This window comes from Streptodolium elevatio (genome assembly GCF_053592165.1).
Map to the genome: position 1 here is coordinate 115,343 of NZ_JBSFVE010000001.1, position 176,070 is coordinate 291,412.

Below are 176,070 nucleotides of genomic sequence, written 5' to 3' on the forward strand. Positions count from 1 at the left end.
ACGGCCGCCCGCTCATGACCCACCGCCAGCCGGAAGGTCGCGGACCATCGCGGCGATGTCCGCGTCAGACACGTACGCCGCCCGCACCCGCACCGGTTCGGGATGCGTCTCGCGCTTCACGTAGCCCACACCGGCCCCGACCTCAGGCACAGGCGAGATCAGATCCGCTTCCGCCCCGCGGTCCCGCGCGCCCTGCCCGAGCACCATGTCGACCTGCGTGGGTTCGTCCAGCCGCAGCGCGATCCGATCGGGGAACAGGTTGCGGAGGTTCATGACCTCCTTGCGCGGATCCTGGAGCGCACCGAGCACGCAGAATCCGACCGACCGGCCCTGACTGGTCAGTGTGGCTATCGCCGCGTCCGCGCGCTTCCGGAGGTCCCGATCCGGCTGGTACGCGGTGAGGAACGCGAGTTCGTCGACGATGACCACGACGAACGGGCAGTCCGGGGAGGGCTCGTGCTTGCGGACGACACCCGCGAACCGGTCGGCCCGAGCGGACATCTCCGCTACGGCATCTTCCAGCAGTTCAACCATTTCGGTCGGGTCGCTGGAGTACCGCTGAAACAGCGCCCGCCCGAACGACAGCTCCATCCGCTTCGGGTCCAGCGCCCACAGCTCCACCAAGCCCGCGCGAGCCGCCGGCAGCAGACCGCGCGTGACGCCCCACAGCACCGAGCCCTTGCCCGCACCGGTGACGCCCGCGACTAGGACGTGCGTGCCATGCAGCCGCAGCACCCACGGCGACCCGTCGTCACACCGACCCAACTCCACCGAGGCGTAGTTCGGCGCCCACAGATCCCGAGTCGGCGCAGGCAGCGCCTTGCTTTGGCGTGGGGCAGGCACTGTCGGTCGGTTGGCCAGACCGGGCATGCCCATCTCTGCCGGGCCGAACGGCTTGTCCAGCGGGTCTGTCAGCCAGGCCCGCAGCAGTACCACCCCACGGGCGGGCGACGTCGCGTCGACGCGGAACACCTTCCAGGCGTGCGCGATGCCATCGGTATGGTCACCGACGTTTGCGGGCGTCTGGCCGGGCAGCAGCCGCACCCGCACCAGGTAGCCGCCAGGCACCTGCTTGACCTGACTGATGCTCGGCCAGGCGTACGAGAACTCTTCGTTCAGCCGCTTGATCGGGTCCTGCTGCCACAGGCCAAGTGCCTTGGTCAGCTTGGGCCAGCCGCGCCGTATACGTGCCGAGAACGAGAACAGCCACCACCGCGCCGCCAGCAGCGCGACAAACACGAACGCCCACGTCGCCACGGTCGAGCCGAGCGCCAGCTCCGCGAACGAATAGACCAGGAACAACACCGCCGCGACGATCGCGGCCCCGCGCCACCCCAGGCGCTGGAACGTTGCCATGATTGGGGACACCCCTTCAAAGGATCGTCAGGTCTCTTGATCGGGAGCGGTCCCGGAGCCCAGACCCGCCAAAGTCACGGGGCACCGGGACCGCATATGAACTCACCTGCGGTCAGGCCGCCTTGCCCGCCGCCTTACTCGCCGCGCCAACCGGGGCCCGCAGGCCCGTGGCCTTGAACGAGTACGCCAGCCGACCCGCGCCGTTCACCCAGGGCGTGACCGTCAGCCCCTCGAACTCCACCGGCCGGAACGGCAGTCCCGGCAGCTCGTCCGGTAGCACCGGCATCACGGACGCCGGGATCTTGACCTTCGCCGCGGACTCCCGCGCATCCGGGTCCGGGTCGGACACCGTCACAGCCCACATCGGAAGCCCGGTCGCCTTGTCCCGCGCCTGGACCTGCTGGCCGCTCTTGGACGCCTCGAAATCCGAGACCGCCTCGACCTTCGTCGCGTACGCCCCCACCGGGAACACATCCGCGAACGCCACCGGAATCGCACCCTTGATCGCCATCGTCGAAACTCCCTGTGTACATCCCCCTAGACAGTCAGAGCTGTCCGCCCCGAACGACGATGTCTAGGGGGGTGTACATCGAAGGTAAGAGCGGCTACCGCGAAGTGTCTAGGGGGGTGTACATGATTCTTTTGAGAGGTTCCGGAGCTGCTAATTCCGCTTACTGCACTGGCAGTTCGTACACGAGGCGATGACCGTCACCGGGGATCACGATGTCGGCAGTCTCGACAACTCGCGCACCGGCCCAGTGCGAACGCTCCACGACCAGAACGACCAGGCCCGCCGCGCGCCGCAACCCCTCCACCTCAGCCTTGCTAGCCGGACGCGCCCCAACCTCCTCGACGAGGCGCGTCACGGTGAAGCCGATCGCAGCCATCCTGGCCGGCACTCCGGCGCCGCAGAGCGGACCATCTTCGGGCAGCAGTACGCCCGTTCCGCCGACCACCGCAAGCGGTTCCCAGCTGTTCACGAGTTGCACGGGCGCGCCGTCGACGGTGCATCGATAGCGCGTTTGCTGCACCGGGTCACCTAGGTCGATCCCGAGTCGACCGGCCAACGCCGCAGTAGCGAAGGCCCGTTCCGTGCTGTGCGACCAGGCGACGCGCGCGCCCTCGGGAACGTCCGCCGACGACAGCGGACCACCTTGACCAGGACGACGAGTACGCGCGAAGCGCAGCACCGCACCGCGGTCGCGCACGAACGTCCCGCTCCCAGCGCGCCCTTCAACCAGGCCTTCACCGAGCAGCAGCCGCAAGGCCGCCCGCACCGGTTGTTCACTGACCCCGAACCGCGCCTCAAGCTGGGCGATGCTGGGCAGCTTGCCACCCACCGGCCATACGCCGGAGGTGATTTCGTGCCGCAGCACATCAGCGACCCGCGCGTACGCCGGTTGCCCTGGCTCTTCCACGCCACCCCCATCGCAGTTGCTCGGAACAGTTGACAACCCCGTATCCGAGCTTGCAACCTCGGATACAAGGTCACTGATAGTGATCATCAGAATGCGGAGATCATCGGAAGGATCTCATCATGCGTGACCCCCAGTGGTTCGCCGAAGCCCCGGAAGAAGGCTGGTACGTCCAGCTCCCCGGCGTGCCCGAATCCATCCCCGTGGCACGGGAGTTCACCCGCAGCTCCCTGAAGGGATGCCCGAACGTCGACGCCATCGCGCTCGTCGTCACCGAACTCGCCACGAACGCAGTGCTGCACAGCAGGTCAGGCCAAGGCGGAAGCGTCCGCGTGTGGCTGTTCCCACTCGGCGGAGGCATCGCTGTATTCGTCTACGACGACGGCCCCGCCACCGGAACAACCTTCGACCGCGGCGACATCGCCGACTACGGCCGAGGCCTCAAGATTGTCGAACACTTCGCCCTTCGCTGGGGCTCCGCCGGAGACACCCCCGGCAGTCACCTTGCCTGGGCCGACATGACATGGGACGTACGCCCTGAAGTCGAATTTCCCTAGTGCTGTATAGCCCCCTATACACCCTGTCACGCCAGCAAAGAGAGCGACTGCCATGTCCACACCCCGCATGAATCTCGTCCGAAGCTGGCGTTTCCTCGTGCTGTCTATCCCCCTAGACTCGGCGCTGACGGGGGAGACAGGAGGAGACGTGCCTACCGAGGCAGACCGGATCGCCGCCATCACGGACCCGTTCGCGTTGCTCAAAGCAGCCACCGAACGACTGGCCGAGGCGCAACGCGAGGTAACCGAACTGTCCCGACTACGGCAGCGCGTCATCACCGAACTGCACGGCCAAGGCCTCTCGTACGCGGACATCGCCGCCGCCGCAGGTCTCACCCGCGGGCGCATCCACCAGCTCAAGCAGGCAGCGCCCGCCGCAGAGTCCGCGTTCCTGGGGACCAGCCGCGTCATCATTGCGACGCCGCTCAAGCGCGAAGCCGCGAACGCCCGCCCGGTGCTTGCCGCCGAGGACTTCGCCGGCGCGAACCGCCTTGCCGAACTCGCGCGCTCCTACCGCTTGGAACCTGAGTTCGAGCACATCCCGTTGGGTGGGGCGATCGACCTCAACCGCCAAGGGCTCATCGTGATCTGCGGGCCCAAGCTCTCCGAGGGTGTCGCGTCGGTCCTTGCCCAGGATCCGCACTTCCGGTTCGAGAAGGCCAGCGACGGCCCGTGGACTCTCCGCGATCTCACGACAGACCAGGTCCACCGCGCCGGAGTCGACTCCACACCGCAGACCAACAACGATGTCGCGTACCTCGGACGCCTGCCCCGCCCCGACGGACAAGGCCTGATTCTCGTCCTCACGGGCATCCACCCCCAGGGGTCATTGGGCGTGATCCACCTGATCACCAACGACCTTGAAGACCTGTACCAGCGCGTCGGAACAGGTCGGTTCTCGTGCCTCGTCAACGTCGACTACGACGCCGAGTCCAACGAGCCGATCAACGTCCGCGTCCTGACCCCGTTCTACAACCACGACTAGGAGAGCGCGCATGCTGCGAGTGGAGTTCGCGACCGAGCCCGGTGATCCCACCAGGCCCAACGAGGACTTCATCGCAGCAGGCCCGAACGCCCTCGTACTCCTCGACGGATGCGGCACCCCCACCGGATCCGACTCCGGGTGCTCCCACGGCGTCCCCTGGTATGTCGCCCGACTCGGCCTGAATCTGTTCACCCGAGCCAGCTCAAGCACCGACCGCAGCCTGACCGACTGCCTAGCCGACGCGGTCGAGGCCACCGCAGCCCTCCACGCGGACACCTGCGACCTCACCCACCCGGGAACACCGTCCGCCACCGTGATCGTTGTCCGCCTCACCGGTGATGCCCTCGACTACCTCGTACTCGCCGACTCCACGCTCGTCATTGAGACCACCGACGAGACCCACGTGATCACCGACGACCGCGAAGCCCTCGTTGGCAGCAAGTACCGCGACGCCATGGACGCCACCCCCGCAGGCACCTCCGAACACACCGCGGCCCACCGCGCGTATGTGGAGGCCCTGCGCTCCCACCGCAACCAGCCTGGCGGCTTCTGGGTCGCCGCCGCGGACCCCACCGCCGCCACCGAAGCACTGACAGGGTCCGTCCCTGTCAGCTCCGTTGTCGATCTTTCCGTTCTCAGCGACGGAGCATCCCGAGCAGTTGACCGCTTCAGCCTCACAGACTGGCCCGGAGCCCTCGAACTGCTCCGCCGGGAAGGCCCAGCCGCCCTCATCACGCAGGTCCGTGCTGCCGAGGACGCCGACCCAACCGGCGCCCGTTGGCCCCGCGGCAAAGCCAAAGATGACGCAACGGCCGCTTGGTGCCGCGCCACTCCCTGATCAGGCAGCTACGAGGCGAGCGGCAGCGGCTCCTCAGCTCACGCGCTTCGATCCGCGATCACATGAAGCACACCGACTAACGTGCCTGAGTTCCAGATGTCCCCGCACGCGATCAGCGCCGGAATCCGGCCGAGTGGTACCCACTCCATGCGCGCGATCTCACTCTGCTCGGTCGGCTCCGCCACCCGCCGTGGGCCCTCCCCCACATACACGTCATGCCACGAGTCGACCATTCCGACCATGGGCTGAAACCGTGCCACGTGCCGAAGAGTTCTCGCCGTGTACCCGACTTCTTCCAGCAACTCCCGTGCCGCCGCGTCCGCCGGCGACTCGTCGTCGTCGACCAGGCCGCCAGGCAACTCCCAGCCCCACCGGTCCGCGACAAACCGGTGCCGCCAGACCAGCAGCACCCGGTGCTGCCCATCGATCAACACGACCATCGCGGCAGCCCGCAGCTTGATCACGTGATGCTCGAAACGCGCCCCGTCCGGCAGCTCAACATCCGCCAGCAGGACGCGTACCCACTCGTTGTCATAGACGATCCGCTCGCCATGAACGAGCCACGCTGAAGAAACGTCGTCAGCAACCACGTGCCGAAGCTACTCCGCACGTTCCTCCGACACGGTCAAAACGCGTTCCAGTCCCGACGAACTGTCCCGCTCCTCAGGTCAGAAACACGGCGCGCCACCTCGGCCGCGATCTCCGCACTGTGGCCGACGTTCTGTGCGAGCCACACCACCATGTCCAGCTCCCGCATATCCGCCAAGACCGAGTAGCCGTCCCAACCCAGAACGTCGAAGCCATACGCCTGGACGAAGCCGTCGTACTCAGCCGCCGTATGCCACCCCAGCCGATCGACATACAGGGCCGGCACCACCAGATCCCACTCCCGCGGGCCCACCGCGAACCCGTCCAGATCGATGAGCACCGACCGTCCGTCCGCATCCAGCAGGGCATTGCCGACATGCGCATCACCGTGGACAACGGCGGACGGCAGCACGAAGTCCAGCTCTTCATAGTGCGCTTGCAGGTCGTCAGTCCGCGCTGCCAAGAAGGCGACGTCGTCCCGCCCGAGTGCAGACAAGGTAGTCAGCCGCCGACGCGTGCTCGCGAGCGGTTCCAACACAGGAAGCCCGAGATCCTCCGGGACGTCCAAGGCATGCAGCCCACGCAGCAGTTCCCCCAACTGCCCCGCACTCGCAAACCGTTCCTCGTCGGCAACAGCACGCCAGAACGTCACCGCCTGCCCAGCCGCAACGACCGGTTGCCGAATGCCCGACACGACACGCACCGCTGGGTAGCCGACCTCCTCAAGCCAGCGTGACACCCGCACGGACCTGTCGACCTCGGTCATCAACTCCTCAGATCGAGCGACGCGCCCCACAACCGGGGCAGCCAGCCGGAAGACCGCGTTCTCTCCGAGCCGTATCAAAGTCGCGCCCTCAGCCGTGAGCCCCGCATCAGCGCATGCCCCCGCCAGGGCCACCGCTGCATGGTCCACCGTGAACGCCGTCTCGCGTGCCAGATCCCGAGCCATGCAACGACGCTAGCCACGATCAGCCCGCCGGCACCCACAACAGCCAACACCCGCACACCAGAAGCACGATGGGCCCCGAGGTCCAAGCCGACCGCCAACGTGGCACCCCGACTACCGCCGATCCGTGGACGCGTACCGCGCTGATCGACCTACGGTCGATCCGGGGGAAGTTCCGTCCTTCCCCCGATCCCCCTACGCGGTTCGTGACGACGCCCGCCACTCACCACGCCTCCCGGACCTAGGTGCCCCTGGTCGCAGCCTGGGTGCCACTTGCCCACGCGTGACGCGGTCTCGGACGGATCAACTGCCGAATTAATCTCTACTGGATCAAGGCCGCGCCCTGGCGGGCGCGCCGCCGCCCGGCGGGGGCCACCGCGCATGCGGCGTAGCCGCCGGTCGCGGTGGCCCCCGCCGGGCGAGTATTCGCGCAGTCACATGAACCAGCCTACTGATGGCGGCTCGGGCTAACACCCGCATTGAAGTTCGGCTCACAGAAGCAACGCACCGGCGTTGCAACATCATGCCGAGACAACAAGTCGGGTTGATACGGAATGTGGGAGTCCTGATATTTGAGGCCGTCCTCACGACTGACGGCTACCGTGTCGGCCTTTACTTTCGCTCTCCGCGCATCGAACACAACGAGAAAGCCGCGCCGGTCATAAGTACCAGCCCGGTCCCTCGTGCGGTCCAGATAGTCTGCTAGCTGACTCAGTCCATCTCGAGCACGCTGCTCTGTCCATTCCGTCGTGATTCTTAGAGGGTCGGACGATCCACTTTTTCCAAGCCATTTAATTTCAATGAGACCGATTCGATTGCTATTGGCCCAACGAACAGTAATATCGATCGGATTCCTATGGTCTACCGGTGTTTCCTGCGTGATGTCGGGATTTCCTTCACGTAGGCTGCTCTTGAGATGCTGGTAAAGCGAGAAGCGCATCTGATCCTCAGGACCCGCGGCCCACATTACACGCCCATCCTCTCGCCAAACCCCGGCGAGAATCCGACATTCACTGGCTCTGGCAAGGCGGACCGCGTAATGGTCCAAGCATAGCGCCAAGTCTCGAAACCTCGAAAGTCCGAAAACTCTGGCGTAGGCCATATTTGCTGGAATTTCTCCTTCGGTACCGTCCACCCAAACGCGTTCTTCCGTGTTCGGCTTGTACCGATATACAATCGCTCCAGTCGAAATAGCAGTCAAATCAAAAGTACTTTTCCAAACCCGAAGCCTTCCATCAATGAGAACTTCGACAGTAAGCGTGCCGTAGTTGTGCATAGCTAGCTGGCTGGGATCATCAAGAACGTAGGGTTCATCGACAATCGAAAGATCGCTGCCTCCGAAACGATAAAAAACAGTCAGGCAATCGCTAATCGACTCATAGTCAATAGCATTGTGGACCACCTTTAGATGCGGCAAGAATTCACGCAAGACACCAACACCGTCTGCCCCGAACTTTCTCATCATCACAGTGAAGTAGTGATTCTGCGCTATTTCGGCCAGCCGATTAAGGTCGCTCATCTCACCCCCCCGTTCACCGAACCATCCAGTTCCGCTTGCTCCAAGAGAAAGCTTAGCCAGACGACTGCTGGGATCATGTAATCCGGAATATCCCGACCCAATGAGTTCTCTAGCACTTGGAAATGCCGATAGATCTGCGATATTCCGGCTTCATCCAACAAATGTCTGGAACCCTTAAGAGAGCGCGCATTTCGCAGTTGCGGCTCCAACTCCACGCCTTCTTTAACGACCGTCAACGGCATCGCCACAGCGGCGCCAGTCGCACCCTCGAGATATGGAATGCGGGTAGAGAATCGGGCAAGCCTCTTCCAGCGTGCCAATTCCTCTCCCCCCCGAGTCGAAATTGTCATGAACTCGCCGGTAGAAGTGGCCAACCCACTATCGACGAGAATCACCGACGCTTCCAACAGTTCAATGCTGAATGGTGACGAGTCTGGCGTAGCTACGAACGAATATCCCCAATCCGCCACAGGACGACCATCATAGAGCCCAAGGATGCAAGCGAGGTAAATGAAGATCTGCATCTCGCCGAGACTCAGCAGTTGATCGCTTTTCCCCAGTTCCCCCAAGACCAGCAGTGAATCAAACGAGGCATCAGGGTTGACTCTGATCACCACAGGCCGTCGCCATCCAAACGGTCCTGAATCGCCTTGTACGACTCATCGAACAGATCCTCGGCATCTGCCTGCACCTCAGACAGGATGGCCCAATTTGTCATCCGCTCCACATGCATGAGGCGCCTACGGCACGTGCTAGCCAGCTCTCGAATTAGGCGGCTCGAATTCAGATTCGCGGTCATTACTAGGCGATTTCCGCGAGTCACGAATTCGCCGAACATCTCCCCCGCACGTCGTTCGTACGCAATGTCAAGCGACCCCTCAGGCGTGTCGACGAAGAGGCATGCTGTTCCTTCATCGCGAACCATGAATTCTGCGAGCGCCATTCGCAATGCAATGTCTATGAAGTACCGCTGACTCTCCGAGAGTTGATTCGAGTCCCTGCGTTCCTGCCCATCAATTGAAACGACAAGTTGAGGCCCCCTGGCTCTCTGCTCGAGCACGAGACTAAGATCCAGGCCCAAGAACGCGCGTGACAAAGACTGGAATTTTGGAACGAATTCGCGCTCAGCAATCGCATACTTCGCAGCTAGCTCCCTTTGCAGGGGCTCCAACAGTGCCTTGTATTCGTCTCTGCGACGACGAAAATCATCGCGCCTACGCACTGCGTCATTCTGTTGTGCTTCGAGTTCTTGCGTCAGGGCCAAAATGCCCGATACGACTTTAACCTCATCCCGGTGAGAAATATAGTCGGAGTTCACTTCCTCAAAATGCGAGAGCTCCTCTCCCGCAGCGAGGTATTCGCGACGAATCTCTGCAAGTTCACTGGTAGCCCGATCCAGCTCCTCCTGGCTGATCTGGACCAGTTCAGATGCTTCACGCAGGCGCTCATCTAGTGCCTCAAGATCGATAAAGGTCTGATCCTCGTCGGGCATCGTTGCCAAAGCTGTTTCGCACAAGGGACATTGTCTAGCATCGACATGTGCCTGGACTGAGACAACGTCAACTGCACTGGATCCACAAATTCCGCAATCGCCCTCCTGCAGGAGGCGGCTAATCAGAGGATGTTGAATGGGCAGTGCGTGAGGACTCAACCGATCGGAAAAGACGCGACTATATTCGACGCTCAAGACGTGGTGGTTGGCAACTGCGGAACTCACACGCAACCGAGCGTCTTTCTCCTGGACTCCCTTGGCATCAACGCGCTCTTCTAGGTTGTCCTTGCGTTGCTGAAGCAGTTGATGCTGCTCCTCGAGACCGACGTTCACCTCAAAGGGCGTGTCCGTCCGGGCATTCAATTCCGCTCTGCGTTCTCGTGCCGTTGTCGCCGCGTACTGAGCGTTTCGGGCCTGTGACTCCAGCCTATCCGCTTTCCGCTGCCACTCTCCGGCTCGATCTGCCTGGGCAGGATCCAAGCCGAACACCAGATAGAGCGCAAAGCGCGCCACCTCAGTATCCCAAAAGAGAAGATGGCGACGCTCATCGAACGTCAACAGGAATAGCTGCAAGAATACTAGCTGCTCAAACCGAGCTAGTCCTGTGTGCTGCAGGATCAGTGCCGTGTACTGCTCGTGCAGCTCCGCTGCTGTTTCGGTGTCCTCGAGGTTCGCGTGCTTCTCAAACCTGCCGTCGGGTCCAGTGACAGTGAGGCTGCGGAGCGCTTGAGGCGAAAAGAACCCACGAGTCACCGTGTAGGAATTTTCCCCGACGGAAAATTCGAGCGTCACCTCGGCGGAGTCTCTATCGCGCTGAAGTACACGCCCTGTAAAATATTCCGGAGCATACGTCAGGCTATTCCGGTAGTATTCAGAGATTGAAAGTACTTTTTGATCTGGCGAAGCTACAATTCCGGTCAGTGCATAGTTGACAACAGATAGGAATGTGGATTTTCCAAGCCCATTTGCACCGACGAGACAGAAGACGCCGTCTCCAAATTGGACGGAATTTTCCGTTTTATTGCGATAGAGGCTAAAGTTCGAGAGGCTAACCTTCTTGATTAGTGGCAGTCGCACCCGTGACCTCTTCTTCCACCGTGGCCTCGCCTGGTTGGATGGTATGCATAGAGTAGCCACGACACTACCGATCCGCTAGGTTGCGCTCGGGCGACACGGGCTGAGTCGTCTCCAACTGCCGACGTGGCCAGGCCCGATGGCCCCGGGCAACCTCGCTGCTCACCTGGTGTCATGATGCCCATGTGCCGAGGGCCCGCTCGCTGTGGGGCTGACTAGCACTGAGTCGACTAGTACATTAGGGAGCCTGGGCATGCCAGAGGCCAGTACGGATGCGCTGACCGCGCACTACAGGTCATTGCAGCATGACTGGCAAGTCAGCGATGGCTCTCAATCCTACGGACGCCTCGTCGTTCCGAACGGTAATGCGAATCGGCCATTCCATCGTTGGTTCCACCTGAAGGAAGCCTACTCTTCGGCTTTGCTGTCACAACTGCTAAAGGACTCCGGCTGGATCTTTGACGACGACTTTCGCGTATTCGATCCGTTCTCTGGGAGTGGAACAACTCTACTTAGCGCCATTGAAGTGGGAGCTGAACTACCCGACCTTTCGATCTCCGCCGTTGGCATTGAGAGGAATCCATTTCTTTGTGAGCTCGGAAGCGCCAAAGTACTGGGTAGGATAAAAGGCTCCGCTTTGGCCACCGATGTGGACGCGGCCGGCCGCAAAGTTGTCGCGTATCTGAACGGTGGCGTAGGCGCTCTTGACGTTGAAATCCCACATCAGTCAACGCTGAAGAACGAAAAATACTTTCCCCGACAGAATGTGCTAGATCTGGTCGCCCTTAGGCACGCTATCGACGAAATTTGCGCTACCGACGACGCTGTAAGATCCATTCTTCGCGTGTGCTTGGCAAGCAGTGTCGAGGCGTGTAGTCAGCTACGTCGAGACGGCCGAGCACTTCGATACGCACCCCAGCGCGACCCAAGGCCAGCAGTCCCCGTGTTCAACGAGCGTGTAGCGTCTGCGGTTCAAGATTTGATGTTCACGACCCCATCAAGCGCTGCCGCACGCATTCACTACGGCGATGGCCGCAATCCACTGGTGGCGGCAGGCGACCATTCCTATGATTGGATTGTTTTTTCTCCGCCGTATCCGAATAACATCGACTACACTGAGGTATATAAGACCGAGGCATGGATCCTTGGGTGCTACGAATCTGCACAAGACATGCGCAAACAACGTCTGTCCACGGTTCGAAGCCATCCCAGTGTACGATTCGATCTCGAATATTCGTACAGCATGTTGGATGTCGCGGCCGATGTAGACAGGGTGGTTGATCCCCTAATTGAGGCAGTCCCAGCAGATCGATATGCCGTTGGGCGCCGTGAAATGATTCGCGGTTACACCGACGACATGTTTTCGACGCTCAAAGCCTGCCGGAGCCTAGTTTCCAAAAATGGCCGACTTGCCTTCATTGTTGGAAATTCGGCGCACGGTTCGCAAAACTCGTCTGCTTTCGTGATTGCGGCGGATGTCCTTATGGGCACTCTTGCCGAGTTGGCTGGCTGGCGCGTTGTAGAGATCAAGATTGCGCGGCAATTGAAGCGGCGCACTTCGGATTCCGAATTTCTTCGAGAGAGCGTAGTTGTTCTGGAGCCGGTCTAATCTGAAACCACGGCGCAAGGCAGCCACCTATGACAGCCGGAATCCCCCGACTGGGGCGACTGCCCAGAGTAGGTCGCGCACGCCCAGCTCAGAGCGCCTACAGGCAGAGCAGACGAGACCGTGCCAGGTGCGCCAGTCCGCAGCGGAGAACGTGGTGCATGGGGCAGGCGCGAAGACCACAGGTGTGAACTATTTCTTCGCCGGCCAGAGCACGGATTGGTCAGTTCCACATCTCGGATTCCCAAGCTCGGAGCGCGAGTTCAAACTGCCGCCAGGGTTCACACGCAGCCGCTAGGCGACCAACTGTGCTGCCTGCGCCACCGCTTCCGCGGCATTGTCCATCTTGAGCATTTCCTCCAGCGGCCCGTCCGTCAGCACTTCGTCCCGCACGCGAACGACCCAGTAGCGGGCATCGGGGGTCAACCCGATCATGACGGGCAGGATGGGCAGGCCCCGAGGTTGGGACCTGAAGCGGAGCCACGCATGGCTGGTGAACGGGTAGAGCCGGCCCAGGGAGCTGCTCCGCGCCGCAACGACCAGGTCGAGCAGGATCGGCGGGCCCCAATGCCTGCTCGGGAGACGATGACGGTCATCCCAGGTTGCGCCCTGACGCTCCAGCCGGTCCCAGGCCTCATCCAACGATTCCGTCATGCCGGGATTCTGGTGCGCAGAGCAGCGCTGCGGAAGCCCGAATGCGTATGCGGCATGGGCACGGTATGGCAGGACTGACGCAGACCGTGACCACGGGTTTGACCAGCGGAACCGCTGACGCACGCATCCGAACTCCGGAGTCGTGGTCCGGTGCTTCCGCGCATGGCGCGGTAGCCGTATGGACGCCACCAACTCGGATCCTTCCACCTGTAAACCAAGCGGAATCCGCGGCGCCGTAGGGCAACGACCGAGTTGTGCAGCATTCGTGCAATGATCTTGCGCCCCTCCCGCCTGCGACCGTGTTCTCCAGCTGGTCAGCCCAGACATTGGTGGCGGACGGGCGATCCGCTCCGGAGCCGTTGCAGCGACGGTTGCCCACCCGACACCGGGGTGCCGACGTCGAGGTCTACGCTCGGCCTCATGGGTGACTCGGGAGAGCTGATCATCGGCGGACGGCCCGGGGCAGCGTCACTAACGCTGACTCACGACAACGCCGACGATTACGTGACCACCATCATCGCCACCGCCAACGATGCCGGACTGAACGCGAGCATCCGCGTTGCCACCTCACCTGGCGATGGCGGCCTGTCTGCCTTCCTTGGGGAACTTGCCGAGAACTTCCGCAGCTGGGAGGGCACTCGGACTTGGTCGTCTTGGGGGCGGGAGCTTACGGCGTCCGCCGCCTTCCGGTCGCGCGGTCATGTGGCCATCACGTGGTCCCTCACACGTCGCTTCGCCGAAGAGGAAGAGTGGCGCGCCGAGGTCACGACCGTCATCGAGGCCGGAGCCGAGATGAGCGCACTCGCCTCTGAAGTGGCAGCGTTCATCAGCGCCGCCACCGACCCAGCTTGATCGCGAAACCAGCGCGAAACGCGAGTGCGCGAAACGAGCCGCGAAGACGTACCGCCGCAGGTCAGGGGATGCGAGAGTGCGCAGCGTGCGGGTGCCTCCGGAGCCGGTGCGGTTCCGAACCCCGAACCCGCGTCAACAGCCTGGCAGATGAGGTGAGGGGCAGCGGGCAGCGGGCAGCAAGGGTTTCTTGGCGAGAGCGGGTGGGCGGGTGGGCTTGGGGGTGGGGGCGGGATTGTCGAGGTGAGTGTCTGGGTGGGTGTCGGGGTCCGGGGGTAGGATGCGGGGCCATGATCGTGCGACCTTCGTGGAGATGGCGCGAAGCCGTGGCTGATGAGTCTCGGGGGCTCGCTGACGGGAGTCTCGCAGCCGACGATGCGTTCATGACGGATCTCTATCCGGTTGCGAAGATTGAGGAAACGGACGCGGTACTCGTCGACTTCGCGGAGCGCCTGCTTGTGCTGCCGGACCTGACGGACGGCACGGTGATGTCGCTCGTTGAAGCGACTGTGCTGCGACTTAACGACGTCAACCGACGCCTGGGTTCGGTGTTCGAGACTACTGAGCGCGATGAACTCGCCTACTACTTGATCGAATCCCTTGAGGACGTCGGTCTGGATGTCGCGGGGCTGATGGCTCGTCAGGGGCGGGAGCGGTACGAGCTGACTGACGAATGGCGTGACTGGTAATCGTCGGTCGGTTCCTTGGCTCTGAGAACGCTCCGATTTGGTGGGGCGAGGTGCGGGGGTCAGGGAGTGGGCGGTTTTGCCCAGGGGGCGAAGCGCTGGTCGGGGACGGCGTCGTCGCGCCAGTACCTCAGGACCGTTTCGTGCACGACGTCGAGTCGTTCCGCCGCGATGAGGCACGACATGGGCTCGGAGCCGCCGGCGTCGGCGTCGAATGCGACCACGACGGGCGGCTCCTCCCCCAGTTGACGGGACAGTTGCAGAAGCTCGTCGGGGGACGGGGCGCGGAAGGCGGCGTCGGAGAAGGCGGACGGGCAGCTGACGAACGTCGTTTCGTGGAAGACCAGTTCCAGACCGTGGTGGTACGTCAGGTCGTACCCGGCCGCAAGGCGGAACTGGGCGGGGGCCCAGGTGATTACCTCCCAGTCCCACCACGAGCCGTCCGGCAACTGCAGGGCGCTGCGTTGTGTTGCGTCCGGCATGCTTGCCCCCGTCGGTTCGAAGAGATCGACATGCTAGGCGGACGGCTTGGGAGGGTGCGTGCAGTTTCTTTTGGTGGCGTACGACGGCACCGACGAGCAGGCTTTGGAACGGAGATTGCGCGTACGGGACGACCATGTCCGGCTGGGGGACGCGATGGTCGCCGCGGGGAGCATGCTCTTCGGTACGGCGATTCTGGACGGCGCCGACCGGATGATCGGGTCCATGCTCGTACTGGACTTCCCGTCGCGGGACGAGCTCGACGCCTGGCTGAAGGTGGAGCCGTATGTGACGGGTGGTGTGTGGGAGCGGATTGACGTTCAGCCGTGCCGAGTTGGGCCGTCGTTCGCTGCCGTTCGCCCCTGAGTGAGGTCATCAAAAGTCGTTGTCAGGGGCGGGAGTTGTGAGTCGGCGGCGGTACGTGGCGCGTGGGGTGCCGGGCGGATATCGGATCTGGGACAACAAGCGGCAGCGGTGGTGGGGTGAGCTGTACGAGCTGTGTCCTGATGATCTGCCCGTCGAGCTGAACGGTGCGGCGGACTACGCGCGGGTCACTGCGCTGCTCAAGCGGTATCGGGCCTTGAAGCGGTAGGGGGAGCCCCGCGGGGCGGGGAAGCGGATGAGCGGCACGCAGGCGGGGGCTCAGGCGCGCAGGGCGGGTGGGGCCCGCAGGCGGGTGGGCCCGCAGGCGGGTGGGCCCGCAGGCGAGAGAGGCGGGACTCCGTACCGGGCCGGGGTCAGGACAGGAGGGCCGTGACCAGGGGGGCCAAGGCGGGGGTCGTGGCCTGGGTTGCCAGGGACGCGGTCAGGGCCTCGGCGTAGGTGGGGGCGGCGGCGGACCGGGTACGCCGGCCTTCGTCGGTGATGACGGTGTAGACGCCGCGGCGGTCGGCGGGGCAGAGGTCGCGGCGGGTGAGGCCGTCGGCTTCGAGGCGGGCGGCGAGGCGGCTCACGGAGCTCTGGTTGAGGCCGATGCGGGCCGCGAGGTCCTGCATGCGGAGTTCGCCGTCGTGGGCGGTGGAGAGGTGGCAGAGCGCGCGGTACTCGGAGAGCCCGAGGTTGTGGGTGCGCTTGAGGGCTCGTTCGAGGTCGTGTTCGACGCGGGCGTGGAGGGTTGTGAGTTCGTCCCATCGGGCCGGGTCCATGGGTGCCCTCCTCTGCGGTCGGTTCGGATTGCCTGTTGACACGAGCTTACATGCATGCACAACATATGCATGTGCAAGCAATAAATGTATGAGCATGGATCTGACGAGAGGACGTGTGTGCCATGACTGCGGTGACGGCGGCGGCGAAGACCGGGCGCGAGTGGGTCTCGGAGGACGGGCGGATCGAGCGGATCGCCACGGAGCCGGACTGGTACGAGTCGTACAAGATCTCGCAGGCGGTGCGGGCGGGGGGCCTTGTGTACGTGTCCGGCCAGGCCGGCTTCACCGAGGACGGCAGGACGGTGGAAGGCGGGTTCCTGGCACAGGGTCGGCAGGCGTTCCGGAACCTGCAGCGGGTGCTCGAGGCGGCGGGACTGACGTTCGCGGACGTGGTGAAGGTCGGGATCTTCGTCCGTGACATGGCCAGCCATCTGGATCAACTCATCGAGCTGCGCGAGGAGTTCCTGGTGAAGCCCTATCCGGCGGACACGCTGATCGAGGTCGTGGCCCTGGCCCAGCCCGACTGGCTCATCGAGGTGGAGGTCGTCGCCTTGGACCGCCGACAGGACTGAAGCGGCGGATCAGCGGAGCAGAGGCTCGGGACGAGCGGGAAAGACGATCAGGGAACCGGAGATGGAGACAGCAGTGGGTGCGTACGAGCGGTTGTTGGCGTCGGTTTCGGTGGGTGGGCGCGAGTTGGCGAATCGCGTCGCGATGGCGCCCATGACGCGGGGGCGAGCGGACGACGTGAGCGGGGTGCCGAGCCCGCTGACGCCCGAGTACTACCGGCAGCGGGCGGGCGCGGGGCTGTTGATAACCGAGGGGGCGTACGTCAATCCGCTCGCGAAGGGCGGCCCCGGGATCCCCGGGATCCACAGCGAGGAGCAGGGTGACGCGTGGCGGGCCGTGACCGAGGCCGTGCACGAGGAGGGCGGCACGATCTACGCACAGCTTTGGCACGTGGGACGCATGACGCATCCGCTTGTCCTTCCGGAAGGCGCGTTGCCCGTGGCGCCATCGGCGGTACGGATCGACGGGCCGCAGATCTTCACGCGGGACGGGTGGGTCGACCATGTGACGCCGCGTCCGCTTACGGCGGAGGAAATTGCGGAGACGGTACGGGACTTCGCGCACGCGGCCGAGGTCGCCGTGGCGGCCGGGTTCGACGGGGTGGAAATCCACGGCGCCAACGGCTACTTGGTGCAGCAGTTCCTGGCGGAGAACACCAACCGGCGGACGGACGCGTACGGCGGATCGCTGAACGGCCGGCTGCGCTTCGCGGTCGAGGTGACCGAGGCGGTCGCGGCGGCCGTGGGCGCGGAGCGTGTCGGGTTGCGCGTCTCGCCGGGGAACGACGAGAACCAGATTGCCGAGGCGGATCCTGCGGCGACGTACGGTGCGTTGGTGGAGGCCGTGGCACCTCTGGGACTTGCGTACCTGCATGTGCTGAAGCGCGGCGAGTTCGAGGCGGTTTCGGAGATGCGGCGACGGTGGTCCGGGACACTGATCGCCAATCACAACGGCCCCGCGCCGAGCAGCCCGGACTTCGGGGCGCGGTTGGTGGCTGACGGCAGCGCCGATCTCGTGGCGTTCGGACGGCTGTTCATCACAAATCCCGACTTGCCCGCGCGCCTGCGAGGCGGTGTGCCGTTGGCGCCGCCCGCGACGGAGAACGTGTACGGCGGTGGGGCGGAGGGGTACATCGACTACCCGGCGGCCGTTGGAGAGATGGGGGCGGGGATAGGGACGTCGGGGCCTGGGGTGGGGGTGGAGGCAGAGAGTGGGCAACTGGCCAGGGAGCAGACGGCATTCGAGGCGGGGGTGAGGGATGGACTATCCGACGGTGATCGGGTGTTGACCGCTGGGAGTTGATTCTGAGGGGACTCTTGGGCGGATCAGTCGGGTGCGCCGTCGGCAAGGGTGGGTCTGGCCTCAGGGCGGGCGTGCGGGCGTGCGGGCGGCGCAGCCCGGGTGGGCAACATGCGGGCGCTGCCTGGGCCTGGCGGAGCAGCTGCGGGGCGGCTGGGCGGAGCCGTGTGGGTGGCGCTGGGGCGCGGTTCGGCCCGGGTCGGCGGTGCGGTGGGGGCGCACGTGGCGGTGAGACGGCCCAATGGGCGGTCGGGCTCAGGGCTGCGGGCGTGGCGAGGCGGTGTTGGTTCAGGCGGCGGTCGCGTGTGCGCGGCGGGATTGTGGTTGTGCGGCTCGCCCAGGGGGCGTCTCGGAATCGTGGCCGTGGCGGGGGCGGGATGCGACGGGATGGCGACGTACGCGCGGGGTCTGGGAATACGCGGAGGCGGGAGTTCCGGGGTGCCGGACTGTGTGGGGTGCGGGACAGCGGGACTGTGGGGATTCGGAACTGTAGGGATTCACGTGCGGGGCTGAAATCAGGCCGTTGTCCGCGTCGACATAGGGGTTGGCAGGGCACGGCTAGGCTCGAGGGATGCTTTTCGGACGTGGTGGCGAGGTGGCCGCGCTTGCGCGTGTGATCGACGATGCACGCGGTGGGCGGGGCTCGGCGCTGTCCCTCACCGGTCCGCCGGGGATCGGGAAGACGGCGCTGCTCGGCGAGGCGGTGGCGTACGCCCACGATGCCCGCGGTTTCCGCGTACTGCGCACGACGGGGATCGAGTCCGAGGCCGGGTTGCCGTTCGCCGCACTGCATCAGCTCCTTGCTCCGGCGCTCGACCGGATCGCCGAGCTGCCGGAGCCTCAGGCGGCGGCGCTGCGTAAGGCGTTCGGCCTCGCGCAGCCGACCGACGACGCCCGACTGTTGGTCGGTCTCGGGCTGCTCACTCTCCTCGGCGAACTCGCCGAATCCGAACCGGTGTTGTGCGTCGTCGACGACGTGCAGTGGCTGGACGTACCGTCGGCGGCGGCACTGGGGTTTGCGGCGCGCAGGCTGGCGGCCGAGCGCGTGGCCATGCTCTTCGCGGTCCGGGACGACGAAGCCGAGACGGCCGCCGGAGCGGCGGGCAGCCTTACCGGGATCCCGACGCTGACTCCTCCCCCGCTGGACTCGGAGTCCGCGGCCGCGGCTCTGGCCGTGCACTCCCCCGATGTTGCGGCGACGGTACGTGCGCGCATCCTCGCCGAGTCATCCGGAATCCCGCTCGCTATCCACGAGTTGGCGGCGGCGCTGAATGCCGCGCAGCGGGCCGGCGCAGCGCCGCTGCCTGCCGCGCTCGGTGCCCGGGACGCCGTCGCGCGGACGTTCCGCGGGCGCCTGGTGGAACTCGCCCCGGGTGCCAGGCGGCTCGTCACCGTGGCAGCGGCGCATGGGAGCAACGAGATCGGCACCTTGCTCACCGCGGCACGCAGCCTAGGCTGCCAACTCGGCGACCTGGACGCCGCGGTGGAGGCGGACGTTTTGGTGGTGACCGGTGAGACGTACGCGTTCCGGCACCCGCTCATCCGGTCGACGGCGTACCAGGACGCGACGCTCACCGAGCGGGTCAACGCGCACCGTGCCCTCGCCGACGCTCTGACCGACAACTTTGACAGCGCTTATGACGGCGGGTCCGATGGCCCTGGCGAGGGTGAAGTCGTTGATTTCGTAGGTGAGGTCGACGGTGGGCCCGATGGGAAGTTGGGAGCGGGGCGGCTCGCGACGGGCCGCGGTACGCCCGGTCGAGTAGGTAGCGGGCGGGATGCCGCAGCCGCCGATCCGGTCCCGGCGGCCGTGTGGCATCTGGCTCTCGCTGCCACCGGTCCCGACGCCGACCTGGCCGCTGCGATGGAGCGGGCCGCCGATCAGGCGTGGGCGCGTGGCGGCGTGACGGCTGACGCGTACCGGCAAGCCGCCCGTCTGGCGCCGGAGCGTGCCGAACAGGCAAGGCTGTTGATGCGAGCGGCGCAGGCCGCGATCGTCGGCGGGCAGACTGACCAGGCGGTCGAGTTCTCGCGCCTCTCCGCGGAGTTGACCGACAACCCGGTCACGCGCGGCGCCTTGGCGATGATCGATGCGACAGCGGAGAACTTCCGGGGCCGACCGCGCCGCGCGGCACGGGTATTGGCCACCGCGGCCGAGCGGATCGTCGGCGGCACGGACGAGGCAGGACACGGCGGCAACAGCGACGCCGAATCCGCAACGGCCGGCACGCTCCTCACGATCGCGGCAGGGTACGCGTGGTTCTCGGGCGATGGCCAAACGCTCGGCCAAGTCGCGGAGTTGGCAGGGCGCAGTGCCCCGCGAGCGCCGATCACTGCGGCGATCCAGGGGATGGCCGAGCTGGCCGCGTCCGAGCCCGTGGGCGATCCGGAGGTCGGCGTTCCCCCGATGACGGCTCTCGTCGAGCGCGAACGCGCCCACCCGTCCCAGTCGTTGATCGACCGCATGTTTGCGGCACACGTGGCACGGATCCTCGGCGACGACGTTGCGGTGGCCGAGTTCGCCGAGGCCGAGGCGGCGCGCTGCCGGGCGTGGGGCACCGTGAGCGCTCTGCCCGACGTCCTCGCCGGGCTGGCGCGTGGGCAGTTCGCGGCCGGTCGGCACCGTGACGCCGAGGCGACGGTGGTCGAGGCGCTCGGCTTCGCGCGCGAGACCCGGCAGGCGCACGCCGTCGACGACTTGCAGCGGATCAGTCTGCGCGTCGCTGCGGTTGCAGGCGACGAAGCGCGCTGCCGGGCGATCGCCGGCGCGCATGGGCAAATTGCCGATGATCCGGCCTTCGCACTTCTGGACCTCGGACTCGGACGCTACGAGGAGGCGTTGACCCGGCTCGTGGCCATCGCCGAGGACCCGGCGGGCCACGTTGCGTTGGCCGCATTGGCCGTCCCGGACCTGGTCGAGGCGGCGGTACGCGCGGGCCACCCGGACCGTGCCGCGAAGCACCTGCCCAGGTTTCTCGCGTGGGCAGAAGCTTCGCCTGTCGCGTGGCCTCGGGCGGTCGCGCTGCGCTGCCGGGCGCTCGTGTCGAGCGAGGCCCGGGAGAGCGATGTCGAACGGCTGTTCGCTGCGGCGATCGAGGAACATGCGGTGGCCACCAGGCCGTTCGAGTTCGCTCGCACCGAACTGTTGTACGGGGAATGGTTGCGGCGCGCACGGCGCCGCACGGATGCGCGCACGGTCCTGCGCTCCGCCGAGGCGCGCTTCGCACGGCTGGGCGCGGCCCCGTGGGCGGAACGGGCGCGTGGCGAACTACGGGCGGCCGGCGAGCGGGGTACGCAGGCCGCCGTCGCGGCCGAGCCGACGGCCGTCGCGGCTGCCGCCCTCGACGCTCTCACGCCGCAGGAGCTCCAGGTCGTACGTCTGGCGGCGGGCGGTGCGAGCAATCAGGACATCGCGGCCCAGTTGTTCCTGAGCCGCAGGACGGTCGAGTACCACCTGTACAAGGCGTACCCGAAGCTCGGGATCGGCTCGCGCCGCGAATTGATGCGGCTGCGGGCTGAGGTGTAGGGCTGCCAGCTGCCGCAGTATTGGTACGGAGTGGGTGGCTGGCCCGGAGACCAGGGGCCGCCGCCCGCTGTCGGGAACGTCGGGTTGCGGGGTCAGAGACCGCCGGACTGCCGGGTTGCGACGCGATGTTGTCGCGGTGGGACGCGGTGTCGAACGGGATCTCGAACGCGGTGGGACTTCGTTGTTTCGGGTGGTCGGGGGGCTTGGTCGGCACCTGGCGGCAGCGGCGGACGTTCCCGAGATATGGAAGGGACGGGCGGGGGGAGGAACCGGTGGAGAGGGACCGACGGGGGTGGGGACCGGGTCGGACACCATCTCCTCATACGCGCGAGATCACGCGTCGGCGACGGCGGCAACATGAGGCGCTGGCAACAGGCGACGTCGGTGGCAGCGGACGGCGGGCGCAAGGAGCGTCGGCGGACGCGAGCCACAGACGGCGCGGTGACCGCAGGTGTAGGCAGCATCGGGCGTCGGTGATAGCGGACCACGGTGACGGGGGCGCTGCCGGGAGTAGGCGCCGGGGGGTAGGGCGTGGGTGACAGCGGGCCTCAGTGGCCGTGGGCGTAGCCGAGGGCAGACGCTGGTGGCATGGGGCGTGGGGGACAGCGGGCCTCGGTGACGGTGGGCGCTGGCGGGAGTAGGCGCCGGGGGCTTGGGGCGTGGTGACGGCGGACCGCGGTGACAGCGGGCGCGTTGCCGGGGGTGGGTGCTGGGGGCTTGGGGCGTCGGTTGCGGTGGGCGTGCGCAAAGGGCAGACCGCGCGGGGGACGTCGGTGGGGTCGCGTGGGGCGGCGTGGATGTGCCTTGGGGGCGGCGAATCGTGGTGGCGGGCGGGCCCGCCACGCCACCCGACGTCACGATTCGTACATGACTGCATCCGCTCTGTAGCTTTGATGCGCGTCACCGCCACAGACGCCGTCACCACCCAGGCACCACACGCCCGGCATCACCAGGACACCACCTAAAGCACCGTCGCAGGCACCGACGCAAGCACGGCCGACAGCGCCACCGAAAGGAAGCACCTCCCTGATGGACTTCGACTACTCCCGTTGGAGCGAGCGGTTGCAGGAGTTGTGCCGCCTCCACGATGTCCCGGGAGCCACACTGGCGATCGGTGTGGGCGGGGAGGTCCACGAGGTCGCGGTCGGGGTGCTCGACAAGGCCACCGGCGCCCCGATGGGCAACGACGCGATGTTCCAGATCGGTTCGATCACCAAGGTCTACACCGCCACCGCGGTCATGCAGTTGGTGGCGCAGGGCGCGGTCGAGTTGGACACGCGTGTGTGCGAAGTCCTGCCGGGCTTCCGAGTCGCCGACCCCGCCACGACGCGGTATTTGACCGTACGACACCTCCTCAGCCACACCAGCGGCTTGGAGAACGGCGTGTTCCCCGACGTCGGTTCGGACGACGACTGCCTGGAGCGCTACCTCGCTTCCTGCACCGACCTCGGCCAACTCCACCCGCTGGGCGCGCTCGGCGCGTACTCCCATGCGGGCTTCCTGATCGCCGGACGCCTCGTCGAACGCCTGACGGGCAAGGTCTGGGAGTCGGCCGTACGCGACCTCCTGCTCGCCCCCCTCGGCCTGCACGACACCGTGACGCGCCCCGACTTGGCCGACCACGCCCGCCGCGTACCCGGCCACCGCACCCCCTCCGCCCCCGCCCTCTCCTCCCTCGACCCCGGGCGCGCGTCCGCCCCCGTTCCCACCCCCGCACCACTGCGCTGGGACACCCCGAGGGTCATGGGCCCCGGCAGCGGATTCTGCGCCACCGCAGGCGACATGGTGCGGTTCGCGATGGCACACATGTCCGACGCCGAAAGCAACCTGCCGCCCGCCGCCGTCAAGGCGATGCGCGAACCGCAGGCACCGATGCCCTGTGCCTGGGGCGGCGGTTACCGCGGACTCGGCTGGCGCCTCTACCCGGGCAAGCACTCCTCGACCTATGGCCACGGCGGCGAGTTGCCCGGGCTGCTCACGTACCTGTACGCCGTGGAGAACCCATCGCTCGCGATCGCCTTGTGCTCGAACGGCGGTGACAACATGGCGCTGCGGTCGGACGTACGCGACGACCTGGCTGCGCTCGCGGGCGTGACCGTACGCCGGTTCGAGGCTCCGGACACACCGGCGGACATCGACATCGAGCCCTTCCTCGGCACGTACCGCTGCTCGCCCGCCGAAGCGCGGCTGGAACGCGACGGCTCCGGCATCTGGCTCCGGCCCCGCTTCGTGGGCGGCGGGGCCCGCGGCACCCTGATGCCCCGCGAGACGCGGCTCGTCCCGGTCACCGACACGTTGCTCGCGGGCTTCGAGTGCGACGGGGCGTACCCCATCCCGGTGACGCTGCACGTCCTCCCCGACGGCAGCCGCTACATCTACGCCCGCGAACGCACCCTCCGCAAAGTCTCCTGACCCGCGAACGTCTTTGCGAACGCATCTGATTGGAGCCTGCTGTGAAGGTACGCGACGTCGTGGTCACCGGCATCGGACTGGTCACCCCGGCCGGGATCGGTGTGGACGCCACCTGGAACGGCCTGCTCGCCGGGACCCCCACCGCCCGGCGCGACCCCGAACTGGCCGGACTCCCCACCGACTTCTCGTGCCGGGTGCCGGACTTCGACGCGGCGCGGCTGCTCGGGGGCGTACTCGCCGCCCGGTTGGAGCGGTTCGCCGCAATGGCCGTGGTCGCGGCCCGCGAAGCCGTGGCGTACGCCGGCCTGGACCCGAGCACGTGGCAGAACGAGCGGGTCGGGGTCGTCGCGGGTACGGCGACCGCCTCCCTGTCCCCGGTCGGGGACGTCTGCGCGAAGATGGAACGCGGTCAACACCACCTCGTATCACCGAGGTTCCTGCCGCGCACGATCCCGAACATGTCCGCCGCCGAGATCGGTCTGGACCTCGGCGCCCGCGGGCCGAACCTCGTCACCAGCACCGCGTGTGCGTCGGGCGCGACCGCCATCGGGACGGCACTGGCGATGCTGCGCACCGGCATGTGCGACGTGATCGTCGCGGGCGGCGCCGAGTCGATGTGCTCGCCCGTCCCGTGCGCCGCGTTCGGCCAGATGCGCGCGCTCTCCCGGCGCACCTACGACCCGGCGGGCGCCTCCCGGCCGTTCGACGCCGACCGTGACGGCTTTGTGCTCGCCGAGGGCGCGGGCATGCTGGTCCTGGAGCACGCCGACCACGCCCGGGCACGCGGCGCGGTGCCGTTGGCGGTCCTGGCCGGGTACGGCGCCTCCTGCGACGCCCACCACCCCACCGCTCCCCATCCCGAAGGCGCGGGCGCGGCACAGGCGCTGCACGCGGCCATCGCGGATGCCGGTCTGTCTGCCCCGGACATCGCACACGTCAACGCGCACGGCACCGGAACCCGGCTCAACGACGCGGCCGAATTCCGGGCGCTCAAGGCGGTGTTCGAGCGCCCTCCCGTCGTCACCGCCAACAAGGGCGCGCTGGGCCACACCATCGGCGCCGCCGGAGCCGTCGAGGCCGCCGCCTCCGTCCTGAGCCTTCGGCACCAGGTTGTCCCGCCCACCGCAAACCTCGAACGCCAAGACCCGGACATCGACTTGGACGTTGTCACCAAGGTCCCCCGGGGCCTGCGCATGGACGCGGTGGCGACAACCTCCTTCGGGTTCGGCGGCCAGAACGCCGTCCTCGTCTTCACCACACCGTAGCCCTGACCCCGGCCCTAGCCCCGGCCTCGGCGTCGGCGTCGGCGTCGGCCCCCGGTCGCACACGTAGGCCGTAGACCCCGCCCGCACGCCCAGGCCCGACCGCCCCACCACCGCGTCACCGCATCACCGCCCCCACGCCACCTTCCCTCACCACCCCCACCACCTCTCGGAGGAAGCCATGCCCGGCTCCACGTACGACACGATCGCCACGGTGCTCACCACGACCCTCGGCCGCCCCGCGGAAGCGGTCGCCCCGGACACCGCCCTCGACGACCTGTTCCTCGACTCCCTGGCGCTCGTCGAGCTGAGCGTGAGCCTGACCGAGCAACTGGGCGTGCAGATCTCGGGCGTCGACCGGAGCCAGACACTCGCCGAGTTGAGCGACAAGTTGGACCGGATGGTCGCCGCCGCCAAGAGCTGAGCCCGACCCCGCGGAACTCCCGTAGTTCTACGGATTCGCCCCTCCCCGGGCCCGCATAGCTTCGTGACCGGCAACACGAGCGGCTGAACCCCAGAGCCGACAGGCCGCCAGGCCGCCGAATCACGACGCCCGAGGAGCCCACGATGAGCAAGGCAGCCCTCTTCCACACCCCCGGCGGGCCCGAGGTCCTGCACCTGGCCGAGGTGGCCACTCCCGAGCCCGGCGCCGGCGAGGTACGCGTACGGGTGAAGGCAGCCGGCGTACAGCCGTTCGACGTCGCGGTGGTCGAAGGCTGGGTGCCCGCGTACCTGACCGAAGTAGCCCCGCTGCCCCGCATCCCCGGCAACGAGTTCGCCGGTGTCGTGGACGCGGTCGGCCCGGGCGTGACGGCGAACGCGCTGGGCGCGGAGATCACGGTCGGCACCGAAGTCGCCGGCTTCTCGATCCTGAACAGCTACGCCGAGCACATCGTCGTGCCGGTCGAACACGTGACCGTCAAGCCGGCCGACATGCCGTGGGAGGTCGCGGGCGGACTGAACTCCGGTGCGCAGACGTCGTCCATCGCCCTGGAGATGCTCGGGGTCAAGGCGGGCGAGACGGTCCTCGTCAACGCCGCCGCGGGCAACGTGGGCACGATCGCCGTGCAGTTGGCGCGCGAGCTGGGTGCGACGGTCATCGGCACGGCCCGCCCGGAGAACCATGCGTACCTGCGCGAACTCGGCGCGATTCCGGTGGCGTACGGGCCCGGCACGGCCGACCGTCTGCGTGCCGCCGCCCCCGACGGGATCGACGCGCTGCTCGACGGCGCGGGCGGGGCCTCGCTCGACGCCGCCCTCGAACTCGTGGACGCCGCCCGCGTCATCACGCTGGTCGACCACCACCGGGCGATCGCGGGCGGGATCCGCACCACGGACCCGTCGCTGCGCCACGTCTCACGCCTCGCGCATGCCGCCGAGCTGTACGCGCGCGGTGCGCTCAAGGTCCACGTACGCCGCACCTACCCCCTCGCCCGTGCCGCCGACGCCCAGCGCGAGGTGGCGGTCGGCCACGGGCGCGGCAAGGTCGTCCTGCTCGTCCCCTGACCCGGGCGCACCCCGTTCGCCGTCCCCATCGCGAACCGCACTCCCAACTCCCAACCGCAGTCGCGACCCCAACCACACCCGCCATCGCAACGGCAATCGCGCACGCAACCGCAACCGCAACCAGGAGACCGCCATGAGCACCGACAACGGCTTCTACTCGATCATCGACTACACCGTGGACGGCCCCGCGACGCAGGCCGAACTGGTCGACGCCTTCGCCGCGATCCAGGAGCGCTGGGTCCGCTTCTACCCCGGCTACCGGTCGGCCAGGTTCCACGTCAGCACCGACGGCACCCGCGTCTACAACATCGTCGCGTGGGAGAGCGAGGCCGCCTACCGGGACTTCGTGGCAACCTCCGACACCGACGGACGCATGGCCGCCATACAGGCGGCGCTCGACGGCCTCACCGGTAAGGCCGAACCCCGCATGACGGGCGCGCCGACGTACCGCGTCGTCCGCGAGACAGGCCCCGGCCCGGCCGCCGAAGCGTGACCCTTCGGGGCGCGGTCATGGAAGGCGCGTCTCCGTCCGCCCGTACGGGAGCTGACGGGCGGACGGAGACGCAGCTCATGATGGTGTCTCATGGCCCGCGCGGTCACCTCAAGCGGCCGACGAGCGCCACCCATGCGTAGCGCCACCTGTGCATAGCGCCACCCATACGTAACACCTCCCGTTCGCAGCGCCGCCCATGCATGGCGCCGCCCATGCGTAGCGCCGCCCCCACGGAACACCGCCCACCAATTGCCACCCGTTCCAGGTGCCACCCGCCCCACCTCCCGGCTGCGCGTCGGGGTGCCCCGGCCGACAATGGCAGTCGGGGAGCCGGAGAGAGCCCCGGCCGGACAGGCCGCGTACCTGGTGACGGGACAAGCAATGGCGACAACCGGCAGACCCGCCGACGACCGCCCGGACCTCCCGGACCTCCGGCAGATTGTGCGACGCGCGCTTCGGGTCACGCTGGCCGCCTCGCTCGGGTTCTACGCGTGCCGGTACGCGTTCGGCCGCCCCGAAACGGCCATCTACGCGTTGTTCGGCGCTGTGGCCATGGGCGCGCTCTCGCGGATCCCCGGTTCGGGACGCCAGCGGGCGACGGTCGTCTTGGCCGCCCTCCCCATCGCCCTTGGCCTGGTCGCGATGGGTACGGCGCTCGCCGTGCACACCGCCGCGGCGGTCGCAGGCATGGTGGTCGTGGGGTTCTGCCTCGCGTTCGCCCCTGTCGCGGGGCCTCGCCCGGCCGGTGCCGCGCCGGGGCTCCAACTGATGTACATCTTGCCGTCGTTCCCGCCGTACGCCCCGGACCACCTGCCCGGACGGCTGGCGGGGGCGGCGATCGGCATGCTCCTGCTCGCCGCCGCCGAGGCGTGGGTGCTGCCGGTGCCCGGCCCGGAGAAGCCGTACCGCCGCCTCCTCGCCGATGCGATCCGCACCGCGGGCCTGGCCGCCGCGAAGTTGGCCGCCGAGCCGAGGCAGGGGCCGACCAACGCACCTGCCAACCCCTCGCACACCTCACCGGACACCTCACCGGACACCCTGTTGGACCACCTCTCAGACGCGGGAGAAGCCCTGCGCCCGGCGCTGCTGCCGCCCGCCGAGCGTCCCGCCGGGGCGGGCCGCACCGATCGCGCCCTCGCCCAGGCGGGTAGCGCGACCCGTGAACTGCTCGCGCAGTTGCAGGCCTTGGACGTCCGGGCGCCGGCCGTACGCGATCAGGCCTCGCGTTCGCTGCTCACGCGCGTGGCCGAGAGCTGCCGGGACACCGAACGCGCGCTGCGCGGCGGTCCGGCGCCTCCGCCCACCCGCATGGACGAGGCGATCGAGGCTTTCCAGGACGAGCGTCTGGCGCAGGCCCGCCGCCCGGCAGCCACGCGTCCGCCGCCGGGGGTGCTGCGCCACCAGGCAGCCGTCCTGGCCACCTCGGTGTCCGCGCAGATCGTGAAGTCGTCGGTACGCGTCGCGGTCGACGGCCGCCGGGCCCGTCCGCTGCATCCGGAGTCGGTGTTCTGGTACGCACGCCGGTCCACGCCGTCCCTGTACTGGCGGCGCGTACGCGGGAACCTGACACCGCGCTCGGTGTACTTCCAGAACGCCGTCCGGATCACCGTCGGCCTGTCGCTCGCCCGCCTGACCGCGGGCGCCCTGGATCTGGCCCACGGGTTCTGGGTGCTGCTCGCGGTGCTGACCCTGACCCGCACCAGCGCCATGGGGACCTGGCGCAATGTCCGCCTGGCCCTGGTCGGCACGTTCGCGGGCGCTCTGGCCGCGGCAGGTCTGCTGATCGGGTTCGGGCAGCACACGGGCGCGTACGCCGCGGTGCTCGCCCCCGCGATGCTGATCGCCTTCTCGGTCGGGCCGATGCTCGGCGTGGCCTGGGCTCAGGGGTTGTTCACGCTGGTGGTCGCGTCCGCGTTCGCGCAACTGGCGCCCGCGAACCGGGAGTTGGCCCAGGCGCGCATTCTGGACGTGGCCACCGGCTGCCTGGTCGGCCTGGTGTGCGGGGTGTTGGCGTGGCCGCGCGGCGCGAGTTCAGAAGTGCTGCGGGCCATGGCGCGTCTGCTGCGCAGTCTGGGCCACACCGTCGAGGCGACGACATCCGCGATGCTGCACGACGTCGACCCGCCCGGCCCGCCACCCGTCGCAGGCGCCTCGCCGTCCGCGGCACACACTGCGGCATCCGCGGCAGACACTCCGCATTCTGTCCCAGCCACGCCGCCGTCCGTCGCAGACACCCGGCACGCCCTGCGGCTCGCGCAGTCGTCGTTCGCGCAGTTGCAGGGTGAAGCCCCAGGGCCCGCGCGTCCGGCGGCCGACCGACTTGCAGGCCGTCCTCATCGCGGCGCACCACGCGCTGCTGGGTGCCCAGGAACTCCTGGACGGCCACCGTCAGTCCCCGCGCCCCAGGGCGCCGGACGCGATTTCGGCGTTCACCGCACGCGGCCGTGAACTGGCGCAGGCATGCGGGGTTCTCGCCGCCGAGGCGCTGGACGGCCGGGTGAACGCGGCGCCGCAGCCGGGATATGAGCAGGTCGTCCCGGCGGCACTGCTCGCGCCCGGGGGTGACGAGACCGCCGGACGCGACAGCGCCGCCCTGCCGCTCATGATCGACCTGGAGACATGGCTGAACGCCGTCGCCCGGGACCTGGCACGGATCCGCCCGCGGCGCACGGCTCCGGACACAGTCCCGGACGCGGAGCCGGACACGGCCCCGGACGAGAAGCCGGACGGAAAGCCGGTCACAGAGCCGAACCCGGAGCCGAACCCGGAGCCGAACACAGAGCCGAACCCGGTGCCGCCATCCGACAAGTGACGTCACTTCACGTCGTACGCCGGTCGGCTCCGCGACAAGAACGCCCCGTTGTCCGACAGCAGGAACTGCCCGGTCGTGTGCGCCGCGAGGTCGGACACCACGAACAGCACCAGCCGGGCCATGTCGTCCGGCTCGGACAACGCCCCCAGCGGGATGGCCCCCAGCAGCGCCGCCTGGAACTCGGGGGTCAGCGACGCCGCGACCTGCTCGGTCAGCGTCGTCCCCGGCGCCACCGCGTTGACCCGGATGCGGTGCGGCGCCAACTCCACGGCGAGGGTCTGCGTCAGGTGGTTCACCGCGGCTTTGGCCGCACCGTACGGGGCGAGTCCGGGCGCGGGCCGCGTGGTCTCCCCCGAACTCACGTTCACGATGCAGCCGCCCCGGCCGCCCGCGATCATCGCCCGCGCCTCCGCCTGGCACGAGTACGCCGTCGCCATCAGGTTCACGCCGACCACGTCACGCAACCCCTGCGGCGTCCAGTCGACGAATGCCGACGCACCGTGACCGGCCGTCATCCCCACGTTGTTGACGGCGATGTCCAACCCGCCGAACTCCGCAACGGCCGCGTCGACGACACGCGCCACCTGCGCGGGATCGGTCGCGTCGAACGCGCACGCGAGGGACCGTACGCCCTCCGCCGCCACCAGCGCGGCGGTCTCCTCTGCGGCCTCCCCGCGCAGGTCGGTGACCACTACGTCGGCCCCGGCCCGGGCCAGCCAAACGCACACCGCCCGCCCGATGCCCGCGCCGCCGCCGGTGACCAGCGCCGTTCGCCCGCCCAGATCGATGTCCACAGCCACAGGGACTCCTTGCGCAGTTGTTTCCGTCGTGTTCGACAACTCAATTATGTGATTCGGATTATCGAACACCACCATTGAACCTGACGACTCGTCAGGCTAACTTCTTGCGTGTGACAACCCTCGACACCGCCCTCACCATCGCCGACGAGTCCCCCGAAGCCCTGTACGCCTTCCTCGAATCCCGGGGCTGGGGCGACGGCCTTCCCGTCGTGGCCCCCACCCCGCAGCGCGTCGACGCGATGCTCGCGGCCTACGACGGGGACCCCGACGAGGTCATCGGCACGCTCGCGCCCCGCCTCGGCGAGGCCACGCCGCGCGTCCTCGCGGTCAACGCCGTGATGGCCGGGTGCACCCCCAACCTGCTGCCCGTCCTCGTCGCGGCCGTACGCGGCCTCGTCGCCCCCGAGTTCAACCTGCGTGGCGTCAACTCGACCACGCACCCGGTCTCGGCGATGGTCCTCGTGCACGGCGAGGCCGTCGAACGCTGCGGCTTCAACGCCGGAACGGGGACGCTCGGCCCGGGCAACCGCGCCAACGCCACCCTCGGTCGCGCGGTGCGCTTCGTGATGATGCACGTGGCGGGCGGCACCGCGAAGGGCCACGACGGCGCCGGCCTCGGCGACGCCTCCACACACGGCCAACCGTCGAAGTACACCTTCTGCTTCGCGGAGAACACCGCGGCGAGCCCGTGGCCCGCGTACCCGCGCACCCTCGGCCTCGACACCGCCAGCGCGGTGACGGTCGCGGGTATGGAGAATCCGCACAACTTCCACGACATGGAGAGCCGCGAGCCCGCCGGGATCCTGGACAAGGCCGCGACCGTGATGGCGACGTTCGGCACCAACAACGCGGTGGTGTCCGACGCGGAGTACTTCGTCGTCCTGGGCCCCGAGCACGCCGCGACGATCGCGGGCGCGGGGTGGGCGCGGCAGGACGTGCAGTCGTACCTGTACGAGAAGGCCCGCCGTCCCGCCGGGGACTTCCGCGCGCACTTCACCGCCAACCTGTGGCGCCCGTGGATGAAGGCACTCCGCGACGACGACCTCATGCCCATGACCGACCACCCGGAGAACATCCGTGTGCTGGTGTCCGGCGGTCCGGGCAAGCAGTCGTTCGTCGTGCCGAGTTGGGGCCGCACCCGCAGCGTCACCGTCCCGTTCGCCTGACGCCACCCCGCCCCCACCCGCGCACCCCCACCCGCACCCTGCCGCCGCCCCCCGCCGCCGTACGACGGCCGGACCGCAGAAGGACCCCAGATGATCGAGATCCTGTCCCCCGAGGGCCGCGTCGGCACGCCCGCCAAGGAGCTGGCGCCGAGCCCCGAACTCCTGTCCGGCAAGCGCATCGCCGTCCTCGACAACCTCAAGCCGCACGCCGGGTACATCCAGGGCGCGATCGCCCGCCTGGTCGCCGAGCGCACCGGCGCCACCGTGACCCTGGAGATCGCCAAGGTCAGTGCCGCCCTGCCCGCCGAACCCGAGGTCGTCGAACGCCTGCGCGCCGAAGCCGACCTGGTCATCACCGGATCGGCCGACTGCGGTTCGTGCACCTCCTGGAGCGCGCACGACACCGTCGAACTGGAGCAGCTCGGCCTGCCGACCGTCCTCCTGGCCACCGCCGGGTTCACCGAACTGGCCGAGCAGGTCACCGCGTTGTACGGGCTCCCGCAGGCCCGCGTCCTCACCGTGCCCGGCCCTCTCGGCGGCTCCTCCGACGCGCAGCTCGACGCCATGGCCGCCGATGCCGTCGAGCGCACGCTCGAACTCTTCACCGCGAAGCCGGAGGTACGCGCGTGACCGCCTCGCCCAACGCATCCAACACCAACGCCCGCACCAACGCCCCCACCGACGGGGCTCCAACCGACCGGGCCCCCACGGACGAGGCCCTCACCGCCGCCCTCGCCCCGCTCGCGAACGGCCTTGCGGCCGACGACTACCGCCTCGACATCGCGCGCACCGGCGACTTCGCCGTGTCACTGACCGTCGTGGCGGGGCCCGAGGCGTGCGCGGACTGCCTCGTACCGCAGGACATCACGCGGCGCATGGCCGAACAGCGCCTGACCGCCGTACAGCGCGCCGCATGGCAGATCGACGTCCACTACCCCGAAGGCCACTGACCGCGCGCCCCAGGCCTCACAGCGCCAACTCGGCCTCGGCCACGTGCACATGCCTGCCGACCCACTCGCCCTCGCAGAACGCCGCGACGACATCGGGGTCCGTCGACGTCGCGACCGTGCGCGCGCCGCCCGGCACCGCGACGATCGCGACGGCCTGCGTCGGCCCCTCCGGTCCTTCCACGACCGTGTAGCCGTCCACCGCGCCCAATCCCCGGTAGTCCCCGACGACCTCGCACGTCGTCGCGGCCTCGGCGGTACGCGCCGACAGGTCCTCCCCGTGGAACGGTGTGGCGGGCGGCGTCGCCGACCACACCGCGCCCGCCTGCTTGGTGACCATCCCCGACACGCACGTCACAAGTCCGGTGGCCGCGGGGTCGCCGCGCAGCACCTTCGCCATCGCGACCGTCGACTGGAGCACATAGCTGTTGAGCGGTCCGCCCGCGAACGACATGCCGCCGGTCACCGTCAGGTCCTGCCGGTCCTTCAGCCCGAGTTCGGCGGCCTGGATGCGCACGGCGGCCGGGAAGCAGCTGTAGAGGTCCACATACGTGGCATCCGACGCCGCGACACCCGTGTACGCGGTGAGCCAGGCCCCCACCGCCGCGAACCCCGGCGACCGGTGCAGCTGCGCCCGGGCGACGATCGGCACCATCTGGTTCGACTCCGCCGCGGCCCAGGGGAACACCCAGCGGTCGCGCGGCACTCCGTACCGCTCCGCGGCCTCCGCCGAGCACAGGATCAGCCCCGCCCCCTGGTCGACGCCCGCGCGCGAGCAGTGCGTACGCGTGTACGGGCGGGCCATCATCGGATTCGCCGCCGACGAGGCGGCGATCACGTCGGCGTCGACCGGCGCGCGGTGCCATGCGTCGGGGTTGTCGACCGCGCGGTCCGCGAACCGCGACCACAACTCGGCGACGCGCGCCGCGTGGTCTTCCGGGGACAGCCCCTCGGCGTGCCGCAGGGCCGACTCCAGGATCGCGTACTGCCGCACCGGGACGGGCAGTCCGCGCTCGATCTCGATGCGGTGCAGGATGTCGCCCACCGGGCTGAGCACCTGGTCGGGCGGCGTGTTCGGCAGCGGCTCGGTGATCGACGGGAGCCCCGTGCCGCGCAACTTGCGGTCGCGATAGCCGGCTTCGGCGCCCGTGACCAGCACCACATCCGCGTTGCCGGCCGCGATCAGGGTCTGCGCGTGGGTGAGCAGCGTCTGCTGGAGCACACCCAGTTCGGCGACGAGCGTACGCGCGCCCCCGGCGCCGAACCGGCCGGCGATGCGGCGTCCGGGGTCCCCCGGCCCCCACATGCCGCGCGGGATCAGCACCCGGTCCAGCGCCGCCAGCAGCTTGCCGCCCGGCCCGGCGTCGTCCGCGGCGGCCTCGGTGGCCGCGGTCATGAGTCCGATGGCGTCGAGCCCGCCCCCCGGCCGGTCGTCCCGCTGCTGGACGGCGGCCGCTCCCACGAGCACCGGCGTACGCGGATCCAAGGTCATGGCGGACTCCTCCCCTGCGGGCCGCGGTGGGGATCGCGGCCGCGCACCAGAGATACATGCACGGATGCAAGGGTTCAAGCTCCGGGGTGACCCTGAGACGGATCACGCGGTGCCCTCCTCCTCAAGTCGTACGTATCGCCGCCGAGGCCCACCAGTGGAGGCCCGGCAATCGCCGACCTGCGGGGGACGCCCGGTGTCGGGCCCGACGCATAAATTTGATCTCGTCAGCGCCGCTCCCCCCAGGAACGGTCACCGACCGAAACGAGAAGTGCCATGACGACCGCGACCCAGCCCCGCTCCGCCGCCCCGACGACCGCCGCCCCCGCATCGCCCTACGCCCACGGCCCGCTCCTCGCGATCATCGCGCGCCGCCGTCGGTATGCCCGGTCGGTCGCGACATCGCGCGTCACGGCGGCCCTGCGCCGCGTGGCCTGAGGTCCGGTCCACCCCCAGACGCGGCACAACCGCACGTGGCACCGTCACCCGATGACGAGGGTCCCGCACACCCAGAAGGTGTGCGGGGCCCTCGTTCTGTCTGCCCGTCAGATCGTCCGTGCTGCCTGGCCGAGCGGGCCGAGTGACCCGAGGAGCAACCCGGTCAGGCGGCCAACCAGGCAACCGGTCAGGCGGTCAGGCGGTGAAGGTGATCCGGTCCGCGGCCGGGACCGGGAGCGGGGCGGTCGCGGACGAGTGCGCGCCCAGGTAGGCGAGCAGGGCGTCCAGGTCGGAGGAGCCCACCAGCTTGTCCGTGCCGGTCGCGAGGGCCGGGAAGCCGTCGCCGCCGCCGGCCAGGAACTCGTTGACCGAGACGCGGTAGGTCCTCGCCGTGTCGATCGGCTCGCCGTTGAGCTTGACGCTGCCCGCGACGATCTTCGCGGCGCCGGTCTGCGACCGGTCGACGGTGTAGGTGAAGCCCTTCGAGACCTGGAGCCAGCGCGGGTTCGCCGCGTTGGCTCCGGTGACCTGCTGGGTCAGCACGTCGAGGATCGCCTGCCCGGTGAGGGTCTGCGTCACCATCATGTTGGTGAACGGCTGGACGGTGAACGCCTCGGCGTACGTGACGACGCCGTTGCCCTCGGGGCCTTCGTACGCGAAGTCGCTGCGGATGCCGCCCGGGTTCATGAACGCCAGCTGCGCGGCGCCCTTGTCCGGTGCGGCGGTCGCCTCCAGTTGGGCGTCCGCGATCAGGTCGCCCATCGGGCTCTCCGGTGCGGTGGAGCCGCGTCCGTCGATCTTGCCGGCGATCCAGCCGACCTGGCGGTTCGCGACCGGGGCCGCGAGCTTGTTCCACTCGGTGATGACCGAGGTCATCACCGGGTCCTTGGCGACGTCACGGCGTACGACGTGGTTGGCCGCGGCGACCTTGGTGCGCACGATGTCGCGCGTGCGCATGTCGTACGTCAGGTTGATCTCGGTGTAGAGGCGGCCGAAGGACGCGCCGCTGGTGACCAGGCGGGGCTGGCCCTTGGGGTCGGGGATGCTGCACACGTACGACTGGTGCGTGTGGCCGGTGACGACGGCGTCGATCTCGGAGTCGAGGTTCTTGGCGATGTCGACGACCGGGCCGCTGAGTCCGAGTGAGCCGCCCGCGTTGCAGTCGTAGTTGTAGACGTTGCTCGACGGCAGGCCGCCCTCGTGCAGCAGCACGACGATGGACTTGATGCCGAGCAGCTTGAGCAGCTTGGTGTAGCGGTTGGCGGTCTCGACCTCGTCCTTGAACCTGAGGCCCTTCACGCCCTCGGCGGTGACGATGTCGGGCGTGCCCTCCAGCGTCATGCCGATGAACCCGACCCAGGCGCCGTTGACGTACTTGATGCTGACCGGCGCCATGATCGGCAGGCCGGTGCGCTGGTCGACGACGTTGGCGGCGAGGTACTCGAAGTCGGCGCCGCCGAACTCCGCGCCGCTGGGCTTGTAGCAGCCCTCCTTCGGGTGGCAGCCGCCGTTCTGCATGCGCAGCAGCTCGGCGCGGCCCTCGTCGAACTCGTGGTTGCCGACCGAGCTGACGTCCAGGCCCAGGCCGTTGAGCGCCTCGATGGTGGGCTCGTCGTGGAACAGGCCGGACAGCAGGGGGCTGGCGCCGATCATGTCGCCGGCCGCGACGGTGAGCGAGTTGGGGTTCTTGGCGCGGGCCGCCTTGAGCTGCGTCGCGAGGTACTCGACGCCGCCCGCGGGGGTGGCCTTGGGTGCGCCGTCCGGCCCGATCTCCGTGATGTTCCCCGAACTGCCCTGCGGCGGTTCGAGGTTGCCGTGCAGGTCGTTGATCGCGAGCAGTTGGAGGTCCATCGTGCGGGACGGCGCGCCGCGGTCGGCCGAGGCCGGTGCTGCAGTGGTCAGGCCGCCTATGAGGCTCGCTGTGGCCACAGTGGCCACAGCGAGCCACCCGCGGTGCCGACGCCGGAGAACTGTCATTTTCGCTCCTGGGAAAATCCTGGGAACTGTCTCGGGCACAAGTACGAAACGCGCGGAGATACGGCGCACGACCCTAGGGTCTACGCGCGTTCGTTCCAAGACTTCCGAGGCAAATCCGACGTAACCACCCGTGAAATCGCCGGCTGCCCGGCGAAGTCACCGTCCGTCGGCGGACTCCCGCAGCCCGTCGGCCGCCGCCCCCTCGGACAGCACGGCGGCCCGGATCGACTCCAGCGGAGCCTGGTACGCCCCGGCGCGCGGCGAGCCCGCGGCGATCTCGGCGTTGATGTTGACGATGCGGAACGGCGGGCCCGGGTCGCTGAACTGCGGCAGGAACTCGGCCTGGTCGACCGCCCAGCCGCCGTCCGCGCCGCGCGCGAAGGTGAAGCGGGCGATCGAACTGTAGTTGCCGGCCATCTTGTCCTGGCCCGGGAAGTTGGCCATCTGGTCGCCCATGCCGTAGACCACCCACGTGCCGTTGACCTTGGCGTACGGCTGCGGGACGTGGTTGTGGGTGCCGAGGATCAGGTCGACGTCCTTGCGGCCGCCGTCGTTGGAGGCGGTCAACTCGCGGGCCCAGGCGAGTTGGTCGGAGTCGGGCTTGCGCTGCCACTCGGTGCCCCAGTGCATGCTGAGGACCACGATGTCGGCACCGGCGCGGCGGGCCGCGCGCGACTCCTCGACGATGCGCGAGACGTCGACGACGTTGACGGCCCAGGGCTTGTCCGCGGGCAGCGGGATGCCGTTGGTCGCGTACGTCCATGACAGGTGGGCGACCTTGACGCCCTTGACGTCCAGGATCGTCGGCGCGGCCGCCTCCTCGGCGCTGCGCGCCGAGCCCGCGTGCCGGACGCCGACGGTGTCGAGTTCGCCGAGCGTGCGCTCGATGCCCGAGAAGCCGTCGTCGAGGGTGTGGTTGGACGCCGTCGAGCAGCCGTCGTAGCCGGTGTCGGCGAGTGTGCGGGCGATCTGCGGCGGGGCCTTGAACAGCGGGTAGCCGGTGAACGGGCCGCCCGGCTTTCCGTACACGGTCTCCATGTGGCAGAGCGAGACGTCGGCGTCGCGCACGATGGGGAGCACGCCGGCGTAGATCTTGTGGAAGTCGTAGCCGTTGCCGCCGGCGTCGGCCTGCGCCTGCTGCATGATCGACGGATAGGCCAGCACGTCGCCCGTCGCCACCAGCGTGAAGCGCTGGGTCCCCGCCGGCGCTGCGGGGGACGTCCCGGGGGCCGGCGCCCCGGGCGCGGGTGCGGCGCGGTGGGCGGCGTCGCCCGGCGCCTGCGGCCCCCGGGGAGCCGAGGCACCGTCACGCTGGACGTCGCCGGCACCTCCGGAGGAGCACGCGGCCAGGGCGGCCGCGCAGCCCGCCGCGACCAGTGCGACGCGGGCACGCGATCGGAAGAGGTCGATTCTCATGGCTGATCGTTCTCCTGCCCGCCGGGAAGCGTCCGGAAATCATCGATGTTCCGGACAATGCACTGCTTTTCCGTTCTTTTCTGAACGCAACATCCCACGGGAAAAAGCCGTTTGCGAGCCCCGGCACGCCGGACGGGGAGTGATGCGGCCGCGAACAACCCGCTCAGACGATCCGGAGCGGACATCCCGGCGGACCTCCCGGCGGAGCCCCCGGCTCAGGCCCCATGCGGAACTGTCGAACGGCACCCCCAAACGGAGGCGCGGCGGACGCATGTGGAGTCCCCGAACCCCGGCCGCGCATGTGGCCCCGAGCGGTCGCGCCGTGCGGACGTGCCAAAGGGCGGGACTCCCCCGGGTCCCGCCCTTTCCGTACGGTCTGTCTCTCGGCTCCGCTCAGTCGCGGATCCCGGCCGCGTCCAGGTAGGCGCGGAGCACCAGTTGCGCTATCGCGCCGTGTGCGCCCAGCGACTCGGCCGCGGTGCAGCCGGCCTCCTCGGCGGCCGCCTCGACGAGACCGGGCTCGAGGTCGGGGCCGAGTACGTACGGCGCGAGCGCCAGGCGCTCGGCGCCCATCTGCCGCAGGCCCGCGGCCGCCCGCGCCACCGACCCGGGGACCTCCAGGTCGGCGGTGACGACCGGCAGCGCGAGCCGGGCCGCCAGCAGAACGCCGGTCATGTCCGCGGACTGCAGCGCCTCGGCGCCGCCGGTGGTGGCGAGCACAATGCCGTCGGCGGCGGTGACGACCGTGAACAGGCGTGCCCGGTCGGCGCGCGCGAGCCCGGCCTCGGACAGGCGTTCGTGCAGCGCCTCGGCCAGCAGCGGGTGCGGGCCGAGCGGCTCGGTCACCAACAGGTGGCGCCCGGACGCCTCGACGGTCGCCCGGACCCGCGCCTCGATCTCCGGGTGCGGCCCGATGAGCAGCGGTACGACGACGGCGGGGCCCGCGGAGGCCGGCACGTCGGCCGCGACCCGGTCGGCGGCCTCCTGAGCGGCCTCCTGGGCCGCTTCCCGGACCTCGTCGGCGGTCTCCGGGGTGCGCCCGGCCTCCGGCGCGTCCACGTCGAAGCCACCCGGCTCGTCGGTGAACTCGGCCGTGAACCCGTCGGCGGAGTCGGCGGTGAACGCGTCGGCGGACTCGGGGGCGGCGGGGCCGGCCACGGGTCCCAGCACGGGCGTCAGGTCGGTCGCGCCCTCGCCGAGCAGCGCGGGGCGGATGTCCAGTCCGGGGCGGCCCGCTCTGGCGAGCAGGGCGACCTCGCGTACCACCTCGTCGAGCGCCGGGTTGGCGGGGCCGGGAACGGCGAGGACGAGCGGCGGCGCGCCCTGCGGGATCTCCGGTGCCTCTGGTCTGCGGTGGCGCCCGCCCGGTCGGCCGGTGGGAACGCGGGTGGGCAAACCCTGGTTGCGGGTGGGCAGAGGTGAGGCTGCATCAGGGGAAGTGCTCATGCAGGGGGATGCTATTGATTCGGTTGTACGACATCACCTCTCCAGCGCAATTGTTATCCGCTCCGCGGAGCGAATTCGGCCAAACACGGCGAGGGGCGGCAACCGTTCCGGTCACCGCCCGTCGCCGAAACGTTTCGCAGGCCGCGGCTCAGCCCGCGGCCGCCTCCAGGTCCGGGACCGCGGTCATCTCGGTGACCAGCAGGGCTTCGTCGAACCGCAACATCTCGGTGGCGTAGACCGTCACCAGGTTGTCCCCGATGGTGAGTTCCAGCTTGAACTGGAACGCCGCGTAGTCGCCGGACACGGTCACCGGGCCGAGCAGCGTGGCGGTCGGCTTGAGCGGGACCACCGACTCGTAGAACGCCCGCACCGCTTCGCGCCCGACCTTGGGCTCCGTGCCGACCGGGTCGTGGACCGTGGGCTCGGCGGCGTAGGCGGCCATGATGCCGTCCAGATCCTGGCTGGAAAGCATTGCCAGGAGGTTCTCGGCGACGGCGACCTTCTTGGCGCGATCGGACATGCGGGGCCCCTACGGGTGCGTACGGATATGACGATCCGTCACCCTAGGAGTGTTACTTGACATCGACAAGGGTCATGGCGGCCGCCGTCGCGAGCAGTTCCTCGGTGGTCCCGGTGAAGTCCGGGAGCAGGCGCATCGCGACGACGCGCGCCTCGGTCGACGAGCCCAGGTGGCGGCCGACCAGCTCGCGCAGATGGTCGTGGTAGCGCAGCGAGCCGGGGGCGGCCGCGGTCAGCTCGGTGAGGCAGCCATACGTGTTGAGTGCCCGCGCCGCCGGGGCGACCGCGCGGAACAGGTGATCCGGCGGCATCGCGCTGCCGCGCCGCGCCGGTTCGGCCACCGTGTAGCCGTTGCCGGTCCACTCGCGCGGCACGATGACGTCGGGGCCGGTCGGCCAGCGGCCCGCACCGGCGACCGCGGACTCGCCCGACAGGTCGACGACTTCGGGCACCACGCGGTCGGGGCAGCCCGGGCTGCTCGCGAGCAGCCCCCAGGCGGCGCCGGACAGCGGCTGCGCGTGTTCGGCCCGCTCCACGGTCGGCCAGTCGATCCACGGCGACTCGATCAGCGGCCACAACTGCGTGGGGCTGGGCCTGCGCAGCCGTTTCACGAGGACGCGCGGAGCGGTCTTCGCGGCGATCTCGGAGCGCAGTCGCTCGGGGCCGTCCTCCTGGGCGAACAGCTCGGCGAAATGCTGCTTGTCGCGTGGTGTCACGGGCAGTTCGTGCACCAGGCGGGCGGCCTCCTCCACACCGTGCCGCCGCCATACGCCCTCCACGGCGGCGAGCAGCATCGAGCGGTAGCGCGGCAGCCGGAACGGCGCGGGGGCGGCGCCCTGTTCGTACGAGTACGGCCGGAAGAGCGCGGCCAGCGCGTCGTAGCCCTCGCGCTCCCACGCGCGCAGGCACTCCTGCGGGGAACTGGAGGTGTGGTCGCGGCGCAGCAGGGCCGCGCGCACCAGCAGCGGATCGCCCGACCACAGGGCCGGCAACCGCATCGAGCGGCTGGTGTTGTCGCGTACGCGGGCGAGGACCGACGAGTGCAGCGGCACACGGTCGGCCGCGGCCATGATGCGCGCGCGGACCGCGACCGAGGTGTGCGCGTTGAGGTACACCGCGGCGTTGATGTCGGTGTCGTCCAACTCGACCAGCGCGGCGGCCAGATCGGGGCGGCTCCAGCGCGCCTTCGCGAGCGTCAGGCGTTCGCGCGGCGACGCCATGGCGACCACCCAGGCCAGTGTCTCGGGCGGCAGCGGCGCGCCGAAGCGGGCGAGGTCGACGACCGTGCGCCGGTCCAGGTGCGATATCAGGGCGGCAAGGGTCCCGGCGTCCAGCAGCATCAGCAACTGGCGCATCTCGATGCGTATTCCGCGCGGCGCGGCCGGTACGCGCGGCACCGCGCGACCACCGGCGGCCTTGGCGCCCTTGGCGGCGTCTTCCACCAGTTCGGGCAACAGCCCTGGATAGGAGGCGAGTTCGCGCTGTAGTCGGGCCCAGGCGGCGGGGTCGGCGCCGAGGCGGATGCGGATCGACTCGGCGAGCCCGCGCGTTCCGTCCAGGTAGGCCCAGGCGTGCCGGGGTGCGAGCCCACGCAGCAGCCGCAGGACTCCGTGGGCCGGGCCCGCCCCTTCGACGAGACAGGCGACGTGTGCGCCGGTCAGCCGCCAGTTGCGGATGGTGGGTATGGACCCCGGGAAGTGGTAGACCACCGTGCGGGCGCGCACCAGTCGCGCGGGCACGTCGCGTTGCCGACGCACCTGCGCGGGCAGTTCGTTGCCGAGCCGTGTGGTCAACGCGCCGTCGTCCGAATCGAGTTCGTCGAGCAATGCGACAAAAGCCGTGACATCCACCGTGGCCTCCCCCGCCCGTGCGCCCGGTCGTCCGCCGGGATGATTCAAGGCTACGGATCCGCACCGACAGCCGTTGGAGTCCTGGCGTCCGGTTTTCACCGTTCGGCGCACGACCGGACAGGGGTTCGACCCCGGGTCGAACACGGCTTCGGACGCGGCCCCCAAAGGCCCCTGGCGAGACCCCCGGCAGCCTCTCGGGGCGGCCGCGACCACTGGTCACCCCGGCCGACGGACAGGCCGGCGGCCGGACCGGCAGACAGCCTGGCGGACAGCCCGGCGGACGGCCGTTGTCCGAGGTCCCAGGGTTTCTGACGGGGCATCACATCGAGGGCCGGGGCGCCTTGTCATCGTACGAAGACCGAACTAGCGTCGCGGCGTCGGGAGCGGGGCCCGAAAACGGGGAATTCGCGTGGGTTGGCAGCGGGTGGACGGGAAGTCCACCGGAAAGGGGCGTACGGCGTGGCCGGAGAACCTGGAAGGCACGGTCCGCGCACGGCGGTCGTGGTGGGCCCGTCGGACGTGGCCACGGCGGTCGTCGACACCTTGCGGGCGGCGGGCGCGCAGGTCGCCGTCGCCGAGGCGGGCGCCGACCTGGCGGCGGCCGTACGCGACGCGGGCCTGGACGTGGCGGCGGGCGTGGACCTGGTCGTGCACGCGCCCTACACCCCCGGGTCGGCGACCCCCGGCGCCGTGGTGGACCTCTCGCCGCAGGACTGGGACCGGCTCGCCGAGGAGCCGATCCGGCACGGCCTGACGGCCCTTCAGGGCGCGCACCCCCTCCTCACCCCGACCGGCGGCCGGTTCGTGCTGGTGGCGCCGAGTGTGGCCATCGAGGGCGGCGCCGGCCTGGTGCCGCTGGCCACCGCCGCCGAGTCGCTTCGGGCGCTCGGCAAGTCGGCGGCGCGGCGCTGGGCGCGCGACGGCGTCACCGTCCACCTGCTCGCCCCGACGGTCTTCGCCCTGGACGCGGAGGCCGAGGGGCTGCGCGGCACGGATGTGGACCGCAGCGAGTCCGCGCTCGGCGAGGACGCGATGTCGCCGCAGGCGGTCGCGGACGTCGTCCTGCTCCTGTGCGCGCCCGGCGCACGGCATCTGACCGGTAGCACGTTCGCACTCGACGGTGGAGCTCTGATGGTGCCGTGACGCTTTCCGACAGCGGTTCTCGCAACGGATCGGCCCACGCGTCCGCCCAGGGCGCGCCCGACACCTCGCTGCCCGGCTCCCTCACCGGCAAGACCGTGCTGGTGACCGGCGCCGCCGCGGGCGTGGGCCAGGGCATCGCCCTCGCGCTCGGCGCGGCCGGGGCCTCGGTCGTGGTCACCGCGCGGCGCAGGGAGGCCGCCGCCGAGGTGGCCGACGCGATCGTCGCGGCGGGCGGTACGGCCGCGGGCGTGGTGTGCGACGTGACCTCCGCCGAGGCGGTGGACGCCGCACTGGCCGCGGCCGTGGAGCAGTTCGGGCGGCTGGACGCGGTGGTGCACAACGCGACGAGCCGGCGTTCGAGCGAACCGGTCGACCTGGAGCACGCTCCGGTGGACCTGTGGAACGAGCACGCGGCGGTGGCCTCGGTCGCGTCGTACACGCTGGCGCGCGCGGCGCACCCGTACCTGAAGGCGACGGCGGGCTCGTACCTGCTGCTGACGTCGCCCGCGGGCATGCAGGGCAGCGCGAACCTGTCGTTCTACGCGGCGGCCAAGGGCGCGCAGCGCGGCTTCGTCAAGTCGCTGGCGCGCGAGTGGGGTCCGGACAAGATCCGGGTGAACGGGCTCGCTCCGCTCGCGGTCACGCCCGCGCTGGACAACGCGATGCGGCTGGACCCGACGATGGAGCCGCGGGTGACGGCGCTGATCCCGATGGGATGGATCGGCGACACCGAGACGGACATCGGGCCGTGCGCGGTGTTCCTGTGCTCCGCGGCGTCGCGCTATGTCACCGGGCAGACCCTCGTGGTCAGCGGCGGACGCATGACCGCGCTGTAGGGATAGCGAAAGTCCGGTTGGGGCCTGCCGCGTGCTTCGGTATCACCGTAACTCGGGCATATAGCCCGAAGGTTGTCCTTGGAAAGGTAAAATCACTCGGGATTTGTGATCGAGCGGTGGAGTATCGCGTCTCGTTGCATACAGGATGCTTAGCGTCCCGTCATGGTCGTACGGGACACAGGGGCAGGCCCGGCCGGGGCGGGCCTGCCCCCTCCTTCGTCCTGCCCACAGCCGCCGTCCCCGGAGCCTCCCGCCCGCCGCCCGCGCACCCTGCGGAAGTACCCCCGCCAGGTCGCAACGGCGTCCGGTCAGCCGCCCACCGCCTCCGCGATCCCCGCGAGCGCGGCGACGAGACCGACGGTGCGCCGCACCCGTTCCGGTTCGGGCGCCTTCGCCCGGGCCAGCGCCCCCGCGCAGATGACGGCGAGCTTCACCACCGCGAAGCGCTCGTAGTACCCGAGATCGGGCACCGGCCTTCCGACGGCCTCGGTGTACGCCTCCACCAGCGCCTGCCGGTCCGGCAGCGCCGCGTTCGCGTCCGGCAGATGGCCGCCGCGGTAGGCGTTCAGCAGCCGTCCCGCGGGCCCCCAGTACGCGAGCAACTGCCCGAGGTCCGCGGCCGCGTCGCCGACCGTGGACAGTTCCCAGTCGAGCACCGCGCGGACCTCGGCGGAGTCGTCCGCGCGGTACATCACGTTGCCGAGGTTGTAGTCGCCGTGCACGATCCCGAGCGCGGACGACTCCGGTACCTCGGCGGCCAGCCGCCGCAGGAGGCCGTCTAGTGCGGGCACGTCCTCGAACCCGACGCGGTCCCACTGCCCCCGCCACCGCCGCAACTGCCGGTGCAGGTACGGCTCGGGCCGGATCATCGCGCCGAGCCCGACCCCGGCCGGGTCGACGCGGTGCAGGGTCGCCAGCACCCGGACGAGGTTGAGGCCCGCCTCGCGCGCCACGGGCGCCGGCAGCGCCGCCACCTCGGCGGCATCTGTGTGGAAGACGCCGTCGAGGCGCTCCATCAGATAGAAGGGCGCGCCCAGGACCGCCGGTTCCTCGCAGAGGGCGACCATCGCGGCGACCGGCACGCCGGATCCGGCGAGCGCGGCCTGCACGCGGTACTCGCGCGCCATGTCGTGCGCCGTGGGAAGTGCGCCGCGCGCCGGTGGGCGCCGCAGCACCCAGTCGTGGCCGCCCCCGGTGACGCGGTAGGTGAGGTTCGAGGCCCCGCCGCTGAGCTGAGCGACCGTCAAAGGGGTTCCGGCGTCCACGAGTCCGGCCTTCGCGGCCCACTCGGCGAGGCGCCGCGGCGGGACCGGCTCGTCGTCGCGCGGGTCGGCGGAAGGGTGCGTACCGCTCACGACGCGCCGCCGGTCCGGTGCGGCTGCGGCGCCGGGATGTCGAGCCAGTCGGCGTACCGGCGCTCCGCCTCCGCGCGGCGGGTGGGGATGTGCTCGGTGGGCCAGCCCTCGACGGCCTCGTAGCGGCGCAGGATCATCTTGGCGATCTGCTGGATGTGCACCTCGTCGGCGCCGTCGGAGAGGCGGAAGTTGCGGGCGAGCCGGTACATCTCCTCCAACGGCAGGTCGGTCGAGTAGCCGAGCGCGCCGTGCACCTGGATCGCCCGGTCGACGACGTCGTGCAGGATCTGCGCGCCCCAGTACTTCACCTCGGAGACCGCCTGGCGCGCGGCCTTGGGGCCCTCGTTGTCCCAGGTCCACGCGGCCTTGAGGGTCAGCAGCCGGAACGCCTCGATCTCGATGTTCGACCGGGTGACCATCTGCTGGATCAACTGCTGGTCGGCCAGCCGCTTCCCGTGCGAGGTACGCGAGACCGCGCGCTCGCACAGCATGTCGAACGCCCGCCGGCACTGCCCGATCCAGCGCATCGCATGGTGGATGCGCCCGCCGTTGAGGCGCTTCTGCGCGAGCACGAACGCGTCGCCGGGGTCGCCGATCATGTGGTCGGCCGGGACCCGGCAGCCGGTGAAGCGGATCTCGGCGTGACCGCCGAGGTTGCGGGTCGCCTCGCCCTCGTACGGGTGGTGCATGGTGTGCACGTCGCGCACGATCTCCATGCCTGGCGTGCCGCGCTCGACGACGAACATCGAGGCGCGGCGGTGCCGTTCCGCGTCGGGGTCGGTGACCGCGAAAACCAGGACGAAGTCCGCGCGGGAGGCGTTGGAGGCGAACCACTTGTGGCCGTCGATGACGTACGCGTCGCCGTCCCGCACCGCGCGCGTCTTGATGCCGGTCGGGTCCGACCCGGCGGTGTGCGGCTCGGTGAGTGAGAAGCAGCTGGTGAGCTTCCCGTCGAGCAGCGGCCACAACCAGCGCTTCTTCTGCTCGTCGTTCGCGCCCACCGCGAGGAGTTCGCTGTTGCCCGAGTCGGGCGCCTGGTTGCCGAAGATGTTCGGTGCCGAACCGGTGCGGCCCAGCACCTCGTGCATCAGGGCGAGCCGGACCTGCCCGAAGCCCTGGCCGCCGAGCTCCGGGTCCAGGTGCGCGGCCCACAGGCCGCGGTCCTTGACGCGCTGCTTGAGCGGGTCGGTGACGGCCCGCCAGTTGGCCGGGCTCATGCGGTGGCGGACGAGGTCGAGGGGCTCGATCTCGTCCACGACCATGGCGCGGATCCACTCGAGTTCGCGTGCGAACTCCGGGTCGGTGCTGAAGTCCCAGGCCACGACTGTCTCCCCGGAGCGGTTGGCGAGCGTACGACCCCGGGAACGTAACCCGACTACTTAACCATGTCAATTAGTTCCGGTGGCGGACTCCCCCGGCCGCCGCACGCCGCGCAGGTCGGCCACCAGGCGCTGCATCTGCGCCGCCAGACCGCCCAGTTCCTCGGCCGTCCAGCCCTTCAGCTGCTCGGCGAGCAGAGTGTCGTTGGCCGCCGCGAAGCTGTCGTACGCCGCGCGCCCCTCGGCGGTCGCCTCGACGAGCGAGACCCGGCCGTCCTCGGCGTCGCCGGTCCGCACGATGTGGCCGCCCTCCTCCAGGATCCGGATCTGCCGGCTCAGCGCCGCCGGCTGGATGTCGGCCAGCTCCGCGAGCTCGGTCGGCCGGATCGGGCCGTGGTCGATCACCCGGTGCAGGATCCCGATCGCGACGAGATTCAGCGCGACCCCCGAACGGGCCGCGTGCAGCGCGTCCAACTGCCTGCTGTTGACGAACCGCTTGAGCGAGTTGATGGCCTCGTTGATCGCGCGGCGGCTCTCGGCATCGGTCATGGCGGGCAGCCTAGAGCCACTCGGCGGGCGGTGCGGGCATGCACCCGGGCGCGTGCCGGGGCACACCCCCGCGTGCGCCCACCGGGTTCCCCGCGACGCCCGCCCCCGCACGTCACAGCGGTCGGCACGCGCGTGATAGACACATGGACGTGTCCGACTCCCCCGCTTCCGCCCTCCCGCCCGCTCCCCTGCGCCGAGGGGGCCGCCGGTCCGGGCGCAAGCGCGAGGACGTGCTCGCACACGCGTGCGTCGTGATCGGCGAACGCGGCGCGGACGCCACACGGTTCGCGGACGTCTCCGAGGTGTCCGGTGTACCGATCTCCACGCTGCAGTACTACTTCGGCAACCGCGAGGACCTGCTGATGGCGGCGTTCCGGTACGCCGCGAAGCGCGACCTGGACGGCGTACGCGCGGCGGTGGCGGACCTGGCCGACCCTTGGGAGCGCATGCAGAAGGCGTGCTCGTTCGTGGTCGGCTTCGCCGACGAGGCTGCCCCCTACGCCTGGCAGCTGTGGGTCGAGGCGTGGCGCTGGGCGCAGCGCGACCCCGAGTGGCGGGCCGAGGTGCTGGCGGACAACGCGAAGTGGCGCGCGCTGCTGGCCGGGACGGTCGCGGACGGCGTCGCGAGCGGGCGCTTCCGGGCCGACGCGGATCCCGAGCGGGTCGCGCGGCAGGCCCTCGCGGTGGTCGACGGGATCGGGCTCCCGATCGTCCTGGAAGACCCGGCCGTGCCTCCGGAGATGGCCCGCGAGCTGCTCATCGACGTCCTGGCCCGGCTGCTTCTGCCGTGACCGTCGGCGGCATCGTCGCCGACGGCTCCGACTGCTCCGACGGCTCCGACGACGCGGCCGGGGTCCGGGGGCGCACGGCGGTGGTGAGCAGCAGGTAGCACACCACCCCCGCGACTCCCGAGGTGAAGAAGCTGACGTCGACGCCCGAGCACAGGTCGGCGATCGGTCCGGTGAAGGACGACGACGAGTTCGACAGCAGCCCGACGGCACTGCCCACCACCCACGACACCGTCGCGGGCAGGTTCCAGCCCGCCGTGTACCAGTACGCGCCACCGCGGCGGCGCCGGTTGAACACCTGGAGGTCCGGCTCGCTGAACCGGGCGCGCGTACGAGCCATGCCGGTCAGCGTGATCGCCGCCCATGGTGTCGCGAGCGAGGTCAGGACCAGCACGAAGGTGGTGACCGACTCCTCCGCGTCCCACCCGAACTTGCCGAGGAAGACCAGGCCGATGGAGGTCGCGGCGACCAGCACGGTGGACGCGACGCGGCTCAGGCGCGGCAGGATCGCGTCGAGGTCGAGGCCCATGCCGTAGAGCACGATGCCGGACTGGCCGAGCGCGCCGACCAGGCCGCAGACCAGGATCGGCACCAGGAACCACGCGGGTGCGGCGTGCACGAGGCCCGCGACGTAGCCGGCGTCGGGGTCGAAGGTGGCGACGGCGGTGAGCACGCCGAAGACCTGCGGGACGACGAGGCCCGCGACCATGCCGAGCCCGGTCGCGCGCACGACCGCGCGCCCGCTGTGCCGGCGCGGTGAGATGTAGCGCGTCCAGTCGCCGGTCAGCGTGACGAAGGAGACCGGGCCGGCGATGCCGGTGCTGACCATGGCGAGCAGCCAGGTGGGCCAGAACGAGCCGAGCGCGTACGCCGACGGGTCGCCCGGCGCGGAGAAGTCGATCTTCGTCCAGAAGGCGGCCAGCCCGAGCACGATGACGGCCGTCATGACCGGTGCGGCGAGCCGGTTGAGCAGCACGATCCAGCGGAAGCCGTAGACCGCGGCGAGTGTCGCGGCGGCGGCCAGCAGGGCGTAGCCCGCCGCGTACGCGCCGTCCGTCTCGGGCAGGTCGACCAGCCTCGCCAGCGACGCCACGATGGCCTCGCCGCCCGCCCACACGCTGACCGCCATGAAGCCGGTGGACAGCAGCACGCCGATCACCGAGGCGATGAGTCGGCCGCGTACTCCGAAGTACGCCCCCGAGCCGACCGAGTTGTTCGTCCCCGAGCGAAGCCCCACCAGCGCGAGCGGTGCCACGAAGGCGGCGCCGAGCAGCGTGCCGACGATGTTCGCGGTCAGCGCGGCCCACAAGCCGAGGCCGTAGGACACGGCCAGCCAGCCGAACACGATGTTGGTGAACCCCAGGTTGGCGCCGACGAGGATCGCCACGAGGTCCCGGGGGCGGGCCGTGCGCTCGGCCTCCGGGATCGTGTCGACCCCGTGCCGCTCCGGGGTGGCGGTGCTGTGGCGGTCGGCTGCTTCTTGTCCCATCGGGACCTCCGCGCGGGGGTCGGGCCGTCGCGGCGCGAGGGCTCGCGATGCGGGGCGGGGGCGTGGTCACTGTGGACTGTATGGCCATACAGGTTTTCTGTACAGGCTTGATTTATGGGCAGCCCTCCGTCGGCCGGGGGCATTTCCGGCCGCGCGCGGTTGACTTTCGGACCGCGCCACGGGATACGCTCCCAAGCCGATCCCACGACCCGAACACGCGGTTCCGCACGCCCGCCCACACCCGGGGCGGGCGTCCGTGTGCCCGGGGGCCAGCACCGCCGACGCTGCGCGACCCGCAGACGTCCGCCCTCCACGGAAGCCCGGCTGCCGATGTCGATGCACAGCTACGACCCCGCCCTGACCGACCTGGTCTTCGCCTACATGCGCGAGCGCCTCCAGCTCGACCCGGTCCCGCTGGACCACCCCGGGGACAAGGACAAGCTCGACCGCGTGCTCACCGGCCTGCTGGGCGAGCAAGGCAACGACCCCGCCGACGTGATGCGCCTGTACGCCGAGCAGCTCGCCCCGACCGTCATCTCGTGCGACAGCCCCCGCTTCCTCTCCTTCATCCCGGCCGCGCCCACCAAGGCCGCGCTGCTGTTCGACATGGTCGTGTCCTGCGCTTCGCTCCAGGGCATCTCGTGGCTGGAGGCGTCCGGCGCGATAGCCGCCGAGAACCAGGTCCTGCGCCTTCTCGCCGACCTCGCCGAGATGCCGGCCACCGCGGGCGGCTGCTTCGTCTCCGGCGGTTCGGCCGCGAACCTGTCCGCGCTCGTCGTCGCCCGCGACACGGGACGCAGCGCGCGCGGGCTCGGCGCGTACGACCGCATCCGCGTGGCCGTCTCCGACCAGGCGCACTCCTCGGTCACCAACACGCTGCGCATCATCGGCGCGGAGGCCCTGGTCGTTCCCACCACCGACCACCGCCTCACGGGCGAGGCCCTGGGCGCCGCGCTCGCCGCCGACCCGCACCCCCACGACGTGGCCGCGGTCGTCGCCACCGCCGGGACCACCAACGCCGGGATCATCGACGACCTGGCCGGCATCGCCGACGTGGCGCGCGAGTACAACCTCTGGTTCCACGTCGACGGCGCCTACGGCGGAGCCGGGCTGTTCGCGCCCTCGGTCCGGGCCAGGTACGCCGGCGTCGAGCACGCCGACTCGCTCGTGATCGACCCGCACAAGTGGCTGTTCGCGCCCTTCGACTGCGCGGCGCTGCTCTACCGCAACCCCCACCTCGCCCAGGCCGTGCACACCCAGGACGCCAGCTACCTGGACGTCCTGCACACCGACGAGAACCAGGTCTGGAACCCGACCGACTACGCACACCACCTGACCCGCCGGGCCCGCGGCCTGCCGCTGTGGTTCTCGCTCGCGGTGCACGGCACCCGCGCGTACACCGAAGCCGTCGAGACCGCCCTCACCCTCGCCCGGGACACCGCGGCCCTCGTCCGCGCCACGCCGCACCTCGAACTGGTCCGCGACCCCGAACTGTCCGCCGTCGTCTTCCGCCGGACCGGCTGGACCGCGCAGGACTACACCGCATGGTCCGACCGCCTCCTCGCCGGCCAGGTCGGCTTCGTGACGCCGACGGGCTGGGAGGGCGAGACGGTGGCCCGCTTCGCGTTCCTGCACCCGGGCACCACGATGGCCATGGTGCGCGAGATCCTGGACACGACGGCCTGACCGGTGCCCAGGCCTGACGGGCGGCGCGGCCCGACGGGCGGCGCGGCCCGACAGACACCGCGGCCGTGCGGCGAGGCGGTCGGCAACGGGCCCCCTGGGCCGGTGTCCTGATGTCCTATCAGGTCACGCCGGAGTGACACGTTCGAGCCAATCCGTCCGGTGTGCCTGCCTCGGGGCGGCCGCCTCCCCGAGACTGATCACCGTGCATGTCGAGGTGGTGACCGACCCGGGCTCGAACTCCAGCGGTCCGGGCGACGCGGGCGGGGAGGGGACGGGCGTACGCGACCCGTTCCGCGACGAGGCGGCCGTGTCGCCCGCGGACGCCCGGTCGCGGCGCCGCGACCGGGTGTTCGCGCTGGCCACACCGGAGGCCGCGGTGGTGACGACGACCGCTTTCGTACACCGCACCTCGGTCGAGGGCTGCGGGCACGGAACGGGCTGGTACATCCGGCGGTTGGGCGCGCACCTGCTGACCCGGCTCGTCGACCGGCCCGAACGCCCGGTCGCCGACTGCCTGTCCGACGCCATCGCGGAGACCGCGGCGCTGCACGGCGGGCGCTGCGACCTGGCGCTGCACGGCACACCGACCGCGTCGGTGGTCGCCGTACGCCTCACCGAGGGCCGCCTCGACCACCTGGTCCTCGGCCCCGGCACGGTCCTCATCCGCCGCGACACGACGGTGCGCGCGGTCAGCGACCCCGGCGGTACGCGCCATGCCGCGGGTGCCCGACCCTCGGCCGCCGCCGGTGCCACCTGGGGCAGTTCGGGGTGCCGCGGGGTGCACACCCTGGTCCTGCTCAACGGCGGCGCGGTCGAATCGCTGCCGGCCGCGCTGTGGCCCGACACCGTACGGCTCCTCGAGGACGTCGGCGCGCACGGGCTGCTCGCCCACATCCGCTCCACCGAGCTGCGAACCGCCGCACCGCACCGGCCGGTCGGCGTCGTCCTCCTGCGTCCCGCCTGACGGGCGACCGGAGTTCGGGCGACCGAGGGAGCACGGCGGGCCCGACGGAGCACGGCGATCCCGGACGCAACTGTGGGCCGAACCCCGGGGGGTTCGACCCACAGTCACCGCGTCACGACCGGGCGGAACGGTCCACCCGCCCGCGCCGCGGTGCGGTTCAGCCCGCCTTGGGCAGCGTGTACGTCTTCGCCTCAGGCGCCTCGAAGGCCTGCTCGACCGTCGCCAGGCCACTGGCCTTGCTCTTGTCGACCTTCAGGATGTACGTCTGGTACGACGGCGGCTTGTCCGGCGACGAGAAGTCCAGCTTCGCGCCGTAGCCGAGGTCGAGTGCGGCGTTCTTGCGGTGCGCGGCCACGACACCCGCGGGTGTCAGGTCGCCCGCCTGGCAGGCACCCTTCAGCGCCTCACCGAAGATGGCGGCCGTGGAGAAGCCGGACAGCACACCCTGGTCGATCGGCTGCCCCGGGTACTCCGCCGTGTAGTCGGCGACCAGCTTGGTCAGCGTCGGCAGGTCGCTGTTGATCGACGGCACGGGGCTCGTCACCAGCAGGCGCTGCTCCATGGCCCCGGCGACCGCCGGGATCGCGAGCAGCTGCGGGTGGAAGCCGACCGAGTGCGCGAGCACCGGCACCTTGAGGCCCGCGGCCTCGGAGGTGGCCATGATCGGGCCGACCTGACGCGGGCTCGCGCTCACGATGATCGCCTTGACCCCCGCCGACTTCAGCGCGGTGATGGCCGCGGTCATGTCGGAGTCGGTGGGCTTGATCTTCTGCTCGACGAGCGACAGGCCGGCGGCCTGCGCCGCGTACTTGGCGCCCGCGAAGCTGTTCGCCCCGAACTCGTCGTCCGCGTAGATGTGGCCGACCTTGTCGCCGGCCGCGAGGTTCGCGGTCCGCTTGAGGTACGAGACGCCGTTGATGATCTCGACGTCGTACGTCGTCGCGGTGACCTGGATGGTCTTCTTGCCCAGCAGCGTGGACGGCCACGCCTGCGGCAGTGTCAGGATGCCCTCGCGGTCGATGTCGTCCTGGAGCTGGGTGACGATCGCCGAACCGATGAGCTGCGAGATGCCGACGACGTTGCCGGACAGCTCGGTGTACTGGGTCCGCGCCTTCTGCGGGTCGTAGGCGTGGTCCTTGACCTCCAGCTTGACCTGCCGGCCGCAGATGCCGCCCTGGCCGTTGATCTGCTTGAAGTAGAGCGCCTCGGCGTTGGTGACACTCTTGCCCAGCGGCGCGAACGGCCCGCTCATGTCGGTGAGTTCGCCGACCTTGATCTCCGAGGCCGTGACGCCGGCACCGGTCTTGACCTGGCCGGACGAGCCGGACGCCCCCGCTGGCGGGTTCGTCGTCTCGTCGTCGTCGTCCTTGCTGCTGCACGCGGTGGCGGTCAACGCCAGGATGGCGAGGACCGCTGCCGCGGTTCTGGTGCCCTTGCGTGACTTCACGAGACTGCTCCTTGGGGCTCCTGGGAACGGGAACGGAACCGGGACCATGAACGGGCCGGGACACGCGCTGAGGGTTTCGGTGCACGCGGGCGCCGCCTCGCCAGCCCGGCCAGCCCGCCGGGAGCGAAGAGCAGCACCAGCACGATCGCCGCGCCGTACAGGTATCGCGCCGCCTCGGTGGGGCCGACGCCGTCGCCGCCGGACTCGACCACCAAAGGCAGCGAGGCGGCGTAGTGCGCGAAGAGTTGGGGCAGGACGGTCACGAAGACCGCGCCCGCGACCGCGCCGCCGACCGACCCGAGCCCGCCGATGACGATCATCGCCAGGTAGTCGATCGACAGGGCGAGCCCGAAGTACTCGGGGATCACGCGGCCGAAGATGAGGGCGAGCAGCACGCCGGCGAGACCGGCGTACATCGACGAGACCACGAACGCCATCGAGCGGTAGCGCGCGACGGGCACGCCCATGACCGCGGCGGCGATCTCGCTGTCGCGTACCGCGCCCAGCGCCCGCCCGGGGCGGCCGCGCAGCAGGTTGCGGGCCAGCAGGATGCCGACGACGAGCAGCACCAGGGCCAGGTACCACAGGCGTTCGTACGCTCCGAACTCGACGCCGAGCACCTTCAGTTCGTCCGGGTCGCGCTCGGACAGCGTGAACCCGAAGAACTCCATGGGCTCGGCCGCGCGGCCGTTGTAGCCGCCGGTGACGCTGTGCGCGTTGATCATGACGTGCTCGCCGATGAAGACCAGCGCGAGCGTCGCGATGCCCAGGTACATGCCGCGCAGCCGCCCGGAGATCGGGCTGAAGATGCCGCCCACCACACCCGCGAACAGCACCGCGAGCACGAGCGCTACCGTCGGCGGCAGGCCCAGCCCGTTGATGTCGTGGGTGCCGCTGCGGCCGGACTCGCCGGAGAAGAACATGTAGCCGTACGCCCCGACCGCGAGGAAGAAGGCGTGTCCGAGGGAGAGTTGCCCGGTGGTCCCGGACAGGATGTTGAGCCCGATCGCCCCCAGTGCCGCGGCCATCGCGAACAGGCCGGTGAGCAGCCAGAAGTCGGTCAGGTAGTAGGGCATCGCGGCCATCACCAGCAGCACCGCGACGATCAGGAGGTATCGCAGGAGCACGCCGGTCGGCGGGCGCGTCACCGGAATGCGCGCGGAGTCGGGGGACTTGGCGGCCGGGTCCGCCGCGGGGAGGTCAGACACGGCTCAGTTCCTTCGACCCGAGCAGCCCGGTGGGCCGCCACAGCAGGATGAGGATCATGACGACGTAGGGTGCGACCCCGGAGACGCCGCCCCCGAGGGCGTCCAGGTCGCTCTGGTAGCCCGCCGCGAGGGCCTCGCTCAGGCCGATCAGCATGGCGCCGATCAGCGCGCCCAGCGCCGAGTCCATGCCGCCGAGCACCGCCGCGGGGAACGCCTTCAGCGCCACCAGCCCCGTGGTCCGGTCGAGCCCGGGCGTCGGCGACGCGGTCAGGAAGACCGCGGCGACGGCCGCCAGCGCGCCGGCGATGCACCAGGCGATCAGCTGCACGCGCTTCATGCGCACGCCCATCAGCGCGGCAGCCTCGCGGTCCTCGGACGCGGCGCGCATCGACAGGCCCCACGAGGTGAACCGGAAGGCCGCGAAGAAGATCCCGATGAGCACGACCGCCGTGATGATGGCGGCGATGCGGGCCTTGGCCACGGTCGCGTCGCCGATCGTCACCGCGTCGCCGCCCCACGGGTCGCCGAGCGAGAGCTTGTCGGACCCGATGCGGCGCACCAGTTCGGTGGTCAGCAGGATGTCGATGCCGATGGTGAGGATCGTCAGTACGTGCAGCTCGACCTTGCCGAGCCCCCTGATGAACAGGGCTTCGATCAGTCCGGCCGCCACCGCGGTCACCGCCACGCCGACCAGCACCGCGAGGGCGAACCCGAGGTCCTCGTGCAGCTTGGCGATGACATAGCCGCCGAGCAGCAGCAGCGACGCGTGCGCGAAGTTCATCACCCCGGAGGCCTTGAAGATCACCACAAAGCCCAGGGCGATGAGGGCGTACACCGATCCGAGAGCGAGCCCGTTGAGGGCGATCTCGGAGAGCTTGGTCATTGCCGCTCCTCGTTCTCTCGCTGTACCTGTACGGGTGGTGCCGACTGTGCGGGCGCACCCGCGACGGGGCCCGGGGCCTCGTCCTCGTCCTCGTCCTCGTTCCCGGTGCCGAGGTACGCGCGGATCACGGCCGGGTCCTGGCGGATCTGGTCGGGCGTCCCGCCCGCGATGCGGCGTCCGAAGTCGAGCACGGTCACCTCGTCGGCGAGCCGCATGATCAGGCCCATGTCGTGCTCGACGATCACGATCGAGATGCCGAGGCTGTCGCGTACCGCGGCGATGGCCTCGGCGGTGCGCTTGCGTTCGCCGCCGTTCATGCCGGCCACCGGTTCGTCGAGCAGCAGCACCTTGGGCTCCATGCACAGGGCGCGGGCCATCTCGACACGTTTGCGCACGCCGTACGGCAGGAGCATGACCGGTGCGTCGAACACCGGTCCCAGGTCCAGGAATTCGGCGATCTCGCGGGCGCGTTCGCGGTGCCGGCGCTGCTCGCGCCGGGCGCCGGGCAGGCTGAGCGCGGTCGAGGCGAAGCCCGACCGGGTCAGCACGTGTCGGCCGAGCATGAGGTTGTCGGCGACCGTGCCCTGGGTGAGCACGATGTTCTGGAACGTGCGGGCCATGCCCATCCGCGCGACGCGGTCCGGGCGCAGGCCGGTCAACTCCTGGTCGCCGAGGTGCACCGTGCCGCGGTCGGCGCGGTAGACGCCGGACAGCACGTTGAAGCACGTCGACTTGCCGGCGCCGTTGGGGCCGATGACCGCGTGGATGCTGCCGGGCGACACCGTGAAGCTGACCGCGTCGAGTGCGACCAGGCCCGCGAAGCGCACTGTGACGGCTCGCACGACCAGTTCGGGGACCGCCTCGTCGGCGTGCGCCGCGGGGTCCTGCACCTGGGCGGCGGAAACTCCGGAAGTCGTCATCCCCGCCACCTCCGCAGCGGTGCGCGCTGCCCGGTGGCCGCCGGGACCGCGGCGGCGGTCTCGGCGGTGCCGGTGGCGGCTGGTCCGGGACCGGCGGGGCCGGTGCCGCCCGCGGCGGCGGTGTCGGCCGTCGCGGCCGTCACGGAGTGGTCGGCGTCGGCGTCGGCGTCGGCGTGGTCGGCCTCACCGAGGTACAGCCTGCGCACCTCGTCGGTGGCCGCGAGTTGTTTGGCGTCGCCGCTCAGGCGCACCTCGCCGACGTCCAACACGTAGGCGGTGTCGGCGAGATCGAGCGCGACGGCGGCGTTCTGCTCGACCAGCAGAACGGCTGTGCCCTGCCGGGCGATGTCCCGGACCACGGTCGCGATGCGGCCGACCATCTGCGGCGCCAGGCCGAGCGAAGGCTCGTCGAGCAGCAGCAGTTTGGGACCTGCCATCAGGGCGCGCCCGATCGCGAGCATCTGCTGCTCGCCACCGGACAGCAGCCCGGCCTGCTGGCTCTCGCGTTCCCCCAGCACCGGGAACAGTTCGAGTACGCGTTCGCGCGCCTCGCGGGCCCGTGCGGACCTGCGGCCGCCGGTCCCCAGCAGCCCGGCCTGCAGGTTCTCCGCGACCGAGAGCCCCGCGAACACCCGCCTGCCCTCCGGCACTTGCACGATCCCGGCACGTACCGCGGCGGCGGAGTCCTTTCCGCGCAGGTTGAGCCCGCGGTAGGTGATCGAGCCCCCCTCGATCGCTCCTGAGTGCAGGAAGAGTGTCCCCGATATCGCCCGCAGCAGCGTGCTCTTGCCGGCGCCGTTCGCACCGAGCACGGTGACGATGCCGCTCGCGGGCACCACGACGCTCACGCCGCGCAGCGCCTGCACTGAGCGCCCGTACGCGACGTGCAGCCTGTCGACGACAAGCGCGCCTTCCTGCGGAGATCGGGGGGCTGCCCCGCCCGCCTTGGGTGCGGGGTTTCTCCCCTGCGGAGGGTCCTGCTCCGCCCGTGCCATCCTGCCTCCTTCCTCGGACTTGTCCCTCAGAGCCGTGAAGTGACCGACACCACAACACGTGGCGGCATACAAGGTCCATACACACAAGCCAGAACAGGGCACCGGACCAACCGCGCCGCCGCGGGCTTGTGCAGCCGCACAGCCCGTTCGGGCGGAGCGCGCCGAACCTTGTGAGTGCCCACAATCAGCCTCCTTTCGCCGCGCCCGCCGACAGCCCCGGTCCACGCCGTTGACCGGCGGGTTCACGGGCCGGCGATGCGGTACGCGTCCAAGGCCAACCCGAGCTCCACAAGATCGCGGGGCAACCCCAGGTCCCGGCCGGTGAGTTGCTCCAGCCGGCGCAGGCGGTTGAGCACGGTGTTGCGGTGGCAGAACAGCCGGGCGCCCGCCCGGGCCGCCGAACCGCCCGCGTCGAACCACGCCGCGAGCGTGCCGAGCAGCAGGTCCCGGTCGACCGGGTCCAGGGCGAACACCGCCCCGAAGGTGCGCGAGGCGAGCACGCCCGACAGGTCCGACTGGCACGCCACCATCGCGGCCGGCAGCCGCTCGTCCAGTCGCGCGATCTCGCCGTCGGCCGCACAGGTGCGCAGCGCGATTTCGGCCATGCGCCGGGCCCGTCCCAGTTCCGCCAGGCCGTCCACGACGAGTCCGATGCCGGCCCGCGAACTCCCGCCCGGGCGAAGAGTCTTCGCGAGCCCCCCGAGCACCTTGTCCTCGGCCGCGTCCTTGTAGAGCAGTGCGACCGCGAACTCCGCGTCGGCGCGTGAGCGCCACAGCAGGTGCGCCCCGTCGGCACCGGACGGGCGCGGTCCGTCGTGCTGCCCGGTGCCCGGTCGTGCGTGCCGCAGCATCACCACCGCGTAGCGGCCGTCCTCCGGCAGGTCGAGCACCGCCGAGGCCGCTTCGACGTCCGAGGCCTCCGCGTGGCCGTCGAGCAGGGCGTCCAACAGCGCGCGCGTACGCTCGTGGTGATGGCTGGTCAGCTCGTTGGCGACGCTGCGGTAGGCGTCGGAGACCACGGTCGAGTGGTTGTCGACGACCGTCCACACCGCGGTCGCGGCGTGCACCAGCTCGTGCACGTCCTGCGGTTCGCGCTCGATGGTGGTCTCGACGAGTTCCTGCCAGACGATCACCCCGCCGATGCGGTACGCGTGCAACAGCGCGTCCAACGGCAGCCCCTGCTCGGCGCGGCGCCGGCCGTGCCGCCAGGTGTGCGGGCTGGGTTTGCCCTCGCCGTCGGGCGCGGTCAGCGCGAGAAGGGCGCTGCGCAGCGACTCGTGGCAGCCCTGCCACACCTCGTCCTGCGGCACCACCCCTTCGCGGTACGAGGCCTCGTGCTCGTACAGCGCTGCGGCCAACCGGTCGGTCAGCTGCGGCAGGCGTTCCAGCAGCGCCCGTGCGCCGCGCCGCAGGAGGCGGGTGTGCGCGCCTTCCTCGCCCGGCCGCGGCAGCGCCTCGTCGGGGACGCCCAGCCGGGCGCCCGCCACGAACACGGAGCCGGGCACCGGGGGATCGGTCGCGCGCGGACCGGACCAGTCCGCGCCGAGCGGTTCCGCGGTGGGCGGGGGTGGTTCGGTCGCGCCTTCTGTCGCGTTCGCGGGGCCTGTGCTTCCGGGGGGTCGCGCAACGTGCATCGTGCCTCCACCGATCGTGGACGGGACGCCGTGCAGGGAGCAGCGCCCTTAGCCTGCCATCGGGAGGTACCGGCATGGAGGTGTTGATGATGTAACGATTCGGCCGACGCCCGGACTCGGCGGCTCCGTTTTGCCCGGTTCCGCAACCCGGTCGACACGGATTCCGTGCGGGTTGCGGGTACGCTCCGCGCCGTTCCCCCGGGCACCGCGGGGACCCCCGGGCCGGGTCAGCGCTCCAGGAGACGACGGAAGAGATTCTCCGTCGCGCGGCTCGCCCGCGGGTCCGGAAAGCGCGGGTCGCCCAGTGCCTGAGGCCACCGGAAAGTTCCCGCGGTGAACACCAGGCCACCCGACGCGTTGCGGTGCAGCACGCTCTGCTGGGTCCCGGAACTCCCGCGCGACGTGGTGTAGTTCGACTCGGCGACGAACACCGACTCGCCGCGCGGCGAGGCCGTTCCGCCGAACCTGCGGTCGGCCTCTCCCCACACCAGTCCGGGCAGCGCGTCGCCGTCGCGCACGCCGGTCCCCTCCCAGAACCAGTGCCCGGATTCGCGGACCACGAGCGGGTGCGCGCCCTTCACGACGCTGGCGTACTGGACCCCCAGCACCTCCTGCTCGGGGCGGTGCAGGTCGCGCCAGCGCACGGTCGGCCCGGGGGCGGCGCGATCGGACGACGAGTTGGCATTCTTGTGACAGCGCACAAGGCGCTCGGGCACGCCGGACGCCGACGCGTGCACGCGGACATGCCAATAGACGTTGTTCGCGGTGAGGAACGCGAGGCCGACACCGCCCGCCGCGGCCGCCTCGAGCACGTCCCGCATCTCCTGGGACCAGTACTCGTCGTGGCCGGGAAAAACCAGTGCCTTGTGGCGGAACGGGTCCACGCGGCCCGCGTGGAGGTCGAGGCCGGTCGCGTAGACCAGGTCGTAACCGCGCTCCTCGGCCCAGCGGATGAAGCCGTGGTCCAGGTCGAAGAGCTGCGGCAGCCCGCTCCCGGCGTAGGGCCGGTCGAAGGAGACGATCTTGGCCTTGAGCTTCGCCTTGGCCTTCCGCGTCGAGGGGTCCTGCCCGTAGTAGAGGCTCCGGCCGGTCTCGCCGTCCACCGGGTACTCGTTGTACGCCTGATATGTCGTCACCGGCATCACCACCAGGAAGTCGCCCTCCCGGTCCGGTTCGGTGACGGTGAACTGCACGTGGTTGCGGAACCCGTCGGCGTTGGTGAGCACCGCGACGTACGCGCCGCCGGGCCAGTCCGCCGGGATCTCGGTCTCCCACGAGACGTCCCAGTCGCACACCACCAGGCCGGTGCGCTTGTCGAGCCGGGGCGGCTCCTGGCGGCGGCCCGGCACACCCTCGACCCGGGTCACCAGCCTGCCGCCGGTACCGCCGTAGTGGCCCAGCCGGTAGACCTCGATCGAGAACGGCTGGTCGCGGTCGACCGACACTTTCAGCCGCAGTCGGCCGCCCACCGGAATGCCCGCCTCGGTCGCGAACCCCTTGATCTGCCCCGCGGCGTCGCTCGCGGTCTTCCCGCCGAGCCGCCAACCGGCGCTGCCCGCACGGGCGTTCTCGGCCGCGACGAGGCCGGGTCGGGACGGCAGCGCGAGACCGGGGCCCGACGGCCCCGAGGCGTGGCCGACCGGATTTCCGCCCGCGCGCTCGGCCCCCCGCCCGAGCAGGAAGAATCCCGCACCGGCGGCCGCCGCACCCAAGACGAGGCGGCGGCGGGCGTGTTGACGAGCGGGCGGAACGTCCTGGCCAGACATGATCAGAAGATATCCCGGCCGCACGGTTGCCACCGGCGTGCCACACCCGGCGGCGCGGCGACGGCCCGGAGGAGTGACAGGTCCGGCGCGCGCCATGCCGGGCGGCCCAAGCCCCCGGCACCGCCCGGCGGTTCGCCGCGACGGTTCAGGAACGCAGGTGCAGGGTGGTCAGTTCGAGCCTGCCGAGCGCCATCTGCTTCTCGTCGATCGACTCGACCGAACGCGCCTGCCCCGTCAGGAAGCGCGGGTACACCGCCGGCACCATGACCGCGTCGCGCACCAGGATCTCGTTGGCGAGCGAGCACAGCTTCGCGCGGCGCGTCGCCTCGCCGACTGACCACGCCTCCGCGAGCAGCCGGTCGATCTCCGGGTTGCGGTAGCCGGTGTTGTCCGGGTGGTCGGACGCGGCGGGGGCCAGTACGTCGAATGCGGTGCGGCCCACCGCGTACGCCGGCCGGCGCAGCGACATCGCGAGGTCGAACTCCCCCGCGCCGCGCCGCTGCCGCCACACCGCCGGGTCCACTTCCTCGACCTTGGCGCGCAGCCCGAACGTGCCCCACTGCTTGGCCATGGTCTCGGCTGGCTTGAGCAGCCCGTCGCCGGCGCGCAGCAGCACGGTGAAGTCGACCGGGCCGGAGCGGCCCGACTCGCCCAGCAGCACGCGTACCCGGTCGGCGTCGACGGCCTCCGGGTAGGGCGTGTACGTCGGGTCCCATCCTTCGGTGGTGGGGCCGATCGGGCCCTGGCCCAGCACCGCGAACGCCTTGAAGTCCTGGTCGCGCACGAGCTTGCGGGGCGTGGCGGCGGCCAGCGCGCGGCGTACGGCGATGTCGTCGAACGGCGCTCGGCGCATGTTGAAGGCGGTCACGAGGTCCAGCGGCGAGGAGACCGCGTGTGCCTGCATGTCCTTGACCCCCTGCAGCGGCTTGAGCTGGTCGGCGGCAAGGCGCGGGTCGATGCCGACACGCTTGGCTTTCAGGTCGGCGACCCGGGCCGCCGGAGCTGCGACGACGCGGAACTCCAGGGCGTCGAGCGGCGCTTCGGCGCCGCGGTAGCGGTCGTTGCGGACCAGCCTGACCGTCTGCCCGGGGGTGATCGCCTCGGCGCGGAAGGGGCCGGTGCCGACCAGGGCCTGCGGGTCGGCGAGCGACGACTCGTGCGGGATCGGCAGGCAGGCGAGGAACTGGCGGAGGATGCCGAACGGCCTTGGCAGCTCTATGCGTACGGTCGACGGGTCGGCCGCGGTCGCGGTCGTGATGCGCCCGGCCAGGTAGGGCGCCCATTCCCCGGCGGTCTCGCGGGTGGACACGCGCCGCAGGCAGGCCGCGACGGACTCCGCCGTGAAGGGCGCGCCGTTCGCGTACACCACGCCCTGCCGCAGCCGGACGGTCCACACGAGGCCGTCCGGCGAGACCTGCGGGTCGGCGGCCGCGAGCACCGGTTCGAGGGTCGTGTCCTCGCGGTAGCGGTACAGCGGCTCGACGACCGCGTCGGCGATCCAGCGGGCCTCCTCCGAGACGCCCTGGGCCGGGTTGAGCAGCGCGGGGTACTCGGGCAGCGCGACCACGAGCGTGCCGCCGGACCGCAGTTTGGGCGAGTCGCCGCCGCACCCGGACAGCGTCCCGCCCGCCGCGACCGCGAGGCCGGTCCCCGCGCCGAGGGCCAGGAAGCGGCGTCGGCCCAGTTCCATCCAGAGTCCTTCCGTACTGCTTGCCGGCTGCCGGGCCGGACCCGGGCGGGCGTGTCCGCCGACGACAGGGTAGGCGCACCAGGGTAGGGCGCCGCCGCACTCAGACGGTGAAGACGATCTTCCCGAACTGCTCGCCGTCGGCCATGCGGGCGAATCCCTCGCGGGCCCGGTCGAGCGGCAGCACGGTGTCGATCACCGGGCGCACGCCGGAGTTCGCGCACAGGCTGAGCAGCCCGGCCAGTTCGTCCTTGTCACCCATGGTCGAGCCGACGACGCGCATCTCCTGGAAGAAGATGCGGGTCAGCTCCCCGCGGGACGGGTCGGAGCCGCTGGTCGCCCCCGAGATGACCAGGCTGCCGCCGGCCTTGAGGCTGTGTACCGAATGGCTCCAGGTCGCGGCGCCGACCGTCTCCATCACCGCGTCCACGCGCTCCGGCAGGCGCTCGCCGGACGCGAACGCGCGGTCCGCGCCCAGCGCCACGGCCCGCTCGCCCTTGGCCGCGTCCCGGCTGGTGACCCACATCCGGTACCCGGCCGCCTTGCCGAGCACGACCAAGGCCGTGGCGACGCCGCCGCCCGCGCCCTGCACCAGCACGGTTCCGCCGGGGCGCACACCGGAATTGGTGAAGAGCATGCGGTAGGCGGTGAGCCAGGCCGTCGGCAGGCAGCACGCCTCCTCGAAGGACAGCTCCTTCGGCTTGGGCAGCAGGTTCCAGCGCGGGACGGCGACCTTCTGCGCGAACGTGCCGTCGTACTTCTCGGTCAGGATCGAGCGCGGCTCGTCGGTGCCCAGTCCGCCGATCACCGAGTGGATGACGACCTCGTTGCCGTCCTCGTCGACGCCGGCTCCGTCGCAGCCCAGCACCATCGGCAGCTGCTTGTCCGTGATGCCGACGCCCCTGAGGCTCCACAGGTCGTGGTGGTTGAGCGAGGCGGCCTTGACGGTGACGGTCGTCCAGCCGGGCGGCAGCGGCGCCTCGGTGCCGGGCTCGGGTCGCTCCCCGAGCTCGAGACCGGACAGCGGGTCCTCGGGGCTGATGCGTACGGCGCTCACGGCGAACATGGCTGCGACCCTATCGAGAGGCGGTGGGACGTGCGGCTCCGGCCGTCGCCGAAGCCGTCGGAAACGCTCCTGGCGGGCGGTCCCCAACACGTGTCGGGGACCGCCCGCCAGGAGCAGGGGACGTACTGCCGCCCGCAAGGGGCGGGATCTGCCGCGGAGCCGTCAGAGGCGCGCGACACCGTCGCGGCGCGCGGCCTCGGCGACCGCGAGGGTCACCGCGGGCGCGACGCGCTCGTCGAACGGGCTCGGGATCACCTTGTCGGCGGAGAGCTCGTCGGCGACGACGGCCGCGAGGGCCTCGGCCGCGGCGACCTTCATGCCCTCGGTGACGCGGGTCGCACGGACCGACAGGGCGCCGGCGAAGACGCCCGGGAAGGCCAGGACGTTGTTGATCTGGTTCGGGTAGTCGCTGCGCCCGGTCGCCACGACCGCGGCGTACTTCTGCGCGACCTCCGGCATGATCTCCGGGTCCGGGTTGGCCATCGCGAAGATGATCGCGTTCGGCGCCATGGTCGCCACGACCTCCTCGGGGACCTTGCCGGCCGAGACGCCCAGGAACACGTCGGCGCCTTCGAGGGCGACCTCGATGCCGCCCTTGAGCTTGGCCTTGTTGGTGAGCTCGGCGATGAGGCGCTTGATCGGCGTGAGGTCCTCGCGGCCCTCGTGCACGATGCCGCGCGAGTCGACGACGCACAGGTCGCCGATGCCGGCCTCGATGAGGATCTTGGCGATCGCGATGCCGGCCGCACCCGCACCCGAGATGACCGCGCGCAGGTCCTTCAGCTCGCGGTTGGTCACGATGGCCGCGTTGCGCAGCGCGGCGAGCGCCACGATCGCGGTGCCGTGCTGGTCGTCGTGGAAGACCGGGATGTCCAGGCGCTCCTGGAGGCGGCGCTCGACCTCGAAGCAGCGCGGCGCCGAGATGTCCTCCAGGTTGATGCCGCCGAACGACGGCGCGAGGCGCACGACGGTCTCGACGATGTCGTCCACGTCGGTGCAGTCGAGGGCGATCGGGACCGCGTCCACGCCGCCGAACTGCTTGAACAGCAGCGCCTTGCCCTCCATGACCGGCAGGGAGGCCTTGGGGCCGATGTCGCCCAGGCCCAGGACCGCGGTGCCGTCGGTGACGACGGCGACCGTGTTGGCCACCCAGGTGTAGTCGTTCACCAGGTCGGGGTTCTCGGCGATCGCGGTGCACACGCGGGCCACGCCCGGGGTGTACGCGAGGGACAGGTCGTCCTTGTTCCGGACCGGGACCGTCGACCGGATCTCCAGTTTGCCGCCCCGGTGCAGGGCGAACGCCGGATCGACGTCGTCCGGTGTGGTGCTCTCGGCCGGGATGATCTCCGCTGCCACAGTGACCCCTTTGTCAACGCAGTGAGTAAGTGGTGCAGCTCCTCAAGCGATGTACGCCACGACCAGGGGTAGACGCCCGGGGGTGGACCTACATCGAGCACGGCTGGATGCTGCCTGCCTCGCCGGGACCGGCGCTGCTGTCCGCGCACGCAATCCGACGAGGGTACGGGGGTCACCCGTGACATCTAGCTTTCCACAACCCCCGAGCGGCGGTACGTCGGGGCGATGACGCTGCCCTGAAGGCGGAATTGACCGTGGGTGTACGCGCACCGCCCTTGGCCGCCAAAGGTACTGCCACGGACAGTAGGGTGGGTGTAACCGCCGCCACACCTGGTGCCGCGAGAATCCGCCTTTGCGCGGCCCTCCGCGGCGCTCCGTGGTTTCCCCCGGTCCCCGGGGCTCCGAGGCGGCAGTCCAACCAGCAGTCCAGCCAACAGTCCAACCAGCGGTCCGCCCGGGCGGACCCCCGCCGGGAGGCGCACCGCAGTGGAGCTCGCGGCGTACGCCGACTACGCGGTCCGGCTGGTCAACACCGAGGCGCCCGGCCGGGGCACGGACGACCTGCGGACCACCGCCGACATCGCGCGGCTGCTGGACGCCGTGGGACGGCCGCCGTCGCGGGTGACCGAGTCGGACGTACCGCGGCTGCGGGCGGTTCGGGCGCGGTTGCGGGCGGTCTTCTCCGACGCGGTCGCGGGGCGGCACGACGACGCGGTCGCGACACTCAACGGACTGCTGGCCGAGTATCCGGTGCACCCGCGCGTGACCGGGCACGACGGCAAGCCGTGGCACATCCACCTCGCCGACGACCAGTCGGGCGCCGCGGAGTCGTTCGCCGCGGTGGCGGGCATGGGGCTCGCGGTGCGCATGACGTCGTTGGGCGTGGACCGCCTGGGCGTGTGCGACGCGGCGCCGTGCCGGAACGTGTTCGTCGACGGCTCGGCCAACCGGTCGCGGCGCTACTGCTCGGACCGCTGCTCGACGCGGGCCAACGTCGCGCAGTTCCGGGCCCGCCGCAAGGCGCGCGCCGCGGACTGACGCCTCGTCATCCCTCGAACGGGTTGTCGGTGCCGACGCGGCGCCACCACGGCCACGTCTTGCGGCGCACCGCGACGACGCGGGCGACCACCAACTCGTCGGGCACCGGCCCGAAGTGGCGGCTGTCGGTGCTGGGGTAGGGGTTGTCGCCGAGCACCCACCAACCGCCGTCCCGGCGTTCGCGGACGCGCTTGAGCATGCCGACCTCAGGGCGGTCCGGGCGTACCGCCGCGACCACGTCACCCGGTCGGACGCGGGCTCCGTAGCGCACCAACACGCGGTCCCCGTCGACGAGATTGGGCAGCATCGACCCGCCTTCCACCTGGACCAGGCCCCAGGGAAACCGATGCCTGGCCGCCTCCGCGATGTCCGCCATGTCTTCTCCGTACTGGTCCTTCGTGGTCCGCCCGGGTCGCCCCGGGACACCGTTCACCCGAACACGCCCTCCCGGCAACCGGGGTGGCCGGGAAAACCGGCTCCTCCGGGAGTAGGGTCCCCGGTGGGAAGACGATCACAGAAAGGACTCTCATGTTCTCTCGTCTGTTCGCGCGTACGGTGACCGCCGAGGCGCACTGCGACCTCCCCTGCGGTGTCTACGACCCGGCTCAGGCCCGCATCGAGGCAGAGTCGGTCAAGGCCATCCAGGAGAAGTACCAGGGGAACGAGGACCCGGCGTTCCGCGCTCGGGCGATCGAGATCAAGGAGCAGCGCTCCGAGCTCGTCAAGCACCACCTGTCGGTGCTGTGGAGCGACTACTTCAAGGCCCCGCACTTCGAGAAGTACCCCAACCTGCACACCCTGTTCAACGACGCCGTCAAGGCGGCGGGCGCGGGCGGCACCAAGGGCTCCAACGACCCGGCCACCGGCCAGCAGCTGCTCGACCTGATCGCCCAGATCGACTCCATCTTCTGGGAGACCAAGAAGGCCGCCTGACGCCTCAGGCCGCCTGGCCTGCGGAGGCACACGCCGCAGGTCCCCGGTCGGCCCCCGGTCCGCGGACTCCGACACGGGGTCCGCGGACCGGGGGCGGACTTTTGCCTGCCGTTCCTGCCCGGGTCGTCGTCGTTCGAGCGGGGCGAAGTCCCCGAGCCGCCACGTGCCGTCGAACGCGGGCTGCTCAGAGCCGTGGATACGGAAGTACGCGAACCAGCCGAGCTCCGGGCCGGTTTGGATCCAGCGGCGTCTCGACGCTTTCCAGGGACACGGTCGGGCAGAAGAAGGGGAACGCCTCCAAGGCGCGCATTATGTCCTGCTCCGCGCACCGCGCGGGCGCTCTCCACGCCGGGGAACCCGTTCTCGGACTCCACGACCGTGGTCATGCCACAACCCTCTCCGCCGGGCGGCGCGCCATCCCCTGAGCGCACCGAGGGCAGGCCACGGCGCTTCCTCGTTCTCGCCCAGCGGTCAGGGCGTCGCATCTCGGCGGCGTGCGTGCCGGCTCCGCCCCGGCCCCCGGGGACCCTGTTCGGCGGGGAGGGTATTTGGTGGGGTGGAGCGTGTCGCCGTGCCCGCCGGGACGCCCACCGGGGCGCGGGCGACGTCGCCGAACGTGTCGGAATCCCTCTATCGAGTCAACACGCTTGACATCGGTGGCCCTTGGCTGGTTTCTCTCATGTGGGGGACTTTCGCCCGTTCGGGTCTACCGCCGTGCGGGCCTCGACGAACCAGGTACACTGTGTACTCGCCAAATCACATGCGGTGACGTACTGTCGTACGCGTAGGCGATGCGACGGTGGCCCTGCGGGTCGGGACGGGATGCCAGGGGAGAGCACGATCAACCTCCCTGGAAGAGTGGTGGCGGAGACGGGTCGGGGGTCCGCGCGGTAGCGTCAACGGGTCCCCGTCATCGGTCGTGGTCACAGCCGTGGCCACCTACGCAGCACCTTGGAGGTGAGGGTGTCCCAGCGATCCGCACACACGGCGGACGAAGCCGGCGCCGGCCAGCAGGACTTCGTCGAGGTCCGGTTGCCCGCCGCGGGGGCGTACCTCTCGGTTCTTCGTACCGCGACGGCCGGCCTTGCCGCACGTCTCGACTTCACCCTGGACGAGATCGAGGATCTACGCATCGCCGTGGACGAGGCGTGCGCGATGCTCCTCGGCCAGGCGGTGCCGGGGAGTGTGCTGTCCTGCGTCTTCCACCTCGTCGGCGACGCCCTCCAGATCACGGTGTCCGCACCGACCACCGACGGCCGCACTCCCGCGCGCGACACCTTCGCCTGGACCGTGCTGTCGGCGCTCGCGGGCGAGGTCGACGCGACCGTGGACGAGAACGACGTCGTGAGCATCAGCCTCCACAAGAAGCGCGGTGGCGGGCCGGGGGCGCCGTGAGCACCGAGCACGCGAGTGACCGCCGGGGCGAGGACCCCCCGGAGGACGGGGCCCGGGAGGCCGAGGACATGGTCAGTGACACGAGCGTGACAGCGGACGCGACCGCCACTTCGCGCGAGGACACTCCCGAGGCTTCCGTGCCCGGCCGCCGCCGCCAGGCCGGCTCGAGCCACTCGCACCACGATCGGGAGCTCGCGAAGGGCATGTTCGCCCAGTTGGCGAAACTGCCGGCCGACGACCCGGACCGCCGACTGATCCGCGACCGGCTGGTCGAGATGCACCTGCCGCTGGTCGAGCACCTGGCCAGGCGGTTCCGCAACCGCGGCGAGCCGCTCGACGACCTGGTGCAGGTCGCCACCATCGGGCTGATCAAGTCGGTGGACCGGTTCGACCCGGAGCGCGGCGTCGAGTTCTCGACGTATGCCACTCCGACCATCGTCGGCGAGATCAAACGGCACTTCCGCGACAAGGGGTGGGCAGTCCGTGTGCCGCGCCGCCTCCAGGAGCTGCGGCTCGCCCTGACCGCCGCGACGGCCGAGCTGTCGCAGCGCAACGGGCGCTCGCCGACGGTCGGCGAGCTCGCGGTGCAGTTGGGCATCTCCGAGGAGGAGGTGCTGGAGGGCCTGGAGTCGGCGAACGCGTACAGCACGCTCTCGCTCGACGTGCCCGACACCGACGACGAGTCGCCGGCGGTCGCGGACACGCTCGGGTCGGAGGACGAGGCGCTCGAGGGTGTGGAGTACCGCGAGTCGCTGAAGCCGCTGCTCGAGCAACTGCCGCCCCGCGAGAAGCGCATCCTGCTGCTCCGGTTCTTCGGCAACATGACGCAGTCGCAGATCGCCCAGGAGGTGGGCATCTCCCAGATGCACGTCTCGCGGCTGCTGGCCCGGACCCTCGCCCAACTGCGCGAGCGCCTCCTCGTCGAGGAGTAGGCCGGGCGGCGTACGTACGAAGCACGGCGCCACACACTGCGGCACAGCACAACCCGGCACGACGCCGAGGGCCCGGAGGAGATCGCTCCTCCGGGGCCCTCGGCGTCGTGCTGCGGTCGTCGTTCGTGCGGGGCGTCGCGTGGGGTCGCGTACGCGCTCAGTCCCCGCGCGCCTGGTCCACGCGCTCTTCGTGCAGGCGCTCGAGCGCCTGGTAGAGGCTCGGCCGGACCAGGATCCCGATGGCCACCAGCCCCGCGGCCAGTATCAGTACGCCGTACGCCACCCGGCCGCTGCCGCTGACCATCCAGTAGCCGATACCGAGCACCACGAGGTTCATCGTGATCGCGGGCGACCGGCTCCAGCGCCGTCCGCGGCACATTCCGATCGTGGTGGCGAGCATGCCGAGGCCGAGTAGCAGCAGGTACAGGCCCTCGCTGATGCCCTTGTCCTGGTCCACCGGCTCACCGAAGACGCTCGCGAGAAGTATGTAGAGCGCGAAGCCGAGACCAATCGCGGTCTCCACCGCGACGATCCCGGTCGCGACCCGGAAACTCACGGGCAGGGACCGGAGGGGCCCGAACGCACCGGGCGCGGGAGCGGCGTCAGTCATCACCCCATGAGGGTAAACCGGGGCCCGGTTCACGCGGGAACGCGGCCGGTCCCGGCGGTACGCGGCCGCCCGGCAGCCGCCGTGCGCGCGGGGCTACCCTGTCGTACATGCGTGCCCTTCTTGTCGTGAACCCCAAGGCCACGACCACAAGCGAACGGACCCGGGACGTTCTGGCGCACGCACTCGCGAGTGACCTCAAGCTCGACGTGGCCACCACGTCGCACCGCGGGCACGCCACCGAGCTGGCCAAGTCCGCGGTCGTGGAGGGCGTGGACCTGGTGATCGCCCTCGGCGGCGACGGCACGGTGAACGAGGTCGCCAACGGCATACTCGCCGACGGCCCCTCCCCTGATCTCCCGGCGGTGGCGGTCGTACCCGGCGGCAGTACCAACGTGTTCGCCCGCGCGCTCGGCCTGCCGAACGATCCGGTCGAGGCGACGGGCGCCCTGCTCGACGCGCTGCGGTCGGGCCGTTCGCGGCAGGTCGGGCTCGGCATGGCCGACCGGCGCTGGTTCCTCTTCTGTGCGGGGCTCGGCTTCGACGCCGACGTCGTCGCCAGGGTCGAGGACCGCCGGGCGGAGGGCAGCAGGTCGACACCGGGCCTGTATGTGCGGTCCGCTCTGCGCAGGTTTTACCGAAGCGGTGGCACGAGGCGGTCCGGTCCCCTCACACTGGAGGTACCGGGCCAGGATCCGGTGGAGGGACTGTGCCTCGGCATAGTCCAGAACACGAATCCGTGGACTTATCTGGGTGGTCGTCCCGTTAACGCGTGTCCGGACGCGTCGTTCGACCTGGACCTCGATCTTTTTGGTCTGACCAGGATGTCCACTCTGCCCACGTTGCGGCACCTCAGCCGCATGCTGGGCACGTCGGGAAAAGCACCGCACGGACGTCACGTGGTGTCGCTGCACGACTGCGCGACGTTCACTCTTGGGGCTGAGGAGGCTGTGTCGCTTCAGGTGGACGGAGACCACCTGGGGGAACATCGCAATGTGACCTTTAGGGGCGTCCCGCGGGCACTGCGTGTGATTGTGTGAGTAGAAGGGCCTCTACGCCTTTCAGTCGAACGTAGAATCCCGTTCACCCCTTAGAAGTAGGGGTGTGACCTACCCGACACCGACGATTCAAAAAATCCTTCGTCAGAGGGGTTGTGTCTACGGCCCAGGTTTGTCAGGCTCTACGTGGCGGGCCGGACAAGCCCCAAAGGCCAATCCTCTCCGCCCGACTCCACCACCAAACCTGGGGACCGACTTTGTCGGCCCTTACGTTGTTGGAGGATTCGTGAAAGCGTTCACATTCACAAGCCGTCACTAGGCGAGGCCACAAGCTTCGCCCGCTTACGAGGAGTTGGACCGCATGGACTGGCGCCACCGTGCCGCCTGCCGTGACGAAGACCCGGAGCTGTTCTTCCCGATCGGTAACACCGGTCCGGCGCTGCTGCAGATCGAGGAGGCGAAGGCCGTGTGCCGTCGCTGCCCCGAGATGGAAGCGTGCCTGCAGTGGGCCCTCGAGTCCGGTCAGGACGCGGGCGTCTGGGGCGGGATGAGCGAAGACGAGCGCCGCGCGCTCAAGCGCCGTGCCGCGCGCAACCGCGCACGCGCGTCTGCCTGATCCCCGGTTTCCGGATCTCCACGGCACCAACAGAACTTCGGCAACGCCCCGGCCGGTCGAAAGACCGCAACCGGGGTGTTGCCGTTTTTTCTGCGTTCCACGAACGCGTCAGCCGCGGGCCACGCGTCGCACCGGGAAGTCGAGCGTGACCACGGTCCCGCCCTCCTCCCCCGCACCCATGTCGAACCGCCCGCCCAGTTCGCTGCCCACCAGCGTGCGGACGATCTGCAGTCCGAGGTTGCCGGACACCTGCGGGTCGAAGTCCGGCGGCAGGCCCGCCCCGTCGTCGACCACCGTGATCACCAGGCGCTCGCCGGCGCGGGTCGCGGTGATCTCCAGGCTGCCGGAGTGCGTGTCGAACGCGTGCTCAAGAGCGTTCTGCAGCAGCTCCGTCAGGACCATCGCCAGCGGCGTCGCGGTCTCCGCGATCAGTACGCCGAAGCTGCCGTGCCGTGCGGTGCGCACCCGCGGGGCCGAGGCCGCGACCTCGGTGACCATGCTGAGCACGCGGTCCGCGATCTCGTCGAAGTCCACGCGCTCGTCCAGGGTTTGGGACAGCGTCTCGTGCACGATCGCGATCGACCCGACCCGTCGGACCGCCTCCTCCAGCGCCGCCCGTGCCTGTGGAGAATCCATTCGCCTCGCCTGCAGCCGAAGCAGCGCGGCGACGGTCTGGAGGTTGTTCTTCACCCGGTGGTGGATCTCCCGGATGGTGGCGTCCTTGGTGATCAGCTCGCGTTCGCGGCGGCGTAGTTCGGTCACGTCGCGCAGCAGCACGATCGCACCGATGCGCGCGCCGCGGGGCTTGAGCGGGATCGCGCGTACCTGCACCACCGCCGCGGCGGTCTCGACCTCGGTCTCGCGCGGCGCCCAACCGCTCGCGACCGCCGAGATCGCCTCGTCGACCGGGCGTTCGGACGGGGCGAGTTCGGCGGTGGTGCGGCCGAGGTGGCAGCCGACGAGGTCGCTGGTCAGGCCGAGGCGGTGGTACGCGGACAGCGCGTTGGGGCTGGCGTACTGCACGAAGCCCTCGGAGTCGAGGCGGATGAGGCCGTCGCCGACGCGCGGCGAGGCGTCCATGTCGACCTGCTCGCCCTTGTACGGGAAGAAGCCGGACGCGATCATTTGCGCGAGGTCCGCGGCGCTCTGGAGGTAGGTGAGTTCGAGCCGACTCGGGGTGCGCGCGGTCAGCAGGTTGGTGTTGCGGGCGATGACGCCGATGACGCGGCCGTCGCGGCGCACCGGGATGGCCTCCACGCGCACCGGTACGTCGTCACGCCACTCCGGGTCGCCCTCGCGCACGATGCGGCCCTCGCTGTACGCCGCGTCGAGCATCGGGCGATCGCCGCGCGACACGAAGTCGCCCACCAGGTCGTCCTGGTGGGACGTCGCGCCGGTGTTCGGACGCATCTGGGCGACCGCGACATAACGGTCGTCGCTGGTCGGCACCCAGAGCACCAGGTCGGCGAACGACAGGTCCGCGAGCAGCTGCCACTCGGAGACCAGCAGATGCAGCCATTCCAGGTCGGCCGGCTGGAGGTCCCCGTAGTTGCGGACGAGGTTGTTCATGGAGCGCACAGCGAGAGAGTAGCCCCGCGCGGCCGGATGCCGACGGCGGGTCGGTGAGCGGGGGTCCGCGCCCGTGTCGCCGGGGGGTGCGTACGCGGGTTCCGGAGCGGGTTCAGGGGCCGGATCGGGGGTGCGGTGGAGGTGGCGCGGTGGCGGCATGAAGGCGAAATGGAGGCGGGGTGGAGGTGGGGTCGGGGGTGGGCGGATCAGGACTGGGTTGCGGCGGGCTCAGGCGGGGGGCGGGTCCGGCGTGGGCCGGGAGCCGGGCTGGACGGAGCAGGGCAGGGGCAGCGCTGGGTCGGGGCGAGTACGGGCGGGGTCGGGTGTGTCCGGGCGGAGGGCGAGTCCGGGCCGGGGTGTGTCCGGGCCGGGGTGTGTCCGGACCGAGTCGAAAGGCGGGGGCGCGGGCGGGTCGGGGGGTGGTTTTCCACAGGCTTTGGGCCGTTTATGGGTTGTCCACAGGTCGTGGGCGGGTGGCGTCGGGTGCGCCGGGCGGGGTGAGAAGCTTCTCGGGAACCCCGGTCGCCCCCGACGGGGTTCCCCGGACCTCCTGCCGGCCCGGGATCACCGTCCGGAGGTCGATGTGTCCGAGAACCACCCCGCCGTGCCGTCCGGCGGGCATCCGCTGGACTGGCTGGACATCCGCGAGAAGGAGCGGGTCGCCGCCGGGCTGCGCCGCCGCCTGCGCCCGAGGCCCGCGGACGAGCCCGGCGTCCTCGATCTCGCCGGCAACGACTACCTGGGCTTGGCCCGCGATCCGCGCGTGCTGGCGGCGGCGTCCGCGGCCATGCGCACGTGGGGCGCCGGTTCGACCGGTTCGCGTCTGGTCACCGGTTCCACCGAGCTGCACGCCGACCTGGAGGCGGAGCTCGCCGCGCACGTGGAGGCCGAGGCGGCGCTCGTGTTCTCGTCGGGTTACGTCGCCAACCTCGGGGCCGTCACCGCACTGGTGGGCCGCGGCGACCTGGTGGTCTCGGATGCGATCAACCACGCCTCGATCGTGGACGCGTGCCGCCTGTCGCGCGCCCGCGTCGCGATCACCCCGCACTGCGACGTCGACGCCGTCGCCGAGGTCCTGGCGAACCGGTCCGAGGAACGCGCCCTGGTGGTCGTGGACGCGGTGTTCTCGGTGGACGGGGACCTGGCCCCGCTCGCCGATCTCGCCGCCGTCGTGCGCCAACACGGCGCGGTGCTGCTCGTCGACGAGGCGCACGGCCTCGGAGTGGTCGGCGCGGGCGGACGCGGCGCGGTGCATGCCGCCGGTCTCGCGGGGGCGGACCACGTGCTGCAGACGGTGACGCTGTCCAAGGCCATGGGCTCGCAGGGCGGTGCGGTGGTCGGACCGCGCCGTGTGATCGACCACCTGGTGGACACCGCGCGCACGTTCATCTTCGACACCGGTCTCGCGCCGGTGAGCGTCGCGGCGGCACTGGAGAGCCTGCGCATCTTGCGCGAGCGCCCGTCGCTGGCCGACGAGGTCCGGATGAGGGCCCGTCAGCTGGCCGACGGAGCCCGGGCGCTGGGGCTGAACGCGACGGAGCCTTCGGGGGCCGTGGCGTCGGTGCTGATCGGTGCGCCGGAGGCGGCGTTCCAGGCGTCGGTGCGGTGTGCGGCGGCCGGCGTTCGGGTGGGCTGCTTCCGGCCGCCCTCGGTTCCGGACGGCGTTTCGCGGTTGCGCCTCGCGGCGCGCGCGGACCTCACCGACGCGGATGTGTCGCGCGCACTGGACGTCCTCGCGGAGGCGATACAGGGCATCTGACCTGGGACGTTCCCTCTTCGGCGCAACACGGCACACATTGGTCTAGACATTTGTGATTGGTCTGAACCACAATGGTCCGCGTTGCTCTGATCAGGCGCTACCCCGGCGGACGTCGCACCCGCCGGGGTAGCGCACCTTTGAGGGAAGGACCGCGCGCGTGGCCACCATCTCGGCACCCCGAGTGCTCGTCGGAGGCCGTCTGGTCGGTCCCGCCGCACTCGTGGTCGAGAACGGACGCGTGACGCGCGTCGAGGACTCCGTACCGCCCGCCGGGCCGGATCACCTCGCGTTGCCCGACGGCATCCTCACTCCTGGACTGATCGACCTTCAGGTCAACGGTGCATTCGGTGCGGACTTCGTGGCCGCCGGCCCCGACGAGTGGCGCACGGTCGCGGGCCGCCTGGCGTCGACGGGTGTCACGTCCTTCCTGCCCACGTTCATCACCGGGGCGATGGACACGCTGGTCGCCGCGCTCACCCGGGCGCACACCACCCGGGCGGCGCTGGTCCGCGAACCGGTCGCGCGGGTGCTCGGCGTGCACCTGGAAGGGCCGTTCCTGGCCGCCGCCAAGGTCGGCACGCACCCTGAGGAACACCTGCGTGAGCCGAAGCCGGAGCTCGTGGACCGGCTGCTCGACGACGACGCGGTGCGGGACGTCCTGGCCCTGGTCACCCTCGCTCCGGAACTCCCCGGCGGGATCGAGGCCGTCCGGCGCTTCGCCGAGGCGGGGATCAGGGTCTCCATCGGCCACAGCGACGCCACCGCCGCCCAGGTGGCCGAGGCGGCCGATGCGGGCGCGACGCTGGTCACCCACCTGTTCAACGCGATGCGCGGTCTCGGCCACCGCGAGCCCGGCGTGGTCGGCGCGGCGCTCACCGACCCGCGGCTCACCGCCGGGCTGATCGCCGACCTGCACCACGTCGTGCCCGCGGTGTGCTCGCTGGTGCTGCGGATAGCGGGGACGCGTACCGCACTCGTCACCGACGCGATGGCCGCCGCCGGCATGCCGCCCGGGCGCTACCGGCTCGGCGACGTCGACGTGACGCTCGCGGAGGGCGACGTGCCGCGCAATCCGGACGGGACCATCGCCGGTTCCGCCCTGACCATGGACCAGGCGGTGCGCAACCTCACCGCGCTGGGCCACGACTTCGCCGAGGTGGTGTCCTGCGGCGCGACCGTGCCGGCGGACGCGCTCGGCCGCGAGGACCTCGGCCGCATCGCACCGGGGGCACTGGCCGACCTCGTGTGGTGGGACGACGAACTCAACGTGCGGCGTACCTGGGTCGCGGGAGAGACCGTGTACGAGTAACCGCACGCACAGACGTGGCGGGCGGCCGTCAGCCGCACTGTAGGCCGCCCGTCACCCTCCTTCCGCAGATGGCTGCCACCGTCCGGAGGGAACCCCACGGGCGGCGCCGAGTTGGTGGACCGGCGCCGCCCGGTACGTCGTCGCCCGTCGCGCGCGGGGAGCGACCCGCTCCCGCGTTCCGACCGGTTCAGGCCCGTCCTCGGGTCGCCCGGCCTGCACCACCATGCCCTGGGCGGCCGCGGCCAGTGTCCGCCGGTCGGGGTACTCCCCCGGCGGGATCGCCCGCAGCACCCGCGCCTCGGCGACGATGCCGCACACGCCGGCCACCCGCCACAACGAGGCCGCCAACGTGTCCTCGCCGACGAACGCCGCTTCGCGTGCCGGGCCGCCGTCCGGTCCCAGGTAGCGGAGCACGACCGGGCGTACGGCCGCCCCGGCGTCCAGCGCCGCCTGGAACACCGCGCGGCGGAAAGGCCCCTGGCGTGCGCCGCACCACGTGCTGCCCTCGGGGAACACGCCGACCCAGGACCCCGTGCGGAGTGCCGCGGCGATCGCGGCCACGTCGCCCGGCAGCGAGCGCGGCCGGTCGCGCGCGACGAAGACCGTCCCGCCCCGGGCGACGAACCGCCCGAGCACCGGCCACTCCCCCACCTCGCGCTTGGCCACCATGCGGGCGGGGCGCACGATCGCGAGCAGGGCGATGTCCAGCCAGGAGATGTGGTTCGCCACCAGGAGTTCGCCGCGGACCGGATGCGCGGTCGGGGCCGGGGATGAGGTCGGGGCGGGGATCAGGGCCGCGGTGGAGGGCGGGACGCCGCCGGGGGTGGCCGGCCGCGCAGTCGCCTCGTACTTCAGGACCCGGACACGTACGCCCAGCGTCCTCAGGACGGCGCGCGCCCACGCCCGGACGAGCGCGTGCCGGACCGGCGGGCGCATGCACGCGACGGCCGACGAGAGCGCAACCCCCGCGACGACGACGGCCACGCACGCGACGCAGCGCATGACACGACGCGCGATCCCCGCGGCATGCGCCGGATCGCGCAGGCAGACCTCGGGCGTGCACGGCGACACCGGCACCCACGAGGGGCTCGCTGCCGGGTGTGTCACGCCGATTCCAGCGCGAGGAATCTGCGGAGGTAGCGGGAGTCGGTGCGACGCAGCGACAGCAGGATGTAGAAGTCCGCGACGCCGAAGTCCTCGTCGTACGCGGGTTCGCCGCACACCCACGCGCCGAGCCGCAGGTAGCCGCGCAGCAGCGGCGGCAGCGCGAGCCGCGAACGCCCGGCGTCGTCCGCGGCGGCGGACGACGTCCAGGGCCGGTACGGCTGCACGCGGTACTCCTCCGGCGCCGCGTACTTGCGCCGCGCCGCCTCGGCCACGTCCGCGGCCAACAGCCCGCCGTCGTCCAGCGGCACGGAACAGCAGCCGGCCAGCCAGTTGCGCCCGCTCGCGACGAGGTAGCGCGCGATGCCGGCCCACATGAGCCCGATCACCGCACCCTCGCGGTGGTCGGGGTGCACGCATGACCTGCCGACCTCGACGAGGTCCGCATGCAGTTCGGCGTGGTTGCCGAGCGCGAACTCACCGGCCGCGTACAGCCCTCCCGCGGCGCGGGCGCGGTCCGGCGGCAGCAGACGGTACGTGCCGACGACCGCGCCGCTGTTCTCCTCGCGTACGACCAGGTGGTCGCAGTGGGCGTCGAACGCGTCGACGTCGAGGCCGGGTTCGAGGCTGTGCAGTTCCGCGCCCATCTCCTCGGCGAAGACCAGGTGCCGCAACCGCTGCGCGGCCCGCACCTCGCCCACGTCGCGGGCCAGCCCGACGGTGTAGCGCGGGCCCGACGTGCGGGACGGCGCCGGGCGCGTGGACGTGGGCAGCGATGCAGGCAAGGAGGCTGGCGCCGCGACGTAGCCCCCACCGGGCACGACCCGGGCGGCGGCCGCCGAGACCATCGCCGACGCCGAGGCGCGGGCGGCGAGAACCCGGGCGGCGCCGGGGTGTTCGGGGAGTTCATACGCCGTGCCCGGCAGCGCGTAGGCGGCGGCCGGCGCGGCCGCCGAACCAGGGAGAACCCGGGTGCGGTGCTCGGTGTCGGCAGGCGGTTCGGGCGCGGTGGTGGCGGGGTCCTTCGTGGTTCCAGGGGCAGGCGCGGTCATGGCGGTCTCCCGAACCCGGCGGGCCGGCCGGGGCGTTGACGGAGCGCGGTTGCGGCCCCGCACTTCCTTGATGGCGCTCCCACCTGGAATCGGCGTAGCCGCAGTGGTGCATGTGAGTGTGGGACGGCTGAAGCCTTGCACAAAAAGCCATCAAACGCTGACAAACCATCGAGTACGCGACGGCCCGCGCAAGGCCGCCGACAAGGGCCGGCAACGGCTGACAGCAGGCGAGGCCCGCGGGCAGAGGGAGCCGCGTCAGGCCGCGTTCGAGGACAGGGCGAAGGGACCGACGGGCCGCACACCGGGCGGGTCGAGCCGCGTGGTCCGCACCTGGACGAGGCCACTCGGCCGTGTCGGACCGGCGCTCGCCGCGCACGCACGCATACGGCCGCCAGCCGGCAGGCAGCAGGCAGGCAGGCAGGCAGGCAGGCAGCCGAGAGTCGGCAGGGTTGCCCAGGCCCGGTTGCCCGGTGCAGGACATCCGGCGCCGGAGGTCGGCGTCTCGCCCCTGTCCCGTTCGCCGTAGGAGCTATGGGCCGGCAAGGCGACGACGTGCGGCCGGTTCGTCCGCTACCAGGGCAGGGGACGGCCGTCGCGGAAGAAGCCGCCGGAGGGGCCGTTGTCGGGCAGCGTGGCGGCCCAGACGATGCCGGCCGCTCCGTCGCGTACCGGCCGCCCTCCGGGGCCGCCCATGTCCGTGGCGACCCATCCCGGGCACACCGCGTTGACGAGGATCCGGTCCGGCCGCAGCTCTGCCGCGAGCATCCTGGTCAGCGCGTTCAGGGCGGCCTTCGACGCGGTGTAGGCCGGGGTCCCGCCGCCCATGTTCGTCAGGGACGCCACCTCGCTCGACACGTTGACGATGCGCCCGTGCCCGCTCTTGCGCAGCAGCGGCAGTGCGGCCTGGACGAGGCGCCAAGGCCCGTACAGGTTCGTCTCCGCGGCCTCGTGCACCACCGCGAGGTCCGCGTCCACGGCCCGCTGCCAGGTGTCGTAGTGCACGGCCGCATTGTTGACCAGGACGTCGAGGCGTCCGTGGCGGTCGCGGATCTCGTCGACGGCGCGGGCCACGGAGTCGCCGTCGACGACGTCCAGGACGAGCGGGTGGACGTCGCGGTCGGCGAGCCGCGCGGCTGCGTCCCGCGCGGCCTCCGCGGACCGCGCGGACAGCAGCACCGTGTGCCCCTGGTCGGCGAGTTGCCGTGCCACCTCGTTGCCGATCCCCCGGTTCGCCCCCGTCACCAGCGTCACCGGTGCCGCCGCGGTCATGACCACTCCTTCGCTGTCCTGTGTGCCCTGGTTCGCTGTTGCTCTGTTCTCCGCCGGTCCGGCTTCTCTGCCGGTCCGGCTTCTCTGCCCCTGGGGCTCCCTGCCGCTCCGCTTCTCTGCGCTGGTGCGCCGCCGCGCTGCCCGGAGCGAGCCGGACGCCCGCCGCCCTACCCGCTCAGTCCGCGGCCGTCCACGCGGGCCCCGGCCTCGCCGTACACGAACCGCCGCGTCGACTCGATGAAGTCCTGCGGGAACCCGAGCGTGAAGTCCACCGCGGCGTCGAGCCGTTCCACCGCCTCGCGCGGCAGGTCGAGGCCGGCCGCGCCGAGGTTGTCCTTGAGCTGCTCGGCGGTCCGTGCCCCGATGATCGGGTGCACGGCGCGCGAACGGGCCCGTGTCCACGCGATGGCCACCTGCGACGGCGAGGCACCCACCTCGTCCGCGACCTCCTGGACCGCACGGGCCGCCGCGTGGTCGCGTTCGCCGAGCGAGTCCGGGTTCACCCGGGTCGCCGCCGCCCCGGCCCCGCCCGGGCGCGTGAACTTGCCCGACAGCACGCCGCTCGCCAGCGGGCCCCACGCCGCGACGCTCATCCCGAACGCGTCGGCCATCGGCAGAAGTTCGCGTTCGACGTCGCGGTTGAGGAGGTTGTACGGCACCTGGAGCCCGGCGAACGGCGTCCAACCGCGCCACTCCGCCAGCGTGTTCGCCCGCGCGACGACCCAGGAGGGGGCGTCCGAGATCCCGACGTACAGGACCTTGCCCGCGCGTACCGCGTCGTCGAGGGCACGCATGGTCTCCTCGATCGGAGTGTCGCGGTCCCAGATGTGCACCCAGTACACGTCGATGTAGTCGGTGCCGAGGCGCCGCAGGCTCGTCTCCAGCGACAGCCGGAGGTTCTTGCGGTGGTTGCCGGCCGCGTTGGGGTCCCCGCCGTCGCGGCTGAGCGTGTACTTGGTGGCCAGGACGAAGCGGTCGCGGCGGCCCTTGAGTATCGGTCCGAGGATCGCCTCGCTCGCGCCGTCGCGGTAGTTGACCGCGGTGTCGATGACGTTGCCGCCGGCGTCCTCGTACGCGTCGACGATGCGGCGGCTCTCGTCGGCCGTCGTGCCGACCGTCTCCGGGTCGCCGAACGTCATGGCGCCGAGGAACAGCTCCGAGACCCGCAGGCCGGTGTTGCCGAACAGGCGGTAGCGCATTATCGGTGCTCCTCGCGTCCTCGTGTACGTCGTCTCTGCGTACGTCTCCGGTGATCCTCGCGGCAATCTCGGCTGTGCGTCCAAGACCGCTCGTGATAGCCATCGGTTATGGATGTGCACCTGCGCGATCTGCGCTACTTCGTGGGCACCGCCGAAGAGCTCAACTTCACGCGGGCCGCCGAGCGGCTGTTCGTGTCCCAGCCCGCGCTGAGCAAGCAGATACGCCAGCTCGAAGACCACCTGCGGGTACGCCTCTTCGAACGCGACAAGCGGGCCGTCGCCCTCACCGCCCCCGGAGCCGCCCTGCTTCCCGCCGCCCGGGCGCTCCTGAGGGACTGGGACGAGGCGCAGCGCGCGGTCGCGGACGCGGCCGCCGCGGCGGCGGCCGTCCTCACCGTGGGCCTGTCCACCAGCGTCGGCCGCGCTCTGCTGCAAGGCGCGCGCGAGCGCTTCACGGAGCGGCGGCCGGGGTGGACGGTCAAGCTCCGCCAGATCAACTGGGACGACGCGACGGCCGGCCTCGCCGCGGGCGAGGTGGACGTGGCACTGCTGTGGCTGCCGGTGCCCGGCCAGGAGGAGATGAACCTGCACGTGCTGGCCACCGAGCCGCGCTGGGTGGCGATGCGTGACGACCATCCCCTCGCGGGCCGCGACAAGATCGCCTTCGCCGAACTACTCGACGAGCCGTTCCTGGCGCTTCCGGCCACTGCGGGTCCGCTGCGCGAGTACTGGCTCGCGGTCGACCGGCGCGACGGACGCGAGCCGCGCATCGGTGCGACCGTCTCCAACGCCGAGGAGACGTTCGCGGCCATCGAGGAGGGCAGCGGCATTGTCCTGCTGGCCGAGGGCAACGCGGCCATCTACCGGCGTCCGGGCGTCACCGCGGTACCCGTCGCGGACCTGTCCCCCTGCGAGCTGGCGCTCGCCTGGCGCACCGAGGACCACCGGCCGGTCATCCGCGACTTCATCGACGCGCTGGTCCGCGCCGGGTCGTGAAAGTCAGGTCCTGAACGACGGGCGGGAACCACAGGACCGGGACGGCAGGCCCCGAACCACCACCCCGAACCACCACCCCGAACCACCGGAACCACCGGAACCACCGGAACCACCGGACCGGAAACCGCGACAGCCCCGCCCTCGGGAGGCGAGGGCGGGGCCGTGATCGGCGTACTGGGCCCGGCTGTCAGGCCGCCGGGCACCGCACAGCCCCGGCTACGCGGCGGCCAGGAGCACGACGCCCGGCCCGCGCACCCGGATCCGGGTGCCGGCAAGCATCCGGGTCAGTGCGTCTCGGTGACCTTGGCGAGCGCGCGGGGCGCGTCCGGGTCGAGGCCGCGGGCCATGGTGATCTCGTACGCCAGCAGTTGCAGCGGCAGGATCTCCAGGATCGGCTGGACCTCCTCCGGCACCCCGGCCGGCAGCGCGAAGCCCACGCTCGCCCGGGCCACCTGGTCGGCCTGGCCGACGACCATCAGGTCGGCGCCCCGGCCGCGCAACCGTTCCAGGACCGGCTGGAGCGCCTCGCCGCCGCGCCCGTCCGGCACCACCGCGATGACCGGGCTGACGTTGTCGACCATGGCCAGCGGACCGTGCAGCAGGTCCGCACCGGAGAACGGCTGGGCGGGGATGTAGCTGGTCTCCATGATCTTCAGGGCCGCCTCGCGGGCGGTCGGGTAGCCGTACCCGCGCGAGGTGATCACCAGGCGCTGCGCGAAGCGGTAGCGCTGCGCGAGCTCGGCGACCTCGGACCGCCGGGCGAGGATGTCCGCGGCGTACTCGGGCAGTCGGGCGGCGTCCGTCCCGTCACCGCCGCGCAGGCCCTCGACGAGGAGGTACAGCGCCAGCAGTTCGGCGGTGTACGTCTTCGTCGCCGGCAGCGCCTTCTCCGGTCCGGCCAGGACGTCGATGTGGAACTCGGACACCGCGGCGAGCGCCGAGTCGGCGTTGTTGGTGACGGCGAGGGTGATCGCGCCGGCCTTGCGGGCCGCCTCGGTGGAGGCGACCAGGTCCGGCGAGCCGCCCGACTGGCTGACCGTGACGACGAGGCAGTCGGTCAGGTCGGGCCGCGCGCCGTACGCGGTCGTCGTGGACATCGAGGTGAGCCCGGCGGGCCTGCCGAGCAGCACCTCGACCAGGTACTTCGCGTACAGCGCGGCGTTGTCGCTGGTGCCCCGCGCGGTGAGCAGCACGAACCTCGGGCTGCGGGCGGCGACGGCGTCCGCGACCTCGCGGATGCGCGGCGCGCCTTCGGTCAGGATCCGGCGCAGTACCTCCGGCTGCTCGGCCGTCTCGGCGGACATGATCCCGCCGCGCGGCGTTGCGGCTTCGGTGCTCGCAGACATCGTTGTGGTGCCTTCCGTTGGTTCCCGGTTGGACAGCTCGGGTGGTCTGCCTCGGTGCGTTGCCCTGGGCGGACACCCCGGCGCGGAGCGCCTGGGCGGACGACCCCGGGCGGACTACTCGGTGCCGACCGGGATCAGTCCGTCCAGGACCCGCCCGGTCAGTGTCTCCGCCGCGGCGATGCCGCACACCCGCGCGGCGCCGTGCGTGGCGATGCGGGTGAGGCCCTGCGCGTCGCCGTATGGGAGACCCATCTCCACCACGACCGTGTCCGGCCGGACCGCGACGATGCCGGCCAGCATGTCGGCGGCGGCGACGTTGCGGTGCAGGTCGCGTACGACGACCACGAGCTGCCGCCCGTCCGCCGCGGCGAGCTGCGTGTCGACCAGGCCGAAGGTGGTCATGCCCGGCCGCGCGACGGTCGTGCCGGGGACCGCCTGGGCCAGGTACGCCCCGACGCCCCACGGCGTCTCGTCGCCCACCGCGATGTTGGTCTGCGACGTCAGCTCCAGCACGTGGGCGGGAGCCGTCACCGGGGTCAGCGGGCCCTCGACGCGGACCGCGCGCCGGGCGGCCGCCAGGCCGACGGCGTGGTCCCCGGGCTCGCCGCCGCGGTTGGCGTGCTCGCGGGTCCACGCCGCGAGTTCCGCGACGCGGGCGGCGGCGTCGGCGAGGCGCTCCTCGGACAGCCGGCCCTCGCGGACCGCCGTGACGATCGCGTCGCGCAGCAGCAGGACGGTGCCCTCGTCGCACAGTCCGCCGCCGACGCAGACCGCGTCGACGCCCGCGGCGAGCGCGCGCACCGTGCCGTCGGCGATGCCGTAGGTGTCGGCGATGGCGCCCATCTCGATGCCGTCGGTCACGATGAGGCCCTGGAAGCCCATCTCCTCGCGGAGCAGGCCGGTCAGGATCGGGCGGCTGAGCGTCGCGGGGTACTCGGCGTCGTAGGCCGGCAGCACGATGTGCGCGGACATGACGGCCTTGGCCCCGGCCGCGACCGCGGCACGGAACGGCACCAGGTCTCGGGCGGCGAGCAGTTCGCGCGACGCGTCGACGCGGGGCAGCCCGAGGTGGGAGTCGACGGCGGTGTCGCCGTGGCCCGGGAAGTGCTTGACGCAGGCGGCGACGCCGGTGGCCTGGAGGCCCTCGACGTACGCCACGGTGTGCCGGGCCACCAGCTGCGGGTCGGCGCCGAAGGAGCGCACGCCGATGACCGGGTTGTCGGGGTTGGCGTTGACGTCCGCGTCCGGCGCCCAGTCGAAGTTGACGCCGCAGCGGGCCAAGTCGCGGCCCAGCCCGGTGGCCACGGCCCGGGTGAGGTCGGTGTCGTCGACGGCTCCGAGGGCGAGGTTGCCGGGCCAGGAGCTGCCCTGGCGTACCTCGAGGCGGGTGACGTCGCCGCCTTCCTCGTCGATGGCGACGAGGATGTCGTCGCGTTCCTTGCGCAGCGTCGCGGTGAGTGCCGCGAGCTGCTCGGGCGACTGCACGTTGCGGCCGAACAGGCCGACGGAGCCGAGTCCGTCGGCGACGTGGCGGCGCAGCCAGTCGGGGGCGGTCAGGCCGGCGAAGCCGGGCTGCAGGACGGCCAGCGCGAGGCGGTCGAGCTCCTGGGACATCGTGGTCAGCCCTTCACCGCACCGGACGTGAGCCCGCCGGTGACTCTGCCTTGCAGGACCAGGAAGATGAGCAGGACGGGCAGCATGAACAGCGTCGCCGCCGCCATGGTGGCGCCCCAGTCGACGGTCAGGCCGTTGCTGAACTCGTTGAGCCACGCGGGCAGGGTGTCCTGCTTGGGGTCGCTGAACAGCAGCGTGTTGGCGAACGCGAACTCGTTCCACGCGGTGATGAAGCCGAACAGCGAGGTGGACAGCAGCCCCGGGGCGAGCAGCGGGAACACCACGCGGCGGAAGGCACCGAAGCGCGTACAGCCGTCCACGCGGGCGGCCTCCTCCAGCTCGACCGGGATGTTCGCGAGGAATCCGCGCAGCGTCACGATCGAGAACGGCAGCGTCATCACGAAGTAGATCGCGGTCAGGAACGGCAGCGAGTTGAGCATCTCCTGGTCGCGGCCGATCAGGAACATCGGGATGATCAGCGCCTCCCACGGCGCCATCTGCGCGATGAAGACCATGAGGATGAAGGGCGCGCGGCCCTTCCACTGCATGCGCGCGACGGCGAACGCGGAGAAGCACGCGACGATCAGCGCCAGGCCCACGCCGCCGACGGCGACCATCAGGCTGTTGCCCCAGAAGTTCCAGAAGTTCTCGATGTCGACGGCACTCTTGAAGTTGTCGAAGGTGACCGAGCTGGGCAGGAACTTCGGGGTGTCGGAGCCGATGTCCTTGGCCGGCCGGAAGGCGGTCAGGACCATCCAGTACACCGGGAAGATCATCACCACGAAGACGATGAGTGCGGCGATGTTGAGCGGGACCCGCTTGAGGACTCGCGACTTCAGGGGCGTCACTTGTCGGCCTCCCGCTCCTGCTTGAACAACTGACGGAAGTAGAAGACGAGCATCGCCGCGAGGATCAGGACGGTGACCGTCGAGATCGCGCCCGCGACGCCGTAGCGCTTGAGCTGCATGCCGGTCTGGTACGCGTACACCGGCAGCGTCGCGACGTCGGCGAGCGGGCCGTTCTGCCCGGCGATCGCCCAGATCTGCGCGAAGCACTTGAAGATCCAGATCACTTCGAGCGAGGTGACCAGCAGGAAGAGCGGGCGCAGCATCGGGAACGTGATGGACGTGAAGATCCGCACCGGGCCCGCGCCGTCGAGGCGTGCCGACTCGTACACCTCGTCGGGGACCGTGGTCAGACCCGCGTAGATGGTCAGCGTCGCGAACGGGATCGACTGCCAGACGATCAGCAGGATGATCACGGTCATCGTCGACTTGCCGTCGGCGAACCACGTGTAGTTGTCGAACGAGTCGAAGCCGAGCTTGACCAGCAGGTAGTTGGCGACGCCGTTGTCCGAGCGGAACATCCACTTGAAGACCGTGGTGGCGGCGATGATCGGCATCGCCCACGCGCACACCAGGCTGGTGAGGACGACGATGCGCATGGTCTTGCCGAGCTTGGTCAGCATCAGCGCGATCAGCGTGGAGATCACCATGATGGAGACCACGTTGATGCCGGTGAACCAGAAGCTCCGCCAGGTGACCCGCCAGAACTCGCCGTCCTGGAGGATCTCCTTGAAGTTGTCCAGCCCGATCCACTTGCCGGACAGGCCGAGCGTGAAGTCGCGGCGGCCGTACTCCTTGAAGCCGAGGATCGCGTTCTTGATCACCGGGTAGAGCAGCAGGAAGAGGACGCCGAGGATCGCCGGGGCGACCATCAGGTACGGACTGACGAGCTGAAGTGGTCCGCGTCTGCGGCGTGGGCGCTTGTGAGAGCCGGTCCCACCCGCCGGGGGGTCTGTCATCCGCGGAGGCTGCGTGGGCGTCGCGACCACCGCGTCGGCCTTGGAGGCTGACACAGGTGCCTTCCCGTCGTTCGGTGTCGGTAATCGGGCCGGAGCCGGTCCCGACGGGACTTCCCGTCGGGACCGGCCACGTGGTGCTGGTGAGCCGATCGGATCGGCGGACGATCCGAGTCGGGATCAGCTCTTGGTGTTGAGCACCTTCGCGATGGCTTCGTCGGCCTTCTTGCCCTCGGAGTCGGGGTTGCCTCCGACCAGCACGGCGGTCAGGTACGCCTTGATCGGGTTCGACTCCTCGACCGCGGCCCAGTTGGTGGTGACCGTCGCGGGGATGACGAAGCCCTTCTGCGCGCCCAGGGCCTGGGCCTGCGCACCCGGGACACCCTCGAGCGCGGTGACCTGGGTGGTCTTGCTCGGCACGTACACCAGCGCCTTGGCGAGCTTGACCTGCATCTCGTCGCTGTTGAACAGCTTGACGGCTTCGTACGCCAGCTCCTTGTTCTTCGACTTCTCCGGTATGAAGAGGTCCGAGCCGCCGGTCAGGGTCGCACCCGGGGCCGACGCGTCCTTGCCCGGGATCGGGAAGTAGTCGTACTGGTCCTTGAGCGCCGGGTTGTTCTTGACGACCGTGTCGAGCTCACCCGGGACGGCGATGAACTGCGCGATCTTGCCGCCGGCCGCGGCGACGGTCTCGGGCTGGGTCTTCTCGTCCGAGTCCTTCGGGCCCTTGCCGTTGGCGGCGAGGTCCTTGTAGAAGTTCACGGCGGCGGCGCCCTGCGGCGTGCCGACGTTGGACTTCCACTTGTCGCCGTCCTTCGTGGTGAGGTCGATGCCCTCGTCCTTCAGGAGGCCGGCGTAGAAGTACCAGTTCTGACCCGGCAGGTAGATGCCCTGCTGGTCGCCGGTGTTGAGCTTCTTGCTGATCTCCAGCCACTCGGCCCGCGTCTTCGGCGGCTGGACGCCGGCGGCGGCGAACGCCGCCTTGTTGTAGATCACGACGCGGTTGGCGGCGTAGAACGGAACGCCGTACTGCTTGCCGTCGAGCTTGCCGGGGCCGGCCAGACCGGGGATCCAGTCCTTGCCGCCGAGCTCGTCGACCTTGTCGGTGAGGTCCATGACGCCGCCCGAGGCCGCGTAGCCCGCGATCTGGGTGTTGCCGGCCTCGACGATGTCGGGGGCGTCGTTGCTGGCGAGGGCGGCGGTGATCTTCTCACCGATGCCGTTCCACTGCTGAACCTGGATGTCGACGGTGGAGCCCGGGTGGTCCGCCTCGAACTTGGCCTTGAAGGCGGTGTTGAACTCGTCGTTCGTGGACCCCTTCATGACCCAGATGGTGACCTTCCCGGTCTTGCCCGCGGCCGCGGGGGCACTGCCCGACGCTGCCGGCTTGTCCTTGTCACCGCTGTCCGAGCTGCCGCAGGCGGCAACGCCGGTGAGCGCCGCCGCGACACCCGCCGCGACGAAGAGACGACGCTTCACACCATCCTCCTCAGGATGTTTGGTACCGCTGCCGTGGGTTTCGCGTTTCCCCGCTTCAGACCCGTCGTGAGGGACCGGGCCTTCAGGATCCGCCTGGGGGGAAGGTGCTTTGCGAACCTGGACGAGGGTTGCGCGGTGACCACCAATGGTTTAGACCATTCCGGAGGTTGGCATAGACCAATTGGGGTGTCAAGGTTCCGCAGAAGACCTGCGGGCAGCCGTTACCCGACCGACATCTGAGCCGTGGTCCGCGCTGATCCGTGCGGCCCGTCACCCGTGCCGGTCCGGTCGTGCCACGATGGGGACCGAACGTGTCAGGAGGGCACAGGTGACGGCGGAACAAGGGGCGACCGCGATGGCGGCGGCGCCGAACGAACAGGACGCCGGCAACCCGGAGAGCGTGACGGGCGGGGACCCGGCCGCCGAGGGGGCCGCGCGCGAGCCGAAGTACTACCGACTCAAGAAGCACCTGCAGGAGCTGACCCAGACGCAGCCCCCCGGCACGCCCGTGCCGCCGGAGCGCACGTTGGCCGGGGAGTTCGACATCTCGCGGACCACGGTCCGCCAGGCCCTCCAGGAACTGGTGATCGAAGGGCGCCTGGAACGCATCCAGGGGCGCGGCACGTTCGTCGCCAAGCCGAAGGTCGCACAAAGCCTCCAGCTCACCTCGTACACCGAGGACATGCGGGCCCAGGGTCTGGAGCCCACCTCCCGTCTGATCGACATCGGCTACGTCTCCGCCGACGACCAGTTGGCCGAACGGCTCGCCATCAAGCCCGGCAACCGGGTGCTGCGCATCGAGCGCCTGCGGCTGGCCAACGCCGAGCCCATGGCGATCGAGACGACGCACCTGTCCACCAAGCGCTTCCCGTCGCTGCGCCGCACGCTCGACCGGTACACGTCGCTGTACACGGCCCTCGGCGAGGCGTACGACGTACATCTGGCCGAGGCGGAGGAGACCATCGAGACCGCCCTCGCCAACCCTCGTGAGGCGGGGCTGCTCTCCACCGACGTCGGCATGCCGCTCCTGCTCCTGTCGCGGCACAGCTTCGACACGTCCGGGGAACCCGTGGAGTGGGTCCGCTCGGTCTACCGAGGCGACCGCTACAAGTTCGTCGCGCGCCTGCAGCGCCCCCAAGGATGACACGGGACCACCTCAAACGGACATAAACCCTGCTTAAGGGACGATCAAGCCGTGTGACACGTGTCACCGCGGCACGTCATGTGGCACGTCCACGTCTACCTGTCCGCCGCAGCGGTGCCGCGGGGTGGCTGAAAAGTGCGGTGCCGGGAAGCCACAAGCCGGGCGGCCACGGTGGCCGGAAAACACGGTCACCGGAAAACACGGCGGCCGGGACAGGCGGCTGCTTGCTTCCGCCGGTCCCGGCCGTGCCTCGGAGAAATTGCCGTTCACTCCGACGCCTGTGCAGAGGCCGCGGGTCGCGTGCTCGCACCGGACCCACCGCCGGTGCGGGCTCCACGCCCGCCCCCGAATCCTCCCCCGCGACCCGCCCGCGGCACCCGGGCCGCGAGTCCGCACTGCACGGGACCTTGGTCCCGGAACGCGCCGTGGGACCTTGGTGCGGGGCACGGCCGCGCGGGACTTAGGCTCTCGACGTGAGCATTCTGGTCGTCTCCGGGACCGACACCGGTGTGGGCAAGACAGTCGTGACCGCGGCGGTCGCGGCGCTGGCCGCGACACGCGGCTCCTCGGTCGCCGTCGTCAAGGCCGCGCAGACCGGCGTCGCACCCGACGAGCCGGGCGACCTCGACGACATCGGGCGCCTCGCGGGCGTGACCGACCTGCACGAGTACGCGCGCTTCACCGACGCGCTCTCACCCGCCGCCGCCGCCCGCCTGAGCGGCCGACAGCCGGTCAACCTGTACGAGGTCGTGGCGACCGTACGCGAACTCGCCGAGACCCGCCGCCTCGTCGTCGTCGAGGGCGCGGGCGGGCTCCTGGTCCGCTTCGACGAGGAAGGCACCACCATCGCCGACCTCGCCCACACCCTCGGCGCCCCGGTCCTCGTGGTGGCCCGCCCCGACCTCGGGACGCTCGGCCACACCGCGCTGACCCTGGAGGCGATGGCGCACCGCGGCATCGACCTCGCGGGCGTGGTGATCGGTTCCTGGCCCGACACGCCCGACCTGGCCATGCGCAGCAACATCCGCGATCTGGAGACCCTGGCGGCCCGTCCGCTGGCCGGTGCCATCGGTGCCGGGGCGGGCGCGCTGCACCCCGCCGAGTTCCTGGGGGCGGCCCGCTCGGGTCTGGCTCCAGCGCTGGGCGGTACCTTCGACCCGGGCGCGTTCCGTGCCGCCCACGATCCAGCGCGAGGTGAACGGTGACGGAAACGCTCGATGTGACGAACCACGGCGCCCGGGACGACAGCCCGGCGGACGGCGACATCCTCGCCGTCGCGCGCGAGCAGGTGCTCGAGCAGGGCCGCGGACTCACCGCGGACCAGGTGCTCGAGGTGCTCGGCCTGCCCGACGAGCGCCTCGAGGAGCTGCTGCAGCTCGCCCACGAGGTCCGGATGCGGCACTGCGGTCCCGAGGTCGAGGTCGAGGGCATCGTGTCGGTCAAGACCGGCGGCTGTCCCGAGGACTGCCATTTCTGCTCGCAGTCCGGTCTGTTCCCGTCGCCGGTGCGCGCCGCGTGGCTCGACATCCCGTCGCTGGTCAAGGCCGCCGAGGAGACCGCGGCGACGGGTGCGACCGAGTTCTGCATCGTGGCCGCCGTACGCGGGCCCGACAAGCGCCTCATGGACCAGATGCGCGAGGGCGTCAAGGCCATCCGCGGGGCCGTCGACATCAACATCGCCGCGTCGCTCGGCATGCTGACGCAGGAGCAGGTCGACGAGCTCGCCGAGATGGGCATCCACCGCTACAACCACAACCTGGAGACCGCCCGCTCCTACTTCCCCAACGTCGTCACGACGCACTCGTGGGAAGAGCGCTGGGACACCCTGCGCATGGTGCGCGCGGCCGGCATGGAGGTCTGCTGCGGCGGCATCGTCGGCATGGGCGAGACCGCCGAGCAGCGCGCCGAGTTCGCCGGGCAACTGGCCGAGCTGGAGCCCGACGAGGTGCCCCTCAACTTCCTCAACCCGCGTCCCGGCACGCCCTTCGAGGAGCAGACGGTCATCGAGCCGCGCGAGGCGCTGAAGATCATCGGCGCGTTCCGGCTGGCCCTGCCGCGCACCATCCTGCGGTACGCGGGCGGGCGCGAGATCGCCCTCGGCGACCTGGGCACCGAGCAGGGGCTGCTGGGCGGCATCAACGCCGTCATCGTCGGCAATTACCTGACGACGCTCGGCCGCAAGCCGGAATCGGACCTGGAGCTGCTGGCCGACCTGCAGATGCCGGTGAAGGCGCTCAACCAGACGCTGTAGGTGCCGCGGCACGGCACCCGGAACGGGCGGGGCCGGTACGAGGGCAATCCTCGTACCGGCCCCGCCCGTTCCCGCGTTCCTGCGGAAAGCCCGAAAGCGTGTCGCAACGAGGCGGCACGGTTACGGTTCTTGTCGGAGGTGTCGGCATGTCGGGCTCGCACGCGCACGACCAGCACCACGACCAACGCCACAGCCAGGACCACGACCAAGAGCGCAGCCAGGAGCACAGCCAAGAGCACGGCCAGGAACACAGTCGGGGACACGGTCGGGACCGCACCCCGGAGCGCAGCCAGGACCGGCGGCGTCCGGAGACCGTCGAAGGGCACGGCGGAGACCTCGCGGTCGCGGCGCTCCGCGCACACGGGATCGACACCCTTTTCACACTGTCCGGCGGACACGTGTTCCCGGTCTACGACGGCGCGGTGAAGGCGGCCGAGCCCCTGCGCATCGTCGACGTTCGCCACGAGCAGACCGCCGTCTTCGCCGCCGAGGCGACCGCCAAGCTCACCCGCCGCACCGGACTCGCCGTCCTCACCGCGGGCCCGGGCGTCACCAACGGCGTGAGCGCCGTGACGACCGCGCACATGAACGGGTCGCCCCTGCTGGTGATCGGCGGCCGCGCACCGGCCTTCCGGTGGGGTTCCGGCGCGCTCCAGGAACTCGACCACCCGCCGCTGCTGGCCCCGGTCACCAAGCGGGCCGCGACCGTGCACGAGACCGACCGCATCGCGGCCGAGGTGGCCGACGCGGTGGCCCTGGCCGCCCGGCCGCACCGCGGACCGGTGTTCCTCGACGTGCCCATGGACGTGCTCTTCGACCGCGCCACGGTCCCCGCACCGGTCGCGGCCGAGCCGGTCCGGGCGGTCCCCGACCCGGTCGGGATCGCCACCGCGGCGGGCCTGTTGGCGGAGGCCCAGCGCCCAGTGCTGGTGTTCGGCCAGGACGTGTGGATGGACGGCGCCGAGGAGGCCGCCCGCCGCGCCGCCGAGACCATGGGGATCCCCGTCGTCGCCAACGGCATGGGCCGCGGCGTCCTGCCCAACGGCCACGAACTGTTGGTCACCCGGGCCCGGTCCACCGCACTCGGCGGCGCGGACCTGGTCGTCGTCATCGGCGCCCCGCTCGACTTCCGGCTCGGCTACGGCGTGTTCGGCGGGCGCGACGGCGCCACGCCCGCACGCGTCGTGCACCTCGTCGACTCCCCCGGCCAGCTGGGCGGCACCGCGCCGGTGGCCGCGTCCGTCTGCGGGGACCTGACACTCACGCTCGACGGCATCGTCGAGGCGTGGACGCGCAAGGGCAAGGCGTCGGCGTACCAGCGCTGGTGCGAGCACGTGCAGGCGGCGGTACGCACGGCCGCGCAGTCGGACCGGGCGCTGCTGCGCGGCAGCGGCGACACGATCCACCCGGTGCGCGTGTACGGCGAACTCCTGCGCGTGCTCGACGACGACGCCGTGGTGATCGGCGACGGCGGCGACTTCGTGTCGTACGCCGGGAAGTACGTCGAGCCCGCCCGGCCCGGCGGCTGGCTCGACCCGGGCCCGTACGGCTGCCTCGGCACCGGCCTCGGCTACGCGGTCGGCGCCCGGCTGGCCCGGCCCGACGCGCAGATCGTGTTGTTGCTCGGCGACGGCGCCGCCGGGTTCTCGCTGATGGACGTGGACACCCTGGTACGCCACAAGCTGCCCGTGGTCATGGTCGTCGGCAACAACGGCATCTGGGGCCTGGAGAAGCACCCGATGCGCATGCTCTACGGCTACGACGTCGCGGCCGACCTCGCCCCGGCGACCCGGTACGACGAGGTCGTGCGGGCGCTCGGCGGCGCGGGCGAGACGGTGGAGCGGGCGGAGGACCTCGGGGCCGCGCTGGGCCGGGCGTTCGCGTCCGAAGTGCCGTACCTGGTCAACGTGCTGACCGATCCGGAGGCGGTCTACCCGCGCAGCACGAACGGCGTGTGACGCGAACGGGATAAGGGATACGGCCGGCACGCGGCTCTGCGTCCCGGACGGCGGCTACGCGTCCGCGGACGGCACGCGCGCGAGGAACCGCTCGCGGTCGACGACCACGCGCGTGACCTCGCCCTGCCCGACCAGCCGCCGCGCGGCGTCTTCGGCGACGACCGAGAAGCGCACGAGCCGGCCGTCGGCGTACACGACTTCGGCGCGGACCGTGACGGTGCCGCCGACCGGTGTGGGCAGCAGGTGTTCGAGGGAGACGCGCGTGCCGACCGACGTGCGGTCGGCGCCGAGGTGTCCGGCGAGCGCGCGTACCGTCGCCGCCTCGGCGAGGGCCAGGAGCCGCGGTGTGCCGAGCACCGGGAGGTCGCCGCTGCCGACCGCCTCGGCGGTGTCGGCGTCCGTCACGTTGTGGGTGAGTTCGGCATGTGTTCCGGGCGACACCGGAATGGGCTGCTGCGGCATGGAGCCGTACTCTACGACCGTGAACGCATCGCATGCCCCCGTCCCCACACCGGCAGCTCCCTACTGCGACCAGTGCGGCGAGGCCGCGGCGGCGGCGGGACACGAGGGCTGCGCACGTCGCCGGGAGCTGGAACCGCCGCGCTACTGCGGAGACTGCCGACGCCGCATGGTCGTGCAGGTGACGCCGCGCGGTTGGACCGCCAAGTGCGTGGAGCACGGCACCCGGACCGGCTGACGACCGGCACCTGACCCCGCACTCACGAGATGACCGCGATCAGGTCGCCCTCCTGGATCACGTCGCCCTCCGCGACCCGGATCGCCTCGACGGTCCCGGGGCCCTCGGTCAGCACCGGGATCTCCATCTTCATGGACTCCAGGATGACGAGGGTCGCCCCCGCCTCGACCGCCTCGCCCTCGGCGACCACGATCTTCGCGACGTTGGCCACCATCTCCGCGTGGACCTCCTCGGCCATCCCGGCGCTTCCTTTCCCGTGCTCGTCCGACGGGAGCGGTCCCGGCGCGGCCCGTGGCCACGCGCGTCGCTCCCGACGGAAATCCAACCACGCGGGACGCGTCCCACCGGGTGGTACACACGACAACACGCGCCGCGGATCTTTGTGAAGCGGACGACCGCGGACACAATGACGGCGTGGGTCTGGCCGTGCTCGTCCTCGTCCTCGCTCTCGGCGCCGGTGCCCTTCTCGGCGGCCGGGTCTCCGGCCTGTCCCGCCTTCCGGTACGCCATCTGCCGTGGCTCGGCTGCGCGTTCGCGGCCCAGCTGATCGCGGCACTGGTCTCCGACCCCACCGTCCACCAGCTCGCGCTGCTGGGATCGGCCGCGCTGGCCGCCCGGTTCGCGGCCGGGAACCTGCACCTGGCCGGCATCCCGCTGGCCGCCTCGGGGCTGCTGCTGAACGCGCTGGTGATCGTGCTCAACGGCGGGATGCCGCTGTCGGAGCACGCCGCGGCGCGGGCCGGCGTACCGCTCGACGGAGCCGCGGCGGCCGGGCGGGTGGTCGCGGGGGCGGACACCCGGTTCAACGCGCTCGGCGAGTCGATTCCCGTGCCGCTCCCGGTACTTCCCGAGGTCGACAGTCCCGGGGACCTGCTCGTGGCGGCCGGGGTGGGCCTGCTCGTCGTCGGAGGCATGCTGCGCGACCGCGGCACCCCGCCGCTCGCGGGGCTGCGGGAGGGTATCGGCCGCCGTACGCGCCGGGACGCGGGCACGCGTCCCGACACCGCCACGGACGCCATGGCAGGCTCCGCCGTGAGCACTGCCGTGAGCACTGCTGTAGGCACATCGGGTACATCCGGGGGCACCGCCATGGGCACCGTCAGCGCGCCCGAATAGTCCACACGAGCACCATTTTTCGGTTTATCCGAAATTCCTCGCCGCACGGGCAACCGTTCCCGCCGTCCGACTCTCTTTCGAGGTGAGGGCCCTCCGGCCGGGGGCCTCTGAGGGGGTGTGGCGTTGGCGGGACACGACGATGCCCTGCGCGACTTCATCGCGGCCCGGCGCGGCCCGCTCCTCAGGAGCGCGTTCCTGCTGTGCGGCGACGTCCACGAGGCGGAGGATCTGGTGCAGTCGACCCTGGTCAAGGTGGTGCTGGCGGGGCGGCGTCTGGACCGGATCGACAACATCGAGGCGTACACGCGCAGGACCCTCATGAGCGTCTTCATATCGTCGCGCCGGCGACTCTGGCGCCGCGAACACCCGCACGCCGCACCACCCGACACCACCGAGGCCGCACACGGCGACCTCGACATGAGCCTCGCGGTACGCACGGCTCTCGCCGAGGTCCCGCCTCGGCAGCGCGCCGTTCTGGTACTGCGCTACTGGGAAGACCTGAGCGTCGAGGAAACGGCGCACATCCTGGGGGTCAGTACGGGGACGGTCAAGAGCCAGAGCGCACGCGGCCTGGCGACCCTGCGGTCCGCACTCGGCGACGCGCTGCCGGACGCCGCGGACCGGTTCACCGACGCCGAGGAGGCCCGGCTTTGAAGGACATGCGCGTGAGGGATCTCCTGGGCCTTGCCGCCCAGGGGATCGAAGTGCCGGACGATCCGGTGGTCGACGACATCATGCACAAGGCCGACCGCATCCGGCGGCGGCGCAGGATCATGCTGGCCGCGGGATCGGCCGCGGCAGTCGTCGCCGTGGGAGTCGGCACCGCGCTTCTGCCGCAGCCGGGCGTGGGCGCGCCGCGCGGCGACGTCGCGGGCAGCGCGCCGGCGACGCCGCCCGGTGAGACGCCCGCGACGTCGGCGCCGCCGCCGACCGCGGACCCGACCGGGTCCGCGACGTCCGTCCCGGGCAACCGGCCGCGGACCTCCTCGGCTGCGCCGTCCTCGTCGGCCGCGACCAGCCCGTCCCGGACGGCCACGACGACGACGCCGACCACGAAGCCGCCCAGCAGCACCGGCGGTTCGGCCACGCGGACGACCGGGGGCGCGACGGCGGCCGGGGGCAAGAGCCCGCTCGACCTCGTGAAGGGCAAGCTCCCGGCCGGGATCGGGACCGTGACCAAGAAGGCGGACACCGGCACACCGTCGTACACCCGGAACCCGCTGTCCGGCCGCTACCTGGTGACCAAGAACGGCCGCATGGGCTGGATCGACATCACCGTCTACGACCCGAAGGTCAACCCGGACCAGAGCCGCGAGACCGTGGAGCAGGTCGCCGCGCACGACTACTGCGCCGACACCGGCATGGCGCCGTCCAACACGAACTGCGCCTCCAACGGGGAGGGCGAGGGCGGGATCTTCAAGACCTGGCGGTCGCCGAGCGGCCGGCAGGAAGCGGCGGCGGGACACGTGTCGGGTCCGGTGTACCACGCGCTCCTGTACTACCCCGACGGGCGCGGCCTGGAGATCTCCGCGGCCGCCGGGATCACGGGCGCCGACGGCTATCTCCCGGCGATGGACACCCCGCCCATCACCGCCGAACAGCTCACCGACCTGATCGGCGGGGCCGGCTGGTTCAAGACGTGATCCGCAAGACGCGACCCTCACTGCGCGCGGGTCAGGGGCGTGATCTTCACGGCGCGATCTTCAGGGGCTGATCCTCAGGGCCTCTTCTGGACGTGACCACGGCCAGGCCGACGGTCAGCGCGCGTCGCCGCGCTCGGCGGCCAAGGCGCCGGCGACGCTGTGCGAGTCGCCCAGCCCCATGCGCGGCACCGGCAGCGGCGGCGAGCCGTGCGGTAGGGGCGCGGGCTGCTCGGCGAGCGGCCAGCCGTGCCGCCGCAGCGCCGTCTCCAGCGCCGCGACCATGCGCGCGTCGAACTGCGCGCCGCTGCACCGGTGGAGCTCGGCAAGCGCCGCCTCGATGGGCCGCGACCTGCGGTACGACCGCGTCGACGTCATCGCGTCGAACGCGTCCGCGACCGCGATGATGCGGGCGAACTCCGGGATGGCGTCCCCCCGGAGGCCGGACGGATAGCCGCGCCCGTCCATGCGCTCGTGGTGGTGCAGGATGCCCTCGCGGCCTTCCCCGAGGAAGTCGAGGTCGCGGACGAGGTCGGCACCGCACTGCGGGTGCCGCTGGATCGTCTCGCGCTCGTCGGCGTCCAGCGGGCCGGATTTGGTCAGCAGCCGCGTCGGCACGCCGAGCTTGCCGACGTCGTGCAGCAGCGCGGCGTACTTCAGCAGGGTGACGCGCTGCTTGGGCATGCCCAGCTGGCGGGCGATCAACACGGCGGCGTACGCCACTCGTTCGCTGTGCGCGCGGGTGTAGCCGTCCTTGACCTCGACGGCCCGCAGCAGGCTGCGCACCGATGCGTCACGGGCGGCCTCGCCGCGCACCCGCGCCAGGTTCCGGCGCAGGTAGAACAGTCCCGCGGACACCACCACGGCGCCTTGGACTGCGATCCCGAAGCCCGACCCCGGGCCCCGGGCGGACCGGCCGGGTGGGGTGTTCGGCAGCGTTCCCATGCGACTGCCTCCTCGGCTCCGGTCGCGAATTCAACCGCCAACCGAGGATAGGACGGCCTACGGGCGCTGAGCGCCTTCTGTCCGGTTTACTCCGTCCAGAGTCGCCGGATTAACCCGAACGGGGGGCGCGCAATAGGCCATTCGTCGCATCATGCGCCCCCTCACGCGGCGTGTGCCGGAGGGTGCGCCGGGACCGCTGCCGGAGGCCGGGCCGGCACTACGCGCCGGGGCGCTCCACGTCGACCACGAACTGGTCGACGGTCACCTGCGAGCCGTCCGCGCCGGTGTCGACCTGGACCTTCACCTCGCGGATCCGGGCCAGCACCTTGCTGCGCAGATCCACGGGCACGTCGTCGCAGCCGCAGCAACGCTGCACGAGGGCCTTGACGTGCTGCTCCAGCCCGTACTTCTCCAGGCAGGGCGAGCACTCGTCGAGATGCGTGCGGATGTCCCCGCAGTCCGCGTCGGCCAGCTCGTTGTCGATGTACTCGTACAGCCGGCCGAGGATCTCCGAGCAGTTCACTTCGTGGTCGTCGCCGCAGCTCATGACCGCACCTCGCTTCGCCCGCCGGGGCGTCCGCCGAACGCGTCCTGCGGTGTGACTCGCGCGCCGCGCTCGCTCATGAGACCGAATCCTTCCGACCCGAACCGGCCGGAACCAGCCCGCGCTCGCGGGCGTAGTCCTCCAGCAGGGTGCGCAACTGGCGGCGTCCGCGGTGGAGCCGGGACATCACCGTACCGATGGGGGTCCCCATGATGTCGGCGATCTCCTTGTACGGGAATCCCTCCACGTCCGCGAGGTAGACCGCGATGCGGAATTCCTCGGGGATCGCCTGGAGGGCCTCCTTGACGTCGGAGTCCGGCAGCCGGTCGAGGGCCTGGGCCTCCGCCGAGCGCAGACCGGTCGACATGTGCGACTCGGCGCGCGCCAGCTGCCAGTCCTCGATCTCCTCGGTGGCACTCTGCTGGGGCTCCCGCTGCTTCTTGCGGTAGCTGTTGATGAACGTGTTGGTGAGGATCCGGTAGAGCCAGGCTTTGAGGTTGGTGCCCTCGCGGAACTGGTGGAACGACCCGTACGCCTTCGCGAACGTCTCCTGGACGAGGTCCTCGGCGTCCGCGGGGTTGCGCGTCATCCGCAGCGCGGCCGAGTACAGCTGATCCAAAAACGGCAGCGCGTCGCGCTCGAACCGCGCGTCCCGCTGCTCCAGGGTCTCTGTCTCCGCGACGGGACCCACCTCCTCAACCTGCCGATCCTCGCGGACCGCAACGGATCCGCCCGACGTCGACGATATCGGTCGACGGCGATCACCGCCCGGCACCCACTCCGCCCACTTCAACATGGACGTGTCGGGTCCGGCCTCGGTACGGCCGACCGAGGGCGTGGCAGTGAGCATGAAGTGCCTCCCGCAGGTCGAGGATGTACCGGCTCCAACACGGGGTCGGACCGGATCATTCCCGGCGGGGAGTCGGTCGGACCCGGGCAGGGAGCGGACGGACCGGGGCGGGATCCGAACGGGTCCGGGCGGGATCCGGGCGTGCGTCGAGCGGAGTCGGTCGGCGTACGGCCGCGTTGCCGACGGGGTTTCCCGGGGCTCAGGCGAACAGCGAGGTCAACCAGGTGCCTGTGGTCCCGGTGATGAGTGCGAGCGTCTCCTCCTGCGTCACCGGCGCCTTCTTGCCGACCGAGAAGCCGTGGTCGGCGTACGGCACCGGGGTGAGCTGTGCGCGCTCGTCCAACTCGGGGAACTCCGCGGGCCCGCCGAACGGGTCGCGCTCCCCCTGGAGGACCAGCGTCGGCACGCCCGCACCGAGCAGTTCCGCGGCGCGCGAGGCCTTCGGCTTGCCGGGCGGATGCAGCGGGAAGGCCAGGGCCACCACACCCGCCGCGCCGGTCGCCGACGCGGTACGGCACGCGACCCGCGCACCGGCGCTCCGCCCCGAGGCGGCGAACGGCAGCCCGTCCATCTCGCCGACCAGCCCCTCCACGGCCGGCACCCAGCCTTCGTCCAGCTTCTTCGGGGCCGGCGCGAGCTTCTTGCCGGCCACACGCCACGGCTGTTCGATCAGCGCGACGGTGATGCCGAGGGCGGGCAGCGCGGCGGCCAGGGCCACCAGGTCCCGCGCCTCGATGCCGCCGCCGGCCCCGTGCCCGGCGAGGTACCAGCCGCGCACCTCGCCGACCGCGGGGTGGATGAAGGCCCGCGCGTCCCCGGCGGGCGTGGGGAGGAGCCGTGTCGTGGGGGTGCCGGAAGCCTCGGCCGAAAGCGTCGTCACCCCGGAATCGTTCAACACCGGTCCCGCGATCGCCAACCGCCACGCGGGGCAAACCCCCGGTCGGAGTGCTCCCGCCCCGGCTCCCCCGCCTGGTCGGGCGCTCTTGCCGGAACCGGCTCCCGCCCGTCCGTCTGGCCCCCGTTGTTCCCCGTCTGCACCCGCCCCGTCAGAACAGCGTCGCGTCGCCGAGCACTTCCTCCGGGGGCAACGGCTCGGTCAGGTGCGGGGAGTTGTTCTTGACGCTGTTGACCTCGGTCGACACCGGATACGCGACCATGTGCCCCGGCGGCGGCGGGGTCAGCAGCGCGCGGGCGTCGTCGGTGTTGCTCAGCGACGGGTCGAGCCAGGCGTCCCAGCGCTCCTTCCCGAGCACGAGGGGCATGCGCGGGTGGATGCGGGCGAGTTCGGGCTCCGCGTCGGTGGTGATGATCGTGCAGGTCCACAACCACGCGAGCGGGTCGTCGTCCGCGCGGGTGCGGTCGCGCCACCACTCGTACAGGCCCGCGAAGGCGATGGGCGAGTCGTCTGCGGGGTGGATCCAGAACGGCTGCTTGCGGGCCTTGCCCTTGGGGCCGTCGGGCGCGGTCTCCGGCGTGTACCACTCGTAGTAGCCGTCGGCGGGCAGCAGGCAGCGGCGCGACGCGAAGGCCTTGCGGTACGCGGGCTTCTCGAAGACGGTCTCGGACCGCGCGTTGATCATCTTCGCGCCCATGTCCGGCGACTTGGCCCACGACGGGACCAGGCCCCACCGCAGCGTGCGCAACTGCCGCACCGGCGGCCCCTCGCGCTCGGCCGAGCGTTCCAGCACCGCGTACACCTGCTTGGTGGGGGCGATGTTCCAGTCCGGGGGCAGCGCGTCTGCCCGGACGTCGTCTTTGATCTTCTCGATCTCGAACAGCTCGATCAGGTCGTCGGGCTGTTGCGTGGAGGCGTAGCGACCGCACATGCGCTCTACCCTCGCACGTCCGGCCTACTGGCGGGGAAATCCCCGGCAGGAGGCCTGTGGCCCCCGTATAGGCTGGTTTCCCATGACGCCTCCGCTCTGGCCCGCCCCCGTCGCGTCCGCTCCCGTCGACGCGGTCGTCGCGCTGCCCGGCTCCAAGTCGGTCACCAACCGCGCGCTCGTGCTCGCGGCCCTCGCGGACGGCCCCGGCTATGTGCGGCGTCCGCTGCGCAGCCGCGACACCACGCTGATGGCGGCCGGGCTGCGGGCGATGGGCGTCGCGGTCGAGGAAACCGCCGAGGGCGACTGGCGCGTGGTGCCCGCCCCGCTGCGCGGCCCCGCACGCGTGGACGTCGGCAACGCCGGAACGGTTATGCGCTTCCTACCACCGCTCTCGACGCTCGCCGAGGGGCCGATCCGGTTCGAGGGCGACCCGCGCGCGTACGAGCGGCCGCTCGACGCCGTCATCCTCGCGCTGCGCGATCTCGGCGCGGACATCGACGACGGCGGCACCGGCCGCCTGCCGATGACGGTGCGCGGCACCGGCGGCCTGCGCGGCGGCATCGTCGAGATCGACGCGTCGTCGTCCTCGCAGTTCGTCAGCGCGCTGCTGCTGTCCGGGGCGCGCTTCGCGAACGGCGTCGAGGTACGCCACGTCGGCACGTCCGTGCCCTCGACGCCGCACATCGAGATGACCGTCGCCATGCTGCGCGCCGCGGGCGTGCGCGTGGACCACGCGGAACCGGACGTGTGGCGCGTGGCCCCCGGCCCGATCGCGGCCCGCGACATCGTGGTCGAGCCGGACCTGTCGAACGCCGCGCCGTTCATGGCCGCCGCGCTGGTCGCGGGCGGCACCGTGACCATCCGCGACTGGCCGCGCGAGACCACGCAGCCGGGCGACTGGCTGCGCGACCTGTTCACACGCATGGGCGGCTCGTGCGAGTTCACCGCCGAGGGCCTGCGGTTCACCGGGACCGGCGAGGTGCACGGCATCGACGCCGACCTGCACGACGTCGGCGAACTGACCCCGACCATCGCGGCGGTCGCGGCCCTGGCCGACTCGCCGTCGACGCTGACCGGCATCGCGCACCTGCGGATGCACGAGACGGACCGGTTGGCGGCGCTCGCCAAGGAGATCAACAACCTCGGCGGCGACGTCACGGACACCGCCGACGGCCTGGAGATCCGCCCGCGCCCGCTGCGCGCCGGGGCGTTCCAGACGTACGACGACCACCGCATCGCCACCGCCGCGGCCGTGATCGGGCTCGTCGTGCCCGGGGTCGAGGTGGAGAACATCGCGACGACCGCCAAGACGCTGCCGGACTTCCCGCTGCTGTGGTCGGCCCTGCTGGGCCAGGCCGCCGGCCCCGAAGCGGCGACGGCGAGCTGACCGCGGCCATGGCGAACACCCGGTCGACGCGCCGCAACGACTTCGACGAGGACGACGTCCGCGTCCGTCCCTCACGACGCGGCTCGCGGCCGAGGACCCGCACCCGCCCCAAGCACGAGGACGCCGAGACCGGCCGCGTGCTGACCGTCGACCGGGGCCGCTACACCTGCCTGGTCGACGAGGACACCAAGCGGGAGCACGAGATCACCGCCATGAAGGCCCGCGAACTGGGCCGCAAGGGCGTGGTGATCGGCGACCGGGTCTCGATCGTCGGCGACGTGAGCGGCGAGAAGGGCGCGCTGGCCCGCATCGTGCGGGTCGAGGAACGCCGCTCGGTGCTGCGCCGCACGGCCGACGACGACGATCCCTACGAGCGCATCATCGTCGCCAACGCCGACCAGCTGGCGATCGTGACGGCGCTGGCCGACCCCGAGCCGAGGCCCCGGCTGATCGACCGATGCCTCGTCGCCGCCTACGACGCGGGGATGCAGCCGCTGCTGGTGCTGACCAAGGCCGACCTGGTCCCGCCGGAGACGCTGCTCGACATGTACGGGGCGCTGGGCTTGCCGTACGTCGTCACCCGCGGCGGCGACGCGTACGACGACTGGGACCTCGACCCGATCCGCGCCCAACTCGCGGGCCTGACCACCGTGTTCGTGGGCCATTCGGGGGTCGGCAAGACCACGCTCGTGAACGCGCTGGTGCCGGAGCGGCAGCGGGCCACCGGCCACGTCAACGTGGTGACCGGGCGCGGGCGGCACACCACGACGTCGGCGCTGACGCTGCGGCTGCCGGCGTACGGCGAGGAGCGCGAGTCCGGCTGGGTGGTCGACACCCCCGGCGTACGCTCCTTCGGCCTCAACCACGTCGACCTGGGCCGCATCATCAAGGCGTTCCCCGACCTGGAGCCGGGGACCGCCGACTGCCCGCGCAACTGCTCGCACGACGAGCCCGATTGCGCCCTGGACGCCTGGGTCGCCGGGGGCCACGCCGACCCCGCCCGCCTGGCCTCCCTGCGCCGCCTCCTCGCAGCCCGTGAGCAGGGCGAGGACGACTAGCCGTATTTGGTAAGGCCGTACTCGGTCGGCCGTACTGGGTCGGCCGGCTGTGGTCGGCCGCGACGCGTTCGTCGCGCGTCAGCGCGGAGCGGAGACCGAGGCCCGGGCGTCCACGGCGCCTTCCCAGACCGCCTGCGAGCCGGAGTGGCCGACCAGGATGACCTGGATCGTCGCGAGGACGGCGGCCGCGACGGCGAGCACCGCCACCGCGGGGAGGACGAGCGGCGGCAGGGGCTTGGGCGTCGACTCACTCTGTGCGACGCGGCGGGCCACCATGACGAGGATGAGCGACACGACGAAGAGCGCGATGGCGTACCAGATCATGTCCTCGCCGCGCGAAACGTGGGTGCGCAGGTCGGGCGACCGGTTCGCGGGGTCCGGGTAGCGGCGCTCGACGAACTCCTGGCCGCTCTTCCTGGTGACGAAGACGACCACGAGGATCAGCGCGTTGAGTCCGACCACCCACCAGCCGAGCCGCGGCAGCCACTGGGGGCGCACCGAAACCGCCACCGTGGCCAGCGCCGCGACCGGTACGCCGATCACGGCCGCGTGCAGCACCAGGACGTGGACCGGCAGGCCTGACACCGTGTCGAACATGGGTGTTCGCTCCTTCGGCGGATGGCCGGGCGGGTCCCGGCACCGATCTGCACGTGCGGGAGACTTCCCCGGTTCGACGATCCGCGAACTATTGGGCGAGCCGTACGGGTGGCGCCGAGGGTAGGGCTGTCCCTACCCCGTTTCGGGGAGAGCGCCGGATGCCGTGGGGGGTCCACCGGCTCCTAGGGTCGTGGTACCGGCTCGAACCACGCCGAACCGGGCCGCAGGCACCGTCCCAGTCCAAGGAGTCCCCATGCCGAGCGCCGCGCGCGTCACCCTGTTCACCGTCGGCGGTGCGGTGCTCGCCTTCGCCGTCGGCTCCGTGGCGATCACCGGGCTGATCCTGGTGTCCAGCCACGACGTGCGGGCCGCGGAGCAGTTCGAGTTCGCGGGCGACACCCTGACCATCACCAGCGACGGCGGCGGCGTGCACCTCAGGCCCGGGGCCACGGCCGGGTCGGTGAACGTCGACAGGCGGACGACGGACAGCATCTGGGGCGCCGACCCCGAGTGGGACATGGACAAGACGTCGGGCACCCTGCGCCTCGACACCAACTGCCCTCCCATGTACTCCGTCAGCTGCGACGGCGACTACGACGTCTTGGTGCCGCCCGAGGTCAAGTACGTGAAGGTGCGCAACACCAACGGATCGGTCTCCATCGACCGGATCAACGCCCTGGAGTTCGACCTCGAGAGCGACAACGGGTCCATCAAGGTCCGGGAATCGTCGGCCGGGAAGCTCAAACTCTCCAGCGACAACGGATCGATCAGGGTGGCGAACACCTGGGCGTGGGGCGTCGAGGCCACCTCGGACAACGGCAGCATCAACATGACGCTGAAAAACGCTCCGGACTGGGTGGACGCGTCGTCCGACAACGGGAGCCTGAAGGTGTACGTCCCGGCCGACGGCACCAAGTACAAGCTGACCGCCGACTCCGACAACGGGTCCACCAACGTGGCGGAGGACCTGAAGGACGACAGCTCCACGCGCACGCTCGACCTGTCGTCCGACAACGGATCGGTCACCGCCAGGCGCAGCCCGGAGACCGGTCAGCCGTGGCCGGTGACGGAGCTGCCCGGGCACCCGGCCCCGCCGACCCCCTGAGACGCGTCCCGGTCGGGCCAAGTGCGTGTGCCCCGGCCGGGACGCCTTACGCCGGGCGCCGTACGCCGGGCGCCGGATCAGGCGCCGGCGCCGCGTACGCCCAGCTCGTCGATGTGCGTCAGCAGGTCGCCCGGTTCCTCGTAGACGCGGAAGGCGTGGGCGCGCTCCAACTCCTCCTGGCCGTACCCGCCGCTGAGCAGGCCGACCCCGAGCGAGCCCGCCCGGCGGGCGGCCAGGAGGTCCCAGATGCTGTCGCCGACCACGACGCAGTCGCGCGGGTCGACGCCGAGCTTGGCGGCCCCGGCCAGGAACAGATCGGGGTCGGGCTTGGCGCGGGCCACCTCGTCGCGCGTGATCATCGGCAGGTCGGCGGGCGCGCCCAGCTTGGCGAGCATGGGCTCGGCGCCCGAACGGCGGCCGCTGGTGGCGATCGTCCACTTGATGCCGGCGTCGGTCAGGTAGCGCAGCAGTTCGGGCGCGCCGGGCAGCGGCTGGACCTCCGGCACACGGGCGGCGTAGCGCCGCCCGTGTGCGTCCTGCAGACGCTCGACTTCCGCCGGACTCAGCTCGATGCCCGTCTCGCGCTGCACGCCGCGCACGAACAGTCCGCCGCTCATGCCGATCTTGCGGTGGATCCGCCAGGTCGCGAGCTTGATCCCGGCCTCGGCGAGGGCTTCCTGCCACGAGATGACGTGCTGGTAGACGCTGTCGACGAGGGTCCCGTCGAGGTCGAACACGAAGGCGGGGGACGGCGGGCGGACAAGATCGTTCATACCGCCAATCTATCCCTCGGGTACGGCGCGGCTAATCCCCCGCGCCGAGCTCGACCATCGCGTCGATCTCCGCCGCCCGGGCCTTCTCCTCGGCGGCGAACCTGCGTTTGCGGTCCAGTTCCTCGGCGGTGTCCTCGTCGGAGCGCATCAGCACCTCGACGTCGGTGCCGGCCAGGTCAAGGACGCCCATGTCCTCGAACGCCGCCCGTACCTTGGGCCCCCACAGGCCGATGTCCTTGATCGTCGGCGCGATGCGGCTGAACAGCAGTTTGCGGAAGTCGGCGAGGTACTCGGAGTTGGCGGTGGCCTCGGTCGCCTCCGCCTTGTCGATCTCGAAGTTCTCCCAGACCTCTTCGCCGCGCAGGCGGTTGCGCATCAAGTAGCAGCCGTGGACGACGAATTCCTCGCGCTCGGCCAGTTCCGCGTCGCTCAGTTCGCGGTAGTAGTCGCGGAGCGCCAGTCGGCCGAAGGCGACGTGCCGGGCCTCGTCCTGCATGACGTACGCCAGGATCTGCTTGGGCAGTTCGACCGGCGTTATGTCGCGCAGCATGCCGAACGCCGCCAGCGCCAGGCCCTCGATCAGGACCTGCATGCCGAGGTAGGGCATGTCCCAGCGGGAGTCCGAGAGCGTGTCGTCCAGAAGTTCCTTGAGCTGCGGGTTGATCGGGTAGTAGAGCCCGACCTTCTCCTTCAGGAAGCGCGCGTACGTCTCGGCGTGCCGGGCCTCGTCCATCACCTGGGTCGCGGCGTAGAACTTGGAGTCGAGGTCGGGGACGGATTCCGCGATGCGCGCGCTGCACACCAGGGCACCCTGCTCACCGTGCAGGAACTGGCTGAACTGCCAGGCGATGCTGTGCCGTCCGAGCTCGTCGCGCTCCTTCTGCGACATGCGGTTCCAGCTCGGGGTGCCGTAGAGGGAGTGGGTCTCCTCGGGGAGGCCGAGGGGCTTCATGGGGTCGACGGGAAGGCTCCAGTCGATCCGCTTTGCGGCGTCCCACTGCTTGTCCTTGCCCTTGGCGTACAGCGCGAGGAGCCGTTCGCGGCCCTCGTCGTACTCCCAGTTGAAGCGCGCGGCCCCGGCTGCGGGGATCTCCCAGACCGTCATTTCGGCCGGGAGGGCGTAGAGGTCATGCGTCGACACGTGCGGACTCCTTCGGTCGGAGCGGTGGTGTGTGTCGGATGTGGTGTCCGGCGGTCAGCCGGCGGTGGCGCCCGGCGGGCGTGGTGCGTGCCGGGCGTGGTGCCCGGCGGTCAGCCGGCGGGGGTGGTGAGGAGCCGCCTGACCAGCAGCGCTATGTGGTCGGCGGTCACTTCGACCGCTTCGGTGGGGACGACCAGGTGGGAGACCGTGAGGCGGACGGCCAGTTCGGCCACCCAGGCCACTTCGGCGGGGTCGAGGTGCGGCCAGCGTTCGAGGATGACGGCCGCGGCGTTGTCCCGGAACAGTGCGAGCAGCCCGGCCGAACGGGTCGTCAGGGTGGGGAGCAGCCCGGCGGACTCGTCCGTGAGGGCCGCCTTCACGAGCAGGTTCTGCCGTGCTTCGTACAGCGCCCAGACGGTACACGCCCGGACGCAATCCCCTGCGTCCCCAGGGGAGTTGCGGCACACTTCGGCGGTGCCGGCGAGGAAGCGCTCGGCCTCGTGGCGGGCCAGTGCCTCGGCCAGGGCGTCCTTGTTGCCGAACTCGTTGTAAAGCGTCTGGCGTGACACGCCTGCCGCGGCGGCGACGTCGGCCATGCGCGTGGTGGCCCACGCACCGGCCACGGCGGCCTCGCGCGCGGCGTCGAGCAGAGCTTCGCGTACGGACAAGACGGGCTCCCGGAGGATGTCCGAGCTTTACACGGATGGCATCTGTGTCAATCAGCATCACCCTGCGCCTGTGGCCCGTCAAGAGCAAGGCGCCGCGCGGGCCTGCGGAAGGGCTCATCCGGAAGCGCTAGGGCGGCCCTTCGTGATTCCCTTTCGCGGCGTCCGGGCCGCCTCGTACGCTTCGGGTGCACAGGGACGGCATCGCCGCCGGTCGCGCGGGGCATCCGCGCCCCGGCAGAGCCGTTCGCGGGAACAGAGCCACCGGTCGGTGGAGGTTCGGGAGCCGGAATGGCAGTGTTCGGCGTCGGGCGGGGCAGAGCGCGCGACAAGGAGGCGGTCCCGGGGCCCGTGGTGCTCGCACCGCGCCGGGGCCTGGACGGCTGGACGCTCGACGGGACGCCGCTGGCGTTCCGCTTCGGCCGCGAGCAGTTGCGCGAGCTCGCGACGCTCATGCACGGGGTGAGCGCGGGGATGGAGACGCCGTACACCTACGAGCGGGCCGCGGACCTGCTGGAGAAGGGCGGCGAACGCCCGCAGGCACTCGCGGTGTTGGACGCGTACTTCATGCTGCCCGCGCACATACGCGACGCCAATCCGTCGGAGACCCGCAGCCTCGGCCGCCGCCGCCAGCGGCTCCGCAAGCGCCTCGGCACGCCGCCGCCGAACTTCTCGGCGCCGGACGAGGCGACGGCCGTCGCGTCGGCCGAGGAGCGGGCCGCGCTCGAACAGGCGCCGGCTCCGACGCCCGTCGCGACGCCTGAGCCCGTCCCCGAGCCGGGCCCGGCACCGCAGTTCACCCGGGGGATCCTCTCCCCCGAGCCGGACACCGCGGCGAAGCCGGAACTCCCGGCGGCCGCGGCGCTTCCGGTGCCGCCGAAGCCGACGGTGCCGCCGCCGATGCCCGCTTCGGAGCCGGGGGCTTCGGAAGCGGGGCCTTCGGAACCAGGCGCTCCTGAGCCGGGCGCTGCGGAGCCGCCGAAGCCCCCGGCGCCGCCCGTGCCGCCGCCCGCGCCGCCTGCGAACCCGGTCATACCGCCGCGTCCCACGCGCTCGGCGACGCCGACGGCGCCACCGGAGGGCCGCCGCTGACCGCTCGGCACGTAGCAGGTCCGGCGTCCGAGCGACTAGTGTTCGCCGCATGCCCGGCTACGACGACGACCTGCGCTTCGCCCACGTTCTCGCGGACGCCGCGGACGCGACCACGCTCGACCGCTTCAAGTCGCTGGACCTGAAGGTCGAGACGAAGCCGGACATGACGCCGGTCAGCGACGCGGACAAGGCCGCCGAAGAGCTGATCCGCGCGCAACTGGGCCGTGCGCGCCCGCGCGACGCGGTGCTGGGCGAGGAGTACGGCTCGACCGGGCACGGCCCCCGCCGCTGGGTGATCGACCCGATCGACGGCACCAAGAACTTCGTGCGCGGCGTGCCCGTGTGGGCCACGCTCATCGCCCTTATGGACGGCGACGAGGTCGTGGTCGGGCTGGTGTCCGCACCCGCGTTGGGGCGGCGCTGGTGGGCCTCCAAGGGCGCCGGCGCGTTCACCGGCCGCAGCCTGTCGCAGGCGTCGCGGATCCGCGTGTCGGGGATCGAGCGCATCGAGGACGCGTCGTTCGCGTACTCCAGCCTGGGCGGCTGGGAGGACCGGGGCGCGCTGGACGGCATGTTGGACCTGACCCGGGCGGTGTGGCGGAGCCGGGCGTACGGCGACTTCTGGTCGTACATGCTCGTCGCCGAGGGTGCGGTGGACATCTGCGCGGAGCCCGAGGTGAACCTCTGGGACCTGGCCGCGCTTTCGGTGATCGTCACCGAGGCGGGCGGCCGGTTCACGTCGCTGGACGGCGTGCCGAGTCCGGCCGAGGGCCACGCCGCGGCGTCCAACGGACTGCTGCACGAGGACCTGCTCGGGTACCTGAACCAGCGCGTCTGATCAGGGGCGGGTGCCGGCTTCTGCGGGGCGGGGGTGCCGGCTTCGAGTGCCGGCGTCGGGGTGCGGGTTGCCGAACCGGCGGGCCCGCGGAGCGGCGGAGTGCGGTTCTGACGAGGTGTCCGGCCGGAGGCCCGTTGCGGTTGCCGCGACTTGCCTGCCGAACTGCCTGCCGTGACCTGCCTGCCGCATCTTCTCGGCCGCAACTGGTCGGCGCCGGTGGTTCGCCGCCGTGAGATCACCTCCCGCGCCGAAGCCGCGCGTGACCGGACGGACGCGGTCCGCGCACGGCACGGACATGAAGCGGAAGCAAGAAATTCTCGGTAAATCCCGACAAAGCTTTCGTCAGTCGGCAGGGCCGTGTGACTATGAGCATGAGGCGCTTGTGAACTTGTGAATTCGTTCTCAAGGCCGCCGACCCGGCCCGACCCCCTAACCGGAGGTGGTGCGTCATGCTCGTCCGCGACGGCATGAGCACGGTCGTCCTGACCATCGGCCCGACCCACACCCTGCGCGCCGCCGCGCGGCTCATGGCCGCACGGCAGATCGGCGCCGCCGTAGTCATCGATCCCGACACCAGTGGGATCGGCATCCTCACCGAGCGGGACATCCTCGTCTCGATCGGCTCCGACCAGGACCCCGACCGCGAGATCGCCGGGGACCACCTGACCTCGAACGTCGTGTTCGCCACTCCCCACTGGACACTCGCCGACGCAGCCGCGGCGATGACGCGCGGCAACTTCCGCCACCTCGTGGTCCTCGACCGCGAGGATGTCGTGGGCATGATCTCGGTCCGCGACATCGTCCGCTGCACCATCCAGGAACAGGCGCGGGCCACGGAACTCGTGGGATAGCAGCGGTGTCCGGCCGGGCCTGGACGGCCCGGCCGGGCACCGGAGTTGACGCTACGCCAGGGCGGTCAGGGCACCCGGCCCGGGCGTAGCGTGACGGTGGGTCAGGCGCGCAGCGCCTTGACCGCGGCCTCCAGGCGGTCGCCGTACTCGGGGTCGGCGGCCCGGAAGTTGCCGATCGCGCGCACCACGATGTCGTCGCGCGAGACCTGGGCGAGTCCGCCCGCGAGCCCCTCGACGAGGCGCACCTTCTCCTCCTCGGACATGAGCCGGTAGAGGTTGCCCGCCTGGACGAAGTCGTCGTCCTCGGCGTGCACCGGAGCCTCGTGGGTCCCGGTGGCTCCCGACACCCGCGTCGGCGCCCACAGCGGCTCGCCGGTCTCGTACGGGCCGCCGAAGCTGTTCGGCTCGTAGTTCTTCGCCCGGCCGCCGGCGTTGGTGGCCATCGCGCCGTCGCGGGCGTGGTTGCGGGCGACCGTCGCGTGCGGGGCGTTGACGGCGAGTTGAGTGTGGTTGACGCCGAGGCGGTAGCGGTGCGCGTCGGCGTACGCGAACAGCCGCCCCTGGAGCATCTTGTCCGGCGAAGGACCGATGCCCGGCACGAAGTTGGCGGGGCTGAACGCGGCCTGCTCGACCTCGGCGAAGACGTTCTCCGGGTTGCGGTCGAGGACCAGGCGGCCGACCTCGATGAGCGGGTAGTCGGCGTGCGGCCAGACCTTGGTCAGGTCGAACGGGTTGAAGCGGTAGTTCGCCGCCTCGGCCACCGGCATGACCTGCACCTTCAGCGTCCACGACGGAAGGCTTCCGGCGTCGATCGCCTCGCGGAGGTCGCGCTGGTGCGAGTCGGGGTCGACGCCCGCGATGGCGGCCGCCTCGTCGGCGGTCAGGTTGCGAATGCCCTGGTCGGTCTTGAAGTGGTACTTCACCCAGAACGCGTCGCCGTCGGCGTTGACCCACTGGTAAGTGTGCGACGAGAAGCCGTCCATGTGCCGGTAGGACGCCGGGATGCCGCGGTCCCCGAACAGCCACGTCACCTGGTGCGTGACCTCGGGCGAGAGGGACCAGAAGTCCCAGACGTTGTCGGCCTCCTGGATACCCGTGTAGGGGTCGCGCTTCTGGGTGTGGATGAAGTCCGGGAACTTGGACGGGTCCTTGATGAAGAAGACCGGGGTGTTGTTGCCGACCAGGTCGTAATTGCCTTGCTGCGTGTAGAACTTCAGGGCGAAGCCGCGCGGGTCGCGCACCGCGTCGGACGCGCCCAGGTTGCCCGCGACGGTGGAGAAGCGGGCGAACACCTCGGTGCGACGGCCCGGTTCGGCGAGGAAGTGCGCTTTGGTGAAGCGGCTGACATCCGCCGTGACCTCGAAATAGCCGTACGCGCCCGACCCGCGCGCATGGACCACGCGCTCCGGGATGCGCTCGCGGTTGAAGCGCGCCAGCTTCTCGAGCAGGTACTGGTCCTGGATCAGGAGCGGACCGCCCGGGCCTGCCGTCGCGGAGTTCTGGTTGTCGGCGACCGGGGCGCCCGACTCGGTGGTGAGGACGGCGCGCGAAGTGCTGTCGGACATGGTTCGTTCTCCCCTTCGGACCCCGGGACGTCCCGCCCCGGCCTTGCGAGTGGTCCCAACCTAGGTCCGAACTTAGAACTTGTCCAGTTCTGACTTTGGACTAGTTCCAAGTTTGGGGGCGGTGTACTCTTGCCGGCATGAGCGACCTCTTGGCACGGCTTCGCGACCGGGGATGGCGGCTCACCGCGCAGCGCCGCGTTGTGGCCGAGGTCCTGAACGGCGAGCACGTGCACCTCACGGCGGACGAGGTCCACTCGCGCGCGGGCGCGCTCCTGCCGGAGATCAGCCGCGCGACGGTCTACAACACGCTCGGCGAGCTCGTCGCCCTCGGCGAGGTCCTGGAGGTCAACACCGACGGGCGCGCCAAACGGTACGACCCCAACGCGCGTCGCGCCCACCACCACCTCGTGTGCACGCGCTGCCACACCATCCGGGACGTCCCGGCCGACCCTCGGACCGAGGTGCTCCCGGCCGAGTCCGGCTTCGGGTTCGCAATCTCCGGGGTGGAGATCACCTATCGCGGGCTCTGCCCGGACTGCCAGAACGCTTCCTGACGGCCTGTCACTGCGACCTGGCCACCGGGTTGTCCTGACTCCTGACTGGCGGCTCGGTGCCGGTCACTGCGGTCCAGACGAGCGCGGTCCAGACGAGCGCGGTCCTCACCAGCGCGGTTCTGACCAGCGGACCCGACCAGCGCGGTCCCGGTCGGCCGCGGCCCGGGTCACCGCGCGTCGTGCCGTCCGCCCTTCGGGCTGGGCAGCCACGTCTTCGTCAGCAGCACCGCACCCGCCCGCGCCGCACGGCGCTGCGCCTGGTGGTCGGTGTCGAACCGGTCGTGCAGTTCGGCCAGGTCCTCTTCCCCGCCGCACTCGCCGAGTCCGATGAGCAGACCGGGCACGATGCCCGGCGCGGGCGGGAATTCGAGAAGCTGCCGGTACGCCGCGGCCGGGTCGGTGCCGCCCGCGACGAGCCTGCGGCGGGCCGCCGCCCGGACGTTCGGCGAGCGGTCGGCGAGCGCGCCCGCGAGCGGGAACGGGTCGCTGAACGGCGGCAGCGCCTCGACGGCGCGCTCGCGCACCAGCGGATCGGCGACCTTCAGCAGCGCCAGCGCCGTACGGTCGCGGTGGCGGCCCCGCGCGCGGCGCAGGAGTTCGTGCCCCGCCGCCGAGCGGCACGAGTGGTCCGGGTCGCGCAGCGCCGTACGCAGCAGCGAGCGCTCGTCGGCGATGCCCAGCACGCGCGAGAGTTCGTGGCCGAAGCGGCGCAACTGCGGTGTGCGGGAAGCCGCGAGGTCGCGCGCGTGGCCGTGCCGCCGGGTCGGCAGATGCTCGGCGCGGTACGCGTCGCGATAGACCTCGAAGATCCCCTCGGAGCGCCGCCGCCCGCGGCGGGCGTCCAGGATCGGGACCACCACGGCCGCTTCGTCGGGGTCGAGGCGCCACATCAGGCCGACCCGTGCGCGGTGCCGGACCGCCTCGGCCCAGTCGTCGGTACGCAGCGCGAGCATCGCGGCGGGCAGCGGGCCGGGGATCGCGGCGAGGCGTACGACCGCCTCCTCGCGCAGCCCGCCGTTCTCGTCCATGCTCAGCAGCGCGGCGACCGCGGGGTGCCCGGCATCGAGGGCGCGCAGCAGGGCCCGACGTGCCTTCACGCCGCCGAAGACCCCGACGCTCTCCGACGGCCTTGACAGGCAGTCCAGTTCGACGAGCACCGAGGGGGGCAGGCCGGCCAGTATTTCGGCCACGGCGTCGCGGTCCTTGGCATCGGCCATGACCGCCTGGCGCAGGGCGCCCAGCAGGTCGGCGACCTCACCGCGGGGGTGTCCGACAGCGGCCAGGGCGCCGGCGACAGTTCGGGCGAGTTGCCCGATTTCGCCGGGAACGGGGCTGGTGCCCCCCAGATCCGCCGGGTTTGCCGGGTCTGCCGGGTCATACGAGAACGAGCCGTACGACGACCCGCGCCGAGCCGTCCCCGCGGGGGCGGGCACGGTACGTGACTTCGCCCCCCGCGCGCCGCGTGCCTTTTGGCCGATACCCCGCACCGCGAACACCTCCCAGTCCGTTCCCACCTCGGGCTCCGGCGCCCATGCCGACCTACGTGCCTGCACCGTGTACCGAGGTGCACCGACGTGCACCTGAGCACACGCGCGGACGCGCATGTACCGATGCACACGAGCCGACGTACACACGTGCCGACGTGCATGAGCCAACTTGCGCGGGTCGGCCCGCGCAGATCGACCTGCCGGCGAAAACGCGCCGACCGATTTCCGGACGCCGCCCACCGATGCCCGTCGGCCTTTGCCGAGCGCCGCCGTGCATCGCCGTCGCGAACCGACTCCCGCCGACCCGACACGGTGCCGAAGGCCTGCGGTGCAGGCGGCGACGGCCGGGACCGCCGCCGTGCGCACCGAAACCCGGTTTTCCGCACCCCAGCCTGCCGCACACCGGCGCCGCCCGCACACACCGCCTTCAACGCGCGTCACCCAATAGTGCATTTGTCGACCAAACGCTGTTTTCTCTTGCCGTATCTGACGGCCCGTCATATCGTCACGCCGGTCGGCTGCCGTGATCACTTTCACATCTCGAAAACCGGGCGGCGGCCGGCTGAAAACCGCCGGCGCAGGTTCGGGAGTGGATGCACGTGACCGAGACAGCACCGGACGCGACTCCGCGCGAGGCGGACGCCGTTCCGGACGCCAAGATCCACGCAATAGGCGTGGAACGCCACTTCGGACGCGGGGCCAAGCGCGTGGACGCCCTCGGCCCGCTCGATCTGGACATACGTACGGGGGAGTTCTGCTGCATCGTCGGCCCGTCCGGCTGCGGCAAGTCGACGTTCCTGCGCATCGTCGCGGGACTCGTCAAACCGACCGCGGGCCGCGTCGAGATCGCCGCGCGCTCGAACCACCCCGCCGCGATGGTCTTCCAGGACTACGGCATAAGTCCCTGGAAGTCCGTCCTGGCCAATGTGCGGTTCGGCCTCGACATCCAGCACGTGCCGCGCAAGGAGGCGGACGCCCGCGCCCGCGACTGGCTCGGCCGGCTCGGCCTGGCCGACTTCGCCGACGCGTACCCGGCGGCGCTGTCGGGCGGCATGCGCCAGCGCGTGTCGATCGCCCGCGCGCTTGCCGTCGAGCCCGAAATCCTTTTGATGGACGAGCCGTTCGCAGCACTGGACGCGCAACTGCGCACCATCTTGCAGGACGAGCTGCTGGAGATCGTCCAGGCCGACCAGCGCACGGTGCTGTTCGTGACGCACAGCCTCGAAGAGGCTCTGCTGCTGGGCGACCGCGTGCTGGTGATGTCGTCGCGTCCCGGGCGCGTGATCGCCGAGCGTGTGCCGCCGTTCCCGAGACCGCGTACGGGCGCCGTCCGTACGTCCCCCGAATTCGCCGAAATGCAGGCCGAGTTGTGGTCGCTGCTGCGCGGCGAGGTCGAGACCGCCGGAGCGAAGAAATGAGCGACAGGCCCACCACACCGGCTGCCGAGGACACTGCGGGCGTCGAGGGCGCTTCGGGTGCTGCGCGCACCACGGGCGTCCAGGGTGCCGCCGACGCCGTGCGGGGCGCATCGGCGGGCGTACCCTCCCCCAAGGCCGCTGCTGCGCCTGACCCCTCCGCTTCGACGCGGCGCGGTGGCCCCGGCGGGACGGACATGGTCCTCGTACGCGCGCCCGGGCAGGCGGAACTCGACCCCGGCAAGGCCCGCGCCCGCCGCCGCGCGCTGGAGATCACGCTCGGCATCGCGGTGCCGCTCGTACTGATCCTGTGGTGGCAACTGGCCGTCCAGCAGAAGTGGATCGACTCGCGCATCTACCCCGCGCCGCAGACGATCATCGAGGACGGCTGGCAGCGGCTCGTCGACGGCAAGCTGTGGCCGGACATCTGGGCGACGCTCAAGCGCGTCGTCCCCGGCTTCGTGCTCGGGTCCTTGGCCGGGTACGTCGTCGGCCTGCTGACCGGCTCGATGCCGCTGGTCCGTGCGGCCCTCGAACCGATGCTCGACGCGCTGTACGTCGTCCCCAAGCTCGCCCTGCTGCCGATCTTCCTGCTCATCTTCGGCCTGGGCGAGACGCCGCAGATCGTGCTGGTCGCCGTCACCGTCTTCTTCCTGATCTGGATCCAGACGATGGCCGCGGTGCTGGCGGTGCCCGAGGGCTACCGCGAGGCGGCCACGGTCTTCGGGGCCAGCCGATGGCAGATGTACCGGCACATCCTGGTCCCGGCGTCGCTGCCGCCGGTCGTCGTCGGCCTGCGCCTGGCGTCCGGCATGGCGGTGCTGGTCATCGTCGCCTCGGAGGGCCTGGCCTCGCCGAACAACGACGGCCTCGGCTACCTGATCTTCAACGCGAAGAACATCTTCGACAACCGCGCGATGTACGTCGGCATCATCGTCGTCGCCATCGTGGGTGTGCTGTTCTCCGAACTCGTCCGATTCATCGGCCGCCTGCTGACCCCGTGGGCCCCCGACCGCCGAGGCCCGGGCGGCACCTGACCGGTGCCGCCGTCCGGATCAGATCCGAGTCGTCGTCCGATCTGCTTGGTGTCGGCGATCCGTTCGCGGCTGTGTGCGCGGTCGATTGAGCGGTCGTGTGTGCGGTCGTGTGCGCGGCTGTGTGCGGTTGTGTGCGGCCGCGTGGCCGCGTCGACCGGGTAGATCACCCGGATTTGATCATGTTCGGCCCTCGGCAATGTCCTGACCATCCGTCCTGTCCCCCGGAGGAATCCCATGGCACGTCGCCGCGCCGGCCTGGCGTCGGTCCTGTTCATGTGCACCGCCCTGCTCGCCACCGCCTGTGTGTCGTCCGACGACGGCACCGACGGCGCGGCGAAGTCCGCCCCGACGCAGAACACGCCGGTCGCGGCGGTGGCCGGTTGCGAGAAGGGCTGGACCGACCCCGCCGACCTGTCCCCCACCCGCGCCCCCGCGCGCTGCGCCCCCAACACCCCGGCTCCCAAGCCGCTGGCCGCGAAGACCAAGCTCACGGTGACCGCCGGAGCGCTGTCCGCGGAGTACCTCGGCCCGCTGCGCATGGCAATCGCCAAGGGTGAGTTCCTGAAGGAGAACCTGGACGTCGAGCTGAAGCAGATGCCGTCGTCCGACGCCAACACGCTGCTCGCCAAGGGCGAGCTCGACGCGGTCTACTCGGCGCCCGAAGCCGGCATGGTCAACGCGGCCAAGCAGGGCTTCAACGTCAAGTGGGTGCTCGGCAACTACTCCGCCGACCCCAAGTCCAAGACCGGCGTGTGGGCGCGGGTGAAGGACGGCCAGACCCCGGAGTCGATCGACCTCAAGGGTGCGCGGTTCGCGTCGCTCGTCGGCAAGACCTCGATCATCATGTACCCGATCGAGACGGTGCTCGCGAAGCACAACACCAAGGTCACCGACATCGACTTCAAGCAACTGGACGCGCAGGGCGTCGGGCAGGCGCTGGAGAACGGCGGCGTCGAGGCGGCGTGGCTGCTCGACCCGGTGTGGAAGCAGTTCGAGAACAAGCCGGGGTACGCCTTCCTGGGCGGCCAGCCCGCGGGCGAGCCGCTGGGCGGCATGCTCTACGGCCCGAACCTGCTGGAGAAGAACCGCGAGGCGGGAACGGCTTTCGCCCGTGCGCTGATCCGTACGGTCAACACCTACTTCGTCGGCGACTACAAGGCGGACCCCGCCTTCACGGCGGAGCTCGCGACCGTCCTGGGCAGCAAGCCCGAACTCCTCTCCGCGATCCCGTCGTTGGTCACCGACTGGGAGATCCGCCAGGGGACGACCGACAAGGCGCAGAAGATGTTCATCGAGGGCAAGGTCGTCGAGGCGCCGGCTCTCACCGAGGACAAGTTGGTCGACCGGTCCTTCTACGCGGAGGCGGTGGGGCACACGCAGTAGGGCTGGGTTGACCTCGGCGCGGCGTCACTCTTGGGGAGTGGCGCCGCGCGCGTGTTTGGGTCTGCGGCGAAGTCGGTCAGCCCTTGATCGCGGGGCTGGAAGTCAGGATGCCATTTCGGAGCGTAGGGCGCGCAGGAGGAGGCGGGCGCGTTCGGCGAGTTCGGGTGGGGCGTGGGCGATCACGGTGGTGCACCAGCGTTCGGCGGTGCGGGTGTCGTCGGCTTTGAGGGCGAGGACCACCAGGCGCATCGCCGCGCGCCCGTGGCCGCCTTCGGCGGCGGTGCGCAGCCAGGGCTCGGCACCCTCGGGGTCGCCGCGGCGCAAGTGGATCAGGCCCAGGTTCCAGGCGCCGGCGATGCTGCCGGTGTCGGCGGCGGCGCGGAAGCGGCGTGCGGCGGAGCGTTCCGCGCCGCGGCGGGCGAGCAGGGTGCCGCAGCGCAGCATCGCGGGTACGTGGCCGTCGTCGGCGGCGGCCGCGTACCAGTGCTCGGCACCTTCGAGGTCGTTGAGGCGGGCGAGCAGGCCGCCCAGGCGTACGGCGGCGAGGGTGCGACCTGCGGAGGCCGCGACGCGGTAGGCGCGTACCGCCGCTTCGTCCGCGCCCCGTCGCTCCAGGATGAGGCCGAACTGCAGGGCGGCGTCCGGGTGTCCGCCCTCGGCCGCCCGCTCCCAGCAGCGTTCCGCGGCGGCCTGGCCGTCCGGCGTGGACCGACGCGCGTAGAGAATGCCGAGGTTGTAGGAACCGTCGATACTTCCGGCTTCGCTCGCGCGTGCGAACCAGACCTCGGCCTCCTCCTCGTCCTCGCGCGAAAGCAGCAGTCCGGCAAGGGCGTTGGCGGCGTCGGCGTGGCCGGCGTACGCGGCCATGCGGTACCACCGCTCCGCGGACGCCTCGTCGTCGCGGGCGGTGTGCAGCAGGCCGAGGTTGAAGGCGCCGTTGGACTCGCCCGTGGCGGCGGCCTGTTCGTACCAGTGCGCGGCTTCGGCGGGGTGGCCTTCGGCGGCCAGCAGCGCGCCGAGGGCGTTGGCCGCGGTGCCGTCGCCGGCCTCGGCGGCCCGGCGCCACCAGTGCGCCGCGCCGTCGGTGTCGCCCGCGTCCTGGAGCAGGAAACCGAGTGCGCGCGCGGCGCCCGGGTCGCCCTCCTCGGCGGCGAGGCGGAACCAGCTCTCGGCCTCTCCGGTGTCGCCCGCCCGGTGCAGGAGTCGGGCCAGGCGTACCGCGGCACGGACGTGGCCGCACGAGGCCGCCCGCAAGTACCAGGCGGACGCGGCACGTTCGTCGCCGCGCTCCTGTCCGTGCCGGCCGAGCCGGTACGCCGCCTCCGGGTGCCCCGCCTCCGCGGCCCGCCGGTACCAGCGCTCCGCACCGGCCTGGCCCTGCTGCTCGTGGAACTCGCCGAGCACCAGCGCCGCGCGCACGTGTCCGGCCTCGGCCGCGTTGCGCAGCCAGTAGAGAGCCTGGCTCACGTCGTCGTTGTCGTGGACGGGCGCGTCCTCCGGCACCGCGTCGAGGAGCAGCGCGCCGAGCGAGAACGCGGCGATGCGGCTGCCGGCCTCGGCCGCGCGGTACCACCAGCGGCGCGCCTCGTCCCAACGGTCCTGACGGTGCATCAGTACGCCGAGGTTGGTGGCCGCTCCCCGGTGCCCGGCCTCGGCCGCGCGGCGCAGCCAGGTCTCGGCTTCGTCCTCCTCGCCACGGCGCAGGAGCATCAGGCCGAGGCGGCTCGCGGCGGTGGCGTCGCGGCCGGCGCGGTCGCGGTAGCGGCGTTCCAGCTCGGCGAGTTCGCGGTGGTCGAGGTCGGTGTCGCCGAGGCCCGCGCCGATGCGCAGCGAGCCCGACGACGGGTCCTCGCCGGCGAACTCCGGGCCGGAGCGCGACGGGCGGCGCGGCCGGAACGGCACCAACACCGCATAGTCGTCGGGCCTCTTGCCGCGCGGCGGCACGAACGCGTCGGCGCGGCCGCGGTCCAGGACCACCGTCATCGGGCCGTCGGCGATGTCCGCGTGGGGGTCGGTGTCTTCGGGCGCGTACGGGTCACCATGCGTGTCGGCGTAGGCGGTTGCGTGGGGGTCGGGTTCGTCGCCGGGCTTTTGGGCATGACCGGGTAGCGGCTGCGCGGGCGCGCTCCGCTCACTTCGGCCCCGTCGTACCCCCATGCGTCCATCGTCGCATCAACGGACGCACCCGTCAGGGTCGATTTCTCGATTAACAGATGACAATGCGGTGTCGGGAACGGCGAAGGTCCGGTCACCAGTTGGTGACCGGACCTTCGTACGTGGTAGCGGGGACAGGATTTGAACCTGCGACCTCTGGGTTATGAGCCCAGCGAGCTACCGAGCTGCTCCACCCCGCGTCGGTGAACACAACACTACGGCAGGGCGCCCGCTACGCCAAATCCATTTCGCCGCGCCGCCGACGGCGGTCTACGCCGGGTCGACCGCCACCCAGGTGTTCTCGGCAGCCGACCGCCGGACGGCGTCCATGACCGCCTGGCCCGCCACCCCGTCGGCGAACGTCGCCACCGGCGGGTCGGCCGGCACCTCGCGCCCGAGGATGCGGTCCCGGAAGACGCCCGCGAGCCGGGCGTACGGCGCCCGGTCGATGCCCATGCAGTGCAGCAGGTCGTACGCCGTGTGCAGCAGGTCCCCCGGCGGCGGTTCCGGCGCGGGGTTGGCCAGGTCCTCCGGCACCTCCACCTTGCGGTCGCCCTCGGCGTCGCCGACGTACACGTCGTCGAACTCGACCCACGCCGAGCCGTGCGTGCCCGCGACGCGCGTGATCATCAGCGGCGGGCCGTACACCCCCGCCGAGCTCTGGAGAGAGCCCTCGACGCCGGTCACCGTGCGGAAGCGGATGTTGAACGTGTCCTCGGCGGTCTGCCCGGGCCGGTCCGACACGATGGGCAGTCCGGCACTCACTCCCTCGAACTCGCCCAGCGTGTACCGGATCTGGTCGACCCAGTGCGTCGCGTGCGCGCCCAGCCAGCCCCCGCCGTCCTCCGCGCGCCCCCACCAGTCCGGGATGCCGGCGTCCGGCCCGGCGAGCACCGGGATGTGCAGCAGCCAGGTCGCGAGCCTGGGCGTACCGACCGCGCCCTGCGCGATCAGGCGCGCGAGCAGTGCCTGCGACGTCGACCAGCGAAACTCGGTGCCGAGCATGTGCACGACGCCGGCCTTCTCGGCCGCCGCCAGCAACTGCCGCGCCTCGCCCAGGTCGGCCGCGAACGGCTTCTCGCACACGACGTGCTTGCCCGCCTCGACGGCCTGCACGACGATGTCGCAGTGCGTGTGCGGGGGCGTCGCGACACTCACCGCGTCCACGCCGTCCAGGGCCAGCGCCTCGCCGAGCGAGGTGAGGGCGTGCGGTACGCCGAACCGCTCGGCCCGCGCCGCCGTCTTCTCCGGGTCGCGGCCGACCAGCGCCCGCACCTCGAACCCGGCGTCGCGGAACGCCGGCAGGTGGGTCAGGCAGCCGAAACCGGTCCCCACGATCACCACGCCGAGCTTGTCGTCCGTCATCGCGCCCAACCCCGTTCCCTGCCGCATCCACGCATGGTGCGCATATGTCCGCATGTGTCGGAATACGCGGCCTCGGCACAGGCGGCCGAGTGCGGCGGCACGCTAACGCGTGGCGCGTGAGATCAACAGAGCGGCCGTCAGACCGTGTCGAACACCACGGGCAGGCGCACGGCGGTCCGCAACCCGAGCCCGGTGACCCCCTCGCACGGCGTGTTCGGGTCGAGCCGCAGGCCGGGCAGCCGGGTCAGGAGCAGTTCGAGGGCGACGCGCATCTCCATCCGCGCCGCGTGGATGCCCAGGCACACGTGCGGGCCGACGCCGAAGGCGACATGCGGTACCGCGCTGCGGAAGATGTCGAAGTCGTCGGGCCGCTCCCAGCGCGCGGGGTCGTGGTTCGCGGCCGCGAACGGCGTGTTGACGATCTGCCCGGCCCGGACCGGGCACCCCTCGACCTCGGTGTCGCGCAACGCCGTACGCCCGACCGCGAGCAGCGGCACCTCCCAGCGCAGCCCCTCCTCGACGGTCTGCGGGATGAGCCCGTGGTCGGCGCGTACCGCGTCGAGTTGGTCGGGGTGGCTCAGCAGGCCGTACAGGACCGTGGTGATGGCCCGGTAGGTGGTCTGCGCCCCGGCCGGGACCAGCAGCCGCAGGAACGCGATGATCTCGTCGTCCGTCAACTGCCGTTTGCCGGTGCCGTCCCACTCCTCGTCGGTGAGGCTCGCCCGGACGAGCACACCGATCAGGTCGTCGGACGGCTCCTTGCGCCGCGCGTCGATCAACTGCCGGACCATGGCGCCCAGATCGCGCGAGGCGGCGAGACGTTCCTCCTGGGACGCGGCGACGTTGGTCAGCAGTGCCGTGTGCCGGTAGAACTCCGGGAGGTCGGCCACCGGCATCCCGGCGGCCACCGCGATGACGTGGACCGGGTAGTGGAACGCGAAGTCGGCGGCCAGGTCCGCCCGTCCGTCCGCGACGAACCGGTCGATGTGGGAGTTGGCGATGTCGCGTACGAACGTCTCCTCCCAGCGCAGCATTTCGCGGCGCGTGAAGGCGGGCGAGATGAGCGACCGGAAGCGGCGGTGCTCGGGCGGGTCCATCTCCAGGATCGTGCGGCCGATCACCTCGCCGAGGGTGACGTGGTACCAGTTCGACGAGAAGGTCTGCACGTCGCGCAGCACCGCGTCCACGCCCTGGAAGGTGTAGACCGAGGCCTGGGCGTCCTCCGCCGCGATGATGCGGTCCGCACCCGGCATGTCGAACCGCGCCGAGACCGAACCCTGGTGGACCGGGCACTGGGCGCGGAGTTCGGCAAGGCGCGGGTACGGGTCCTTGACGATGCCGACGCCGTTGAGTGCGTCCTTCGCCGCGAACGCGTCGAACTGCGCCTGCGGCTCGGTCTTCTGATCCTGGGTCACGGCGTGCCTCTCTCAGTCCCGGGCGTGCTTGCCTCGTGCCTTTGCGATGCCGTCCACCGGGCCCTGGGGAGTCCCGAGGCCCCCTGCCGTGTCGTCCACCGGGCCCCGGGGAGACCCGAGACCCCCTGCCGTGCCGTCCACCGGGCTCTGGGCGATCCCCGGCTCCCTTCCCGGCGGCGTGAACAACGCCGCGTCGATCCCGTGCCGCAGCACGCGGCCCGGCGAACGGCCTTCGGCGTCCCGGGGCTTGCCGACCTGGGCACCGTCGCGGCGGATCGGGACGCCGCGGACCAGCACGTGCCGCAGGCCGGTCGGGGCGTCCGCGGTCAGGCGGTCGGCGTTCGCGGGGAAGTCGGCGACGCGGCGGATCGGCCCGGGGCCGACCTCATCGGGGTCGAAGACGACCAGGTCGGCGGCGGCGCCCGGGCGGACGTACCCGCGCCCGGCCAGGCCGAACAGGTCGGCGACCTCGCCGGTCAGCTTGCGGACCGCCTGTTCGAGCGTCAGGACACCTCGCTCGCGCACCCATCCGCCGAGCAGGTCGGTCGGGGCGACCGCGTCGCAGATCTGGTCGGGGTGCGCGCCCGCGTCCGACAGACCGAGCACGGCGCCGTCCAGCCGCAGGAGTTCGGCGACCTCGTCCTCGTCGTCGTTGGCGAGCACGACGGTGAACCGGGTCGCGAGGTCGTCGTCCAGCGCGGTGTCGAACGCCGCGTCGAGCGGGGCGACGCCGCGTTCCTCGGCGATCTCGGTCACCGAACGCCCGTGCCACGACGGCCGGGTGGGCGACTCCGCGACGTACCAGCGGTCCCATCGCGGGGCCAGCAGGCCTTGGCCGAGCTCCTGTTCCAGGCGTTCGCGCCAGGTCCGGTCGCGGTACGCCGCGGCGCGCAGCACCGGCGACCGCCCCTCCAACTCGGCCAGGCACGGCGCGCGCAGGGCGAACGGGGCGAGCAGCGTGGTCTGCGCGACCAGCGGGCGGCAGCTCACCTGGGGGTGCACGGCGGCCCCCGCCTCGACGCCCTCGCGGTGCAGCTCCACCCAGTCGCGGTGCCGCCCGTCGGCGAGGGCGAGCATGGCGGTCCAGGTGAACGGCCGGCCGATCTCGGGCTGGAGGGCGTACAGCGCGGCGTGGTCGAGTTCGCCGCCGGGCACGAACGACGCGATCCCGCGCCCCGCGTCCCGGAGTTCGGCCAGCATGCCGACGGTCTCCTCGAGGTTCGCGAAGCGCGACGGGCAGCGGCGGCCGGTCGGCGAGGCACTGGTCGCGAAGCCGATCGCCCCGGCGGCCAGCGCGTCGCGTACGACCTGCCGCATCTCGACGATCTCGGTGACGGTGGCCTCGCGCTCGTAGGCGTCCTCGCCCATGACGTCGATGCGTACGGCCGAATGGCCGACGTATGCCGCCAGGTTGATGTCCGGACCCAGTCGCTCCACGGCGTCCAGGTAGTCGGCGAACGTCGCGAAGCCCCAGTCGACCCCCTCCTCCAGGGTGTCGGTGCGCATGTCCTCCAGGTCGTGCAGCATCCGGACCATGAGCGCGCGCCGCTCGGGGCGGCAAGGCGCCAGCGAGAAGCCGCAGTTGCCCAGCACGGCCGTGGTGACGCCGTGGTAGCTGGAGGGAGTGCAGGCCGGGTCCCAGAACACCTGGGCGTCGTAGTGCGTGTGCACGTCGATGAAGCCCGGAGCGACCACGCAGCCTGTGGCGTCGAGGATGTGATCGCCTGTCAGATCCGGCCCGAGTTCCTCGACCCGGCCGTCCACCACGAGGACGTCCGCCCGGAAGGCCGGCGCGCCCGAACCGTCGACGACTTCGCCGCCGCGTACGACCACCCGCGCACCCGCCTTGAACGCCCCGCTCATGAGGACCCCACCGATATGTGCTGCTGGAACGCCCCGATCCCGGCCACGCCCCACTCCCTTCCCAAGCCGCTCATGCGGTGGTCGGGGTCGTCCGTGCGCACACCGCCGGACAGTCCGAACGGCAAGTCGTCGGCGACCGCGACCGCTTCGTCCACATCCGCGTACCCGTGAACGGTCGCGGCAGGCCCGAAAACCCCTTCGCGGGTCGTCGGATCGGCATCGAACGCGGAGCCGGAACCGACGAACTGCCCGTCGACATACGGGCGGCGGCTTGCGACGATCTCGACCCGGTCGGTCATGCGCGGTCGCCTCTCGGCCGACGTGGGAGACGTTTCGATATCTCGAAACGGATTTCGCCATGATGTTCGTCACATCGTCCGGGCGACCGCGAAAGAAATCAAGGCCACCTGGAGCCGACCACCCTCGTCGTACACATCGCCGAATCGATATATGACCGCACGATTCGCCGGAATTGTTCCAACTTTCCGTTGGCCAAACGGCGACCTGCGGCGTACGGCGTGAAATCGACGTCGCGACACCGCCGCACGCACCGGAAATCAGCCCCGCGACATGCCCGAACGGCCGGTCACAGAGGGCCTCCGATGGGGTACGGTCTGCGTCGTGGTCATATCAGGAATGGACCATTCGAGCAGGCCGCGACGGGTTCCGATCCCCGCGGTCGACGCCATGCGCGGCGGCACCGGCGACCGACTCGAACGGCATCTCGCCCTCTTCGGGCATGCCCCGGCTCCGGCCAAGGCACCCGAGGCGTCCGCGCGTGCCGCACGCGAGTCCGCCACCTTGATCCAGGACCTGACGCCGCGCCCGACCCGGGCCGGACACCGTCTGGCCCGCGCCGTCCTGACCGCGCCCCTGCGCGGCCTCCGCCGCCGCATCTCCCTCTGACGGAACCGCGCGACCCGACCGACCGGCCCCTGAGGACCGGTCGGTTGCGCGTGCGCCGCACCCGTCACGCCCGCGAGCGCGCCGCCTTCACGAACTCCACGATCAGCGCCGGGTCCTTGACGCCCCGACTCGCCTCGACCCCGCTCGAGACGTCGACGCCCCACGGCCGCGCCGCCGCCACGGCCTCCGCGACGTTGTCCGGCGCGAGCCCGCCGGCGAGCAACCACCGCTCCCCGGCCGCCGACCCGGGCATGCGGCTCCAGTCCCACGCCGTACCCGAGCCCGGGACAGGTGCGTCGAGCAGGAGCATGTCCTCGCCAAACTCACCGCAGCGCGGCACGGTGTCGCCGAACGCGGCGGCCCGGATCAGCGTCCACCCGCCCGCCCGCAACTCCCGGAAATCCGCAGCCTCGTAATCCCCGTGCAGCTGCACGGCGCGGACCCCGGACTCCTCCGCCACCGCCCGTACCTCGCCCAACGGCTCGTCCTTGAAGACGCCGACCGTCAGCACACCCTCCGGCACCCGCGCGCCGAGCCTCGCCGCGGTGGCCGCGTCCACCCGCCGCGGACTGGCCGAGAACACGAACCCGATCGCGTCGGCGCCCGCCTCCACGGCTGCGTCGACGTCGAGCTCGGTCTTCAGCCCGCAGATCTTGACGAACAGGGCCTCGCCCATAACTGCTGCTCCATCACAACGTCCGGCAGATACCACCCACATCCTCGACCACCCGCCGACCGCGCCCGCACCACCCCTCAGCCGCGCGCGGGGTGCTCCCTGTGGTCGGCGCCGCCCATGATGTTGTCGCGACCCCAGGCCCCCAGCGGCCCGAGCGCCTTGTTGAGCAGCATCCCGGTCTCCGTCAGGGAGTACTCGACGCGCGGCGGCACCTCGTCGTACGCGACGCGGTGCACGATGCCGTCCTCCTCCAACTCGTGCAGGTGCGACGCGAGGACCTTCACCGTGACGCCCGGCACCTGGCGGCGCAGTTCGCCGAACCGGATGCCCGGGTACTCGTGGAGCGCCCAGATGATGAGCACCTTCCACTTGCCGCCGATCACGCCGAGGGCCGCGTCGATGCCGCAGACGTACTGTCCCGGCCTCCTGCGCTCACTGGCCACCTGTGCCTCGCACCCCTTCCCACCTGGACACTCACCCGAGAGTAACCAGTGACTCCAAAGTGCGTACTTGAGCGGCCGGCACCCACCCGGCAGCCTTGTCGGCATGACGGAAAGCCAGCAAATTCCCGCAAATCGCCCGGTCACCCTTCTCGGCCTCGGCGCGATGGGCACCGCCCTCGCCCGCACCTGGCTCGCCGCCGGACACCCGCTCACGGTCTGGAACCGCACCCCCTCGCGCGCCGACGCCCTGGTCGCCGACGGCGCCAAGGCCGCCGCGACCGCCGCCGACGCCGTCGCCGCAAGCCCGCTCGTGGTGGTCTGCCTCCTCGACGGCGCGTCCGTGACCACGACGCTCGCCGACGTCGACCTGACCGGCAAAGACCTCGTCGACCTCACCACCGGCACCCCCGAACAGGCCCGCCGCCGGGCCGAGTGGGCCCGCGCCCGCGGGGCCCGCTTCCTCGACGGCGGAATCATGGCCGTCCCCCCGATGATCGGCGTACCGCAGTCCGGTCCGTTCATCTTCTACAGCGGCTCGCGCGACCTCTTCGACGAACACCGCGCCACACTCCAAGCGCCCGCCGACGCCACCTTCACAGGAGAGGACCCGGGCTTCGCCAGCCTCCACGACATCGCCCTGCTGAGCGGCATGTACGGCATGTTCTCCGGCGTCACCCACGCCTTCGCGCTGATCCGCAACGAGGACATCAGCCCCACCGGGTTCGCCCCACTGCTCAAAGGCTGGATCAACGCCATGAGCGAGGGCATCGACCAGGTCGCCCAACGCCTCGAGAGCGGCGACTACACCACCGGCGTCGTCTCCAACCTGGCCATGCAGGTCGCCGGCATCCCCACGTTCCTCGACACCGCCAAGGGCCAGAACGTCAGCCCGGAACTCCTGACGCCCTACTTCGCCCTGATGGAACGCCTGCTGGCCGCCGGCCACGGCGAGGAGGACACCGCCCGAACCGTCGACCTCCTGACCACGACACCCTGACCGCGGGGAGCGCCGGCGCACGGGCGATGCGAGCCGTCCAACCGTGAGGTTCACTGGGAGACATCGAGGCGCCGGGAACCGGCCCCGGTCTGTCAGGATGCATCGTATGGATGTCCGAAACAGGAACCACGTGGTGGTAACCGGCCGAACGAATGGGCCGGTCATCATGCTGGCGCACGGTTTCGGGTGCGACCAGAACCTGTGGCGCCTGGTGGTGCCCCTGCTGGAGCGGGACTTCACCGTGGTCCGATTCGACCACGTGGGGGCGGGCCGCTCGGACCTGTCGGCGTGGTCGGCGGAGCGCTACTCCTCGCTCGACGGCTACGTGGAGGACATTCTCGACATCTGCCGCGAGCTGGCGATGGGCCCGGTGGTGTTCGTGGGGCACTCGGTGAGCGCGACGATGGGCGTCCTGGCCGCGGCCCGGGAACCGGACGCCTTCGCCGGACTGGTCCTGCTCGCCCCGTCGCCGTGCTTCGTCGACGACCCGGAAACCGGGTACCGGGGCGGCTTCAGCGCCGCGGACATCGACGAGCTGCTGGAGTCGCTGGAGGCGAACTACCTGGGCTGGTCCGGTGCCATGGCCCCGATCATCATGGGCAACCCGGAGCGGCCGGAGCTGGGCGAGGAGCTTGCCAACAGCTTCTGCCGCACCGACCCCGAAATCGCCCGGGTCTTCGCCCGGGTGACATTCCTGTCCGACAACCGCGACGACTTCGCGAAGGCCACCGTTCCGACCCTCGTGGCGCAGTGCTCCCGGGACGCGATCGCCCCGCCGGAGGTGGGGGCGTTCGTCCACGCGCAGATGCCGGGAAGCACCCTGGTCACCTTGAACGCCACCGGCCACTGCCCACAACTCGCGGCACCGGAGGAGACCGCCGCCGCGATCGCCGCGTTTGCCGGGGGCCTCCGGTGATGTGCAAATCCGGGGGCCCCGGGAGCGAGAACGCCTCCGACGGACCGCCGGACGACGAAGCCCCGTTCTCCGCCTTGCTCGAGGACAGCGCGGAGGACCTGTACGAAAACGCCCCCTGCGGCTATCTGTCCACCCTGCTGGACGGACAGATCGCCAAGGTCAACGGCACACTCCTGGACTGGCTCGGCTACCAGCGCCGCGATCTGGTGGGCCGCAAGTCCTTCTCCGACCTGCTGACGGTCGGCGGCAGGATCTACCACGAGACCCACTTCGCCCCGCTCCTGCGCATGCAGGGTGAGATCAGCGGCATCGCCCTCGAATTCCGGACGGCGGACGGGAACCGGCTACCGGTCCTGGTCACCTCGACGGTGAAGACCGGCGCCGACGGCACACCGCTGCTCATCCGCACCACCGTCTTCGACGCCCGCGACCGACGCACGTACGAGCAGGAACTGCTGCGCGCCCGCGACGAAGCCGAGCGCGAACGCGAACGACTCGCGGCGCTGAACGCCACCCTCCAGCAGACGCTGCTGCCGCCCGTGCTCGTCGGCGTGCCGGGCCTCGACGTGGCCGCCTACTACCACGTCGCCTCGACCGACGAGGTCGGCGGCGACTTCTACGACCTCTTCCCGCTGTCCGGCGAGACCTGGGGCTTCTTCCTCGGCGACGTGTGCGGCAAGGGCGCCGCCGCGGCCGCCGTCACGTCCCTGACCCGCTACACGCTGCGCGCGGCGGCGGTCTACGACCCCGAGCCGGCCGCGGTACTCGGCAACCTCAACACCGTGCTCAACCACGAGTACAACGGCCCCGACCCCCGATTCTGCACCGTGCTCTTCGGCCTGCTCGTCCCCGACGACGACGGCTTCCACGTCACCCTGGCCGGCGGCGGCCATCCCCCGGCCCTCCTGATGCGCGCCGACGGCCGCACCGACTTCCTGCCCACCCCCGGCGGCCAACTGATCGGCGTCTTCCCCGACGCCCACGTCGCCACCACGGCCATCCGCCTGCACCCCGGCGACACGCTCCTGCTCTACACCGACGGCCTCACCGAAGCCCGCACCTCCGAAGCCCGCTACGGCGAACACGCCCTCCTCGACTTCGCCAAAACCCTCGCACCCACAACCGCCACCAACACAGTGGCCGCAATCCGCGAGCTACTCGACTCCTTCGGAACCGGCCTGGACGACGACACCGCAGTCCTGGCCCTAAGCGTCCCCAACCAAACCCCCTAACCCCACCGGCCCCCAAAGCAAAGCCACCCACCCCAACGCACCGGCCCGCAAAGCCGACGCACTCACCACCGAGACAAATCCGCCCCGCACCAAGTGGCGAGCGAAGCGACGCCGAACGCCCCAGCGATCCGGAACATCCGCGAGGACGGCGCATTCACCGATGGGACGGATCCCGCTCCGCGGCACGTGGCAAGCGAAGCGAAGCCGGCCACGCCAACGCACCGGAACCTCCGCAAAAACGGCGCATTCACCGACGGGACGGAGTCCGCTCCGCAGCCGGTGGCGAGCGAAGCGATGCCGAACGCCCCAGCGATCCGGAACATCCGCGAGGACGGCGCATTCACCGATGGGACGGATCCCGCTCCGCGGCACGTGGCGAGCGAAGCGAAGCCGGCCACGCCAATGCACCGGAACCTCCGCAAAGACGGCGCATTCACCCACGCGCCGGAATCCGCTCCGCAGCCGGTGGCGAGCGAAGCGACGCCGAACGCCCCCGCGATCCGGAACCCCGCAAACACGGCGCATTCACCGGCGGGACGGATTCCGCTCCGCACCCGGTGGCGAGCGAAGCGAAGCCGGCCACCCCACACCGACGGAATCCGCCCCCACCCAGTGAGACGGATCCCTCCAACGCAGAAAAGAGGGGGTGCGGGTGGCGGAGCCCCCGCCTCGCGGCGAAGCCGCAAAAAGAACGAAGGCGACGCGGCCCACGCTTTCCGTGGGCATGCGTCGCCTTCGACTTCGTAGCGGGGACAGGATTTGAACCTGCGACCTCTGGGTTATGAGCCCAGCGAGCTACCGAGCTGCTCCACCCCGCGTCGGTATGGCTTTACCCTACGCGATGGGGAGGGAGAACGCCAAACGAGTTGCCCGGCCCCCGCCGGACCCGTCGGCGGCCTCGGGAAACGCCAACCGGGTTGCCCCGGCCCTTCCGCGCGGGGCGGGAGAGCCAGGACAACCCGGTCAGGCGCACTGCTGTTGTGCTTGTGCTGGTACCGGTGCCGCTATGGGCTCGCCGGTGGTGACGCTCCGGTGGCCGGTGGCGATGCCCCCGCGGCCGGTGGTGCGGCCGTGGCCGCCTGTTCCGCCGCGATGGCCCGGTTGATCGCCGCGGAAAGCTCCTGCTGCGCCTGGCCGTACAGGGCGAAGTCGCCGGCCTTCAGTGCCGCGTCCGCCTTCTGGATCGCCTTCTGGGCGTCGTCGAGGGCGGCCTTGACCGACGGGCTCTGGCCCGGCGGCGGGGTGGAGGCACCGGGTGCCGGCGTGGTCGTGCCCGGGGCGGGCGTACCCGTGCTCGGCGGTGTGGTGCCGCCCGGTGGCGCCGGGGCGTTGGGATCGTCAGGAGTCACCGACGGTGGCGCACCGGCGAACAGCACCGCCAGCGCCTGTTCGAGGGTGTTCTCGAAGGCGATCTTGTTGCCGTACGACGCCAGCACCTTCTGGAGCAGCGGGTACGAGTTCGCCGCCGCGGCTCTCACGTACACCGGTTCGACGTAGAGCATGCCTCCGCCCACCGGAAGGCTCAGCAGGTTGCCGTACACGACTTGCGAGTTGGTCAGCTGCAAGACGTTGAGGACCTTGCCGACTTCCGTATTGGACGTGAACACGTTCTGCATCTGTTCAGGCCCGTTGATGGCGGTTGTCGACGGCAAGGTCAGAAGTCTGAACTTGCCGTAATTCGGCCCTGGTTGGGCGTTCACGGCGAGGAATGCCGCCATGTTCTGCCGCTGGTTGGGCACGAATGCGCTCGTCAGTCTGAAGGACTGCGCCGTCTCCGCGGGCTGTCCCTGCGCCGGCGGCATCTTCATCGACAGGTAGTACGGCGGTTGCTCGCCGCCCACCTGCTTCGCGCTCGTGGGGTCCTGCGGGACCTTCCACACGTCGGAGCCGTTGAAGAACGTGCGCGGGTCGGTCACGTGGTAGCGGGTCAGCATCTCGCGCTGCACCTTGAACAGGTCCTGCGGGTAGCGCAGGTGCTGCATCAGGCCGTCCGAGATCTCCGACGCCTTCTTGACCGTGCCGGGGAACGCCTTCATCCACGTCTTGAGGACGGGGTCCTTGTCGTCCCACTGGTACAGGGTCACCTTGCCGGAGTAGGCGTCGACGGTGGCCTTGACCGAGTTGCGGATGTAGTTGACGTTGCCGGTATTGCCGACCGCGCCGCGCCGCTCGTCGGCACGGACGGCCGAGTCGGTGGTCGCGTCGCCCAGCGTGGTGCGCGTCGAGTACGGGTAGCCGTTCGACGTCGTGTACGCGTCCACGATCCACAGGATGCGCCCGTCCACCACGGCCGGGTACGGGTCGCCGTCGATGGTGAGCCACGGCGCGACCGCCTCGACCCGCTCCTTCGGCGTGCGGTTGTACAGGATCTTCGACTTGTCGTTGATCGAGTCGGACAACAGGATGTTGCCGTCCGCGAACTTGGTCGCGTACAGCAGCTTGTTGAACGTCGACCCGATCGGCACGCCGCCGTCGCCCTTGTAGGTGTACGTCGCCTGACCGCCCGGCAGCTTCTCGTCCGGGTAGTCGATCTCGGTCGGCGTGGCACCGCTCGGCGCGCCGACGATGGAGTACTCCGTCGTCTTCTCGCCGAAGTAGATGCGCTGCTCGTACTGGCCGAGCGGGCCCTGTGCGCCGTCCGCGGTGATGTCCGAGACGATGAACTCGGGCTTGCCCTCGACCGTCACCCGGTTGCCGTCGGCCGCGACGACGCCGTAGCCGTGGGTGTACTTGGTGTGGTCGTTGACCCAGTTGCGGGTCTGGCCGCCGTTCGGGTTCAGCTCGCGCAGCGCGATCACGGTGTCCTGCGTCTTGCCGTTGATCGCGTAGCGGTCGACGTCGAGCGTGCGGCTGAAGCCGTAGAACTGCTTCAGCTGCTGGAGCTGCTGGAACGTCGGGCCCACGATGTTCGGGTCGAGCAGGCGGATACTGGCCGCGCCGGTGGCCTCGTCGAGCAGGCCGGCGCGCGTGTCGACGGAGCCTGCGTAGCCCTCCGCCTGCACGTCCGCTATTCCGTACGCCTCGCGCGTCGCCTGGATGTTGCGCTCGATGTACTTGGCTTCCTTCGACTGCGCGTTCGGCTTGACCTGGAAGCGCTCGACGATGAACGGGTACAGGCCGCCGATGAGCACCGCGGACAGCACCATGAGGCCGAAGCCGATGATCGGCAGCGCCCAGGTGCGGCGGAACACGTTGACGAAGAACAGCACGGCGCAGATGAGCGCGACGATGAACAGGATCGTTTTCGCGGGCAGCACCGCGTTCGCGTCCGTGTAGCGGAGGCCGGTGAACTGTGAGGCGGACTTGAAGTCGCCCGAGGACACCGCCAGCGAGTACCGGTCGAGCCAGTAGGCGACGGCCTTCAGCAGCACGAAGAGGCCCAGCAGCAGCGAGATGTGGGCCTGTGCGGCGGGGGTCGCCCGGGCGCCCGGGCTCTGTACGCGGAGGCCGCCGTACAGGTAGTGCGTCAGCACCGCGACGACGAGGCCGACCACGACCGCGACGAACCCGAAGTTGACCAGGAACCGGTAGAACGGCAGGTCGAATGCGAAGAACGAGACGTCCTTGTGGAACTGCGGGTCCTCGACCCCGAAGGACACTCCGTTGACGAACTGAAGCCAGGTGCCCCAGTGCCCGGAGGCGGAGGTCCCGGCGATGACGCCGACGATCAGCGACAGGCCGATCAGAACCCACACGCGGAACGGCGCGAGGGCCGACCGGTAGCGGTCCAGGCTCTGCTGCTCCATCGACATGCCGCGGAACGCGGGCCTCAGCCGATAGGCGAAGTACATGTTGAGGCCGACCGCGGCCGCCATGAGCAGGCCGAAGACCAGGAACAGTCCGAGTCGCGTCCACAGGCGCGTCGTGAAGACGTTGCCGTAGCCGACCGACTTGTACCAGAGCCATTCAGTCCAGAAGTTGGCGAAGAGCACCCAGGCGACGCCGACCACCACGATGATGGCGAGCGTCAGCAGGAGTGTTCGCAGACGGCGGGACGGGGCTCCCAATCTGATGCGGCGACCTCCGGGGTCGCCGCGTTCGGGCATCTGAAAAACCAAGGGTGCGCACCTCGATCATTACCTGGTTGCGCCCGGTCGGCGCTCGACTCGTCAACTTACCGAGCCCGGCCATGGTTCCCCACCGACACGGCGGAAGTGTCCGGGGGACGAGGCGGTGCGCCGTACCGGGATGATGGGGGCATGACCGTTGCACTGACCCAGGCCGTCGTGGAGATCGAACGCCACGTCGCGGCGTTCGGGTGGGACCAGCCCGCCCGACTGTACGCGCTCGTCGACACCGCCGCTCTGGTGCGATCCGAGCCACAGCTGGCCAAGGAGCTCGGGCTCGCCGCCGAGGAGGGGGCGGCCACCGCGCTCACCCCGATCGAGCAGGACGAGATCCCGAACGAGACGCCGATCGACGACTTCCTCGCCGGGATCGCCTGGCCCGACCCGGTGCTCGGCTGCGCGATCGTGCTCGAACGCCTCATGCTGCCGCCCGCCGCGGAGGCCGAGATGCCGACCACCGGGACGGACGAGGAGATCGCCGCGTGGGTCGCCGAGCGGCCGGACCGCCAGGAGGTGCGGATCGCGGTCGGCGTACTGCGCGACGGTACGCGCGAATCCGTGCTGCGGCTGCGCGAGAAGGACTCCGACCTGGAGGTGCTGTCCGGCGCGGATCTCGTCCCCGGGCTGGCCGAGGCGCTGCGCGCGACGTTCGCGTAGCCGTGACGGCTGCTACTTCTGACACTCGGTCAGGGTGCCCTGTCCGGTGCTGATGACGCCGAGGGCGGCCATCGCGTCGTCGAGCGTGTCGACCTGCACGAGCGTGAGGCCGCTCGGCTTGTCCTTGGCCGCCTCGGCGCAGTTGCCCTTCGGCGTCAGGAAGTACTTGGCGCCCGCCCGCTTCGCCGCGATGGTCTTCATCGTGACGCCGCCGATGGGTCCGACGCTGCCCTTGTCGTCTATCGTCCCGGTGCCCGCCACGAACTTGCCGCCGGTCAGGTCGCCGGGGCTGAGCGTGTCGATGATGCCGAGCGCGAACATCAGGCCCGCGCTGGGGCCGCCCACGTCCTCCAGGTGGATGGTCACCTTGAAGGGGAACTTGGGCAGGACGCCGGGGGTGATGCCGACGACCGAGCGGCCGTCGTCCTCGGCGGCGACGGTGGTCAGCGTGACGGTGCGCTGCGTACCGCGCGCGTCGGCCGGGTCGACCACGAACTCGACGGTCTCGCCCGGCTTGTGCCGGGTGATCGCGGCGCCGACCTCGTCCTCGACGCGGACCGGGGTGCCGTCGACCGACAGGATGATGTCGCCTGCGTGCAGCTGCCCCGTGGCCGGCATGTCCTTGCTGACCTTGGCGATGACGACCTGCTTGTCGACCGGGATGCCGAGCTTCTCGAACGCCGCAACCTTCGCGTGCTCCTGCGAGGACGTGAACTCCTCGGCGTTCTCCTGCTCGACCTGCTTCTCGGTCTTGTCGTCCGGGTAGAGGCTGCTCTTCTTGACGACGTCGGCGTCGTCCTTCACCCAGCCGACGAACGCGCCGAGCAGGGGCATGTCGTAGCCCTTGCTGGTGACCGAGACGGTCGTCATGTTGAGGTGCCCCGAAGTCGGGTACGTCTGCGCGTCCTCGACTTCGATCACCGGCTTGCCCCGGTAGTCGCCGAGCGTGTTGACGGTCGGGCCCGGGGTCAACTCCCCGTACGGCACCGACGTGAACATGGCCGCAATAGCCAGGGCTATGAACATCAGGCCGGAGACGACCAGGGTGGCGGTACGACGCGACATGAGCGCGACACTACGGCACGTCGCGGCGCCCGGCAGCGCGGGGCTCGTCGGCGTTCGGGTCGGCCGGGGATCGGGAATCGCCCTCGACGACGCGCGTCAGCACGGCCTGGAAGCGCTCGTAGTGGGCGACGGAATCGTGCATGTCCTGCGGTCCGCGGGTGCGTCCGCGCCATGAGGTCCACAACACGATGCCGAGCAACGCCACCGTCGGAATGGCCCACCAGCCCGCGATCGACAGCATGCCGCACCCCCGCCCGAAGCCCAACGGATTAGTGCGTTAATCGTATCTATCGGATGCTAGGGATGCATTTCGGACTATTGACCGATTCACCCGATCTGCCCAAGCCTCCCGGGAGTTCGAGGCGGTCAGCAGGCGCCGACCCACTCCGTGGTGCCGTCCGCGAAGACTTGGTGCTTCCAGATGGGCACCTCGTGCTTGAGGGTGTCGATCAGCCGGCGGCACGCGTCGAAGGCCTCGCCGCGGTGCGGGCACGACACCGCCACCACGACCGCGATGTCACCGATCTCCAGCGTTCCGACGCGGTGCACGGCGGCCAGCGCCGACACCGGGAAGTCCGCGACGACCTTCTCCGCGACGCGCCGCAGCTCGGCGACGGCACTCGGGTGCGCGGAGTACTCCAGCGCGGTGACGCCCTTGCCGCCGTCGTGGTCGCGCACGGTGCCGACGAACAGGTCGGTGCCGCCGGCGGTCGGGTGCCCCACCGCCGCGAAAACCTCGTCGACCGAGAGCGGTGTCTCCCGGATGTCGAGGAGGCGGATGACATCGGTGTCCATGTGCATACCTTCCACTGCCTGGATACCCATCTGGCGCAGTATGCCCCGGCTGTGCGCGGCGGCGATACGGCACGTCCACGACTCTGATCGCGCGGCTCCCCGGGCCGCTCCGCGGTCGGGCGGCGGCCAGGCGGGCCGGGCGGTCAGATGCCGCGCCGCTTGCGCACCTTCCGTACGATCGCCGCGGTGCCGATGAGCGCGACCGTCGCGCCGGCCGCACCGAGCGTCGTGGCGTCCTTGCGGCCGAGCCGCCGGGCGACCAGCGCGTGGCGGCCCTCGACGTCCTCGAGCAGCGCGGCGAACGCCAGTTCGTTGGTCCACAACGGGCGCCACCCCGCATCGCGCAGGCGCGTCGAGGGGACGACCCAGCCGTGCATCGCGTACGCCAGGTCCCCCGCCGGCGCGGGCGTGATGCCGAGCCGGTGCAGGCGCTCGGCGGTCCCTAGGGCGAGCGTGGCCGGCAGCTCCATGCGCCGCATGCCGGACAGCTCCTCGATCTCCTCCTGCTCCAGCCAGCCGTCGCACCCGACGGTGACGACGCCCTCGACCTTGCCGAGTGCCGCGTACACCAGCGCCTCGGCGAGGTCGTCGACGTGGCAGAACTGCCACTGCGGGCGGCTGCCGGACACGACCAGCAGGCGCGGTGCCTCGAAGTGCCGGGTCATGACGCTGTCCGCCTCGGGCCCGCCGACCAGCGTGGCGGGGCGTACCACCGTGACGTTGAGCGCACGGTGGGCGCGCGGCGCGCGGGCGGCCAGTTCCTCGATCTCCAGCAGGTCGCCGATCAGCGACGCGTCGGCGGTGGCCTTGAGCGGGGCGTCCTCGTCGAGCGGGGTCTCGTTCTCCGGGAGCGCGCCGTAGACCATCGCCGACGTGCACAGCACGACACGTGGCACCCCGGCGGCCGCGGCGGCCGTCAGGACGGTCTGCGTCCCGCGTACGTTCCGCGCGCCGCGCGCCCGCGGCTCCGAATCGAGCGAGAGGTCCAAGGCCAGGTGCACGACGACGTCGACCCCGTCGAGGCGCCCGGCAAGGGCCGGATCGCGGACGTCCATGATCCGCCACTGCGCGCCGGGGATGTCACCCCGCCGCTCGTCGATCGCGACCAGCCGTTTGACCTGCTCGTTCTCCACCAGGAGCTGGGCCACCCGGTGGCCCATCCCGGAAGCCGCTCCGGTGACCGCCACGACCGGGCGCGCGCCCGGGCCCATACCGCGTCGGGTCTCGATATCGGCCTCCTGTGGCGTCGCTTCGGTGGTCTCTGCGGGCGTCTCCGTGGACCCGTCCGCCGACCCCCCGGCCGACCGGTCCCGCCCACTCCGCCCAGAGCGAACGTGCGGAGGCTGGGAACTCACTGACCGCCTCCCGTGGTTAGTTTGGTGTGTGCGGCTCGCCTACGTTTACCGAGGAGTACGCGTCCGGAAAGCCCGCATGTGACGCAGCATCCGCAATCCATCCTGCCCGAGGTGTGGCCATGACCATGACGCGAGGCGCGTTTCCGCGCCGCGACCGGTCGCCTTCCCACGCCCCGGGACAGGTCAAACGAGGCGCGGCAGGCCAGGCAGGCCGCCGCCACACCCCCGGCGACGGGGGTCGGCACGGAGGTTGTCATGGGTGACTTCCCCTTCGGTTTCGGCAAGCCGACGGGCGGCGGTGATCCGGACCGTCACGACCCTGATTCCTCCGACGCGCCAGGCGGGTCGGGAAGTTCCCCGGGCTTCGGATTCGGCGGGTTCGGGGCCGAGGGCTCCGGCGGGTCCGGCGGCGCGGGCGGATCCGGTGGCTCGGGCGGCGGCCCGGGCTCCGGCTCCGGGTCCGGCGGCAAGGGCCCGGGCGTTCCCGGCGGCCCGGGCGGGTTCGACCCGTTCGGCGGCGGCTCCGACAACCCCTTCGGGGGTGACAACCCGTTCGGCGCACTCTTCGGCAACATGAACCCGGCCGACCTCGGTGCGGCGTTCCAGCAGCTCGGCAAACTGCTCTCGTACGAGGGCGGGCCGGTCAACTGGGACCTCGCGCACGACATCGCCCGGCAGACGGTCGCCCAGAAGGGCGGCGACGCGAGCGTCGGCCAGGTGGACCGCAACGCGGTGGAGGAGTCGGTGCGGCTCGCCGAGCTGTGGCTCGACGAGGCGACCTCGCTGCCCTCCGGCGCGTCCACGACGCTGGCCTGGAGCCGCGCCGAGTGGATCGAGGCGACCCTTCCGCAGTGGAAGGCGCTCGTCGAGCCGCTGGCGACGCGCGTGGTCAGCGCGATGGGCGAGATGATGCCCGACGAGATGCAGCAGATGGCCGGGCCGCTGATCGGCATGATGCGCGGCATGGGCGGCGCGATGTTCGGCGCCCAGGTCGGCCAGGCGCTCGGTGCGCTGGCCGGCGAGGTCGTCGGGTCCGCCGACATCGGCCTGCCCATCGGTCCCGCGGGCCGGGCCGCGCTGCTGCCCGCCAACCTCGCGGCCTTCGGGGCCGGCCTGGGCCTGCCGCAGGACGAGGTACGCCTGTATCTCGCCCTGCGCGAGGCCGCCCACCAGCGGCTGTTCGCGCACGTGCCGTGGCTGCGGCAGCACCTGTTCGGGGCCGTCGAGGCGTACGCGCGGGGCATCAAGGTCGACATGAGCCGCCTTGAGGAGGCCGCCGGGCGCATCGACCCGACGAACCCGGAGGCGTTGCAGGAGGCGTTCACCCAGGGACTCTTCGAGCCCGAGGAGACGCCGGCGCAGAAGGCCGCGCTGGCGCGCCTGGAGACGGCGTTGGCCCTGGTCGAGGGATGGGTGGACGCGGTCGTGCACGCCGCCGCGGCACCGCGGCTCCCGTCCGCCGACGCCCTGCGCGAGACGCTGCGCCGCCGCCGCGCGACGGGCGGGCCGGCCGAGCAGACGTTCGCGACCCTTGTCGGCCTCGAGCTGCGGCCGCGGCGACTGCGCGACGCCTCACGGCTGTGGGCGTCGCTGGCGGACGCGCGCGGCGTCGAGGGCCGGGACGGCCTGTGGGCACACCCGGACATGCTGCCGACCGCCGACGACCTGGACGACCCGGACGGCTTTGTGCACCGCGAGGAGCTGGACCTGTCCGGCCTGACCGCGCAGCTCGACAAGGACCTGGAGTCGCTGGAGGACCAGGCCGATCAGGGCGAACAGGGCTCCGACGCCGACGCCGACGAAGGTACCGAAGGCACGGACGGCACCGACGACAAGGACGGCCGCGACGCGGGTGACGGCGGGCCGGACAAGGACAAGGACTAAGACAGGGCTGGGCGAAGGGCTGGGCCGGGAGCGGGCCGGTCGAGGACGCAGGGACGACGGCGCCTGACGGATGCGGCAGGGTGAGCGCATGACTTTGCATGAGGACGCCCGCCGGGTGCTCAAGGGCTGGCAGGCGCCGAACGACGCGCAGGCGCGGCTGCGCGACGCCTATGTGGCCCACTTGGACGCGTACGACGACGGCGTGTGGCGATCCCGTCGGGAGGGCCACATCACGGCCAGTGCGCTGGTGGTCGATCCGGCTCAGGGCCGCGTACTCCTGACGCTGCATCCGAAGGTCGGTCTCTGGCTCCAGACCGGAGGGCACTGCGAGGCCGCCGACACGACGCTCGCCGGCGCGGCACTGCGCGAGGCCGTGGAGGAGTCCGGCGTGGCGGCGCTGACACTGCTGCCCGAGCCCGTGTCGCTGGACCGCCACGAGGTGCGCTGCGGCGGGCCCGACGCGTGGAGCGTGCACTTCGACGTCGAGTACGTCGCCGTGGCCGCTCCCGACGCCGCGGTCCGCATCAGCGAGGAGTCGCTGGACCTGCGGTGGTTCGCGTACGACGCGCTGCCCGAGCTGACCGACGATGCGCTGCGGACGCTGGTCGCGCGGGCCGTGGTCGCCCTCGGCTGAACCGCGCACCGACAAATGCGGGAACACGAGCGCGGGGCGCGTCCGGTGTCGGACGCGCCCCGCGCTCGTGTATCGGTCCCTGCCGCGCGTTTCCGCGCGCTCTCCGCTCGTACGCCCTGGGTCAGCTGCCCCAGGTGTTGCCGCGCATGCCGCCCTGCTGACCCATGCCGCGGTTGGCGAGGAAGCCGCCGGGCGCGGTGAAGGACGTCGGGGGCAGCAGCTCGCTCGGCTGCACGATGACGTAGCCCTGGCCCTGGAAGCTGAGGTTCCAGCCCTCGCCGGTGCCGCCGCGGCGGCTCCAGATGCGCTGCGAGGTGAGCTGCGCCTCCATGCGCGTCACGAGGCTCGTGGACCACGCGATGACCGCGTCGGCGTCCGCGAAGCACTCCTGCTGCGGGGTCACCTGCATGACCAGCGGCTTGCCGGAGGTCATGACGGCGAGCTTGCCGGTGCCGCCCACCTCGAGGTTGTAGCCGCCGACGCCGGCGATGCCGGTCTCGCTCTCGATGCGCACGACGTTCCAGCTCAGCGTCGAGTCGAGGGCCAGCACGTACTGCCCGTCCACGGTGAGGCCCTCGTTGTTGAGGTCGATCACGTGGATGGCCTGCGCCATGTTCGCGAGGAACACCGTGCCGTTGCCGCTGCACCGCATGAGGTTCAGCTGCTCGCCGGTCTGCTGCGCGGCCCGGCGCTCGCCGCCGCTCTGCAGGTGGCCGTCGAAGTCGACGCCACCGGTGAACGCGACCATGGTGCCCTTGCGCGCGAGCACCTCGCGGTTCTGCGCGCCGAGGAGGACGCGCAACATCTGCCTGTTCTGGAGGGCCCAGCGCTCCTGGGACTGGACCTCGGTGTAGCCGAACAGTGAACTCTGCATGGTTTCTCCCCGCTCAGCCGCGGATGTGGAAGCGGTCGGTGGAGTCCTCCGACGGCTGGACGACGACGAACCCGGCACCGCTGAACGCGACCTGCATCGCCTCACCGGTGCCACGGCCGACCAGGGCACCCATGCGCGCGGACCGCTTGCTCTTGATGCGGAGGCCGGTGGACCACGCCACCAGCGCGTCGGGGTCGACGCACGTCTCCTGCTGCGACGGGTCGAGGACGACCGGCGTGCCGCGGGTGGTGATGGCCACCCAGCCGTTGCCGGCCAGCTCGATGTTCGTCATGCCATTGCCGCTGAACTTGTTGGCGATGCCGGAGACGAACCCGATCGACTTCGTCAGCTGCGCGTCGAACGCGAGGATGTTCGCGCCGTTGACCGAGATTCCGTTGCCCTGGAGCTGGAGCATGACGACGTCGGCCCCGTAGTCGGCGAGGAACAGGTCGCCCTGGCCCGAGCACTGCATCAGTTCGAGCTGCTCGCCGGCGGCCCGGCCGCGGATGCGGTTGCCGCGGCTCTCGCGGTACGGGCTGAAGGTGATGAACCCGTTGTAGGCGATCATCGAGCCCTGCTTGGCGAACAGGTCGTAGCCCTGCTGCATGCTCACGCGGCAGATCTTGTTGCCGTGCGGGCTCATCCGCGCCGTGGGTGCCTGCTGGCCGTACGTGGCGAGCATCTGCTGCTGGTCCATGATCCCCTCACACCTCGTACGGCTGGACGACGATGAAGTGGCCCTGCATACCCCGGAATTGCAGCGACACGGTCTCGCCGCTGTGGCCGGGGTACGCCGTACGACGTACGCGTACCGCCGTGCTGGTCGACACCTGCATGCCGTGCGTCCACGCGACGATCGCGTTGGTGTCCGCGAAGGTCGGGGCGCCCGGGTTGACCGGGAGCACCATCGGGATGCCCTTCGTCTTCACGACGACGGTCCCGTTGCCGCTGAAGGTCTGCACGAACAGGCCGCCGCCGGGGATGCCCTGGCCCTCGATACGGGTCGGTTCGAGGGTCAGGCCCTCGTCCCACGCGAGGACGTTGGCGGCGCTCACGCACAGGCGGTGGCCGGCGAGCTCGACCAGGTGGAGGTTCGCGGCCTCCTCGGCGAAGAACACCTCGCCGTCGCCCTCGCAGCGCATCAGCTCCATGGACTGGCCGGTCAGGCGGTTGTCGCGGCGCTGACCGAAGCCCTGGCCCTGGAACTTGAAGTCGACCTTGCCCTGGTAGGCGACCATGCAGCCCTGCTTGGCGATCACCTTGACGGTGCTGCCGGCCAGGGACGCGCGGATGAGCTTGGGGTTCTGCTGGACCCAGCGGCCCTGGCCCTGGACCTCGCGGAACTGGTCGAGGCCGTAGCCGTACTGGGCCTCCATCGGCAGGCCGGCGGGGCCCATGCCCGCCTGGTTCATACCACCCTGGGCGGTGCCCAGCTGCAGGCCGGACGGCTGGCCGGGCATACCCGGCTGCCCCGGCATCCCGGGCTGGCCCGGGAACTGGCCGGGGGGCATCTGACCGGGCGGCATCTGACCCGGCATGCCGGGCATCGGCGGGGCCATCTGGCCCTGCGGCATGCCCTGCGGCGGCGGGAACTGGCCGGGAGGCATCTGGCCGGGCGGCATTTGCCCCGGGGGCATCTGACCGGGCGGCATCTGACCCGGCGGCATCTGGCCCGGGAACTGTCCCGGCGGCTGCTGCATCGGCAGGGTGGGCTGCGGCGGGGGCGGGGCCTGCGCGGCCATCGGCTGCGGAGCGCCCTGCGGCGGTCCGAAGGACGGCGCGGGTGCCTGCTGCGGCGCGGCGCCGGGCGGCGGGCCGAACGACGGTGCCGGCGCCTGCTGCCCGGGGGCGGCGAACGCGGGGGCGGCCTGCGGCTGCGCGGGCTCGTCCTCGGCCGCCTCGCCGCCGAAGTTCTCGAGCAGCGCCTTGAGACCGCCGTCGAAGCCCTGGCCGACCGCCGCGAAGCGCCAGACGTTCGGCTCCTTGCGGTAGATGTCGGCGATCATCACGGCGCGTTCCGTGCTGAACTCCACACCCGAGAACGCGTACCGGACGACCTCCTGGCCGCCCACCGCGATACGGATGTAGCCGGACGCGACCTGTGACATCTGGCCCTGGCCGTCGATGGTCGCGGTGAACGCGAGCTTGCCGATCTGCGGCGGCACCCGGTCCAGCGTGACCCGGAACGACTGCTGGTCGCCGGCCTGCTCGCCGAGGAGCTGGATCGACTCCTCGGGGGACTTCGGCTGGTTGAAGAACACGAAGTACCGGTCGTCGGACAACCGGTCCTGCATGTCCAGGCCGAAACAACTGATGTCGAACGTCAGGCCCGGGGCGTCAAGCCGCAGGCCGACATACAGATCGGTTCCCGGGGTCAGATCGGACAGCTTGGCCTTCTGACCCTTCCTGAACTCGACCACCTCGTGGCTCCCTTCCCGTCAGAAGGGGCCCACCCGGGCATGACCCCCACCGCGCACGGCACGCTACAACATCCCGGCTTGTGCCGGTCCCGGAGGAGGGCCCGGCAGACCCGGAACCTCACGGCCCGCTCGGACCCCCGTTGGATCCCGACGCGGACACGGCACTCCCGGTTCCGTGTCGGGAAGACCGCGTGATTACGCGGCCCTCGGCGGGCAAGCCCTCACGTTATTACGGACGCCCCGGTCACCGCGACGGTCTCGGCGGCTTCGCCGGGATCCGAGGGTTATGCCTCAGATTCACGGTGACAGCGCCGTGCCGGGCCGTCCGAGGCGCACGCCCTCGGCGGCCCGGGCGGGTTCCGGGCGACCATCCATTCGGGTGCGTGCCTCCGGGCGGAGCCGCCCGGAACCGTCGGGCGGCGGGTCGCGTACGTCAGTACGTCACGCGTCGCACGACGCATATCGCACCCGTTGGCGCGCGTTGTCAGCGGCCGCCGCGCGGTGTCCGGCCCGTGGTGCCCTTGCGTCGCCCCGACTCGGCGGCGCTGTTGCGGGTCGCGCCGGGCCTGGCCGACTCCGCGGAACGCGAGCCGTCGCCGCGCGTTTCCGCCGCGGACTCGTCGCCCATTCCTTCGCCGGCGTCGTCCGTCTCGTCCGCGTCGCCCAGGCCGTCGCCGTCCACGCCGTCGACGTCGTCGTCTTCGTCCGAGAGGTCGGCACCTCCGGACGCGGCGACGCCTTCGAGGTACCCGCGCGCCCGCTCGGTGCGTGGGTACGCCGCGAGCAGCGTCCAAAAGCGCGGCCCGTGCCCTGGGACGAGGAGGTGCGCCAGTTCGTGGAGCAGCACGTAGTCGACGACGTACGGCGGCATGCCCTGGAGGCGGCTGGACAGCCGAATCGACGCGTCGAGCGGCGTGCACGAGCCCCAGCGGGTGTTCTGGTTGTCGACCCAGCGCACGCTCAGCGGCACCGCACGGCCGCCGAGGTAGCGGTCGGACAACTCACGGGCCCGTTGGGCGAGCGCCTCGTCGCTGGGGCGCCGGCGTTTCTCCTGGGCGGCCAGGCGGTCGAGCATTATCCCGACCCACCGTTGCTCCTCCGCCGCGGACATGCGGGCGGGCAGCAGGACGACGGTACGGTCGCCGTCGCGGTAGGCCGACACGGTTCGGCGCCGTCGAGCGCTTCGGCGGACCTCGACGGCGTGCTCATGCGGAGTTCCGGGCACGGCGGAGTGCCCGGCCCCGGGATCGGCGGCCACAACCAGACGTTACCCAACGTCGCCCGCCACGAGCCGCTGCTTCGCCGCCGCGTCCGCAAATCGCCCGTGTTCGATGTCAGAACTCGCCGGTTTTCCCGGCATTTCGGGCAATTCGCATCACGATTAATCCGATCATCACACCGTGCCTGTGGACAACCGACGCCACGCCCCGCAACCACCGGGTGAAGCTGTCCCCCGACGGCCGACCACCCTCGGTCCGCCGGCTGTGACGATCCGATACGGGAGGCCCCGATGCGACCCCGACTCCGCCCCGCGCTCGTCCGGATGTGGCGCGATCAGCGCACCCTCCAATTCGGCCTGGACCCGGCCCGCGCGCTTCTGCTGACCGGCCTCGACCCCGCACTCGCCCGCCTGCTCGACCGGCTCGACGGCACCCGTACCCCCGACCAGCTGTACGAGAGCGCGGGGCGCCTCGGGGTCGCGGCCGGACGCACCCGGGCCCTGCTCGACGTCCTCGCGGAGGCCGACCTGCTGGAGGACGCCGACGCCGGGACGCCGCGGCCGGGTACCCGGCACGGACCGGGCCGGCACGCCCCCGGGCCGTACGCACCCGGCCCTCACGCGTCCGGCTCACAGGCTCCCGGTCGGCATGCCGGTCGGCTCGCACGGGATCGGCTCGCCCCCGATCGGGCGTCCGCGTCTCTCGTGCGGCCGGGTCCCGACGGCGGCGAGGGCGTGCTCGCCCGGCGGGCCGCGGCCCGGGTCGTGGTGCGCGGCGCGGGGCGGGTCGGGGCGGCGACCGCGAGCCTGCTCGCGGCGGCAGGCGTCGGCACGGTCGAGGTCGGCGACTCCCGGCCGTTCTGCCCGGCCGACGCCGGGGCCGCCTCCGGATCCTGGGACGGCGTGCGCAAGCGCCGCGAGACCGCCGCGCGCGAGGCGCTGCGGCGGGTTGCGCCCGAGGTACGGCTGAGTGCGCCGCCCGGCCGTACCCGGCCCGACGCCGTGGTGCTCGCGACCGAGGGCCTGCGTCCCGAGCCGGCCCTGCTGGAGCGCCTGGCCACGGCGTGCATCCCGCACCTGTACGCGGACGTCCGCGAGACCACCGGCATCGTGGGGCCGTTCGTGGATCCGGGCCGGTCGGCGTGCGGGCGCTGCCTTGACCTGTACCGCCGGGACCGCGACCCGGCATGGCCCCGGCTCGCGGCGCAGTACTCGGCACCCGCCCGCAGATGGGAGGACCGGCCGTGCGACGGCGTCCTGGCCACCGCGGTTGCGGCGCAGGCGGCGCTGCAACTCCTCATACATCTGGACGGGGACACGCCGACCGCAACCGGCGGCACCTTGGAGATCGCGCTGCCCGACGGCGCGATGCGCAGGCGCAGCTGGCACCCGAATGCGGAGTGCGGTTGCGGGGCGTTCGCGGTCGCGACGCACCCCCGGGCAGCGGCGTCGTGACCGCGATCACGCATGACAGCGCTGTGTATCCCCCACAATGGAACGCGTGAGCGATCTACCGCGTAGGGCAGTGACCCGGACGGCCAAGCTCGCCACGCTTCCCCTCGGGGTCGCGGGTAGGGCCACGTTGGGACTCGGGCGGCGGATAGGAGGCCGACCCGCGGAGATCGTCGCTGCCGAACTCCAGGAGCGCACCGCGCAACAGATGTTCAAGGTGCTCGGTGAGCTCAAGGGCGGCGCCATGAAGCTCGGGCAGGCGCTGTCCGTCTTCGAGGCCGCGCTGCCCGAGGAGGTGGCGGGGCCGTACCGGGCCGCACTGACCAAGCTCCAGGACGCCGCACCGCCGATGCCGGCCCGCACGATCCACAAGGCCCTCACGGAGAACCTGGGCTCCGACTGGCGCGGCCTGTTCCAGGACTTCGACGACAAGCCGGCCGCGGCGGCGTCGATCGGCCAGGTGCACCGCGCGGTCTGGCACGACGGCCGCGAGGTCGCCGTGAAGATCCAGTACCCGGGTGCCGGAGACGCGCTGATCTCCGACCTCAACCAGCTCGGGCACGTCGCCCGGTTCGCCGGCGCGCTGATCCCGGGCATCGACGTCAAACCGCTGATCGCGGAGCTCAAGGCCCGGGTGGCGGAGGAGCTCGACTACCAGCTGGAGGCCGAGGCCCAGCAGGCCCACGCGGACGAGTTCGAGGACGACCCGGACATCTTCGTCCCGCGCGTGGTCTTCCAGGCCGAGCGGGTGCTGGTCACCGAGTGGATGGCCGGCACTCCGCTGTCGCGCATCATCGACAAGGGCACCCAGGAGGAACGCGACCAGGCGGGCCACCTGCTGGTGCGGTTCCTGTTCTCGGGCCCGGTGCGCACCGGCATGCTGCACGCCGACTCGCACCCGGGCAACTTCCGGCTGATGCCCGACGGCCGGCTCGGCGTCCTGGACTTCGGCACCGTCAACCGCCTGCCGGACGGGCTGCCCGAGCCGATCGGCACGGCGATGCGGCTCGCCCTCGACAACGAGGCCGAGGGCGTGATGGAGGTGCTGCGCTCCGAGGGCTTCGTGAAGCCGTCGATCCAACTCGACGCGCAGGAAGTCCTCGACTACCTGCTGCCGATGGTCGAGCCCGCGCAGGTCGATCGGTTCCAGTTCACGCGCGCGTGGATGCGGCTCCAGGGCGCACGCATCGGCGACCCGCGCAACCCGGCGTCGCAGATGGCCCGTCAGCTCAACCTGCCGCCGAACTACCTGCTGATCCACCGCGTCACGCTCAGCACGATCGGCGTGCTGTGCCAGCTCAACGCCGAGGTGCCGTTCCGCGAGGAACTGGAGTGCTGGCTCCCGGGGTTCGCCGAGCTGGAGTTCGAGATCGACGAAGAGCTGGACGACTACGGCGAGTTCGACGAGGTCGCCCGGGACGAGGCCGGCGTCGACCAAGCCGTCCTCGACGAAAGCGCCCTCGACCAAGGCCTTGTCGACGAAGGCGCCGAGATCGCACGGGGCGGACTCACCAAGGGCTCGGCCACGAAAGACTCGGCCGCGAAGGGCAAGGCGGCGAAGGGCGACGTCGCGGACAAGAAGCGGCGTTCGCGATAACCGCGATCATCCTTGCCGCGACCCGCCGTTCGGGCGCCCGAAGGTGAAGGGGCAGGCTCTCCGCGCCGCGTGCGGACCTCGGCTGCCAAATCCCGAATCCTCGGTCATGGTCCTCGGTCTTCGGTCCTCCGCAGAGCGTTCGCCTCCAGGGCAGCGAGGACCAGGGCGCGGCCGACGCCACATGGGCAGCGGGTTGTCGGATACGACCCGGACGCGCGCAGGGCGGGCACCCTCTCGGGTGCCCGCCCTGGTTTCGTCTCCGGCAGGTGTCGGCAGGTTTTCCGCGGCCTACTTCACGCCGCGTGCGTGCCACTGCTTGGTTCTCGGGTCGGAACGACCCCGCGTCGTCGGTTACTGCATGACGGCGAGGGCGAGAGCCCTGCGGGCCCGCAGCGAGGCCACCTCGGCGCGGCGCTTCATCTTGCGCGCGGCGCGGACGTGGGCTGCCCTGCGGTGCAGTTCGGCCTCCCGTAGTCGTTCCTCCATCTGCGCTCTTGCGAGCGCTTCATGGAGAAGATGCATCTCACGGCTCCTGTCCAGCATCGGGATCTGGTGGTTCGGGGTGGAGGGGTTCTGGGCGGTCATCGGTTCCTGGCTTGCGGTCTTGGTGCGCTGGACGGTGGCTGCTCGGGGCAGGTCGGCGGGGTTCACGCGGCGACCTCCGTCTTGCGCGGACGGCCACGCGGACGCTTCCGCGCCACGACCACACCCTGGATGAACAGCTCGCCACCCCAGACACCCCACGGCTCGCGGCGCTCAAGAGCGCCCTGGAGGCACGCGGCACGGACCGGGCACTCGCCGCAGAGGGCCTTCGCGTACTCGACGTCGGCGGGCGACTCGGCGAAGAAGACCTCGGGGTCGTAGGAACGGCACGGGATGGTGCCCTCGACGGTCTCGATGTCGTCGAACGCGGTCAGGGTCATCAGGTCTACCTCCGGTACAGGTACGGCTAGAGCAGTCGCAGTGGGCGGCTTGTCGAACGGCACGTGGTGCTCCTTGTGAATGAACTTGGTTGGCATTGCTGCCACTTGGTTGCGCTTCGCGGTCCTGGTGGACGCGTCCTGCCGGGGCTTTCAGGGCAAAGACAAGGGCCGCGGATCCCGGTGTACGGGTTCCGCGGCCCTGGAGAAGCCGACCTGACTCAACGTCAGGTTCGCGTCCTCCAGGACGGGTACCCGTGCATACCGGCAAATCCGGTCGTGCCCATGGCCTGAGCCATGTCCTCGACCTGCTGCTGCTCACATGCCGTCACGATCGATGCCGACGGTCGCTCATCGCGCGTGATGACACTGGTGCGCTCGCTGCCTTGCCAACCCAGCTCGACGTTTGACGCCAGACCGATGCGTTCGCCGCGACCGCCCAATGCGGGCAGATCAGCGGTGATGATGCGGGCATCGGTCCCGGCATACGCGAGGGACGGGGTCCGACCCTTGAGGGTCAGGACGGAGGCAGGCTTCGGCGAACCCAGCTCAGCAGAGCGCACCGACATCACGGCGGGCGCGACGGCAGTGGCGACAACTGCGAGTTTGCGGTTGGTCATCATGTCGTTCGCCTCCCTTCCCGAGAGGTCTCGTGGCGCCGCCTGCTGGGCGGATCCGATGTCTGGCATTCGGTCGGTGCAGCCGGTGCAGCCTGGTGCGCTGCACTGCCCGATCTCGCGACCGAGCACGGTCAACACGTTGACCGTGCTCGTGAGGTTAGATGCGCTTCCGAGAAGAGCGCAAACTATTTTCCGCGTGTCTGGGGTCACTTGAGGGAAATCCCTCGTCAGGAGCCCTCCGGCGCGGTACTTCCCAGGCCTCTCCGGGCACTTCGCCCGCCACCGGGAAGGCGTCTTCGTCGGGCGGGTCGCCCGGCAGCTCACCCGGCAGATCACCCGGCAGTTCAGCCGCCGGATCACCGGCCAGGTCACCATGCGATCCGGGGTCCTCGTCGGCGCCCGGATCGTACGCGTCCGCGAGCTCCTCGGGGTCGCGGCCGGCGACGATGGCGAGGACGTCCTCGCCGAATTTGTTGATCTTGGTACGGGTCACTCCGGAGATCGCCGCGAGCTGGTTCACCGAGCCCGGCTGGGCCTCCGCGATCGCGGTCAGCGTGGCATCCGTGAACACGCAGTACGCGGGCTGCCCCAGCAGCCGGGCCTGGCCGAGGCGCCACTCCCGGAGCCGCTCGAACATCGCCTCGTCGACGTCCGACGGGCACTCCATGCAGCGGGCCAGCTTGCGTTCGGCGGCCTCGGTCAGCCCGCGCCCGCAGACCCGGCAGCGCACCGGCCCCGCCTTGGCACGCCGCGCCGCCCTCGGCTCGCCCGGACCCCACGACGAGCCCGCACCGGTCGTGGCGGAACGCCCCTGCGCCGCCCGGCCGGGTGCCCCCGAGCCGGTGCCGCGCAGACCGTCGAGGAACCGGGAGGGGCCACGCCCGGGGCGGCCGCCGGGCGAGCGGGACATCGCCCACGACAACGTCAGGTGCTCACGGGCGCGCGTGATCCCGACGTACAGCAGCCGTCGCTCTTCCTCGACCTTGTCCGCGGTGTCGGCGTAGTGGATCGGCATCATGCCCTCGGTCAGGCCGACCAGGAACACGGCGTCCCACTCCAGGCCCTTGGCCGCGTGCAGGGAGGCGAGGGTGACACCCTCCACGGTCGGGGCGTGCTGGGCCGCGGCGCGCTCGGCCAGCTCCTCCACGAAGTCCGCGAGCGTCGCCTCGGGGCGCGCCGCGGAGAAGTCCTCGGCGAGGCGTACGAGCGCGTTCAGCGACTCCCAGCGCTCCCGCACCTGACCGGATCCGCCGGGCGGCTCCGGGGTCCATCCTCCGGACACCAGCACCGCGCCGACCTCCGCGGCGAGGCCGCCCGCGTCGTCCGCGGCCCCCGCCGAACGTGCGGCGCCGCGCAGCAGCACGGCGGCGTGGCGCACCTCGGGGCGTTCGAAGAAGCGCTCGGCGCCCCGCAGGACGTACGGGATGCCGAGGTCGGCGAGCGCCTGCTCGTACCCCTCCGACTGCGAGTTGGTGCGGAACAGCACGGCGATCTCGGCGGCCCGCACGCCCTGGTCGAGCAATTTGCGCACCCGGCGGGCGACACCCTCCGCCTCGCCGGGCTCGTCGGCGAACTCCACGAAGTCCGGCTCGGGGCCGTCCTCGCGCTGCGAGATCAGCTCCAGGCGGTGCTTGGCGGCCTCACCGGTGGCGTGCGTCAGCAGCCGGTTCGCCAGCCGCACGACCTGGGGCGACGAACGGTAGTCGCGGACCAGCTCGACGACCTCCGCCGTGCGGTGCCGGTGCCGGAAACCGAGCAGGAAGCCCGGGGTCGCCCCGGTGAAGGAGTAGATGGTCTGGCTCGCGTCGCCGACCACGCAGAGGCTGCGGGCGTTCTGCGACCACAGGTCGAGAAGCCGCTGCTGGAGCGGGTTGACGTCCTGGTACTCGTCGACGGTGAAGTGCCGGTACTGCGCCTGCACCTGCTCACGGACCTCGAGTCGGTCGTCGAGCAGGCCGACGGTCAGCAGCAGGACGTCCTCGAAGTCCATGCGGCCCTGGCCGGCCTTGAGCTTCTCGTACGCCGCATAGATTCGCGCCACCTCGGCGGCATCCCGCGGCGGCTTGCGCTTGGACGCAAGCACCTGCGCCGGGTAGTCGTCGGGGGCGGTCTGGGTCGCCTTGGCCCACTCGATCTCGCCGGTGAGGTCGCGCAGCTCGGCCCGGTCGGCACGCAGCCGGCAGTGCTGCACCGCCTCGGCGACCAGCGGGACCTTGCGCTCGACGAGCCGGGGCGCGTTCACCCCGTAGGTGCGCGGCCAGAAGAACTGGAGCTGGCGCAGCGCCGCCGAGTGGAACGTGCGCGCCTGCACGCCGGCCACCCCGAGCTGACGCAGCCGGCCGCGCATCTCCCCGGCGGCCCGCGCGGTGAACGTGACCGCGAGCGTCTGGGTCGGCTGCATGACGCCGGTGAGCACGCCGTACGCGATGCGGTGGGTGATGGCACGGGTCTTGCCGGTGCCCGCGCCCGCGAGCACGCAGACGGCACCGTCGACGGACTTGGCGACCCGGCGCTGCTCGGGGTCGAGCGCGTCCAGGATCTCGTCGGAGGTCGGCGGGGGCCCGTACTGGTCGATCACCGGGACATCCTCTCAGGACCCACCCTCACCGACATGGTGTTGTCCACAGCCTCCACACTTGTGGAAGAAATCCGGGGCCGAAGGGCGTTGAGACGCCGTACGGCCCGCGAAAACCCGCTCGACAAGCCGCTCCGGACTCGGTCGGCGCCGAGCGACCACCCCGAAGCAGAGGAGACCTCCCGATGTCGGCCACCGTGACGATGTACAGCACCCCGTGGTGCGGGTACTGCCGCCGCCTCAAGAGCCAGATGGAGCGCGAGGGCCTGGCGTACACCGAGGTCGACATCGAGCAGGACGCCAAGGCGGCCGACTACGTGATGAGCGTCAACGGCGGCAACCAGACGGTCCCCACGGTGGTCGTGACGGTCGGCGGCGAGATTCAGTGGGTCGCCACCAACCCGAGCCTCGCGCAGGTCAGGGACGCTTTCGCGGCCGCGGCGGCCTGACGCGAGAGCCCCGAGCACCCCGAGTACGTGAGCGCACGGAAGCCCCGGCAGTGACTGCCGGGGCTTCCGCGTGTTCGAGGGCTTTTTCAGCGGACGGCTGCCGCTGGGCCGGCTACCACTTGTTGCTCTCCGGGATGACCTCGCCGAACCACAGCTCGATCAGGTGCCGGGAGATCGAGATCGTTCCCGGGAGCAGTACGTCGCCCGCCGCCACCGCGGCCCGCAGCTCGTCGCGCGAGAACCACCGCGCCTCGGCGATCTCCGCGCCGTCGACGTCGATGCGGTCGTCCGCGGCGGTCGCGTGGAAGCCGAGCATCAGGCTCGACGGGAACGGCCACGGCTGGCTGTCGACGTACGTGACGCCGGTGACCTGCGCGCCGACCTCCTCCGCCACCTCGCGCACGACCGCCTGCCGCAGCGACTCGCCCGGTTCGACGAAGCCGGCGAGTGTGGAGAAGCGCTTCTCGGGCCAACTCGCCTGCCGTCCGAGGAGGGCGCGGTCCAGCGGGTCGACGACGAGCATGATGACGGCCGGGTCGGTGCGCGGGAAGTGCTCTGCGGCGCACACCGTGCACTTGCGTACGTGCCCGGCGGCCACCGGCTCGGTCGGCTGCCCGCACCGGGCGCAGAACGTGTGGGTGCGATGCCAGTTCTCCAGGCCGAACGCGTGCACCAGAAGCCCGGCGTCGCGGTCGCCCAGCACCGAGCCGAGCGTGTAGAGGTGGCCCACCTGGGCGTCTACGCCCTCGGGGAGTGCCTCCGCGGCGACCGCGAAGTAGGCGGTGTCGTCGGCGTCCACACCGAGGAAGTACCGCTCGCCGTCGGGCGCGTCGGCCGGCGCCACCAGCAGGAGGGCGGGCCCGCTCTCGTCGGTCCAGTGCACCTTGCCCTGCTCGATCACCAGGACGCGCGACCCGGGCGCTTCCCACGCCGCGGTCAACCACGCCTCGTCGAGCCGGTGCACGGCCGCCCTGTCATGCAGAGCCCTCGTCAACGCCAGCCCAGGATCGCGATCGCCCACGGACACACACCCCTCGTCGTTCATCGTTCCGTCACCGTGCCGCCGCGCTCCGCGCGCGGACCCCGGCAGGCACACCTCCGGTGTACACGATCGCCCCGGACCTTGGGACGGCGCGGGGTGGCAGCCGACGGGTTCGAGCGAGGGAGCCGGATGGGAGAGCGCATGCGGAGGGCCGCCCGCATGCGGGCAGGGCCGCGGCAGAGCGGCGCGGGCGCGGAGGGCCGGACTGCGCAATGGCGGAGGGCCGGACGCGCGAGCGGTTGGGCGCGGGAGTTGTGCAGGTGGAATTGGTGCTTGAGGCGAGATCCGCCAGATACGACCGAGGTGTGCACAGGCACGCGGCGGGGTTGGGCACGGTGTGACGTCGACTCCGGCGCATGGGGGCCACGCCTGCGGAAAGTGCGAGCGGACGTACGGGCCCGCCGCAGAGCACCGACTCCCGGTACGGCGCCGGGAGATGAACTGCGCGCAGCGGAGCGCGATTGGTTCGCGATTGGTTGGTGTGTGGGGCCGGGTACGCGGGGGCGTACATGCGGACTTCGGTGGGCGGCGGGCCGGGACCTGGAACGCGGGTTGGGGGCGTGATTGTGCGGGTGGCGGCGTGGCGGGAGTTGGGGACGTACGGTCAAGGGCATGACTGTCCTTCGGGTGGCGACGTTCAATCTCCTGCACGGAATGGCTCTGGACGACGGCACCGCGGGGCCCGAGCGGCTCGCCGAGGCGTTGGCCGAGTTGGACGCCGACATCGTGGCGCTCCAGGAAGTGGACCGGCATCAGGAGCGGTCCGGCGGCGCGGATCAGGCGGCGGTGGCGGCGGGGGCCATGGGCACCGACCAGTGGCGGTTCCTGGCGGCGGTGCACGGCGTGCCGGCGCCCGTGTCGGGGTGGCTGCCGTCGCCCGGCATACCTGAGCGCCATGTGTACGGCCCGGCGCAGAACGGCGAGGGCGGCCCCGCGTACGGCATCGCGCTGCTGTCCCGGCTGCCCGTCCTGCGCTGGCGTGCCCGGCGTTTCCCCGCCGCTCCGCTGAGCCTGCCGCTGCGGGTGCAGGGCCGTCCCGGCCTGACGCGCGTGCCCGACGAGCCGCGCTCGGTGCTGGCCGCGGTGGTGCAGGGGCCGAACGGCCCGCTGACCGTACTGGCCGCGCATCTGTCCTTCGTGCCGGGCTGGAACGTGTCGCAACTCGCCCGCATCGGGCGGTCGTCGGCCGACCTGCCGCAGCCGCAACTGCTCCTCGGTGACTTCAACCTGCCCGGCCGCATCCCGCAGGCGGTCGTGGGGCGGCGCGAGCGCGGCGCGCAGAACGGTCAGGCCCGGCGGCACCGGGTGCGCTGGCGGTCGCTGGCCCGCGTACCCACGTATCCGTCCTACCGCCCGCGCGTGCAGTTCGACCACGTGTTCGGGCACGGGCTGGGGCCGGACGCGGTGCGGCGGACCGAAACGGTACGCCTCGGCGTGTCCGACCACTGCGCGCTGGTCGTCGAGCTGCGCGTCTGAACGGCCGGGCGCCGTCAGGCGTTGCGGACGTCGGCGCGCGCCGCCGGACCGGTGTCGTAGATGCCGCCGAGGGTCGGTGCGTACAGGATCAGGAGCATCGCGGCGTCGTCCTCGAGCGGGCGGCCCACATGTCGTTCGACGTCGGCTTCGAGGCGGTCGAGGGTCTCCTCGACACCCGGCGTGCTGTCCGGGGCGCGGTCGAACAGCGGGTAGAACGCCCCGTGGGAGTCGCGCGCCTCCACAATGCCGTCGGTGTAGAGCAGCACCCGGTCCCCCGGCCTGACCGGCACGGTGAGCACGGGGATGTCGAACAGGTCCGGGTCCACGATGCCGAGCGGCGGGATCGGCGTGGACGGCTCCAGCATCTCCGCGCGGGCGGTACGCAGCAGCATCGGCGCGGGGTGGCCGCAGTTGACCACCTGCATCTGGCCCTGGTGCATGTCGGCCTGCGGCGTGAAGCCGACCAGCACGAGGGTCACGAACTCCTCGAGGTTCTCTTCAAGCCGACGGCTCATGCTCGCGGCGATGCGGCGCACGACACCGGGCAGGGTGGGTTCCTCGTACGCCGCCTCCCGGAACGCACCCAGCACCGCCGCCGCGGTCTGCACCGCCCCCAGCCCCTTGCCGCGCACGTCACCGACCACCGCTCGCACGCCGAACGGCGTGAGGATCACCTCGTACAGGTCGCCGCCGATCCGCGCCTCGGCGGCCGCGGCGCGGTAGCGCACCCCCACCCGGACCGGGCCGATGCGGCGGGCGACCGGGCTGAGCAGCACGTGCTGGGCGGCTTCGGCGACGCTGCGGACGTCCTCCAGCTTGCGGTCCTGGCGGCGGCGCACCTGGACGCCGGCCCAACTGGTCATCGTGACCAGAAGGATCGACAGAAGGGTCACGAACGGTTCGCCGTCACCCTTGGTCTCCCCGGTGGTGGACAGCAGGAGCATCGCGGCCGCGGCGGCGATGCCGGTCCACACGGGCGTGCGGGCGGAGCCGCGCGTCAGACCGGCCAGCGCGGGCGCCACGGCGAGCAGCGGCCCGATGTGCACCTCGGGCGGGGTGAGGAAGCCGATGGCGATGACGACGACGATCACCGCGATGGGCAGGAGCCGCAGCGTCCAGCCGACGATGGGCAGCAGGCGGGCACGCCGCGCCGACCCCTCGGTCGGCGGCGTCATGCCGGGTCCATGCTGCGGTGGTGCCATCGCTGAGGCTTGTACCTCGAAACTCCTGGTCCGATGCGGCCGACACGCCATCGACCGATTATCGGACGTCCGGATCTTGCGAAAACGATCCGAGCCGATCGGCACGCCCCGGTCAAGGGACATACGTCCCGGGAGGCCGTCAGGTTCCGGCGGAGCGGCAGGTTCCGCAGGTCGGCCAGGGGCCTACCGTCCGTCGGCCGTGTTCTCCGGGCCGCCCGAGCCGCCTCGGCCGCCCGGGTCGCCACGGTCCGCCGGGGCGTCTCCCGGCGGACCCGCGAGTACTCGTTCGATGCCGGTACGGTCCGGCAGCCCGCGGGGGCGCACCACCTCGCCCGAGCGCACGTACACGAACGACGCGGTGACCTCCTCGGGAGGCACCCCGGCCAGCTCCGCCCAGGCCAGCCGGTAGACGGCCAATTGCAGCGGGTCGGCGTTGAACGCGCGGTTCGTCTTCCAGTCCACGACCTCGAAACGGCCGTCCGCGTCCCGGTAGACGGCGTCGATCCGGCCGCGCACGACGCGCCCGCCGAGCACGAGTTGGAACGACTCCTCGATGCGGTACGGCGCCCGCTGCGCGTAGGGAGTGCGCAGGAACGCCTCCTGCAGTTCGACGAGGTCCGCCTCGTCCGTGATGTCCTCGTCCGCCGCGCCCGGCAGGTCGTCGGGTTCCAGCAGCGGACGCTCACCGAACTGCGACTCGATCCACGCGTGGAACCGCGTGCCCCGGCGCGCGGCAGGTGCGGGCGGACGCGGCATCGGCCGGGCCAGCTCGCGGGCGAGGCCGTCGGGATCGGAGGCGAGGCGCAGGAGCTGCGAGGCGGACAGGGAGGCGGGCAGTTCGACCTCGCGTACGCCGGACCGCCCGCGTACCAGCTCCTCGACCAGGCGGTCCAGGTCGCGGTCCCAGGACTCGATCAGCTCGCGGTCGGCCGGTCCCAGGTGGTCGGTGTCGGACTCGTATCCGGGCAGCAGGTCGAGGTCCGCGGGAGCGGCGGCAGGCGGACGCCCGGCGCTCGCCGCGTCCTCGGGTCCCGGGCCGCGCCCGGCAACGCCGGCGCCGTCCCCAGGCACGTCGGCACTCGCACCGGCCTCGGTCTGGGTCTCGACCTCGGTGCCGGGCCCGGCGTCGGACCCGGCACCGGCAGCCTCCCAACGGCCGTCCGGCGCCCGGCGCGCGGCGTACTCGTCCCAGTCGTCGTCCGGAGGCGGCATCTCGTCGTCGTCCGGTGGTGGCGGCAGTTCCTCGTCGTCCGGTGGCGGCTCGTCGAAGAACGGCGGCATCTCGTCGTCGACCGCGACGGCCGCCGCGACCGCCGCGCGGCTCCCCGGGTCCATGCCGTTCCGCCCCGCCGCCTCCAGCCGCACCAGCTCGTCGATCACGTCGCGCGCCGCGCGCCGGCGCTCCTCCAGGGCCACGGTGTCCAACGGCAGCGGCCACACCTGTTCCACCCCATTGGCCAGGTGCGGGTTCGCCTCGTCGTCCGGCTCGACCGCCCAGGTGGCGACCTCGCCGTGGCCCGCCTCGCAGTGCTCCGCGAGCCGCGCCAGGAACTCCGAGGGCCCGCGCTTCTTCTTCTGCGTACGGCCCCACCAGTGCCCGGATGCGATGAGCAGTTGCTTGGGACGTGTGAACGTCACGTAGCCGAGGCGCAGTTCCTCGATCGCCTTGTGCCGCTTCATGTCGGCGTCGAAGGCCTTGAAGCCCTTCGCGGAGAGGTCCGGCAGTTCGGGCAGCCCGCTCGCGTCACCGCGCAGCGGGTGCGGCAGCGTGTGTCCGCTCTTGGTCCACTTCGACTGCGCCTGGGTGCTGGGGAACGCGCCGGCGACCAGGCCGGGCACCACGACGACCTCCCACTCCAGGCCCTTGGACTTGTGCGCGGTCAGGACCTTCACCGAGTCGCCCGCGCTCGGCAGGCTGCCGTCGAGCCCCTTGTCGTGCTCGGCGGCGGTCCGCAGGAACGCCAGGAACGCGGTGAGCGACGGGTCGCCGTCCAGGTCCGCGAAACCGGCCGCGACGTCGAGGAAGGAGTGCAGGGTCTCGCGGCGCCGGGCGGCCAGCGCGTTCGGCGACGCGGACAGCTCGACCTCCAGGCCGGTGACGCCGAGCACCCGGTGCAGCACGTCCATGAGCGGTTCGCCCAGATGCCGCCGCAGTTCGCGTATCTCGGCGGCGAGCCGGGCGAAGCGGATCCGGGCGGCCGGGGAGAACGGGTACTCCTCCCCCGGATCGGCGAGCGCGTCCGAGAGCGAGACGACCTCGGTGGGGTCGACACCCGCGACCGCCGCCTCCAGGCGCGCGTCGGGGCCGTCCGCGGCGCCGCTTTCGAAGCGCACGAGTTCACCGGCCCGGCGGCCCAGCAACGCGAGGTCGCGGTGGCCCACGCGCCAGCGCGGGCCGACCAGGAGGCGTACCAGCGCCGCGTTGGCGGTCGGGTCGTCCAGCACCTCGCACGTCGCCACCAAGTCGGCGACCTCGGGCAGGTTGAGCAGCCCCGACAGGCCCACGACCTCGACCGGGATGTCGCGTTCGACCAGCGCCTTGTGGATCTCGGCGAAGTCGGACGCGGTACGCGCGAGCACCGCGACGTCGCCCGGCCCGATCAGTTCGCCGTCCGGCCGGAATCGCGTCCCGATCACGTGCTGCACCTGGTCCGCGACCCAGCCGATCTCGCCGTCCTGCGTGGCCAGCAGCGCGCACCGCGCCCAGCCGTCCTGCTCGGCCCCGGAGGCGGGCCGCAGCGCCTCCACGCCCTCGTGCATCTCCCGGAGCGGCGCCGCCAGTTCGTTGGCGAACTCGAGCAACCTGCCGCCGCTGCGCCGGTTCTCGGCCAGCGAGAAGCGGTGTGCCGGGGAGCCGTCGCGCCGCGGGAAGTGGTGCGGGAAGTCGTCGAGGTTCGCGACCGAGGCGCCGCGCCAGCCGTAGATCGCCTGGCACGGGTCGCCGACGGCGGTCACCGCGTGGCCGCGGCCGGGCGCGAGGCCGGGATCGACTCCCTCCGGAATCCCGAACAGGCCCGACAGCAGTCTTCGTTGCGCGACGGAGGTGTCCTGGTACTCGTCGAGCAGCACGACGCGGTACGTGTCGCGCAGTATCTCGCCGACCTCGGGGCGCTCCTCGGCGAGCCGCGCGGCGTACGCGATCTGGTCGCCGAAGTCGAGCAGGTCGCGGTGCCGCCGTGCGTCCGCGTAGTCGGAGACCAGGCGCAGCAGGTCGAGCCGGTTCCGGGCGGCGTCGGCCGCGGCCTTGGCGCCCGCCGTGGGCTTCGCGGTGGCCTCGACGTCGGCGACCAGGTCCTCGTCGAACGCGCGCAACCGGTCGAACGGCACCAGGTGTTCGGCGAGTTCGCCGCCGAGCGCGAGAACGTCGGCGGTGATCGACGACAGCGTCTTGGTCAGCGTCGGAAACGGGCCGGACGCGCGACGGGCGGTACGCGCGGCGAGTTGGAAGCGCGTCGCGTCGGCCAGCAGGCGCGCCGACGGCTCCAGGCCGATGCGCAGGCCGTGTTCGGACAGCAGGCGGCCGGCGAAGGCGTGGTACGTCGAGATGGTCGGCTCACCGGCGTCGTCGTCCCCGCCGGATCCTCCCGCGGCTCCATTGCCAGTGCCTGCGCCGGTGCCGGTGCCGGTGCCCCCGAGGCCGACCGTGCCCCCGGCCCCGTCCGGACCGAAACCGCCCGCAGGCATCCCGAGCGCCGCCGGGTCCGGCCACAGCTTCAGCAGTGCCTTGCGTACGCGCTCGGCGAGCTCACCGGCGGCCTTGTTGGTGAAGGTGAGGCCGAGCACCGCGTCGGGGCGCACCGCGCCCGTGCCGACCAGCCAGACGACGCGCGCGGTCATGACGGTGGTCTTGCCCGACCCGGCGCCGGCCACGATCACGCCGGGCTCCAGGGGTGCGGTGACGGCGGCGATCTGCTCGGGCGTGTACGGGACGCCGAGGACGTCCTTCAGGTCGTCCGGATCCCGGATGAGGTGGTGGTGGGCCGATCGCACCGGCGCAACGTTAGACGCACCTGAGGACAACAACCGCATCCTGTGCGTTGTGACCCACGCGGCGCGCCGACAGCACTACGCTGCGCACGCGCGCCAGGCTTCCGCGCCACCCCCGCACCACACGCCGCCGCAGGCCTCCGCAACCTCTGGAGTAGGTCTCTGCCGGGGGCGTCTGCCGTCAGGCTCTGCCCCGGACTTCGCCTTCGGACCCCACCTTCGGACCTTGCCCGCGGCCGCCCGCGTTCAGCCCGCCCGTCGGCGACCGCCCCCGTCGACCGCCCCCGGCGACCACCGCCGCCGATCGCCCGCGGTCAGCCGCCCGCCGCGGCCATGCGCTGCTGCAAGGTCGCCTCGTCCACGATGCGTTCCGCGGGCGGGGCGGCCACGCCGACCTCCGCGCCGAAATCGCTCACCTTGAGGTCCACCGGATCGGCCCCCGTCCCGGTCAGCCTGATCGGGTACGGGTCCCCGGCGGCCATCACGTACATCGTGGTCGTCGCCCCGTCCGCGGACTTGATCGTCAACGGCCACACGCCCTTGCCGTCGATCTGCGTCTGCTGCCCCTTGACCACCTCCCCCGCGTCGGCGCCGAAGCTGCCCGCGAAGGGGTCCACCAGCTTGGGGTCGAGCTGCTGTCCGTCGGTCTTGAGGTACGTGCCGCGCAGGTTCGCCGGCACCGTGACGCCGGGCGTCGAGCCGATGACACTCTCGACGTTCGTGTAAACCACGCCCCCGGCGCGGATCAACTCCTGCTTGACGTCCGCCCGTGTGACGATCTGGCGTACGTCACGCAGCTTGCCGACCTCGATGCTCAGCGTCGCGGCGTCCGCCCCCGTCCCGAACTGCCCGGTGAGCCGGTACGACGTGGCTGCCATCAACTGCACGGCCCGATCGGCGAGTTCGCGCCCGCTCATCTCGGCGGGCGGCTTGGCGGGCGGCGGCGCCGCGGGGTTCGCGGTCTCCTGGCCGGGCAGGACGCCGCCGGGTGCCGGGCCCGTACCGCCCGGGCGGCCGGGGCCGCTCTTGGAGTCGACGGTCGGGTCGTCGACGTCGTCGCCGGCACACGCGGTGAGGCCGCCGAGCGCGAGCGCGGCGGCGGCGGTGACGGCGGCGGCCGTCGCGACGGAACGGGGCAGGCGCACAGGTACTCCTCGGGACGGACGACGGGCCCGGCCGCCGGCGGCGGGGGCCCGTCGTGGGAGCATCGCGCGCCCAGTATCCCGACTCTGTCAAGCATCTGACGGACAGTCACCGATGGTGAGCAGTCCGGGAGCCGGCGCGAAGGGTCAGGAGGTCAGGAGGTCTGGCGGGCCTCGTCGAACAGCTTGTCGACCTCGTCCTCGGTCAGCGTCTGCTCCTGCGCGGGAGCCTTGACGTCGCAGGGCTTGCCGACGCCGCTGATCGTCGTCTCGGTGCGCGTGCCGTCCTCGACCTCCAGCACACCCAGGACGACGGGGTCGCCCTTGGCCGCGACGTAGACGGTCTTCTCCTTGCCGTCCTTGTCCTTCTTCGTCAGCGGCACGGCCTTCTTGCCGTTGAACTCCGTGACCTCACCCTTGGTGACGCCGTCCGTGTTGCCCTCGAAGAAGTCCGCGGAGTCGTCCGGCTCCTCCTCGTCGCTGACCATCCACTTGCCGTCGAGCGCCGCGCTCAGCGCGGCCATGTCGAAGTCCGTGGTCTCCTGGCCCGCTTGCAGGATGTAGAACTCGGCGGACGCCTTGAAGTAGTCCTTGCCGCCGGTCGTCAGGACCTCGGCCGTGCGGCCGTCCCGGGTCAGCGACCCCTTGACCGACTCGGACTTCCCCTCGGGAGTCACGTTGACGCACGACTTGACCTCGAACGCCTTGCCGTCCTCGGTGCCCTTGCCGACCGCCTCCATGGAACCGCTCTTCTTGGCGAACTCGACGGCCTTGTCCGCGAGCGCCTTCGCCTCGGTCTTCGTGTTGTCGGCGCCGCCGTCGTCACTGCCGCACGCGCTCAGTGCGACGGCGGCGAGGACGGTGGCGGATGCGACAGCGGCGATGCGGCGTACACGCACGAGGAGACTCCGTTGATGGGGATGCTGGGGGACTTGGTCGATCAGTATCCCAAAGCACGGTAAAAGTCTGACAATCGGCCGGTCACCCCGCGGATTCCGGACGTTGCCGCGACGCGCTACTCCACCACCGTGCGGCCCTCGCTGCGCGCGCTGCAGCACCGCCGGAAGTCGCACCGGTCGCAGTGCGAGCCGGTGTTCGGGGTGAAGCGCTCCCCCAGGATCCGGCCCGCGACGTCCGCGAGCAGTGCGGAAACCCAGGTGTTGCCGTCCTCGTCCGGGACGGGTGCCGTCTGGTCCTGCACGACCGGCAGGCCCCCGGCGTCCGGGTCCTGTCCGGGCGCGCGGTGGCGCAACTGCACGAGTTCGGCGCCGCCGGACGCGGGACGCGCCCCGCCGAACGCCTCGATGTCGTCCAGAGCGCCGTTCGCGACCGCGATCTGGTACACCGCCAACTGCGGGTGCTCGGCCACCTCCGCGGCCCCCGGCTTGGACTTGCCGGTCTTGAAGTCGACGACGTACGCCAAGCCGTCGTCGCCGCGCTCCACGCGGTCCATCGACCCGCGGATGACGATGTGGTGCTCCCCCGCCGTCAGGCTCACCTCGAACTCGTGCTCGGTCGCCGCGACGACGCGGTGCCGGTCGTGCGTGTGCCACGCGAGGAACCGCTCCAGCGCTGCCCGCGCCTCCTCCTTCTGCTGGTCGGACTGCCACGGTGCGTCGAACGCCAGCGCGTCCCAGACCCGGTCCAACCGGTCCACCAGCACCGGCAGTTCGGCGGCCGTCGCGCCGGTGCCGACCTCGTCCGCCAGCGCGTGCACCACGTTGCCGAAACCGAGGGCCGCGGTACGTGCGGACTCCGCGCGCACCTCTCGCCCCAGGAACCAGTTGAGCGCGCACGTCCCGACCTTCTCGACCGCGCTGCCCGACAGCTTCACCGGTGCGCGGGGGTCGCGTACCGGGACCCCCGGATCGGTCGGCTCGACCAGGCCCCACCAGCGCTCCGGGTGCGCGGCCGGGACCAGCGGATACCCGTCGTCGTCGCGCAGCGCGGCCAGCCGCGCGAGTCGGCGCGCGGCGGCCAGTTGCACGGTCCGCGGGGCCTTGGGGTCGACGGCGGACGCACGCAGTTCGGCGACGAGCGCCGACGTCGAGAGCGGGCGCCGGGGACGCGAGGTCACGTCGGCCCGTTCGACGCCCTCCTCCCCCAGCTCGCCGAGGAAGCGGGAAGGCTGGTCGCCGTCTTCGTACGCGGACTTCACGGCCGTCACCACAAGCCGCTCGCGCGCCCGGGTCGCGGCCACGTAGAACAGCCTGCGCTCCTCGGCGAGCAGCGCGCCCGGCGACAGCGGCTCGGCCAGGCCGTCCGCCCCGATCCGGTCCGCCTCCAGCAGCGAGCCGCGACGGCGCAGGTCCGGCCACAGGCCTTCCTGCACTCCCGCCACGACCACCAGCCGCCATTGCAGGCCCTTGGCGCGGTGGGCCGTCAGGAGGCGCACCGATTCGCCGCGCATGGCCTTGTCGTCGAGCCGGTCGCCGGGGATCTGCTGCGCGGTCAGTTCGTCGAGGAAGTTCAGGGCTCCGCGGTGGCCGGCCCGCTCCTCGGCGCGTGCGGCCACCTCGAACAGCGCGACGACGGCGTCCAGGTCGCGGTCCGCGTTGCGGCCCGACGAGCCTCCGCGCAGGACGGCGCGCTCCAGGCGGGCGGGCCACGGCGTACCGTGCCACAGCTCCCACAGCGCGGCCTCGGTCGTGCCGCCCGCGTCGAGGATCGCGCGCGCCTTGGCGATGAGCATGCCCAGGCGGTACGCCCCCGCGCCGATCTGCGCGTCGACGGCCACCAGTTGCTCGGGGTGGGCGAGCGCGTCCCTGATGAGCTCGGCGGACGGCCGTGCGAGGGCCGGCAGGAACGGCGCGGCGGACCGGGGCGACGGCACCGCGGAGTCGGCCCGCTGTGCGCTCGCGCCCGTGTCCGCGTCAGCGTTCGTTTCTCCCGCGGCCGCCGCCTCTCCCGCGGCGCCGGCATCCCCCGTGACGCCCGCGTCTGCGGCGGAAGCCTCGGAGGCGAGTTCCGCGAAGGCCATCAGCTCAAGTTGTTCGGGGCCGCCGTCGTCCGCCCCGCCATCGACCGCCGTGCCGTCGTCCGCGTGGGCCCCCACCTCGGTCGCGGCCTCCCCGTCGGTTGCCGCATCGTCCCCGGTCGCCGCGGCCGCCTCCGCCGTCTGGGCGTCGGCCATCGCCGCGGCCCGCTCCTCGGCGCGCAGCGCCCGGCCGAGGACGCGCAGATCCGCCGAGTCCATGCCGCACATCGGCGACAGCAGCAGCATGCGTGCGGTGTCCTCGTCCAGCGCCGCAGGGTCCGCGGCCACTTTGAGGGCGGTCAGCAGCGGGGTGACCGCCTGTTCGGCGGCGAGCGGCAGTTCGTCGCCGGCGATCTCCAGCGGTACGCCGGCCACCGACAGCGCCCGGCGGATCGACGGGATCGAACGGGCGCCGGAGCGTACGAGCACCGCCATCTCGCCCCACGGCACCCCGTCCTCCAGATGGGCCCGGCGCAGAATGTCGGCGATGTTGTCCAGCTCGGCCCCGGGCGTCGGGTAGGTGTAGACCTCGACCCGGCTCGGGTCGTCGTCGCCGGTGCGGTCCGGGACCAGGCCGCGGTGCGCCGCCGCTTCGGCGGCCGGCAGGCGGGACAGGGGCATCCGGCGGGTGATCTCCCGCGAGGCGCGCAGCAGTCCGGCCCCGGCACGCCGGGAGGTGCGCAGGACGACCGTCGGTGCGGGGGCGCCCGTACGGTCGGGGAAGTGGTGCCTGAAGTCGAGGATGCCGTTGACGTCGGCGCCGCGGAACGCGTAGATCGACTGGTCCGGGTCGCCGACCACGACCAGGTCGCGGCCGTCGCCCGCGAGCGCGCGCAGCAGGCGGACCTGGGCCGCGTCGGTGTCCTGGTACTCGTCGACGAACACGACCTTGTAGCGCCGCCGCAGCTCCTCGGACACCTCGGGGCGCTCCGCGAGTATCACCGCGCGGTGCACCAGTTCGGCGTAGTCGACGACGCCCTGCGCGTCGAGCACGTCGAGGTACTCGGCCAGGAAGTCGGCGGCGGCCCGCCAGTCGCGGCGGCCGGTGTCCTCCGCGAAGCGCGCCAGCGCCTCCGGGTCCAGGCCGAGTTCGCGGGTGCGGGCGGCAACCGCCCGGACCTCGTCGGCGAAGCCGCGCGTGCCGAGGGCGGCGCGCAGCTCGGCGGGCCAGCGGACGGTGCCGTCCTCGGCCTCGCCGGCCAGCAGCTCGCGTACGAACACGTCCTGCTCGGGACCGGACAGCAGCCGCAGCGGGTACGTGAACAGCTCCGGCGGCTGGTGCTGCCGGACCAGCGCGTAGCAGAACGAGTGGAACGTCGTCGCCGTCGGCAGCGCCCCCGCGTGCCCGCCCCGGCCCGCGGCCCCGCCGGCCGGGTCGCCGGTCGCGGCCCCGGTCGCGTCGCGGGCCGGATCGCCGGCCGCGTCGTCGACCCCCGTCTCGCCCCCCGCGTCGCCGTCCCGTGAAGGCGCGCCTCCGCCGCCGCGCAGCCGCGTCGCGATACGGTCGCGCAGTTCCCCCGCCGCCTTGCGGCTGAAGGTGAGAACCAGGATCTCCTCGGGAAGCATCCCCCGGGCGACCCGGTCCGCGACCGCTTCCACCAGGGTGGTTGTCTTTCCCGTACCGGGACCCGCCAGCACCAGCAGCGGCCCGCCCGGGTGGGCCACGACGGCACGCTGGCGCTCGTCCAGCGTCAGCCGCACCTGCGGACCGATGTCGGTGCGCCGCAAGCGGTACGCGGAGGTCGCGGTCGTCATGGCTCGGGGCCTTACGGGGAAGCCGAGGGGTTCGGGAACGACGGGGACGGGGATGACGGGGAAGCCGGGAAACGGGGAGATGTGGAGCGGGTCATCGAGGCGGTACGGCAGGCGCGCAGGGAGCCGCGCCCCGGTCGGCAGGGCGCGGCCTTGCCCCATCAGATCACACGGGACCCCCGTGCCACGCCGGACGCACCCGGTCGGGCTCCGTCGACCGCCGGGTTCGCCGCGGACACCACCGCACTACCGGTCGCGCACTCCCTCGCCGGACGCCGGATCCCACCGCGCCTCGGCCATGTCGACACGTGTGCCGCCCGCCCGCATCGGCGTCCCCTCGTCGCGCAGCCGCCGCAGGCCCTCGTCCTCCAGGCCCGGGGCGTGCGTGCCGTCCGCGCGCAGCACACGCCACCACGGCACACCCCCGCCGTAGCGGGCCATCACCCGCCCCACCTGGCGGGGACCGAGTCTGGGGCGGTCCGTCCCAACACCCGCGGTTTCCCCGGCTCCGGCTTCCTCCGCGCTTTCCGGACTCTCGGAGCCTTCGGCGTTTTCCGCGGCGTGCGCGGCCTCGTCGGCGAACCAGGCCGCGATGTCCCCGTACGCCATCACCCGTCCGGCGGGGATGCGTTCGACCAGATCCAGGACACGTTCGTCGATCGGCGTGGGCAGAGTCACGTCCCGCATCGTGCCAGACTCCGCCCCCTCGGCCAGCCGGGTCCCCGCACTCCGTGCCACCATCAAGGCGGCGGTGACTGGTGATTCGAGACCAAGAGGAAACATCTCCTGGGGGTGCCCCTGTGACCGGGCGCGCCCTCGTCGTCGAGCCCTCGCAGCCCAACCGCGTGCACCGGTCCAGCGACCTGCTGCGGGTGCTCGTCGGCGTCCTCGCGCTGGCCGTGGTGTTCTTCCTGGCCAGCATCGCGCGCGAGACGACGTCGGGCCTGGAGTCCGACATCGTGCGCGGTGCGCAGAACAGCCTGCCCCGCCTGATCCTCAACCTCTCCGGCGGCGTGTTCGCGGTCGCGGTGCTGGTCGTGCCGGTCGCCTACGGCGTGGAACGCCTGCTGCGCCGGGACGGCCTGCGCGTCGCGGACGGCGTCATCGCCGCGGCGCTCACGTATGCCGCGTCCCTCGGCCTGGACTGGTGGGTCACCGGCCCGGGGCCGGACGCGCTGGAGGCGGCGCTCACCCGGCCGCTCGCCGGGGGCGGCCTGACCGATCCGGTGCACGGCTACCTCGCGCCGATCGTCGCGTACATCACCGCCGTGGGCCTGGTCCGGCGCCCCAAGTGGCAGGCGCTCGTCTGGACGCTGCTGGCCCTCAACGCGGCCACCGTGCTGGTCGGCGGCTACACCACGCCGCTGGCGCTGCTGACGAGCGTGCTGCTGGGCCGGACCATCGCGTACGCCACGATGTACGCGGTCGGCGTGCCCAACCGCCGCCCGCCCGCCGACGCCGTCGTGGCCGCGCTGCGCAGGTTCGGCCTGATCGCCGCGAGTGCGGTGCGCACCGACGACGGCCCCGAGGACAGCCGCCGGTACGCCGTGCGGCTCACCGACGACCAGCTCCTGGACGTCACGGTCCTGGACCGCGACCAGCAGACCTCCGGCGCCGTCTACCGCTTCTACCGCCGCGCGCGCCTGCGGGTGACCACCGCGCGCCGCACCTTCCTGTCCCTGCGCCGCGCGCTCGAACAGGAATCCCTGATGGCGTACGCGACGGCGGACGCGGGGGTCCGCACGCCGCGCCTGGTCGCCACCACGGAGGTGGGCTCCGACGCGGCCCTGCTGGCGTACGCGCACATCCCCGGCCGCAGTCTCGAATCGCTGGACGACGAGGAGTTCACCGACGCGCTGCTGGTGGAGATCTGGCGGCAGGTCGCGCTGTTGCAGGCGCACCGCCTGACGCACCGCCGCCTCGGCACCAGCAGCTTCCTGATCGACCACGACGGCAATCCGTGGCTGGTCGACCTGCGCGCGGGCGAGATCGCCTCCGGCGACCTGTCGCTGCGCATCGACACGGCGCAGATGCTGACCGCGCTCGCGCTGCGGGTCGGCGACGAGCGCGCGGTACGCACGGCGACCCAGGGCCTCGGCGTCGACGCCGTCGCGGCCTGCCTGCCGCTGCTGCAAAAGGTCGCCCTCAACCGGCCGACGCGTGCCGCGCTGCGCAAGAACCAGAACCTGCTGTCCGGGATCCGCGAACGGATCCTGGAGTTGCGGCCGCGCGCCGAGGCCGAGCCGATCCGCCTGGAGCGCATCCGGCCGCGCACGCTGGTCACCGTCGTGGCGTCCGCGTTCGCCGGGTACTTCCTGCTCTCGCAGCTCACGCACGCCAACCTGGGCGACATCTTCGAGCGGGCCAACTGGGGGTGGGCGGCGATCGGGTTCGTCGCGTCGACGCTCAGCTACGTGGCCGCCGCGCTGATGCTGCTGGGGTTCGTGCCGGAGCGGCTCTCGGTGTGGCGTACCACGATCGTCCAGCTCGCCGGGTCGTTCGTGAAGCTGGTCATGCCGGCCGCGGTCAGCGGTGTCGCGCTCAACGCCCGCTACCTGCAGAAGTCCGGCGTGCCCCCGGCCCTCGCGGCGGCCAGCATCGGCGTCTCGCAGCTCGGCGGCCTGGTCTTCCACATCGGCCTGCTGGTCTTCTTCGGCTACATCGCGGGCACCGAGCAGACGCCGTCCTTCGCCCCGTCCGGCGCGGTCATCGCGGGCCTGCTCGTCATCGCCCTGGTGGCGCTGCTGATCATGGCCGTGGGGCCGCTGCGCCGCTTCGTCGTCAAGCGCCTCGCGGCGTTGTTCTCCGGCATCGTCCCGCGCCTTCTGGACGTCCTGCAGACGCCGACCAAGCTCGCCGCGGGGCTCGGCGGCACGGTGATGCTCACCGTCTCGTTCATCCTGTGCCTCGACGCGAGCGTGCGCGCCTTCGGCGGGTCCGCGAGCTTCGCCGCGATCGCCGTCGTCTTCCTCGCCGGCAACGCGATCGGCTCGGCGGCCCCGGTCCCGGGCGGCATCGGCGCGATCGAGGCGGCGCTCATCGCGGGCCTCACCACGACCGGGAAGCTGCCGATCGAGACGGCCACCGCGGCGGTGCTGCTGTTCCGCTTCCTGACGTTCTGGCTCCCCGTACTGCCCGGCTGGCTCGCCTTCACCTACCTCCAGCGCAAGCAGGCCATCTGACCCCCGTACGCAGCGCGGGCGGACCAGGCGGCAAAGCGGTGCGGGCCCTTCCGGAGATCCGGAAGGGCCCGCACTGGGAACGGTGTTGACGGTCCGTCAGTGGACCGGCTTCGGTCAGTAGACGGGCTTCTCGGGCTCGATCTGGTTGACCCAGCCGATGACGCCGCCGCCGACGTGCACGGCGTCCTGGAAGCCCGCGGACTTCAGGACGGCCAGCACCTCCGCCGAGCGCACGCCCGTCTTGCAGTGCAGCACGATGCGCTTGTCCTGCGGCAGGCCCTCGAGGGCGTTGCCCATCAGGAACTCGTTCTTGGGGACGAGCACGGCACCCGGGATCGAGACGATCTCGTACTCGTTCGGCTCGCGGACGTCGATGACGTGGATGTTCTCGCCCGCGTCCATCCACTCCTTGAGCTGGCGCGGGGTGATGGTCGAGCCGAGGGCGGCCTCCTGGGCCTCCTCCGACACGACGCCGCAGAACGCCTCGTAGTCGATGAGCTCGGTGACCGTCGGGTTCTTGCCGCACACCGCGCACTCGGGGTCCTTGCGGACCTTCACCTGGCGGTACGTCATCTCCAGGGCGTCGTAGATCATCAGCCGGCCGAGCAGCGGGTCGCCCATGCCGGTCAGCATCTTGATGGCCTCGTTGACCTGGATCGAGCCGATGGACGCGCACAGCACGCCCAGCACGCCGCCCTCGGCGCACGACGGCACCATGCCGGGGGGCGGGGGCTCCGGGTACAGGCAGCGGTAGCAGGGCCCGTGCTCGGCCCAGAAGACCGACGCCTGGCCGTCGAAGCGGTAGATCGAGCCCCAGATGTACGGCTTGTTGAGCAGCACGCAGGCGTCGTTGACGAGGTAGCGGGTCGCGAAGTTGTCGGTGCCGTCGACGATCAGGTCGTACTGGGCGAACAGCTCCATGACGTTCGACGAGTCGAGGCGGTCCTCGTGCAGCACGACGTCGACGTATGGGTTGGCCTCGAGGACGCTCTCCTTGGCGGACTGCGCCTTGGACTTCCCGATGTCCGACTGGCCGTGGATGATCTGGCGCTGGAGGTTCGACTCGTCCACGGTGTCGAACTCGACGATGCCGAGCGTGCCCACCCCGGCCGCGGCCAGGTAGAGCAGCGCCGGGGAGCCGAGGCCGCCCGCGCCGACACACAGGACCTTCGCGTTCTTCAGGCGCTTCTGCCCGCTCATCCCGAAGTCCGGGATGATCAGGTGGCGCGAATACCGGCGGACCTCGTCGACGGTGAGCTCGGCAGCCGGCTCGACCAAGGGTGGTAGCGACACGGGATCTCCGATGGTCAGACCTAGTTCTGCGACATTTCTCGCACCAACAGTGCCATGGCGTGTCGGATTCCCGGGAAGGGGGTCCGGACCGTGAGACACCTGTCTCACCGGAGCTTGCGCGGGCCGCTCAGGACGGGATCGTCGGCGGGTACGGCCACGGGTTCGGCGCGCACATGAGCCCGTTGTCGGCCTCGAGCGCCTTGGTCTGCTGCATCATGACCGGCGCGAGCCCGCCCGGCAGGCAGGCCTCGGTCTCGTGGTTCCGCCCGAGGCGGTGGCCCACCTCGTGGTTGATGAGCATCTGCCGGTAGCCGAGCATGTCGTCGCCGAACGTGGGCGAGCCCTCAGCCCAGCGCCACGCGTTGATGACCACCCAGGGCGAGCCGGCCGCGTCGCAGGACACGTTCTGTATGGATGTGTCCAGCCCGGCGGCGTCGCACAGTTTGTGCGTGGTCCCCGGACTCGCCAACCGGATCACGAAGTCGGCGCTGCCGTCGGTGCGCGCGAACGACTTCTTGTTGCCGTTCGCCCACGAGCGCGGGTCGTTCAGCGTCTGCTGCACGGCCGCCGCGAACAACTCGCCGTCCAGTCCGAGCCCTTGCTCGACCTCGACGCGGTACGTGTAGTTCCTGGTCCCCGACTTGGGCGCCGCCACCTTGCCGGGCACCACGTCGAACTTGCCGCTCAGCGCCAGCGTTTCGCCCAACTCGAAGCGCACCTTCATGCGCTCGGTGGTGCTCAGCGGCGCCGAGGGCGTCGGGATCGGCAGCGTCGTCGGACCGGGGGTCGCCGAGGGCGACTGCGGGTTGGGGCTGGCCTGGCCGGGCACCGCCGCCTGCACCTGGGGCCGGTCCGAATCGCGCGACGCGACGTCGTCGGTACGCCTGGTCGGGTCGTCTGTGTGCGCGCTGTCGCCCTTGGCGTGCGCCTCGGTGCCGCCCTCCGGCATCTGCATCACGACCGCGCCGGCGAGCACCGCGCCGGTCACCACCGCACCGCCCGCGACCACGAGACGCCGCGGCTTGCGCGCGGGAGTCCGGGTGGCGCGACGCGAGGCCGCGCGGCCGCCGCCCGACGCCGAAGAGGCGGTCGACGGGGCGGTCGACGCCGCTGCCGAAGCCGCGGACGCCGTCCGCGACGACGGCACATATCCGGTGGCCGTCCCGGTACGCCGGGCTTCCGCCGCACGGGAGGCCGCCCGCGCCGCCGCTCGCGACTCGACGCGGGTGGTGGCGGGGTACGCGCCGGCACGCGTCGGCGGCTCGAAGCCGGCGTCCTCGATCGGCGCGGGCTGGGGCGCCGACGCGCGCCGCGGCCGGTACGCCGCTCCGTCCGCCGGCTTGGCGTGCACCGGCTTGGCGTGCACCGGCTTGGCGTGCACCGGTTCGATGTCGATCGGCTCGATGTAGACCGTCTCGTCCCAGGCGGCCGGCTCCGGGTCGAACTCCGGCTCCGGGTCGGGCACCGGCTCGTAGCGCGGCGCGGCCTCGGGTGCGTACTGGCTCGGAACACTGTGCAACAGCTCGCCCGCGTACGGGTCGGTCCACTGTGCCTGCGGCCCGGCGCCCCACTGCTGCTGCGCCTCGTCCGTCCACTGCGGCGGCGCTTCCTCGGCCCACTGCCCGAACTGCCCGGCCTGCGCCGTCAGCGGGTCCATGGCCTGGTCGGCGAACGCGTCGGGCTGCCCGGCCGCCGGGAAGCCGTAGAACGGGTCGGTCAGCGGGTCGAAGCCGTGCTGCTGGGCCGGGGGCTGCTCGTAGGGCTGCTGCGCGGCGTAGTCGTGGCGCGGCGCCTCGGGTTCGTACGGGTACTGCGGGTGGTCCGCGTACTGCTGGTACTGCGGGTACGCCGGGTACTGCTCGGCCGGGTACTGCTCGGCGGCGCCGTACTCGTGCCCGTACTGCTCGGGATACAAGTGCGGGAGGTGCTGGGGGTGCTGCTGGACCGCGGCGTACTGCCCTGACGACGCCGCATAGTGCTCGGCGTCGGCGTAGTCGACCGGCGGGTAGTCGCCGGAGTAGGCCTGCTGCGCCTGCAACTGTGCCGCGTACCCCTCCTGGTAGGCGGGCTGGTAGCCGCCCTGCCCTTCGTACCCGTACGCCTGCACGCCACCTGACGCGCCCGACGTATCGGGATAGGCCTGTTCCGGATGAGGCTGGTCGTACGAGGCTGCGCCATGTCGGCCCACGGTCACGTCACCGGGCCTCGGCCGGCGGCAGGGGTTTCCCGGTGTCCGCCAGGAGGTCCCGGAACCCCCGCGCGACGACGCGCGGATGCTCCAGCATCGCGACGTGCCCCGACTCGGGCACCATCAGCAGCCGCGGGTCCGGGAAGGTGGCCGCGGCACGGCGCGCCATCCGCGAGCCGACGAGCTTGTCCCGTCGGCCGTACACCAGCAGCGTGGGGGCCTGGACGGCCGCGGCCTGCTTCCACAACGAGCGTGGTCCCCGTTCGAGGTAGGAGGTGACGACGCCGCGCGCCGACCGGGTGAAGGCGTCGACCATGTACGGCAGTCCCAGACGCCGCCGGTACTCGGCGACGAAGTCGGTGAATTCCTGTTCCGACAGCATCTGCGGCTCTCCGAAGCAGAGCCCGACGGAAACGCGGGTGCGCTGCTCCGGCGTCATGTTGCGGGTGACCCGGCCGAGCGCCGCGGCGAAGCCCGGAACCGCCATCAGTGCCGTCGGCAGCGCGGTGACCTGCGGCTTGCGGTCCGGCAGCGCGGGCGAGACGAGCGTGAGCGTGCGTACGAGGTCCGGCCTGCGGGCGGCGAGCCGGGTGGCGATCGCGCCGCCCATCGAGTTGCCGAGCAGGTGCACGGGCCCCCGGTTGAGGGAGAGGATCAGCCCCTCGACCGCGCGGCAGTGCGCGGACACCGAGTAGTCCCCGTCGTGCGGGGGCGAAGAGAAGCCGAAGCCCGGCAGGTCGACCATGTCGGCCGCGACCACGTCGAGCAGGTTCCCGACCAGCGGGGCCCAGTTCAGCGACGAGCCGCCCAGGCCGTGCACGAGGACGGCTGGAGGCCGCTCGGCGTCGTACTCCGGGTGGCGCCGGACGGCGACCGTGGTGTCGCCGCCGACCGGGACCGTCCGCACAGGCCAGGCCGCCGCGGGGGCGCCGGAAACTGCCTGAGTGGTGGTCACGGTCGCCAATATTACGAGACGGTCACCGGGACGGAAGGGGGGCGTGCGCGATCGGTCCTTCGGGCGCGGCGATTTGGTGCTCGAATGGGCATTTTTGGAGGCAGTTCCAACGGCTCCGATGGCAACGGTTCGATATCGATGATCAAGCCGCTGCAACGCGGGTAGGCGGGTAGTACTCCGTGTGGGCGCCGTGCGACGAGGCACCGAGGCGACGGACGGCGCGAGTTTTCGGAGGCCCGGCAGGATCATGGGGAAGGTCGGAAGGAGTTGCACATGCCCGACATCGCGCGTGAGACGACCGGGGCGGCCGGCGTGGCCGGGGGGACCGGGGCGGGCGCCGCGGCCGGCGTCCGTGCCGACGAGAGCACCGCACCGGTGGACGCCCCCGACGCAAGGCTCGAGGACCCCGACGAGGTCCCGGCGCCCGACGACCTCGACCTGGAGGCACCGGAGGCGGACGTCGCCGAGCAGCGCACGGAGGTGGTCGACGAGGACGAGCGGGTGTGGGAGCCCGTACCGGACGGAGTGGACCCGGCGGACGGCACCGACCAGCGTCGCGTGGCCGGTCCCGACGAGGACGAATACCGCTGACCGGCCCCCGATCAAGGGCCGTGGCATGCACATCTCTGACGTAACGTCAGATTTGTCGGCATCGGGGCCTTGCACGGCGGCCACAACTTCCAGAACTCTGTTCGTTGCGCCACGAAACTTACGGCAGCGGTTACCCAAAAGTAGGATGACGTGGCGGTACAACCTTCAGGCCCCCCGAACGGTCATGGGGACCGAGGCACCTAGCAGGACCCTGATAGATCACGTTTGAGGAGCGCCGTGACAGCCATCCAGGATGCGGATTCCCGCCCGCGCGGCACCCGGCTGCCCCGTCTCGCCCGCAGGAACCAGCTGCTCGGCGCGGCCCAGGAAGTGTTCGTGGCGCAGGGCTACCACGCGGCGGCGATGGACGACATCGCCGAGCGCGCCGGTGTCAGCAAGCCGGTTTTGTACCAGCACTTCCCCGGCAAGCTGGAGCTCTACCTCGCGCTCCTCGACCAGCACTGCGAGGCGCTGGTCGACGCGACGCGTGCGGCGCTGGAGTCCACGCACGACAACAAGCTGCGCGTGGCCGCCACCGTGGACGCGTACTTCGCCTTCGTCGACGACCACGGCGGCGCCTTCCGCCTGGTCTTCGAATCGGATCTCACCAACGAGGTCGCGGTCCGCGAACGCGTCGAGCGCGTCGCGGAGACCAGCGCGGAGGCGGTCAGCAAGGTCATCGCGGAGGACACCGGCCTCGGCGAGGACGAGGCGATGCTCCTGGCCATCGGCCTGACCGGCATGGCCCAGGTGACCGCGCGCTACTGGATCTCCAAGGGCGTCCCGATCCCGCGCGACACCGCGTCGCGGCTGATCTCGACCCTCGGCTGGCGCGGCATCTCCCGCTTCCCGCGCAAGGACGAGCCCGCCGCGGGCTGACCGACACCCCCCATTCCGCCGCTAGCGGAGCGACATCCGAGTCCCGCCGCAACCAGGCGACGTCCGAGGGCCGCCGGGGCGATCGACATCCCGAGAAGCGCGACCGCCGTCCGAACCTGTGGACGGCGGTCGCGCATTTTTCGTCGCGGCCTTTCGACCTGACCCCCAAGGTGGGGCACTGCACATCGGGTGTGATGAACACACCGCCCTCGGGCGGCGGCGTCGGGGTCCGGCCGTTTCGCGCTCGGCGTACCCGTGGCGGGGCTTCGCACCCATCCGGCTCGATTAGCCTTCAGTCCTGTACGGGCGCGCGCAGTTCGATTGCCGCCCTCACTCGTCTGAACCGGAGGGACAGCCGTGGAGGTCAAGATCGGCGTGCAGCACGCCGCGCGGGAACTGGTGCTGGAGGTCGTCGACAGCGCCGACGATGTCGAGAGTGCGGTGGAGGCGGCACTGTCCGGCAGCGCGACGGTGCTCTCGCTCCAGGACGAGAAGGGCCGCAAGGTGATCGTGCCTTCCGACCGCCTCGCCTACGTCGAGATCGGCGAGCCGAGCGTCCGCCGCGTCGGCTTCGGCGCGGTCTGAGGTCCGGGTCCGGATCTCGCAGACACCACGCGAGGGGCGGGGGGGGGGCCCCGGGGGGGGCGGGGACGGCCGGGGTGGGGCGAGGCGGGAGGACCGCGCGGAGGGCCCGCGCCCGGGGGGCAGGC

General features: G+C 71.3%; 156 protein-coding genes, 2 tRNA genes and 1 pseudogene (1 of these 159 running past the window's edge). 69 read left to right on the top strand and 90 right to left on the bottom strand.

Features of this window, described 5'->3' with window-relative positions:
• The 4 genes from ACWD12_RS00480 to ACWD12_RS00495 all read right to left on the bottom strand — a co-directional run.
• Positions 1 to 16, bottom strand: partial view of a hypothetical protein gene (locus tag ACWD12_RS00480; protein ID WP_450097717.1) — the start only. Its footprint begins 323 nt before the window's first position; only the first 16 of its 339 coding nucleotides appear in the window; its start codon is at positions 14 to 16; its stop codon lies off the left edge, out of view.
• Entirely contained in the window at positions 13 to 1,356 is a 1,344-nt protein-coding gene (locus ACWD12_RS00485) for an FtsK/SpoIIIE domain-containing protein (RefSeq protein WP_450097718.1), read from the bottom strand. The genes ACWD12_RS00480 and ACWD12_RS00485 overlap by 4 nt, the downstream gene beginning before the upstream one ends.
• A gap of 112 nt (positions 1,357 to 1,468) precedes the next feature.
• Positions 1,469 to 1,867, bottom strand: coding sequence for a plasmid replication, integration and excision activator (locus ACWD12_RS00490; RefSeq protein WP_450097719.1), 399 nt, complete (start codon positions 1,865 to 1,867; stop codon positions 1,469 to 1,471).
• A gap of 160 nt (positions 1,868 to 2,027) precedes the next feature.
• On the bottom strand, positions 2,028 to 2,774 hold the full coding sequence (locus ACWD12_RS00495) for a GntR family transcriptional regulator (protein WP_450097720.1): 747 nt from the start codon (positions 2,772 to 2,774) through the stop codon (positions 2,028 to 2,030).
• Between the two features lie 119 nt (positions 2,775 to 2,893).
• On the opposite strand from ACWD12_RS00495, the gene ACWD12_RS00500 reads away from it, so the two are divergent.
• The 3 genes from ACWD12_RS00500 to ACWD12_RS00510 all read left to right on the top strand — a co-directional run bounded on the left by ACWD12_RS00500 (position 2,894) and on the right by ACWD12_RS00510 (position 5,151).
• Positions 2,894 to 3,328 carry an ATP-binding protein gene (locus tag ACWD12_RS00500; protein ID WP_450097721.1) on the top strand — a complete coding sequence of 145 codons (435 nt, stop codon included), beginning with the start codon at positions 2,894 to 2,896 and terminating at the stop codon, positions 3,326 to 3,328.
• A 148-nt stretch (positions 3,329 to 3,476) separates the two neighbouring features.
• The gene (locus tag ACWD12_RS00505) at positions 3,477 to 4,313 is read left to right on the top strand and encodes a sigma-70 family RNA polymerase sigma factor (RefSeq protein WP_450097722.1); all 837 of its coding nucleotides are present in this window, start codon (positions 3,477 to 3,479) and stop codon (positions 4,311 to 4,313) included.
• Positions 4,314 to 4,323: 10 nt separating this feature from the next.
• Positions 4,324 to 5,151, top strand: coding sequence for a protein phosphatase 2C domain-containing protein (locus ACWD12_RS00510; RefSeq protein ID WP_450097723.1), 828 nt, complete (start codon positions 4,324 to 4,326; stop codon positions 5,149 to 5,151).
• Positions 5,152 to 5,189: 38 nt separating this feature from the next.
• Here the strand turns inward: ACWD12_RS00510 and ACWD12_RS00515 are convergent, their stop codons facing one another.
• From ACWD12_RS00515 to ACWD12_RS00535, 5 genes are all read right to left on the bottom strand, one after another.
• Positions 5,190 to 5,741, bottom strand: coding sequence for an NUDIX hydrolase (locus tag ACWD12_RS00515; protein ID WP_450097724.1), 552 nt, complete (start codon positions 5,739 to 5,741; stop codon positions 5,190 to 5,192).
• 35 nt (positions 5,742 to 5,776) lie between these two features.
• Positions 5,777 to 6,688: a phosphotransferase family protein gene (locus ACWD12_RS00520; protein ID WP_450097725.1), complete on the bottom strand. Its 912-nt coding sequence runs from the start codon at positions 6,686 to 6,688 to the stop codon at positions 5,777 to 5,779.
• A 445-nt stretch (positions 6,689 to 7,133) separates the two neighbouring features.
• Positions 7,134 to 8,204 (bottom strand): hypothetical protein, encoded by a 1,071-nt coding sequence (locus tag ACWD12_RS00525; protein WP_450097726.1) that lies wholly within the window; start codon positions 8,202 to 8,204, stop codon positions 7,134 to 7,136.
• Positions 8,201 to 8,821 carry a hypothetical protein gene (locus ACWD12_RS00530; protein ID WP_450097727.1) on the bottom strand — a complete coding sequence of 207 codons (621 nt, stop codon included), beginning with the start codon at positions 8,819 to 8,821 and terminating at the stop codon, positions 8,201 to 8,203. Before ACWD12_RS00530 ends, ACWD12_RS00525 begins: the two co-directional genes overlap by 4 nt.
• On the bottom strand, positions 8,815 to 10,773 hold the full coding sequence (locus ACWD12_RS00535; RefSeq protein ID WP_450097728.1) for an AAA family ATPase: 1,959 nt from the start codon (positions 10,771 to 10,773) through the stop codon (positions 8,815 to 8,817). The genes ACWD12_RS00530 and ACWD12_RS00535 overlap by 7 nt, the downstream gene beginning before the upstream one ends.
• A 250-nt stretch (positions 10,774 to 11,023) precedes the next feature.
• Here ACWD12_RS00535 and ACWD12_RS00540 point away from each other — a divergent pair, with 250 nt between their 5' ends.
• Positions 11,024 to 12,379, top strand: a complete 1,356-nt coding sequence (locus ACWD12_RS00540) for a hypothetical protein (protein ID WP_450097729.1) — start codon at positions 11,024 to 11,026, stop codon at positions 12,377 to 12,379.
• Between the two features lie 291 nt (positions 12,380 to 12,670).
• On the opposite strand, the gene ACWD12_RS00545 is transcribed toward ACWD12_RS00540, so the two are convergent.
• A complete protein-coding gene (locus ACWD12_RS00545) occupies positions 12,671 to 13,030 on the bottom strand; it encodes a hypothetical protein (protein WP_450097730.1) in 360 nt (119 codons plus the stop codon).
• 420 nt (positions 13,031 to 13,450) lie between these two features.
• On the opposite strand from ACWD12_RS00545, the gene ACWD12_RS00550 reads away from it, so the two are divergent.
• Both ACWD12_RS00550 and ACWD12_RS00555 read left to right on the top strand, forming a co-directional pair.
• A complete protein-coding gene (locus ACWD12_RS00550) occupies positions 13,451 to 13,882 on the top strand; it encodes a DUF6228 family protein (protein WP_450097731.1) in 432 nt (143 codons plus the stop codon).
• A 380-nt stretch (positions 13,883 to 14,262) separates the two neighbouring features.
• Positions 14,263 to 14,568 (top strand): hypothetical protein, encoded by a 306-nt coding sequence (locus ACWD12_RS00555; RefSeq protein WP_450097732.1) that lies wholly within the window; start codon positions 14,263 to 14,265, stop codon positions 14,566 to 14,568.
• 59 nt (positions 14,569 to 14,627) lie between these two features.
• Here the strand turns inward: ACWD12_RS00555 and ACWD12_RS00560 are convergent, their stop codons facing one another.
• A complete protein-coding gene (locus ACWD12_RS00560) occupies positions 14,628 to 15,047 on the bottom strand; it encodes a hypothetical protein (RefSeq protein ID WP_450097733.1) in 420 nt (139 codons plus the stop codon).
• A gap of 58 nt (positions 15,048 to 15,105) precedes the next feature.
• Here ACWD12_RS00560 and ACWD12_RS00565 point away from each other — a divergent pair, with 58 nt between their 5' ends.
• Both ACWD12_RS00565 and ACWD12_RS00570 read left to right on the top strand, forming a co-directional pair.
• The gene (locus ACWD12_RS00565) at positions 15,106 to 15,411 is read left to right on the top strand and encodes a YciI family protein (protein ID WP_450097734.1); all 306 of its coding nucleotides are present in this window, start codon (positions 15,106 to 15,108) and stop codon (positions 15,409 to 15,411) included.
• 37 nt (positions 15,412 to 15,448) lie between these two features.
• Positions 15,449 to 15,637 carry a hypothetical protein gene (locus tag ACWD12_RS00570; protein WP_450097735.1) on the top strand — a complete coding sequence of 63 codons (189 nt, stop codon included), beginning with the start codon at positions 15,449 to 15,451 and terminating at the stop codon, positions 15,635 to 15,637.
• 145 nt (positions 15,638 to 15,782) lie between these two features.
• On the opposite strand, the gene ACWD12_RS00575 is transcribed toward ACWD12_RS00570, so the two are convergent.
• The gene (locus ACWD12_RS00575; RefSeq protein WP_450097736.1) at positions 15,783 to 16,190 is read right to left on the bottom strand and encodes a MarR family winged helix-turn-helix transcriptional regulator; all 408 of its coding nucleotides are present in this window, start codon (positions 16,188 to 16,190) and stop codon (positions 15,783 to 15,785) included.
• Between the two features lie 122 nt (positions 16,191 to 16,312).
• Here ACWD12_RS00575 and ACWD12_RS00580 point away from each other — a divergent pair, with 122 nt between their 5' ends.
• From ACWD12_RS00580 to ACWD12_RS00625, 10 genes are all read left to right on the top strand, one after another.
• Positions 16,313 to 16,762: a RidA family protein gene (locus tag ACWD12_RS00580; RefSeq protein WP_358347422.1), complete on the top strand. Its 450-nt coding sequence runs from the start codon at positions 16,313 to 16,315 to the stop codon at positions 16,760 to 16,762.
• A 61-nt stretch (positions 16,763 to 16,823) separates the two neighbouring features.
• Positions 16,824 to 18,062 (top strand): alkene reductase, encoded by a 1,239-nt coding sequence (locus tag ACWD12_RS00585; protein ID WP_450097737.1) that lies wholly within the window; start codon positions 16,824 to 16,826, stop codon positions 18,060 to 18,062.
• A 568-nt stretch (positions 18,063 to 18,630) separates the two neighbouring features.
• Complete coding sequence (locus ACWD12_RS00590) at positions 18,631 to 21,585, top strand: AAA family ATPase (RefSeq protein ID WP_450097738.1); 2,955 nt, start codon at positions 18,631 to 18,633, stop codon at positions 21,583 to 21,585.
• Positions 21,586 to 22,614: 1,029 nt separating this feature from the next.
• The gene (locus ACWD12_RS00595; RefSeq protein ID WP_450097739.1) at positions 22,615 to 23,997 is read left to right on the top strand and encodes a serine hydrolase domain-containing protein; all 1,383 of its coding nucleotides are present in this window, start codon (positions 22,615 to 22,617) and stop codon (positions 23,995 to 23,997) included.
• A 41-nt stretch (positions 23,998 to 24,038) separates the two neighbouring features.
• Positions 24,039 to 25,262, top strand: a complete 1,224-nt coding sequence (locus tag ACWD12_RS00600) for a beta-ketoacyl-[acyl-carrier-protein] synthase family protein (RefSeq protein ID WP_450097740.1) — start codon at positions 24,039 to 24,041, stop codon at positions 25,260 to 25,262.
• A 178-nt stretch (positions 25,263 to 25,440) separates the two neighbouring features.
• Entirely contained in the window at positions 25,441 to 25,683 is a 243-nt protein-coding gene (locus ACWD12_RS00605) for an acyl carrier protein (RefSeq protein WP_358347409.1), read from the top strand.
• Between the two features lie 143 nt (positions 25,684 to 25,826).
• The gene (locus ACWD12_RS00610; protein ID WP_450097741.1) at positions 25,827 to 26,765 is read left to right on the top strand and encodes an NADP-dependent oxidoreductase; all 939 of its coding nucleotides are present in this window, start codon (positions 25,827 to 25,829) and stop codon (positions 26,763 to 26,765) included.
• A 133-nt stretch (positions 26,766 to 26,898) separates the two neighbouring features.
• The gene (locus ACWD12_RS00615) at positions 26,899 to 27,258 is read left to right on the top strand and encodes an antibiotic biosynthesis monooxygenase (protein ID WP_450097742.1); all 360 of its coding nucleotides are present in this window, start codon (positions 26,899 to 26,901) and stop codon (positions 27,256 to 27,258) included.
• 381 nt (positions 27,259 to 27,639) lie between these two features.
• On the top strand, positions 27,640 to 29,706 hold the full coding sequence (locus ACWD12_RS00620; RefSeq protein ID WP_450097743.1) for an FUSC family protein: 2,067 nt from the start codon (positions 27,640 to 27,642) through the stop codon (positions 29,704 to 29,706).
• A 49-nt stretch (positions 29,707 to 29,755) separates the two neighbouring features.
• Positions 29,756 to 30,070: a hypothetical protein gene (locus ACWD12_RS00625; protein WP_450097744.1), complete on the top strand. Its 315-nt coding sequence runs from the start codon at positions 29,756 to 29,758 to the stop codon at positions 30,068 to 30,070.
• 2 nt (positions 30,071 to 30,072) lie between these two features.
• Here the strand turns inward: ACWD12_RS00625 and ACWD12_RS00630 are convergent, their stop codons facing one another.
• Positions 30,073 to 30,870 carry an SDR family NAD(P)-dependent oxidoreductase gene (locus ACWD12_RS00630; protein ID WP_450097745.1) on the bottom strand — a complete coding sequence of 266 codons (798 nt, stop codon included), beginning with the start codon at positions 30,868 to 30,870 and terminating at the stop codon, positions 30,073 to 30,075.
• Positions 30,871 to 30,980: 110 nt separating this feature from the next.
• On the opposite strand from ACWD12_RS00630, the gene ACWD12_RS00635 reads away from it, so the two are divergent.
• From ACWD12_RS00635 to ACWD12_RS00645, 3 genes are all read left to right on the top strand, one after another.
• Positions 30,981 to 32,036: a hypothetical protein gene (locus ACWD12_RS00635; protein WP_450097746.1), complete on the top strand. Its 1,056-nt coding sequence runs from the start codon at positions 30,981 to 30,983 to the stop codon at positions 32,034 to 32,036.
• 90 nt (positions 32,037 to 32,126) lie between these two features.
• Positions 32,127 to 32,666, top strand: a complete 540-nt coding sequence (locus ACWD12_RS00640; RefSeq protein WP_358347392.1) for a UGSC family (seleno)protein — start codon at positions 32,127 to 32,129, stop codon at positions 32,664 to 32,666.
• Positions 32,663 to 32,986, top strand: a complete 324-nt coding sequence (locus ACWD12_RS00645) for a hypothetical protein (RefSeq protein WP_450097747.1) — start codon at positions 32,663 to 32,665, stop codon at positions 32,984 to 32,986. Before ACWD12_RS00640 ends, ACWD12_RS00645 begins: the two co-directional genes overlap by 4 nt.
• A 16-nt stretch (positions 32,987 to 33,002) precedes the next feature.
• Here the strand turns inward: ACWD12_RS00645 and ACWD12_RS00650 are convergent, their stop codons facing one another.
• Complete coding sequence (locus ACWD12_RS00650) at positions 33,003 to 34,475, bottom strand: acetyl-CoA acetyltransferase (protein WP_450097748.1); 1,473 nt, start codon at positions 34,473 to 34,475, stop codon at positions 33,003 to 33,005.
• Between the two features lie 273 nt (positions 34,476 to 34,748).
• On the opposite strand from ACWD12_RS00650, the gene ACWD12_RS00655 reads away from it, so the two are divergent.
• A complete protein-coding gene (locus tag ACWD12_RS00655; protein ID WP_358347383.1) occupies positions 34,749 to 34,910 on the top strand; it encodes a hypothetical protein in 162 nt (53 codons plus the stop codon).
• Between the two features lie 195 nt (positions 34,911 to 35,105).
• Here ACWD12_RS00655 and ACWD12_RS00660 read toward each other — a convergent pair whose 3' ends face one another.
• The 5 genes from ACWD12_RS00660 to ACWD12_RS00680 all read right to left on the bottom strand — a co-directional run bounded on the left by ACWD12_RS00660 (position 35,106) and on the right by ACWD12_RS00680 (position 42,118).
• On the bottom strand, positions 35,106 to 36,887 hold the full coding sequence (locus ACWD12_RS00660; RefSeq protein WP_450097749.1) for a bifunctional metallophosphatase/5'-nucleotidase: 1,782 nt from the start codon (positions 36,885 to 36,887) through the stop codon (positions 35,106 to 35,108).
• A gap of 156 nt (positions 36,888 to 37,043) precedes the next feature.
• On the bottom strand, positions 37,044 to 38,303 hold the full coding sequence (locus tag ACWD12_RS00665; protein ID WP_450097750.1) for a CapA family protein: 1,260 nt from the start codon (positions 38,301 to 38,303) through the stop codon (positions 37,044 to 37,046).
• A gap of 393 nt (positions 38,304 to 38,696) precedes the next feature.
• Positions 38,697 to 39,749 carry a sirohydrochlorin chelatase gene (locus ACWD12_RS00670; protein ID WP_450097751.1) on the bottom strand — a complete coding sequence of 351 codons (1,053 nt, stop codon included), beginning with the start codon at positions 39,747 to 39,749 and terminating at the stop codon, positions 38,697 to 38,699.
• Positions 39,750 to 39,897: 148 nt separating this feature from the next.
• Complete coding sequence (locus ACWD12_RS00675) at positions 39,898 to 40,269, bottom strand: nuclear transport factor 2 family protein (RefSeq protein ID WP_450097752.1); 372 nt, start codon at positions 40,267 to 40,269, stop codon at positions 39,898 to 39,900.
• 52 nt (positions 40,270 to 40,321) lie between these two features.
• Entirely contained in the window at positions 40,322 to 42,118 is a 1,797-nt protein-coding gene (locus ACWD12_RS00680; RefSeq protein WP_450097753.1) for a hypothetical protein, read from the bottom strand.
• Positions 42,119 to 42,577: 459 nt separating this feature from the next.
• On the opposite strand from ACWD12_RS00680, the gene ACWD12_RS00685 reads away from it, so the two are divergent.
• Together ACWD12_RS00685 and ACWD12_RS00690 are read left to right on the top strand one after the other, a co-directional pair.
• Positions 42,578 to 43,261 (top strand): SDR family oxidoreductase, encoded by a 684-nt coding sequence (locus ACWD12_RS00685; RefSeq protein WP_450097754.1) that lies wholly within the window; start codon positions 42,578 to 42,580, stop codon positions 43,259 to 43,261.
• Positions 43,258 to 44,097 (top strand): SDR family NAD(P)-dependent oxidoreductase, encoded by an 840-nt coding sequence (locus tag ACWD12_RS00690; RefSeq protein ID WP_450097755.1) that lies wholly within the window; start codon positions 43,258 to 43,260, stop codon positions 44,095 to 44,097. Before ACWD12_RS00685 ends, ACWD12_RS00690 begins: the two co-directional genes overlap by 4 nt.
• Positions 44,098 to 44,405: 308 nt before the next feature.
• On the opposite strand, the gene ACWD12_RS00695 is transcribed toward ACWD12_RS00690, so the two are convergent.
• From ACWD12_RS00695 to ACWD12_RS00705, 3 genes are all read right to left on the bottom strand, one after another.
• A complete protein-coding gene (locus ACWD12_RS00695; RefSeq protein WP_450097756.1) occupies positions 44,406 to 45,452 on the bottom strand; it encodes a phosphotransferase family protein in 1,047 nt (348 codons plus the stop codon).
• Positions 45,449 to 46,774: an acyl-CoA dehydrogenase family protein gene (locus tag ACWD12_RS00700; protein WP_450097757.1), complete on the bottom strand. Its 1,326-nt coding sequence runs from the start codon at positions 46,772 to 46,774 to the stop codon at positions 45,449 to 45,451. The genes ACWD12_RS00695 and ACWD12_RS00700 overlap by 4 nt, the downstream gene beginning before the upstream one ends.
• 66 nt (positions 46,775 to 46,840) lie before the next feature.
• Positions 46,841 to 47,320: a MarR family winged helix-turn-helix transcriptional regulator gene (locus ACWD12_RS00705; protein WP_358347358.1), complete on the bottom strand. Its 480-nt coding sequence runs from the start codon at positions 47,318 to 47,320 to the stop codon at positions 46,841 to 46,843.
• A 149-nt stretch (positions 47,321 to 47,469) separates the two neighbouring features.
• Between ACWD12_RS00705 and ACWD12_RS00710 the strand changes: the two genes are divergently transcribed.
• On the top strand, positions 47,470 to 48,111 hold the full coding sequence (locus tag ACWD12_RS00710; RefSeq protein WP_358347355.1) for a TetR/AcrR family transcriptional regulator: 642 nt from the start codon (positions 47,470 to 47,472) through the stop codon (positions 48,109 to 48,111).
• Here ACWD12_RS00710 and ACWD12_RS00715 read toward each other — a convergent pair.
• On the bottom strand, positions 48,077 to 49,597 hold the full coding sequence (locus tag ACWD12_RS00715) for a purine-cytosine permease family protein (RefSeq protein ID WP_450097758.1): 1,521 nt from the start codon (positions 49,595 to 49,597) through the stop codon (positions 48,077 to 48,079). The genes ACWD12_RS00710 and ACWD12_RS00715 overlap by 35 nt on opposite strands.
• 330 nt (positions 49,598 to 49,927) lie before the next feature.
• Between ACWD12_RS00715 and ACWD12_RS00720 the strand changes: the two genes are divergently transcribed.
• Together ACWD12_RS00720 and ACWD12_RS00725 are read left to right on the top strand one after the other, a co-directional pair.
• Positions 49,928 to 51,283, top strand: a complete 1,356-nt coding sequence (locus ACWD12_RS00720; protein WP_450097759.1) for a pyridoxal phosphate-dependent decarboxylase family protein — start codon at positions 49,928 to 49,930, stop codon at positions 51,281 to 51,283.
• A gap of 202 nt (positions 51,284 to 51,485) precedes the next feature.
• Positions 51,486 to 52,247, top strand: a complete 762-nt coding sequence (locus tag ACWD12_RS00725) for a hypothetical protein (protein ID WP_358347347.1) — start codon at positions 51,486 to 51,488, stop codon at positions 52,245 to 52,247.
• 157 nt (positions 52,248 to 52,404) lie between these two features.
• Here ACWD12_RS00725 and ACWD12_RS00730 read toward each other — a convergent pair whose 3' ends face one another.
• The 10 genes from ACWD12_RS00730 to ACWD12_RS00775 form a co-directional block, all read right to left on the bottom strand.
• On the bottom strand, positions 52,405 to 53,694 hold the full coding sequence (locus ACWD12_RS00730) for an ABC transporter substrate-binding protein (RefSeq protein WP_450097760.1): 1,290 nt from the start codon (positions 53,692 to 53,694) through the stop codon (positions 52,405 to 52,407).
• Entirely contained in the window at positions 53,691 to 54,902 is a 1,212-nt protein-coding gene (locus tag ACWD12_RS00735; protein ID WP_435838956.1) for an ABC transporter permease subunit, read from the bottom strand. The genes ACWD12_RS00730 and ACWD12_RS00735 overlap by 4 nt, the downstream gene beginning before the upstream one ends.
• A complete protein-coding gene (locus ACWD12_RS00740; protein WP_358347341.1) occupies positions 54,895 to 55,785 on the bottom strand; it encodes a branched-chain amino acid ABC transporter permease in 891 nt (296 codons plus the stop codon). Before ACWD12_RS00740 ends, ACWD12_RS00735 begins: the two co-directional genes overlap by 8 nt.
• Complete coding sequence (locus ACWD12_RS00745; protein ID WP_450097761.1) at positions 55,782 to 56,705, bottom strand: ABC transporter ATP-binding protein; 924 nt, start codon at positions 56,703 to 56,705, stop codon at positions 55,782 to 55,784. Before ACWD12_RS00745 ends, ACWD12_RS00740 begins: the two co-directional genes overlap by 4 nt.
• The gene (locus tag ACWD12_RS00750; RefSeq protein WP_450097762.1) at positions 56,702 to 57,700 is read right to left on the bottom strand and encodes an ABC transporter ATP-binding protein; all 999 of its coding nucleotides are present in this window, start codon (positions 57,698 to 57,700) and stop codon (positions 56,702 to 56,704) included. The genes ACWD12_RS00745 and ACWD12_RS00750 overlap by 4 nt, the downstream gene beginning before the upstream one ends.
• A 242-nt stretch (positions 57,701 to 57,942) precedes the next feature.
• Positions 57,943 to 59,334 carry a PucR family transcriptional regulator gene (locus ACWD12_RS00755; RefSeq protein ID WP_450097763.1) on the bottom strand — a complete coding sequence of 464 codons (1,392 nt, stop codon included), beginning with the start codon at positions 59,332 to 59,334 and terminating at the stop codon, positions 57,943 to 57,945.
• Positions 59,335 to 59,561: 227 nt separating this feature from the next.
• Positions 59,562 to 61,100, bottom strand: a complete 1,539-nt coding sequence (locus tag ACWD12_RS00760) for a N,N-dimethylformamidase beta subunit family domain-containing protein (RefSeq protein WP_450097764.1) — start codon at positions 61,098 to 61,100, stop codon at positions 59,562 to 59,564.
• Positions 61,101 to 61,245: 145 nt separating this feature from the next.
• Complete coding sequence (locus tag ACWD12_RS00765) at positions 61,246 to 62,790, bottom strand: ABC transporter substrate-binding protein (RefSeq protein WP_450097765.1); 1,545 nt, start codon at positions 62,788 to 62,790, stop codon at positions 61,246 to 61,248.
• Between the two features lie 100 nt (positions 62,791 to 62,890).
• Entirely contained in the window at positions 62,891 to 63,853 is a 963-nt protein-coding gene (locus tag ACWD12_RS00770; protein WP_450097766.1) for a zinc-binding dehydrogenase, read from the bottom strand.
• 162 nt (positions 63,854 to 64,015) lie between these two features.
• Positions 64,016 to 65,209, bottom strand: a complete 1,194-nt coding sequence (locus ACWD12_RS00775) for an NAD(P)-dependent malic enzyme (RefSeq protein WP_358365133.1) — start codon at positions 65,207 to 65,209, stop codon at positions 64,016 to 64,018.
• A gap of 486 nt (positions 65,210 to 65,695) precedes the next feature.
• Between ACWD12_RS00775 and ACWD12_RS00780 the strand changes: the two genes are divergently transcribed.
• The gene (locus ACWD12_RS00780; protein ID WP_358365131.1) at positions 65,696 to 66,247 is read left to right on the top strand and encodes a CGNR zinc finger domain-containing protein; all 552 of its coding nucleotides are present in this window, start codon (positions 65,696 to 65,698) and stop codon (positions 66,245 to 66,247) included.
• 7 nt (positions 66,248 to 66,254) lie between these two features.
• Here ACWD12_RS00780 and sodX read toward each other — a convergent pair whose 3' ends face one another.
• Complete coding sequence (gene sodX, locus ACWD12_RS00785) at positions 66,255 to 66,623, bottom strand: nickel-type superoxide dismutase maturation protease (RefSeq protein ID WP_450097767.1); 369 nt, start codon at positions 66,621 to 66,623, stop codon at positions 66,255 to 66,257.
• Positions 66,624 to 66,775: 152 nt separating this feature from the next.
• On the opposite strand from sodX, the gene sodN reads away from it, so the two are divergent.
• The 3 genes from sodN (at position 66,776) to ACWD12_RS00800 (ending at position 69,507) form a co-directional block, all read left to right on the top strand.
• A complete protein-coding gene (sodN, locus tag ACWD12_RS00790) occupies positions 66,776 to 67,180 on the top strand; it encodes a superoxide dismutase, Ni (RefSeq protein ID WP_358365126.1) in 405 nt (134 codons plus the stop codon).
• Positions 67,181 to 68,131: 951 nt separating this feature from the next.
• On the top strand, positions 68,132 to 68,575 hold the full coding sequence (locus ACWD12_RS00795; protein WP_435839179.1) for an anti-sigma regulatory factor: 444 nt from the start codon (positions 68,132 to 68,134) through the stop codon (positions 68,573 to 68,575).
• A gap of 68 nt (positions 68,576 to 68,643) precedes the next feature.
• Positions 68,644 to 69,507, top strand: a complete 864-nt coding sequence (locus ACWD12_RS00800; protein WP_450098188.1) for an RNA polymerase sigma factor SigF — start codon at positions 68,644 to 68,646, stop codon at positions 69,505 to 69,507.
• Positions 69,508 to 69,664: 157 nt separating this feature from the next.
• Here the strand turns inward: ACWD12_RS00800 and ACWD12_RS00805 are convergent, their stop codons facing one another.
• Positions 69,665 to 70,063: a hypothetical protein gene (locus ACWD12_RS00805; protein WP_450097768.1), complete on the bottom strand. Its 399-nt coding sequence runs from the start codon at positions 70,061 to 70,063 to the stop codon at positions 69,665 to 69,667.
• A 161-nt stretch (positions 70,064 to 70,224) separates the two neighbouring features.
• Between ACWD12_RS00805 and ACWD12_RS00810 the strand changes: the two genes are divergently transcribed.
• Positions 70,225 to 71,154 carry a diacylglycerol/lipid kinase family protein gene (locus ACWD12_RS00810; protein WP_450097769.1) on the top strand — a complete coding sequence of 310 codons (930 nt, stop codon included), beginning with the start codon at positions 70,225 to 70,227 and terminating at the stop codon, positions 71,152 to 71,154.
• A gap of 319 nt (positions 71,155 to 71,473) precedes the next feature.
• A complete protein-coding gene (locus tag ACWD12_RS00815) occupies positions 71,474 to 71,728 on the top strand; it encodes a WhiB family transcriptional regulator (RefSeq protein WP_231778498.1) in 255 nt (84 codons plus the stop codon).
• A gap of 108 nt (positions 71,729 to 71,836) precedes the next feature.
• On the opposite strand, the gene ACWD12_RS00820 is transcribed toward ACWD12_RS00815, so the two are convergent.
• A complete protein-coding gene (locus ACWD12_RS00820) occupies positions 71,837 to 73,297 on the bottom strand; it encodes a sensor histidine kinase (RefSeq protein WP_450098189.1) in 1,461 nt (486 codons plus the stop codon).
• A gap of 583 nt (positions 73,298 to 73,880) precedes the next feature.
• Between ACWD12_RS00820 and ACWD12_RS00825 the strand changes: the two genes are divergently transcribed.
• A complete protein-coding gene (locus tag ACWD12_RS00825) occupies positions 73,881 to 75,056 on the top strand; it encodes an 8-amino-7-oxononanoate synthase (protein WP_450097770.1) in 1,176 nt (391 codons plus the stop codon).
• A 157-nt stretch (positions 75,057 to 75,213) separates the two neighbouring features.
• A complete protein-coding gene (nagA, locus tag ACWD12_RS00830) occupies positions 75,214 to 76,365 on the top strand; it encodes an N-acetylglucosamine-6-phosphate deacetylase (protein ID WP_358362369.1) in 1,152 nt (383 codons plus the stop codon).
• Positions 76,366 to 76,416: 51 nt separating this feature from the next.
• Here the strand turns inward: nagA and ACWD12_RS00835 are convergent, their stop codons facing one another.
• The 4 genes from ACWD12_RS00835 to ACWD12_RS00850 all read right to left on the bottom strand — a co-directional run bounded on the left by ACWD12_RS00835 (position 76,417) and on the right by ACWD12_RS00850 (position 80,989).
• Positions 76,417 to 77,472, bottom strand: coding sequence for a lysophospholipid acyltransferase family protein (locus ACWD12_RS00835; RefSeq protein ID WP_450097771.1), 1,056 nt, complete (start codon positions 77,470 to 77,472; stop codon positions 76,417 to 76,419).
• A complete protein-coding gene (locus ACWD12_RS00840) occupies positions 77,469 to 78,242 on the bottom strand; it encodes a GNAT family N-acetyltransferase (protein ID WP_450098190.1) in 774 nt (257 codons plus the stop codon). Before ACWD12_RS00840 ends, ACWD12_RS00835 begins: the two co-directional genes overlap by 4 nt.
• A gap of 849 nt (positions 78,243 to 79,091) precedes the next feature.
• Complete coding sequence (locus tag ACWD12_RS00845; RefSeq protein ID WP_450097772.1) at positions 79,092 to 79,790, bottom strand: SDR family NAD(P)-dependent oxidoreductase; 699 nt, start codon at positions 79,788 to 79,790, stop codon at positions 79,092 to 79,094.
• 167 nt (positions 79,791 to 79,957) lie between these two features.
• Complete coding sequence (locus ACWD12_RS00850; protein ID WP_450097773.1) at positions 79,958 to 80,989, bottom strand: aldo/keto reductase; 1,032 nt, start codon at positions 80,987 to 80,989, stop codon at positions 79,958 to 79,960.
• 108 nt (positions 80,990 to 81,097) lie between these two features.
• On the opposite strand from ACWD12_RS00850, the gene ACWD12_RS00855 reads away from it, so the two are divergent.
• Positions 81,098 to 81,985, top strand: a complete 888-nt coding sequence (locus ACWD12_RS00855; protein WP_450097774.1) for a LysR family transcriptional regulator — start codon at positions 81,098 to 81,100, stop codon at positions 81,983 to 81,985.
• 284 nt (positions 81,986 to 82,269) lie between these two features.
• Here ACWD12_RS00855 and ACWD12_RS00860 read toward each other — a convergent pair whose 3' ends face one another.
• From ACWD12_RS00860 to ACWD12_RS00880, 5 genes are all read right to left on the bottom strand, one after another.
• The gene (locus ACWD12_RS00860) at positions 82,270 to 83,331 is read right to left on the bottom strand and encodes an SIS domain-containing protein (RefSeq protein ID WP_450097775.1); all 1,062 of its coding nucleotides are present in this window, start codon (positions 83,329 to 83,331) and stop codon (positions 82,270 to 82,272) included.
• Between the two features lie 114 nt (positions 83,332 to 83,445).
• Positions 83,446 to 84,945 carry a glycoside hydrolase family 3 protein gene (locus tag ACWD12_RS00865; protein ID WP_450097776.1) on the bottom strand — a complete coding sequence of 500 codons (1,500 nt, stop codon included), beginning with the start codon at positions 84,943 to 84,945 and terminating at the stop codon, positions 83,446 to 83,448.
• 5 nt (positions 84,946 to 84,950) lie between these two features.
• Positions 84,951 to 85,784 (bottom strand): carbohydrate ABC transporter permease, encoded by an 834-nt coding sequence (locus ACWD12_RS00870; RefSeq protein ID WP_358362388.1) that lies wholly within the window; start codon positions 85,782 to 85,784, stop codon positions 84,951 to 84,953.
• A 5-nt stretch (positions 85,785 to 85,789) separates the two neighbouring features.
• On the bottom strand, positions 85,790 to 86,662 hold the full coding sequence (locus ACWD12_RS00875; RefSeq protein ID WP_450097777.1) for a carbohydrate ABC transporter permease: 873 nt from the start codon (positions 86,660 to 86,662) through the stop codon (positions 85,790 to 85,792).
• A gap of 264 nt (positions 86,663 to 86,926) precedes the next feature.
• Positions 86,927 to 88,225, bottom strand: coding sequence for an extracellular solute-binding protein (locus ACWD12_RS00880; RefSeq protein WP_450097778.1), 1,299 nt, complete (start codon positions 88,223 to 88,225; stop codon positions 86,927 to 86,929).
• Positions 88,226 to 88,580: 355 nt separating this feature from the next.
• Here ACWD12_RS00880 and ACWD12_RS00885 point away from each other — a divergent pair, with 355 nt between their 5' ends.
• The 4 genes from ACWD12_RS00885 to ACWD12_RS00900 all read left to right on the top strand — a co-directional run bounded on the left by ACWD12_RS00885 (position 88,581) and on the right by ACWD12_RS00900 (position 93,578).
• Complete coding sequence (locus tag ACWD12_RS00885) at positions 88,581 to 89,369, top strand: GntR family transcriptional regulator (RefSeq protein ID WP_358362390.1); 789 nt, start codon at positions 88,581 to 88,583, stop codon at positions 89,367 to 89,369.
• Positions 89,370 to 89,842: 473 nt separating this feature from the next.
• Complete coding sequence (gene bioD, locus ACWD12_RS00890; protein WP_358362382.1) at positions 89,843 to 90,574, top strand: dethiobiotin synthase; 732 nt, start codon at positions 89,843 to 89,845, stop codon at positions 90,572 to 90,574.
• Positions 90,571 to 91,620, top strand: a complete 1,050-nt coding sequence (gene bioB, locus ACWD12_RS00895) for a biotin synthase BioB (RefSeq protein ID WP_450097779.1) — start codon at positions 90,571 to 90,573, stop codon at positions 91,618 to 91,620. The genes bioD and bioB overlap by 4 nt, the downstream gene beginning before the upstream one ends.
• Positions 91,621 to 91,766: 146 nt before the next feature.
• Positions 91,767 to 93,578 carry an acetolactate synthase gene (locus ACWD12_RS00900; protein ID WP_450097780.1) on the top strand — a complete coding sequence of 604 codons (1,812 nt, stop codon included), beginning with the start codon at positions 91,767 to 91,769 and terminating at the stop codon, positions 93,576 to 93,578.
• 54 nt (positions 93,579 to 93,632) lie between these two features.
• Here ACWD12_RS00900 and ACWD12_RS00905 read toward each other — a convergent pair whose 3' ends face one another.
• Positions 93,633 to 94,040, bottom strand: a complete 408-nt coding sequence (locus ACWD12_RS00905) for a thioesterase family protein (RefSeq protein WP_450097781.1) — start codon at positions 94,038 to 94,040, stop codon at positions 93,633 to 93,635.
• 19 nt (positions 94,041 to 94,059) lie between these two features.
• Between ACWD12_RS00905 and bsaP the strand changes: the two genes are divergently transcribed.
• The gene (bsaP, locus tag ACWD12_RS00910; RefSeq protein WP_450097782.1) at positions 94,060 to 94,275 is read left to right on the top strand and encodes a biotin synthase auxiliary protein BsaP; all 216 of its coding nucleotides are present in this window, start codon (positions 94,060 to 94,062) and stop codon (positions 94,273 to 94,275) included.
• Between the two features lie 22 nt (positions 94,276 to 94,297).
• Here the strand turns inward: bsaP and ACWD12_RS00915 are convergent, their stop codons facing one another.
• Positions 94,298 to 94,513 (bottom strand): biotin/lipoyl-binding carrier protein, encoded by a 216-nt coding sequence (locus ACWD12_RS00915; protein WP_358359429.1) that lies wholly within the window; start codon positions 94,511 to 94,513, stop codon positions 94,298 to 94,300.
• A gap of 176 nt (positions 94,514 to 94,689) precedes the next feature.
• Between ACWD12_RS00915 and ACWD12_RS00920 the strand changes: the two genes are divergently transcribed.
• From ACWD12_RS00920 to ACWD12_RS00930, 3 genes are all read left to right on the top strand, one after another.
• Positions 94,690 to 95,391 (top strand): DUF5317 family protein, encoded by a 702-nt coding sequence (locus tag ACWD12_RS00920; RefSeq protein WP_450097783.1) that lies wholly within the window; start codon positions 94,690 to 94,692, stop codon positions 95,389 to 95,391.
• 123 nt (positions 95,392 to 95,514) lie between these two features.
• Entirely contained in the window at positions 95,515 to 96,045 is a 531-nt protein-coding gene (locus tag ACWD12_RS00925) for a SigE family RNA polymerase sigma factor (protein ID WP_358359423.1), read from the top strand.
• An 11-nt stretch (positions 96,046 to 96,056) separates the two neighbouring features.
• Positions 96,057 to 97,034, top strand: coding sequence for a hypothetical protein (locus ACWD12_RS00930; protein ID WP_450097784.1), 978 nt, complete (start codon positions 96,057 to 96,059; stop codon positions 97,032 to 97,034).
• A 114-nt stretch (positions 97,035 to 97,148) separates the two neighbouring features.
• Here ACWD12_RS00930 and ACWD12_RS00935 read toward each other — a convergent pair whose 3' ends face one another.
• From ACWD12_RS00935 to ACWD12_RS00955, 5 genes are all read right to left on the bottom strand, one after another.
• Positions 97,149 to 97,976, bottom strand: coding sequence for an HD-GYP domain-containing protein (locus ACWD12_RS00935; protein ID WP_450097785.1), 828 nt, complete (start codon positions 97,974 to 97,976; stop codon positions 97,149 to 97,151).
• 217 nt (positions 97,977 to 98,193) lie between these two features.
• Positions 98,194 to 98,523, bottom strand: a complete 330-nt coding sequence (gene rsrA / locus ACWD12_RS00940) for a mycothiol system anti-sigma-R factor (RefSeq protein WP_450097786.1) — start codon at positions 98,521 to 98,523, stop codon at positions 98,194 to 98,196.
• A 73-nt stretch (positions 98,524 to 98,596) separates the two neighbouring features.
• Positions 98,597 to 99,316: a sigma-70 family RNA polymerase sigma factor gene (locus ACWD12_RS00945; protein ID WP_358359448.1), complete on the bottom strand. Its 720-nt coding sequence runs from the start codon at positions 99,314 to 99,316 to the stop codon at positions 98,597 to 98,599.
• A 253-nt stretch (positions 99,317 to 99,569) separates the two neighbouring features.
• The gene (locus tag ACWD12_RS00950) at positions 99,570 to 100,250 is read right to left on the bottom strand and encodes an alpha/beta hydrolase family protein (RefSeq protein WP_450097787.1); all 681 of its coding nucleotides are present in this window, start codon (positions 100,248 to 100,250) and stop codon (positions 99,570 to 99,572) included.
• A gap of 166 nt (positions 100,251 to 100,416) precedes the next feature.
• Positions 100,417 to 101,196 (bottom strand): SOS response-associated peptidase, encoded by a 780-nt coding sequence (locus ACWD12_RS00955; RefSeq protein ID WP_450097788.1) that lies wholly within the window; start codon positions 101,194 to 101,196, stop codon positions 100,417 to 100,419.
• A gap of 82 nt (positions 101,197 to 101,278) precedes the next feature.
• Between ACWD12_RS00955 and aroA the strand changes: the two genes are divergently transcribed.
• A complete protein-coding gene (gene aroA, locus ACWD12_RS00960; RefSeq protein ID WP_450097789.1) occupies positions 101,279 to 102,583 on the top strand; it encodes a 3-phosphoshikimate 1-carboxyvinyltransferase in 1,305 nt (434 codons plus the stop codon).
• Between the two features lie 8 nt (positions 102,584 to 102,591).
• The gene (rsgA, locus tag ACWD12_RS00965; protein ID WP_450097790.1) at positions 102,592 to 103,641 is read left to right on the top strand and encodes a ribosome small subunit-dependent GTPase A; all 1,050 of its coding nucleotides are present in this window, start codon (positions 102,592 to 102,594) and stop codon (positions 103,639 to 103,641) included.
• Positions 103,642 to 103,719: 78 nt separating this feature from the next.
• On the opposite strand, the gene ACWD12_RS00970 is transcribed toward rsgA, so the two are convergent.
• Positions 103,720 to 104,238: a DUF2231 domain-containing protein gene (locus ACWD12_RS00970; protein WP_358359407.1), complete on the bottom strand. Its 519-nt coding sequence runs from the start codon at positions 104,236 to 104,238 to the stop codon at positions 103,720 to 103,722.
• A 253-nt stretch (positions 104,239 to 104,491) separates the two neighbouring features.
• On the opposite strand from ACWD12_RS00970, the gene ACWD12_RS00975 reads away from it, so the two are divergent.
• A complete protein-coding gene (locus ACWD12_RS00975; protein ID WP_450097791.1) occupies positions 104,492 to 105,343 on the top strand; it encodes a DUF4097 family beta strand repeat-containing protein in 852 nt (283 codons plus the stop codon).
• Between the two features lie 77 nt (positions 105,344 to 105,420).
• Here the strand turns inward: ACWD12_RS00975 and ACWD12_RS00980 are convergent, their stop codons facing one another.
• The 3 genes from ACWD12_RS00980 to ACWD12_RS00990 all read right to left on the bottom strand — a co-directional run bounded on the left by ACWD12_RS00980 (position 105,421) and on the right by ACWD12_RS00990 (position 107,925).
• Positions 105,421 to 106,116, bottom strand: coding sequence for an HAD family hydrolase (locus ACWD12_RS00980; RefSeq protein ID WP_450097792.1), 696 nt, complete (start codon positions 106,114 to 106,116; stop codon positions 105,421 to 105,423).
• Positions 106,117 to 106,147: 31 nt separating this feature from the next.
• A complete protein-coding gene (locus tag ACWD12_RS00985) occupies positions 106,148 to 107,257 on the bottom strand; it encodes a ferritin-like domain-containing protein (protein ID WP_450097793.1) in 1,110 nt (369 codons plus the stop codon).
• Positions 107,258 to 107,367: 110 nt separating this feature from the next.
• A complete protein-coding gene (locus ACWD12_RS00990; RefSeq protein WP_358359396.1) occupies positions 107,368 to 107,925 on the bottom strand; it encodes a TetR/AcrR family transcriptional regulator in 558 nt (185 codons plus the stop codon).
• A gap of 288 nt (positions 107,926 to 108,213) precedes the next feature.
• Here ACWD12_RS00990 and ACWD12_RS00995 point away from each other — a divergent pair, with 288 nt between their 5' ends.
• The 3 genes from ACWD12_RS00995 to ACWD12_RS01005 all read left to right on the top strand — a co-directional run bounded on the left by ACWD12_RS00995 (position 108,214) and on the right by ACWD12_RS01005 (position 110,703).
• Complete coding sequence (locus tag ACWD12_RS00995) at positions 108,214 to 109,014, top strand: hypothetical protein (RefSeq protein ID WP_450097795.1); 801 nt, start codon at positions 108,214 to 108,216, stop codon at positions 109,012 to 109,014.
• A gap of 49 nt (positions 109,015 to 109,063) precedes the next feature.
• A complete protein-coding gene (gene hisN, locus ACWD12_RS01000; protein WP_450097796.1) occupies positions 109,064 to 109,852 on the top strand; it encodes a histidinol-phosphatase in 789 nt (262 codons plus the stop codon).
• 449 nt (positions 109,853 to 110,301) lie between these two features.
• Positions 110,302 to 110,703: a CBS domain-containing protein gene (locus ACWD12_RS01005; RefSeq protein ID WP_358359388.1), complete on the top strand. Its 402-nt coding sequence runs from the start codon at positions 110,302 to 110,304 to the stop codon at positions 110,701 to 110,703.
• A 101-nt stretch (positions 110,704 to 110,804) separates the two neighbouring features.
• Here ACWD12_RS01005 and ACWD12_RS01010 read toward each other — a convergent pair whose 3' ends face one another.
• On the bottom strand, positions 110,805 to 112,268 hold the full coding sequence (locus ACWD12_RS01010) for a catalase (RefSeq protein ID WP_450097797.1): 1,464 nt from the start codon (positions 112,266 to 112,268) through the stop codon (positions 110,805 to 110,807).
• Positions 112,269 to 112,405: 137 nt separating this feature from the next.
• On the opposite strand from ACWD12_RS01010, the gene ACWD12_RS01015 reads away from it, so the two are divergent.
• On the top strand, positions 112,406 to 112,822 hold the full coding sequence (locus tag ACWD12_RS01015; protein ID WP_358359385.1) for a Fur family transcriptional regulator: 417 nt from the start codon (positions 112,406 to 112,408) through the stop codon (positions 112,820 to 112,822).
• A gap of 167 nt (positions 112,823 to 112,989) precedes the next feature.
• On the opposite strand, the gene ACWD12_RS01020 is transcribed toward ACWD12_RS01015, so the two are convergent.
• Complete coding sequence (locus tag ACWD12_RS01020) at positions 112,990 to 114,336, bottom strand: hypothetical protein (protein WP_450097798.1); 1,347 nt, start codon at positions 114,334 to 114,336, stop codon at positions 112,990 to 112,992.
• Between the two features lie 566 nt (positions 114,337 to 114,902).
• Between ACWD12_RS01020 and ACWD12_RS01025 the strand changes: the two genes are divergently transcribed.
• From ACWD12_RS01025 to ACWD12_RS01035, 3 genes are all read left to right on the top strand, one after another.
• Positions 114,903 to 115,727 carry an ATP-binding cassette domain-containing protein gene (locus ACWD12_RS01025; protein ID WP_435839135.1) on the top strand — a complete coding sequence of 275 codons (825 nt, stop codon included), beginning with the start codon at positions 114,903 to 114,905 and terminating at the stop codon, positions 115,725 to 115,727.
• Positions 115,728 to 115,921: 194 nt separating this feature from the next.
• On the top strand, positions 115,922 to 116,761 hold the full coding sequence (locus ACWD12_RS01030; protein ID WP_358359443.1) for an ABC transporter permease: 840 nt from the start codon (positions 115,922 to 115,924) through the stop codon (positions 116,759 to 116,761).
• 234 nt (positions 116,762 to 116,995) lie between these two features.
• Positions 116,996 to 118,144 carry an ABC transporter substrate-binding protein gene (locus tag ACWD12_RS01035; protein ID WP_358359379.1) on the top strand — a complete coding sequence of 383 codons (1,149 nt, stop codon included), beginning with the start codon at positions 116,996 to 116,998 and terminating at the stop codon, positions 118,142 to 118,144.
• A 102-nt stretch (positions 118,145 to 118,246) separates the two neighbouring features.
• Here the strand turns inward: ACWD12_RS01035 and ACWD12_RS01040 are convergent, their stop codons facing one another.
• From ACWD12_RS01040 to ACWD12_RS01065, 6 genes are all read right to left on the bottom strand, one after another.
• The gene (locus ACWD12_RS01040; RefSeq protein ID WP_450097799.1) at positions 118,247 to 120,301 is read right to left on the bottom strand and encodes a tetratricopeptide repeat protein; all 2,055 of its coding nucleotides are present in this window, start codon (positions 120,299 to 120,301) and stop codon (positions 118,247 to 118,249) included.
• A 120-nt stretch (positions 120,302 to 120,421) separates the two neighbouring features.
• Positions 120,422 to 120,498: transfer RNA gene (locus ACWD12_RS01045), tRNA-Met, on the bottom strand.
• A gap of 70 nt (positions 120,499 to 120,568) precedes the next feature.
• Entirely contained in the window at positions 120,569 to 121,690 is a 1,122-nt protein-coding gene (locus ACWD12_RS01050) for a Gfo/Idh/MocA family protein (protein ID WP_450097800.1), read from the bottom strand.
• 110 nt (positions 121,691 to 121,800) lie between these two features.
• Positions 121,801 to 123,078, bottom strand: a complete 1,278-nt coding sequence (locus tag ACWD12_RS01055) for a cytochrome P450 (RefSeq protein ID WP_450097801.1) — start codon at positions 123,076 to 123,078, stop codon at positions 121,801 to 121,803.
• Between the two features lie 12 nt (positions 123,079 to 123,090).
• Complete coding sequence (locus tag ACWD12_RS01060) at positions 123,091 to 124,941, bottom strand: N-acyl-D-amino-acid deacylase family protein (RefSeq protein WP_450097802.1); 1,851 nt, start codon at positions 124,939 to 124,941, stop codon at positions 123,091 to 123,093.
• Complete coding sequence (locus ACWD12_RS01065) at positions 124,938 to 125,240, bottom strand: aldehyde dehydrogenase family protein (RefSeq protein WP_450097803.1); 303 nt, start codon at positions 125,238 to 125,240, stop codon at positions 124,938 to 124,940. Before ACWD12_RS01065 ends, ACWD12_RS01060 begins: the two co-directional genes overlap by 4 nt.
• 322 nt (positions 125,241 to 125,562) lie before the next feature.
• On the opposite strand from ACWD12_RS01065, the gene ACWD12_RS01070 reads away from it, so the two are divergent.
• Positions 125,563 to 125,847, top strand: coding sequence for a hypothetical protein (locus ACWD12_RS01070; RefSeq protein ID WP_358359365.1), 285 nt, complete (start codon positions 125,563 to 125,565; stop codon positions 125,845 to 125,847).
• A gap of 64 nt (positions 125,848 to 125,911) precedes the next feature.
• Here the strand turns inward: ACWD12_RS01070 and ACWD12_RS01075 are convergent, their stop codons facing one another.
• Positions 125,912 to 126,523, bottom strand: a complete 612-nt coding sequence (locus ACWD12_RS01075) for a phosphoribosylanthranilate isomerase (RefSeq protein ID WP_450097804.1) — start codon at positions 126,521 to 126,523, stop codon at positions 125,912 to 125,914.
• 77 nt (positions 126,524 to 126,600) lie between these two features.
• A complete protein-coding gene (locus ACWD12_RS01080) occupies positions 126,601 to 126,966 on the bottom strand; it encodes a winged helix-turn-helix transcriptional regulator (protein WP_450097805.1) in 366 nt (121 codons plus the stop codon).
• A 103-nt stretch (positions 126,967 to 127,069) separates the two neighbouring features.
• On the opposite strand from ACWD12_RS01080, the gene ACWD12_RS01085 reads away from it, so the two are divergent.
• The 3 genes from ACWD12_RS01085 to ACWD12_RS01095 all read left to right on the top strand — a co-directional run bounded on the left by ACWD12_RS01085 (position 127,070) and on the right by ACWD12_RS01095 (position 130,111).
• Positions 127,070 to 127,963 (top strand): NAD(P)-dependent oxidoreductase, encoded by an 894-nt coding sequence (locus ACWD12_RS01085; RefSeq protein WP_450097806.1) that lies wholly within the window; start codon positions 127,070 to 127,072, stop codon positions 127,961 to 127,963.
• Positions 127,964 to 128,069: 106 nt separating this feature from the next.
• Positions 128,070 to 128,879, top strand: coding sequence for an alpha/beta fold hydrolase (locus ACWD12_RS01090; RefSeq protein WP_450097807.1), 810 nt, complete (start codon positions 128,070 to 128,072; stop codon positions 128,877 to 128,879).
• Complete coding sequence (locus tag ACWD12_RS01095) at positions 128,879 to 130,111, top strand: SpoIIE family protein phosphatase (protein ID WP_450097808.1); 1,233 nt, start codon at positions 128,879 to 128,881, stop codon at positions 130,109 to 130,111. Before ACWD12_RS01090 ends, ACWD12_RS01095 begins: the two co-directional genes overlap by 1 nt.
• A 744-nt stretch (positions 130,112 to 130,855) precedes the next feature.
• Here the strand turns inward: ACWD12_RS01095 and ACWD12_RS01100 are convergent.
• A tRNA-Met gene (locus tag ACWD12_RS01100) sits at positions 130,856 to 130,929 on the bottom strand.
• Between the two features lie 186 nt (positions 130,930 to 131,115).
• The gene (locus ACWD12_RS01105; RefSeq protein ID WP_450098191.1) at positions 131,116 to 134,157 is read right to left on the bottom strand and encodes a UPF0182 family membrane protein; all 3,042 of its coding nucleotides are present in this window, start codon (positions 134,155 to 134,157) and stop codon (positions 131,116 to 131,118) included.
• Between the two features lie 153 nt (positions 134,158 to 134,310).
• Between ACWD12_RS01105 and ACWD12_RS01110 the strand changes: the two genes are divergently transcribed.
• Positions 134,311 to 134,835 (top strand): PPA1309 family protein, encoded by a 525-nt coding sequence (locus ACWD12_RS01110; RefSeq protein WP_358364304.1) that lies wholly within the window; start codon positions 134,311 to 134,313, stop codon positions 134,833 to 134,835.
• A 12-nt stretch (positions 134,836 to 134,847) separates the two neighbouring features.
• Here ACWD12_RS01110 and ACWD12_RS01115 read toward each other — a convergent pair whose 3' ends face one another.
• The 4 genes from ACWD12_RS01115 to ACWD12_RS01130 form a co-directional block, all read right to left on the bottom strand.
• Entirely contained in the window at positions 134,848 to 135,900 is a 1,053-nt protein-coding gene (locus tag ACWD12_RS01115; RefSeq protein ID WP_358364302.1) for a YlbL family protein, read from the bottom strand.
• A 10-nt stretch (positions 135,901 to 135,910) separates the two neighbouring features.
• The gene (locus ACWD12_RS01120; RefSeq protein WP_450097809.1) at positions 135,911 to 136,141 is read right to left on the bottom strand and encodes a hypothetical protein; all 231 of its coding nucleotides are present in this window, start codon (positions 136,139 to 136,141) and stop codon (positions 135,911 to 135,913) included.
• Between the two features lie 125 nt (positions 136,142 to 136,266).
• Positions 136,267 to 136,695, bottom strand: coding sequence for a molybdenum cofactor biosynthesis protein MoaE (locus ACWD12_RS01125; RefSeq protein ID WP_450097810.1), 429 nt, complete (start codon positions 136,693 to 136,695; stop codon positions 136,267 to 136,269).
• A 143-nt stretch (positions 136,696 to 136,838) separates the two neighbouring features.
• Positions 136,839 to 138,050 (bottom strand): NAD-dependent epimerase/dehydratase family protein, encoded by a 1,212-nt coding sequence (locus ACWD12_RS01130; protein WP_435839220.1) that lies wholly within the window; start codon positions 138,048 to 138,050, stop codon positions 136,839 to 136,841.
• A 255-nt stretch (positions 138,051 to 138,305) separates the two neighbouring features.
• On the opposite strand from ACWD12_RS01130, the gene ACWD12_RS01135 reads away from it, so the two are divergent.
• Together ACWD12_RS01135 and ACWD12_RS01140 are read left to right on the top strand one after the other, a co-directional pair.
• Positions 138,306 to 139,934, top strand: coding sequence for a zinc-dependent metalloprotease (locus ACWD12_RS01135; RefSeq protein WP_450097811.1), 1,629 nt, complete (start codon positions 138,306 to 138,308; stop codon positions 139,932 to 139,934).
• A gap of 88 nt (positions 139,935 to 140,022) precedes the next feature.
• A complete protein-coding gene (locus ACWD12_RS01140; protein ID WP_450097812.1) occupies positions 140,023 to 140,568 on the top strand; it encodes an NUDIX hydrolase in 546 nt (181 codons plus the stop codon).
• 121 nt (positions 140,569 to 140,689) lie between these two features.
• Here ACWD12_RS01140 and ACWD12_RS01145 read toward each other — a convergent pair whose 3' ends face one another.
• The 4 genes and pseudogenes from ACWD12_RS01145 to ACWD12_RS01160 all read right to left on the bottom strand — a co-directional run.
• Positions 140,690 to 141,442: an AIM24 family protein gene (locus tag ACWD12_RS01145; RefSeq protein ID WP_358364286.1), complete on the bottom strand. Its 753-nt coding sequence runs from the start codon at positions 141,440 to 141,442 to the stop codon at positions 140,690 to 140,692.
• Positions 141,443 to 141,455: 13 nt separating this feature from the next.
• Entirely contained in the window at positions 141,456 to 142,139 is a 684-nt protein-coding gene (locus ACWD12_RS01150; RefSeq protein WP_358364283.1) for an AIM24 family protein, read from the bottom strand.
• Between the two features lie 7 nt (positions 142,140 to 142,146).
• Positions 142,147 to 143,862, bottom strand: a complete 1,716-nt coding sequence (locus ACWD12_RS01155; RefSeq protein ID WP_450097813.1) for a TerD family protein — start codon at positions 143,860 to 143,862, stop codon at positions 142,147 to 142,149.
• Between the two features lie 724 nt (positions 143,863 to 144,586).
• A pseudogene (locus ACWD12_RS01160) lies at positions 144,587 to 145,120 on the bottom strand (M48 metallopeptidase family protein); the annotation flags it as partial.
• Positions 145,121 to 145,372: 252 nt separating this feature from the next.
• On the opposite strand from ACWD12_RS01160, the gene ACWD12_RS01165 reads away from it, so the two are divergent.
• Positions 145,373 to 146,536, top strand: a complete 1,164-nt coding sequence (locus ACWD12_RS01165; RefSeq protein WP_450097814.1) for a ThiF family adenylyltransferase — start codon at positions 145,373 to 145,375, stop codon at positions 146,534 to 146,536.
• A gap of 46 nt (positions 146,537 to 146,582) precedes the next feature.
• Positions 146,583 to 148,130 carry an ABC1 kinase family protein gene (locus ACWD12_RS01170; protein ID WP_450097815.1) on the top strand — a complete coding sequence of 516 codons (1,548 nt, stop codon included), beginning with the start codon at positions 146,583 to 146,585 and terminating at the stop codon, positions 148,128 to 148,130.
• Between the two features lie 351 nt (positions 148,131 to 148,481).
• On the opposite strand, the gene ACWD12_RS01175 is transcribed toward ACWD12_RS01170, so the two are convergent.
• From ACWD12_RS01175 to ACWD12_RS01190, 4 genes are all read right to left on the bottom strand, one after another.
• Positions 148,482 to 148,715, bottom strand: a complete 234-nt coding sequence (locus ACWD12_RS01175; protein WP_358360464.1) for a hypothetical protein — start codon at positions 148,713 to 148,715, stop codon at positions 148,482 to 148,484.
• A gap of 62 nt (positions 148,716 to 148,777) precedes the next feature.
• The gene (locus tag ACWD12_RS01180) at positions 148,778 to 149,134 is read right to left on the bottom strand and encodes a WhiB family transcriptional regulator (RefSeq protein WP_435839149.1); all 357 of its coding nucleotides are present in this window, start codon (positions 149,132 to 149,134) and stop codon (positions 148,778 to 148,780) included.
• A 143-nt stretch (positions 149,135 to 149,277) separates the two neighbouring features.
• Complete coding sequence (locus ACWD12_RS01185; protein ID WP_450097816.1) at positions 149,278 to 149,673, bottom strand: hypothetical protein; 396 nt, start codon at positions 149,671 to 149,673, stop codon at positions 149,278 to 149,280.
• A 154-nt stretch (positions 149,674 to 149,827) separates the two neighbouring features.
• A complete protein-coding gene (locus ACWD12_RS01190; RefSeq protein WP_450097817.1) occupies positions 149,828 to 152,248 on the bottom strand; it encodes an ATP-dependent DNA helicase UvrD2 in 2,421 nt (806 codons plus the stop codon).
• Between the two features lie 182 nt (positions 152,249 to 152,430).
• Between ACWD12_RS01190 and ACWD12_RS01195 the strand changes: the two genes are divergently transcribed.
• Entirely contained in the window at positions 152,431 to 152,694 is a 264-nt protein-coding gene (locus ACWD12_RS01195) for a mycoredoxin (RefSeq protein WP_450097818.1), read from the top strand.
• A gap of 112 nt (positions 152,695 to 152,806) precedes the next feature.
• Here the strand turns inward: ACWD12_RS01195 and nudC are convergent, their stop codons facing one another.
• A complete protein-coding gene (gene nudC, locus ACWD12_RS01200; protein WP_450097819.1) occupies positions 152,807 to 153,658 on the bottom strand; it encodes an NAD(+) diphosphatase in 852 nt (283 codons plus the stop codon).
• 690 nt (positions 153,659 to 154,348) lie between these two features.
• Here nudC and ACWD12_RS01205 point away from each other — a divergent pair.
• On the top strand, positions 154,349 to 155,212 hold the full coding sequence (locus tag ACWD12_RS01205) for an endonuclease/exonuclease/phosphatase family protein (RefSeq protein WP_450097820.1): 864 nt from the start codon (positions 154,349 to 154,351) through the stop codon (positions 155,210 to 155,212).
• Between the two features lie 14 nt (positions 155,213 to 155,226).
• Here the strand turns inward: ACWD12_RS01205 and ACWD12_RS01210 are convergent, their stop codons facing one another.
• From ACWD12_RS01210 to ACWD12_RS01235, 6 genes are all read right to left on the bottom strand, one after another.
• Positions 155,227 to 156,387 carry a PP2C family protein-serine/threonine phosphatase gene (locus ACWD12_RS01210; RefSeq protein ID WP_450097821.1) on the bottom strand — a complete coding sequence of 387 codons (1,161 nt, stop codon included), beginning with the start codon at positions 156,385 to 156,387 and terminating at the stop codon, positions 155,227 to 155,229.
• 210 nt (positions 156,388 to 156,597) lie between these two features.
• Complete coding sequence (locus ACWD12_RS01215; protein WP_450097822.1) at positions 156,598 to 160,404, bottom strand: UvrD-helicase domain-containing protein; 3,807 nt, start codon at positions 160,402 to 160,404, stop codon at positions 156,598 to 156,600.
• Between the two features lie 311 nt (positions 160,405 to 160,715).
• On the bottom strand, positions 160,716 to 161,546 hold the full coding sequence (locus tag ACWD12_RS01220) for a hypothetical protein (protein ID WP_450097823.1): 831 nt from the start codon (positions 161,544 to 161,546) through the stop codon (positions 160,716 to 160,718).
• A 152-nt stretch (positions 161,547 to 161,698) separates the two neighbouring features.
• Positions 161,699 to 162,442, bottom strand: a complete 744-nt coding sequence (locus tag ACWD12_RS01225) for a hypothetical protein (RefSeq protein ID WP_358360436.1) — start codon at positions 162,440 to 162,442, stop codon at positions 161,699 to 161,701.
• A gap of 116 nt (positions 162,443 to 162,558) precedes the next feature.
• The gene (locus ACWD12_RS01230) at positions 162,559 to 166,275 is read right to left on the bottom strand and encodes an ATP-dependent helicase (RefSeq protein ID WP_450097824.1); all 3,717 of its coding nucleotides are present in this window, start codon (positions 166,273 to 166,275) and stop codon (positions 162,559 to 162,561) included.
• Positions 166,276 to 166,518: 243 nt separating this feature from the next.
• Entirely contained in the window at positions 166,519 to 166,959 is a 441-nt protein-coding gene (locus ACWD12_RS01235; protein ID WP_450097825.1) for an MGMT family protein, read from the bottom strand.
• A 113-nt stretch (positions 166,960 to 167,072) separates the two neighbouring features.
• On the opposite strand from ACWD12_RS01235, the gene ACWD12_RS01240 reads away from it, so the two are divergent.
• Positions 167,073 to 169,454: a lysylphosphatidylglycerol synthase domain-containing protein gene (locus ACWD12_RS01240; RefSeq protein WP_450097826.1), complete on the top strand. Its 2,382-nt coding sequence runs from the start codon at positions 167,073 to 167,075 to the stop codon at positions 169,452 to 169,454.
• 114 nt (positions 169,455 to 169,568) lie between these two features.
• Here ACWD12_RS01240 and moeZ read toward each other — a convergent pair whose 3' ends face one another.
• The 3 genes from moeZ to ACWD12_RS01255 form a co-directional block, all read right to left on the bottom strand.
• Entirely contained in the window at positions 169,569 to 170,747 is a 1,179-nt protein-coding gene (gene moeZ / locus ACWD12_RS01245) for an adenylyltransferase/sulfurtransferase MoeZ (protein ID WP_358360425.1), read from the bottom strand.
• 127 nt (positions 170,748 to 170,874) lie between these two features.
• On the bottom strand, positions 170,875 to 172,854 hold the full coding sequence (locus tag ACWD12_RS01250) for a DUF3152 domain-containing protein (RefSeq protein WP_450097827.1): 1,980 nt from the start codon (positions 172,852 to 172,854) through the stop codon (positions 170,875 to 170,877).
• Positions 172,855 to 172,942: 88 nt separating this feature from the next.
• On the bottom strand, positions 172,943 to 173,890 hold the full coding sequence (locus ACWD12_RS01255) for an alpha/beta hydrolase (protein WP_450097828.1): 948 nt from the start codon (positions 173,888 to 173,890) through the stop codon (positions 172,943 to 172,945).
• Between the two features lie 273 nt (positions 173,891 to 174,163).
• Here ACWD12_RS01255 and ACWD12_RS01260 point away from each other — a divergent pair, with 273 nt between their 5' ends.
• The 3 genes from ACWD12_RS01260 (at position 174,164) to ACWD12_RS01270 (ending at position 175,945) form a co-directional block, all read left to right on the top strand.
• The gene (locus tag ACWD12_RS01260) at positions 174,164 to 174,481 is read left to right on the top strand and encodes a hypothetical protein (protein WP_450097829.1); all 318 of its coding nucleotides are present in this window, start codon (positions 174,164 to 174,166) and stop codon (positions 174,479 to 174,481) included.
• Between the two features lie 237 nt (positions 174,482 to 174,718).
• Positions 174,719 to 175,360: a TetR/AcrR family transcriptional regulator gene (locus ACWD12_RS01265; protein WP_358360413.1), complete on the top strand. Its 642-nt coding sequence runs from the start codon at positions 174,719 to 174,721 to the stop codon at positions 175,358 to 175,360.
• Positions 175,361 to 175,717: 357 nt separating this feature from the next.
• Positions 175,718 to 175,945 (top strand): DUF3107 domain-containing protein, encoded by a 228-nt coding sequence (locus tag ACWD12_RS01270; protein ID WP_358360411.1) that lies wholly within the window; start codon positions 175,718 to 175,720, stop codon positions 175,943 to 175,945.
• Positions 175,946 to 176,070: the final 125 nt, after the last annotated feature.

Coding starts and splice junctions, on each gene's coding strand:
- ACWD12_RS00855 (WP_450097774.1), top strand. CDS start 81,098: ATGGATGTGCACCTGCGCGATCTGCGCTACTTCGTGGGCACCGCCGAA.
- aroA (WP_450097789.1), top strand. CDS start 101,279: ATGACGCCTCCGCTCTGGCCCGCCCCCGTCGCGTCCGCTCCCGTCGAC.
- ACWD12_RS01205 (WP_450097820.1), top strand. CDS start 154,349: ATGACTGTCCTTCGGGTGGCGACGTTCAATCTCCTGCACGGAATGGCT.
- ACWD12_RS01040 (WP_450097799.1), bottom strand. CDS start 120,301: ATGGGGGTACGACGGGGCCGAAGTGAGCGGAGCGCGCCCGCGCAGCCG.
- ACWD12_RS00755 (WP_450097763.1), bottom strand. CDS start 59,334: ATGCACGTTGCGCGACCCCCCGGAAGCACAGGCCCCGCGAACGCGACA.
- ACWD12_RS00540 (WP_450097729.1), top strand. CDS start 11,024: ATGCCAGAGGCCAGTACGGATGCGCTGACCGCGCACTACAGGTCATTG.
- ACWD12_RS00980 (WP_450097792.1), bottom strand. CDS start 106,116: ATGAACGATCTTGTCCGCCCGCCGTCCCCCGCCTTCGTGTTCGACCTC.
- ACWD12_RS00745 (WP_450097761.1), bottom strand. CDS start 56,705: ATGACGACTTCCGGAGTTTCCGCCGCCCAGGTGCAGGACCCCGCGGCG.
- ACWD12_RS00905 (WP_450097781.1), bottom strand. CDS start 94,040: ATGCCGCAGCAGCCCATTCCGGTGTCGCCCGGAACACATGCCGAACTC.
- ACWD12_RS01110 (WP_358364304.1), top strand. CDS start 134,311: ATGACCGTTGCACTGACCCAGGCCGTCGTGGAGATCGAACGCCACGTC.
- ACWD12_RS00815 (WP_231778498.1), top strand. CDS start 71,474: ATGGACTGGCGCCACCGTGCCGCCTGCCGTGACGAAGACCCGGAGCTG.
- ACWD12_RS00740 (WP_358347341.1), bottom strand. CDS start 55,785: ATGACCAAGCTCTCCGAGATCGCCCTCAACGGGCTCGCTCTCGGATCG.
- ACWD12_RS00900 (WP_450097780.1), top strand. CDS start 91,767: ATGTCGGGCTCGCACGCGCACGACCAGCACCACGACCAACGCCACAGC.
- ACWD12_RS01085 (WP_450097806.1), top strand. CDS start 127,070: ATGACGGAAAGCCAGCAAATTCCCGCAAATCGCCCGGTCACCCTTCTC.
- ACWD12_RS00590 (WP_450097738.1), top strand. CDS start 18,631: ATGCTTTTCGGACGTGGTGGCGAGGTGGCCGCGCTTGCGCGTGTGATC.
- ACWD12_RS00665 (WP_450097750.1), bottom strand. CDS start 38,303: ATGAGAATCGACCTCTTCCGATCGCGTGCCCGCGTCGCACTGGTCGCG.
- ACWD12_RS01095 (WP_450097808.1), top strand. CDS start 128,879: ATGTGCAAATCCGGGGGCCCCGGGAGCGAGAACGCCTCCGACGGACCG.
- ACWD12_RS00610 (WP_450097741.1), top strand. CDS start 25,827: ATGAGCAAGGCAGCCCTCTTCCACACCCCCGGCGGGCCCGAGGTCCTG.
- ACWD12_RS00715 (WP_450097758.1), bottom strand. CDS start 49,597: ATGGGACAAGAAGCAGCCGACCGCCACAGCACCGCCACCCCGGAGCGG.
- ACWD12_RS01025 (WP_435839135.1), top strand. CDS start 114,903: ATGCACGTGACCGAGACAGCACCGGACGCGACTCCGCGCGAGGCGGAC.
- ACWD12_RS00760 (WP_450097764.1), bottom strand. CDS start 61,100: ATGTCTGGCCAGGACGTTCCGCCCGCTCGTCAACACGCCCGCCGCCGC.
- sodN (WP_358365126.1), top strand. CDS start 66,776: ATGTTCTCTCGTCTGTTCGCGCGTACGGTGACCGCCGAGGCGCACTGC.
- ACWD12_RS00580 (WP_358347422.1), top strand. CDS start 16,313: ATGACTGCGGTGACGGCGGCGGCGAAGACCGGGCGCGAGTGGGTCTCG.
- ACWD12_RS01210 (WP_450097821.1), bottom strand. CDS start 156,387: ATGACGCCGCCGACCGAGGGGTCGGCGCGGCGTGCCCGCCTGCTGCCC.
- sodX (WP_450097767.1), bottom strand. CDS start 66,623: ATGGCGGACATCGCGGAGGCGGCCAGGCATCGGTTTCCCTGGGGCCTG.
- ACWD12_RS00650 (WP_450097748.1), bottom strand. CDS start 34,475: ATGACCTTGGATCCGCGTACGCCGGTGCTCGTGGGAGCGGCCGCCGTC.
- ACWD12_RS01065 (WP_450097803.1), bottom strand. CDS start 125,240: ATGACCGACCGGGTCGAGATCGTCGCAAGCCGCCGCCCGTATGTCGAC.
- ACWD12_RS00520 (WP_450097725.1), bottom strand. CDS start 6,688: ATGGCTCGGGATCTGGCACGCGAGACGGCGTTCACGGTGGACCATGCA.
- ACWD12_RS01140 (WP_450097812.1), top strand. CDS start 140,023: ATGACTTTGCATGAGGACGCCCGCCGGGTGCTCAAGGGCTGGCAGGCG.
- ACWD12_RS00995 (WP_450097795.1), top strand. CDS start 108,214: ATGGCAGTGTTCGGCGTCGGGCGGGGCAGAGCGCGCGACAAGGAGGCG.
- ACWD12_RS01115 (WP_358364302.1), bottom strand. CDS start 135,900: ATGTCGCGTCGTACCGCCACCCTGGTCGTCTCCGGCCTGATGTTCATA.
- ACWD12_RS00675 (WP_450097752.1), bottom strand. CDS start 40,269: ATGTCCGATCGCGCCAAGAAGGTCGCCGTCGCCGAGAACCTCCTGGCA.
- ACWD12_RS00820 (WP_450098189.1), bottom strand. CDS start 73,297: ATGAACAACCTCGTCCGCAACTACGGGGACCTCCAGCCGGCCGACCTG.
- ACWD12_RS00615 (WP_450097742.1), top strand. CDS start 26,899: ATGAGCACCGACAACGGCTTCTACTCGATCATCGACTACACCGTGGAC.
- ACWD12_RS00490 (WP_450097719.1), bottom strand. CDS start 1,867: ATGGCGATCAAGGGTGCGATTCCGGTGGCGTTCGCGGATGTGTTCCCG.
- ACWD12_RS01195 (WP_450097818.1), top strand. CDS start 152,431: ATGTCGGCCACCGTGACGATGTACAGCACCCCGTGGTGCGGGTACTGC.
- ACWD12_RS01150 (WP_358364283.1), bottom strand. CDS start 142,139: ATGGACCAGCAGCAGATGCTCGCCACGTACGGCCAGCAGGCACCCACG.
- ACWD12_RS00765 (WP_450097765.1), bottom strand. CDS start 62,790: ATGGAACTGGGCCGACGCCGCTTCCTGGCCCTCGGCGCGGGGACCGGC.
- ACWD12_RS01035 (WP_358359379.1), top strand. CDS start 116,996: ATGGCACGTCGCCGCGCCGGCCTGGCGTCGGTCCTGTTCATGTGCACC.
- ACWD12_RS00485 (WP_450097718.1), bottom strand. CDS start 1,356: ATGGCAACGTTCCAGCGCCTGGGGTGGCGCGGGGCCGCGATCGTCGCG.
- ACWD12_RS00935 (WP_450097785.1), bottom strand. CDS start 97,976: ATGGGAACGCTGCCGAACACCCCACCCGGCCGGTCCGCCCGGGGCCCG.
- ACWD12_RS00810 (WP_450097769.1), top strand. CDS start 70,225: ATGCGTGCCCTTCTTGTCGTGAACCCCAAGGCCACGACCACAAGCGAA.
- ACWD12_RS00955 (WP_450097788.1), bottom strand. CDS start 101,196: ATGTGCGGTCGCTACGCCTCCACGCAACAGCCCGACGACCTGATCGAG.
- ACWD12_RS01010 (WP_450097797.1), bottom strand. CDS start 112,268: ATGTCCGACAGCACTTCGCGCGCCGTCCTCACCACCGAGTCGGGCGCC.
- ACWD12_RS00975 (WP_450097791.1), top strand. CDS start 104,492: ATGCCGAGCGCCGCGCGCGTCACCCTGTTCACCGTCGGCGGTGCGGTG.
- ACWD12_RS00550 (WP_450097731.1), top strand. CDS start 13,451: ATGGGTGACTCGGGAGAGCTGATCATCGGCGGACGGCCCGGGGCAGCG.
- ACWD12_RS00510 (WP_450097723.1), top strand. CDS start 4,324: ATGCTGCGAGTGGAGTTCGCGACCGAGCCCGGTGATCCCACCAGGCCC.
- ACWD12_RS00800 (WP_450098188.1), top strand. CDS start 68,644: ATGGTCAGTGACACGAGCGTGACAGCGGACGCGACCGCCACTTCGCGC.
- ACWD12_RS00620 (WP_450097743.1), top strand. CDS start 27,640: ATGGCGACAACCGGCAGACCCGCCGACGACCGCCCGGACCTCCCGGAC.
- rsgA (WP_450097790.1), top strand. CDS start 102,592: ATGGCGAACACCCGGTCGACGCGCCGCAACGACTTCGACGAGGACGAC.
- ACWD12_RS00640 (WP_358347392.1), top strand. CDS start 32,127: ATGATCGAGATCCTGTCCCCCGAGGGCCGCGTCGGCACGCCCGCCAAG.
- ACWD12_RS00750 (WP_450097762.1), bottom strand. CDS start 57,700: ATGGCACGGGCGGAGCAGGACCCTCCGCAGGGGAGAAACCCCGCACCC.
- ACWD12_RS00875 (WP_450097777.1), bottom strand. CDS start 86,662: ATGGTCGCCCCGGCGATCCTCGGCGTCCTCTTCCTGCTGCTCTACCCG.
- ACWD12_RS01015 (WP_358359385.1), top strand. CDS start 112,406: ATGAGCGACCTCTTGGCACGGCTTCGCGACCGGGGATGGCGGCTCACC.
- ACWD12_RS00500 (WP_450097721.1), top strand. CDS start 2,894: ATGCGTGACCCCCAGTGGTTCGCCGAAGCCCCGGAAGAAGGCTGGTAC.
- ACWD12_RS00845 (WP_450097772.1), bottom strand. CDS start 79,790: ATGACCGCGGCGGCACCGGTGACGCTGGTGACGGGGGCGAACCGGGGG.
- ACWD12_RS01090 (WP_450097807.1), top strand. CDS start 128,070: ATGGATGTCCGAAACAGGAACCACGTGGTGGTAACCGGCCGAACGAAT.
- ACWD12_RS00545 (WP_450097730.1), bottom strand. CDS start 13,030: ATGACGGAATCGTTGGATGAGGCCTGGGACCGGCTGGAGCGTCAGGGC.
- ACWD12_RS00850 (WP_450097773.1), bottom strand. CDS start 80,989: ATGCGCTACCGCCTGTTCGGCAACACCGGCCTGCGGGTCTCGGAGCTG.
- ACWD12_RS00525 (WP_450097726.1), bottom strand. CDS start 8,204: ATGAGCGACCTTAATCGGCTGGCCGAAATAGCGCAGAATCACTACTTC.
- ACWD12_RS00945 (WP_358359448.1), bottom strand. CDS start 99,316: ATGTTGAAGTGGGCGGAGTGGGTGCCGGGCGGTGATCGCCGTCGACCG.
- ACWD12_RS00970 (WP_358359407.1), bottom strand. CDS start 104,238: ATGTTCGACACGGTGTCAGGCCTGCCGGTCCACGTCCTGGTGCTGCAC.
- ACWD12_RS00555 (WP_450097732.1), top strand. CDS start 14,263: ATGACGGATCTCTATCCGGTTGCGAAGATTGAGGAAACGGACGCGGTA.
- ACWD12_RS01185 (WP_450097816.1), bottom strand. CDS start 149,673: ATGATGACCAACCGCAAACTCGCAGTTGTCGCCACTGCCGTCGCGCCC.
- ACWD12_RS01005 (WP_358359388.1), top strand. CDS start 110,302: ATGCTCGTCCGCGACGGCATGAGCACGGTCGTCCTGACCATCGGCCCG.
- ACWD12_RS00655 (WP_358347383.1), top strand. CDS start 34,749: ATGACGACCGCGACCCAGCCCCGCTCCGCCGCCCCGACGACCGCCGCC.
- ACWD12_RS01235 (WP_450097825.1), bottom strand. CDS start 166,959: ATGCGGGACGTGACTCTGCCCACGCCGATCGACGAACGTGTCCTGGAT.
- ACWD12_RS00915 (WP_358359429.1), bottom strand. CDS start 94,513: ATGGCCGAGGAGGTCCACGCGGAGATGGTGGCCAACGTCGCGAAGATC.
- ACWD12_RS01145 (WP_358364286.1), bottom strand. CDS start 141,442: ATGCAGAGTTCACTGTTCGGCTACACCGAGGTCCAGTCCCAGGAGCGC.
- ACWD12_RS01230 (WP_450097824.1), bottom strand. CDS start 166,275: ATGACGACCGCGACCTCCGCGTACCGCTTGCGGCGCACCGACATCGGT.
- ACWD12_RS01030 (WP_358359443.1), top strand. CDS start 115,922: ATGGTCCTCGTACGCGCGCCCGGGCAGGCGGAACTCGACCCCGGCAAG.
- ACWD12_RS01260 (WP_450097829.1), top strand. CDS start 174,164: ATGCCCGACATCGCGCGTGAGACGACCGGGGCGGCCGGCGTGGCCGGG.
- ACWD12_RS00860 (WP_450097775.1), bottom strand. CDS start 83,331: ATGTCTGCGAGCACCGAAGCCGCAACGCCGCGCGGCGGGATCATGTCC.
- ACWD12_RS00770 (WP_450097766.1), bottom strand. CDS start 63,853: ATGTTCGCCGTGAGCGCCGTACGCATCAGCCCCGAGGACCCGCTGTCC.
- ACWD12_RS01105 (WP_450098191.1), bottom strand. CDS start 134,157: ATGCCCGAACGCGGCGACCCCGGAGGTCGCCGCATCAGATTGGGAGCC.
- ACWD12_RS01060 (WP_450097802.1), bottom strand. CDS start 124,941: ATGAGCGGGGCGTTCAAGGCGGGTGCGCGGGTGGTCGTACGCGGCGGC.
- ACWD12_RS00560 (WP_450097733.1), bottom strand. CDS start 15,047: ATGCCGGACGCAACACAACGCAGCGCCCTGCAGTTGCCGGACGGCTCG.
- ACWD12_RS00720 (WP_450097759.1), top strand. CDS start 49,928: ATGTCGATGCACAGCTACGACCCCGCCCTGACCGACCTGGTCTTCGCC.
- ACWD12_RS00605 (WP_358347409.1), top strand. CDS start 25,441: ATGCCCGGCTCCACGTACGACACGATCGCCACGGTGCTCACCACGACC.
- ACWD12_RS00705 (WP_358347358.1), bottom strand. CDS start 47,320: ATGACCGATGCCGAGAGCCGCCGCGCGATCAACGAGGCCATCAACTCG.
- ACWD12_RS01165 (WP_450097814.1), top strand. CDS start 145,373: ATGCGACCCCGACTCCGCCCCGCGCTCGTCCGGATGTGGCGCGATCAG.
- ACWD12_RS01120 (WP_450097809.1), bottom strand. CDS start 136,141: ATGCTGTCGATCGCGGGCTGGTGGGCCATTCCGACGGTGGCGTTGCTC.
- rsrA (WP_450097786.1), bottom strand. CDS start 98,523: ATGAGCTGCGGCGACGACCACGAAGTGAACTGCTCGGAGATCCTCGGC.
- ACWD12_RS00585 (WP_450097737.1), top strand. CDS start 16,824: ATGGAGACAGCAGTGGGTGCGTACGAGCGGTTGTTGGCGTCGGTTTCG.
- ACWD12_RS00670 (WP_450097751.1), bottom strand. CDS start 39,749: ATGAGCACTTCCCCTGATGCAGCCTCACCTCTGCCCACCCGCAACCAG.
- ACWD12_RS01175 (WP_358360464.1), bottom strand. CDS start 148,715: ATGACCGCCCAGAACCCCTCCACCCCGAACCACCAGATCCCGATGCTG.
- ACWD12_RS01125 (WP_450097810.1), bottom strand. CDS start 136,695: ATGGACACCGATGTCATCCGCCTCCTCGACATCCGGGAGACACCGCTC.
- ACWD12_RS00865 (WP_450097776.1), bottom strand. CDS start 84,945: ATGTCCCAGGAGCTCGACCGCCTCGCGCTGGCCGTCCTGCAGCCCGGC.
- ACWD12_RS01075 (WP_450097804.1), bottom strand. CDS start 126,523: ATGGGCGAGGCCCTGTTCGTCAAGATCTGCGGGCTGAAGACCGAGCTC.
- ACWD12_RS01050 (WP_450097800.1), bottom strand. CDS start 121,690: ATGCGGCAGGGAACGGGGTTGGGCGCGATGACGGACGACAAGCTCGGC.
- ACWD12_RS00575 (WP_450097736.1), bottom strand. CDS start 16,190: ATGGACCCGGCCCGATGGGACGAACTCACAACCCTCCACGCCCGCGTC.
- ACWD12_RS00660 (WP_450097749.1), bottom strand. CDS start 36,887: ATGACAGTTCTCCGGCGTCGGCACCGCGGGTGGCTCGCTGTGGCCACT.
- ACWD12_RS00595 (WP_450097739.1), top strand. CDS start 22,615: ATGGACTTCGACTACTCCCGTTGGAGCGAGCGGTTGCAGGAGTTGTGC.
- ACWD12_RS01135 (WP_450097811.1), top strand. CDS start 138,306: ATGGGTGACTTCCCCTTCGGTTTCGGCAAGCCGACGGGCGGCGGTGAT.
- ACWD12_RS00885 (WP_358362390.1), top strand. CDS start 88,581: ATGGCGGCGGCGCCGAACGAACAGGACGCCGGCAACCCGGAGAGCGTG.
- hisN (WP_450097796.1), top strand. CDS start 109,064: ATGCCCGGCTACGACGACGACCTGCGCTTCGCCCACGTTCTCGCGGAC.